Annotated in this window: 216 protein-coding genes, 9 tRNA genes and 1 riboswitch (1 of these 226 cut by a window edge); of the genes, 118 read left to right on the top strand and 107 right to left on the bottom strand. The window is 53.2% G+C overall.

Annotated elements, in window-relative coordinates; translation table 11 throughout:
• Positions 1 to 704, bottom strand: partial view of an alanine dehydrogenase gene (ald, locus tag K355_RS0101610; protein WP_022730368.1) — the 5' portion only. It extends 412 nt beyond the left edge of the window; 704 of the gene's 1116 nt are visible here — the first part of the coding sequence; its start codon is at positions 702 to 704; its stop codon lies off the left edge, out of view.
• Between the two features lie 226 nt (positions 705 to 930).
• On the opposite strand from ald, the gene K355_RS0101615 reads away from it, so the two are divergent.
• Positions 931 to 1389: an Lrp/AsnC family transcriptional regulator gene (locus K355_RS0101615; RefSeq protein ID WP_022730369.1), complete on the top strand. Its 459-nt coding sequence runs from the start codon at positions 931 to 933 to the stop codon at positions 1387 to 1389.
• On the opposite strand, the gene K355_RS0101620 is transcribed toward K355_RS0101615, so the two are convergent.
• Together K355_RS0101620 and K355_RS24940 are read right to left on the bottom strand one after the other, a co-directional pair.
• A complete protein-coding gene (locus K355_RS0101620; protein WP_022730370.1) occupies positions 1390 to 2487 on the bottom strand; it encodes a M48 family metallopeptidase in 1098 nt (365 codons plus the stop codon).
• A gap of 10 nt (positions 2488 to 2497) precedes the next feature.
• Positions 2498 to 3904 (bottom strand): YjgN family protein, encoded by a 1407-nt coding sequence (locus K355_RS24940; RefSeq protein WP_022730371.1) that lies wholly within the window; start codon positions 3902 to 3904, stop codon positions 2498 to 2500.
• A gap of 381 nt (positions 3905 to 4285) precedes the next feature.
• Between K355_RS24940 and K355_RS0101630 the strand changes: the two genes are divergently transcribed.
• A complete protein-coding gene (locus K355_RS0101630) occupies positions 4286 to 5002 on the top strand; it encodes a TetR/AcrR family transcriptional regulator (protein ID WP_022730372.1) in 717 nt (238 codons plus the stop codon).
• A gap of 102 nt (positions 5003 to 5104) precedes the next feature.
• Here K355_RS0101630 and K355_RS0101635 read toward each other — a convergent pair whose 3' ends face one another.
• From K355_RS0101635 to K355_RS0101655, 5 genes are all read right to left on the bottom strand, one after another.
• Positions 5105 to 5938 (bottom strand): ABC transporter permease subunit, encoded by an 834-nt coding sequence (locus K355_RS0101635; RefSeq protein WP_022730373.1) that lies wholly within the window; start codon positions 5936 to 5938, stop codon positions 5105 to 5107.
• Complete coding sequence (locus K355_RS0101640; protein ID WP_028791206.1) at positions 5935 to 6876, bottom strand: ABC transporter permease subunit; 942 nt, start codon at positions 6874 to 6876, stop codon at positions 5935 to 5937. Before K355_RS0101640 ends, K355_RS0101635 begins: the two co-directional genes overlap by 4 nt.
• Complete coding sequence (locus tag K355_RS0101645; RefSeq protein WP_022730375.1) at positions 6873 to 8039, bottom strand: ABC transporter ATP-binding protein; 1167 nt, start codon at positions 8037 to 8039, stop codon at positions 6873 to 6875. The genes K355_RS0101640 and K355_RS0101645 overlap by 4 nt, the downstream gene beginning before the upstream one ends.
• A 412-nt stretch (positions 8040 to 8451) precedes the next feature.
• Positions 8452 to 9558, bottom strand: coding sequence for a polyamine ABC transporter substrate-binding protein (locus K355_RS0101650; RefSeq protein ID WP_022730376.1), 1107 nt, complete (start codon positions 9556 to 9558; stop codon positions 8452 to 8454).
• 224 nt (positions 9559 to 9782) lie between these two features.
• On the bottom strand, positions 9783 to 11132 hold the full coding sequence (locus K355_RS0101655; protein ID WP_028791208.1) for a glutamine synthetase family protein: 1350 nt from the start codon (positions 11130 to 11132) through the stop codon (positions 9783 to 9785).
• A gap of 270 nt (positions 11133 to 11402) precedes the next feature.
• On the opposite strand from K355_RS0101655, the gene dgcN reads away from it, so the two are divergent.
• From dgcN to K355_RS0101670, 3 genes are all read left to right on the top strand, one after another.
• Positions 11403 to 12407 (top strand): N-acetyltransferase DgcN, encoded by a 1005-nt coding sequence (gene dgcN / locus K355_RS0101660; RefSeq protein WP_022730378.1) that lies wholly within the window; start codon positions 11403 to 11405, stop codon positions 12405 to 12407.
• Between the two features lie 2 nt (positions 12408 to 12409).
• The gene (dgcA, locus tag K355_RS0101665; RefSeq protein ID WP_022730379.1) at positions 12410 to 13390 is read left to right on the top strand and encodes an N-acetyl-D-Glu racemase DgcA; all 981 of its coding nucleotides are present in this window, start codon (positions 12410 to 12412) and stop codon (positions 13388 to 13390) included.
• Positions 13391 to 13781: 391 nt separating this feature from the next.
• Positions 13782 to 14999, top strand: a complete 1218-nt coding sequence (locus K355_RS0101670) for a GGDEF domain-containing protein (protein ID WP_051145924.1) — start codon at positions 13782 to 13784, stop codon at positions 14997 to 14999.
• Between the two features lie 880 nt (positions 15000 to 15879).
• Here the strand turns inward: K355_RS0101670 and K355_RS0101680 are convergent.
• The 3 genes from K355_RS0101680 to K355_RS0101690 form a co-directional block, all read right to left on the bottom strand.
• Positions 15880 to 16194 (bottom strand): hypothetical protein, encoded by a 315-nt coding sequence (locus tag K355_RS0101680; protein ID WP_022730382.1) that lies wholly within the window; start codon positions 16192 to 16194, stop codon positions 15880 to 15882.
• Positions 16195 to 16331: 137 nt separating this feature from the next.
• The gene (locus K355_RS0101685; protein WP_022730383.1) at positions 16332 to 16916 is read right to left on the bottom strand and encodes a GNAT family N-acetyltransferase; all 585 of its coding nucleotides are present in this window, start codon (positions 16914 to 16916) and stop codon (positions 16332 to 16334) included.
• Positions 16916 to 17782 (bottom strand): N-formylglutamate amidohydrolase, encoded by an 867-nt coding sequence (locus K355_RS0101690; RefSeq protein ID WP_028791210.1) that lies wholly within the window; start codon positions 17780 to 17782, stop codon positions 16916 to 16918. The genes K355_RS0101685 and K355_RS0101690 overlap by 1 nt, the downstream gene beginning before the upstream one ends.
• A 234-nt stretch (positions 17783 to 18016) precedes the next feature.
• On the opposite strand from K355_RS0101690, the gene K355_RS0101695 reads away from it, so the two are divergent.
• Positions 18017 to 18093, top strand: a tRNA-Val gene (locus K355_RS0101695).
• 17 nt (positions 18094 to 18110) lie between these two features.
• A tRNA-Val gene (locus K355_RS0101700) sits at positions 18111 to 18187 on the top strand.
• Between the two features lie 75 nt (positions 18188 to 18262).
• Here K355_RS0101700 and K355_RS0101705 read toward each other — a convergent pair.
• Entirely contained in the window at positions 18263 to 18952 is a 690-nt protein-coding gene (locus K355_RS0101705) for a FadR/GntR family transcriptional regulator (protein ID WP_022730385.1), read from the bottom strand.
• Between the two features lie 175 nt (positions 18953 to 19127).
• Between K355_RS0101705 and K355_RS0101710 the strand changes: the two genes are divergently transcribed.
• The 5 genes from K355_RS0101710 to hydA all read left to right on the top strand — a co-directional run bounded on the left by K355_RS0101710 (position 19128) and on the right by hydA (position 24137).
• Positions 19128 to 19925, top strand: a complete 798-nt coding sequence (locus K355_RS0101710) for an ABC transporter substrate-binding protein (protein ID WP_022730386.1) — start codon at positions 19128 to 19130, stop codon at positions 19923 to 19925.
• 79 nt (positions 19926 to 20004) lie between these two features.
• Positions 20005 to 20673: an amino acid ABC transporter permease gene (locus K355_RS0101715; RefSeq protein WP_022730387.1), complete on the top strand. Its 669-nt coding sequence runs from the start codon at positions 20005 to 20007 to the stop codon at positions 20671 to 20673.
• Positions 20673 to 21410, top strand: coding sequence for an amino acid ABC transporter ATP-binding protein (locus tag K355_RS0101720; protein WP_022730388.1), 738 nt, complete (start codon positions 20673 to 20675; stop codon positions 21408 to 21410). The genes K355_RS0101715 and K355_RS0101720 overlap by 1 nt, the downstream gene beginning before the upstream one ends.
• Before the next feature lie 35 nt (positions 21411 to 21445).
• Complete coding sequence (locus K355_RS0101725) at positions 21446 to 22708, top strand: cysteine desulfurase-like protein (RefSeq protein WP_022730389.1); 1263 nt, start codon at positions 21446 to 21448, stop codon at positions 22706 to 22708.
• A 25-nt stretch (positions 22709 to 22733) separates the two neighbouring features.
• The gene (gene hydA, locus K355_RS0101730; RefSeq protein WP_022730390.1) at positions 22734 to 24137 is read left to right on the top strand and encodes a dihydropyrimidinase; all 1404 of its coding nucleotides are present in this window, start codon (positions 22734 to 22736) and stop codon (positions 24135 to 24137) included.
• 97 nt (positions 24138 to 24234) lie between these two features.
• On the opposite strand, the gene K355_RS0101740 is transcribed toward hydA, so the two are convergent.
• The 4 genes from K355_RS0101740 to K355_RS0101755 form a co-directional block, all read right to left on the bottom strand.
• Positions 24235 to 25431 (bottom strand): hypothetical protein, encoded by a 1197-nt coding sequence (locus K355_RS0101740; RefSeq protein WP_022730392.1) that lies wholly within the window; start codon positions 25429 to 25431, stop codon positions 24235 to 24237.
• A 52-nt stretch (positions 25432 to 25483) separates the two neighbouring features.
• Positions 25484 to 26008: a hypothetical protein gene (locus tag K355_RS0101745; RefSeq protein WP_022730393.1), complete on the bottom strand. Its 525-nt coding sequence runs from the start codon at positions 26006 to 26008 to the stop codon at positions 25484 to 25486.
• 142 nt (positions 26009 to 26150) lie between these two features.
• Positions 26151 to 27029, bottom strand: a complete 879-nt coding sequence (locus tag K355_RS0101750) for a hypothetical protein (protein ID WP_022730394.1) — start codon at positions 27027 to 27029, stop codon at positions 26151 to 26153.
• Between the two features lie 69 nt (positions 27030 to 27098).
• A complete protein-coding gene (locus tag K355_RS0101755) occupies positions 27099 to 27407 on the bottom strand; it encodes a Dabb family protein (protein ID WP_022730395.1) in 309 nt (102 codons plus the stop codon).
• 206 nt (positions 27408 to 27613) lie between these two features.
• Between K355_RS0101755 and K355_RS0101760 the strand changes: the two genes are divergently transcribed.
• Positions 27614 to 27874, top strand: a complete 261-nt coding sequence (locus tag K355_RS0101760; protein WP_022730396.1) for a SemiSWEET transporter — start codon at positions 27614 to 27616, stop codon at positions 27872 to 27874.
• A 34-nt stretch (positions 27875 to 27908) separates the two neighbouring features.
• On the opposite strand, the gene K355_RS0101765 is transcribed toward K355_RS0101760, so the two are convergent.
• Positions 27909 to 29216: an aspartate aminotransferase family protein gene (locus K355_RS0101765; protein ID WP_022730397.1), complete on the bottom strand. Its 1308-nt coding sequence runs from the start codon at positions 29214 to 29216 to the stop codon at positions 27909 to 27911.
• A gap of 126 nt (positions 29217 to 29342) precedes the next feature.
• On the opposite strand from K355_RS0101765, the gene K355_RS0101770 reads away from it, so the two are divergent.
• Together K355_RS0101770 and K355_RS0101775 are read left to right on the top strand one after the other, a co-directional pair.
• Positions 29343 to 30239, top strand: coding sequence for a LysR family transcriptional regulator (locus tag K355_RS0101770; RefSeq protein WP_022730398.1), 897 nt, complete (start codon positions 29343 to 29345; stop codon positions 30237 to 30239).
• Between the two features lie 315 nt (positions 30240 to 30554).
• The gene (locus K355_RS0101775) at positions 30555 to 31871 is read left to right on the top strand and encodes a hypothetical protein (RefSeq protein ID WP_022730399.1); all 1317 of its coding nucleotides are present in this window, start codon (positions 30555 to 30557) and stop codon (positions 31869 to 31871) included.
• Between the two features lie 43 nt (positions 31872 to 31914).
• On the opposite strand, the gene K355_RS0101780 is transcribed toward K355_RS0101775, so the two are convergent.
• Together K355_RS0101780 and K355_RS0101785 are read right to left on the bottom strand one after the other, a co-directional pair.
• Positions 31915 to 33693 (bottom strand): helix-turn-helix domain-containing protein, encoded by a 1779-nt coding sequence (locus K355_RS0101780; protein ID WP_147250402.1) that lies wholly within the window; start codon positions 33691 to 33693, stop codon positions 31915 to 31917.
• 244 nt (positions 33694 to 33937) lie between these two features.
• A complete protein-coding gene (locus K355_RS0101785; protein ID WP_245562884.1) occupies positions 33938 to 37003 on the bottom strand; it encodes an FAD-binding and (Fe-S)-binding domain-containing protein in 3066 nt (1021 codons plus the stop codon).
• A 496-nt stretch (positions 37004 to 37499) separates the two neighbouring features.
• Between K355_RS0101785 and K355_RS0101790 the strand changes: the two genes are divergently transcribed.
• Positions 37500 to 38204 (top strand): hypothetical protein, encoded by a 705-nt coding sequence (locus K355_RS0101790; protein ID WP_147250403.1) that lies wholly within the window; start codon positions 37500 to 37502, stop codon positions 38202 to 38204.
• Positions 38205 to 38309: 105 nt separating this feature from the next.
• Here K355_RS0101790 and K355_RS0101795 read toward each other — a convergent pair whose 3' ends face one another.
• The gene (locus K355_RS0101795) at positions 38310 to 40004 is read right to left on the bottom strand and encodes a pentapeptide repeat-containing protein (RefSeq protein WP_033368364.1); all 1695 of its coding nucleotides are present in this window, start codon (positions 40002 to 40004) and stop codon (positions 38310 to 38312) included.
• A gap of 83 nt (positions 40005 to 40087) precedes the next feature.
• Here K355_RS0101795 and K355_RS0101800 point away from each other — a divergent pair, with 83 nt between their 5' ends.
• The 3 genes from K355_RS0101800 (at position 40088) to K355_RS0101810 (ending at position 44144) form a co-directional block, all read left to right on the top strand.
• Positions 40088 to 41263, top strand: coding sequence for a LysR family transcriptional regulator (locus K355_RS0101800; RefSeq protein ID WP_022730404.1), 1176 nt, complete (start codon positions 40088 to 40090; stop codon positions 41261 to 41263).
• A gap of 122 nt (positions 41264 to 41385) precedes the next feature.
• On the top strand, positions 41386 to 43035 hold the full coding sequence (locus tag K355_RS0101805) for an ATP-dependent nuclease (protein ID WP_022730405.1): 1650 nt from the start codon (positions 41386 to 41388) through the stop codon (positions 43033 to 43035).
• Positions 43032 to 44144, top strand: coding sequence for a UvrD-helicase domain-containing protein (locus K355_RS0101810; RefSeq protein WP_022730406.1), 1113 nt, complete (start codon positions 43032 to 43034; stop codon positions 44142 to 44144). The genes K355_RS0101805 and K355_RS0101810 overlap by 4 nt, the downstream gene beginning before the upstream one ends.
• A 102-nt stretch (positions 44145 to 44246) precedes the next feature.
• On the opposite strand, the gene vapC is transcribed toward K355_RS0101810, so the two are convergent.
• The gene (gene vapC / locus K355_RS0101815; protein WP_022730407.1) at positions 44247 to 44645 is read right to left on the bottom strand and encodes a type II toxin-antitoxin system tRNA(fMet)-specific endonuclease VapC; all 399 of its coding nucleotides are present in this window, start codon (positions 44643 to 44645) and stop codon (positions 44247 to 44249) included.
• 2 nt (positions 44646 to 44647) lie between these two features.
• Positions 44648 to 44878 (bottom strand): type II toxin-antitoxin system VapB family antitoxin, encoded by a 231-nt coding sequence (gene vapB, locus K355_RS0101820; protein WP_022730408.1) that lies wholly within the window; start codon positions 44876 to 44878, stop codon positions 44648 to 44650.
• 348 nt (positions 44879 to 45226) lie between these two features.
• Between vapB and K355_RS0101830 the strand changes: the two genes are divergently transcribed.
• Positions 45227 to 46315, top strand: coding sequence for a patatin-like phospholipase family protein (locus K355_RS0101830; protein WP_022730410.1), 1089 nt, complete (start codon positions 45227 to 45229; stop codon positions 46313 to 46315).
• A gap of 15 nt (positions 46316 to 46330) precedes the next feature.
• On the opposite strand, the gene K355_RS22890 is transcribed toward K355_RS0101830, so the two are convergent.
• Entirely contained in the window at positions 46331 to 46960 is a 630-nt protein-coding gene (locus K355_RS22890) for a TetR/AcrR family transcriptional regulator (protein ID WP_022730411.1), read from the bottom strand.
• 205 nt (positions 46961 to 47165) lie between these two features.
• Between K355_RS22890 and K355_RS0101840 the strand changes: the two genes are divergently transcribed.
• On the top strand, positions 47166 to 48134 hold the full coding sequence (locus K355_RS0101840) for an alpha/beta hydrolase family protein (RefSeq protein ID WP_022730412.1): 969 nt from the start codon (positions 47166 to 47168) through the stop codon (positions 48132 to 48134).
• A gap of 125 nt (positions 48135 to 48259) precedes the next feature.
• Positions 48260 to 48808, top strand: a complete 549-nt coding sequence (locus tag K355_RS0101845) for a sugar O-acetyltransferase (RefSeq protein WP_022730413.1) — start codon at positions 48260 to 48262, stop codon at positions 48806 to 48808.
• Positions 48809 to 48931: 123 nt separating this feature from the next.
• Here K355_RS0101845 and K355_RS0101850 read toward each other — a convergent pair whose 3' ends face one another.
• Both K355_RS0101850 and K355_RS0101855 read right to left on the bottom strand, forming a co-directional pair.
• Positions 48932 to 49468 carry a cytochrome b/b6 domain-containing protein gene (locus tag K355_RS0101850; protein WP_022730414.1) on the bottom strand — a complete coding sequence of 179 codons (537 nt, stop codon included), beginning with the start codon at positions 49466 to 49468 and terminating at the stop codon, positions 48932 to 48934.
• Positions 49469 to 49640: 172 nt separating this feature from the next.
• Positions 49641 to 49979, bottom strand: a complete 339-nt coding sequence (locus K355_RS0101855) for a PepSY domain-containing protein (RefSeq protein ID WP_022730415.1) — start codon at positions 49977 to 49979, stop codon at positions 49641 to 49643.
• A 185-nt stretch (positions 49980 to 50164) separates the two neighbouring features.
• Here K355_RS0101855 and K355_RS0101860 point away from each other — a divergent pair, with 185 nt between their 5' ends.
• From K355_RS0101860 to K355_RS0101895, 8 genes are all read left to right on the top strand, one after another.
• Positions 50165 to 50824: a response regulator transcription factor gene (locus K355_RS0101860; protein WP_022730416.1), complete on the top strand. Its 660-nt coding sequence runs from the start codon at positions 50165 to 50167 to the stop codon at positions 50822 to 50824.
• Positions 50825 to 50826: 2 nt separating this feature from the next.
• Positions 50827 to 52215 (top strand): sensor histidine kinase, encoded by a 1389-nt coding sequence (locus K355_RS0101865; protein WP_245562885.1) that lies wholly within the window; start codon positions 50827 to 50829, stop codon positions 52213 to 52215.
• Positions 52216 to 52536: 321 nt separating this feature from the next.
• On the top strand, positions 52537 to 53565 hold the full coding sequence (locus K355_RS0101870) for a LacI family DNA-binding transcriptional regulator (protein WP_022730418.1): 1029 nt from the start codon (positions 52537 to 52539) through the stop codon (positions 53563 to 53565).
• 11 nt (positions 53566 to 53576) lie between these two features.
• Complete coding sequence (locus K355_RS0101875) at positions 53577 to 54581, top strand: ABC transporter substrate-binding protein (RefSeq protein WP_022730419.1); 1005 nt, start codon at positions 53577 to 53579, stop codon at positions 54579 to 54581.
• Positions 54582 to 54692: 111 nt separating this feature from the next.
• The gene (locus tag K355_RS0101880) at positions 54693 to 55490 is read left to right on the top strand and encodes an ABC transporter permease (RefSeq protein WP_033368365.1); all 798 of its coding nucleotides are present in this window, start codon (positions 54693 to 54695) and stop codon (positions 55488 to 55490) included.
• A gap of 2 nt (positions 55491 to 55492) precedes the next feature.
• Positions 55493 to 56311 (top strand): ABC transporter permease, encoded by an 819-nt coding sequence (locus tag K355_RS22895; RefSeq protein ID WP_033368460.1) that lies wholly within the window; start codon positions 55493 to 55495, stop codon positions 56309 to 56311.
• Complete coding sequence (locus K355_RS0101890) at positions 56308 to 57405, top strand: ABC transporter ATP-binding protein (RefSeq protein ID WP_022730422.1); 1098 nt, start codon at positions 56308 to 56310, stop codon at positions 57403 to 57405. Before K355_RS22895 ends, K355_RS0101890 begins: the two co-directional genes overlap by 4 nt.
• Positions 57406 to 57425: 20 nt before the next feature.
• Positions 57426 to 58256 (top strand): phosphodiesterase, encoded by an 831-nt coding sequence (locus tag K355_RS0101895; RefSeq protein WP_022730423.1) that lies wholly within the window; start codon positions 57426 to 57428, stop codon positions 58254 to 58256.
• 96 nt (positions 58257 to 58352) lie between these two features.
• Here the strand turns inward: K355_RS0101895 and K355_RS0101900 are convergent, their stop codons facing one another.
• A complete protein-coding gene (locus tag K355_RS0101900; protein ID WP_022730424.1) occupies positions 58353 to 59543 on the bottom strand; it encodes an FAD-dependent oxidoreductase in 1191 nt (396 codons plus the stop codon).
• 333 nt (positions 59544 to 59876) lie between these two features.
• On the opposite strand from K355_RS0101900, the gene K355_RS0101905 reads away from it, so the two are divergent.
• Complete coding sequence (locus tag K355_RS0101905) at positions 59877 to 60203, top strand: DMT family transporter (RefSeq protein WP_022730426.1); 327 nt, start codon at positions 59877 to 59879, stop codon at positions 60201 to 60203.
• On the opposite strand, the gene K355_RS0101910 is transcribed toward K355_RS0101905, so the two are convergent.
• Together K355_RS0101910 and K355_RS0101915 are read right to left on the bottom strand one after the other, a co-directional pair.
• Entirely contained in the window at positions 60187 to 61149 is a 963-nt protein-coding gene (locus K355_RS0101910) for an NAD-dependent epimerase/dehydratase family protein (RefSeq protein WP_022730427.1), read from the bottom strand. The genes K355_RS0101905 and K355_RS0101910 overlap by 17 nt on opposite strands.
• A gap of 133 nt (positions 61150 to 61282) precedes the next feature.
• The gene (locus K355_RS0101915) at positions 61283 to 61750 is read right to left on the bottom strand and encodes a RidA family protein (RefSeq protein ID WP_022730428.1); all 468 of its coding nucleotides are present in this window, start codon (positions 61748 to 61750) and stop codon (positions 61283 to 61285) included.
• A 248-nt stretch (positions 61751 to 61998) separates the two neighbouring features.
• Between K355_RS0101915 and K355_RS0101920 the strand changes: the two genes are divergently transcribed.
• The 3 genes from K355_RS0101920 to K355_RS0101930 all read left to right on the top strand — a co-directional run bounded on the left by K355_RS0101920 (position 61999) and on the right by K355_RS0101930 (position 65575).
• A complete protein-coding gene (locus K355_RS0101920) occupies positions 61999 to 62898 on the top strand; it encodes a DMT family transporter (protein WP_022730429.1) in 900 nt (299 codons plus the stop codon).
• Between the two features lie 349 nt (positions 62899 to 63247).
• A complete protein-coding gene (locus tag K355_RS0101925) occupies positions 63248 to 64891 on the top strand; it encodes a phosphoethanolamine transferase (RefSeq protein ID WP_022730430.1) in 1644 nt (547 codons plus the stop codon).
• A gap of 63 nt (positions 64892 to 64954) precedes the next feature.
• Positions 64955 to 65575, top strand: a complete 621-nt coding sequence (locus tag K355_RS0101930; protein ID WP_022730431.1) for a TetR/AcrR family transcriptional regulator — start codon at positions 64955 to 64957, stop codon at positions 65573 to 65575.
• Between the two features lie 438 nt (positions 65576 to 66013).
• Here the strand turns inward: K355_RS0101930 and K355_RS25710 are convergent, their stop codons facing one another.
• The 8 genes from K355_RS25710 to K355_RS0101980 form a co-directional block, all read right to left on the bottom strand.
• Positions 66014 to 67189, bottom strand: a complete 1176-nt coding sequence (locus K355_RS25710; protein ID WP_022730432.1) for a fascin domain-containing protein — start codon at positions 67187 to 67189, stop codon at positions 66014 to 66016.
• 144 nt (positions 67190 to 67333) lie between these two features.
• Entirely contained in the window at positions 67334 to 67759 is a 426-nt protein-coding gene (locus K355_RS0101945) for a secondary thiamine-phosphate synthase enzyme YjbQ (RefSeq protein ID WP_022730433.1), read from the bottom strand.
• A 52-nt stretch (positions 67760 to 67811) separates the two neighbouring features.
• The gene (locus K355_RS0101950; RefSeq protein ID WP_022730434.1) at positions 67812 to 68636 is read right to left on the bottom strand and encodes a DODA-type extradiol aromatic ring-opening family dioxygenase; all 825 of its coding nucleotides are present in this window, start codon (positions 68634 to 68636) and stop codon (positions 67812 to 67814) included.
• 160 nt (positions 68637 to 68796) lie between these two features.
• Positions 68797 to 69006, bottom strand: coding sequence for a DUF3185 family protein (locus K355_RS0101960; protein WP_022730435.1), 210 nt, complete (start codon positions 69004 to 69006; stop codon positions 68797 to 68799).
• A 150-nt stretch (positions 69007 to 69156) separates the two neighbouring features.
• Positions 69157 to 71007: an autotransporter outer membrane beta-barrel domain-containing protein gene (locus K355_RS0101965; protein WP_022730436.1), complete on the bottom strand. Its 1851-nt coding sequence runs from the start codon at positions 71005 to 71007 to the stop codon at positions 69157 to 69159.
• Positions 71008 to 71188: 181 nt separating this feature from the next.
• Positions 71189 to 71749 (bottom strand): isochorismatase family protein, encoded by a 561-nt coding sequence (locus K355_RS0101970; protein ID WP_022730437.1) that lies wholly within the window; start codon positions 71747 to 71749, stop codon positions 71189 to 71191.
• Positions 71750 to 71758: 9 nt separating this feature from the next.
• Entirely contained in the window at positions 71759 to 72769 is a 1011-nt protein-coding gene (locus K355_RS0101975) for a hypothetical protein (protein ID WP_022730438.1), read from the bottom strand.
• An 84-nt stretch (positions 72770 to 72853) separates the two neighbouring features.
• Positions 72854 to 76564 carry a vitamin B12-dependent ribonucleotide reductase gene (locus K355_RS0101980; RefSeq protein ID WP_022730439.1) on the bottom strand — a complete coding sequence of 1237 codons (3711 nt, stop codon included), beginning with the start codon at positions 76562 to 76564 and terminating at the stop codon, positions 72854 to 72856.
• 1016 nt (positions 76565 to 77580) lie between these two features.
• Between K355_RS0101980 and K355_RS0101985 the strand changes: the two genes are divergently transcribed.
• The 7 genes from K355_RS0101985 to K355_RS0102015 all read left to right on the top strand — a co-directional run bounded on the left by K355_RS0101985 (position 77581) and on the right by K355_RS0102015 (position 81784).
• A complete protein-coding gene (locus K355_RS0101985; protein ID WP_022730440.1) occupies positions 77581 to 77943 on the top strand; it encodes an NADH:ubiquinone oxidoreductase subunit NDUFA12 in 363 nt (120 codons plus the stop codon).
• Between the two features lie 137 nt (positions 77944 to 78080).
• Positions 78081 to 78533 carry an outer membrane lipid asymmetry maintenance protein MlaD gene (mlaD, locus tag K355_RS0101990; RefSeq protein WP_022730441.1) on the top strand — a complete coding sequence of 151 codons (453 nt, stop codon included), beginning with the start codon at positions 78081 to 78083 and terminating at the stop codon, positions 78531 to 78533.
• A 181-nt stretch (positions 78534 to 78714) separates the two neighbouring features.
• Positions 78715 to 79020, top strand: a complete 306-nt coding sequence (locus tag K355_RS22905) for a hypothetical protein (RefSeq protein WP_022730442.1) — start codon at positions 78715 to 78717, stop codon at positions 79018 to 79020.
• Positions 79021 to 79028: 8 nt separating this feature from the next.
• The gene (locus K355_RS0102000; protein WP_022730443.1) at positions 79029 to 79478 is read left to right on the top strand and encodes a DUF2155 domain-containing protein; all 450 of its coding nucleotides are present in this window, start codon (positions 79029 to 79031) and stop codon (positions 79476 to 79478) included.
• Positions 79479 to 79929: 451 nt separating this feature from the next.
• A complete protein-coding gene (locus K355_RS0102005; protein WP_022730444.1) occupies positions 79930 to 80523 on the top strand; it encodes a YceI family protein in 594 nt (197 codons plus the stop codon).
• Between the two features lie 80 nt (positions 80524 to 80603).
• Positions 80604 to 81200, top strand: coding sequence for a cytochrome b (locus tag K355_RS22910; RefSeq protein WP_022730445.1), 597 nt, complete (start codon positions 80604 to 80606; stop codon positions 81198 to 81200).
• Positions 81197 to 81784: a YceI family protein gene (locus K355_RS0102015; RefSeq protein ID WP_022730446.1), complete on the top strand. Its 588-nt coding sequence runs from the start codon at positions 81197 to 81199 to the stop codon at positions 81782 to 81784. The genes K355_RS22910 and K355_RS0102015 overlap by 4 nt, the downstream gene beginning before the upstream one ends.
• 92 nt (positions 81785 to 81876) lie before the next feature.
• Here the strand turns inward: K355_RS0102015 and K355_RS0102020 are convergent, their stop codons facing one another.
• On the bottom strand, positions 81877 to 83577 hold the full coding sequence (locus K355_RS0102020) for a methyl-accepting chemotaxis protein (protein WP_022730447.1): 1701 nt from the start codon (positions 83575 to 83577) through the stop codon (positions 81877 to 81879).
• 283 nt (positions 83578 to 83860) lie between these two features.
• Positions 83861 to 84559: an alpha/beta hydrolase gene (locus tag K355_RS0102025; protein WP_022730448.1), complete on the bottom strand. Its 699-nt coding sequence runs from the start codon at positions 84557 to 84559 to the stop codon at positions 83861 to 83863.
• Positions 84560 to 85102: 543 nt separating this feature from the next.
• Between K355_RS0102025 and K355_RS0102030 the strand changes: the two genes are divergently transcribed.
• On the top strand, positions 85103 to 86440 hold the full coding sequence (locus K355_RS0102030) for an MATE family efflux transporter (RefSeq protein WP_022730449.1): 1338 nt from the start codon (positions 85103 to 85105) through the stop codon (positions 86438 to 86440).
• 59 nt (positions 86441 to 86499) lie between these two features.
• On the opposite strand, the gene K355_RS0102035 is transcribed toward K355_RS0102030, so the two are convergent.
• Positions 86500 to 86979, bottom strand: coding sequence for an Lrp/AsnC family transcriptional regulator (locus K355_RS0102035; RefSeq protein WP_022730450.1), 480 nt, complete (start codon positions 86977 to 86979; stop codon positions 86500 to 86502).
• 450 nt (positions 86980 to 87429) lie between these two features.
• Here K355_RS0102035 and K355_RS0102040 point away from each other — a divergent pair, with 450 nt between their 5' ends.
• Complete coding sequence (locus tag K355_RS0102040) at positions 87430 to 87930, top strand: GNAT family N-acetyltransferase (RefSeq protein WP_022730451.1); 501 nt, start codon at positions 87430 to 87432, stop codon at positions 87928 to 87930.
• Positions 87931 to 87933: 3 nt separating this feature from the next.
• The gene (locus K355_RS0102045) at positions 87934 to 88380 is read left to right on the top strand and encodes an Rrf2 family transcriptional regulator (protein WP_022730452.1); all 447 of its coding nucleotides are present in this window, start codon (positions 87934 to 87936) and stop codon (positions 88378 to 88380) included.
• Positions 88381 to 88468: 88 nt separating this feature from the next.
• On the opposite strand, the gene K355_RS22915 is transcribed toward K355_RS0102045, so the two are convergent.
• Positions 88469 to 90517 (bottom strand): DEAD/DEAH box helicase, encoded by a 2049-nt coding sequence (locus K355_RS22915; protein WP_022730453.1) that lies wholly within the window; start codon positions 90515 to 90517, stop codon positions 88469 to 88471.
• A 212-nt stretch (positions 90518 to 90729) separates the two neighbouring features.
• Between K355_RS22915 and K355_RS0102055 the strand changes: the two genes are divergently transcribed.
• Both K355_RS0102055 and K355_RS22920 read left to right on the top strand, forming a co-directional pair.
• Positions 90730 to 91290: a hydrolase gene (locus tag K355_RS0102055; protein WP_022730454.1), complete on the top strand. Its 561-nt coding sequence runs from the start codon at positions 90730 to 90732 to the stop codon at positions 91288 to 91290.
• Positions 91287 to 92060: an alpha/beta fold hydrolase gene (locus K355_RS22920; RefSeq protein WP_022730455.1), complete on the top strand. Its 774-nt coding sequence runs from the start codon at positions 91287 to 91289 to the stop codon at positions 92058 to 92060. The genes K355_RS0102055 and K355_RS22920 overlap by 4 nt, the downstream gene beginning before the upstream one ends.
• 31 nt (positions 92061 to 92091) lie before the next feature.
• Here K355_RS22920 and K355_RS0102065 read toward each other — a convergent pair whose 3' ends face one another.
• The 3 genes from K355_RS0102065 to parE form a co-directional block, all read right to left on the bottom strand.
• On the bottom strand, positions 92092 to 92673 hold the full coding sequence (locus K355_RS0102065; RefSeq protein WP_022730456.1) for a hypothetical protein: 582 nt from the start codon (positions 92671 to 92673) through the stop codon (positions 92092 to 92094).
• A 120-nt stretch (positions 92674 to 92793) separates the two neighbouring features.
• Positions 92794 to 93714, bottom strand: coding sequence for a glutaminase (locus K355_RS0102070; RefSeq protein WP_022730457.1), 921 nt, complete (start codon positions 93712 to 93714; stop codon positions 92794 to 92796).
• A gap of 87 nt (positions 93715 to 93801) precedes the next feature.
• Positions 93802 to 95784 carry a DNA topoisomerase IV subunit B gene (parE, locus tag K355_RS0102075; RefSeq protein ID WP_022730458.1) on the bottom strand — a complete coding sequence of 661 codons (1983 nt, stop codon included), beginning with the start codon at positions 95782 to 95784 and terminating at the stop codon, positions 93802 to 93804.
• A gap of 315 nt (positions 95785 to 96099) precedes the next feature.
• Between parE and K355_RS0102080 the strand changes: the two genes are divergently transcribed.
• Positions 96100 to 96525 carry an acyl-CoA thioesterase gene (locus tag K355_RS0102080; protein WP_022730459.1) on the top strand — a complete coding sequence of 142 codons (426 nt, stop codon included), beginning with the start codon at positions 96100 to 96102 and terminating at the stop codon, positions 96523 to 96525.
• Between the two features lie 30 nt (positions 96526 to 96555).
• Positions 96556 to 96972 carry a hypothetical protein gene (locus K355_RS0102085; RefSeq protein ID WP_022730460.1) on the top strand — a complete coding sequence of 139 codons (417 nt, stop codon included), beginning with the start codon at positions 96556 to 96558 and terminating at the stop codon, positions 96970 to 96972.
• A gap of 48 nt (positions 96973 to 97020) precedes the next feature.
• Here the strand turns inward: K355_RS0102085 and K355_RS0102090 are convergent, their stop codons facing one another.
• The 12 genes from K355_RS0102090 to K355_RS0102145 all read right to left on the bottom strand — a co-directional run bounded on the left by K355_RS0102090 (position 97021) and on the right by K355_RS0102145 (position 106479).
• Positions 97021 to 98070: a dipeptidase gene (locus K355_RS0102090; RefSeq protein WP_022730461.1), complete on the bottom strand. Its 1050-nt coding sequence runs from the start codon at positions 98068 to 98070 to the stop codon at positions 97021 to 97023.
• Between the two features lie 11 nt (positions 98071 to 98081).
• Complete coding sequence (locus K355_RS0102095) at positions 98082 to 98846, bottom strand: ABC transporter ATP-binding protein (protein WP_022730462.1); 765 nt, start codon at positions 98844 to 98846, stop codon at positions 98082 to 98084.
• A 6-nt stretch (positions 98847 to 98852) separates the two neighbouring features.
• Positions 98853 to 99695: an ABC transporter ATP-binding protein gene (locus tag K355_RS0102100; protein WP_022730463.1), complete on the bottom strand. Its 843-nt coding sequence runs from the start codon at positions 99693 to 99695 to the stop codon at positions 98853 to 98855.
• A gap of 2 nt (positions 99696 to 99697) precedes the next feature.
• Positions 99698 to 100621, bottom strand: coding sequence for a nickel transporter permease (gene nikC, locus K355_RS0102105; RefSeq protein ID WP_022730464.1), 924 nt, complete (start codon positions 100619 to 100621; stop codon positions 99698 to 99700).
• A gap of 4 nt (positions 100622 to 100625) precedes the next feature.
• Positions 100626 to 101693, bottom strand: coding sequence for an ABC transporter permease (locus K355_RS0102110; RefSeq protein WP_022730465.1), 1068 nt, complete (start codon positions 101691 to 101693; stop codon positions 100626 to 100628).
• A gap of 27 nt (positions 101694 to 101720) precedes the next feature.
• Positions 101721 to 103310: an ABC transporter substrate-binding protein gene (locus K355_RS0102115; RefSeq protein ID WP_022730466.1), complete on the bottom strand. Its 1590-nt coding sequence runs from the start codon at positions 103308 to 103310 to the stop codon at positions 101721 to 101723.
• Positions 103311 to 103675: 365 nt separating this feature from the next.
• A tRNA-Asp gene (locus K355_RS0102120) sits at positions 103676 to 103752 on the bottom strand.
• A gap of 183 nt (positions 103753 to 103935) precedes the next feature.
• A tRNA-Asp gene (locus K355_RS0102125) sits at positions 103936 to 104012 on the bottom strand.
• A 368-nt stretch (positions 104013 to 104380) separates the two neighbouring features.
• Positions 104381 to 104457 (bottom strand) — tRNA-Asp (locus K355_RS0102130).
• A gap of 221 nt (positions 104458 to 104678) precedes the next feature.
• Positions 104679 to 105200 carry a transcriptional regulator gene (locus K355_RS0102135; RefSeq protein WP_245562886.1) on the bottom strand — a complete coding sequence of 174 codons (522 nt, stop codon included), beginning with the start codon at positions 105198 to 105200 and terminating at the stop codon, positions 104679 to 104681.
• A gap of 36 nt (positions 105201 to 105236) precedes the next feature.
• On the bottom strand, positions 105237 to 105725 hold the full coding sequence (locus K355_RS0102140) for a response regulator (protein ID WP_022730468.1): 489 nt from the start codon (positions 105723 to 105725) through the stop codon (positions 105237 to 105239).
• A 280-nt stretch (positions 105726 to 106005) separates the two neighbouring features.
• On the bottom strand, positions 106006 to 106479 hold the full coding sequence (locus tag K355_RS0102145) for a deoxycytidylate deaminase (protein WP_022730469.1): 474 nt from the start codon (positions 106477 to 106479) through the stop codon (positions 106006 to 106008).
• A 286-nt stretch (positions 106480 to 106765) separates the two neighbouring features.
• Here K355_RS0102145 and pyk point away from each other — a divergent pair, with 286 nt between their 5' ends.
• The 3 genes from pyk to K355_RS0102160 all read left to right on the top strand — a co-directional run bounded on the left by pyk (position 106766) and on the right by K355_RS0102160 (position 111049).
• Positions 106766 to 108181 carry a pyruvate kinase gene (pyk, locus tag K355_RS0102150; protein WP_022730470.1) on the top strand — a complete coding sequence of 472 codons (1416 nt, stop codon included), beginning with the start codon at positions 106766 to 106768 and terminating at the stop codon, positions 108179 to 108181.
• Positions 108182 to 108587: 406 nt separating this feature from the next.
• Entirely contained in the window at positions 108588 to 110093 is a 1506-nt protein-coding gene (locus tag K355_RS0102155; protein WP_022730471.1) for a DUF2336 domain-containing protein, read from the top strand.
• 5 nt (positions 110094 to 110098) lie between these two features.
• A complete protein-coding gene (locus K355_RS0102160) occupies positions 110099 to 111049 on the top strand; it encodes a hypothetical protein (RefSeq protein ID WP_022730472.1) in 951 nt (316 codons plus the stop codon).
• Positions 111050 to 111074: 25 nt separating this feature from the next.
• Here the strand turns inward: K355_RS0102160 and K355_RS0102165 are convergent, their stop codons facing one another.
• The 3 genes from K355_RS0102165 to K355_RS0102175 form a co-directional block, all read right to left on the bottom strand.
• On the bottom strand, positions 111075 to 111389 hold the full coding sequence (locus tag K355_RS0102165) for a ribbon-helix-helix domain-containing protein (RefSeq protein ID WP_022730473.1): 315 nt from the start codon (positions 111387 to 111389) through the stop codon (positions 111075 to 111077).
• Between the two features lie 118 nt (positions 111390 to 111507).
• Complete coding sequence (locus K355_RS0102170) at positions 111508 to 112089, bottom strand: DJ-1/PfpI family protein (protein ID WP_022730474.1); 582 nt, start codon at positions 112087 to 112089, stop codon at positions 111508 to 111510.
• A 189-nt stretch (positions 112090 to 112278) separates the two neighbouring features.
• The gene (locus K355_RS0102175; RefSeq protein ID WP_022730475.1) at positions 112279 to 113283 is read right to left on the bottom strand and encodes a mechanosensitive ion channel family protein; all 1005 of its coding nucleotides are present in this window, start codon (positions 113281 to 113283) and stop codon (positions 112279 to 112281) included.
• A 226-nt stretch (positions 113284 to 113509) separates the two neighbouring features.
• Here K355_RS0102175 and K355_RS0102180 point away from each other — a divergent pair, with 226 nt between their 5' ends.
• Together K355_RS0102180 and K355_RS0102190 are read left to right on the top strand one after the other, a co-directional pair.
• Positions 113510 to 114409 carry an OmpA family protein gene (locus K355_RS0102180; protein WP_022730476.1) on the top strand — a complete coding sequence of 300 codons (900 nt, stop codon included), beginning with the start codon at positions 113510 to 113512 and terminating at the stop codon, positions 114407 to 114409.
• A 173-nt stretch (positions 114410 to 114582) separates the two neighbouring features.
• Positions 114583 to 115224, top strand: a complete 642-nt coding sequence (locus K355_RS0102190; RefSeq protein WP_022730478.1) for a hypothetical protein — start codon at positions 114583 to 114585, stop codon at positions 115222 to 115224.
• Positions 115225 to 115315: 91 nt separating this feature from the next.
• On the opposite strand, the gene K355_RS0102195 is transcribed toward K355_RS0102190, so the two are convergent.
• Complete coding sequence (locus K355_RS0102195) at positions 115316 to 115759, bottom strand: CoA-binding protein (protein WP_022730479.1); 444 nt, start codon at positions 115757 to 115759, stop codon at positions 115316 to 115318.
• Between the two features lie 213 nt (positions 115760 to 115972).
• Here K355_RS0102195 and K355_RS0102200 point away from each other — a divergent pair, with 213 nt between their 5' ends.
• Entirely contained in the window at positions 115973 to 116854 is an 882-nt protein-coding gene (locus K355_RS0102200) for a protein-methionine-sulfoxide reductase heme-binding subunit MsrQ (RefSeq protein WP_022730480.1), read from the top strand.
• Here the strand turns inward: K355_RS0102200 and K355_RS0102205 are convergent.
• Together K355_RS0102205 and K355_RS0102210 are read right to left on the bottom strand one after the other, a co-directional pair.
• Positions 116826 to 117461 (bottom strand): LysE family translocator, encoded by a 636-nt coding sequence (locus K355_RS0102205; RefSeq protein ID WP_022730481.1) that lies wholly within the window; start codon positions 117459 to 117461, stop codon positions 116826 to 116828. The two genes, K355_RS0102200 and K355_RS0102205, sit on opposite strands and share 29 nt — an antisense overlap.
• A gap of 65 nt (positions 117462 to 117526) precedes the next feature.
• Entirely contained in the window at positions 117527 to 118321 is a 795-nt protein-coding gene (locus K355_RS0102210; RefSeq protein WP_022730482.1) for an enoyl-CoA hydratase, read from the bottom strand.
• Between the two features lie 151 nt (positions 118322 to 118472).
• Here K355_RS0102210 and K355_RS0102215 point away from each other — a divergent pair, with 151 nt between their 5' ends.
• The 5 genes from K355_RS0102215 (at position 118473) to rpsI (ending at position 121697) form a co-directional block, all read left to right on the top strand.
• Complete coding sequence (locus tag K355_RS0102215; protein ID WP_028791225.1) at positions 118473 to 119357, top strand: hypothetical protein; 885 nt, start codon at positions 118473 to 118475, stop codon at positions 119355 to 119357.
• 339 nt (positions 119358 to 119696) lie between these two features.
• On the top strand, positions 119697 to 119984 hold the full coding sequence (locus K355_RS0102220; RefSeq protein WP_022730484.1) for a hypothetical protein: 288 nt from the start codon (positions 119697 to 119699) through the stop codon (positions 119982 to 119984).
• A 149-nt stretch (positions 119985 to 120133) separates the two neighbouring features.
• The gene (locus tag K355_RS0102225; protein WP_022730485.1) at positions 120134 to 120577 is read left to right on the top strand and encodes a PaaI family thioesterase; all 444 of its coding nucleotides are present in this window, start codon (positions 120134 to 120136) and stop codon (positions 120575 to 120577) included.
• A gap of 161 nt (positions 120578 to 120738) precedes the next feature.
• On the top strand, positions 120739 to 121206 hold the full coding sequence (rplM, locus tag K355_RS0102230; protein WP_022730486.1) for a 50S ribosomal protein L13: 468 nt from the start codon (positions 120739 to 120741) through the stop codon (positions 121204 to 121206).
• On the top strand, positions 121206 to 121697 hold the full coding sequence (rpsI, locus tag K355_RS0102235) for a 30S ribosomal protein S9 (RefSeq protein ID WP_022730487.1): 492 nt from the start codon (positions 121206 to 121208) through the stop codon (positions 121695 to 121697). Before rplM ends, rpsI begins: the two co-directional genes overlap by 1 nt.
• A 201-nt stretch (positions 121698 to 121898) precedes the next feature.
• On the opposite strand, the gene K355_RS0102240 is transcribed toward rpsI, so the two are convergent.
• Positions 121899 to 123062 (bottom strand): alpha-hydroxy acid oxidase, encoded by a 1164-nt coding sequence (locus tag K355_RS0102240; RefSeq protein WP_022730488.1) that lies wholly within the window; start codon positions 123060 to 123062, stop codon positions 121899 to 121901.
• A 380-nt stretch (positions 123063 to 123442) separates the two neighbouring features.
• Between K355_RS0102240 and K355_RS0102245 the strand changes: the two genes are divergently transcribed.
• Positions 123443 to 124348: a GNAT family N-acetyltransferase gene (locus tag K355_RS0102245; RefSeq protein ID WP_022730489.1), complete on the top strand. Its 906-nt coding sequence runs from the start codon at positions 123443 to 123445 to the stop codon at positions 124346 to 124348.
• A gap of 91 nt (positions 124349 to 124439) precedes the next feature.
• Here the strand turns inward: K355_RS0102245 and K355_RS0102250 are convergent, their stop codons facing one another.
• Positions 124440 to 125351 (bottom strand): PhzF family phenazine biosynthesis protein, encoded by a 912-nt coding sequence (locus tag K355_RS0102250; protein WP_022730490.1) that lies wholly within the window; start codon positions 125349 to 125351, stop codon positions 124440 to 124442.
• Positions 125352 to 125445: 94 nt separating this feature from the next.
• Here K355_RS0102250 and K355_RS0102255 point away from each other — a divergent pair, with 94 nt between their 5' ends.
• From K355_RS0102255 to argC, 5 genes are all read left to right on the top strand, one after another.
• Positions 125446 to 126381, top strand: coding sequence for a LysR family transcriptional regulator (locus tag K355_RS0102255; protein WP_022730491.1), 936 nt, complete (start codon positions 125446 to 125448; stop codon positions 126379 to 126381).
• Positions 126382 to 126577: 196 nt separating this feature from the next.
• Entirely contained in the window at positions 126578 to 127861 is a 1284-nt protein-coding gene (locus K355_RS0102260; protein ID WP_114091521.1) for a hypothetical protein, read from the top strand.
• Positions 127862 to 128036: 175 nt separating this feature from the next.
• Positions 128037 to 128681, top strand: a complete 645-nt coding sequence (locus tag K355_RS0102265; protein WP_211219010.1) for a LysE family translocator — start codon at positions 128037 to 128039, stop codon at positions 128679 to 128681.
• 4 nt (positions 128682 to 128685) lie between these two features.
• Positions 128686 to 129015 (top strand): putative quinol monooxygenase, encoded by a 330-nt coding sequence (locus K355_RS0102270; protein ID WP_022730494.1) that lies wholly within the window; start codon positions 128686 to 128688, stop codon positions 129013 to 129015.
• 223 nt (positions 129016 to 129238) lie between these two features.
• Entirely contained in the window at positions 129239 to 130285 is a 1047-nt protein-coding gene (gene argC / locus K355_RS0102275) for an N-acetyl-gamma-glutamyl-phosphate reductase (RefSeq protein WP_022730495.1), read from the top strand.
• Positions 130286 to 130359: 74 nt separating this feature from the next.
• Here the strand turns inward: argC and K355_RS0102280 are convergent, their stop codons facing one another.
• On the bottom strand, positions 130360 to 131763 hold the full coding sequence (locus K355_RS0102280; protein WP_022730496.1) for an aminotransferase-like domain-containing protein: 1404 nt from the start codon (positions 131761 to 131763) through the stop codon (positions 130360 to 130362).
• Between the two features lie 109 nt (positions 131764 to 131872).
• Between K355_RS0102280 and K355_RS0102285 the strand changes: the two genes are divergently transcribed.
• Entirely contained in the window at positions 131873 to 132748 is an 876-nt protein-coding gene (locus K355_RS0102285; RefSeq protein ID WP_022730497.1) for a DMT family transporter, read from the top strand.
• A gap of 57 nt (positions 132749 to 132805) precedes the next feature.
• Here the strand turns inward: K355_RS0102285 and K355_RS0102290 are convergent, their stop codons facing one another.
• Complete coding sequence (locus K355_RS0102290; RefSeq protein WP_162142272.1) at positions 132806 to 133651, bottom strand: substrate-binding periplasmic protein; 846 nt, start codon at positions 133649 to 133651, stop codon at positions 132806 to 132808.
• Positions 133652 to 133847: 196 nt separating this feature from the next.
• On the opposite strand from K355_RS0102290, the gene K355_RS0102295 reads away from it, so the two are divergent.
• The 4 genes from K355_RS0102295 (at position 133848) to K355_RS0102310 (ending at position 137940) form a co-directional block, all read left to right on the top strand.
• A complete protein-coding gene (locus K355_RS0102295; protein WP_028791231.1) occupies positions 133848 to 134375 on the top strand; it encodes a gamma carbonic anhydrase family protein in 528 nt (175 codons plus the stop codon).
• A gap of 310 nt (positions 134376 to 134685) precedes the next feature.
• Complete coding sequence (locus K355_RS0102300) at positions 134686 to 135387, top strand: substrate-binding periplasmic protein (protein WP_162142273.1); 702 nt, start codon at positions 134686 to 134688, stop codon at positions 135385 to 135387.
• 152 nt (positions 135388 to 135539) lie between these two features.
• A complete protein-coding gene (locus K355_RS0102305) occupies positions 135540 to 136439 on the top strand; it encodes a DMT family transporter (protein WP_022730501.1) in 900 nt (299 codons plus the stop codon).
• Positions 136440 to 136617: 178 nt separating this feature from the next.
• A complete protein-coding gene (locus tag K355_RS0102310) occupies positions 136618 to 137940 on the top strand; it encodes a cytochrome-c peroxidase (RefSeq protein ID WP_245562887.1) in 1323 nt (440 codons plus the stop codon).
• 2 nt (positions 137941 to 137942) lie between these two features.
• Here the strand turns inward: K355_RS0102310 and K355_RS0102315 are convergent, their stop codons facing one another.
• Positions 137943 to 138818 (bottom strand): NAD(P)-dependent oxidoreductase, encoded by an 876-nt coding sequence (locus tag K355_RS0102315; protein ID WP_022730503.1) that lies wholly within the window; start codon positions 138816 to 138818, stop codon positions 137943 to 137945.
• A 143-nt stretch (positions 138819 to 138961) separates the two neighbouring features.
• Here K355_RS0102315 and K355_RS0102320 point away from each other — a divergent pair, with 143 nt between their 5' ends.
• Complete coding sequence (locus K355_RS0102320; protein ID WP_147250378.1) at positions 138962 to 139822, top strand: hypothetical protein; 861 nt, start codon at positions 138962 to 138964, stop codon at positions 139820 to 139822.
• Between the two features lie 59 nt (positions 139823 to 139881).
• Here the strand turns inward: K355_RS0102320 and K355_RS0102325 are convergent, their stop codons facing one another.
• Positions 139882 to 141684, bottom strand: coding sequence for a PHA/PHB synthase family protein (locus K355_RS0102325; RefSeq protein ID WP_022730505.1), 1803 nt, complete (start codon positions 141682 to 141684; stop codon positions 139882 to 139884).
• A 331-nt stretch (positions 141685 to 142015) separates the two neighbouring features.
• On the opposite strand from K355_RS0102325, the gene K355_RS0102330 reads away from it, so the two are divergent.
• From K355_RS0102330 to K355_RS0102350, 5 genes are all read left to right on the top strand, one after another.
• Positions 142016 to 143368, top strand: coding sequence for an OmpA family protein (locus K355_RS0102330; protein WP_245562888.1), 1353 nt, complete (start codon positions 142016 to 142018; stop codon positions 143366 to 143368).
• 308 nt (positions 143369 to 143676) lie between these two features.
• Complete coding sequence (locus K355_RS0102335; protein ID WP_022730507.1) at positions 143677 to 144918, top strand: LL-diaminopimelate aminotransferase; 1242 nt, start codon at positions 143677 to 143679, stop codon at positions 144916 to 144918.
• A 125-nt stretch (positions 144919 to 145043) separates the two neighbouring features.
• The gene (locus K355_RS0102340) at positions 145044 to 146348 is read left to right on the top strand and encodes a homoserine dehydrogenase (protein WP_022730508.1); all 1305 of its coding nucleotides are present in this window, start codon (positions 145044 to 145046) and stop codon (positions 146346 to 146348) included.
• A 280-nt stretch (positions 146349 to 146628) separates the two neighbouring features.
• Positions 146629 to 147588, top strand: a complete 960-nt coding sequence (glpX, locus tag K355_RS0102345; RefSeq protein ID WP_022730509.1) for a class II fructose-bisphosphatase — start codon at positions 146629 to 146631, stop codon at positions 147586 to 147588.
• 144 nt (positions 147589 to 147732) lie between these two features.
• Positions 147733 to 149025, top strand: coding sequence for an Hsp70 family protein (locus K355_RS0102350; RefSeq protein WP_022730510.1), 1293 nt, complete (start codon positions 147733 to 147735; stop codon positions 149023 to 149025).
• Positions 149026 to 149052: 27 nt separating this feature from the next.
• Here K355_RS0102350 and K355_RS0102355 read toward each other — a convergent pair whose 3' ends face one another.
• Positions 149053 to 149373: a hypothetical protein gene (locus K355_RS0102355; protein ID WP_022730511.1), complete on the bottom strand. Its 321-nt coding sequence runs from the start codon at positions 149371 to 149373 to the stop codon at positions 149053 to 149055.
• Between the two features lie 201 nt (positions 149374 to 149574).
• Here K355_RS0102355 and K355_RS0102360 point away from each other — a divergent pair, with 201 nt between their 5' ends.
• The 6 genes from K355_RS0102360 (at position 149575) to K355_RS0102385 (ending at position 154783) form a co-directional block, all read left to right on the top strand.
• Complete coding sequence (locus K355_RS0102360; RefSeq protein ID WP_022730512.1) at positions 149575 to 150111, top strand: peroxiredoxin; 537 nt, start codon at positions 149575 to 149577, stop codon at positions 150109 to 150111.
• Between the two features lie 111 nt (positions 150112 to 150222).
• Positions 150223 to 152019: a single-stranded-DNA-specific exonuclease RecJ gene (recJ, locus tag K355_RS0102365; RefSeq protein ID WP_022730513.1), complete on the top strand. Its 1797-nt coding sequence runs from the start codon at positions 150223 to 150225 to the stop codon at positions 152017 to 152019.
• A gap of 202 nt (positions 152020 to 152221) precedes the next feature.
• Positions 152222 to 153034: a substrate-binding periplasmic protein gene (locus K355_RS0102370; RefSeq protein ID WP_147250377.1), complete on the top strand. Its 813-nt coding sequence runs from the start codon at positions 152222 to 152224 to the stop codon at positions 153032 to 153034.
• Positions 153035 to 153110: 76 nt separating this feature from the next.
• On the top strand, positions 153111 to 154367 hold the full coding sequence (locus K355_RS0102375) for an MFS transporter (RefSeq protein WP_022730515.1): 1257 nt from the start codon (positions 153111 to 153113) through the stop codon (positions 154365 to 154367).
• A 233-nt stretch (positions 154368 to 154600) separates the two neighbouring features.
• A tRNA-Glu gene (locus tag K355_RS0102380) sits at positions 154601 to 154676 on the top strand.
• A 31-nt stretch (positions 154677 to 154707) separates the two neighbouring features.
• Positions 154708 to 154783 (top strand) — tRNA-Glu (locus K355_RS0102385).
• Positions 154784 to 154921: 138 nt separating this feature from the next.
• Here the strand turns inward: K355_RS0102385 and K355_RS0102390 are convergent.
• The 3 genes from K355_RS0102390 to K355_RS0102400 all read right to left on the bottom strand — a co-directional run bounded on the left by K355_RS0102390 (position 154922) and on the right by K355_RS0102400 (position 159421).
• Positions 154922 to 156322: a sensor histidine kinase gene (locus tag K355_RS0102390; RefSeq protein ID WP_022730516.1), complete on the bottom strand. Its 1401-nt coding sequence runs from the start codon at positions 156320 to 156322 to the stop codon at positions 154922 to 154924.
• A 244-nt stretch (positions 156323 to 156566) separates the two neighbouring features.
• Positions 156567 to 157934, bottom strand: a complete 1368-nt coding sequence (locus K355_RS0102395; RefSeq protein ID WP_022730517.1) for a DNA polymerase IV — start codon at positions 157932 to 157934, stop codon at positions 156567 to 156569.
• A 176-nt stretch (positions 157935 to 158110) separates the two neighbouring features.
• Positions 158111 to 159421 carry an EAL domain-containing protein gene (locus K355_RS0102400; protein ID WP_022730518.1) on the bottom strand — a complete coding sequence of 437 codons (1311 nt, stop codon included), beginning with the start codon at positions 159419 to 159421 and terminating at the stop codon, positions 158111 to 158113.
• A gap of 323 nt (positions 159422 to 159744) precedes the next feature.
• On the opposite strand from K355_RS0102400, the gene K355_RS0102405 reads away from it, so the two are divergent.
• The 3 genes from K355_RS0102405 to K355_RS0102415 all read left to right on the top strand — a co-directional run bounded on the left by K355_RS0102405 (position 159745) and on the right by K355_RS0102415 (position 162965).
• Positions 159745 to 161154 (top strand): SPOR domain-containing protein, encoded by a 1410-nt coding sequence (locus K355_RS0102405; protein ID WP_022730519.1) that lies wholly within the window; start codon positions 159745 to 159747, stop codon positions 161152 to 161154.
• 151 nt (positions 161155 to 161305) lie between these two features.
• Positions 161306 to 162052, top strand: coding sequence for an SAM hydrolase/SAM-dependent halogenase family protein (locus K355_RS0102410; protein ID WP_022730520.1), 747 nt, complete (start codon positions 161306 to 161308; stop codon positions 162050 to 162052).
• Between the two features lie 88 nt (positions 162053 to 162140).
• Positions 162141 to 162965 (top strand): MBL fold metallo-hydrolase, encoded by an 825-nt coding sequence (locus K355_RS0102415; protein WP_022730521.1) that lies wholly within the window; start codon positions 162141 to 162143, stop codon positions 162963 to 162965.
• A 93-nt stretch (positions 162966 to 163058) separates the two neighbouring features.
• Here the strand turns inward: K355_RS0102415 and K355_RS0102420 are convergent, their stop codons facing one another.
• From K355_RS0102420 to K355_RS0102430, 3 genes are all read right to left on the bottom strand, one after another.
• A complete protein-coding gene (locus tag K355_RS0102420; RefSeq protein WP_022730522.1) occupies positions 163059 to 163751 on the bottom strand; it encodes an OmpA/MotB family protein in 693 nt (230 codons plus the stop codon).
• A 45-nt stretch (positions 163752 to 163796) separates the two neighbouring features.
• Positions 163797 to 164591 carry a motility protein A gene (locus K355_RS0102425; RefSeq protein ID WP_022730523.1) on the bottom strand — a complete coding sequence of 265 codons (795 nt, stop codon included), beginning with the start codon at positions 164589 to 164591 and terminating at the stop codon, positions 163797 to 163799.
• A gap of 368 nt (positions 164592 to 164959) precedes the next feature.
• A complete protein-coding gene (locus K355_RS0102430; protein WP_033368476.1) occupies positions 164960 to 166645 on the bottom strand; it encodes a methyl-accepting chemotaxis protein in 1686 nt (561 codons plus the stop codon).
• Between the two features lie 282 nt (positions 166646 to 166927).
• Here K355_RS0102430 and K355_RS0102435 point away from each other — a divergent pair, with 282 nt between their 5' ends.
• From K355_RS0102435 to K355_RS0102455, 5 genes are all read left to right on the top strand, one after another.
• Positions 166928 to 167194, top strand: coding sequence for a hypothetical protein (locus K355_RS0102435; RefSeq protein ID WP_022730525.1), 267 nt, complete (start codon positions 166928 to 166930; stop codon positions 167192 to 167194).
• A 330-nt stretch (positions 167195 to 167524) separates the two neighbouring features.
• Entirely contained in the window at positions 167525 to 167749 is a 225-nt protein-coding gene (locus K355_RS0102440; protein WP_022730526.1) for a hypothetical protein, read from the top strand.
• Between the two features lie 168 nt (positions 167750 to 167917).
• Positions 167918 to 168445, top strand: coding sequence for an adenine phosphoribosyltransferase (locus K355_RS0102445; protein ID WP_022730527.1), 528 nt, complete (start codon positions 167918 to 167920; stop codon positions 168443 to 168445).
• A gap of 116 nt (positions 168446 to 168561) precedes the next feature.
• Entirely contained in the window at positions 168562 to 169008 is a 447-nt protein-coding gene (locus K355_RS0102450; protein ID WP_022730528.1) for a hypothetical protein, read from the top strand.
• Between the two features lie 125 nt (positions 169009 to 169133).
• Entirely contained in the window at positions 169134 to 169676 is a 543-nt protein-coding gene (locus K355_RS0102455) for a Panacea domain-containing protein (RefSeq protein ID WP_028791237.1), read from the top strand.
• Between the two features lie 52 nt (positions 169677 to 169728).
• On the opposite strand, the gene K355_RS0102460 is transcribed toward K355_RS0102455, so the two are convergent.
• Complete coding sequence (locus K355_RS0102460; protein WP_022730530.1) at positions 169729 to 170817, bottom strand: ChaN family lipoprotein; 1089 nt, start codon at positions 170815 to 170817, stop codon at positions 169729 to 169731.
• Positions 170818 to 170848: 31 nt separating this feature from the next.
• Entirely contained in the window at positions 170849 to 172003 is a 1155-nt protein-coding gene (locus K355_RS0102465; protein WP_028791239.1) for a trans-sulfuration enzyme family protein, read from the bottom strand.
• 102 nt (positions 172004 to 172105) lie between these two features.
• On the opposite strand from K355_RS0102465, the gene K355_RS0102470 reads away from it, so the two are divergent.
• The 6 genes from K355_RS0102470 (at position 172106) to K355_RS22930 (ending at position 178656) form a co-directional block, all read left to right on the top strand.
• Positions 172106 to 173419 carry an NAD(P)/FAD-dependent oxidoreductase gene (locus K355_RS0102470; protein ID WP_022730532.1) on the top strand — a complete coding sequence of 438 codons (1314 nt, stop codon included), beginning with the start codon at positions 172106 to 172108 and terminating at the stop codon, positions 173417 to 173419.
• Positions 173420 to 174029: 610 nt separating this feature from the next.
• Positions 174030 to 174953, top strand: a complete 924-nt coding sequence (locus K355_RS0102475; RefSeq protein WP_022730533.1) for an SMP-30/gluconolactonase/LRE family protein — start codon at positions 174030 to 174032, stop codon at positions 174951 to 174953.
• Between the two features lie 46 nt (positions 174954 to 174999).
• Positions 175000 to 176025, top strand: a complete 1026-nt coding sequence (locus K355_RS0102480; protein WP_022730534.1) for a TRAP transporter substrate-binding protein — start codon at positions 175000 to 175002, stop codon at positions 176023 to 176025.
• A 68-nt stretch (positions 176026 to 176093) separates the two neighbouring features.
• The gene (locus tag K355_RS22925; RefSeq protein ID WP_022730535.1) at positions 176094 to 176612 is read left to right on the top strand and encodes a TRAP transporter small permease; all 519 of its coding nucleotides are present in this window, start codon (positions 176094 to 176096) and stop codon (positions 176610 to 176612) included.
• Positions 176609 to 177889: a TRAP transporter large permease gene (locus tag K355_RS0102490; RefSeq protein WP_022730536.1), complete on the top strand. Its 1281-nt coding sequence runs from the start codon at positions 176609 to 176611 to the stop codon at positions 177887 to 177889. The genes K355_RS22925 and K355_RS0102490 overlap by 4 nt, the downstream gene beginning before the upstream one ends.
• Before the next feature lie 29 nt (positions 177890 to 177918).
• On the top strand, positions 177919 to 178656 hold the full coding sequence (locus tag K355_RS22930; protein WP_022730537.1) for a FadR/GntR family transcriptional regulator: 738 nt from the start codon (positions 177919 to 177921) through the stop codon (positions 178654 to 178656).
• 78 nt (positions 178657 to 178734) lie between these two features.
• Here the strand turns inward: K355_RS22930 and K355_RS0102500 are convergent, their stop codons facing one another.
• From K355_RS0102500 to K355_RS0102520, 5 genes are all read right to left on the bottom strand, one after another.
• Positions 178735 to 179586, bottom strand: coding sequence for an EamA family transporter (locus K355_RS0102500; protein WP_028791240.1), 852 nt, complete (start codon positions 179584 to 179586; stop codon positions 178735 to 178737).
• A 90-nt stretch (positions 179587 to 179676) separates the two neighbouring features.
• Positions 179677 to 180729 carry an MBL fold metallo-hydrolase gene (locus tag K355_RS0102505; RefSeq protein WP_245562890.1) on the bottom strand — a complete coding sequence of 351 codons (1053 nt, stop codon included), beginning with the start codon at positions 180727 to 180729 and terminating at the stop codon, positions 179677 to 179679.
• 238 nt (positions 180730 to 180967) lie between these two features.
• Entirely contained in the window at positions 180968 to 181933 is a 966-nt protein-coding gene (locus tag K355_RS0102510; RefSeq protein WP_022730540.1) for an ABC transporter substrate-binding protein, read from the bottom strand.
• 83 nt (positions 181934 to 182016) lie between these two features.
• Positions 182017 to 182817 (bottom strand): ABC transporter permease, encoded by an 801-nt coding sequence (locus K355_RS0102515; RefSeq protein ID WP_022730541.1) that lies wholly within the window; start codon positions 182815 to 182817, stop codon positions 182017 to 182019.
• Positions 182814 to 183611 carry an ABC transporter ATP-binding protein gene (locus tag K355_RS0102520; RefSeq protein WP_022730542.1) on the bottom strand — a complete coding sequence of 266 codons (798 nt, stop codon included), beginning with the start codon at positions 183609 to 183611 and terminating at the stop codon, positions 182814 to 182816. The genes K355_RS0102515 and K355_RS0102520 overlap by 4 nt, the downstream gene beginning before the upstream one ends.
• Positions 183602 to 183713: riboswitch (TPP riboswitch) on the bottom strand. Its footprint overlaps the gene before it by 10 nt.
• 226 nt (positions 183714 to 183939) lie before the next feature.
• Between K355_RS0102520 and K355_RS0102525 the strand changes: the two genes are divergently transcribed.
• The gene (locus tag K355_RS0102525) at positions 183940 to 184548 is read left to right on the top strand and encodes a GNAT family N-acetyltransferase (RefSeq protein ID WP_022730543.1); all 609 of its coding nucleotides are present in this window, start codon (positions 183940 to 183942) and stop codon (positions 184546 to 184548) included.
• Between the two features lie 17 nt (positions 184549 to 184565).
• On the opposite strand, the gene K355_RS0102530 is transcribed toward K355_RS0102525, so the two are convergent.
• Entirely contained in the window at positions 184566 to 185642 is a 1077-nt protein-coding gene (locus K355_RS0102530) for an alpha/beta hydrolase family protein (protein ID WP_028791245.1), read from the bottom strand.
• A gap of 123 nt (positions 185643 to 185765) precedes the next feature.
• Here K355_RS0102530 and K355_RS0102535 point away from each other — a divergent pair, with 123 nt between their 5' ends.
• The 5 genes from K355_RS0102535 to K355_RS0102555 all read left to right on the top strand — a co-directional run bounded on the left by K355_RS0102535 (position 185766) and on the right by K355_RS0102555 (position 188238).
• The gene (locus tag K355_RS0102535) at positions 185766 to 186902 is read left to right on the top strand and encodes an acetoin utilization protein AcuC (protein WP_245562891.1); all 1137 of its coding nucleotides are present in this window, start codon (positions 185766 to 185768) and stop codon (positions 186900 to 186902) included.
• Positions 186899 to 187345 carry a DUF192 domain-containing protein gene (locus K355_RS0102540; protein WP_022730546.1) on the top strand — a complete coding sequence of 149 codons (447 nt, stop codon included), beginning with the start codon at positions 186899 to 186901 and terminating at the stop codon, positions 187343 to 187345. The genes K355_RS0102535 and K355_RS0102540 overlap by 4 nt, the downstream gene beginning before the upstream one ends.
• A 147-nt stretch (positions 187346 to 187492) precedes the next feature.
• Positions 187493 to 187569: transfer RNA gene (locus K355_RS0102545), tRNA-Pro, on the top strand.
• A 146-nt stretch (positions 187570 to 187715) separates the two neighbouring features.
• Positions 187716 to 188009, top strand: coding sequence for an ETC complex I subunit (locus K355_RS0102550; protein WP_022730547.1), 294 nt, complete (start codon positions 187716 to 187718; stop codon positions 188007 to 188009).
• A 152-nt stretch (positions 188010 to 188161) separates the two neighbouring features.
• Positions 188162 to 188238, top strand: a tRNA-Arg gene (locus K355_RS0102555).
• Positions 188239 to 188299: 61 nt separating this feature from the next.
• On the opposite strand, the gene K355_RS0102560 is transcribed toward K355_RS0102555, so the two are convergent.
• From K355_RS0102560 to hisI, 6 genes are all read right to left on the bottom strand, one after another.
• Positions 188300 to 188479, bottom strand: coding sequence for a hypothetical protein (locus K355_RS0102560; RefSeq protein WP_022730548.1), 180 nt, complete (start codon positions 188477 to 188479; stop codon positions 188300 to 188302).
• A 26-nt stretch (positions 188480 to 188505) separates the two neighbouring features.
• Positions 188506 to 189759, bottom strand: coding sequence for a hypothetical protein (locus tag K355_RS0102565; RefSeq protein WP_147250375.1), 1254 nt, complete (start codon positions 189757 to 189759; stop codon positions 188506 to 188508).
• An 87-nt stretch (positions 189760 to 189846) separates the two neighbouring features.
• The gene (locus K355_RS0102570; RefSeq protein ID WP_033368482.1) at positions 189847 to 190494 is read right to left on the bottom strand and encodes a YitT family protein; all 648 of its coding nucleotides are present in this window, start codon (positions 190492 to 190494) and stop codon (positions 189847 to 189849) included.
• Positions 190495 to 190689: 195 nt separating this feature from the next.
• Positions 190690 to 191520 carry an aldo/keto reductase gene (locus tag K355_RS0102575; protein WP_022730551.1) on the bottom strand — a complete coding sequence of 277 codons (831 nt, stop codon included), beginning with the start codon at positions 191518 to 191520 and terminating at the stop codon, positions 190690 to 190692.
• Between the two features lie 347 nt (positions 191521 to 191867).
• On the bottom strand, positions 191868 to 192986 hold the full coding sequence (locus K355_RS0102580; protein WP_028791248.1) for a CobW family GTP-binding protein: 1119 nt from the start codon (positions 192984 to 192986) through the stop codon (positions 191868 to 191870).
• Between the two features lie 14 nt (positions 192987 to 193000).
• The gene (hisI, locus tag K355_RS0102585; protein WP_022730553.1) at positions 193001 to 193399 is read right to left on the bottom strand and encodes a phosphoribosyl-AMP cyclohydrolase; all 399 of its coding nucleotides are present in this window, start codon (positions 193397 to 193399) and stop codon (positions 193001 to 193003) included.
• 150 nt (positions 193400 to 193549) lie between these two features.
• Between hisI and K355_RS0102590 the strand changes: the two genes are divergently transcribed.
• From K355_RS0102590 to K355_RS0102600, 3 genes are read left to right on the top strand one after another with little or no spacing between them, the layout of a single operon-like run.
• The gene (locus K355_RS0102590) at positions 193550 to 194026 is read left to right on the top strand and encodes a Fur family transcriptional regulator (RefSeq protein ID WP_022730554.1); all 477 of its coding nucleotides are present in this window, start codon (positions 193550 to 193552) and stop codon (positions 194024 to 194026) included.
• Positions 194007 to 194828 (top strand): zinc ABC transporter ATP-binding protein ZnuC, encoded by an 822-nt coding sequence (gene znuC, locus K355_RS22935; protein ID WP_022730555.1) that lies wholly within the window; start codon positions 194007 to 194009, stop codon positions 194826 to 194828. Before K355_RS0102590 ends, znuC begins: the two co-directional genes overlap by 20 nt.
• Complete coding sequence (locus K355_RS0102600) at positions 194825 to 195622, top strand: metal ABC transporter permease (protein ID WP_022730556.1); 798 nt, start codon at positions 194825 to 194827, stop codon at positions 195620 to 195622. The genes znuC and K355_RS0102600 overlap by 4 nt, the downstream gene beginning before the upstream one ends.
• A gap of 46 nt (positions 195623 to 195668) precedes the next feature.
• Here K355_RS0102600 and K355_RS0102605 read toward each other — a convergent pair whose 3' ends face one another.
• Positions 195669 to 197510, bottom strand: a complete 1842-nt coding sequence (locus K355_RS0102605) for a cyclic nucleotide-binding domain-containing protein (protein ID WP_022730557.1) — start codon at positions 197508 to 197510, stop codon at positions 195669 to 195671.
• Between the two features lie 299 nt (positions 197511 to 197809).
• Positions 197810 to 198994 (bottom strand): cystathionine beta-lyase, encoded by a 1185-nt coding sequence (gene metC / locus K355_RS0102610; RefSeq protein WP_022730558.1) that lies wholly within the window; start codon positions 198992 to 198994, stop codon positions 197810 to 197812.
• Positions 198995 to 199201: 207 nt separating this feature from the next.
• Here metC and K355_RS0102615 point away from each other — a divergent pair, with 207 nt between their 5' ends.
• Positions 199202 to 200158: a threonine ammonia-lyase gene (locus K355_RS0102615; RefSeq protein WP_022730559.1), complete on the top strand. Its 957-nt coding sequence runs from the start codon at positions 199202 to 199204 to the stop codon at positions 200156 to 200158.
• 238 nt (positions 200159 to 200396) lie between these two features.
• Here K355_RS0102615 and rpmF read toward each other — a convergent pair whose 3' ends face one another.
• The 5 genes from rpmF to K355_RS0102640 form a co-directional block, all read right to left on the bottom strand.
• On the bottom strand, positions 200397 to 200576 hold the full coding sequence (gene rpmF / locus K355_RS0102620) for a 50S ribosomal protein L32 (protein WP_007090029.1): 180 nt from the start codon (positions 200574 to 200576) through the stop codon (positions 200397 to 200399).
• Between the two features lie 41 nt (positions 200577 to 200617).
• Positions 200618 to 201304 (bottom strand): GNAT family N-acetyltransferase, encoded by a 687-nt coding sequence (locus K355_RS22940; RefSeq protein WP_022730560.1) that lies wholly within the window; start codon positions 201302 to 201304, stop codon positions 200618 to 200620.
• Entirely contained in the window at positions 201301 to 201843 is a 543-nt protein-coding gene (locus K355_RS0102630) for a GNAT family N-acetyltransferase (protein ID WP_022730561.1), read from the bottom strand. Before K355_RS0102630 ends, K355_RS22940 begins: the two co-directional genes overlap by 4 nt.
• A gap of 128 nt (positions 201844 to 201971) precedes the next feature.
• Positions 201972 to 202835: a 3-mercaptopyruvate sulfurtransferase gene (gene sseA / locus K355_RS0102635; RefSeq protein ID WP_022730562.1), complete on the bottom strand. Its 864-nt coding sequence runs from the start codon at positions 202833 to 202835 to the stop codon at positions 201972 to 201974.
• Positions 202836 to 202976: 141 nt separating this feature from the next.
• On the bottom strand, positions 202977 to 203687 hold the full coding sequence (locus K355_RS0102640) for an alanyl-tRNA editing protein (RefSeq protein WP_022730563.1): 711 nt from the start codon (positions 203685 to 203687) through the stop codon (positions 202977 to 202979).
• Between the two features lie 263 nt (positions 203688 to 203950).
• Here K355_RS0102640 and K355_RS0102645 point away from each other — a divergent pair, with 263 nt between their 5' ends.
• The 3 genes from K355_RS0102645 (at position 203951) to K355_RS0102655 (ending at position 205864) form a co-directional block, all read left to right on the top strand.
• Positions 203951 to 204676 (top strand): DUF4194 domain-containing protein, encoded by a 726-nt coding sequence (locus K355_RS0102645; protein ID WP_022730564.1) that lies wholly within the window; start codon positions 203951 to 203953, stop codon positions 204674 to 204676.
• Positions 204677 to 204765: 89 nt separating this feature from the next.
• Complete coding sequence (locus K355_RS0102650) at positions 204766 to 205278, top strand: hypothetical protein (RefSeq protein WP_022730565.1); 513 nt, start codon at positions 204766 to 204768, stop codon at positions 205276 to 205278.
• A 307-nt stretch (positions 205279 to 205585) separates the two neighbouring features.
• A complete protein-coding gene (locus K355_RS0102655; RefSeq protein WP_022730566.1) occupies positions 205586 to 205864 on the top strand; it encodes a S4 domain-containing protein in 279 nt (92 codons plus the stop codon).
• Between the two features lie 44 nt (positions 205865 to 205908).
• On the opposite strand, the gene K355_RS0102660 is transcribed toward K355_RS0102655, so the two are convergent.
• Both K355_RS0102660 and K355_RS0102665 read right to left on the bottom strand, forming a co-directional pair.
• Positions 205909 to 207105: a PA0069 family radical SAM protein gene (locus K355_RS0102660; RefSeq protein WP_245562892.1), complete on the bottom strand. Its 1197-nt coding sequence runs from the start codon at positions 207103 to 207105 to the stop codon at positions 205909 to 205911.
• 39 nt (positions 207106 to 207144) lie between these two features.
• Positions 207145 to 208782, bottom strand: coding sequence for an inverse autotransporter beta domain-containing protein (locus tag K355_RS0102665; protein WP_022730568.1), 1638 nt, complete (start codon positions 208780 to 208782; stop codon positions 207145 to 207147).
• A gap of 352 nt (positions 208783 to 209134) precedes the next feature.
• On the opposite strand from K355_RS0102665, the gene K355_RS0102675 reads away from it, so the two are divergent.
• A complete protein-coding gene (locus tag K355_RS0102675) occupies positions 209135 to 209767 on the top strand; it encodes a LysE family translocator (RefSeq protein WP_022730570.1) in 633 nt (210 codons plus the stop codon).
• A gap of 63 nt (positions 209768 to 209830) precedes the next feature.
• Here K355_RS0102675 and K355_RS25505 read toward each other — a convergent pair whose 3' ends face one another.
• The 3 genes from K355_RS25505 to K355_RS0102690 all read right to left on the bottom strand — a co-directional run bounded on the left by K355_RS25505 (position 209831) and on the right by K355_RS0102690 (position 212768).
• Entirely contained in the window at positions 209831 to 209989 is a 159-nt protein-coding gene (locus K355_RS25505) for a hypothetical protein (RefSeq protein WP_022730571.1), read from the bottom strand.
• 1 nt (position 209990) lies between these two features.
• Positions 209991 to 211565, bottom strand: coding sequence for an L-lactate permease (locus K355_RS0102685; RefSeq protein ID WP_022730572.1), 1575 nt, complete (start codon positions 211563 to 211565; stop codon positions 209991 to 209993).
• Positions 211566 to 211748: 183 nt separating this feature from the next.
• Positions 211749 to 212768 (bottom strand): LLM class flavin-dependent oxidoreductase, encoded by a 1020-nt coding sequence (locus tag K355_RS0102690; RefSeq protein ID WP_022730573.1) that lies wholly within the window; start codon positions 212766 to 212768, stop codon positions 211749 to 211751.
• Positions 212769 to 212909: 141 nt separating this feature from the next.
• Here K355_RS0102690 and K355_RS0102695 point away from each other — a divergent pair, with 141 nt between their 5' ends.
• Entirely contained in the window at positions 212910 to 213428 is a 519-nt protein-coding gene (locus K355_RS0102695) for a P-loop nucleotide/nucleoside kinase family protein (RefSeq protein WP_022730574.1), read from the top strand.
• Between the two features lie 10 nt (positions 213429 to 213438).
• Here K355_RS0102695 and K355_RS0102700 read toward each other — a convergent pair whose 3' ends face one another.
• Positions 213439 to 214353, bottom strand: a complete 915-nt coding sequence (locus K355_RS0102700) for a LysR family transcriptional regulator (RefSeq protein WP_022730575.1) — start codon at positions 214351 to 214353, stop codon at positions 213439 to 213441.
• A 111-nt stretch (positions 214354 to 214464) separates the two neighbouring features.
• Between K355_RS0102700 and K355_RS0102705 the strand changes: the two genes are divergently transcribed.
• Positions 214465 to 215826, top strand: a complete 1362-nt coding sequence (locus tag K355_RS0102705; RefSeq protein WP_028791252.1) for an MFS transporter — start codon at positions 214465 to 214467, stop codon at positions 215824 to 215826.
• 108 nt (positions 215827 to 215934) lie between these two features.
• Here the strand turns inward: K355_RS0102705 and K355_RS0102710 are convergent, their stop codons facing one another.
• On the bottom strand, positions 215935 to 216933 hold the full coding sequence (locus K355_RS0102710; protein ID WP_022730576.1) for a cysteine synthase A: 999 nt from the start codon (positions 216931 to 216933) through the stop codon (positions 215935 to 215937).
• A gap of 136 nt (positions 216934 to 217069) precedes the next feature.
• A complete protein-coding gene (locus tag K355_RS0102715; RefSeq protein WP_022730577.1) occupies positions 217070 to 217696 on the bottom strand; it encodes an NUDIX domain-containing protein in 627 nt (208 codons plus the stop codon).
• Between the two features lie 295 nt (positions 217697 to 217991).
• Here K355_RS0102715 and K355_RS0102720 point away from each other — a divergent pair, with 295 nt between their 5' ends.
• The 3 genes from K355_RS0102720 to K355_RS0102730 all read left to right on the top strand — a co-directional run bounded on the left by K355_RS0102720 (position 217992) and on the right by K355_RS0102730 (position 221842).
• The gene (locus tag K355_RS0102720; RefSeq protein WP_022730578.1) at positions 217992 to 219623 is read left to right on the top strand and encodes a diguanylate cyclase; all 1632 of its coding nucleotides are present in this window, start codon (positions 217992 to 217994) and stop codon (positions 219621 to 219623) included.
• Between the two features lie 104 nt (positions 219624 to 219727).
• The gene (locus tag K355_RS0102725; RefSeq protein WP_022730579.1) at positions 219728 to 220237 is read left to right on the top strand and encodes a GNAT family N-acetyltransferase; all 510 of its coding nucleotides are present in this window, start codon (positions 219728 to 219730) and stop codon (positions 220235 to 220237) included.
• 144 nt (positions 220238 to 220381) lie between these two features.
• Positions 220382 to 221842, top strand: coding sequence for an aminoacyl-histidine dipeptidase (locus K355_RS0102730; RefSeq protein WP_022730580.1), 1461 nt, complete (start codon positions 220382 to 220384; stop codon positions 221840 to 221842).
• A gap of 68 nt (positions 221843 to 221910) precedes the next feature.
• Here the strand turns inward: K355_RS0102730 and K355_RS0102735 are convergent, their stop codons facing one another.
• A complete protein-coding gene (locus tag K355_RS0102735; protein ID WP_022730581.1) occupies positions 221911 to 223263 on the bottom strand; it encodes a DnaJ domain-containing protein in 1353 nt (450 codons plus the stop codon).
• A 184-nt stretch (positions 223264 to 223447) separates the two neighbouring features.
• On the opposite strand from K355_RS0102735, the gene K355_RS0102740 reads away from it, so the two are divergent.
• On the top strand, positions 223448 to 224479 hold the full coding sequence (locus K355_RS0102740; RefSeq protein WP_028791253.1) for a class I SAM-dependent methyltransferase: 1032 nt from the start codon (positions 223448 to 223450) through the stop codon (positions 224477 to 224479).
• Positions 224480 to 224627: 148 nt separating this feature from the next.
• Positions 224628 to 224753, top strand: a complete 126-nt coding sequence (gene ykgO / locus K355_RS25330) for a type B 50S ribosomal protein L36 (protein WP_007090004.1) — start codon at positions 224628 to 224630, stop codon at positions 224751 to 224753.
• A 67-nt stretch (positions 224754 to 224820) separates the two neighbouring features.
• On the opposite strand, the gene K355_RS22945 is transcribed toward ykgO, so the two are convergent.
• From K355_RS22945 to K355_RS0102760, 3 genes are all read right to left on the bottom strand, one after another.
• Positions 224821 to 226713, bottom strand: coding sequence for an adenylate/guanylate cyclase domain-containing protein (locus K355_RS22945; RefSeq protein WP_162142274.1), 1893 nt, complete (start codon positions 226711 to 226713; stop codon positions 224821 to 224823).
• A gap of 156 nt (positions 226714 to 226869) precedes the next feature.
• Positions 226870 to 228729: an adenylate/guanylate cyclase domain-containing protein gene (locus tag K355_RS0102755; protein ID WP_022730584.1), complete on the bottom strand. Its 1860-nt coding sequence runs from the start codon at positions 228727 to 228729 to the stop codon at positions 226870 to 226872.
• Positions 228730 to 228776: 47 nt separating this feature from the next.
• Positions 228777 to 229214: an Lrp/AsnC family transcriptional regulator gene (locus tag K355_RS0102760; RefSeq protein WP_022730585.1), complete on the bottom strand. Its 438-nt coding sequence runs from the start codon at positions 229212 to 229214 to the stop codon at positions 228777 to 228779.
• Between the two features lie 176 nt (positions 229215 to 229390).
• Here K355_RS0102760 and K355_RS0102765 point away from each other — a divergent pair, with 176 nt between their 5' ends.
• A complete protein-coding gene (locus K355_RS0102765; protein WP_022730586.1) occupies positions 229391 to 230473 on the top strand; it encodes a saccharopine dehydrogenase family protein in 1083 nt (360 codons plus the stop codon).
• Positions 230474 to 230686: the final 213 nt, after the last annotated feature.

Genomic DNA, 230686 nt, shown 5'->3' on the forward strand with positions numbered 1-230686 from the left:
ACCATGTCGGCTTCATAAACCAGCGCCTCGGTATCATCGATCGTGGCATATTGGGTTTTGATGCGCGGTCCAAACAAATCATCAAGATAGGTCAGGCGTTTGATGTTGCGATCAAGGATCGTCACATCCGCCCCCATGCCCGCCGCAATGCGTGCGGCATTGGTGCCGACAACACCACCACCGATTACAACCACCTTGGCCGGGGCGACACCGGGCACACCGCCCAGCAACATGCCACGTCCACCATTGGCTTTTTGCAGGGCGGCTGCCCCAACCTGTGGCGCCATGCGTCCGGCCACTTCGGACATCGGGGCCAGAAGGGGGAGGCCGCCATTACGGTCAGTCACGGTTTCATAGGCAATCGCGGTGACGCCCGATTTCACCAATCCGGCGGTTTGGTCCGGGTCCGGTGCAAGATGCAGATAGGTAAACAAAAGCTGCCCATCGCGGAGCTGTTCATATTCGATTTTTTGCGGTTCTTTGACTTTGACGACCATCTCGGCGGTGGCAAAGATTTCTGATGCCGTCCCGATGATTTCGGCACCAGCGGCAATATAGTCCGCGTCGCTGCACCCGATACCGTCACCGGCACCGGTTTCAACGATAACCTTATGTCCATGCGTGGTGATTTCCCGGACCGAGACCGGGGTTAATCCCACGCGGTATTCATGGTTTTTGATTTCCTTTGGAACACCAATAAGCATTGCGTTCTCTCCCGACGAATGTGGTGACACTTGGGCTTTCCGCTGGCATGTCCGGCGGTGCCCCTAGCGCATTGCGCTATTTGGGTCAGGCTTTGCACCTTCTTTTTTATTGTTTGTGCATGATACCCTAAAAATTGGGCAATTAATCTTCAATTCATGGTGAGTTTGGTGGTATAATTGCTAGATAATTTTAAAAAATGACCATGTTCTCGGAGGAATATTCGAAATGCAGATTGATGAACGTGATCGCATGATCCTGCGCCTGCTGCAGCGAGACGGGCGCATCAGCAATGCCGAACTGGCCGAAAAAGTGAACCTGTCGGCATCCGCATGTCTGCGCCGCGTGCGCCTGCTCGAAGAAGCCGGGTTCATTGATCACTATACGATGCTGCTCAACCCGGCCCGCATCGGCAAGCCGGGCAATGCGTTCGTCAATATCTCCATCACCCGCCAAACCCGCGAAGCTCTGGAAACTTTTGAAAAAGAAGTCCAGAAGGTTCCCGAAGTTGTCGAGTGCTACCTGCTTGCCGGGCAAAGCGACTATCTCGTGCATGTGGTCTACAGCGACACCAGTGACTACGAACGCATCCACAGCGAAGTCCTCACCCAGCTTCCCGGTGTTGAGCGGGTGCAAACCATCATCACCCTGCGCGAAGTCAAACGCACCACCGAACTGCCCGTCTGATCAGTCGTCACAAGCTGATTTAAGAGCCTGCCAGTCTTGGCCGTTGATATCGACGGTTCCTGTTGAGGGGGCATTTTCAAATTGTGCGATACGCGCTTCCATATCCGGGTGGGAACTAAACATCTCGGGTAAGTCGAGCCCGTGTGCACCATCTTTCAGAGTTTTGTTGAGCTTGCCAAACAGGACCGCGGTATCTGTCATGCGGATGTTGGCGCGCTCCATGGTCTCAAATGCGAATTGATCAGCTTCGCGTTCCATGTCACGGGTATATCCCTGTTGCAGGATAAATTCCGCCGGGACCATCGCCGAACCACCGCTGATCAGACGGATCAACTGGGTGACCGCGATATTGGAAAACATGTTGCGCAGGCCATGGTGCTTTTCGCTGTGCCCGATTTCATGGGCCAGGACTCCGGTAAAGGCTTCGGGACTTTCCATAATGTCGAGAAGACCGGAAAATAACAGAACTTGACCACCGGGGAGGGCAAGCGCATTGGGGATCTTGCTCCGCACAAAGGTGACGTCGTAGTCATACTCAAATGGCTTGCTGCTGCTGAGTTGGGCAACGATTTGTTGCACCGCCCTATGTGCCGCGTTTTTGGGAGTGCAGACCGCAAAGTCGTCCTCAAGCTGTTCTAGTGCAAACAGGATTTGTTCACGCCCCGCCTTGCCAAGAGCGATTTCCGACTGCCGTGGATAATGATCCGCCACAAGGTTTACCGCCACCGGCACACCAAGCCAGATGGTAAGCACCACCAATACGGTAAAACCAACAATGCCAGAAATCAGGCGCGTCATAGACTTGCGCGATGCCTCGTCTACGGCAACTGCCGGCGAACCATGTCGGAGTGCGTCGGCAACCGAACTGGCGTCTTGTGCATCAAACACAATTCTCATGCCGTTATCGTGGGCGCGACGCAGGCGTAGCGGGCGGTTGGTTTCGGGTTTCTCGCATAAAAGCAAATCCTGACGGGCGATTTTGCAAATCTCGCCGTCAGGATCGGCAATCAGGACGTCACGGTCATCAATGATGACCGTGACGTTTTGGGCTGCGGATGTCTTCCCGTCAAAGTAACGGGCGGTGACGTTAAAGTTCATGCTTCATCCACTAAATTCCACCAAGATCAAATGCCTCTGCCAATCCTTCGCCAGTACGTGGGATGTTCTGGGCTTCGGCGTTGGCATGAAGGTCGGTAATTTCCCCCTGATAACCCATCGATGAAATGTCCGCAGCCAACATCGAATGGACGAGGAAGGTAAACCCAGCAATGTTAAGGGCCGGGGCAATCACAAGCAGAGTTATGATTGCCGGGACCAAAATCATCATGCCCTTTTCCTGCGAGGTAAGGCCAGCCGTCGGATTAGATAGCAAAATCACATATGCACCACCAAAAACCCAGACAAGTACTGCAATAACAATCACCACCAGCAATGAGACGCCCAAGAACCGCAAGATGATATTGATGTATTGTGACGTCTGCAGGTTACTTGAAAACCGAATGGCGCCCATTTCTGTGCAATCGGCCTGATACCGGAAAAGCCAGACATTATAATTCAGAAAAACAAAAGCGACCCCGAAATAGGCGATCACTCCTGCCGCAATCGGAAGCCAGATCATGCTAGGTCCCGAGGCAACAGCGCATAGGGCAAGGACGCTGCCAACGACCAGAACCAATATTGCCCAGCTTTTGAGCCAGCGTTTGAAGGCAGCACCGAACGTCCCATTGAAGCGCGCCTGCGTATCACCGATCCATGTGTTGTCGGTTTGATAACGGGTGGTGGCAATGAAGCCAAGCGGCGCAAGAAGACCGAGCGACAAAAGTGTTACGATTGAGGTGCCGAACCCGATCAGGGCATATTTGAATGCTGATCCACTAAGACGTGCACGAATGCCACGCCAGAATGTCCGGCTATAGCGATACCGTGTAGCGCGATAGGTTGCGACAAAGAACAGGAACGCAACTGCAATATAAGTAAAGATCATCGGCAACATCATAAGATGTGCCGGCAACATCGATCCGATGAAATTAAGGGCCAGAATGACGGGCACAAGAATGAGCGTCACAATGACAAAGCCAAGGAACAGTTCCAACCCGCGCCCGGTATATTCAAGGGCGTCACCGTCAATGACGATATTGCTCCAGATATAGCGCCGCATGCGTGTTTTGGCCCAAAACCGGAAAATGCCCAGTGTCAGTATGGTCCATAACGTGTTCCAGCAACACAATTTCAAGACGTCTTGCCAGCGTCCGAAATATGAGATGTCACCGGGTTGTCCGTGCGATGGTGCGCCGTCTGACGGTCCGTTGCCCCACGGTTGGCCTGTATGGGGTGGCTCATTGCCACCAGTTCCCGATGTGGTCGGTCCTTCCATGTAAACCTGATGATCTTGTGAGCTGGCAGTATTCTGCGAAGTGACATCATCGTAAATGTTCGCGGTGGGTTCCGATGTCGAATTTTCAGATAGAAGTTTGTTTGGGTCGTCATTTCGCGGCCCGGTGTTTTCTGTGCTCATATGCCCCTCGGTCTCTAATTGGGTGTCTTTCAAGCTGTCGTGAAAGTTCTCTGATTTTTCAGATGTTTATTCCCCCAAATTCATTTTATCGCTCTTTAATGAGGGGCGCACTCACTCAAAAGGTTAGGCAAAGACACCTTCTGGCAGGGCGACTCGGCGTAAAAATGGACAGATATAATGAATTTGTTCAGATTTGATCGTTATGGTTGATATTATATGACCTTTATTCATTTATTTTTAGTGCGGTCATAGGGGCGAAGCGATTGTTTTCCCGATGTTTCATAAATTTTGTCTATTTAATTGGGTCACGTGATTTGACTTTGAGGTGAATTAATATGCAATAATATGTGTCAGGGGAAAAATGTTGGGGGAAGACATTTTATGGAACAAGAAAATCTTGTTCGGGCGCGTAGCCACGAACAGAAATTGCAGCGTCGTGCGGATATCCTAGATGCCGCGCGCGAACTTTATCTTGAAGGCGACGGCACCTTGCCGTCCGCAGCCGAGGTTGCGCGTAAGGCAAACCTCGCAAAGGGTACGCTGTATCTTTATTTCTCAAGCAAGGAATCGCTGTTTCTTGAGGTGCTTCGGCACTTTCAGAAAGGCTGGTTTGAGAACAATCTTGATATCATTGATCAGGAAGCCTTGCGGCGTCCCGAAGACCGGGACTCAACGCGGGTTGCACGACAGTTTGTCGACTATCTCGTGAAGAACGAGAAATTCCTGTATCTGGCGTCATTGTCACAAGGTGTTCTGGAATCGGGTTCTGATGATGAAATGGTCGTCGGTCAGCGACGTTTTCTGGCATCGATGGTCAAACGTACCGCTGATGCCCTGGCGGAGCTTTATGAGATCACACCAGATGAAGCCAATAAGCTGATGCGCTCATCCTATGCGCTGGTCATTGGTCTGTGGCAAATGTCGCAGTTGCCCGATCGGGTCAAGAAGCTGATGGAACAGAACGCGCTCAACAACCTGATCATTGATTTTGCCGAGGCCGCAGAAGAAGCGGTTGTAAGCTATTGGCGGGTTGTTGCACCGGGCATGAAATGCCGTGAAATGATGCGTCGCGCCAACGAAAACATGACCGTCAAGTAACGTCGCGATACTACAAAAATACCCCTAAAACGAAAGCAGCGCCCGACATAACGGGCGCTGCTTTTTCTATTGGGTTTACCACGACCTTTTAAAGGCTGTGCGTTAGGCTTCCTCAGTCGATGGCGCCCGACTGCGGTTACGCTCCGACCGCAGGATCAGCAGGCTGGAAATCAGGATCATCGCCGATACCGCCAAAATGATCAGCGTCGCCAAGGCGTTGATTTCCGGCGAAACCCCAAGCCTTACCGATGAGAAGACTTTCATCGGAAGGGTGGTCGATCCCGGCCCGGCGACAAAGCTTGCAATCACAAGATCATCAAGCGACAGGGTGAACGACAAAAGCCACCCGGCCAAAAGGGCAGGCAGGATCATCGGCAAGGTAATGACAAAGAAGATCTTTGCCGGTTTCGCGCCAAGATCCATGGCCGCTTCTTCGACCGATGTATCCATACCTGACAGGCGCGATTGCACAACAACCGCGACATAGGCGGCACAGAATGTTGTATGGGCAATCGTGATCGTCGAAATGCCGCGCCCTGCTGGCCAGCCAACCATTTGCTCAAGCGTCACAAACAGCAACAGCAAGGAAAGGCCGGTGATGACTTCGGGCATGACAAGGGGAGCGGCGATCATGCCTGAAAACAGGGTGCGGCCCTTAAACCGACCAAATCGCGACATAACAAGCCCGGCAGGTGTGCCAAGAGCCAAGGCGAGTGTCGCCGACATCACGCCAATGCGCAGGCTGTTCCATGCAGCATCAATCATGCCGTCATTGGAAAACAGCGACACATACCATTTGGTCGAAAATCCGGTCCAGACGGTGACGAGTTTGCCCTCGTTAAAGGAATAGATCATCACCAGCAGGATCGGCACATAGAGAAAGGCAAAACCAAACACCAGTGCGGATATCAGGAAGGTAGATCTTTTACCACTCATGACTGGCGCTCCTCCTGTTTGGACTGGGTATGCTGGAACCACATGATCGGTACGACAAGGAACACCAGCATGGCAATCGCCACAGCCGATGCAATCGGCCAGTCACGGTTGGCAAAGAATTCGTTCCACAGCGTTCGCCCGATCATCAATGTATTGGGTCCGCCCAGAAGTTCCGGGATGACGAATTCACCAACAGACGGAATGAACACCAAAAGCGATCCGGCCAAAACGCCCGGCATTGATAAGGGCAGGGTGACCTTAAGGAACGCCTTCCATGGCTTGCAGCCAAGATCAAGTGCTGCCTCAATCAGGCTGACATCCATTTTTTCCAGTGTGGAATAAAGCGGCAGGATCATGAACGGCAAATAGGTGTACACAATCCCGACAAAAACAGCGCCTTCTGTCTGGCGCATGATCAAGGGTTCCGTGATGATGCCCGTCCACAGAAGGAACGCGTTGATCAATCCTTCGCGGTCCAGAATGCCGATCCAGGCATAAACCCGGATCAGAAAACTGGTCCAGAACGGCAAGATCACCAGCATCAAAAGAATACTACGGACCGATCCGCGCGCACGGGCAATGCCATATGCCATCGGATAGCCGATCAGAAGCGTGATGACGGTCGAAATGGCCGCAATCCGGATCGAATTGAGATAGGCCGTAGCATAGAGGCTATCAGACAGCAGAAACAGATAGTTCCCGAAATTCAGCGTGACAGTCACGCCTTCTTCGATCCAGTCAAACAGCGAGCTATAGGGCGGCTGGGCATATTCCGCCATGGCAAAACTGATCTTGAGAACGATCAGGAACGGCACAAGGAAAAACAGAAACAGCCAGATATAAGGAATGCCGATCACCAGCACGCGACCGTGTTTGATCATCCAGCGGTCAAATCGTTGCTTTAAGCTAAGAGACTTCTCTGGTGTGTCACTGGTCATTTGTTCAGAACCGAAGCAGCCCCGGCCTCCCACGATACCCAAACCGGGTCTTCCCACGTATAGCGGGGTTCAATCTGACGTGTAGAGTTGGGTTCGGTGACCTTGATGCGTTTGCCGCTGGCAAGGCGCACGTGATAGGTCGAAATACCACCCAAATAGCCGATTTCCTCAACCTTGCCCGACACGCAGTTATATTTTGTGTCTTCTGGCGGTTCTTTGGTCAGGCGCAGGCGTTCGGGTCGAAGGGCGGCCCAGAAGGTCATGCCACGGTGTCCCTGAACCGCGTGATCGATATAAATTTCGCAACCACCTTCGTCCGATTTGATGACGGCATATTTTTCATCATCATCAATCAAAACGCCCTCGACCAGATTAACCTGCCCAAGGAAGTTCGCGGTATAGCGGCTGTTGGGATATTCATAAAGTTCAAACGGGGTGCCGGTCTGATTGATCACCCCTTCATTCATCACCGCAATGCGCGATGCCATGGTCATGGCTTCTTCTTGGTCATGGGTCACCATGACAAAGGTGGTGCCGACTTTTTCCTGAATGTTGACCAGTTCGAACTGGGTCTGTTCGCGCAGCTTTTTATCAAGCGCGCCCAGCGGTTCATCAAGCAACAGCACCTTGGGGTTCTTCACAAGCGAGCGGGCCAATGCCACGCGCTGGCGCTGCCCGCCTGAAAGCTGATGGGGTTTGCGCTTGGTAAACTTGGTCATCTGCACAAGGGCAAGCATGTCTGAAACAAGGGTTCGGATTTCCGATTTCGGCAAACCATCCTGATGCAGGCCAAAGGCAACATTCTGTTCGACATTCATATGCGGGAACAAGGCATAGGACTGGAACATCATATTAGTCGGGCGTTCATAGGCTGGAACACCGGCCATATTGACACCATCAATATAAATCTTGCCCGATGTTGGTTCTTCAAACCCGGCCAGCATGCGCAGCAAGGTTGTTTTCCCACAGCCCGAACCACCCAAAAGTGCGAATAGTTCGTGGCGATAAATATCAAGGGAGACATCATCAACGGCGTAAAAGTCACCGAACTTCTTGGTCACATTCTCAAAGCGGATATAGGGAACCGCGTCTGGATTGTTCCAAGGTTGCGTCTTGTGCACGTCTTCATGTGCACGATCCAAAACCGCCTCTGGCACCAGCATTCTCCCCTTGATCAATGTCACGATGAACCGATTTCATTGGGCGACAGTCCCTGATGACCTGCTGCGCAATCATTGATTGTTGCGCCTGCGCCAAGATGTCGGTCCGTTCTGATAACAGGATGAAGCAATTCTTCAATCTGTAAAGAGGGGTGTGCGATATTTTGAACAACAATCGGTTTCTGCCGCTATAAACGGCAGGAAATGGCCTTTGGGTGTTCAGAAAATATGCATTATTTGATTGTGGGAGTGATGTGTGACTTCGAGAATTAAGGGTGGAATTGATGGCGTGATCGCGAGTCCGCGATATGGTGGCTCGGACAGGGAACCCGTGGAATGCTGCAAAGCAAAAGGGCGCGATTGCAATCGCGCCCTTGCTCGTCCGGTAGGTTAGATCGTAATTGGCAAAGATGCCTTACTGACCGGTTTTAAGCTTGGTCCACATGCGAGTCCTGGTCCGTAGAAGACGAGAATCCGGCTCGACCTTGGAACGCAGACGTTCTTTTACTTCCTGCGGCGGATAGATGCCCTGATCTTCCAGAAGGGACGGGTCAACCATCTCCATTGCTGCAAGGTTCGGGGTTGCATAGGCAACGTAGTTTGCGATTTCAGCCTCGACATCGGCACGCAGCACATAGTCGATAAATTTGTGTGCCAGATCCGGGTTCGGTGCATCTTCCGGGATCATCATCGCATCAAACCAGATCAGCGTACCTTCCTTTGGAATGACATACTTGATCTCGTTGCCATTGCCGGCTTCTTCTGCGCGCAGGGCCGCCATACCGACATCGCCCGACCAGCCAACAGAAATACAGGTATTCCCGTTTGCAAGGTCGTTGATGTACTGCGAGCTATGGAAATAGGTCACATAAGGACGGATTTTATCAAGCTGCGCAAAGGAGCTTTCGATTGATTCCTTGGTCGGTTCGCCTTCCGGCACATTGCCAAGATAGAAGTTCACCAGCGGCGCGATCTCGCCCGGATCATCCAGAAGCGACAGGCCGCATTTCGACAGTGGCTCGGCATATTTCGGATCAAAGATCATTGCCCAGCTATCAAGCGGGGCATCATCGCCGAGAACTTCCTGAACTTTGGCAACGTTGTAGCCAAAGCCGTTGGTGCCCCAGAAATACGGCACGGCATAGGTGTTGTCCGGGTCGTATTTTGCCTGCTGCTGCAGGATGACCGGATCAAGGTTGCCATAGTTCGACAGCTTCGATTTATCAAGCGGCTGGAACAGCTTCGCCCGGATCAGGCGTTCTGCATCTGCAAGGGTCGGAACCACGATGTCATAGCCGGAGTTACCCGCAAGCAGCTTGGCTTCAACCAACTGGTTGCTGTCATAAACGTCATAGTTGACCTTGACGCCATATTCCTTTTCGAAATTCGCAACGGTTTCCTCGCCGATATAATCAGACCAGTTATAGATGTTGAGAACTTCCTGTGCGGATGCGCCAAAGGCAAAGCCGGAGACGGCTGTTGCAAGCACAATCATGCTTGAGGTTTTAAGAAGAGATTTCATTTCGCTGAGCCTCCCATGTGGCAGCGTTTGAAAATTTAATGGTCTTGTTGTTTGGCTTCCCCAAGACCGAGGGACACTTCTAATATCCTTTGAATGGATCAGGATATTGTCAAACACAAGATGGAAAATTGTGCATTTTTCGCATCAAGTGAAAATTTAGGCATACGCAATGCAAGAATCTTGCGCCGGGCGCGATCTCCCGGCGCAAAATTCGATCATCGATTTTAAACGTTGAGCAAAAGGTGCTCGCGTTCCCATGCACTGATCACGGTCTGATAGGCGTCCCACTCGGCTTCCTTGACCGCAATAACTGCGGTTGAGAATTCCTCACCCAGCAGCTCTTTAAGCGGCTTGCAGCGATGGAATTTTGCCAAAGCTTCGTGGATATGGCGGGGCAGGGAATGCGCCCGATCATAGCCCGACCCTTCGATCGGGGACGTCGGATCGATTTCTTCGATAATACCCAAAAGTCCACAGGCAAGCGATGCCGCCACCGCCAGATACGGATTGGCATCCGCACCCGGAAGCCGGTTTTCAATACGGCGGGCTGCGGGCGGACCGTTGGGCTGGCGCAGGCCAACTGTGCGGTTATCAAGCGACCAATGCATGTTGATCGGCGCGTCCGACCACGGCTGCAAACGGCGATAACTGTTCATGTTCGGGGCCAAAAGTGGCATGGCCGCAGGCAGATAGCGCTGCAGACCTCCGATATAGTTCAGGAACATTTTTGAATTTTTGCCGTCATCATCGGCAAACAGGTTCTTGCCGCTGGTGATGTCGAGCAGGCTTTGATGAATATGCATCGAACTGCCCGGCTGGTTGCCCATCGGCTTGGCCATGAAGGTGCCATAGACGCCGTGCTTAAGCGCTGTTTCACGCAAAGTGCGCTTGAACAGGAACGCCTGATCGGCCAGTTCGAGCGGCGCCCCATGATTGAAGTTCATTTCAAGCTGGGCCGGACCCGATTCATGGCTCATGGTATCGGCATCGATATTCATGGCTTCGCAATAGTCATACAGGTCTTCAATCAGCGGATCGAACTCGTTGATCGCATCAATCCCGAACGCATTTGACGCACGCTCCGGGCGGCCTGATCGGCCAATCGGCGGCTCAAGCGGATTGTCCGGATCGGTATTTTTCGCCACCAGATAAAATTCAAGTTCCGGTGCAATGATTGGTTTCATGCCGCGTTCTTCAAAGGCCTTGAGAACACGTTTGAGCACACCACGCGGCGAGATCGAAACCTCCTCGCCCGAGAAGTGATAACAATCGCAGATGATCTGGGCGGTGGGCTCTTCGTACCACGGCACGACGCGAATCGTCTCCGGATCGGGCACCATGACCACGTCTTTTTCAGCCGGATCAAGGAATGCGTCGGTTTCTTCCGGGTAGCCGCCCGTCACAGTCAGGCAGAAAATTGCCTCTGGAATGGCGAGGCTTTTGGCCTCCAGCCCGCGCAGAAACTTCTGTGTCGGCAAAACCTTGCCCCGGGCCACCCCTGACATGTCCGGTACAATGCATTCGACTTCTTCGATTTTTCGCTCAGATAGCCACTTCGTGAGATCGGTGCTCATATGTAGTCGGGCGCTTTCACGCCAGTCCTTCAAAATTGCATTTTCTTGCGTTTTTCGGGCCATTCCCGACAAAATTCACAAGAAAGAGTGATGGTCTTCAAAGAGTTTTGTATTTTATTTTGTTTTTGTTTTTCATAGTCGAATTATAGTCGAAATATCGGGTGTATCGTCGAAGATATCAATTCATATCTCTGGAACGGGTCCACCATATTGCGCTATAGTTACCACAGATTATAAGGGCACCGTTTGGATGCTGGTCAAGGAGGTATTATGAAAATCGATCATCCCTATCTTATGTTTCTTGGTGACGCGCCCGATGAACTGGCGGCAAAAACCGCACTCGGGATCAAGCAATGGCGCCCGGAATGGTGCATTGGGCAGCTCAGCCTGCCGGGCTGCAAGGCCGATCTCGGCCTGACGGAAATGACGATTACCGAGGCAAAAGCCGCCGGCGTTAAAACGCTTGTGCTTGGCGTTGCCAACCGTGGCGGGATCATTGGCCCGGCATGGATGGAAACGCTTTTGGCCGCAATTGATGCGGGCATGGACATTGCCAACGGCCTGCATACCCGCCTGAGTACGATTCCCGAACTGGTCGAAGCTGCTGCTGCCAAGGGGGTCCGCTTGTTTGATGTGCGCCATTTTGACGGCAAAGTTCCCGTCGGAAATGGTGAAAAACGGTCCGGAAAGCGCGTTCTTGCCGTGGGAACCGATTGTTCGGTCGGTAAAATGTACACCACCCTTGCCATTGATGCAGAAATGAAAAAACGCGGCATGAAGTCTGACTTCCGCGCCACTGGCCAGACCGGTATTTTCATTGTTGGTGAAGGCATCTCGGTTGATGCCGTGATTTCTGACTTCATCTCGGGTGCTGTTGAAACCATTGCACCGGCAAACGACCCGGATCACTGGGACGTCATCGAAGGGCAGGGCAGCCTGTTCCACGCCTCCTTCTCAGGTGTCACCATGGGCCTGATCCATGGTTCGCAGCCAGATGCGCTTGTGATTTGCCATGAACCGACCCGCACGCACATGCGTGGTCTTCCGGGCTATAAATTGCCAGATCTGAAAACCTGTCTGGAAGTCAACTTGCAGCACGCAAAACTGACCAATCCCGATTGCGTTGTTGTTGGTTTTGCCATCAATACCAAGTCGCTCGATGAGGCCGCCGCCACCAAGCTTCTGGCCGATATCGAAGCCGAGTTTGGCCTCCCGGCCGTTGACCCGGTTCGTGTTGGTGTCGCGCCGATTGTCGATAAGCTCCAGGAGATTTAATCTTGCCCCAACTCAGTGTGATTTCTGAAGTCTTCCCCCTCGCACAGGTTTTTAAAATCTCGCGCGGGGCACGGACCGAGGCACATGTGGTCAAGGTGACCCTGACGGACGGCGAACACACCGGGTATGGGGAATGCGTTCCCTATGCCCGGTACGACGAAACCGTTGAAGGTGTCATTGCCGACATCAAGGCACAGGAAGACGCCCTGTCACGCGGCATGACGCGCAAGGAACTTCAGGATGCCATGAAGGCCGGGGCGGCACGCAATGCTGTTGACTGTGCCTATTGGGATCTTGAGGCCAAGCGATATGGCAGTCGTGCATGGGAATTGGCTGAATGTGACGCGCCAGAAGGTCTGGTCACGGCCGAAACGCTCAGCATCGATACGCCTGATAAAATGCGTGAAGCCGCGCGTAAGATTGCCCATGCACCCTTGCTCAAGGTTAAACTCAACGGCGAGAACGTGCTCGAATCGGTGCGTGCTGTCCGCGAAGGTGCGCCAAAGGCCCGGATCATTGTCGATGCCAACGAGGCATGGTCGATTGAGCTTCTTTCCGACATTGGCGCGGAGCTTGATGCGCTGGGGGTCGAGATGATCGAACAGCCCCTGCCTGCCGGGCAGGACGATGGCTTGATGACGATTGATTGCCCGGTTTTGCTCTGTGCCGATGAGTCGGTCCATACGATTGCCGACATTCCGCGTCTGGCCAATCTTTATGATATGATCAATATCAAGCTCGATAAAACCGGTGGTCTTACCGGTGCGCTTGAGCTGGCCGAGGCCGCAACCAAGGCCGGTTTGCAACTGATGACCGGCTGTATGGTCGGAACCTCGCTTGCGATGGCACCGGCCATGATCATTGGGGCCAAGTCGCGCATTGTTGATCTGGATGGTCCGATCTGGATGGCCAAGGACCGTGAACACGGCCTGACGTTTGACAATGGCGTGATGGGGCTGCCTGACCGGGCGCTTTGGGGCTAGCTTCTTTGGGGCACGTATTTCGATAAACGACACGTGCCCAAAGTGTCTGGAAGCGGGCTTTTCCCGATCAAAAGAATCATCTGTGCGGCATGTTGTAATGGCATGCCGCACTTTTTGTATCGGAGGGTGAGCTCAGGCCATGCCGAATCGCTTGAACTTTATAAAAAGTTAAATTATTTTTCTTTGATTAACTTTTTCGGTTTCAGGAAAATACATTTATTTATCAATATACTATTTGATGGATTTCACCTGAACTGTTGGCGCAAAACTGGCGCAATGTATACATACCCTTCTTATGGATAGTTGTATCTATGGTTAAATAAGGGAACGATCATAGGTAGTTCTACGGAGCAATTGGCTCCTGCAATTTTTGATGTTGGAGCTGTTTTGCGTGCTGTCTGGTCCAGCCATAGATGCTAAGCGCCGCGTAGGGGTTCTTCGTTGTCGCTACAAAGACTTCTTCTATACACCTCGGCATGCAGAAATCCTGCATCTGCGGCGTAAGGAGTCGATCCAGCTTACAGCCCGTTTTGCCGCCGTATTTATGTGTGTGCTGCTTGCCGTCGTCCCGTTCTGGGATGGTGCGTACGACAGTCAGATGTGGCTGTCGCAAACTTCAATCATGCGCCTTCTTGTTGTTGGTATCGCAATTGTGGTTCTGGCCAACCGCGCGGTCAGTGCGCGCTGGCGCCGGCATTTCCCGTATCTTCCGATGTTGATGCTGGTGATTGCGGCCTGTCTTTTGTGTGGTTTTGGCGCGCATGACCTTCTGGCAACGCAGCGCATGTTTTCCGCACACAGCTTCCTGTTACTGGGGCTGGTTTTGATGATTGCCATCATGCCGCTGACCTTGGTCGAGGCCGCGATACTGTCATCTCCGATCATGGTGTTGCTGGTGATTGGTGCACAGGCATCGCTTGCGACCGGGTTTGTTGCGCTTGAGATGATCCTGGCTGTCTTACTGCCCTTGGCAATCCTGTCTTCTTTGGTGCAGCTTTATCGTACGATTGTTGCCGCGCAGGAGGTGGCGATTGATCCGTTGACCGGCTGCTTTACCCGTGTGTTTGGCATGGAAATGATCCGGGTTACGTTTGACAGTTCGATGCGCAAAAATGCGCCCTATACAATGGCCTTCATCGACCTTGATGATTTTAAGCAAATCAACGACCGCCATGGTCATGATTACGGTGACCGGATTTTGGCAGAAGTCGGCAATAACCTTGTCGATCGCTTCCGCAGTTCGGATCTTGTGGTGCGCTGGGGCGGTGAAGAGTTTCTTGTGCTTCTGCCGGAACTTCCAATGACGCAGGCAAATGAGGTCCTTGCGCGTGTCATGGGGCCGGGGCTTGCCAGCCTGCAAGGCGGTCAGACGCAACGCGCCAGTGTCGGCCTGTCAGAGCGCATTGAAGACGCCATTTCAATTCCGCAGAACCTGATCGATCTTGCTGATCAGCGGATGTATGATGCCAAAAAGCGCCGCGATCATGATGACATGATTGCCGAAAGCATGTCGGGCCGTAAACGCCCGGCCGACGCCGCCGCGATTGCTGTCACGGCTCACAAATCAAGCCGCGTAGACAGCAAGACCGCCAATCAGACAATCAACTAATGTCTGGTACTGTGGGCGTCACCGCCCGCGACGATCCTTTCCTTGTCATCCAAAATCAAACTTGATGCCTGTCGACCAGAGGGTGCCACTGATGGCCTGCATGTCGGACCGTACGTGCGTGATCAAGCGGACCGGGGGCCGTGCCATTGACCGTCACGTCGCCACGCCGCATGCTACTAGACCGTAGCGCGGGCGCTCTGGGGTGATGTCTGCCAGTGCCGCTTCATAAATTCCCGTTGATGATGGCCTGCCGCGATACGAAACGTCTGTGTGCATGTGTCTTCACCCTCGCCGATCCGCGGACCGTTCTCCCTGCATTTGTAAAATGTCGGGGACGGCTGCTTTGGCGATAGTCGCGTGGGGAAATGCTTCTTTTGTGGAAATTTTGGCCGAAAATGATTCGTTTGCGATGATTTCAATGTGGAATCGCTGCAAAACAGCCAAATTTTATCGCGCGATTCGCATTCGAAGCACAGTGGGGTAGGCGGTAGGATCCGTGTATGGAGTCCGCAGGTGATCAAAATTTAACCCAGACCCGCCTGAAATCAGCACGAAACAGTGTCAGTTCTGTGAAATTGTGATGAAAAAAGGTGCAGGAATAATTTTGATAAAAAAATAGTCAAAAAGCTATTGCGTCCGGTCGAGCAAATGGGTAATCTCCATTTGTGCGCTGCGGTAGGACGCAGTGCATTCCGGCGAGCGACTTGTTCGCTCGTTTCTTGGACGTTTCCTCCCTAGACTTGGGCCGCTTTCATAGGCGGCCTTTTTTTTGTCTAAATTCAGCCATTTAGCTAAACTTGGGCATATACTCATCGTCTGAGCATATCGCCGTTTTCGGTTTGCGCGAAATGGTGCGGTGCAAATCAATTACCGGTCGAAATTAGCTGCAGCTATCCTTGAGTGCGTCAATTTGAGTGTTCTGATCTGCTTCTGACAGGGCCGGGGCGCGCAATTCCTTGATCATATAACGCAATTTGATGCGAATGGCGGCCTCGCTTTCCGGGCTGGGCTTTTCAGATGCATTGGCAGCAGCGCGCTTAATCCAGATTTCTGCATTGTTCGTCTCGGTCGCCGCAACGGGATTGATCTCGTAATAGGCCGCACAGGCCAGATCTTCGCGCCAGTCTTCGGCGTTGGTCAGAAAATCCAGATCATAAAGACCCACCACTGCAATCACGATGACCGCAATTGGCAATGTTTTATGGCTGCCAAGCTGGCGCAGGCCATCAGATAGGGAATTGTGCGACGATATGATTTCGACCTCAGTTCAGAGTGGGGCACCAAGTATGTACAGCCGCTGATGCGCGATCTGTGTCGCAATTGCGGCTATACTCACTTTTCGCGCTCTGGATTGCCGTCTGGGAAATTGCCATCGCCATCCCCCAGTCCGCGCTGCATGATCACGCTATCGACCCAGCGACCCAGTTTAAAGCCGGCCGACTGCAAAGTTCCGGCAACCCGAAAGCCAAGCCGTGCATGCAGCCCGATCGAGGCAACATTGGCAGAATCGCCAATCACCGCCACCATCTGGCGATAGCCAAGGGCCGTGCAGCGCGTCAAAAGCTCTGCCAGAAGCGCGCGGCCCGCTCCCTTTCCAACCACGTCAGGCGCGATATAGATCGTGTCTTCGACGGTAAACCGATATGCCGGGCGGGTACGATAAGCCCCGGCATAGGCAAATCCCTCAACCCGGCCCTCAATCTCGGCGACCAGATAGGGCAGGCCGCGTTCGCGCACATGTTGCCAGCGCGACGTCAGTTCGGCAATTTCCGGGGCCCGTTCCTCGAAGGATGCCAGGCCATGCAAAACATGGTGGCCATAAATTTCGGTAATGCGCGCGAAATCTTCGGGTTCGGCATCCCGGATGATCAGGTCGACTAAGGGAACGCTGGCATCAGTATGGGCGGGGCTGGTCATTAAAACGGGTTCCCGTCAAGATCGTGGAAGCTTGAAATCAGATGGGTCATTTGTTCGCGCAAGGTGTCAAATCCGCGATGCGGCGTAATCGTTGCTTCATCCATATAAAGCGATCGGGCAAGCTCGATCTGAAGGCTGTGCACATTGGCCTCCGGGTGGCCGTAATGGCGTGTGCAATAGCCCCCGGCATATGGATCATTGTGCGCCGGGATAAAGCCCAGATTGCGCACGCGATCATCCACAAACCGCGTCAATGACGGGTGGCAGGAACTTCCATAGCAATCGCCAAGCACCAGATCAACGCGGTTTTTAGCACTATCGACAGAATCACCGGGCATTGAATGGCAATCAATCAGGATGCAGTAGCCAAATGCGTCACGCGTCGCCTTGATCAAATTTTGCAGGGCGCGATGATATGGCCGGTAATAGGTGTCAATGCGATCAAATGCCTCGGTGACGGGCAGGCGGGATTTATAAATCTCAACCCCGCCACTGACCACGCGCGGGATTGATCCCAAGCCTGACAGGGCGCGCATCGAATGGGTTTCGGCATCGGCGGGCAACTCACCGTCAAACATGCGTGGATCCAGCTCCAGCGCGCCGCGATTAACATCGACATAGGCGCGTGGGAACGTTGCACACAGCAAGGGCGCGCCCAGTTGCGGGGCAGCGGCAAACAGCTGATCGACAAAGGCGTCTTCGGACGCGCGCAGCTCAAACGATCCGATCCGCGCGCTGGCAATCAAGTCTTGCGGATACTGGCGTCCCGAATGCGGTGATGCAAAGACCACGGGCAGGGTTTGCCGTGCTGGAAGAATAACGGTGGCGGGGCCGGTTGTGGCCATTTCCGAAGGCAACTGGTTCATTGTCTTGGTATCATCCATCCCTGATGGCGGTTTGGTTATATCCCGACTCCGATCTCTCACAATCTGATCTATAGCATATGGGAATTGGCTGGCAATTGATGAAGAATTTTTGTCAAAAACCCATTTCTGGGGTTGCGCCTTTGTCTGCCTTGGGCTAAATACCGCCTCGCCGACGCAAACGGCAGGACCACTTTTTCTTAACCGAAGGGGCGGTCTTTCGAAAGATGGATTTGCGGGCCTATAGCTCAGTTGGTTAGAGCGTTCGCTTGACATGCGAGAGGTCACAAGTTCGAGTCTTGTTAGGCCCACCATCTTTCACACAAATTACGGGCCTATAGCTCAGTTGGTTAGAGCGTTCGCTTGACATGCGAGAGGTCACAAGTTCGAGTCTTGTTAGGCCCACCATTCCCGCCCCGCCGGTTCACCGCGCGGGGTTTTGTGTGTCTGGGGCAAATTTCCTGCGACGATGTCTTAAGGGGGTTATGCCTTAAGACCTGCGCAGCGTGCGGTGTTTCGGATGTGGTTTTGCATCTCTTCGCGTGCCGCATTGGCATCCCCATCCGACAGGGCCTTGATGATGCGCCGATGTTCGCCGATGGATGCGCGCATCCGTTCCGGGTCGGTGATCGGGATTGGTTGGCGCTGGGTTTCGGTGATCTGATCGCGCACGGTTTTATAAAGGTCGCGCAGCATGCTGTTGCTACACGCCTGAACAATCGTGTTGTGAAATTCCAGATCCGCATCGACGTTGGAAATCAAATCTTGTGCGGCCCAGCCTTTTTCCATCTGATCGGTCGCATCTGCCATATGTTCAAGCTGCCCGGCCGTAAGGCGATGACAGGCAAGGGCAGCAATTTCACCTTCAAGGATCATGCGGGTTTGAAACACGTCAAACACCGTATGGCTTTCCGAATAACGCCACGGTGCCATGTCGCCCGGTGTGCGGCTGTTGGGGTCGGTCACGAATGTGCCGCGCCCGGCTTCGGTCTTGATCATGCCAAGTGTCTCAAGGGTCAGCAGGGCCTCGCGAAGCGACGCACGTGAAATGCCGAACTTCTGGGCGAACTCGCGTTGGGACGGAATTTTGTCCCCGGGTTTCAGGGATCCGTTCTGGATCATTTCCTGAATTTGGCGCGCTACCGTTTGCGGCAGAAGTGTACGGTTGAACATTCCTGCTATTCCTCGTTGCTTATTTTTTATCCAATTAACGCCATAAAAGCGCATATGACTCATTTTTGCACAAACAATCTTGCATGGCACATTCAAATATGTTTGTTTGGTCTAACTGGTCTGACCAGTTAGACCAGTACTATTCAGGGATGGCTAAAAACACAAGGAAATCATCATGAAATTTCTTACTTTTCTGACGTCTTCAGTCGTTGGTGGGGTGCTCGCACTCTCGTCGCTGTCGTCCGCAAACGCAGCTGACCTGACGGTTGGGGCAAACATCGGCAACGTTCCGTGGGAATTCCAGGATGCCGATGGCAATGTCGTTGGTTTCGAAGTTGATCTGGTCAACGAAGTCGCCAAACGTCTGGGCAAATCGGTTGAATTCGTCAACATTCCGTTCAATGGTCTGTTCCCGGCTGTTCAGTCGGGCCGGATTGATATGGCGGTATCGTCGATCACCATCACCGACAAACGTCTTGAGTCCGTGACATTTGCACAGCCCTATTACGACAGTGACCAGTCACTGACCGCCACCACCGAAAGCGGCATTTCCGGTCTGGGCGATATGAACGGCAAGGTCGTTGGTGTTGATACCGGCTCGACCGGTGACATGTGGGCGGGCGAACACACGGGCGAATACTCCCTTGGTGAAATTCGCCGCTACGAAGGCCTGTCACCAGCAATGCTTGATCTGGTTGCCGGTCGTATCGACGGCTACATCAGCGACATTCCAGCCCTACTGTATTACGTCAAAGACAAGCCGAACCTTAAAGTGGTCGAACGTATCACCACCGGTGAAAAATACTCGATCATGTTTAACAAGGATGCCCCGCTTGCAACCGAAGTAAACGCGATCCTCACCGACCTTAAAAAAGAAGGCTTCATCGCTGGCTTGCATGAAAGCTGGTTCGGCGCAAAACCCGAAGACACCACCTCAACCGTTGCTGTGATGGACATGCCGGCGATTAAATAATCGCCGTGCGTTGATCCTTCAGACCTATGCCGACGGTGAATAGCCGTTCACCGTCGGCGCATATTTTATCGGTGGTGTTATGGATTTATTTTCGACCTTTTTTAACATGCCCGTCCTGCTGAACAGTTTGCCGCAGCTTCTAAGCGGCCTGTTGGTGACGGTTCAAATTGGCATCACAAGCATCATCTGCGGCTTGATCGGCGGTCTTTTTCTGGCCATTACGCGCCTCTATGCCCCGACCATCGTTCAGGTGCTCGTGCGCGGCTATATCGATATCTTCCGCTCGATCCCGCTTTTGGTGCTGCTAATTGTTGTCTATTACGCGTTGCCGTTTGTCGGCATTCGCCTCTCACCATTTTTCTCGGCGGTGACGGCCTTAACGCTGGTCTCTGCGGCCTATACGGCCGAAATTTTCCGCGCGGGCATCGAAGCCATTCCCCATGGTCAGTTCGAAGCCTCCGCCGCACTTGGTCTTTCCAACCGTCACACGATGGTTGATGTGATCCTGCCCCAAGCCATCCGCATCGTCATTCCGCCGCTGACCAATAATTGCATCAATGTGATGAAAGACACCGCATTGGCGTCGGTTGTCGCCATGCCCGATCTGCTTAAACAGGCAACGCAGGCGCAGGCCTTGTCGGCCAACCCGACCCCCTTGATTGGGGCGGCACTTATTTACCTGATCCTGCTGTGGCCGATGGTCTATGTCGTCGCCCGGCTTGAAAAACGCTACAGCAGGGGGCGCTAATGTCTGCTCAGATCAATATCCATAATCTCAAAAAGTCTTACGGCGAATTTCAGGTTTTGCACGGCATCGACCTTGAAATTGTGCAGGGCGAAGTTGTCTGCGTCATCGGTCCGTCCGGATCGGGAAAATCCACCCTGATCCGCTGCATCAACCGTCTCGAAGCCTTCGATGATGAAAGTGAAATCGCGGTGGACGGGATTGCTGTGGTGCCGGGCAGGGCCCTGGCCGCCGTGCGCGCCGAAGTCGGTATGGTGTTTCAGTCGTTCAATCTGTTTCCCCATATGACGGTGCTGCGCAATGTGATGCTGGCCCCGATGCGGGTCCGCCACAGCACCACCAAGGATGCCGAAGCGCGTGCGCGTGTGTTGCTCGACCGCGTTGGCATTTCCGAACAGGCCGACAAATACCCCGAAAACCTGTCTGGCGGGCAGCAGCAGCGCGTGGCGATTGCCCGGGCGCTGGCGATGGAGCCCAAGGTTCTTTTGTTTGACGAACCCACATCCGCCCTTGACCCAGAAATGGTCGGTGAGGTGCTTGATGTGATGAAAAAGCTCGCCGGAACCGGGGTCACAATGGTCATCGTTACCCATGAAATGGGCTTTGCCCGTCAGGTCGCCGACCGGGTGATCTTTATGGATGGCGGCAACGTGATCGAAGCCGGCCCACCCGCTGAAATCTTTGATAATCCCAGGGAAGAGCGCACGCGGAGTTTCCTGCACGCTGTTCTTGACCATTAAAAACAAAACGAGACGCTTTTCGGAGGAATGCCCCAATGGCCCCAACCAAGCCGCTTGATATGGACTTTGTCCGCAGCCAGTTTCCCGCCTTGTCGAACGGATGGACGTTTTTTGACAATGCCGGTGGCTCGCAAATCCTGAAATCTGCTGTCGATCGCATCAATACGTTTTTGTATGAAAAGAACGTGCAGATTGGCGGATCGTACGACGTGTCACAAAGTGCCGCCGCCGCCCTGCTAGAAGCACGCACCAGTGCGATGCATTTGGTCAATGCCAGCCGCCCCGAAGAAATCGTCTTTGGCAGCTCGACCACGGCGTTGTTGCAAAATCTGGCAAAGGCCATGACCAGCCAGCTTGCCAACGGCGATGAAATCATCGTCACCATTGCCGATCATGAATCTAACATTGGCCCGTGGGATCGCCTGCAGGATGCCGGGATCAATATTAAATTCTGGCCGCTGGATCGTGATCAGATGAAACTTGATCTGGCCGATCTTGAACCGCTGATGACGGACCGGACCAAGCTTGTCTGTGTCACCCATGTGTCCAACATTCTGGGCTCGATCAACCCGATCCGCGAAATTGCCGATTTTGTCCACGCACGCGGGGCGCGTCTGTGCGTGGATGCGGTGGCCTATGCCCCGCACCGCGCAATTGATGTGCAGGCCTTTGATGCCGATTACTATGTCTTTAGCTTGTATAAGACCTATGGTCCGCATTACGCGATGATGTACGGCAAATATGACTGTCTGCTCGAACTCGACACGCTGTATCACTATTTCTATGGCAAGGATAAAGTGCCGGGCAAGCTGGAGCCGGGCAATCCGAACTATGAACTGGCCTATGCCACCTGCGGCATTGTCGATTACCTGCAAACGCTTGGCGAAATGGCCGGTGAAACCGGTTCAGTCCGGGCCAAAATTGTTGCCGCCTTTGACGCGATTACGCAGCAGGAAAATGCCCTGTGTGATCGGCTTCTGACCTATTTGCGCGGGCGCAATAACTGCACCATCGTTGGGCATGCCGACAACAAAGACGGCACGCGCATTCCGACCATCAGCTTCCGCTTTGATGGGCTGGATGCCGATAAGGTCTGCCGCTATATCGATCAGTCAAAAATCGCCATCCGCTTTGGGGATTTCCATTCGCGCCGTCTGGCTGAATATCTTGAAGTCACCGACAATGGTGGTTTGGTGCGTGTTGCGATGGTGCATTACAATACGATTGAAGAAGTCGATAAACTGACCGCCGCGTTGGATCAGATGTTTAACGATACATCCGCCCAACTTGGTGCGTAGGGCCAAGGCGGCAAAGGGGGATAACATGCAGTTTGACCGCATTATCAAAAACGGCACCATTGTCACCGCCAGCGACACCTTTGTCGCCGATGTCGGGATCATCGGTGGTAAAATTGCGGCACTGGCCAATGACCTGACCGACAGTGCCGACATCATTGATGCCAGCGGGCTTTATGTCATGCCCGGCGGGATCGATAGCCACGTTCACATTGCCCAACCTTCTGGTGATGGCATTGTCATGGCCGATGATTTTGAAAGTGGCACCCGATCCGCCGCGATGGGTGGCAATACCTCGATCTTAAGTTTCTGCATGCAGGAAAAGGGCGACAGCCTGCGTCACTCGCTTAAGGTCTATCACGATAAGGCCGACGGGGAATGTCACATCGATGTGGCATTCCATATGATCGTCACCGATCCAACCCCGGCTGTGCTGGGCCAGGAACTCCCGGCATTGGTCGAGGATGGCTACACCTCGTTCAAGGTTTTCATGACCTATGAAAACCTGCGTCTGCGCGATGATGAAATCCTCAACACACTTGATGCGGCCAAAAATACGGGCGCGCTTGTCATGGTCCATTGTGAAAACGAAGACGCCATTCGGTTCCTGATCGGGCAGCACGAAGCCAATGGCGAATTTTCCGCCAAGTCCCACGCGACAACCCGCCCGATTGCCGCCGAACGCGAAGCCACCCACCGTGCGCTGTCGCTGGCCGAAATTGTCGATACCCCGATTGTCATCGTCCATGTGTCGAACCGTGAGGCGATGGAAGAAATGGAACGTGCCCGCGTGCGCGGCAGCAAGGTTATTGGTGAAACCTGCCCGCAATATCTGATGCTGACGGCGGACGATCTTGATCAGAACGAGATGGAGGGGGCGAAATTTGTCTGCTCCCCACCGCCACGCGATAAGGCCAGTCAGGACGCCTGCTGGGATGGTTTGCAACGTGGTGTGTTTGATCTGTTCTCATCCGATCACTGCCCGTTCCGCTTTGACGACCCCGAGGGCAAGCTGATTGAAAAGGGTAAGAAAAGCTTCCGCTGGATTCCCAATGGCATTCCCGGTGTGGCAACCCGCCTGCCGATCCTGTTTTCCGAAGGGGTGCAAAAGGGCCGCATTGATCTTAACCGCTTTGTCGCCCTGACCGCTACCAACCATGCCAAGCTCTATGGCATGTATCCTCAAAAGGGCACGATTGCGATTGGTTCGGACGCCGACATCGCCCTTTGGGACCCGGAAAAGAACGTCACCATCACCAATGATCTGCTTGCGCAGGGCTGTGACTACACCCCGTATGAGGGGCTGGAAGTGACCGGCTGGCCGGTTCTCACAATGGTGCGCGGCAAAACCGTCGTCAAAGACGGTGAACTTTCGGGAGAAAAGGGCTATGGTAAATATTTGGCGCGCCAAAAATCAAATTTGATCGCGTGATAAATCGAACATCTCACCGCGTAGCATCTTGACCGATTTGGTTTTGATGCTGCGCTGTTTTTTTGTGTGGGTTTGGGCCATAATATCCGTCGTTCCATCACGCGGGTCGGATCAGGTTGGTGTCGTACCAGCCTTGCAAAGTTTGACTGCCGCAATAGCTTGTCCAGGTTGTCACGCGCTGTTGTGGTTGCCAGTTGTTCGGAGCCAGAAAGACCGTCGTGCCGCGCTTTTCACTAAACGGCGATGCGCCATAGGTCGAAATATTCCATTTGGTGGCCTGATGCACGGCAAAGTCCTGACCATGGCGTCCCTTGGCGCCAAAGCCCCGGCTTAAGATGCCCGGCCACCCTTCAAGCTGGAAAAACGTGTTGGGCAACAGCCACGATGTATTTCCCGCCAGTAACGAACAGACAAACGGGCAGGGTACCGGCGCCTTGTCTGCGCCAATCGCATCGGAAACCGCGCCTATGGCGGCCCCGAAAATGGCCTTTAGCACGTCGCCGGTGCGTGCCCCAATATAACCGCCAAGGATGGTGCCCTCTGTCGATCCGCCAACACTGTTGGGATAGGCATATCCCGCCCCGATATTGGTCAGGCCCTTGGCCCCGGAATAGTGCGAATGCATATAGGCGGTACTGGTGTTTTGATAAAGCGCGCCATGTTCCTTGAACATGTCAAGAAAGGCGGGCGGTGCGCCAAAGGGAATGTCTTCGACCGAATTGATGGCAACGAAATGGGCCCCGGTCGCAAAAAGCTCCATAAATGCCAGAATGTTTAAAACCTTGGCGGTTGCTGCATCGCCGTTTGGCTGGGCAATTTCCTGAGGGGTGAGGAAAAGGTCGGCGCGTTCGTACCCGGCAATCGAATAGACCGGCGATGTGTTTGGACCCGCAACCGGGCCGAAATAGGTGATATCCGGGACATAAAGGGCGATGCGGTTGGCCTGTACATAGGCCGCAATCCTTTCAAACAGGGCGATGTCTGTGGCCTGCGTTGTTGCCGGAACCCCGTTTTGCACCGTATTGGCCGTGCCAAGTACATGGTTCATCCAGATGGTGTGCCACAATCCCAGTATCTCTGCCTGCGTCGCGTCATCAATCAGCCAGTATCCCGGTTGATCGGCCTGTGCGGCGGCCAGAATGCCGTTTTGCATGGCGGTGGGATTGCGTACCTGACCATTGCCGTTTGCAAACAGTCTGTCGATGAAGGTTGATACGGAATTTTGATTTGCCGTTCTGTTTTGATTGTACTGGGCTGGCAAAGTGGTTGCGTTTTGTGCGATGGCAAAATCCATGGTTCTTACCCGTTTTCTGTGATTTTTGCGGTTCAGCGGCGCGGTGGCCGTCCTATTTGGGTTTGAACCAGGACGGGGCGGTGAATCTTGCTTGGGTGACCTTGGGTTTGATCGCGGCACCGGCCATGTTTTCCTGCGCGGTTTCAACCTCGGTGTTCAGGCCCGCGGCCAGAATGTCGGCCTGCATCGCGGCAACCACGGCAACGATCTTTGTGCCGAGTGTCTCAAGTGTCGGGTTGTAAAGCGTGCTGGGATAGCTTTCCGGGCGCATCAACGCCCCCTTGGGAGCTGCTTGATTGGCCTCGATCTGCAATGAAATCAACCCAGATAGCACCTCTTGGATGGCCGCGATCGCGATAAAGGTCTCTTCGATCTTTTCAATCAGTCCAAGCGGATCATCGCCCTTTTTGATGTCACCACAGGCTGCGACAAGCTGTTGATAGGCTGTGACTTTGGCCTTTAAGGCCCTGATCTGACCGGGGATGTCGATCTTGGCCCCCTTGATCGGGACGCCACACTTCATGCCATCGGAAAGGGTCCAGATAGCATCCCACTCGGTCTTGAATTCTTTCAACATGCTGCCTGCTCCGTGCAATGGAAATGCGCGCATCAAACCGACGCACAAACAGCCCCGATTGTGACGCAAAAAGCAGGTTTAAATGAGAAAGGAGAAAAGCAGGCGTTAACAGTGATTGTTGATAATGAGCGCAATTGCAACTTTAGAAAAATATTCCACGTTGCGCCTGATCCCTTCGGCGACGCTCTTCTTCCATACCGGGTAATGCAGTTATCAGCTGCTCTACTGAGTTTTGGGTGCCGCTATATTCAAGGTGCACACCACGTTGAAATGCTTCACCCAAAGTCGGCTTCTGTGACCGATAAAATAATGCATTCTTGGAATAGATTTGGACAGTCTCATTGAGCGCCGTTGTTTCTGTGGGTGTCAAAGTCAATGTGGAAAGCCGTGGTTCAGTTTGGTAGGCCATTGGTCTCGCATAAACCACGCTTATTTCAGGTGTGATTGGGACAAGAATTTTTGGACGTAGAGACTGGTATACTGGTGATTTGATATTGTGGAAAAAACCATCACCAAAGATAAATTCACTATCGGGTGAGTAAAGTACGGCAAACTTTCCACGTGTTCCGATAAGAGAAACGGCTTGTTGTTGGCTATCCCTCATGTTGAGCTTCATTATTGCATTGCGCTCTTGCTTCTGTAAGCGGCCACGCAAACTTTCCGCAAGGCTAACCGACGCCTCGCGGTTCATAGGGGATCTGACAGCAAGTGAAACAATACATTCAACAAGGCAGGCGATTTGTTTATCTGACGCGTCTGCTGTGAGAAACCGTTCGTTTAGCATCTTTGCGTCGTAACGATCTTCCCGTGTAAGTGATTGTAGCCATGAGATGACAGCTGGGAAATTACTGTCTGCCTGATCGAAAGCAGGTTCGAAATTCTGATCCCAAACAGTTTTCTCTCCTGGTGTTTCGCCTAGTTTGATGAAATGGCCGTTGCCAATAACGCCAAAATTGTCCGGCGGAGCTGGTGTGATTGTACCGTCTGGGCGTATCCAATGCGTTATGCCTTCGCTGTCCATCCAGTGCCTGGATACGCATTCGGGCCACCAGTGATGACGCTCGGACTTTGATTTACCTTGCATGGACGCCTACATCGCCAAATCAAACACCATCAGACCGGAAATTTCGCCCTCGGCGGCCTTGACCAGTTCGGCGCCAAGGGCCTGATGGGTCGGGTGTTCAAGATACGCATCACGTGCGGCTTCATCATCAAAATCAATGCAAAACCCGTGGCGGAACCCTTTTTCAAGGTTTTCCGGGCTGACCGAAACGCCGCCGTCAAAGCCCCGCATTCCGGCTATTTCCCGGCCAAGGTCGGCCAGCGCATCAAACAGGCTGTCTATGACATTCTGGTCAATGCCGGATTTGAATTTGATCAAGACAATATGACGGATCATCGGCGGTTCCTTTGCAAAGCATAACACCCGATGATCCCTTTAATTGAGCCGTGCTGTCAATGTTGGCTGGCACGGTACGTTCCATCGGGCATTTAATCGGGCTTGCAGTTTTCGACCAGTCGTGTTGAATGCATTCAGTGTTCCCGATATCCATGAACACCACGGGCGACACCGTGGCCCAACCCGTCCCCGGCAGGAGGCCCTACATGCTGCTGACGTTTGAAACCGCACTTGGAATGCTTGCCGGTACGCTGACCACGATTGCCTTCCTGCCTCAGGTCATCCGTACATGGCGCACCCGATCGACCGCCGATATCTCGCTTGTGATGTTTCTCGTGCTGTGCAGCGGCGTTCTGCTGTGGCTGATTTATGGCTTGTTGCGCGGTGACTGGCCGGTGATCATTTCCAATGCCGTGACCATCCTTTTGGCGGGAACCATCCTGTTCTTCAAGTTGCGGCACGGCTAGGGTCTCTGAACCCATTTTAAACATTCAATTGGGTTCAGACCCTGGAAACGGCCTTGATCGCGTCCCCAATGATCGACACACCCTGATCAAGTTCCTCTGCACTGATCGTAAGCGGCGGGGCAATGCGAAACACCCCGCCCATGCCCGGCATCTTGACGATGTTCATGCTTAAGCCTCGTTTAAACGCTTCGGCCATGATCGCAGCACCCATGTCATGATCGGGTTCGCGGTTGCCGGTTGGCTTGATGATTTCCATCCCCAAAAGCAACCCGCGCCCGCGCACATCCCCTACACAGTCATATTGGTCTTTTAACTGCGACAACCCGTCAAAAAGTTGCGCGCCCATCTGACCGGCCCGCGCGACCAGATTTTCATCGCGCACAACATCCAGCACGGTTAAACCGACAGCCGCGGGCAGGGGGTCGGACACATGGGTGGTGTAAAACAAAAAGCCCTTTTCATGGGCGGCTTCTTCGATGGCCGGCGTGGTCATTACGGCCGATAACGGCAAACCCGCCCCGATGGTTTTTGATAATGTCAGGATATCGGGTGTCACCCCGTCACGCTGAAACGCAAACATATGGCCGGTGCGGCCAATCCCGGTTTGCGCTTCATCCAAAATCAAAAGCATCCCGCGTTCTTCACATTTTTTCTTAAGGGCGGCTAGATACCCCTTGGGCAGCTCCAAAATCCCACCACTTGATAAAATAGGCTCGGCGACAAAGGCGGCAAGATTGCCAGTCGACTGGTTGTCCACCAGCTCAAAGGCATCATCAAGCTCGCTCTGCCAATCAAGCGACCCATCGGGATGTTTAAACCGCGGGCGAAACGCATTCGGGGCCGGGATGGCAAAGGATCCAACCGCGGCCGGGCCATATCCCTTGCGCCCGGCACTATAGGTTGCCGATGCCGCCACCCCGGTCATCCCGTGCCAGCTTTTGGAAAACGCCACGACCTCATGCTTGCCGGTCACAAGCTTGGCCATGCGAATGGCGGCCTCATTGCTTTCTGCACCGGTCGACAGCAACAACACCTTTTCCAATCCCGGTGCCAGTTCGGCCAACCGTTGCGCCAGATCCACCACCGGGCGGGTCAGCATGCTGCTAAACAGATGCGCGACCGTTTCAACCTGTCTTTGAACGGTCTCAACAATGCGCGCGTGTCCGTGGCCCAAGACGGCCGACATCTGCCCGGATGTGAAATCAAGGATCGCGCGCCCGTCGGCATCATACACAAACGATCCCTTGGCACGTTCGATAATCGCCGGATCAAACGGGCTGCCATAACGGATCAGGTGGTTTTTCGCGGCATTCCAGAATTTCGGATCGGTGTTGTTTGACATTGGGGGCTCCCGGCAAAATGCATGTTGCGTTCACTGCGGTCGATCTTATCGGCTGGTGTGATCGCCGTAAAATTGATAGTAATGGCATTCTGGTATTGGAAAAATTGATAGTCAGAAACGCTAACCATGCAAACGCCCCTTGACCTCAAACTGCTGACCACCTTTGTCCGGGCGGCCCATTCCGGCACGCTCAGCGCAACCGCCATTCAGGTCGGGCGCACCCAATCGACCGTCACCATGCAAATCCAGCGCCTTGAAGAAACCCTTGGCCAAAGCCTGTTTCACCGAAGCGGCAGTGGCGTGCACCTGACCGGGCATGGCGAACGGTTTTTGGGCTATGCCGAACGGATTTTAAAGCTACAGGACGAAGCCCTCTCGGCCTTTTCCGATCACGGCCTGCGCGGTGCGATCACCTTTGGCTGCCCCGAAGATTACCTGATCGCCTTTTTCCCGGCCTTGCTCAAAAGCTTCGGGACGATCTACCCCGACATCGAAATCAAGGTTGTCTCGGCCCCGACCCCGGACCTGCACCGATTGCTCCATGCGCGTCAGATCGACATGGCGCTGGTCTCTATCGCCGACCCAACCGCAACCGATATCGCGCGGACCGAACAACTGGCCTGGGTTGGCAGCAAACCAACGCTGGAATTGCATGATTTCGGAACGGGGATCGGGGATGAAGACAACACAGACAGGGCCACCAGCACGCCCATTCCGCTCGCCCTTGCAGCCTCAAACGCACTCGACCACAAGGCCGCCTGCGATGCCATGGACGCGGCCCACATGCCCTATAAAATATCCTACGCCAGTAACAGTCTGGCTGGCCTGATTGCGGTCGCCCGTTCGGGCCTTGCGATCAGTGTGATGATGCAAAAAGCCGTTCCAAGCGATCTGTACATCCTCAAATCCCCGTTGCCGCCCTTGCCCAGACTGGGGCTTAAAGTAGCCACTGGCGAAGGCCCGCAAAGCCTGATGATCGGCGCTTTTGGTGATCACATCGGGAAGTTGCTGCCGTTTTTGTGAAGTGTTCAGGCTGTTCCGGTCGCACCAGTTTAGTAGTCATCTTAGTCTAGGCTCAGGACGCATTATTTGAGGTGAAAGATGACGGCTGTAGCGATACAGATCGCTCATAAAGTGCTCCTCATCGATCAGAGACACCACTTTCAAACGAAAAAATGCGAAGCAACATTAATAGGTCCTGACCCTAAGTTGCCCGCTGCGTAACCCCTATTTAACTGGCCCTACTAACAGAACAAAGTTGCTAAATTATATTCAGCTTATTGATTCTTGCGAGAGAATGCCGCTACCTTAGCGCGAAGTATAAAGGGGGGGGATGAAGTGAAGCTGGAAGACATCAAGCTATCAGATTTGCGGGTTAACAGCGCCAATGACAGGCATGGTGAACTCATAGATGAAGATGCAGCCATTGAATGGTTGCTGAAGCATCGGACCCTCCACATGCAAAACCTTGCTAAAGATATCGTCTCGACGGGTGCAATTTACGAACCCCCGCTTGTTCACCCTCATGACGGGCATTTTATCGTCTATGATGGTAACCGCCGGACAAGCGTTCTGAAACTCTTGAGTGTCCCTCAGCGCGCGCCATCATCCGATTGGGCGGACTTCTTTTCTAATTTGAGAGAAAACTGGACTGGTGCGTTCCCATCAACCGTCGAATGTCAGATAGAAGAAGATCGAGATAGATTAGATGAAATTCTCTATCGTCGGCATACGGGACAACAAAGTGGTGTAGGTCAGAGCCAATGGGACGCAGAGGCCAAATCGAACTTTGAGAGGAGGACGGGTAAGAAGACCAAGATCAACGTTGCCGAAGAGATTGAACGGCTGTTGATAAGTTCTGGCAGAATAGACAACGAACTAAAAATCCCCAGATCAAATCTGAACAGATTGCTATCTGCCGAACAATTTCGTAATCGGGCTGGTATTGCGGTTGATTCTAACAAACTCAGATATACACATGATGAAGACAAGGTTTTGAATGCGCTTGAACGTATAGCCCGAGACCTGTCATCTCGAACTATTACGCTTGAAGACATTTGGGATAATGATTCAAAGCGCGCCTATCTCAACAAACTTGATCAAGAAAAAGTGCTTCCGCGATCCGAAGACGCGCTTCCCAAGACGGCTCCGGCCAAAGCTAAGTCAACTCAGACAAAAACATCACAGAAGGAAAGCAAGCCTTCATCTGATCCCGGTAAACGGCGTCATTTGATTCGGAATCTGGATTTTGGGTTTCAGCAGACACAAAAGAATCGGAAGATTTTGGATATATTTAATGAATTGCAGCACCGGCTGAAATTTGACGAACATGATAATGCCATAGCTGTCTTATTCCGTGTGTTACTTGAACTTTCGCTTGAACACTACATCGAGGCTGCTAGCGTCACAGATATTCAAAAGGGCGATAAACTATCCAACAAGTATCGCAAAACCCTCACGCATATGTTTGATACCGGAAAAATTGATAAGAAGCAGATCGACGCTCTTAAAAAATTTGAAACAGGCGATCCATTGTTCTCAACGACAACACTGCATTCATACGTTCACAGTGCCGATTTTTTCCCATCTGACCATCACTTGAAGAGTATGTGGGATACTCTCGAGAGTTTCATTGTGAAATGTCTTAAAGCTTAGTTTTATGCATGTTTCTGGGGCAGGAGGCTTCTACCCAAAGCGTTTAGTCAATCTTGTGAAGCTCTTCTTTGAGGCGATCTAGATTTGAGCGGCATATTTCTAGCCTGCTTTTATCGGTCTTTTCTGAATAAATTGCTTCTGCCTCCTCAAAGCTCTCGATTGCTTTCTCGAGATCGTACTTCTCGGTCTCTCCCTTTATTCGAACCGCATGATTTCCATAAACGCCGCCAATTTGACATTTAATATAAGCGTAGCGCTCCGGCTCATCCTCTACGGTAATAAATTCCAGTGATTGAAAATAAGCATCCAAGCAGCGCATAGAGAAAAACTCATACATTTCTTCATTTGAATGTAGTGCGTGAACGTAAAGAACTTCACCCAGTAAGAAATGAAGCTCCGCTAATTGATAGGGCAGACGTGTTTTTGAAAAAAATTCCTGACACTGCGTGAATTTGCTAATTGCCAACAGCCGGAGAAATTCTGCGTTTTGTGAATTTTCTTCTGATGCTTGGGACTGAGAAAAGAATATCTGTCCCAAATTTATGCTTGCTGAAATAAGTGCCTCGATGTCGAAGTTTTCCCTCGCGCATATCTCTGAGGCTGAGAAAACTTCCCTCGTTCGTTTCATTAGCTCCGGCGAGAGATGCTCTTGGTGCATATTGGATTTCCTCAGCATTGCCGCACCAAGGCTGTTTGCAACATAAGAAAATATTGGTCTACTGTTTCTGGCCTGCTCAAGCCTATCATAAGCGTCTGACAAAATTTCTATTGCTGTGTCAATGTGTGAGTGGTCTAGTGTGAGTCTTGAAAGATCAACGAAACTGTTTGCCAAGACAACTTGAGCTGATGGGAGGTCATATTCGCTGTCATCCTCAAACTGACCGAACAGTTTTACTGCTTCTCTAGCATGATCAATACTGGACTCCACAGCTCGGAATCTTTCTTCCGCATTCAGATCAATGCTATGTTGTCGAAGGGCCATTGATGTTTTGAGATGCAAACCAGCTAGAACAGCATCACAGATTTCGGTATTTTCAATTTCAACAAAGCATCGGTTTAATAAATCAACAGATATCCAAACATGAGGGTATGCCGATCTGCGGCTTCCCTCGTATATCTGCCCAGCCAACTCTTCGAACAATGTTATCATTTCAAGTTTGTCGAAGTGGGATAGGTATAATGCTGCACGTTCATAACACTGATAGCAGAGGGCTAAATCATCTTGTAAGAACGCGCAATTTCCTCTTGTTATGCTAATTGATGCTTGTTTGCGAATCTGTTTGATCGTCTTTTCTTGTAATTGCGTATCTTCTGCAATTTTCAAAAAGCCCATAGCGCCTTCAATGTTGCCGACCTCTATTTGAGAGGATGCGCTTTGTATTGAATTAGAAACTCCTTCGGAAGACTCTAGGATTTCATTCATTTGTTGTTTTAGGTTGGCGTATTCCCTTGCCTTGCTTTCCAAGAATTGGGTTATCTCGTCGAAGTTTGCCCGTGGGTTTTCGTTTTCAAACTGTTCGGCGACTTTTCGAAGTGTGCTTTCTATATGAGAGTACGCTTCGGTTAGGTTGTCATCTGGATGATAGTTTGCTTCCTCAGCACACTTTGCAATTTCAGGTTCTGAAACTCCTAGTGCAACTAGAAGAGGATCGATTGTCCTTGGGTGCGGATTTGAAACTGTTCCGTTTTCAAGTTCACTAATTCGCCGGACTCTCGCGGGGGTTCCAAATGCATCCTCCGACAACTGCAACTGGGTTAATCCGAGGGCTTTTCGCTTTCGCAGTATTAGTCCGCCAATCAATTGTCCAAACGATTTCGACATATTCCGCATAAACTCCGCATGTTTTCCGATTGTGAACCGCAAAATCATAGATCACAAAAGTATCAAAGTTTTCCCGTTCGTCGAGTCAGCAAGCGCCTCGACCATTCGACCGAGATGCGAGGAAAACATGAAGGTAAGTAAAGTAATAACAATTTTTTCTACAGTTATTGCGGTGTTGGCGGTGCGGCACCCAGAACTACTGCTTTTGTCGGCCCTATGTGCGTTATGTTCAGCATTGATATCGCTACTTGAATAGCTCGTAGGTAATAACCTTCGCCAAATACTCCACAGGATGCTGCGGTTTTGCGCCTTCGTAGCGTTTGACCTGACAGCGGCATGAGAAGCCGGTGACGAGCATGTTGTCCGTGCTCAATGCATCGACCTTCTTTTTCCAGCTCATGTCATAGAGTTCGCGTGATGTTTCCTGATGGCGGGTTTCGTGGCCGTAAACGCCCGCCATGCCGCAACAGCCGGTCTTTTCGGTGGTGAGCGTAATGCCAAAGGCGGCAAAGATGTTTTGCCATTTTACGCCGACATCGGGGATGGATGTTTTTTCGGTGCAATGGGGGAACAGGCTTGCCGGGGTATCAATGTTAACGCCGTTATCCATTTTGGGCGGGGTGACGCGGCCCTCGGCGATTTCGGTTGATAACCATTCATGGAACAGGTGCACGCGGTAGTCCGGGCGGTCATGCAAGCGCTGGGCGTATTCCTGGCGATAAGTAAGCGTGACACTGGCCTCGATCCCGACCATGGCGACACCGGACGCGGCGATTTTGCCGTACACGATGTCATTTTGCTGGGCCAGATAATCGAACTTTTTCAGGAAGCCTTTGACATGCATCGCCTTGCCATTCGCCCGGTAGGGCGGGACAAAGACTTGATATCCAAGGGTTTGCAGAAGGTCGATATGGGCGAGCAGCACATCGGTGTCGTAATGGGTGGTGAAGCAATCCTGCACAATGATCACCGATTTGGCTTTTTCATCCGCGCTCAAGCCATCAAGATCGGCCTGTTTGAAACGGCCAATACCGCGTTTACGAAGGGCGGATTTAAGGCCTTTGCGGTCAAGCTTTGGCAAGTCGGTCAGGCCGACCAAGCGTTTGAAAATCCATGGCATCGGCGGGATCGATTGCAGGGTGTTAAACAGGCCGGGGGCCACGGCCATGACGGGGGCAAGCGCCTCCAGACTGGCGATCACGTAATCCTTTACCGGGCGTTTGTAGCGGGTGTGATAGGCTTCTAAAAACCGCGATTTCATTTCCGGGATATCGACCTTGACCGGGCATTGTCCCGCGCACGCCTTGCACGACAGGCAACCGGCCATCGCCTCATACACATCATGGGAAAAATCACGGGCATTTATCACCGCCAAATCCTGGTTCATCGGATCGGTGCCGATTGATAGCTGCCGGATCCATTCGCGGACCATGCCAGCCCGGCCCTTGGGCGAATGGATGCGGTTGCGCGTGACCTTATAGGACGGGCACATCGGGTCCATCAAATCCCAGTTAAAGCAGGCCCCATTGCCGTTGCAGCGCGTTGCATTAAGGTATTCACCCCGCAGCTTTTCTTCGATCTGGCGGTCATATTGGCCGCGCATCGGGGCTTCATCAATTGCGGTGATGGGGATGTTTTTGCAATAGGGTGATGCGATCTTGCCGGGGTTTAATTGTCCTTCTGGATCAAAGGCTTCCTTGATGCGGCGCAGGCTGCCATAAAGCTCTGGCCCGAAGTAAATCGGCGAATATTCACCGCGAAATCCCTTGCCATGTTCGCCCCAGATCAGGCCGTTATAACGCTTGGTCAAATCGGTAACCGCATCCGACACGCGCCGCAACCGTGCTTCGTCCTCTTCGTCCATCATATCAAGCAACGGGCGCACATGCAGGCAGCCGACATCGACATGGCCAAACATGCCGTAATCAAGCCCTTCGGCATCGAGTAAAGCGCGGAATTCTGCGATAAAATCGGCCAAATTTTCCGGCGGCACGGCGGTATCTTCGACAAACGGGGTCGCACGGCGTTTGCCTTCAAGATTGCCAAGCAAGCCAACAGATTTGGCCCGAATCGACCAGATGGCGGCAATTTGGGCCGGATCGGTGGCCTGTACCCAGCCAATCGGGGCGTGTTCAGCCGTCGGATTGGCGGAAAGATGTGCGGCCAGTTCGGCCTGCTTGGCAGCGACGTCTTCGGCGGTTTCGCCAATGAATTCAACAACATTGAAGCCGCGCGTTTGAACGGTGCTGGTATCTGTGCCCAGCAATTTGCCCAGCATGTGCCAGCTTTCATCCTGCTCGGCCAGCTTCATGACCTTGTCATCGATGCTTTCAATCGCGACGGGATCAAATTGCACCAACGTGCCAACATGGCGCAAAGCCGCGTCAAAGCTGGGGTAGCGGACGACAGAGACGGCTTTATGCTTTGGCAATGGGATGACGCGCAGCGTGATATCCTTGACCATGCCAAGGCTGCCTTCGGCCCCGGCGATCAGGAAGCTTAAGTTCATATCCCCTTGATCGGAAACGGCTTCTTTAAGGTTATAGCCGGTAAGCCCGCGGTTCATTTCAGGAAAAGTCGCCTTGATCTGGTCGCGACGTGGGAAAATCTCGTCATGGACCATGCGATAAAGCGCGCCGGTGCGATCGGAACGACCCATAATTTCCTTGGCATCAGAAGCACTTAGCGCAGATGTTTTGAAATCCGTGCCGTCAATCAGGACCGTGGTCATGTCATGGATATAGTGGCTGGTTTTGCCGTAAATCCGCGATCCTTTGCCCGAACTGTCCGATCCGATCATGCCGCCGATGGTCGCCCGGCTGGCGGTGGAAACGGCGGGCGGGAAGAAAAAACCGTGGGGTTTGAGCCACGCATTAAGCTGATCGAGCACCACGCCCGGCTCAACCTGCACCAGCTCGGTTTCGGCGTCAAAACCCCGTATCTTATTGAGATGTTTGGATGTATCAAGGGTGATGGTGTTGTTCAGTGACTGGCCATTGGTGCCGGTACCACCACCGCGCGGGGTGATTTTGACCTCGTTAAATTCTTCGCGCCCGGCCATTTCCATGACGATATTGATGTCATCGCGCGATTTTGGCTGCAAAACCGCACGCGGCATCACCTGATACACACTGTTATCGGTGGCATTGATCAGGCGGGTCGGGAAGTCCGCATGGATTTCGCCGGTGAATTTACCTTCTGATTCCAATGTCTTAAGGAAACTGAGCGTCAGGTGATCCAGCGACCGATCCGGGGTCAGAACCGGCAGGCGGTTAAAGCGGGTAAAGCTGCGGGCGGGCGAAGCAGGCATTGGGGTCTCTCTCATCCGAATTGATCGGTTGTTTGGGGTGCTTTTACCCTATTTGACCGGAGGATGATTAAATACACAAATCGAAAATTCTGACTGATTATTCATTTTTAGTGAATAATCGACCCGGCAAAACAGCCCCGCGATGCCCCAACCGGACTTTTCGCGGAAATCGGGCTGACGGGCGATTATTGCAATAGTCTGATGATTGAGCCCCCCGTTTGCTGCCCATGTGCGGCATTCAGCCCTTTTTGAGGGCCAAAAGCGTAGGAGCCTTGGGCCAAAATGGCGGAAATCCAAGGAAAATTAAATCATCATACAATTGGATTTGCGCGTTTGCCGGTGGTTTTGTCAGGCGTCACCTTTGGTGGTACGTCAGTGGTTAGAGGTCCCTGTATCGGAAACACGTATAGGTAGAAACAAATTGCTTGTTAAGGTTGTGTGTAATAAGATTTTCTCTCCTTTTGTTGTGGAAGTCTAATGTGCGTAAGGGGCGGTCATGACGTCTATTTCCGGTTTTATGGCGAACAGATATGCCACTTTGTCTTCGAATGCAGGGCAGAGGCAGTCGGCATCACAGACGTCTGGAAATGCTGCTGTTTCCTCACAACAGGCAGTGTCCAAGGAAACTGCGGCAGCAGCACCCGCACCGGGAACCCTTGCCAGTGCGGCGATGATGGCGCGCGACAAGATTGATGCGGGGTATGCCAAGCTTGGCATCACCGGGACGTCGGGCACGACGGCGGATCAATGGGACGCGGTTGGGTTCCCGGATCTTGATCGTCAGATGCTTTTTGCGGTTAAGAGCAATGTGGGGGGCCTTTTTTCCGAGGCGGAGGTTTCGGCCGCCAAAAAAGAATTCAACAACAGAATTTCCGATATCATGGATGCCAACCCCGATGATCTTAAGCAAGGGTATCGTGACGTCATTGATTTTTACGATGCGGCAAGTGACGACGAAAAGGCCACGTTTGACTGGGTGGTGGACCGTTCCGAGGTGCAGAAATCCTATTTCGTGCACGGCGGAAGGGAAGATGTCGGGATGGGGATGCCGGTTGTTGAAAAACTGATGCAAGCCTGGGGGCAGCTCAGCGCAGCAGGCGGGAATTCAAACGATCTTCCAAATATGCCCGCCTATCATGAGGCGATGATGTGGTGGGCGCAGGACAATGGCGGCGCACATCATGTTGATTTACTGACATAGTTTTCGCACGCGTGACGCCGTGGCAACTGGCGGCTATGCGCGCCGAACCGGGATTGCGTCGCCTCCTTCGATATCGCGGAGTACGTTTGAAGGGGGTATTTTGCCCTACAGACGGAAACGGTTGCGCAAGCCCAGACCGATCAGGAACAGGAAAGCGAAACTGAAAACGCCTTGTCCGATTATGAGGGCATCGACCCAAAAGCCCGGATCGCCGGGATAGAGTGCCTTTAGCGCGTCTTCCCGCAAGCCCCGCGATTGCGGCAGGAAGGGCAGACTGTTGCTGATCGATAAAAGGGTAGCGTGTTCCCAAGCCTTCCACCACGCGGTGAAGGTTGATGTTGCCAGTTCTTTGTAAATGCCCATGCTGGCGGCGGCGAGCAGGAATAAAGCCACAAAGGGCCGCAGGATACTTTGTCCATAATTGCTGCACGCACTAAAGGCCATGTCCAGAACCGATCCAAGCCACGATGTCTCAATCCACCGCCGCGCCCTGTTTTCATCGGCGGAAAACCGCAATGCTGCCTGATGGTCCTTGTTGGATTCAGCGATCTCTTTGAGGCGTCGTAGTCGGGCAGCATCCTCATGATCTTCGGCTACAGCCGAGAATTTTTTAAACCAGTTACGCGCCATCGGTATACGGCACAGTTTGATGTTTAGCCTGCTGAGCTCAACCTGATGAGATGATTTAGTTCCTCGAAGATCGGGGACAATCTTGAGATTGGCCTTGAGAGTCAGTGGACCATCAAATGATGCGCTGTACAGGTTGAAGGATTTCAATGAGGAGGCTGACGGGGGGAGTACTAACTCAGCCGTGCGACCAACTGATAAGCCTTCAGCCGAGAAAACTCCCGAGCCAATAACTTTTGGCTGAAACATAAAGTTTTCTAGTTTTGCCCAATCAAAATTAATTTCTGTTTCGCCGAAATTAGAATCCAAAAAATTGACGCCGCCATTGCCAAAATTGCTTTCAAAGAAGTTAACAACGCCGTCTCCGAAAGTGGTGAAAAAGAAGTTCAGGTAGGTGTCGTCGAAAGTTGTCATAGAAAAGTCAACGACACCTTTGCCAAAAGTTGCATGAGAGAAGTTTACTCTGCCTTTGCCGAACGTGGCGTGAGAGAAGTTTGCGGAAGTACCGTTGAAAACTGCTCTGTGGAAATTAATGGTGCCGCTGCCAAAATTGGTATGAAAGAAGTCCACACTTCCTTTGCCGAAGTCGGCTTCAGAGAAATCAACCCCTCCATCGCCAAATTTGGCTTTAGAGAAATAGACTCCTCGATTGCCGAAAGTAGCCTTAGAGAAGTCCACGTTGCCGCTCCCAAAATCTACTTTGGAAAATTTAACGGCTCCTTTTCCAAAAATGGCATCGGAAAAGTTTATGTTTCCCTCTCCGAAAACAGTTTCTTTGAAATTTGTATCACGGTCACCAAATTTGGCTTTAGAGAAGTTTACATCTCCCTTTCCGAATGTACTTCTGACGAAGGAAACGTCTCGGTTGCCAAAATTGACGCGAGAAAAGTCTACGCGGCCGTCTCCGAATTCATAGCCTCCGAATTCGGGAGGTTTTTCTTCCTTCGAGAAGTCGTGACCTGCAAAACTGATGCTACAGCCGGGGTTTTCAGCAATCCACTCGTTCCATTTAGCCCATCCCTTTCTCCAAAGTACGAGCGCGTCATCGCCTTCAAGGATTTGTGGTTCTAATTTGTCGTCTGTTGTCATGACTTTGAAATTACTCGCTGTTGCCCATTGGCGAAGTCTCACACCAGAATGCCCTTTAAAGTAGCGTTTGGCGATGTAAAACACGCAAGAAGCCTTTTGCCCGGAACGTGATTGGCGCTATGGTCTTTTGGGGCAGGCGACATTTACAGGAACGGACATCGAAAACCATGCTGTCATCACTTAATATCCGCCATATGCGCGTGTTTGTCGCCGTGGCCGAGCAGGGATCGTTTAGTGCGGCGGCGGCCGCCCTTGGGCTGGGATCGCCCGCGATTACCGCGACCATTCGCCAGTTTGAGGATGTGACGGGGGCGGCCCTTTTTGATCGCACGACGCGGCATGTGTCGCTTACCGTCACCGGGGAGCGGTTTTTGCCGATTGCGCGCCGGTTGCTGGGCGATTTTGAAGAAGCACTTGGCGATCTTGATGCGCTGTCGCGCGGGATTGGCGGGAAAATCCGCATTGCGGCGGCCCCATCGGTTTTAACCCGCATTCTGCCCGGTGTGATCCGCCATTTTGTCGCAGCACACCCCGATGCGCGATTGCGGCTTGATGAAATGAATGCCGGGGAAGTGCATGAGGCGGTCGCCAATGGGGCGGTTGATTTTGGCATTGCCGGGGAATGGCAGGACTTGCCCGATATCGCGTTCAGTCCGCTGTTTTCCGACCGGTTTGGCGTGCTGTGCCGGGCCGATCATGAATTTGCCGGGCAATCGGAAATCGCGTGGTCGGACCTTATTGATCAGCCGTTTGTCGGGCTGGGCCCGGAATCAGGCACACGCGCGATGATGGCCGATCAGGGATTTAGCGCTATTACATCATCCAACACATCTACTACACCGGCCATCTTACCGACCATGCCGGTCAGTGCATCGGTGGCAAAGGCCGCCGCCCTTGGCATCGGGGCGGCACAGGCGGTGATGGACAGTGCCGCGCGGGCCGAACGCGCCATGGCAGAGGCGGCCAAAAGCGGGGCATCGGCGGCAAAATCGGCGGCAAAGCCGGGTGCAGACACGGCGATAAATGCAGCGGCCGATCTGGTGGCGGGATTGCGCCCGGTGGTCGAAACATCCAACACCATCACGCTGGCCGCGATGGTCGCCGAAGGGGTGGGGATTACCGTGCTGCCGGAATTGGCCGCGCGCATCGCAACCGGGGTGTCGGATCAAACCGCAGACGCCAAACTGACGTTCGTGCCACTGAGCCACCCCACACGCCACCGCCCGATTGGCGTGATCACGCGGCAGAGCAAAAGCCTGTCACCGATTGCGCGGATATTCTTGGCGATGGTGATGGATCAGGCACCGAAGCTGGATTTACCGGCGGCGATTGAGTGGGGTTGAGGGGGCATAAATTCGTCTTCTCTTTTGGGCCTCTTTATCTGTTAAGGTTGGTTTCAATGCCCCCTAATATACTGTAAGTTGATACTCCGCATTGGAGGGGAGCTGAAGGGGCGTTTAGATCGATGTACATATCGAAAGTGATACTAAAAGACTTCAAGAAATTCTCTGGACAGTTTGAAATCGATTTGAACGAACATACCAATGTTCTGGTTGGTGATAACGAGGCAGGCAAATCGACCATTTTGGAAGCAATCAATATTGCGCTTACGGGTATCTATGGAAGCCGATATGTGAGCCGCGATATAAATCTTTTTCTATTTAATAAAGACGCTGTTGCTGCTTGGCTTGAACAAATCAAAACAGGTGACGTTGGTTTGCTGCCCAGCGTGATTATCGAGCTATACTTTGGTGGTGAAGATTTGATGGCGGATTTCAATGGCTCACTATGCCTGAAACCTGGCGATCACTTCGGCATTCGCTTTGAAATATCCTTCGACGAAACTTATTCCGACGAGTTGGCTCAGGTCGTGGCTGGCGGGCGCGAAGACCCCTTAAAGACCCTGCCTATTGAGTATTACAGAGCAAGATGGAGAATGTTTTCACGAAAGGACATCACGCCTCGATCTATACCACTTAGGTCGGCCTTTATCGACTCAACTGCCGCCCGGTATCAGAACGGTTCTGACATTTATATTAACCGTATCATCCGGAACCTTCTTGAACCAAAAGAGCTTGTAAAGATTGCCCAAACGTATCGTGAAACAAAAGAGCACTTTATGGCCTCAGAGGCAATTTCTGCAATTAATGATAAGATTTCCGCAGCAGCTAAAATCTCAGACAAGAAAGTGAGTATTGCGGTTGATGTCTCCTCCAAATCAACGTGGGATGCAGGACTTTCAACATTTATAGAGGATGTCCCTTTCGAGTTTGTGGGCAAAGGGGAGCAAAGTATCGTCAAGTCGAACTTGGCTCTATCTCAAGAGGGCGCTGCTGATGCAGGAGTAGTATTGGTCGAAGAGCCTGAATCCCACCTCTCTCACTCTCGTCTGAATATGCTTCTCGACATGATTGAGGAGCATAGAGAAGGTCGTCAACTTCTTATCACTACCCATAGTAGTTTCGTAGCAAACAAAGTCGGTCTGACAGACCTTGTTCTTCTCAATAATAACAAGACAATCAGGCTCCATGAGCTTGGAATTGGCACATTAGATTTCTTCAAGAAGCTTGCCGGTTACGATACACTGAGAATGATCTTGAGCTCCAAAACCATTCTAGTTGAAGGGGACTCCGACGAACTGGTTGTTCAAAAAGCATTTGCGGACCGGAACGATGGTAAACTTCCCATCCAGAAGGGTGTTGAGGTTATTTCGGTTGGCACATCCTTTCTGCGTTTTCTCGAGTTAGCTAACGCATTGGATCTAAATGTAGTTGCCGTTACAGATAATGATGGTGATGTTGCTGCGGTTGACAGGAAATATTCTAACTATACTGGCGACAACAAGAAGCCCGGTATCTTGGTTGCCTTCGATAGAATAATCGATGGTGGCGATCTGATGATTGGGGATAAGCCATATAATTATAATACGTTAGAACCAAAAATGCTTAAGGCGAATGGAAGGGAGAAGGTGAACTCAGTTCTTGGCGCCAATTTCGATAGTGACGATGCACTGCTAAAGTACATGCGGAATAATAAAACTGAAGTAGCTTTGAAGTTCTTCGAAACTAATCAAGAACTCGAATTTCCTGAATACATCCTCGTGGCTATTCAATGAATGTTATTTATGTTGCCGCGGCAGGAGCAGGGAAAACTTCATTCATCGTTAATGATGCTCTTGAGCGGGCTAAATGTGGAGAGCGTGTCTTAATTACGACGTTCACTGTGGCCTGCGCTGGAGAAATTGAAGAGAAAATCGCAGAGGCGAACGGTGCCGTTCCAAAGGGTATCGATATAATAACTTGGTTCTCGTTTCTGATAGAATCTGGTGTAAAACCGTTCCAAGATTACTTATTTGACTTCGAGTTTTCGGGAATGGAACTCGTCCAAGGTAAGTCGGGTATTAAATATCAGAATGGGAAATTTCCCGTTTATTGGGGGGAGAAGGATTTTTTCCATCATTATTTCAATAAATTGAAGCAAGTGTATTCTGACAAGCTCGCAAAATTGGTGATGCGGTGCAATGAAGCTTCAAATGGTGCCGTTTTACGAAGAATTTCAGCAATGTACGATCACGTTTACATTGACGAAGTTCAAGATATGGCGGGTTTCGATCTCGAGGTCATAAAGGCCCTTTCTGAAAGTCGAAGCGGATTGACGATGGTGGGCGATCCGCGCCAAGCTATCTATTCGACTACGAATGGTGCGAAATTCAAAAAATTTGCTAAAGCAAATATCGTAGAGTTCTTTTCCGATGCTGGGTTAGCAATCAATGTTGATGAGCAAACTTTGCAGGAGAATTTTCGTTCAGTGAACGATATTTGCGTATATGCAAGTTCTCTTTATCCCCATCTGAAACCCTCGTTCTCCAATATATTTGCAGAGAATGAAAGAGAAGGCATATTCATTGTGCCTCAGTCACGTGTTGCGCAATTTCTCAATGAGTATGAGCCGGTTCAGATCGTAAATAGTATCTCGGTTCAGACATGTACCGATTATCCAAGAGTGAATTTTGGCCGATCTAAGGGATTGGCTTACGATTCAGTCCTTGTTTATCCAGTAATGCATATGAGGCAGTGGATAATTAATAAGGATTTTAACATCAGTGATGCTGCTCGAACAAAACTATATATCGCTATTACAAGAGCTCGAAGGACTGTTGGAATAATTATACCAGATAAAGAATGCGAACTTTGTTTTGGTATTTCGATATGGTTTCCAAACTGAATTTTCTACTGGTTTCTTATTCGTATCTAAAACCATGATTATTCTGTTTTAGGCCACACGAGAAAATGCCGATAAATTTATTTTTCGATTGATGATCTGATTTCAAACCCAATTCTCCACTCTTAACCCGTCCACCCGCTCAAACTCGCGCATGTTATTTGTCACCAGCGTTAGGCCCTGACTGCGCGCGTGTCCGGCGATCATGAGGTCGTAGGGTCCGATGATGTTGCCTTGTTTTTCGAGCGTGCTTCGGATGTCGCCGTAATGACCGGCGGCATTGGTGTCGAAATCAAGCACTGTCAGGCGGGCGGCGAAGTTTTCGATGGTGGCGAGGTTGCGTTCGGGGTGGGCGGATTTCATTGCACCATAGATCAGTTCGGCCTGTGTGACCGAGGATATGCACATCGCACCACTATAGCGGTTGAAGTTTTCGCGAACCGAGGGCGGGCGGTTTTTGAGCGTATAGATGCAAATATTGGTATCGAGCATAAAACGCAGCATGGTTAGAAAGCCTCACGCTTTTGCATGTCCGGCTGGTTGCGATCACTCATGAAATCGTCGCTGACGGTATGGGCGTCAAAGAAACTATCCCATAGCTGATCGGCGGGCATGATGACCCGTGTTGAGCCGACTGTAATCACCTCGACCGATTTGATGCCGTCAGGAAATGCCACGTCCTTTGGTAGGCGGATGGCCTGCGTTTTGTTGTTTAGAAAAACGGATGCTTGGGTCATGGGATGGCTCCAGCCGGTATATACGGGTTGGATATATTTTGTGCGTGAGGTGAGTATATGTCAAGGGTATATACATTTCATTGACGTTTGTGCGGGTGGCGCGATGGACCCCCGCCTTCGCGGGGGTGACGGGGGAGGGCGCGGGAAGGTGACTGAGCGCGCGGGGTAACATGACGGGCGCTGCGGTGACAGGGCAGCACTGCCGGTCTATCGCCTTGATCGCTCTGCATTGTTTTAAAACCATCACGTCTGGTAAATCCGAGATTATGCGACATATCATCAGGGGTGGTGCTGCCCGCATGATGGCACAATGGCATGATGGCAGGATGATGTGACGCAGGAGTTGGCATGAGCGAAGCTGTGAAGAAATCCGGGGCGGCGAAGAAACCGGTGGCGGCGCAGAAAACCGCCGCGGGCAAGAAACCGCAAAAGAACATCAGTCTGGCCCTTCAGGGCGGCGGGTCGCACGGGGCGTTTACGTGGGGCGTTCTGGATCGGTTGCTTGAGGATGAGGAAATCGTCATTGAGGCGATTTCGGGGACGTCAGCGGGTGCGATGAATGCGGCCGTGATGGCGTCGGGGCTGGCCAAGGGTGGGCATAAGGCGGCGCGTGAAGACCTTGAGACGTTTTGGGAAAATGTGTCGGAGGCGGCGCGGTTCAGCCCGCTTCAACGCAGCCCGATGGATATCCTGTTTGGCAACTGGTCGCTTGAAAACTCATTTGCCTATATGTGGATGGATATGAGTGCGAAGATGTTTTCGCCCTATGACCTTAATCCGCTTGGCGATAATCCGCTAACCGCGATCCTTGAGGGGGTTGTCGATTTTGCCGCGCTTAATCACAGTCCGGCGAAATTGTTTGTCACCGCGACCAATGTCGAAACCGGGCAGGGCCGGGTGTTTCGCAATCCCGATATCACCGTTGATGTGTTGTTGGCATCGGCCTGTTTGCCCACGATTTACAAGGCGATCGAGATTGATGGCGTGCCCTATTGGGATGGGGGCTATAGCGGCAACCCCAGTTTGGGGCCGCTGGTGCGCGAATGCGGATCGGATGATACGGTTCTGGTTCAGATCAATCCGGTTCGGCGGCCGGGCGTTCCTAAAACGTCACGCGATATTTCCAACCGGCTCAATGAAGTGTCGTTTAACAGCAGCCTGATGAAGGAGCTGCGGTTGATTTCGATCCTGCGTAACGATGCACCCGATCATGCGTGCGAAGCCAGCAAATGGGGTGCGATGCGGATGCATTGTATCGCCAGCGAGGCGATGCTTGAATTTGATCAATCGTCAAAAATGAATGCGCAATGGAGCTTTATGACCAAGTTGCGCGATACCGGGCGCGATGCGGCGAGTGCATTTTTGAAAAAGCATCGCCGCGACATCGGGGTGAAGCCGACGCTTGATCTTGATCTGTTTGCGCCAGATTACGGGTAAGATAGGCGAGAGCGCTTAACGCGACGTGCCAAAGCGCAATCCGTCAATCATCAGATCAAGCATGCGATAGGTATGTTCCATGCCATCGGGGCCGTCCTTGCCACCCGTGCTGGCAAGGTTGCCAATCGCGCGCAGCAGGTCATAGGCGTCCACATCGTGCCGGGCTTCACCCGCCTTGGCAGCAGCGGCCAGCAGATCGGTCAGGGCCGGTTCAAAGTTGCTTCGGAAATAGGCGGGCAGGGCGTCAAAGGCCGGATCGCCCGAATGCAGGGCGGATGCCAATCCCTTTTTGGTGACAATGAACTGGCAATAGCGTTTGAGCCAGCGTGACAGTGCCTCGCCCGGTGGGTGGGCGTTGGCGAGTATCGGCGCCTCGGCCGCGCAGGCATCGACTTCGCGTTTGAACACCCCGACGACAAGGTCGCTGCGGGTGGGAAAGCGGCGATATAGCGTGCCAACCCCCACCCCGGCCTGGGCGGCAATTTCACGCACCGGTGCATCAACCCCGACGTTGGCAAAAACCACCTTGGCGGCTTCGAGAAGCGCGTCTTCGTTGCGCAGGGCATCCGCACGGGTGGTGCGGGTGGCGTGAGGGGCATTTGTGGCGGTGGCGACTTTTTTTTCGGTCGTGGTTTCTTTGGCCATCGCGTTGTTTTCCAACCCTAAAATCGGTCTTTTGCTGTGATACGGAAATCACCCGTTCACATTTGCACTTGATAAACGGAACAATGTTCCGTATTTGGTTTGCGTAAGCGGAACGATGTTCCATTTGCTTTGCGGATCATTGTTCCGTTTCACGATGTATAGGCGAAATCTGTAGCTTCGCCAACCAAATTTAAGGAGACCGAGCATGAACAAGTTGATCAATGCGGCACGGCACATTCCGGTTGATGAGCCGGTTTCAACCATTTCGATCACCCCGGTGATGCTTGATGCCGCAGACCGGCCCAAGCCGATTGAAATGCGGATTACCGCCCCGATGCAGGGTCGGAATTTACCGATTATTTTGTTGTCACACGGGCATGGGCCGTCGCTTTATATCCCGTCAAAGGACGGGTACGGGCCGCTGGCCAATTTTTATGCCGAGCATGGTTTTGTTGTGATCCAGCCAACGCATGGCAATTCGAAGGTTGCCGGGTTTGACATGGATGCGCCGGGTGCGCCGTTTTTCTGGCGGTCGCGGGTGGAGGATTTCAAGCTGATCCTTGATCACCTTAAAGACATCGAGGCGGCAAGCCCGGTGCTTGACGGGCGGCTTGATCATGACCGGGTGGCGGCGGTCGGGCATTCGCTTGGCGGGCAAACGGTGGGCATGTTGCTGGGTGCGCGGTTGACCGACATAAAAGACCCGGATGCTAGGGATGTGAACCTCATTGAACCGCGCATTAAAGCCGGTGTGCTATTGGCCGCACCGGGGAACGGCGGGGATAGTTTAAGCCCCCATGCGCGGGAAAATTATACAGCACTTAACCCGGATTTTTCGCATTTGACCACCCGGACTTTGGTGGTGGCGGGGGACAGTGATGTGAACCCGCATCTGACCACGCGCGGGGCGGCATGGCATACCGATCCGTTTTACCATGCGCCGGGCAGTGATGCGTTGCTGACCCTTGTCGGGGGCAAGCATGGGCTTGGCGGGATTGCCGGATATGATGCCAAGGAAACCGATGACGAGGACCCGGACCGTTTGGCGATTACGCAGCGGATGACGTGGGCCTATCTGCGATCGGCCCTTTATGACGGTGATACGGCATGGGCACGGGCGTGCGACGGGTTGGCGAGCCATGCCGGTGATCTTGCGCATGTGACGGGCAAATAGCGCAGCAAAGCATGGTGCTCCGCAACCTGTTTGGGTGCGATGCGGTGGTGATTGCGCAGGTGTGCAATCCGACGTAACGTGTTGATGTCTTAAGGTTCTGACCCCAAACAACACCACGGATCACCATGCCTTTGAGTGCGTTAGAAAAAATGAAGTCTGGCGATTGGTATTCCTGCCTTGACCCAGCACTTGAAGCCTTGCGCGCCGCGGCCCGCACGGCGGCGTTTGAACACAGCACGACCCCGCCCGACATCCGCGGCAATATCGGGGAAAAGTTGCGCGCGCTGTTTGCCGCCTGTGCCGATGATGCCCGGATCGAAGCGCCGTTTCATTGCGCATACGGGGTGAATATCACGCTTGGCAAGGCGGTGTTTCTCAATGCCGGATGTGTTGTTCTTGATAGTGCGCCGGTGACGATTGGCGATTATGCGATGCTGGGCCCCAATGTGCAGATTTACTGTGCCGATCATCATAAGGACCCGGCACTTCGTCAGCAGAACCTTGAACGCGCCATGCCCGTCACGATTGGTCACAACGTCTGGATCGGCGGGGCGGCGATTATCCTGCCCGGCATCACGATTGGCGATAATGCCATTGTTGGTGCGGGATCGGTGGTGACCAAGGATGTGCCCGCCGGGGTGACGGTGGTGGGGAACCCGGCACGCCCGGTTTAGGTTCTGCCCCTAAAGTGCGGCCAAAAAAATGCAACCGACCCCGTGAGGGCGCGGTTGCAAGTTTGGGACAGGTGTTGAGGGAGCTGGATGTTGAGGAAGGTTGGTAAAAAGATCGTGTTGGCGTTAGCCGATGTCGTCGGAAAGCGCGCGGCGTTTTTTGCCGGTGATCATCGCACGCACCAGATTTTCATGGTGGCGCAGGCTTGCCAGCAACACGCCGGCGATATGGACCAGCACGAGGATCAGCAAGCCATTGGCGAGGATTTCGTGGGTTTCCTCGACCCAGTCTGAGCCCCAAAAGGCATCGGTGGTGTAAAGCCAGCCGGTAAAGGCACAGCCCAGCATGGCAAGGATCAGCAACATTACCATCGCAGCCCCGGCCGGGTTATGACCGATATAGCGGCGTTCGCGGCCCCGGATGACATCGCCAATATAGCCGATGGTGGTCGCCGGGCTTTTGATGAACTGGGTAAAGCGGGCATAGCGGGTGCCAAAGAGGCCCCAGACAAGACGCATCCCAATCAGGGCGGCGGCGGCATAGCCCGCCCAGTGATGCAGCGTGTCCCAGTCATCCGCCGTGATCCAGGCGATGATGAAACTTGCGGCCAGGCCCCAGTGAAATAGGCGGACAAATGGGTCCCAGACTTTTACCGATGACATGATGTGGGTTCCTTCTTGGGGCGTTAGATTTGGGCGCTTCGCGGGTGGTTTTGGCGGGCGATGCGTCGGTGGGGACCTGACGCATTGAGCATGCCCGCCAAAACGCCTTTAAGCTGTCCTTGGCTAGAAAAAGGCCAACTTAAAGAGGGGCAGCAGAACCGGGAGCCAGACCCTAGTCTTGTTTTTTGATTTTGACGGCTTCAAAGGTGGCCGGGTTGAAATAGGCTTCAACCTTTTTGCCAGCTGCATCCATGGCATAAACTTCAAAGCAGCCGTCTTCGGTTTTGACTTTGCGGACATCCCAGCCTTCGGCGGTGAGTTTTTCAGTTAGCGCTTCTTTGGTTTTCCAATCGGCTTTCGGCACGTTGCACATGTCATCGCTGGCGTGGGCCGGGGTGGACAGAACGCCAAGGGAACCGGCGGCCAGAACGGTAAAGGCCAGAGCCGCCGACAGGGTTGATTTTGACAGGACAGTTTTAAATGCAGGGGTTGGGAAAACAGTTCTTTTCACAGCGCAGTTCCTTCATAAAGGTCAAAGACAAAGCGGGTTAAAGCCACGTACATTCGATGTGCCAGAATATGGCCGGGTTTCCTGACAGCTACCTGAAGAGCGAAATCGCGGGTGTTCAGGCTGTTGTCAGGAAAGGGCGATACTCAGGCCGGTCACATGGGCGTAACGCAGGCGAGGACAGGTTTTTGCGCATTCTTCTGGTGGAAGACGAGGTCATGCTGGCCGAGGCGGTCCGGGACCATTTACTGGCCGCGGGTGAGGCGGTGGATCACACCGAAAGCATCCATGATGCCGAGATCATGATCCGCGGCACCAATTATGATGTGCTGTTGCTGGACCTTAACCTGCCCGATGGGCACGGGATTGATTTGTTGCGGACCTTGCGCCGTAACGGATCAGCCATGCCGTGCATTATCCTGACCGCGCAAGATCAGATTTCCGACCGGATTGAGGGGTTAAATGCCGGGGCGGATGACTATCTGGTCAAGCCGTTTGATTTAAACGAGCTGTCCGCACGGTTATCGGCCGTCGCCCGGCGCTATAGCGGCAATCCCAACCCGTTTGTCGCACTTGCCGGTGGGGTGGAAGTTGACCTTGCCGGGCGGGTGGTGATGATCAATGGCGCGCAGATCGATTTGACGTCGCGCGAATGGGCGTTGCTCGATCAGATGGTGCGTCGCCCCGGACAGACACTCTCCAAACGCCAGCTTGAAGAAGCGCTGTATGAATTTGGCGCCGAGATCGAAAGCAATACGGTTGAGGTCTATGTCAGTCGCCTGCGGCGCAAACTGGGCAAGGATGTAATTAAAACCGTACGCGGTGTTGGCTATCGGGTGGGGGGATGACGATGTTTTCGACCAAAAGCCTGCAATTTGCCCTGACCAAACGCCTGACGGTGATGGTGGGTGTTTTCTGGATTGCGGGGTCGTTGCTTGCCGATTTTACGATGTATCATGAAATGCAGGAGGTGTTTGACAGCAGCCTTGTCAAATCGGCCTATCGTTATGCGCCTTTGATTGATGATTACCTGATCCATAATGGCAGCGACAGCCAAACGGTGGTGGTCAAAAGCCCCGAACAGGGCGAAAACAAAACCGGCGATCGCGGCGAAGGCGATGATGAAATCGGGGCCGATTACCTGATGTATCAGGTGCGCGATGTGTCCGGGCGGCTTTTGCTGCGGTCGGCCAATGCGGAGGAAGAGCCGTTTTCCGCCCCGTTGCTTGAAGGATTTTATACCAACGATCATTTTCGGATTTATTCCGCCGTGGTCAAGGACGGGGCGCGGATCATTCAGATTGCCGAGCCGCTTAGCCATCGGCGCGAGGCGCTGATTGCCAGTGTCAGCGCGCAGTTCCTGCCGATCATTGTGCTGATCCCCGCCGTGATCATCGGCATTATTTTTGCCGTGCGCCAGGGATTGCAACCGGTCAGGCGCGTGCGTGATGATATTGAGGCGCGCAGCGAAGGCAACCTATCGCCGATTGAGCAAGATGACGCGCCCGACGAAATCCACACCATGATCACGGCGGTTAACCGGTTGATGGAAAAGCTTGATGCGGCTCTGCGTGCCGAGCGGACCTTTACTGCCCACAGTGCCCATGAATTGCGCACGCCCATTGCGGCCGCGTTGGCACAGACGCAGCGGCTTTTGCTGGAGCTTCCCCGCGATCATCCGGGGCTTAAACGCGCGCAGCAGACCGAAGAGTCGTTAAAACGCCTGTCAAGATTGTCGGAAAAGCTGCTTCAGCTTGCCCGTGCCGAGGCCGGGGTGGGCACCAGCCCGACGGGGAAAAATCAGAAGCTTGGCACGACATTGGGGCTTGTGATTGATGACCTTGAACGGGTGTCAGACGGGGCCGGGCGCATCCGGTGGGATGGCAAAAATGCCGCGGCGCTCAACGCCAACATTGATGTCGATGCCTTTGCGATTTGTATGCGCAACCTGATTGAAAATGCCCTGAAACATGGCGATGAAAACCAGCCGGTGGTGATCGAGATTAAGGGCAGCAACGTGATCACGGTGTCCAATGACGGCGATGTTGTCGACCCCAAGGACATGACCGAACTGACCGCCCGGTTCAAACGATTGCAGACCAAGGCGCGCGGTGCGGGATTGGGGCTTTCGATTGTCGAAACCATCATGCGTAATACCGGCGGCAAACTGACCCTGCATTCCCCACGGCCTGGCAAACCGGATGGTTTCATGGCGGAGCTTTGGTTGCATCAGAGTTGATTGATGTTGGGGGTCCCCGGCGGGGATCGCGCGTGAAGTCCCTTGGATTCCCGTGCCACGCCTTCGCGGGCACAGGCTCTTCGCGGGAATGACGGTGGTTTGGTTCGGGTGTTCTTTTACCCGTCATGCCCGCGCAGGCGGGAATCCATGGTGGAGCAGGACGCCTGCAAAAAACGGTGAAACAACCATTTTGCGCTAAAGAGGAAATTGGCTGTTTTCCGCCAATGTAAACGTTTCAAACCTTCATGAAACTGCAACAAATACGTTATCAGACTGACTTCTAGCGTCGCTATGGTGGGGGCGTTACAGGAGTTGTTGTGAATGTCATCGAAACCCACCATGCGCGATGTTGCGCGAAAATCAGGTTTGTCCATTGCGACCGTATCGCGGGTGATCAATTTCCCCGCTGACGTTCCGGCCGAAACGGCGAAGATCGTGACGGCGGCGATGGCGTATCTGAATTACCGGCCCAATATCAATGGCCGCCGGTTAAAGATGACCCAGACCAGCACGATTGGGGTTTTGGTGCCGACCCTTGCCAATCCGGTTTTTGCAACCTCGGTGCAAGGTATCGAGCAGGAAGCCAATGCCAATGGCCTGACGGTTATTTTGACATCATCGGAATATGATCCCGAACGCGAGATGGGGGCGGTTTCAACGCTTTTGAATAATCGCGTCGATGGGTTGATTTTGACCTTGGCGAATGCGGACAACAATCCCGTGGTGGATTTGTTGTTGGCGGAAAAAATCCCGTTTGTGTTGCTGTTTAACCAGCCAAGCCGGGCCGATATTGCCGCGATCAGTGTGGATAACGCGCAGTCGGCCTATGACATGGCAACCGCGATGATCGCCAAGGGGCACCGGTCGCTTGCGATGGTGGCTGGTCAGTTTGAAAGTTCCGACCGATCACGACAGCGCTATGACGGGTTTTGCCGTGCGCTTGACGATGCTGGGATCGCGCAAAAGCATCTTGTGCAGGTGCGGTTTGGTGAAACCGATCTGGTCGCACCCTTGGCCGATTTTCTGTGTGGCCCGGAAGAAGTCACCGGGCTTGTTTGTTCAACCGACATGTTGGCGATTGCAGCAATCAGTGCGTGCCGCGCACACGGATTGTCGGTGCCCGATGATGTTTCGGTTGGCGGTATTGACGGAATTTCGGTGGGTGGGCTGATCACGCCAAAACTGTGTTCGGCCGTTCAACCCACCCAAGAGATGGGCCAGCAGGCGCTTGCATTCCTGCGCGGCCTGATCAAGGGGCAGACAAACCCACAGAGTTTGTTGCTGCCTCATCATCTAAGCGACGGAGATTCCATTGGAGATTTCCGGCGCCGTTCATCAACTCTATTATAGGAAGATCAAAAGTGCGTTTCAAACAACTTGTTCTGGGTGCTGCGTTTGCTGTTGTGGCGGCGCAACCTGCTTTTGCTGATGATGTTGCGATTTGCTATAACTGTCCGCCGGAATGGGCCGACTGGGGCGGGCAGCTTAAAAACATTGCGCGCGATCTTGATATCACCGTTCCGCAAGACAACAAAAATTCTGGTCAGACGCTGTCGCAGCTTTTGGCGGAAAAAGACAATCCGGTTGCCGATGTTGCCTATTACGGTGTGTCGTTTGGCATCAAAGCCAAGCAACAAGATGTGGTGACCAATTACAAACCCGCCAATTTCGACAAAATTCCAGACGGTTTGAAAGATCCTGAAGGCGGCTGGTTTGCCATTCATTCGGGCACAATTGGCCTGTTTGTAAATACCGAAGCCCTTGACGGTGCCGCTGTTCCGCAAAGCTGGTCGGATCTTTTGAAGCCGGAATACAAGGGCATGGTTGGTTATCTTGATCCATCCAGCGCGTTTGTCGGTTATGCCGGTGCAGTTGCCATCAACCGTGCGATGGGTGGATCGCTTGATGATTTCACGCCGGGCATCGAGTTTTTCCAGAAGCTGAAGGAAAACGATCCGATCGTGCCAAAACAGACCGCCTATGCGCGTGTTCTGTCGGGCGAAATTCCGATCCTGATTGATTACGATTTCAATGCGTACCGTGCAAAATACAAAGATGAAGCAGATGTTTCCTTTGTTATTCCGACCGAGGGTACGGTTGCAGTGCCTTATGTCATGAGCCTGGTGAAAAACGGACCGCATGCCGAGAATGGCAAAAAGGTTCTGGATTATGTGATGTCAGACGAAGGCCAGGCCCATTGGGCGAATGCGTTCCTGCGTCCGGTGATTGCATCGGCGATGTCAGAAGAAGCATCCAAGAAATTCCTGCCAGCGGCCGATTATGCCCGATCCAAACCGGTGGATTACGCCAAAATGGCAGACGTTCAGTCAGGCTTTGGCGATCGTTACCTTTCTGAGGTGCGTTAAGTGTCTTGGCTTTCCAATATTAAAGAGGGGCGTTCGCGCCCTTCTTTGCCATTATCTGTTTTCGGGCGGGCGGCGCCCGGTGCCGGGAGTCCGGTGGTTTTGGCTTTTTTGATGATGCCGGGAATCATTGTCGTGGCGGCGTTTTTCCTGATCCCGCTGGCACTTGTGGTGATGCGGGTGGCGGACGGGCCGGATGGCTGGGCGACCTATTTCGTGATCCTGACCAACGGGTGGTATTTTGCCAGTTTGGTTCAGACGCTTTTGATGTCGGCAGGCGTGACATTGACCGCCCTTATCCTGTGCAGCATTTGCGGGCTGTTTTTGGTGCGCAACCAGTTTGCCGGGCGCAGTATGTTGACGGCACTTTTGACCTTGCCATTGTCCTTTCCGGGCACGGTGGTCGGTTTCATGGTGATTATGCTGGCCGGGCGACAAGGGGTGATTGGCAGCGTTAGCGATGCGATTTTCGGCGAGAAACTTGTCTTTGCCTATGAAATCAGCGGGCTGTTTATTGGCTATTTATATTTTTCGATCCCACGGGTGATTTTGGCGGTAATGGCATCGGCCGAGAAGCTTGATCCGCAGCTTGAAGAAGCCGCACGGTCGCTTGGCGCGCCGACATGGCGGGTGGTTAAGGACGTGATCCTGCCCGGTTTGATGCCCGGCCTGATTTCATCGGGGGCGATTTGCTTTGCCACCGCGATGGGGGCATTTGGCACGGCCTTTACGCTGGCGACCGATATCGATGTGTTGCCGATGGTGATCTATACCGAGTTTACCCGTAATGCCAATGTGGCGGTGGCCGCGGCCCTGAGTATTGCGCTGGGGGCGATGACGTGGGTGGTTTTGTTCGTGGTGCGCTGCTTTGTCGGCAATTCAACCGATGTTGCACCACGCGGAGGGGCATGATCATGCGGCGTAATTGGAAATTTTACAGCCAGCTTGGCCTGACGATTGTGTTGTGCCTGTTTATCGTGGTGCCGGTTGTGATGTCGGCCTTGGCCGGGGTGACGGTCAATGTGTTTCAGGGACTGTCGTCCGGGTTTACGTTGCGCTGGATTATCGAGGTTTTGGATCTTTATACCGACAGTATCTTGCTATCGCTTTGGATTGCGTTGGTGTGTCTGGTGGTGACATTGGTGGTTGGTGTGCCGCTGGCCTATGTTTTGGTCAGACGGCCCGGGCGGTGGACGCGTTTGTTTGAGGAACTGCTGACCCTGCCGGTGGCGATACCGGGTTTGGCGCTGGCGTTGGCGCTTTTGATTACCTATGGCGGGGTGAGTGGTTATCGGTCGAGTTGGCTTTTTATTCTGACCGGGCATGTGTTGTTTACATTGCCTTTCATGGTGCGATCCGTTGCGGCGGTCATGTCGGCGATGGATATGAAGATGCTTGAAGAAGGGGCGGCGAGCCTTGGTGCCGGGTTCTGGCGACGGTTCTTTACCGTGATTGTGCCCAATGCCAAGCCGGGCATTCTGGCGGGTGCCTTGATGGTGGTGACGTTGTCGATTGGCGAATTCAATCTGACATGGATGCTTCATACGCCGCTGACCAAGACATTGCCGGTCGGGCTTGCCGATGCTTATGCGTCGATGCGTCTTGAGATCGGCAGCGCCTATACCCTGATTTTCTTTGTACTGATTATGCCGTTGCTGATTGCGATGCAGACCCTTGCCGATCGCGGCAAACGTGCGTCCAAACGCATTGATACGGCGGAGGATACATTATGACCACACAGATCAAACTTCGCGATTGTGCGAAAACCTTTGCCGATGGCACGCGCGCGCTGGCACCGTTCGATTTGACCATCGAGGGCGGGGAAACCATTGTTTTGCTGGGCCCGTCGGGCTGTGGCAAGACGACCATATTGCGCATGATTGCCGGGTTGGAATTCCCCGACAAGGGCGGGGTGATTACCTTTGATGGCGACGATGTGACCCATCAATCGATTGAAAAGCGTCGGGTCGGTATGGTGTTTCAGTCTTATGCGCTGTTTCCCAATATGACGGTCGCACAGAATGTGGCCTATGGCCTTAAGGTGCACGGGGTATCGCGCGACGAAAGTGATGCACGGGTTAAGGCGATGCTGGAGATGATGCATATCGAAATGCTTGCTGATCGGGCGATTGATCAGCTTTCGGGCGGGCAGCGCCAGCGTGTCGCCCTTGCGCGCGCCATTGCCGTCCAGCCGCGTGTTTTGTTGCTTGATGAACCTTTGACAGCACTTGATGCCAAATTGCGCGTGCGCCTTCGCACCGAGATCAATGCGCTGTTGCGCAAGCTTGGCATTACCGCCGTTTACGTGACGCATGATCAGGAAGAAGCCATGGCGCTGGGTGATCGGATTGTGGTGATGCAAAAAGGCGAAATCGCGCAAATTGGTACACCGCGTGACATTTACCGCAAGCCGCAAAATCCGTTTGTTGCCGATTTTGTCGGGGCGGCCAATCGGCTTGACGGGCAGATGCGCGACGGGCGGTTGCATATCGGAAACCATGTTTTTGATGCGGTCGATGCGTTTGATCCGCGTCACGGTGCGATCATTGATCAGGGACCGGTTGAGCTGTTTTTCCGGGCTGACGGGCTTTCGACCTGTGACGCGCAAGACGCCGATTTTACCGGCCGGGTCGAGGCGGTATCGTATTTGGGCGAACGGTTGCGTTTGACCGTGTCGGGGATTGGCCCGCAATCGGTGATGGTCGATACCCATGCCGATGATGTGATTGCCGCCGGGGCCGATGTCCATTGTCAGATCAATCCGGATCGGTTGACCATTTTTCCCGCCATGCGCGAGCGCACACCGGCGGCTTCAGACGCAAGATAATCAAGAAAGACACGAAAAAGATGCTGATTGCACAATTGACCGACCTGCATATCGGGGCGGGGCGCAGGCTTGCCTATCGCAAGGTGGATACGGCAGGTGCGCTTGAAAAGGCGGTTGCCCATGTCATGTCGATGGCGCCGCGCCCGGATGTGGTTCTGTTTACCGGCGATATCGGTGATCTTGGCACGCCAGACGAATATGCGCTGGTTGCCGAGATCCTTAAAGACCTGACCATTCCGTATTTCATGGTGCCGGGCAATCATGATCGACGCGGGCCGTTGCGTGCAGCCTTTCCCGATGCGACGCCGGTGGCAATGGGGCAGGCGTTTGTGAATTACGTTGTCGATGATTTTGCATTGCGCCTGATTGCGCTTGATACGCTTGATGAAGGCAAACCGGGCGGGGTTTTGCCCAAATCACAGCTTGATTGGTTGCGCGGCGTTTTGGCCGATGAGGATGATCGCGATTGCCTGATTTTCCTGCATCATCCGCCGATCTTGACCGGGATTGCCCATATGGATGCGCAAAATCTGGGGGATGGGGCGGATGAACTGGCCGACATCGTTTCAGAGCATCGTGATCGTATCCGGGCGATTATATGCGGTCATGTGCACCGCCCGATCCATACGGTCTGGGCCGGGGTGCCGTTGATCATCGGACCATCGGTGGCCCATCAGGTGGCGTTTGATTTGCGCGCCGATGGGCCATCGGCCTTTGTCATGGAGCCGCCTGCGATGCATCTGCATGTTTGGGATGCGGATCAGAAAAATCTGATGACGCATTTGGCCTATCTTGATCACTATGACGGGCCGCATCCGTTTTTTGGGGCGGATGGTAAGTTGATTGTTTAGGGGACCCGCGCATGTGGCACCGTGGATTCCCGCCTTCGCGGGAATGACGGGGTGTTTCGGTGGTTCGGTCGTTGTTTGGCGTGTTGCGGGCGTGGGTTATTTGCCCACGCCGACCTTGATCGCCAGTTTACGAAGCGGGCCGATGCGGTTAATCGCGCTTAGGCCGGCATAGCGCAGGTCGCGCAGGGGTTTGGGCTCGAACATCGATGCGCGGTTGAGAAGGTCAATGCCGCCGACACGGGCCAGCGTTTTGGGCAGTTGTTGGCGTTCATAGCGTTTGAGAAGACTGGTCGCGCCAATGTCATCGCCATTATGTTTGGCTTTGGCCATCAGTTCGGCGAGGGTTTCGATGTCATGCAGGCTCATGTTAAGCCCCTGCGCGCCAATCGGGGGTACGACATGGGCGGCCTCGGCAATGAGGGCGAGGCGGGCGGAAATCAGGCGCGACGGGACTTGTGAAATCATCGGCCAGACCGCGCGCGGGCTGGCGACGTTAAGCGGGCCAAACAGGTTCATGGTGTCGTGGGTGATTTCGGCGGAGAGTGCTTCGTCACTCAGCGCGTTGAGGTCATCGGCACGCTTGGCCGGGACCATCCAGACCACCGACGAGCAGGGTTTACCATCCAGATCGGGCATCGGCACAAGGGTCAGCGGCCCGCCGGTGCGGTGAATTTCGGTTGAGATATTATCGTGCGGTTTGTCGTGGGTGACGACAAAGACCATCGCACTTTGATCATAGGCCCAGCGTTTGTGTTTGATGCCGGCCATGTCACGGAGCGATGAATTGCGGCCGTCTGCGGCAATGACCAATTTGGCCTCGACCGTTTCGCCGTCAGACAGTTCGATGACGCCCGCCCGTGCGGTGCCGGTAAAGCCGGTGACGGTGGTGGCAAAGCGAAAATCGACGTTTTTAAGGGTTGCGAGCTTTGCCATCAGGGTGACACGGGCGGCCTTGTTTGAGACGTTCCAGCCAAAGAATCCTTGCGGGGTTTCAGCGCCATCAAAGTCGGCGGTTTCGCGCGGGGTGCGGGTTTCGCCGCCGGCATCGACAATGCGCATGACGCGAAGCTCGGCCCCGGTCGGTTTGATGGCATCCCAGACACCGGCTTTTTTCAGGGTGGCGATGCCCGGTTCCAAAAAGGCGGTGGTGCGTAAATCGGATCCTTCGCCGATATCAGACGGGGCCGGATCGACAATGATGATCGAATGTCCGTCGGCCGCAAGCCGTGCTGCCGCACTCATGCCAGCGATGCCGCCGCCTGCGATCAGAATATCGGTTTTGATCATTGTCGTTTTTCCTCGTCAATTGCCGTGCGCGCATGCTGTCATTTGGGCAATGTGCCCGTTTGGCCCGATGGACGCAATGGTTTACGTGGTGGTGGTTATACGCGGTGATTTGGGCAATTGGATTGATGCAGATCGTCTGCGGATTGTGTGCAGTGTGGGGGCATGAGCACGGGGATGAACACGGGGATGAACATCAGGCGCGGGAATTATGCCTGTGACGGGCAGTGGCTATGCGGATGCGGGGATTGCGTCATGGGACTGTATCAGCCATTTTGGCAAGGTTCGCCCCGCGATGCGCGTGTTTTTGCGCGTATGCCACCATAGGATTTTGTCATGATTGCCTGGGTTTATCTGTTTATTGCGATTGGTCTTGAGGTGATCGGGACAGTGTCGCTTAAATTTTCCAACGGATTTACCGATTGGCGGTTTTCGGTCATCACACTTGTCGTCTATGGCCTGAGTTTCTGGGTGTTGTCGCTGACGCTGCGCGTTATTCCGATTGGCACGGCCTATGCGGTTTGGGCCGGGCTTGGCACCGCAGCGATTGCGGTGATTGGCTTGGTGTTTTTCAAGGAACCCATGACCGTGATGAAGGGTGTTTTCCTTCTGATGATTATTGGCGGTGTGGTCGGGCTTAAGGCGATCAGCAGCGAGAGTTAGGCCCCAATTTAGCAATTGTTTTTGCATGACGTGCCATGTCGGCGGCAAAATCGGTATGGCGGGGTGACCAGCCAAGGTCTTGCATCGCCTTGGCACTGCTGAGCTTTTGGTTATGGGCAAGGCCGCGGGCCCAGTTGCCAAAGCGTGCCATGGCCTCAGCCGTGCTGATGGTGTCAATCTGACAGTTTTCCGATCCGAAATGTGTGGCGATCAGCTCGGCGACGTCGCGGGTTGAGACATCATTGATCGCCGATCCGATATAGCTTTCGCCGGGTTTGGCCTGTTCAAGGGCCAGACGATAGAGGTCTGCGATATCATCGGCATGGACCATGGGTTGATAGATATCATCGCCGCCGACAAGGGTGACGCGGTTGTCGGTTTGTGCGGTTTCGATATCGCGGGCAAGAATTCCGCTTTGGCCGTTTTTACCGGTGTCGTAAACGCAGGATGGGTGAATGACGATGCCCGCAAGATTGGCAGCCGACAGAACCCGTTTGATGCCGGTTAATCCCCATAGAAATTCAGGCAAGGGGTCAAAGGGGGTGGTTTCATTAACGGCGGTCACGCCGGGTGATGTCGGGAGTGCGTTGGTTTGGGGGTACATCCAGTTGCCGCCGGTATAGATAAACCGCACCGGATCGGAGTGATGTTGCTTTGGATGCGTAAGCGCCGGGATCAAGTGATCCAGCAATGTTGCATCCATTTGTGGCATGGCATCGGAAAAATCACAGGCGGTGTGAATGGCCGCGTCGATATCTGGTAAATCCGCGCACCATTTTTCGGGACGCGTGATGTCACCAGTGATTGGGGTTGCCCCGGCTGCGATCAGTTTGTTCTTGCTGACATCGGACCGGGCGAGGGCGATGACGTGATGATCATGGGCGATCAGGTTTTTAACAATCGCCGATCCAATCAGGCCGGTGCCGCCGGTGATAAAAATGCGCATCGTTGGTTTTCCTTTTTGGGATGTGATGCGCGATTTATCAGACCTCAACCACGGTTGGGGTCAAGCGGGTTTTTGTCGGGGACAAAAAAAGCCAGGCAGGTGCCCGGCTTTGATGTGGAGGTGCTGATCAGGATCAGTTGGCGATTTCGAAAATGCCGTCGATTTCGACGGCCACACCAAGCGGCAGGGACGCAACACCAACCGCAGATCGCGCATGTTTGCCAGCATCGCCAAAGATTTCGACCATGGTGTCGGACGCACCATTGACGACTTTGGGTTGATCGGTGAAGGCCGGATCGGAATTGACAAAGGCGTTGAGTTTGACAACGCGGGTGACTTTATCAAGATCACCGATGGCGGATTTCAGCTGTGCGACCAAGTTCAGCGCACAGAGGCGGGCGGCTTTTTGGCCGTCTTCGACCTGATAATCCTTACCGAGTTTGCCGACAAACTTCAGTTCGCCATTTTCCATGGTGATCTGACCGGAAATATGGACAAGGTTGCCCGAAACAACATAGGGCACGTAATTGGCAACCGGTGCGGTGGCGGCGGGCAGGGTGATGCCAAGGTCGGCAAGATGGGCGTCAATTTTTCCAGCCATGATCATAATCCTTTTTAACGGTGGCGATGTGTTAATTGCGCCAAACTTAGCGATCTTGGCGTGCGAACAAAACAGTTTCTTTTGTCCGGTGCGGTGTTTGGCCGATGAGGAGGACTGAGCAGGGTTTTCAGATTGTTGAGAAATTTGAATTTGCCATCGATGCCAAAGCCCCCCACAACTGTATGCTGAATATTATGCGTTCCGAATGTCGGTTCTGGCAAAAACACTCACGTTAAAAGGCGGCATTCATGTCATTTGGGGATCGGTTGAATAATTTGCATGGGGGGTGGTTGGCCCTGTTGGGGGTTCTGATTATTTCCCCGGATGCGATGTTGATCCGTCTGATCAAGGCCGACGACATCACAGCGACGTTCTGGCGGCTGGCCTTTTTGACAACGGCGTTGCTGTTGATCGCGCTTTGGCGGGGGGCACGGCGCGGCGACAGTGTCGTGGCGTCGGTGTTACCGGGCAAGTACGAGCTTTTGACCGGGATGTTTTACGGCGGCACCTGCGCGTTTTTCATCCTGTCGGTGCGCAATACAGATGCGGCCAATACCTTGGTGATCATTTCGGCAACCCCGCTTTTGGCCGGGTTGATGGGCGTGTTTGTATTTAAACGCGCACAGCCGATGCGGACATGGGTGGCATCGGTGGTGGTCGTCGTCGCGCTGGTTGGAATTGTCGGCGCCGGATTTGGCGGGGAGAATGCGCTTGGCGACCTTTTGGCGCTATGTGCGGCCTTTTGCATGGCAGGGTTTTTCAATGTCCTTGGGGCACGTGCGGAAATTGACGCGGTCAAGGCGATGCTGTTTGGTGCCTGTATGTCGACCCTTGCCATGGTTCCCGGCGCACATCCGACCGAGGTCTATGGGCTTGACTGGGTGTGGCTTTTGATGCTGGGTTTTTGGGTGTTGCCGGTATCTTTCCTGTTTATTTCAGCAGGGGCGCGCAAAATTCCGGCCGCCGAAGTCGGGCTTATTATGCTCAATGAAGCGATCCTTGGATCGTTTCTGGTGTGGGTGGTGATCCATGAAGTGCCCAGCAGCACGACATTGATCTGTGGGGCCGTGGTGATTGTAACCCTTGTTGTGCATAGCATTCTGGGCATGCGGGCGGGCAGGAGGCTGCGCGCGACGCCTGCCCAATAGGGGCCATCACAGGCAAGCCAGACGACAGACTTTATCGAAGCAATGCAAAAGGCGGTGTCAGATGTGACGCCGCCTTTTGGCTTTTGGCAGGTTGGTTTGGTGGGGCGGGTTCAGGTTACTGTCAGGTTGGAACGATAAGGATTTGGGGCCGGTTCGATGAGCCGGTTGCCCTAGGTCCGCTCGTGCGGTGTTTGTGACAGCATCAACGGCGTGCGCGGGGCATGTTGTCCGCCAGATTTTGCGAGTATCCATGTCCCGATCCAATGTGCCGTTCGGTTTACCTGTCAGGTCCTCATCCCAAGATAAACGGAATGTATCATCACGGTGGGCAGGTATTGATTACCGGTGGGTGATTGTTGCGATGGCGCTTTATTTTGCGCTGGGTCTGAACTGGAAAGTGCTGGGGCATTTTTACAGCATTCTGGGCGGGCTTGTTGATTATGATCCCGGCTTTGCGATCAGCGCGCCGTTTGTGTTGCTGTTGGGGGCGCTTATTCTTTTCACGCCGTTTTCGTTCAAATATCTGCTTAAGCCGTTTTTTGCACTTTTGCTGATCACAGGTGTACTTTCAAATTATGCCATGGTGAAATACGGCATCGTGTTTGACCGCAGCATGATTGAAAATATTGTCGAAACCAACACCACCGAGGCATTTTCATATCTGAATATGCAGTCGGTCCTGTGGTTTGTTGTAAGCGGTCTTGTGCCGGTTGTGATCCTGATGTTGATGCCGATCCGCTATCCGGCGACGATTGTGCGCGGGGTTGTGCAGCGGGTTGCGATGATGTTGATCCCGTTTGTGCTTTTGGGCGGGCTTGCCGGGCTTTATTTCAAGGATTACGCATCGGTCGGGCGCAATCACAAGGTGCTGGGCAAGGAGCTTGTGCCGTCCAATTACATCACCGGGACGATCCAGCTTGTGAAACGGCGGTACCTTTATGCCGACATGCCATTTCAGGCCATCGGACAGGATGCCCGCACGGTTGAAATGGCCACACAGGACAAGCCGACATTGATGTTCCTTGTCATCGGGGAAACCGCACGGGCGCAAAGTGTTGCCGCCAATGGCTACGGCCGCCCGACATCACCCTTTACCAGTCAGATTGACGGCATGTTGGCCTTTCAGGATGTGTCATCGTGCGGAACGGCGACAGCGGTTTCCGTGCCGTGTATGTTTTCGCCGATGGATCATGCAGGCTATGACGGCGAGGTCGCGCGCCATAGCGAGAGCCTGATGGATGTGCTTGATCATGCCGGCGTCGATGTTTTGTGGAAGGAAAATGACGAGGGGTGCAAGGGCGTGTGTGACCGCGTGCGCCATATCAATATCGAGCCCAAGGATTTCCCCGAGGATTGCGTGCTTGGCACCTGCTTTGATGAAGTGATGCTGCGCGGTCTGGATGCGGAAGTGGTATCAGACAAACCCCATGATCGCTTGATTGCCTTTCACATCATGGGCAGTCACGGACCGACTTATTACAAACGCTATCCCGATGCACACCGGGTGTTCGCACCCGATTGCCCACGCAGTGACATTGAAAATTGCAGCGCGGAAGAGCTGATCAATACCTATGACAATACAATCCGCTACACCGATTATGTCGTCGCCCAACTGACCGAACGCCTGCAGTCGTATCAGGACGATTACAATGTGGTTTTGCTGTATGTGTCTGACCACGGTGAGTCACTGGGCGAGGCGGGTTTGTATCTGCATGGGGCGCCTTACATGCTTGCTCCCTCTGAGCAAACCAAGGTGCCGATGATGATCTGGATGTCAGATGGTTATGCCGATGCCAACCGGATTGAGACGGCCTGCCTTGCCACGCAGGCGCAAACTGGCAGTTTTTCACACGATAATCTGTTTTCCACCGTGCTGGGTGCAATGCATGTTTCAACCGGGCTTTATCGCGCGGGAACGGACATTTTCGCCCGGTGCCGGGGCACGATGATGCAGGCGGCACTCGAGCAGTCTGTGAATGTTGCCCCGAATTGACACTCCCGTTCTGATGATTTAAATGAGTACACTCACTGAGCGTACTCATTTCAGGGGATGTCGATGACTGTTCGTGCTGCGCAGCGGGAAGAAACCCGCCAGAAAATCCTTGATGCCGCGCGCGCGTGCTTTTGCGCCGGGGCGTTTGATGATGTGTCGACACGACAGATTGCAAAAAAGGCCGGTGTTGCAGAAGGAACGATATTCAATCACTTCCCGACAAAGGAAGAATTGCTGATTTGCTGCGTTGGGCAACAGATGGCAGAAGCGATTGAAAAGGGCCTGTATACAATGGACCCGGAATGGTGCTTTGTGGACAAGATGATGCATGTTGCGTCCTACCGCTTTACCCAGGTTGGGCTTAATCCTGGCTTGTGGCAGGTGATCATGCAGCAGATTGTCTTTTCACCGAGGAAGGGTGCGGTGCATGCCATCATGGAAAGCAGCGGGCTGATTGCAGCCGTTCAGGCCCTGATCGAGGAAGCGCAGCTTTCGGGTGAACTCAACCCCGATTTGCCGCCGGTTCTTATTCAGAAGACCCTGATGGCGCTGTTTTTGTTCACCATTCACGAGCATTTCAGCACGCAGAATTTTGACTGCGAGGATATGTGCGGGACATTACGGGAACTGCTTGAAGTGCAGGTCAAGGGGCTTTGGGCGTGCGAGCCGGTTCTGGCGGCATAGGAACAAGCCCGTGCTTGGCAATTTATCCGGCCTATTCACCGATCAGGTGCACGGTGACCTTGCGATGATGCGCAGCTTGACGGGGAACTGAACCCGGCAATCGAACCGGAGGCGATCCACAAGACCGTTATCGCGCTGTTTTTATTTACCATCCACGAACATATCGGGGCGGAGAATTACGATTGCGAAGACATGTGCGCGACATTGCGCGACCTGCTTGACACCCAGATCAGGGGCATCTGGCTGTCGCAGTTAGCATAGATATGACTATGCCAATATGCATGAAAAAACAGGCTGATACCGTAATCCAAATTTTTTGATTCTTCGATTAATATGCGAACTATGTCGAAGCAAAGAGAAGATCATAGAAGTGAAAAAGGCCTACCCCGACAAAAAGATCGTTTTCATTTCTTGCCGAGGTAGGTCGGTTAAATCAGGCTATGCTGAGGTCGCAGCTGTTTCCAACTGGCAACTTCCTTCGATGCAGTTTGTGGTAACGCCGTGTGCATATTGGATGAATTCAACCAGGCTAAGCCCAATTGTGACGATTTCAAGCACTAGCGCAATGCCATCTGTGGCAATCCAAGCGGCAATAGTTGCTAAGGCAACAATCGCAATTTTTAAGGCGTCCCACCAGCTTAAAGAACTGGCAAGAGCGGAAACAATTGATTTGAGTATGTCACCTGACTCCCAAATCAGCGAAATCAATTTGAAGACTTGTTCCGCGTTGGCCTTTAATTTTCCGCTTGCCTTCAAGTCGGATGCAATTGTTTTTATATCTTGAATGACTTTCCCCCCGACTCTTTGTATCGCGGCCTTCACGGAATCGATCTGAGGGTTGCCGAAAGTTGTTCTGTAACCCATTAATGAGACTACTAGTGAAATTGCGCTGAGGCACATGCCTGCGCAATTCAAGGCGCAATCAGATGAGACCGTTGTCGGCTCCGGGGAAGAAAAGTCTGTGACGTCGTTGAAAAATTGGCTCAGTTGACCCAGTTCATCGTCTTGTGGCGTTGTGCAGTTGACGATGTTCATGATGATTTGCTGCGCATATTGCTGTAGATCAGATTGATAGGTTGGGTACATATCCCCGAGCTTCACAATTGCGTTATTCAAGTGAATGCCAAACTGGTATTTTTCCCAGGGCCCAGCAGTGTATTGACAATTGACTGTGCCAGCGCCTGCACCGTTGAATTTGGTAACACCTGTGCCATCTGTACGGAGGAAAACGTTGGGAAAGGCGTTCGACTCAATTGTACCTTGGCAACTATTAGCCGGACCGTCGCATGCGCAAGTTACGTTGAATTTTTCCCAAGGCCCGGCAGTGTACTGGCAATTGACCGTCCCCGCACCTGCACCATTAAACTTGGTAACACCGGTGCCATCCATTCGTAAGAAGACATTCGGGAAAGAAAAAGACTGAAATGATACCGTTCCGTCATCGTTGCGTATGAGATTGTATAATTCCCACGGTCCGGCAGTGTATTGACAATTGACTGTGCCTGCACCAGCACCATGAAACTTGGTCACACCTGTACCATCCATGCGGACGAAAACTTCTGGGAAGGTTATTGAACCGATAGAGACAGGAAATGAGAGATTGTCTAAGCTCATTGTTTCTACTCCAGATTGATTTATTCATCGAAATGGAGTTTATGCTGCTTTTTTTAAATCAAAAGTTTTATTTATAAATTCTAATGTAATAGTTTCCACCTTCAAGAGATTTCAATGAAAAGAGCTGAAATTGAGTTGCTCAAATTACTCTTCCCCGATCAGATGCAGGGTGATCTGGCGGCGGTGCGGGGCGTGACGGTGTTCGAACAGATAGATGCCCTGCCACGTACCCAGAACCGCACGACCGTTTGTGACCGGGATGGTCAGTGACACATCGGTCAGGGCCGATTTGATATGGGCGGGCATGTCATCGGGGCCTTCGCAGGTATGGCGATAAAGGCTTGGACTTTCCTGAACCAGTTGGCCAAAGAAGGTTTCAAGGTCAAACCGCACATCCGGATCGGCATTTTCCTGAATGGTCAGGCTGGCCGAGGTATGGCGGACAAATGCCGTTAGCTGGCCGGTCCGGATGCCGGTTTGCCCGATCCAGGATTGAACCATATCGGTGATTTCAATCAGGCCCTGACCATTGGTGCGAATTTCAAGTGTGGTCTGGTCTTGTGACAGCATGGCATCCCGTCCGGTTTGCGCCGCCGGACGGGACTTTGGTTTTGGCGTCCGGTCAGGCAGCGGCTTTGGTGTTGTCCTGATCGTAGAAGCGTAACGCCGTCATGGCAAGGTTGCCAAATTCATAGCTGTCATGGATCAGATCGGCGGTGTAACCGTCCGTCGCAGCGCCAAGGGCAACGTAAAACGGCATCAGATGATCGTCTTCGGGGTGGGCCTTGATCGCATGTGGTGCCTGTGCACGGTAATCAAGCAGGGCATTGATATCGTGGGTTTTGACCTTATCAACCATCCAGTTGGTGAAGTCCTGTGCCCATGGCTCAATCGGGCCTTCGGCGTGATCAAGCGTGCGGAGATTATGGGTCATTGCGCCACTGCCGATCACAAGAACCCCTAAATCACCAAGCCCGCGCAGTTTTTGGCCCAGTTCGAAATGATCCGCCGGGCTGCCGTGGGTGAGCATGGATAACTGAAACACTGGAATATCGGCCTTAGGCCGGGCAAGAATCATGGGCATCCACGCCCCGTGATCGAGACCGCGCGCGTCATCGGTTTTAGCCCCGATCAAATCGGCAATCTGGTGTGCCAGTTCGGGGGCGCCGTGTGCGTTATAGCGCAGGTCATATAGCGATTGAGGGAAGCCGCGAAAGTCGTAGATGGTTTCCTGACTTTTGGCGGTCGAGATGGTGGGAATGTCGGTTTGCCAATGGGCAGAAACCATCAGGATGGCCCGCACCGCGTCAAAATGGTCCGCCAATTCAGCGGCAAAAAAATCAAATGCCGGGGTGTTTTGACGTGCGACCAGCATGGGGGAGCCATGCGAGATAAAAATCGGTGCGAAGCTTTGGACGGTATTTGGGGATAGGGATGCGTTGGTCATCGGGCACCTCGGTCTATGACATCATTTGATGTCAATATGATCCTAAGGGACGGCGATGACCAGATGCGGTTCGTCAACAGTCTGTTGCCGATGCTTGTGTGAAGGGGCGCTTTGTTAATATCGCGCTTTGCACCGGCAACAGATGTTAAGAAAGATTGGTTTAGCGTTTGCGGCCAAACAGCATCAGCAGCACGCCACCGACAACACCGGCAATCCCGGCAATCAGATACCAGATGGTTTCATCGGTGTAGCGACCAACCAGTGTTTCGGAAATCTGATCAACGGCACTTTCCGATGCGTTATAACCCGTCACCAGAAGGGCAACGCCGATCACCAGAATGACAACGCCAAGAATACGACCCATGGACATGATGTTTGCTCCTGTCTTGTGTATTTTGTTTCTAAAAGAATGCTTTTGAACATATTGAACAGAAACGATAACGCGGCTTGATTAAGGTTGTTCCAAGGCAATGGAAAAACATCTTGTCTGGTCAGGGGATGCTTTTGGGTTTGCTGAAAATCAGAATGGCAGAGACATGCTGATTTCAACCGCGCTGCTGTCGATGTTGTCATCATCATTGGCAACCGACATCATGTGGCTGAGTGCAAGCTGGCTGGTGAATTGACCGGTACCAAAGCCAAATCCGGTGCGCATGCGCTGATTGCCGTATTCGTTGAGATTGCTGGTGAAGAACGGGGTGAGGGTGCCCAATTCACGCCCCTGATCATCCGAAATCGCAAAGCCATAGGTGATGGTGCCGCCGATGGTGTATTCGGTGTAATCAGCACGCCCGGCAAGATAGCTGCCTTCAAGGGCGGCATTGAGGCCGGTCACAGCATCGGACAAACGCACCCCGCCGCCAACATCAAACGCGGTTTTGTCGTTGTTGATTTCATCGGTGAAATCATAGGTCAGCCCGGTTTCAAGAAATGGCGTGACGGTCAGGCTTGGCGTCGGGGCGAAATCATAGGCGGCCTCGATGGCCGGTTTGATCTGGCGGGTGTTGGACCGGGTGGTGGCATTGGTTGTGCCGTCACTTTCGGTATAGCCATCCACGGTTTTGCGTGCGGCCATGAAGGCCAGCGACGGAGTGAGCGATGCCGCCGACAGGGTTTCAATCGGGCGGACCCGATAAGAGGTGGTGAGTGCGGCATACCACATGTCGGATTCTGTGGTGCCCGACACGGCGTTGTTATCGCGTGTCACATCAATGTCACCCATGCCATACCCGGCTTCGCCAGTGATGGTCAGGTTTTCAATCGGGCGGTAGATGACATAGGGCGAAGCGACCCAGCCGGTTTCCTGATAGCTGCCATTGTTAAAGGCCGTGGTGAGGTCGGTATCGTTATAGCCCAGCGACAGGCCCGCAGTCAGCGCATCGGCGAATTTGTAATCGAGCCCGACATTATAGCCCCAGACATCACCGTCATAGCGGCTGTCATTGGTGCCGTTGACATAGTCGTTATCAACCGAGGTAAAGGAGCCATGCCCCCAAACCGTAAACGGGGTGGCGGTATCAAAGGCCGAACGTCCATCAATGCCGCTGGCACCACCCACATCGCCCTGATCTGTCGGGCCAAGGCCGAGCATTTGCATGCCAAGGCCTGTGGAGCTATCGAAGCTTCCCATCATCGCGATGCGGCGCAGGGCATTGTTGCGGTCGGTGATGTTATCGGTGTTGCGATCATCATCATCGGCGGTGATGTCGGTCAGGCTGGTGCGATGGGGGCTGGTTTCGCGTATTGAGGAGGTAAGGCCCGGTACGTTATTGGTGTTGGAATTGTTGGCGGCACGGGTTGCGGATGAGACGCGCGATGCGATATTTTGTTGAACAACCGTGGTCTGGGAGCGCGAGACGGCAGCGATCACAGCGGATGTGGTGCTGGCTGAGGATGTTGATGCCGCGACCGGTGCCGATCCGGCAACGCAGGTCCCCGTGAAGTTGTACGTTGCGCCAAGGGCCTTTATGAAAAGCTGGCCATCTGTTGTGTCGGCCGGGATTTGAAGGGTGAGGGTGACAGTGTCGCCAATGATGGTGCTGCCGGGCGTGACCGACCGTGAATTGGCGGCGTTATTGTTGTCGGTATAGGTGAAGGTATAGTTGTTTGGCGAATTGCCACTTTGATGTGTGAAGGTGATCTTGGCGACCTCCCACGCGTTATAAGAACCGTTGCCCAGAATGCCATCGCTGGTGGTTGTCAGGTTCCAAAAACTGCAACCCGCGCTAATTGCGAGGGCGCCGTTGGCAAAGGGCAGCGATAATCCCGTCAGGGCCAGCGCATAGAGCCCTTTTTTCAAGAATGACTTACCAACGATCAGGGGCGAATGATCAGATCGCGCCTGATTGAAGATATTTTTGATCTTATACATTGTTCGCCATGCCCATATCCTTTTTGATCGGTGCCGACGGATCGGTCCCGTTGCAGGAGTATTAAAGGCATTACGCGGTGAGGGTTATCCTTAAGGGGGGAGTTGTGTCGATTTTTGACCAAAAGTGGATAGTGGTTGACCAAAAGTGGATAGCGAACGCGGTTGTTGGGCCGCGTCATCGTTACGCGGGCAGGGCGGCAATTACATCCGAACTTTGGGTAAGGTTGCAATATTCTGACGCCAGCACAGCGGCATAAAGATCAAACACGGTTTGGGCATCGAACCGTTTGCCGTTGGCGTCAAGCACATCAATCGCGGTGGTCGCATCAAGCGGCAGGTGGCAGTCAAAGCCAAGACAGTGCGCGGCACGGATCGACACATCCATCGAATTATGAATGACAACGCCGGTAAAGATCAGGCGCGTAATGCCGCGATCACGCAGGTGGTTTTCAAGGTCGGTGCCGATGAAGGCGCAATTAACAGATTTGGTAATGACGGTTTCACCATCAATAGGCAATGCTTCGTCCTTGAACGGTTGGCCGGGGCCGTTTGCGTAAAAGGTTGAGGCCGGGTTGGCTTCTTGGTGGCGGACATGGATCACCGGCAGGTCGCGGGCGCGAAATTCGGTCAGTAGGCGCGCAATCGCATCGACATAGCCGGGATTGTTTTTGGAATTCCATTTCGGATCGTCGATGGCCTTTTGCACATCAAGGACGATCAGGGCTGTATCTTGTTCAAACATAGGTTCCTATCACTCTGATATGCGAACGGAACTCTTCGGGATCATTTCAATCACCGAATTGCTTACATTTCCCGTGTTTTGTGAAGAGGCCTTTGCATAGCCTGTATCTTGTGGCGAGAATATTGAAGATGCAGCATGGTTTAGCACGACATCTCGAGCTTCACTAGTTCCGCCAGCATCTGCTAATGCGCGAAACGTTTGCAGGGCATTCTGTCGATGTTTGTTAATAACCTCATTATGTCTGTGAGACATGAAGTTTCGCGCTGACAAAATAAGCATGAACAAGATCCCAAAAAATATCAGGCCCTTACTAAGGGTGAACTGGATACTTTCAGGTAGTGAGGTGGGCGCAATAAACGGGATTTTGTGAAGAAAAAAGGTAAGTACACCGTATGCAATTAGCCCATAAAACCAGTTTTGAGTTCGTTTGCGCCATTTCTGGGCCGAATCATTGTGGGATTTTGCTTCATCCGAAAAGAAGATAGCTTGTTGTGATACCCCTTGCTCAGCGGCTGTTTTTCTAACCTCTTCAAGAATACTTGAAGCCGATTCTTTAGATTTATCTAATGATTGTATGGTTTTATTCGTTTGGTCATTTATAGATTGAATGGTGGCCCGTGCTTCTTCTTCTAGCCTATTGAAGTCCACGGTTTTTGACATTGAGTAGGTTATTAAAGGATAGAGTTTGGGGAAAATTGAATCGTATAGGTTTGTAATGGACGTAATGATGTTTTGGCGCTGGCTCGTTGCCTCTGGTTGTGTTTCATCAAAGTTCAGTACTTGATCAAATAGATTAAATACCTGGTCGGATTGTTGCTTTATTGTCTGTAAAATAGGATCCGGAAAGTCTTGCAGTGTTTTTTCGGGGAGATTTCTGAATAGATTAATAACTTTTCCTGCTGGGTCGACGACTTCGTCAAAAGAAAATCGAGCTCCAAGTTCTTCTCTTCTTGGAAGGTTCTGGACATCATAGCTCTGAATTCGCTCAAGTGACTCTTCAGTTTCTTCGAGTAAAGTCATCAAATATTCCAACTGTCTAAGTTTATGTTTTGTTCCATTGATGGGGGTCCCGGGCAAATTTGCCCGGGACCATGTATTGCTAGCTTACGAGCAGCCCGTCGTCGCACCGCAAGAGTCACATTTAAGGCAGGTGCCGTTGCGGACCAGGGTAAAGTTGCCGCAATCAGGGCAACCATCGCCCTCGTAGCCCTTCATGCGGGCTTCGCGGATCTGATCCATTTTGGCATCGACCTTGGCCGAGACTTCTTCGCCCGCCGTCAGGATCGCGTTGGTTTGCGGTGCTGATGGTGTGGCGGTTGTGGTTGGCGCACTTGCGGTTGTTTCGTGGCTGTGGCTATGACCATCCGTGCCGGTTGATTTGACTTCAACCACGCGTTCTTCGGTCTGGGCACCGCCATCGACAACATAAAGGTTGCGACGCACGAAGCCGGAAGACGCGACTTTACGGATGGTTTCAATCGCCTGATCTTCGGATTTCTTGGCGGCTTCGCCAAGATCGCCTTCGGCCACACCTTCGCCAACCGCATCCGGGAGGATGTCGGACGGCTGAACATGGGCAAGGTCGTTACGACCAAGATAGGAGATCGCCAGTTCGCGGAACATGTAATCAAGGATCGAGGTCGACATCTTGATCGCATCGTTGCCAGATACCATGCCCGACGGCTCAAAGCGGGTGAAGGTGAAGGCTTCGACGTATTCCTCAAGCGGCACGCCATACTGAAGGCCGATGGAAACCGCGATGGCGAAGTTGTTCATCAACGAGCGGAAGGCGGCACCTTCCTTGTGCATGTCGATGAAGATTTCACCAAGTTTGCCGTCTTCATATTCACCGGTACGCAGGTAAACCTTGTGACCGCCAACGGTGGCCTTCTGGGTGTAGCCTTTGCGGCGGCCCGGAAGGGAACGACGGTCGCCACGGATGACGCGTTCGATGATTTTTTCGACAATCTGCTGGGATGCTGCGGTCGCCTTGGTGGCGGTTGGCTGATCAGCGTAATCGTCTTCTTCAACGAGGGCGGAGCTCAGCGGCTGGCTGAGTTTCGAACCATCGCGATACAGCGCGTTTGCTTTCACCCCAAGACGCCAGGACAGCATGTAAGCGTCTTTGCAATCCTGAATGTTGGCGCTGCTTGGCATGTTGATGGTTTTGGAAATCGCACCGGAGATGAACGGCTGGGCCGCGGCCATCATGCGGATGTGACTTTCAGCCGACAGATAACGTTTGCCGATACGGCCACACGGATTTGCACAATCAAAGACCGACAGGTCTTCGTCACGCAGATGCGGGGCCTGTTCAAGCGTCATCGCACCACAGACATAGGTGTTGGCCAGTTCGATCTGTTTGCGATCAAAGCCAAGGGCGGCGAGCATGTCAAAGTCCATGCTGTTGATCGCCTTGGCATCGAGACCAAGCTGATTGATGCAGAAGTCATCGCCAAAGGTGTATTTGTTAAACACGAATTTGACGTCAAATGCGTTTTTAAGCGCACCTTCGACCTTGGCAATGGCGTCGTCGTCAAAGCCCTTGGCTTTGAGGTCATCATGGGTGATGGACGGTGAGCCGACCAGCGTACCGTGACCAACCGCGTATTTTTCAATGTCGCGGATCTGGTTTTCGGTATAGCCGAGCGTTGCCAAAGCAACCGGAACTGTGCGGTTGATGATTTTGAAGTACCCGCCACCGGCAAGTTTTTTGAATTTCACCAGTGCGAAGTCCGGCTCGATCCCGGTGGTGTCGCAATCCATGACCAGACCGATGGTGCCGGTTGGGGCAATAACGGTGGTCTGGGCGTTGCGATAGCCATGCTTTTCGCCAAGTTCCAGCGCCTTGTCCCATGCTGCACGTGCGGCAACCGGAAGATCGGCATAGGGGCTGTCAGCAGCAACCAGCGGAACCGGATTGATGGCGAGGCCTTCGTATCCGTCCTGTTCGCCGTATGCGGCACGGCGATGGTTGCGCATGACACGCAGCATTTCGTTGGCGTTGTCGCCGTATCCTGGGAAGGCACCCTGTTCACCGGCCATTTCGGCGGAGGTGGCATAGGAAATACCACACATGATCGCGGTCAGGGACGCGCCAATCGCACGGCCTTCGTCGCTGTCATATGAAATGCCCATGCTCATCAGCAGGCCGCCGATGTTGGCATAGCCAAGACCAAGGGTACGGTAACGATAGGACAGTTCCGCAATACGATCTGACGGGAATTGTGCCATCAGAACCGAGATTTCCAGAACCACGGTCCACAGACGCACCGCATGTTCGTAAGCCTCGATATCAACGCCGCCGTCATCTGAACGGAAGTTCATCAGGTTGAGCGATGCAAGGTTACAAGCCGTGTCATCAAGGAACATATATTCCGAGCACGGGTTGGACGCATTGATGCGACCCGAATTCGGGCAGGTGTGCCATTCGTTGATCGTGCTGTCGTACTGGATGCCCGGATCAGCGCAGGCCCATGCGGCTTCGCCGACTTTGTCCCACAATTCACGTGCGGCAATGGTTTTGGAAACTTTGCCATCGGTACGACGGATCAGGTCCCAGTTGCCGTTATCAAGAACAGCCTGCAGGAATTCATTGGAAACACGGACAGAGTTGTTCGAGTTCTGACCTGAAACGGTCAGGTAAGCCTCGGAGTCCCAATCGGTGTCATAGGTTTTGAAGCTGATCTCGGTGAAGCCCTGACGGGCGAATTCGATGATCTTGTTGATGTAGGAATCCGGGATCATGACAGCGCGTGCAGACAGCACAGCTTCTTTGAGCTGCGGGTTTTGACGCGGGGCGAAACGATCTTCGGAGTCAGCCGCACCATCCCAGTTGTTGCAGGCTGCAAGCACGGCGGTGAGGTGTTTCTCGGCCAGTTTGGAACCAGCAACGAGGGCCGCAACTTTCTGCTCTTCGACGACTTTCCAGTCGATGTATTCTTCGATATCGGGGTGATCAATGTTGACCACGACCATTTTGGCCGCACGGCGCGTGGTGCCACCTGATTTGATTGCGCCAGCGGCACGGTCACCGATTTTAAGGAAGCTCATCAGGCCCGAAGAACGGCCGCCGCCCGACAGGCTTTCGCCGCCACCACGGACGTTCGAGAAGTTCGAACCGGTGCCTGAGCCAAATTTGAACAGGCGGGCTTCACGAGTCCAGAGATCCATGATGCCGCCTTCGTTGACGAGGTCATCGGAAACAGACTGAATGAAGCAGGCGTGCGGCTGCGGATGTTCGTAGGCACTGGCCGATTTGGTCAGTTCGCCGGTTTTGAAATCAACATAGGAGTGACCCTGTGCCGGGCCATCAATCCCATAAGCCCAATGCAGACCGGTGTTGAACCACTGCGGAGAGTTCGGTGCGCCCATCTGGTGGGAGAGCTGATAACGCATTTCATCAAAGAAGGCCTGCGCATCGTCTTCGGCGTCAAAGTAACCGCCTTTCCAGCCCCAATAGGTCCAAGTGCCCGCAAGGCGGTCAAAAACCTGGGTTGCGCTGGTTTCGCTGATGTAGCGTTTTTCAGTCGGCATTTTGTCGAGCTTGGCGACATCAGGTGCCTGACGCCACAGCCAGCTTGGAACGTCTTTTTCTTTAACCGGTTTGAGGGCAACCGGAACACCTGCCTTGCGGAAGTATTTCTGTGCCAGAACGTCACTTGCGACCTGTGACCAGGTCGCCGGAACGTCGATGTCTTTCATTTCAAAAACAACCGACCCGTCGGGGTTTTTGATAACGCAGGACGATTTGCGAAAATCGATGTCGGCGTATGGGCTAACGCCTTCCTGTGTGCACTTTCTGGTAATCCGCATGGTCTGCTCCGGTTTTGATCAGACATGAACGCAGCGCTACTCTGGACATGCGCCGGCATTGCCTGATTCTATATAGTTTGCTCAATGGCTAAACGCTGCCCCTTTGGTCCTTTTTTTTGACCTTATCGGGATCAACGGCAATTCTGTATTTGGTGGTGTGGTCCCCCCTTGGAACCATCCGGTCCGTGGGCGGAACTATAAAGCCATAATCTGGCCTCAGTCCACTAAACTTTGTGGTTGACATCAACTTTTATCACAACATGTTGTGGGTCAGTTGCTATCTCGCTGATTTGATGCTCGGGGGATTCTCGTTAACAATCTCTGAATCAGGCCGGGAGGCCCGGAAAACTGCGCTTTTGGTGGCAGCTGCTTTGTAGGCCGGTCGAAAGACTCGGACTACATGTAGTGGCGAGACGAGATGATCCGCCACAAGCTGAAGCAAACTAACCCTGATTGCGGTGCATTTCCAGTGCGAAGCTGAAAACTTATTGGTTTGCGGTAAATGTCTTCCTGATTTCGACATATAACATGTTGATATATCTATGAAAGTGTTTGTTTCGTTACGGTGAAAAATCTGGTCGTATCCCGAGTGATATGTCGGGGGAGGGGCACGATATATTGTGGATAAGCAGGTGGACAAAGCCCCACACCATATGCAGATCAATGAGTCGTCGCCCCACAAGCAGTTGTGGGTTGTTTGCCGTCAACGCATAGTGACATTGGTTCCCGTGCTGATCGGCCCAGATTACGGGCATTTTGCGGCGTCAAATCGGTTGAATAACGCGATATGAGGCGGCTTGGCCATGAACCGATAAATGTCAGCGCGGGCGGATGGTGTTTCCGGTTTGGGTTGAGGTGCCGTTATGAGGCGGTGCGATGAGGTTGTGTTGCCTGCCTGAAACATTGACTTTGCCCGAACATCACGACATATAAGAGCCTTGTTGATCGCAGGGCACCCCGCGTATGTGTCGTGCGCCGCGTTTGGCGGACAAACCAGATCTGGAGAGAGACCCAACATGGCCACCGTCGGCACCCGTATTTATACTGCGCTGTTTGGCAAGCGCGTTGGCGAAGACCGTTTCGGCAATATCTATTATACCGAAAAGAAAGCGGCCAAAGGCCGTCGCACCCGGCGTTGGGTGGTCTATAAAGGTATTGTCGAAGGGTCCAAGGTTCCGGCTGAATGGCATGCCTGGCTGCATTACACTGTTGATGCGCCGCTGTCAGACAAGGCTGAGGATCGTTATGACTGGCAGAAAGAACATCTGCCGAACCTGACCGGGACCAAGCATGCCTATCGCCCGGCAGGTCATGAATATCAGGGTGGTCAGCGCGCCAAGGCAACCGGTGATTATCAGGCCTGGTCGCCGGAAGGCTGATCGGGCATAAACTGTTTTTTCAGGCGGGCGCGGGGAAACTCGCGCCCGTTTGTGTTTTATGAGCGTTTTGCGCGGTTGTAATTTGTGCGGACGCAAGACAATATACGTATCAAAGAGATACATAACGGATAGGGCCTATGAGCAATAGACTGGTCGAAAGCCTTGCGGGTGCTGCGGTAATTGCCGTTGCCGTCGGATTTGCAGCGTACTCCTATTCACGTGCCGGAATCGGGACGGTGGAAGGGTATGAAATCTCGGCCAACTTTAGCCGGATTGATGGTTTGAGTGTCGGCAATGATGTGCGTATTTCGGGGGTGAAGGTCGGGACGGTCACCGCGCAGGACCTTAATCCTGATAGCTTTATGGCGGTTGTTAAAATGTCGGTGCGCGCGGACTTGTCCCTGCCACTTGATAGTTCGGCAAAAATTGCGTCTGACGGGTTGTTGGGTGGCAAGTTCGTTGCCCTTGAACCGGGCGGGGACATTGACATGATCGAAGCCGGTGGTGAAATCGAATACACCCAAGGATCGGTCAACCTTGAAGACCTGATTGGTCAGGTGATTTATTCATCGACCAGCAGCGACAAATAACGTCGCCGTCGCACGTGTTTCTGATGCAGGGGGCGCAAGGGTGTGGGCGGCCATTATTTTGCCGGTTTTTCCAGCAAGGGTGTGATTTGGATTTTTCAGGTAAGGAATTGCGGATTTGAGCCTATCGGCCCATCTGAGGATTCCATCTGAAGGGTTCACGTCAAAATCATCGGAGCGGTTGATGAAGAAGACCGACGCGTTGCAGCATTTTCCAACATGGCAGGCCCCGGATGGGTCGCCATTGTCGTGCGTGGAAAAGATCAAGGTCCTGAATGACAATTTCGGCGAGTTGCGCGAAATCATGCAGGATGCGCTTGAAGATGCGCTTTTGATGGGCTGTGACGAAGAACAGTTTCGCGCCGTGATGCGCGATCTGGTGGCCGAAATGCACAATCCTTATGGACCCGACAGCGTACCTGATACTGCCAACGGCAATGATGCGCGCGATGCCAATGTTCAAAGTGACCAAAGCGATAAACAGGACTGAATGACACGATGAAACGATCTTTTGCGATTGCCGCTGTTTTTTCGACATGTGCACTGATCGGAGCCGCCACCATCACAGTTGCCACTGCGGCACTTGATTATCGCCCCGCCCCGGTCGCCCAGCTTCAGGGACTTGATAAAATCACCGCGCGCATTTCGACATTTGATGTGCCGGTCGGGCAGATGGCAAAATTTGGCACCTTGCAGATTACGGTCGATGCCTGCTATCGCACGCCGCCCGAAGAGCTTCCTGAAAGTGCCGGATTCTTGAAAATCAGTGACGTGCATGAAGATGGCCGCGAAAGCCGCGACGAGCTGTTTTCCGGCTGGATGTTTGCATCCAGTCCCGGATTGTCCGGGCTTGAGCATCCGGTTTATGACGTCTGGCTGAAAGAATGCCTGAACCCGGAAGATGCGAACCAAACCCCGCAAGCTCAACCGGCACCTGACGGCAACTAGTCCCCCCCCTAAAATTCCCCGCATTTTATGCGTTTGAACGACAGGACCCCTGATGCGGACAGTGCATCGGGGGTTTGTCATTTAGGCCGATTGTATCGTGTTTGTGGACCGCCAGAAATACCCAGCGGCGAAACCATAGATGCGCGAGACTGAAAAACATTGGGCCGTCGCTGGTTGGGGACGGAGTATTTCCATGTAAATGTATGTATAAACAAAGGTTTAAGTGTGATTTCTGTCTGGAATTATGATCTGGATTAGGGTCGCATGTTTGCTTCTGACCGTTCGCAATCTGGCGGAAATAAGGCTTGGATATCTTTTATTGTTTCCAAAATAGAATAAGAATGTTGCCGCTGCACTGGCTTGAGGGCCACGCGCGAGACTGTCACTGTGCGCCCACTTAATTCGCGGTGCCGTTCAGGCGCGCCGTGTCATTCACATGAGGGAAGTGACAATGTTTAATTCGATTAAAAAGGCTGGTCTTGCGCTGACCATCGCAGCGGGTCTTTCGGGTGCGGCTTTTTCTGCACAGGCTGCAGATACCTATAAAATGGATCCGACCCACACCAGCGTGATCTTTATCGTCAACCATCTTGGTTTTTCCAACTATCAGGGCCGTTTTGGTGGCGCATCGGGTGAACTGACACTTGATCGCGACGATCTGGCGGCGTCGTCTGCTGTGATCAATATTGATCTTACCAAGATCGACAGCGGTCTTGAGGCGCTTGATACCCATATGAAATCGGCTGATTTCTTTGACGTTGAAAACCACCCGACCGCAACCTTCACCAGCACCTCGGTTGAAGTGACTGGCGATAACACCGCGAAAATCACCGGTGATCTGAACATTCTGGGGCAGAGCAAGCCGCTTGTTCTTGACGTGACGCTGACCGGTGAAGGCGACAACCCGATGAGCGGCGATCACACGCTTGGCTTTGCTGCGACTGGAACGGTTACCCGCACCGATTACGGTATGGAATTCCTTGTTCCGGCCGTGTCCCCGGAAGTTGACCTTCAGATTTCGTCTGAGTTCCTTAAGCAGAAGTAATTTCAAGACGTTATGGATGGCAGTGCGGTCCTTAGGGTTCGCCTGCCATCTTTTGTCTGATGGGTGTAAGGACGGTTGCCATGGCGATCAAAAGTCATAAAAACGGATTTGGGTTCGCGACCAAAAGCCTGCATTGGGTTATGGCGCTTTTGGTTCTGAGCGCCTTTACCATTGGCTGGTATATGGATTTCCTGCCGCTGGGCATGGCGAAACTTGAATGGATGTCGCGGCATAAGTCGTTGGGGGTGACGATCCTGACATTGACGATCTTGCGCATTGTCTGGCGGCTGTGTGAGCCGACACCCCAAGCCTTGAGTCCGCACAAACTTGAACGCGGTGCCGCCAAGCTTGGCCATCTGGGGCTTTATGGTGTGATGATTGCCATGCCGCTGAGTGGCTGGATGATGTCATCGGCGGCAAATTTCCCGGTCAGTGTGTTTGGACTGTTTACCTTGCCGAACCTTGTTGGTCCGGACAAGGAGCTGTTTGAGACTCTGAGAACTGTGCATTGGGCGCTGTCATGGACGATTGTGGTTCTGGTCGGAACCCATATTGCCGCCGCCCTGAAACATCATTTTATTGACCGTGACGCGACCTTGCGCCGCATGCTGCCCGGATCGGGATCAGATGCGCCATCGCGACCATCAGCACACAAGCAGAAGGAATCTTCGCTTTGAATTTGAGCATTACATCGCGCATTGCCAGCAGTTTGATCGCCGCATCCCTTGTCCTTGGCAGTTCCTTTGCGAGCCCGGTGATGGCCGCAGATGCATGGACCGTTACGCAGGACGACAGCGAGATCGGCTTTGTCGGCACCCAGCTTGGCGCGGATTTCGAGGGCCGGTTTGATGCGTTTAACGCCGATATCGCGTTTTCGCCTGATGATCTTTCTGGATCATCGGTCAAGGTTGTGATCGATATTGCATCGGTCGATACCCAGAACGGGGATCGCGACAGCCAGATTGTGTCGCCCGACTGGTTTGATGCCGCCCAGTGGCCGACGGCAAAGTTTGAAACCAAATCGTTTAGCGAGGTTTCACCGGGCACCTATCAGGCGGTTGCCGATCTGACCATTCGCGATGTTACCCGCGAGGTGACGTTGCCGTTTGAATTGGCGATTGATGGCGACCAGGCTGCTGCAATAGGATCGGTTACGATCAAGCGCACAGATTTTGGCGTCGGGCAGGGCCAGTGGACCGATACATCGCAGGTTGGTGACGATGTGACGATTGTCATTACAATCAACGCGACGCGTCCCTAAGCGTCACTTGTTCTGACGCACCAGACGCGCATGAAAAAAGCAGCCATCAGATGATGGCTGCTTTTCTTTTTGGGAGCAGGACAGTGCAAAGATTATTTGGTCGCACTTTCGCGCAAATCGGCAAGGAAGGTTTCGACCGCCTCGTCAAGGGATCGGGCCTCATCGACCAGTTTTTCCGCCGACTGGGCCAGTTGGCTGGTGCCTGACGATACGCGCCCGGCATTTTCATTGACCGTTTCAATCCGCTGGGACACTTCGCTGGTGCCGTCGGCGGCCTGTTGCACGTTGCGCGAAATTTCGCCAATCGCGGCGTGCTGTTCTTCGACCGCAGCGGCAATCGCGGTTGAGCTGTCGGCGACCTTGGCGATGGTTTCGGAAATCAGGCGGATGGCTTCAACCGCTTCGCCGGTTTCATTTTGCACCGAAAGAATTTGCTGATTGATTTCCTCGGTCGCCTTGGCGGTTTGGTTGGCGAGGTTTTTGACCTCAGATGCGACCACGGCAAAGCCCTTGCCAGCATCACCGGCACGGGCGGCCTCAATCGTGGCGTTCAGGGCCAGAAGGTTGGTCTGTTCGGCAATGTCGCCAATCAGTTTTGCCACATCGCCAATTTTCTGTGCCGCGTCGGCAAGGCCGGTTACGGTTTGGTTGGTGCGGGTTGCCTGTTCATTGGCCTGATTGGCAATGTCGGCCGACTGGGCGATCTGATGGGCAATTTCATCAGATGATGCGGTGAGTTCTTCGGTTGCGGATGAGACGGTTTGCACATTTGTCGATGTCTGGGTCGTGGCCGAGGCGACCGCAGCTGAGAGAGAGCTGTTGGTGTTGCTGGCTTCCTGCATGTTTGCGGTTGCCTGCTTCATTTCGTTGATCGATGCAGAAATCGACCGGATCAGACCTTTGACACGCTGTTCAAGGCTGTTGGCCAGTTCCAGAACACCTGAACGCCGTTTATCGTCCGCATCCGATTCAAGCTGTTTCTGGCGGCCTTGAAGATCACGGTTTTGCTTGGCCTGTTCGCGGAAGGCAACAACCGTTTTGGCCATGTCACCGACTTCGTCGCCGCGTTCCTGACCTTCGATATGTCCGTCAAGATTGCCATCGGCAATTTGGGCCATGCGTTCAGACAGTTTGCGCAAGCCTGTTGTAATGTTGCGGCCAATGCCAACGCCGACCAAAGCAATGATCACGATAATCAAGGCGCTGATTGCGAGTGATTTTGTCGCATTTTCCCAGAAGATCGTATCAACATCATCAATATAGATGCCGGTGCCAATCACAGCTCCCCACGGCAGAAGATGCGAGTAGGAGAGTTTTTCGAATGTCAATTCTTTGGGTTCACCGGGTTTGGGCCAGTAATAGGACGAAAAGCCGCCGCCGGGTTTACTGCCGACCGCGATCAGATCGCGGATGAAATAGGCCCCGTTGGGATCCTGTACGCCGCCCATGTCCTTGCCGACAAGACCGGCATTGGCCCCATGCATGACCATCACGTTGTCTTTGGACAGGGCAAAGAAGTAGCCGATCCCGCCATCATATTTCCCGCCGGAGACGACCTTGTAAAAAGCATCAATCGCAGTTTGTTGATCCATTTCCTTTGAGGTGACCTTGGCCTGATATTCATCGGCCAGAGACACGACAAATTCGGTCGCCGCGCGGATTTTTTCCTTACGATCTTCGAGGAGGGAGCTACGAAGGCTCATCATATCGAAGGTCGTAATCGCGATAAGGCCAACCAGAGCAATAAGGGAAATCAGGGTGATCTTGCGACCGATTTTTATTTTTTGCAGCATTCGGACTTTTCCTCCGCACAGAGGCTAGGGTGATTGCGGTTCGCGACCCAGCTCATGATGAAAGCCATAGAAAGAGATTACTACGTGTTGGTATAGAAGCTATACCAAAGCGTAGTATTTAACGCAGGTGGTGCCGTAGAATGCAACTTTCAATGTGAGGTAGAGGAGCTTGATGTGAATTTGAGACAAAAAAACGCCTGACATCAACGTGATGACAGGCGTTTTGGTCAATGCAGCGAGAAGACAGTTGGATGCCGGTTTATGTCCCGGTATCGAAAATCTGTCAGCCGAAATGTGTTTTCAGAAACTTTGATGCGAGCATGATGCCTTCTTCGTCGATGCCATGTTGCAGGCCTGCGCGTTCATGCAGGGCAACATCGATGCCGTTCGCACTAAGCGTTTCCTTGGCAAGGCGGGATGCCTCTATCGGGACGACCGGATCGGCGGTGCCATGGACCAGCACCATCGGCGGACGCGATTTGATTTCGGCGGCAAAGGCATCTTCGCCCAGAAGTGCGCCGGAAAATCCGATTACACCTGCGATCTGATCTTGGCGACGCGGGGCCGATTGAAACGCCATCATTGTACCTTGTGAGAAACCAAGCAGGGCAACGCGATCTGCGGTCACGCCGTGGGTTTCCATCACATGGTCGATAAAGTCATCGACATAGGCGGCACTTTTGGCGGCACCCTGTGCCATGGCCTTAAGCGCGCCGGACATGGTTTCAGGCGCACGGCGCAGAAATTCCGGATCATATTCGGCAAGGCTGAACCACTGGCGGCCAAATGGTGACATCTCACACAGGTAGGGCGCGTTTGGCGAATAAAATGTCGTATCGGGAAGCTTGCGGGCCAGATGCGGGGCCAGACCAATCAGGTCATTGCCATCTGCGCCATAGCCATGCAGCAGGATGACGACGCTTTTGGTGGTGCCCGATGCTGCTGGCAACGTCGGACCGGACAATAATGTTTCGGTGCTCATTATGACTTCCCTGAATATTCCTGTGCCCCTGCTTAGCAACCCATGGATTGGACGACCAGTGTTTTTTGCACCGCACGACAGCTAATCGATTTACCGTTGCGGTGCGCGATGAAATATATCCCGTCAGCCTGTGGATAAAAGTGTGGATGGATTGGATTACGTAAGACCAATTTTGCAATTGTACGCCGTTTTGACCGGTTGACGTGTGGTCGTCCTATGCCGTGGTATAGTTTTTCAGGGGTGAAATGGGCCGCAGTGCAATAAACCCAGAATGCAAATTTATCTTATATAAAACAAAGTATTACAGATATATTCAAGGGGTTAGCTGTATCTGGTATTTCAAAAGTGGTTCAAAAATTGCAAAAAATGAAATCGAAAATCCTCGACTGAGTAGGCATGAGGAAGGCAGAAATTCAACGGTGTGGATTTTTTGAGGTATTCCACGTTTAAAACCTGTCTTTTGCCGCGCGCTTTTCTGTGCCACAAGAAATCGTCCGGTCCCGCCAGACCGCCCCACACGAAGAATAAAATTTAGAGGCCCTGATGAACCGTACGCGCCGATGGTTCGGCAAGGGGGATCGACGTGTTCTGACGTTGACCTTGCCGATTATCCTGTCCAATGCCACCGTCCCGTTGCTCGGTGCTGTCGATACTGCTGTCGTCGGTCATCTTGATAGCCCGCATTATATCGGGGCAGTTGCGGTTGGGGCGCTGATCTTTTCCTATGTGTTTTGGGGGTTCGGGTTCCTGCGCATGGCGACCACGGGCCTTGCCGCACAGGCCCATGGGCGGCGTGATGCCAATGGGGTGCGCGCGGTTTTTGCCCGTGCGGCCTTTATCGCGGTTGTGGCCGGTCTTGCGGTCATGGTGTTGCAATATCCGATCATTGAACTGGCCATGTCGTTGATCGCGCCAAGTCCAGCGGTTGAGGCATCCGCACGCGATTACTTTGCCGTTCGGATCTGGGCATCGCCGGCGACCCTGATGCAATATTGCATGCTGGGCTGGTTGCTTGCGATGCGCGACAGCCGGGCGGTGTTTATCTTTCAGGTGGTCCTGAATTCGATCAACATCATCCTTGATATCCTGTTTGTCCAAGGGTTTGGCTGGGATGTGCGCGGGGTGGCCGGGGCAACCGTGATTGCCGATTATTCCGGCGTCGCGCTGGGATGGTTTTTGATGCAGCCGCATCTTAAACGCCTTGGCGGGACATGGCGCGGCATTGGGATTCTGGATCGGGCACAGTTATCGAAACTGATGAAAATCAATGGTGATATTTTTGTCCGCACCCTTGCGCTGACATCGGCCTTTGCGCTGTTTACCAGTTTCAGCGCGCGGTTTGGCGAAGTGACATTGGCCGCGAACGCGGTATTGCAGAACTTTTTGATGTTCGGATCATTTGCGCTTGATGGTTTTGCCCATGCGGCGGAAACGCTTGTTGGGCAGGCTTATGGTGCGGAACGGCGCAAACAGTTTCTGTGGGCGGTACGCAAAACAACGATCTGGTCGATCATCTCGGCGGTTGTTATGGCGGCCCTGTTTGCCGCAGCGGGCCCGTGGATCATTGATGGGCTGACCAGCATTCCCGAAGTGCGGGCCGCGTCTTATGAGTATCTGGTCTGGGCGGTGATATTGCCGATTACCGGTGTGCTTGGATTTCAGTTTGACGGCGTGTTTTTAGGCGCCATGCAGACCAAGCAGTGGCGCAACATGATGCTGCTGTCGGTGGCGATTTATGGGCTGTTTGCCTGGTGGGCGGTTGAGACAGGCAGCAATCATATGCTGTGGGCCGCGTTTAACGCGTTCTTCCTGCTGCGCGGGGTGACTTTGGCGCTGCTGTTTCCGACCATCATCCCGGATCGTCGGAAAGCGGTTGGGTAGGGTGGTAACGTGCCGCCGTATTGCTCTTGGTTTTGGGGACGATGGCAGATGTGCTGCAATCAGTCGGTTTCGGCGACCGGAAGCTTGGTGCTGTTTTTGACTTCATGCAGGGTGAAGCTTGATTTCATGTTGGCGACACCGGGCAGCTTCATCATGACGTCGGACAGGAAGCGCTGATAAGACGCCGGGTCAGGCACGATGATGCGCATCATGTAATCCTGATTGCCGACCATGGCATAGCAATCGACAATTTCGTGGTGTTCCTGCACAGCGGTTTCAAAGCGGCGTAGCGATGGTTCGTCATGCTGGGTCAAAGACACCGTGACAAAGACGTTCACACCCAGATGCAAATGCGACGGATCGAGCAGGGCGACATATTTGCGAATGACGCCGCTTTCTTCGAGCTTGCGCAGGCGTCGCAGGCATGGGGAGACGGACAGGCCAACCTTATCAGCCAGTTCGACCATCGAAATCCGCCCGTCTTCCTGAATTTCACGAAGAATTTTGCGATCAATTGCGTCGAATCCGTTGCGCGCCATGGCGTGCCACACTCCTTTGGTCGATAAAAGGCGGGGGTAAAAGCCGCCCGCACATATCTGGTTTCAGGGGGTAAATCTTGCCAAAATTTAATCCGCCTGTACGTGTTTTCTGCTGCGCGATAAGCCATGACTTCGCGTTTCTGTCAATCGTTGCATGGTAACAGATGTTATTTTTCACTTTGTTAAACTGTGAATATAAGGTGGCGGCCCAACACCGTATAACACTGCTTTGCGCTTGCACGGGGATGGGAATATCGCTATGTCCTTCAATTGCTTGGAAAGCTTTGCTTTGACGCCGTTTCCTCGCACCCGCAGCGGAACTTATCATTGCCGTAACGCGTTTTGACAGTGTAGTATAATCGTACCAATTTACTTATTTTGAATGCGGTTAATCTCCTGTCGGGGACTGGGAGAGGTTGGTTGATCCAGCCGCGTTATAGAAAGGCACACATGGTGGACGCTGCGCAAAACACACCGGGATATAACCTGGTCACGATTGGCGAGCATAAAATCAATATCCGTCCGGCGGTTCAGGGGGACCTGCCAAATGTTGTTGATCTTGATGATCGGACAACAGGTTTGCGCAAGCCCGAGTATTGGGACGATTTGTTTACCCGCTATGGCAACCGCAAGGATTCCCGGTTTTTCCTGATTGCAGAAGAAAACGGCACGTTGCTTGGCTGTATTTTCGGTGAAGTGCGGTCGTGGGAGTTTAATTCGGTACCATGTGGCTGGGTTGGCACGGTCAGTGTCGAACCGGACCTGCGCATGGGCGGAATCGGGACCATTCTGTATGATGAAATGTGCCGGTGCTTCCGCAAAGCCGGGGTGACCAAAGTGCGCACCATGATCCCGCGCGATGCCACCGATCTTATGTCGTTCTTCCGATCACAGGGCATGATGGCTGGCCCGTTTATCCAGCTTGAAACCGATATGGAAGAGGGGGCTTAAGCCATGATGTCTTTGCAAAAGGCAACCCTGTTTGCCCTGTATGCGGTTCTGGAGCTGGCCGAGGATACCGACCGGCAGCTTTCGGCATCGGAAATCGCCGAGCGTTACAACATTTCCACCAATCATCTTGCCAAGGTCCTGCGTGATCTCGGCCGGGCGGGCTTGGTTGAATCGGTGCGTGGTGCCGGGGGTGGATATCGTTTCTGTGGCAATGCCAAGCGCACGACCCTTTTGGATGTGGTGCAATTGTTTGAAGAGGTCGGGACTGGTCCATCAAACAGCATTGTGCAGCAAACCAATGCCGGTGCGGCCTTGTCGCAGGTGATGGATGAAATCGAAGAAATCACCCATGCGACGTTGCTGTCGATTACGCTTGAGACCATGCTGAAACTCATGCGCAAGCGACGCCCGGAAAAACCATCATCGACTGGTTTGTTCCGCGCGGTTTAAACCCCGGACAGGCACCAAAATTCAGACAAACAAAAAGGCCGTCAGAATGTTCTGACGGCCTTTTTCGTATTGGGCTGATCCGCTTGGCTTAGCTTTCGCCAGATGATGCCGTTGCGGATTGATCGCCTTCGGCGCTGTCAGACGCAGCAGCCTTGGGGGCTGGTTTCTTGCGTGGACGGCGCGGGGCGCGTGGTTTCTTGGCTTCGGCCTTTGGCTTTTCAGCAGCAGCGGCCTGATCCTGAGCAGGGGCGTCGGCCTGAGCCGGTTTTACGTCCTGTGCCGGGGTATCATGTGCCGGGGCGTCCGATGCGTTGGACGCAACGGGTGCTGTAGTCGCCGGTGTTGCCGAAGTTGAAGTTTCCGGGGCGGTATCGGTGCCTGTGTCGTCAGCCTTTTTCCGGGCAGGACGACGCGGGGTTTTTGCCCGGGTGGTTTTGGCCGCACGCGGTGATTTTGCCGCCGGTTTACGGGCCGCAGTTGTTTTTTGCGGTTCGTCGTCGATATCATTTTTGCCGCGTGCAAGGCTTGAAGCCGGAACCGGGGTCAGCAGGAAGGCCGGAACGTGATCGCCAAGGCCGAGAACCGGTTTGTCATCGCGGTCATCCCGATCACGACGGTTGTTGTTGCGGTTCTGACGATCGTTGCGATCATTATTACGGTCGTTCCGATCATTGCGTTCGTAACGGTCGTTATTCGGCCTTGCATCCCGCTGTGCAGGTTTGCGGGCGTCGGTTTCTTTGGCCTTGGCCGGTGCAGCAGGCTGGGCCTGTGCGGGGGCTGCTGCGGGCTGTGTTGGCTGTGCCTGTGGGGTTGGTGCATCAGACTTGGTGTCTGACTTGCCAGCATTCCCGGCAGATTGCGCATCAGACCGGTTGTCAGAGCGATTGTCCGAACGGTTATCAGGACGCGCCGAGCGTCCCGGTCGGTTGTCGCGCGATGGTTTATCGTCGCGGCCAGCCGGTTTGCGGCTTTTCTTGTTCCGGCGTTTCTTGCCGGTAAAGTCCAGCTCAAGCGTTTCGATGCCTTCAATCTCGGTCAGTGGGATGTCCAGATTGATGGATTTGTTGATTGCTGCGACCAGTTTGCCGTCTTCTGGCACGGCAAGGGTATATGCCTTGCCCGCACGTCCTGCGCGGCCGGTACGACCGGTACGATGGACGTAATCTTCGGCGTTGAACGGCACGTCAAAGTTAAAGACGTGCGACACATCGGCAACGTCAATCCCACGTGCGGCAACGTCGGAACAGACCAGAAGCGTGATTTCGCCGGTTTTGAATTTGGCGAGCGTTTCGGTCCGTTCACTTTGTGCCAGATCACCGTGCATGCGTCCGGCGTTAAAGCCGTGCTTGGTCAGCGATTTGAACAGGATATCAACGTCTTTTTTGCGGTTACAGAACACAAAAGCGTTTCTGACGTCTTCCTGACGGATCAGGTGGCGCAGGGCTTCGCGCTTGTCCATGTCGTCAAGAACAAGAAGCTTGTGTTCCACCGTGGTCGCCATGGTCGAGGGCGGGGAGACGGTGATTTCCTTTGGATTGGACAGGAATTTGTCCGCAAGGCGTCGGATTTCCTTGGGCATGGTCGCCGAGAAGAAAAGCGTCTGACGCTGTTTTGGCAGCATGTTGACGATTTTTTCGATGTCGGGGATGAAGCCCATGTCGAGCATGCGGTCGGCTTCGTCGATCACGAGAAGTTTGCAATCAGACAGAAGCAGTTTGCCGCGTTCAAACGTATCGATCAGGCGTCCTGGCGTCGCGATGATGACATCTGCGCCTTTTTCCAGGATTTTGCCTTGTTCAGATGCGGATTCACCGCCGATGATCAGAGCCTTCGACAGCGACATGTATTTGCCATAGGTGTCGAAGTTTGCTGCAACCTGGGTTGCAAGTTCGCGGGTCGGTTCGAGAATGATCGACCGTGGCATCCGCATGCGTGCGCGCCCGTGATGCAGAATATCAAGCATCGGCAGGGTGAAGCCTGCTGTCTTACCCGTCCCGGTTTGTGCACAGCCCAGAATGTCACGTGCCATAAGCACCGACGGAATTGCTTGTGCCTGAATGGGGGTCGGGGTGTCGTAGCCGGCGTCTGCGACGGCTTTGAGGATATCTTCGCTCAGACCGAGATCGGCGAAATTCATATGGTTCGTTTTCCCGCAATGATATGCGTTGAAGTTAAGGAAGTGCTATAAAAGCTGTTTGGGTCGTAAAGCGAAGACCGAATTAAGTCAAGAAAAACGCCGTAAAAAAGCTGTTGAAAACCGATTTCGGGACTGTCGAGAGGCTTGTTCGCAACAGTTTGGCAGCGTAACCTGACACAACAAAGAATGAACAGGGGAGAAATGCCGTGCTGATGGATGCCACGCGCGCAAGTTTGCTTATAATCGATGTGCAGGAGAAACTCTATCCTGCGTGTCAGGAGCCGGATCAAACGGTGGCAAATTGCTGCTTTCTTGTCAAATGTGCCAACCGGCTTGGCGTTCCCGTACTGGTGACAGAACAATATCCCAAGGGGTTGGGGCATACAGCACCCGAAATCCTTGAGCTTGTCGCGCAAAATGGTGATGGGCCTGAGGGCGGAAATGTTATTTCCAAAGTCGCATTTTCGGCTGTGCCTGCGGATGGTTTTATCGACAAGATCGAAGAAAACACCGGTCGCGATCAGGTGGTCGTGGTGGGGATGGAAACCCACGTATGCGTATTGCAAACCGTGATGGAATTGATTGAGCGCGGGCGCGAGGTTTATCTTGTCGCCGATGCGGTGACATCACGTAGCATGCATGACAAGATTTTTGCGATTGAACGCATGCGCGATGCCGGGGCGAAGATCGTGACGCGCGAAAGTGTGATGTTTGAATGGCTACGTGTTGCCGGAACCCCGGAATTCAAGGAACTGAGTGCGCTGATTAAATGACAGCCGATACTTCACGTTCCGCAATAGAATCAGATGGGCACGGATCATCTGATCGCGTGCCCGTTGTGTTTTTATCGGGCATGCTGGCCGATCAACGGATGTGGCAGCCGACCATTGATGTGTTGGCCAATGGGTGCGGTGATGTCGGGCATTTGATTGAACCGGTATTTTGCGAACTGTTTGATCAAGACAGCGTGGGCGATATGGCAACAGCCGTCCTTGATAGCGCCCCGGATCGTTTTGCGCTTGTGGGCATGTCGATGGGGGGATATGTCGCGTTTGACATTCTGCGCCGCGCGCCTGAACGGGTCAGTCATCTTATGCTGGTCAATACCCGTGCGACTGAAGACCCGCCTAAAATCCGGCGGCGGCGTATGTTGCTCGCACATCTGGTGGCGGAAAATACCCCGTTTAAGGGGGTGAATGACGCCATGCTGGATGATTTGATCCATCCCGATAACCGCAAGGATGCCGGTCTGGTCAGGCTTTTGATCGCGATGGCCGATGACTGCGGCCCGGATGTATTTAAACGCCAAAGCAAGGCCGTGGCCGAGCGACCCGACAGCACGGCGGTTCTGGCCGATATCAACATCCCGTGCAGTGTGATGGTTGGCGAGGCTGACCGCGTGATCAGCCCCGAGAGCCATCGCGACATGGCCAATGCCATCACCGGGGCTTCGCTGGCTGTTGTGCCAGGGGCGGGCCATTATGTACCACTTGAGGCGCCCGGGGTGTTTGCCCATGACTTGATTGCGCTTTTGTCGCGTTAACTGCTGTTGTTGGTATGATTATGGGCAGTTATTAGCAGCCAGGAACCCGGCGCGAGCAATTGTCATCATCTTCATCGCGGATATGGCGCGGGAACAGCTGAAAACTAATTGTGTCCGCGCTATTGATCATTTGTTGTTCAAATTTGTCGCGGACGAAGCGCGCCCGTGTTTCCGAGATGATATCGTCACCGGCACAAAATCCGAACCGGACAATTACCCGATCAGAGGTACCATCGCTTTTGGCTGATTGCGGGTCTGTGCAGAGCGTGCCACGCATGGTGGTCTGGGTCGGGTTTACCACGACCACAAGACGGTTTTCGGGCTTGATCGTTTGTGTATCGGAGATGTCCGCCGCATCGGTGACGAAATTCAGGCGCGGCGGGTAGCCGTGATTGGAGAGGGCATCGGCCCATGTCTGATTGTCCAGGGTGTCATTGGCGTCAACAATATCAAGCATCATGATCTGACTTGGGGCACCTGCGACCTTGAAGCTTTGGACTTCGCTGACGCTGTAGTAAGGGGCTTCAACCAAAGCCGCCCCGCACCCCGTCAGTACCGATAACGCCCCCAAAGCCGCGATAGAGGATAATTTGCGCAGTTTTCGTGTGGTCACTTGGGACCTCCTTCTTGGCAGTTTTACGTATCTTACACGGCAATTATGGGCAATTTGTTGAAAAATTGACGTGTCGCACCAATGGAAAATGGGGCCTTAAAAGCACCGGTTAGGGTGTGATCAGAAAACCGACCGGCCAATGGCGCGGATCAGCATTTCAAGCGCGCGTATGCCTGCTGCGGAATTGCCCCGTCCATCAAGGCGCGGCGACCAGACACAGACGGAAAATTCACCCGGCACAATCCCGATGATCCCGCCGCCAACGCCGCTTTTGGCGGGAATACCGACCGTAAAGGCGAAATCGCCAACCCCGTCATACATACCGCATGTTAGCATCAGGGCATTAATGCGTCTGGTTTCTTCAGGCGCAATGACCGTGAGGCCATCAATGCCAATCCCCTTATTGGCAAGGAAGAAAGACGCCCGCGCCATTTCACGCGCGGTCATTGCGACCGAGCATTGTTTGAAATAAGCACGCACCACGTCTTCGACCGGGTTGTCGAGTTTGCCAAAACTTTTCATTAGATAGGCAATCGCGCGGTTACGATCACCGTGCTGATCTTCCGACAGATACACAGTGTTATCGACCCGGATATCGGGATTGCCACAGAGTTGTCCGAGAAATTCCGCAACCGAGCGATCCGGATTGGCGTAACGCGATGTGATCAGGTCGGCGACCCGAATGGCCCCGGCATTGATGAACGGATTGCGCGGAATGCCATTTTCCTGTTCAAGCAGGATCAGGGAATTAAACGCCGACCCGGATGGCTCGCGGCGCACCGCCTGCCAGAGTTGGTCGCCATGGGCACGCTGGGCCAGCACAAGGGCGAACATTTTTGAAATGCTCTGGATTGAAAACGACTGGTCTGCCTGCCCGATGGTAAATTCCTGCCCGTCGGTGCCACAAATCACCATGGCAAAGTGATCGTCAGGAACGTCCGACAGGGCGGGAATGTAATCAGCCTTGCGCGCGTCACCAAAGTCTTCTGTGGCAACATGGTCGGCAATCTGTTCGAGGATGGCGGCATAATCGTGCGACATTATGCGATCCTGTTGGTTTGTAAACGGGGAAAGCGGACAAAAAACCCGGCACACATGGCCGGGTTTTTCATGAACATAAATTTATGATCAGACGTCGATGTCTTCGACGAAACGGGCGTGTTCCTGAATGAACTGGAAACGCAGTTCCGGTTTTTTGCCCATCAGACGATTGACAAGGTCCTTGGTCTGACCCTGTTCATCGGGAAGGGCAGCATCGGGCAGGGTTACGCGCAGAAGGGTGCGTTTTTTAGGTGCCATCGTGGTTTCACGAAGCTGCTGCGGAGGCATTTCACCCAGACCCTTAAATCGGGAAATCTCGACCTTGGCGGGGTTTTTGAACTCGCCGTGCAGGATGACTTCCTTTTCGGCGTCATCCATCGCATAGATCGATTTACCCCCCTGTGTCAGGCGATAGAGCGGTGGCATGGCAAGATACAGGTTGCCGTTTTCGATAAGGCCTGGCATTTCCTGATAGAAGAAGGTCATCAGAAGGGATGCGATATGTGCGCCATCGACATCCGCATCGGTCATGATGATCACGCGCTCATAACGCAGGTCCGCCAAGCGGAAATCTTTACCAGACCCGCAGCCAAAGGCTTCGATCATGTCCTTGATTTCCTGATTGGCCATCATCTTTTCGTAGGTCGCCGAGGCCACGTTGAGGATCTTACCACGCAGCGGCAAGACAGCCTGCGTTTCACGGTCACGGCCCTGCTTGGCGGAACCACCTGCCGAGTCACCCTCGACCAAAAAGATTTCAGTGCCCGCCGCGATAGAACGCGAACAGTCAGAAAGTTTACCCGGAAGACGCAGACGGCGGGTGGCCGACTGACGCTTGGTTTCCTTTTTCTCCTTGCGGCGCTGACGTTCTTCGGCGCGCAGGATGATGTTTTCAAGCAGACGCTTGGCGTTTTCGGTATCCCCGGTCAGCCAATGGTCGAAATGGTCACGTACTGCGGTTTCAACCAGTTTGGTCGCGCCCTGTGTTCCGAGTTTTTCCTTGGTCTGGCCCTGGAATTGCGGATCAGGCAGGAATACCGACAGCATGACGCAACCGCCACCAAAAACATCCTCGGCGGTAATGGCGGCGGCCTTCTTCTGACCGACCATTTCACCATAGGATTTGATTGCCTTGGTCAAAGCATAGCGGAAACCAGCTTCGTGCGTGCCCCCCAGCGGGGTCGGCACGGTGTTACAATAGGAATGGAAATAGCCTTCGCCGGTTTCAGGCCAGCCAATCGCCCATTCCACACGCCCGGCACTGTCAGAAAACTTTGCCTCACCCGCAAATGGACGTTCGGTGACAAGGTCGCGCCCCTTTAGCGTCATCTCAAGATAATCGAGGATGCCGTTGGGGAATTTCAGGACTTCTTGCTGCGGGGTTGGGTCGTCACTGGTCAGCAATGACGGATCAACCGACCAGCGGATTTCAACACCCTTGTAGAGATAGGCCTTAGAGCGGGCCATTCGGAAAATTGTCGCGGCTTTGAGTTTCAAGCGCGATCCAAAAATTTCCGGATCGGGGCGGAAAATGACCGTGGTGCCGCGCCGGTTGCTAACCGCACCGCCGTCTTGCAACGGACCCAGCGGGGTGCCTTTGGAATATTCCTGAAACACCAGTTTGCGGTCGCGCGCGACTTCAACCCGGAATTTGTCGGTCAGGGCGTTCACAACAGACATGCCGACACCGTGCAAACCGCCCGATGTTTCATAGGCCTTGCCCGAGAATTTACCGCCCGAGTGCAGGGTGGTCAGGATGACCTCAAGGGCAGATTTGTCAGGGAATTTCGGATGTGGGTCGGTTGGAATACCACGCCCGTTATCGCGGACAAGAACGGTGTTGTCCGTTCTCAGTTCCAGTTCGATCCAGTCGGCGTGTCCTGCGACGGCCTCATCCATGGAGTTATCGAGAATCTCGGCCACCAGATGATGCAAGGCTGCATCATCTGTGCCCCCGATATACATACCGGGGCGGCGTCGAACGGGTTCTAGCCCTTCGAGAACTTCGATGTCTTTGGCGGAGTAGGCATTGTCTGTTGACTGGTTTGAGTCTTCAAATAGGTCGGTCATGTCCCCGGAACGCACTTCTTCTTTGTGTTAAAACAAGGCTCAGCAACGCATATCTGTTGATCGATATTCACGAGCCCAAACAAAAATTCCATGGTGGTGCTTTTGGTTGGACTCTAAGGTTGGATACCTCGGCGCTAAACGAGTACCATATGTCGGTAGATCGAACCCATAAAAATGTGTTTTTAAGTCCAATGCAAGCGGTGGTCTTGAGTGGGGACCAAAATTTAGGCGGCATGGCGCAGAAAACCGTGACCGGGAGGTCCAATAAAAAAATTGGTACGCAAGAGCAACGTACCCCTAACAGGAGTTAGCCTGATGGCGACAGAAAGCGAAAACACACAAATGCCTGAACACACGATGCCGCGTGGCGATCTGTGTACCCGAACGCTTGCGATGCCCGCCGACACCAACCCCAGCGGGGATATTTTCGGCGGCTGGCTGATGTCGCAGATGGATATCGCCGGCGGTGTTCTGGCCAGTCAGATTGCCGAAGGGCGTATCGCCACGGTGGCCGTGGATGCCATGACTTTCCTGCGTCCGGTGTATGTTGGCGATGTTGTCTGTGTCTATGGTGATATCGAACGGATCGGAACAACATCGGTTGTGCTGCATCTCGAATCCTGGGTGCTGCGCCGCAATCAACCACCGCGCATCAAGGTAACGGAAGCCACCTTTACCTTTGTCGCCATCGATGCCGAAGGCCGCCCGCGCCCGGTACGCAAGGATGAAGTGGCGGTCTAAAGAAGGTCAGTATTTCACAGGAGCCCGGCCATGATGAACCACAGTAAAGCAGTCCTGTGGACGGTGTTTGGTTTGTTTGGCTGGGCTTTTGTTGCCCCGACGCCCAGTTCTGCCGGGGAGGCCGATGTTGTTGGCGTTGAAGCCCGCAAAACGAGCGATGCGACATACCGGTTTTCCGTCACGGTGGCGCATGCCGATACGGGCTGGGATCATTATGCCGATGCGTGGCAGGTGATTGGGCCCGATGGTGCGGTGCTTGGCGAGCGTATTCTGGCTCACCCGCATGTCAATGAGCAGCCCTTTACCCGGTCGTTATCCGGTGTGGCGATCCCCAACGGCATAACATCGGTGATAGTACGCGCACGTGATTTGGTGCATGGGTTTGGCGGGCAAGAGATTGCCATCAATCTGCCCGAACAGATCGGCGATGTTGCCACTGCACCGTAAGGGGCAACATCGGCTGAACGTGTGCTGCCCCTGTTTGGTAAATGCGGATTACCAACTGGCCTTCGCCACGCGGATGAAGTTTTCACCCATGATTTTATCGACATCATCAGTCGAATAGCCGGTTGCGATCAGGGCATCAGCAAGGGCTGGCAGTTTGCGCGGGTCAAAGACCGCAGCCCCGCCGGCCGCCGGACCATAGCCGCTGGCGGCTGGCCAGTAGTGGTCTTTATCCACCCCATCGGGGAAGTCATTGGTACCGGCAACCGAGGGCATGGTATCAAGCCCGATGCCGACATGATCCACACCGACCATATCAACCGCATACTTGATATGGCGGATCATGTCGGGGACTTCCGGTGCGTTCGGCGATTTGATGAAGCGCTGGAAGCCACAAATACCAATCACGCCACCGGTGTCAGCACAGGCTTTGATTTGTTCATCATCAATGCAGCGTTCATGCCCACCCAATGCCTTTGGGTTGGCGTGGCTGAAGACGACCGGTTTGGATGAGACCCGCATGATATCAAGCGAGCTTTGCCGCCCGGTATGCGAGCAATCCATGATCATGCCGCTAGCATTGACGGCCTTGACCATTTCAACACCCAGATCGGTTAGGAGGATGTCGGTATCATGGCAGCCGCCGGCGACCGAGTTGTTACGGTTATAGGCAAAGTGGATTTGTTTGACGCCAAGCTTGGCAAAGACTGGCACCATTTCGGGCATGTCTTGCAGCATGACGGACCCTTCAAGGTCGAACCCGACACCCAGAAGGCCTTTGGATTTGGCAATCGCCAGATCTTCAAATTTATCAATCTGCATGTATTTGTCGGGGTATGCCGCGATCTTCGCACGGAAGGCGGCGATCACACGCAGGATATGGGCAATAGAGTTCATATCCATGCCAACATTGACGCAGACATAATCAATCTTGCCTGCGACATAGGTATCAAGCAGGTCGATCGGTGTCTTTTCGTCAAGCGGCAGGCAGGCATGCGCATCCCAAGTGAAGGCCGGGATATGCTTGCGCTGGTAATTGGTGAGGTTGCTGTCCGCGGGGGCGAAGGGCGTTGCAAAGCTGTTGGCGGTGGCGTTTGTCATGGTATCTCCGTTCAGTCCCAATCAACAAAGGTGTCGACAACCGCACGGTCGTATCCGCCAGCGGCCTTATAAAGCTGCTGCGAATAGGGGTGTTCGAGCGTGCCTTCGGCAAGTTGTCCGGCGGTGGCCCGTTCAACAATGCGGCCATGGTTCATGATGGCGATATCGTCACACATATGCGCCACCACGGCGAGATCGTGACTGACCATGATATAGGTCAGGCCAAGATCACGGCGCAACCGGCCCAGAAGGTTGAGCACTTCTGCCTGAATAGACACATCCAATGCCGATGTCGGTTCATCAAGCAGCAGAATTTTGGGTTCGAGAATAAGCGCACGGGCAATCGCCACACGCTGACGCTGCCCGCCGGAAAGCTGATGGGGGTAGCGGAACCGAAACGCGTTATCGAGCCCGACCTGCGTAAGGGCCTCGACCACGCGGGCATCGGAATTGCCCAGACCGTGAATATTGACCGGTTCGGTCAGAATGCGGTCAATGGTATGACGCGGATGCAGGGATCCGAATGGGTCCTGAAACACCATTTGCGCAAGGCGATAGAAATCCTTGTCGCGTTTGGGGCCAAGTTTCTTACCCTTGACTGTAATGGTGCCTTCCCAGTCATCGACAAGGCCGGTGACGGTGCGAAGGACGGTCGATTTACCCGACCCGGATTCGCCCACCAGACCAAATGATCCGTTGGCGGGAACGCTGATATCGACGTCTTTGAGCACGTGATTGTCATCGAACCAGGCGTTGAGTTTGCTGATTTCAATCATTTCTTTTTATCCCTCTGCCCAGCTTGCTTCACGTTCAAGGGTTGGCAGATCGGAATGATCCCCATCCATTTTCGGCAAGCAGTTCAAAAGGCCCTTGGTATAGGGGTGTTTGGCGTTGTGCAGTTCGGATGCCCGCAATTCTTCGACAACATGGCCCTGATACATCACCAGAACCCGGTCGCAGAAGCTTGAGATCAGTTGCAAATCATGGCTGATGAAAATCAGTGCCATGCCACGATCGCGCACCAGATCATCCAGAATTGCCATGACCTGAAGCTGTACCGTCACATCAAGGGCCGATGTCGGTTCATCGGCAATGATCAGTTCGGGATCGGGGATCAGCATCATGGCAATCATCACGCGTTGTCCCATGCCGCCCGATGTTTCGTGCGGGTAGGCGTTAAACACCCTTTCCGGATCACGGATTTTGACGGCTTCGAGCATTTCAAGGGCGCGAAGGCGGGCTTCCTTGGCATTGACCTTATGGTGTTCGCGGTAGGCCTCGATAATCTGATCGCCAATGGTCATGACAGGATTAAGCGAATATTTCGGGTCCTGCATGATCATGGAAATGCGCGCACCACGCACCTTGCGCCATTGCTTTGGCTTCAGATTGGCAAGATCGACATCGCGGAATTGCATTTTTTCAGCCCTGATCGTGCCGTTTGCCGCCGTCAACCCAAGGATGGCGCGCCCGGTCTGGGATTTACCCGACCCGGATTCGCCAACAATGCCAAGACGTTCACGACCAAGGTCAAACGACACACCGCGCACGGCGTGGACTTTGCCCTTTGGCGTGTTGAACGTGACTTCAAGGTTTTTGACGGTCAGAAGGGTTTCGGAACTCATGATCAATCCCCTCCGCGTGGATCAAGAACATCGCGCAGGCCATCACCCAGAAGGTTGAAGCCCAGACTGACAACAAAGATGGCAAGCCCCGGAACGGTGGCAACCCACCACTGTTCAAGCAGGAACTGACGCCCATCAGACACCATTGCCCCCCATTCAGGCATGGGCGGTTGTGCACCTAGACCGAGGAAGCCAAGACCGGCCGCAATCAGGATCATGCCGGCCATATCAAGCGTGACACGTACGACAAGTGAGCTCATGCACATCGGTGTGATGTGACCAATGATCAGGGCAAAGTTCGAGGTGCCCTGAAGACGGGCCGCTTCGATATAGTCTTCTTTGCGCACTGTGATGGTTTCTGCGCGTGCAATACGTGCATAGGGCGGCCATGCGGTAATCGCGATGGCAAGAATGGCGTTTTCAATCCCCGGTCCGAGTGCGGAAACAAAGGCCAGTGCCAAAATCAGTTTCGGGAATGCTAGAAAAACGTCGGTAATGCGCATCAAGACCGCATCAATCCACCCACCAAAGAAACCGGCAGCGGTGCCGACCAGAAGGCCAAGCGGGGCGGCAGTAATGGCGACCAGCCCAACGATAAGCAGGGTATATTGTGCGCCGTAAATCAGGCGCGACAGGATATCGCGGCCCAATTGATCGGTGCCAAACCAGTGATCGCCACTGGGCGGCTGAATACGGTTGGCAAGGTTTGCGGCAAGGGGATCATAGGGGGCCAGTAGCGGGGCAAAGATTGTGACAAGGATCAGGCCAACCACAACTGAAAGGCCAATCATGGCCAGTTTGTTTTCGGAAAACTTGATCCAGCCCAGCCACGCGCGGCCACATTTGGCCTGCCAGCGTGATTGTGGAGTGTCGGATGTCAGCCACTGTTTCAGGCCGGGTTTTGCGGTGGAGATTTGTGTGGTCATGGGGTTATCTCCGTGCCCGTGGGTCGAGGAAGCGATAGAGCACGTCAGACAGCATGTTCACGCTGATAAAGACGGCCCCCACGACAACAGTTCCACCCAGAACCGCATTCATATCGGCATTGAGCAGTGAATTGGTGATGTACAGACCAAGACCGGGCCAGGCAAAGATGATTTCGGTCAAAACCGATCCTTCGAGCAGGTTGGCATAGGATAGCGCAATCACGGTGACCAGTGGGACCATGACGTTGCCCAGCGCATGGCGCCAGATGATGCGATGTTCGGAGATGCCTTTGACCCGTGCGGTCAGAATGTATTCCTGACTGAGCTGTTCCAGCATGAAGGATCGGGTCATGCGGGCAATATAAGCCAGCGAGAAATAGGCAAGGATGGATGCAGGCAGAATGATATGTGACACCGCATTCCAGAACAGATCCATGTCGCCTTCGATCAGGGTGTCGACCAGCATCAAACCGGTAGTCGGTTCGATGAAATCGACATAAAATGCATCAAGGCGCCCCGGACCAGCAACCCAGTCAAGTTTCATATAGAAAACCAGAAGCCCCATAAGGCCAAGCCAGAAGATCGGCATCGAATAACCGGCAAGGCCAATGACGCGGACAACGTGATCGGGCCATTTTCCCTTGTTGATGGCGGCAAAAACACCCGCCGGGATGCCCAGAATGACACCGATAATGGTGGCTATGGTGGCAAGTTCGAGGGTGGCGGGGAAAACGCGTTTGATGTCTTCAAGGACAGGATTGGAGGTTAAAACAGACCGGCCAAAATCGCCTTGAAGGATATTGGAAATATAAATAAAGAATTGCTGCCAAAGGGGCAGGTTAAGGCCCATTTCTTCGCGCACGCGGTCATAGACGGCTTGCGGGGCACGGTCGCCAACGGCGGCCAGAACCGGATCAATTGGCAGAACGCGGCCAATCAGGAATGTGACCAGAAGCAGACCAAAGAATGTAATGGCCAGCGAAAAAACAAGGCGCAGGAGGCTTCCTGCCTTGCCAGAAGAGAGACGGGCGCGTGTGCGCCCGTCCCGGTTTTTGCGTGTAACAGCGGACATTACGACCGTTGTCTCCTTCGTCGAAAATTAGTCTTTGGTGACAAAGCGATAACTGTTGTTATCGAACGACGGAGCCAGGACGAGGTTGTTGACATTCTTGCGCATGGAAGCAATTTCAGTTTCCTGGAACATGATCACAAATGGACCATCCTCAAGCACCTTTTTCTGCAGATCAACATACATTTCTGCACGTTTGTCTCCATCACGCTCTAGAATGGCTTGGTCAACTTCGTCAGTCAGGGGGCCGGGATTCCATGAGTTGCGCCAAGTTAGAGGCTTTGCAGTTGCATCGTCGGAATTATCCGGATTCCAAGCAAAGGTCGATGCATTGGTTTGCGGATCCTGATAATCCGGGGACCAGCGACCGATATAGATATCGTGCTGACGTGCGCGGTATTTGGTCAGGGTCTGTTTGCCATCGCCCGGAATGATTTCCAGATTGATGCCCACCTGCGCCCAGGTTGCCTGGATCGACTGTGCCATCGCCATGATCGATGTGGTGTTCCGTGTATCCATGGTGACACTGAACCCATCGGCAAGGCCTGCTTCGGCCAACAGCGATTTGGCTTTTTCGATGTTCAGGTCGTATGGGTTTTCGTTATATGCCCCAAGGAAACCTTCGGGCAGGAATGCCTGATGGATTTGGGAACGACCCGCGAGGATGGTTTCAGAAATACCCTTGTAATCGACAAGGTATTTCAGCGCTTCGCGGACCTTCGGATTAGACAGATACTCATTTTTTTGCGACAGGCCAAGATACCAAAGCGCACCTTTGCCCTTTGACATGATCTTGATGTCGTCATCACCCTTGATTGATGCCAACTGATCGGCTTCAAGGTTACGGGCAATATCAATATCACCTTTCTCCAGAAGCAACTGCTGGGATGCGGCTTCTTTGACGTTGCGGATGATGACGCGCTTCATTTCCGGCACACCATCCCAGTAATTTTCATTTGCCGTCAGGCTGAGGCTTTGTCCGGCAGTCCATTTGTTCAATGCGAATGGACCCGAACCAGCATAGTTGGTTTTCATCCAGTCTGCCCCAAGATCACCATCGACTTCGTGAGCGAGGACTTCTTTCTTATCGACAACAGAACCAATACCTGCGGTCAGGCAATAGAGGACGAAACTTGGTGCATAAGGCTTGTCGAGTTCCATGACCAGCGTTGATGCGTCGGTCGCATAGATTTTTTCTTTGACGTTGTCCGGGGTAAGGCCGAACTGACCAAGAATAAAGGCCGGTGAGCCGTCAAGAAGCACCACGCGCTGTAACGAGAAAGCGGCGTCTTCGGCAGTCAGGTCGTTGCCCGAAGCGAATTTGATGCCATCACGGACTTTAAAGGTGAAGGTTTTGCCATCTTCTGAAACATCCCAGCTTTCAGCGATGACGCCATAGATTTTTGACACGTCGTCATTATCGTACCCGATCAGCCGATCATAGGTATTGCCGGCATATTCCAAACCGGTGAATTCGAACATCTGGGCCGGATCAAGCGTGATCATGTCATCAATGGCAAAGGCCATGACTAGTGCGTTTTTCGGCGTGTCGGCCTGTGCTGCCAATGGCGTCGTTATGAGCGCGGTCCCCATGACCAGCCCTGCAATAAATTTGCGCATGATGCGCCTCCCGTTTTGTTGTTGTGGGACAGCAGGCCTGAGCAATGCGTGTTTCAGACACCAGCATGAAACTGTATCTGAAAAATTCACATCACCTGAAAGTGGGGCGGCCTGCAAGATCGTTGTCTGTTGTTCGCGAAGCTGAGCATAAATTATACGATTAATCAATGACCAGACGGTCAGGATTGCCTAAATTCCACGCAATGGCGGTGTGAATTCAGATGTGTTCGCGTATCAGTTGTGAATTTCGGGCGTTTGGGCCCGTAAAGGACAGACACAAAAAATGAGGGCCGTCGGGAAGAGGGGATTCAGACACAAAAAAAGCCGCTTTTGAAAAGCGACTTTTGCATACTCTTGAAAAAGAGTGGCGCGAGTGACGAGACTTGAACTCGCGGCCTCCGGCGTGACAGGCCGGCGCTCTAACCAACTGAGCTACACCCGCGCGGTGTGTGGCGCGGTTTATATAAATACCGCTGTCTGCTGGCAAGTGTTTTCTGGCCGAAATTTCAAAGAAAAACAACGCCGACACTTTTGGTGTGATCAGGCGCATGAAATCGGCCAAAAACAAAAAAGCACCAGCGGTAAAACCGTGGTGCTTTTTTGTTTCATTCCCATTGGGAGGGAATGGCGCGAGTGACGAGACTTGAACTCGCGGCCTCCGGCGTGACAGGCCGGCGCTCTAACCAACTGAGCTACACCCGCATGGTGTGTGGCGCGGTTTATATAAGCGGCAGTGCGCTGTGGCAAGGGCTTTTTTGCAAAAAAATGAACCTTGCAGGCCCTGTTCCGGAGTTTCGTGGAAATATTTCTTTGTTTCAATGTGTTATGGGCCAAAATTGCGTGGCGAATTTTGTGTGTTTTAGAAGGTCAGATTGCGTGGATTAAGGAAGCTATCGCAGGGGATGAAAAGCCACGATCGACCATATGTGATGTCGCCTTGAACGCGCGCAGGGGGATTTGGTGCGGAAGGGGATCAATGCTGCAAAGAGCCGTCGTCAGGCATTGAAAAACAAAAAAGCACCAGCGGTAAAACCGAGGTGCTTTTTTGTTTCATTCCCATTGGGAGGGAATGGCGCGAGTGACGAGACTTGAACTCGCGGCCTCCGGCGTGACAGGCCGGCGCTCTAACCAACTGAGCTACACCCGCATGGTGTGTGGCGCGGTTTATATAAGTGGCTGTGCGCTGTGGCAAGGGCTTTTTGAGTGCGAAAAGTAATTTTCTTTACCGTATCGCTCAAAAGTTTAACCCGGCCCGTGAAATGCGCCTTCGCCGTTTCTGGTGCGCCAGTCCAGACAATTATTTATAGCGTAGAGTAAGATGATTGATTGCGTGTCACGGCGGTCAATATTGCTTTGCCCGCCGGATCGTTATTCGCGCGGCAGCTCATATCGTTCAGCAAGTTTGGTCAGGGCGGCAACGGTGGCTTGTTCCACAGTTGTGCCAAACCCGGTGACGCGGCTTGCCAGAATGACATAGAGAGAATCAATATGAAGCTGCGACACAAGAAGCTGTTTTTCGTTTGCAGTTGTCCTGTCCGCGACGAAGCTTTCCATTGATTTTGCAATCTGGGTCATCAGTGGATACTGGAACGTCCCTCCAAGGGCCTTTACCGAATAGGCAAGGTCACCGCAGGCCGCAACAGCCTCCGGGCGCTTGGATTTATCGCCCAGCGCGCCGATGACAATTTTTCGGCAATCCATAAGTTCCTTGCCGACGTCGCGCACAAAGGTCTCTGTGCTGCGCTGAACAACATTTTCGAGCTCTTCGAGCTGTTCGGGGGACAAATTAATGTCGAATCCCTTGACGAAATTTACAGCACGCCGCTTCAGGTCTGTCTGAGCCGGGATGATCTGTACGTTTTTCTTTTTCTTCGGTTCTTCTGGTGTCACGATTGCTCCGCTTCCCCAGTCATAATGTGTCATCCGTTACAGTTCCCTTCGGTCAGGGCCATCGAATTGTACCTGTCGACGGCGCCGATCGGGACCAAAATACGTTCCGGTATTAATGAAACGTCGTGGTCGCGCGATGACCGAAACCAAGCGACTGTACAGTGCCTTGGCATTGAAGGGTTTTGCAAGAAATTCTGTAATTCCAAGATCACGTGCTGTCGTCACATACTTCATTTCTGAATGTGCGGTCAGCATGATCACGGGGATAAAGCGGTTTGGTGAGTTGGTCGAATTGCGCATGACATCAAGGAATTCCAGTCCGTCCATGCCGCGCAACCGCCATTCGCAGACAACAATGTCAATTTGCTCGCGGCGTAGCACGTCAAAGGCGTCATTGGGCTTCTTAACCCGCTGAATATGACTGGCACCAAGATATGCGAGGGTATCATACACAACCTGTGCTGAAATCTTATCCCCGTCTACAATCAGAAAACTGATTTTACTAAAGTCGATTTTTGCGTTCATCCAGCCTTGCTTCCTGAGCATCATCACGAAATGCGTCGGTGTTCAGGGGAACAGCACCAAACCCCTAGTGTGCTGTTGGTCTTAAACCCTTATACCTTTGTCTGGTTTCCAGCAAGCGCAAACAGATCGGAAATCCGAGCTGAATTCTGACAAATACTGACGCGCAGACAGTTGAAGGTATTGAACAAATGACGTTTCAGTTTCTTATGTTTTTGCTCGTGCCCAAGAGAGCAGCCCATCATATTGGGCTGTCGTTCCCGGAGTAAAGGGGGAGGCTGTTTTATTTCAGGGGTTCGGTTGCGCCTTCTTCGTCAATGACCTGCACCGCAACGCCCGATTCCTCGAACATTTCGGTCGAAATTTTCATATCCTGTTCCCAACGTTCAAGAAAATCGTCGGTCAGTTTGCTTTTATCGACAAAAACTTCGGCGATGCCCGCCTGAATGATCGCACGTGCGCAGTCGCAGCAGGGAAAATGGGTCACATACAGCGCGCAGCCATCAAGCGATGTTCCCGTGTAACTGGCATTGTAAATGGCGTTGCGTTCGGCATGTTCGGTATAGGCGTATTTTTCCGGGCGTTGATGGCGACGTTCGACTGTGTCATCGACACCGCGCGGAAAACCGTTATAGCCAACAGCCCGGATTTCCTTTTTGGGGCCGATGACAACCGCACCAACCTGCGTGCTGCGATCCTTTGACCAGTCTGCGATATGTGCCGCAAGACCAAGAAAGCGATGGTGCCATTTGCTCATGAAAAGGGGCCCTGTTGCCAAAGGTGTATCAGATTAATCAGCGTGTCACATTTACGCAGCGCTGCGCATGCTATCAGGTCTTTTAAGAAGGTGCTCCTTGTAATTGTCCAGTGAAAAATCACATTTTTGTAAAGGCATTTAGTGAAAAGTCCCTGTTCAAAGCGGGGCTTATTGACTATTAAGGGGATACCCCCAGAAAAGATCAGGACGCCTTGACGCCTCGCCGCAGATGCAGGCCGAAGCGGAAGGGCTCATGTGTAACCCAAATAACAAGAGGTATTAGCCGATGCGCCGTCAACGTAAGGCGAAAATCATCGCAACCCTGGGGCCAGCGAGCTCTCATCCAGATATGCTGGAGAAGATCGTAAAGTCAGGTGTAGATGTTTTCCGGCTGAATTTTTCGCATGGTGAACATGCAGAACACCAAAAACGTTTCGAAGCAATCCGCGCTGTAGAATCCAAACTCGGCCGTCCAATCGGGGTTTTGATGGACCTTCAGGGTCCTAAAATTCGCGTCGGGACCTTTGCCGATGAGCAGATCGAGCTTGCGGCTGGTGATACGTTCAAATTCGACATGGACAAAAAGCCGGGTGACAAAAAACGTGTTTCCCTGCCGCATCCCGAGGTTTACGCAGCCCTGAAACCGGGCGCAAACCTTTTGCTCGATGATGGCAAGCTGCGTATGCGTGTTGAAAAATGCGATGACAAATCCGCAGAATGTACCGTGATCACCGGTGGACCGCTGTCCAATCGTAAGGGCGTTAACCTGCCTGACGTCATGTTGCCGATGTCACCGTTGACCGAAAAAGACCGTATCGATCTTGATTACGGTCTGGAAATGGGTGTTGATTTTGTTGCGCTGTCATTCGTTCAGCGTCCTGAAGATGTTGCCGAAGCCCGCAAAATCATTCAGGGCCGTGCGGCCATCGTTTCCAAACTGGAAAAACCGCAGGCGATTGAGCATCTTGCCGAGATTGTTGATCTGTCGGACATCATCATGGTCGCGCGTGGTGACCTTGGTGTTGAATGCCCGCCAGAAGATGTGCCGATCTTGCAGAAACGCATCATCAAGGCGTGCCGCGAAGCCGGTAAGCCGGTGATCGTTGCGACCCAGATGCTTGACTCGATGGTGTCAAACCCGACCCCGACCCGTGCCGAAGCCTCCGACGTTGCCACTGCCATTTATGATGGTGCCGATGCGGTGATGCTGTCTGCGGAAAGTGCGGTGGGTAAATATCCGCTTGAGACCGTTTCGATCATGGACCGTATTATGGTGCGGGTCGAAGAGGACGAGCTTTATTATCGTCTGCGCGATGCCAATCGTCCGGATCCGGAACACAATTCCCCGGATGCTATCAGTGCTGCTGCCCGTCAGGTGGCGGGGACCATTGGTGCCAAGGCTGTTGTGACCTATACCACGTCGGGTTCGACGTCGCTTCGTGCCGCGCGTGAGCGTCCGGAAGTTCCAATTCTGGGCCTGACGCCGAAAATCCAGACCGCACGTCGGATGACGTTGTGCTGGGGGGTGCATGCCGTGTTTACCCGTGATGCGACGAACTTCGCAGAAATGGTTGGCATTGCATGTGAAGTTGCCCAGCGCGAAGAATTCGCCAAGGTCGGGGATTCGCTGGTGATTACCGCAGGTGTGCCGTTTGGGACGCCCGGTGCAACCAACATCCTGCGCATTGCATGGGTTAGCTAACGGCGTCTTTGACGTTTGTTTGCCGATTTACCAAAACGGGTGGCTTTCAGGGCCGCCCGTTTTTCTTTGTCTGGCTTTTGGGCGACGAGGACGTGCTGTGGTCTAAAACAGGCCGGAAAGACTGGTCTGGCGTGGCGGGGCGTGGGGGGTTATGCCTGTCGTTGTATAGGCCTCTGTATTGTTAATGTTTTTTTGAGTCTTTCCGTCGATAGTTGATCGGTAATCAGGCATGTATCTGATGATATGTGATGATTGCAAATGGGGAGCCGAGAGTAGACGATCGGTCAGGTTGTGCGGCGCGCCACGTTCTGTTTAAACTGCGCTGACACAATAATAAAATCAGGGTGTTGACGGTTGTTAACACCGACCTGCCGCAAGGCACGGGACCAGGGGAATTGCTGCGACAATGCTGAGTTGGATGTTCAATCGGCAGAAAAATACGGGTGACGCGGGGCTGGATGATAAAGCCACGGCGAAGCTTCGTGACCTTGCTCAAACGGTCCGTACTGTTGCACCTGATGCCTTTGGTGCAGATCAGGCCAACGCACAGGCACGCCGGATTCCCCGAAAACAGTCCACCGACGATGTTCCCAATCTTTCGGCACTTGAACATGCTGCGCGCCTTTCATCGGAAATGGCCGACGCGGAAGACGATGAAGACAGCTCACCGGATTTTGACAGCGACGTTCGCATGGATGTTGCCCGGCGCCTGCGCCGCCATCTTGCCGATGTCAGCCCGTCCGAACGATTGACAATGGTTGATGAGTTCGTAGCGGCCATTGCCAATATGGGCGATTGCTATCGCCCGCAGGTCATTGCGCTGATTGATCAGGAACTTGGCCATACACCTTATATGACCCGTCAGGCCGCAACGCGCCTGCGTCAGGATATTCAGGCGATTGGCCGGGTATCGATTGGTGAATATATTGAACTTCTGAGCGATTCGGATTTCCTTGATGTCATGCGCGGTCGCGGTGAATTTGTTCAGACCGCTTCGGAACGGGCACGGTCCGAGCAGAAAGCCGCCGCAAAGGCGCGTCTGATTGAACAAAAATCCGAAAAAGAGAAGGGCGGTCTTTTGAACCGTCTGCTGTCATCTGATGAAACGCCGCGCAATGTTGTGGCATTGGCCCCGCATTTTGCCGAGCGTCTTGAAAAGAAACCGGCCGCACCGGCAAACGACTTGTTGGGCGGACAAAACCGTATTTCGCGGCAGGCACAACGCCGGATTGCGCATTTTATCATGGCGTCGCTGTTTGACACATTGGTTGAACAGGGGCGTATGCGGACCGAAGTTGCGCGCGCCATGCGCCAATCTGTACGCCAGCGTATCGAAAAGGCGCGGTTTGAAAACCGCATGCCGGCCCACGATCCGGCCGATGGCATGATGGTCGATATTTCTGATGGTCAGATGGAGGACCACGGCGAGGAAGTCGCATCAAATACCCAGATGACAATTGACCAGTATGTTCTTGATGCGCTGTCGCGCAACGAGGATGCACTGGTTGTTCAGGCGCTGGGGCATTATGCCCAGCTGCCGGTGGTTGTTGTATCCAAAATTCTTGATTCAGGCAGTGCGCGCGCAATCACCGCATTGGCATGGCGTTCGGGCATGACCGCACCGTCTGCGGTTGTCTTGCAGCTTAGCAGTGGCATTCCGGAAGCCAGTATCGAAAGTCCGGCCGCCGGCGGGCGCTATGCCCTGGCGACGACGGATATGGATTGGTATATCGATTTCTTTAACGATATGAAGCCATCGGTATCCAAGCCGCGCGTCGAAAAAGAACCTGATGCAGCCGCGCGTGAGCCAAAGCCGCGTGAAAACGTCGGACAAAGCCGCCGGACCCGCAAGGGAAGTGGCATTGAAGGATTGGTCTCTGATACCCGGCCCAAGGGTCGTAAGGGAGACTGAATGCCATGAGCAACAATCACGGCATTTCCTATGACGGGCTGAAATACGCGCTCAACATCAAGGAAACCTATCAGAGCAGAGAGCCGCTTACGGTGATGGGCGCTGCCAAGCAACTGCGTTTGTTGATGCCTGAACACTTGCTGAGCAATGATCTGGCCTTGATGCAATATGATGATCCGATTGCACTGGCAGTGATTGCGACCCGTGACCCGGAAAGCCCGATGGCACTTGCCGCGGCCATTCGTATGGGGCCGCACGCAAAGTGCAAGGAACTGATTACTGGCGTGTTTGAAGTGGTTTCTGATGCCACCAAACACGAACTGGTGGCCGATTGCGCCAAGCTTCTGACCAAGAATGCCTTTAGCCCGGAAGCATTTCATCTGGTGCGCACGCGCGCATCCAATCACGTTGTCGAAATTCGTGAATCCTATCGCCGGGCGATGGCCGAAAACCTTCGCGCCTTGCTTGACGGCAAAATGGTTGCGCGTGAGTTTGTCGAAGAGTTTATTGAACTGGCATCGAACGGCAATCTGCGCATCGATATATATCGCCGTCTGGTGATGAAATTGATGCGATCCGATGCAGTGCGGCCAAGCGTGAAATTCATGCTGCTTGAACGTCTTGATCAGTTCCCGCAGATGGTCAAGCTTCAGATTGTTAACGAGGTTAACTCCGCGCCGGATACCCCGGAGTACCAAACCTTAAAGCAGGAACTGCGCTGGATTTACGAAGCCAAGCAAAAGCAGCCAGCATCACAAACGCCGATAAATGCAGCGTCACGTCCGATCAAGGATATGGCGGCAGGCACGCAAATTGATTTTGGTGTTGCGGCTGGCCTTCACCGTCGCAACAGCATCATCAAACCCACAGAACAGACCTTAAAGCGCACGGTTAATCCACCGATGATGAGCAGCGGCGGGTTTAGTTCGCGCGAATTGTCGTCCTGGCTGAACTAGAGTCTGTTATTCCAAATAACACAGTTTAACCGACTAGCCGGGATTCGGCGGCGTTACTGTGTGGGCCTGTGTGAAGTCCGGCCTGTTTTTCCAGATATACCGTACAGATGACCCGCATCAAGGATGCGAAATTGGGAATATCGCCGCGTTGGGTGAAGACTTCGTCGTGGATTTTACCCAAAAACTGTGGGGTGCTAAATCCTTCGCCTGCGGCGATTTCATCGAGAATTTGCCAGAAGCGCAATTCAAGGCGCAGGCTGGTGACAACACCATTCATCCGAATAGACCGGCTTACGCACTGGTAGAGTTCGGGTTCGGTGCCGGAATATATTTGACACATATTGATGGCCTTTCCTGAAAGTGCTGTCGGTTATATTGGGTCGACAGCTTTATCTTTTTACAGGGCCATGGTCAGGCAAATGTCGCCCAAGCGCAATCAGCGATTGGGCGACATGCGATCACAATTTGATTTCGGTGCCCAGAACCACAAGGAAGGCAGCCATCCATTTAGGATGGGCGGGCCATGCCGGGGCGGTCACTAGGTTTCCATCAACACAGGCGTCATCAATGGCGATATCGGCATAGGTGCCACCGGCCATCTTTACCTCAGGTGCACAGGCCGGGTAGGCCGATACACGGCGATCTTTCAGGATGTCAGCCGCAGCAAGAAGCTGCGCGCCATGACAGACGGCGGCAATTGGTTTGTCGGCATCATTGAAGTCACGGACAAGTCGAATGACATCTTCGTTCAGGCGCAGATATTCCGGGGCACGTCCACCTGGGATCAGAACTGCGTCATAGTTTTCGGCACGTGCCGCGGAGAAGTCTGCGTTGAGTGCAAAGTTATGACCGCGTTTTTCGCTGTAGGTCTGATCGCCTTCAAAATCGTGGATGGCGGTTGCAATACTGTCGCCAGCCTTTTTATCCGGGCAGACCGTATCAACGTGATGGCCGACCGCCAACAGGGTCTGGAACGGAACCATTGTTTCGTAATCCTCGGCATAGTCGCCAACGATCATCAGAATTTTCTTTGCAGACATTCTTATCCTCCCGCAGGTTTTTGATCCCATGACTATAGGCCTGTTTACGGGCGCGCGGGTAACAGCGGGATACTACGTTATTTTTGCGCAACGGGTGACACAGGCCATTGGCGGATCGTCAGGCTTCTACGCATAAAAAAAGAGGCCTGATCGGGCCTCTTTTTAGTCGAAAGTCTTTTTGTCGGCGTGTCAGCTTTTCGAGGTATCTGTTTTCGAAGCTGGTGCCTTGCTTGCCGGTTTGGCCGCAGACTTGGTCGCGGTTTTTGCCGTGCTGGCGCGTGACCGGGTTGCTGGCTTTTTTGCCGGAGCCTTGGCAGCAGCGGGTTTCGCCGCTGGTTTTGCTGTTGCCTTGGCAACGCTTGCTGTTTCTGCGGTTTCTTTGATGTGCAAATCACGCTGCGGGAAGGGAATGGAGAAGCCCGCGGCTTCGAGTTCGGTTTTGGATTTGCGAGTCAGATCAAAGAAGGTCGGCCAGAAGTCTGCCGTTGCGACCCATCCACGTGCGGTTAGATCAACCGAGCTTTCACCAAGTGTGGCGACGAAGCTCATGGGTTCGGGGTCTTTGAGAACGCGCGGATCGGATGCCACAAGTTTTTTAAGGAATTCAAGTGCAGCATCAACGTCATCGTCATAGGCAATACCGACCTTGATATCGAGACGGCGGGTCGGGTTGCGCGAATAGTTTTTGATCGCACTATTCCAGATCTGCGAATTCGGGGCCGAGATAAAGACGCCGTCCGGCGTTTTTAGCAAGGTCGTAAACAGCGTGATTTCAACAACGGTTCCCGAAACAGAGCCAGCTTCGACAAACTCATCAACCTTAAGCGGGCGCAGCACAAGGATCATAACGCCAGCGGCGATATTTGATAATGTTCCCTGCAGGGCCAGACCAATGGCCAGACCGGCAGCACCGAGTACGGCGATGATACTTGCAGTTTGCACACCGAAGTTCGACAGAACGGCGATGAGAACAAAGATTAAAACCGTGTAGCGCGCGATGCTTGCGGCCAATGGTTTTAATGTTGAGTCGACAAATTTTGCATTCTTAAGTGAATGGCGGACAAGTGCAGCGGCACGTCCTGCGACCCACCAGCCGGCGATAAGAAGAATGATTGCGCCCAGAATATCCAGGCCGAAGCCCAAAGCGAAGGATTTCAGCGCTTCTGTGATCGTTGCAACATCGGTTTCAAGCATATGAACCTCGTCCGCTCCGTGTCATGGTTGTATTGATTGCTACTCATACGTTTGTATGAGATACTTAACAATACAGGTTTAGCAGCTGTTGAAAAGTAGCCAACAACACCGAAATGTAACTATCGCTATGGAACAGATCGTGTTTTCGTGCGTTTTACGTCATAATATAACCATCTTTGGTGATATATTGCTAATCTAATAACAACCTAAACGACAGGGGTAAGACATGCAGTTTCGTTCTTCCGTTCTTTTCGCTCTCGGCGGTGTTGCAATGCTGAGCGCGTGTAGCAGTGTCGACAACTCAGGCACTGCGGTTGCCTACGGTGGTAACCCACTGACTTATGGTAACTCTGTTTCCAGCGCGATTTCTGGTCAAGAGCCGTCAACCAGCTTTGGCAAGGCGCTTAAGGCAGAATACATTGCCTATGCGCAGCGTGAAGCTGATGAATGGTATGACTTCTTCGATGCTGACTTCTTTGCCAAGAAAGCAGGCAAAGTTGCAGAAAACGAAACACTTCTTCCAGAAGATCCGGCCAACTGGCGTTTCTCTGATGAAGAAGTTGCCCAGAAACGTGCAGTTCGTGATGAGCTTATCGCGCTTTTGGACGACGGCAAACGTGAAGAAAAACCTGAGACCGCAGCAATCGCGCAGGCGCGTTTTGATTGCTGGATCGAAGAAAGTGAAGAAGGCTGGCAGAACGACCTGATCAGCCAGTGCTGGAAAGATTTCGAAGCAGCGATGGCTGAACTTCGTAAAGAAGAAATGGCAACTCCGGTTGCTGCAGTCGCGCCGAAAGAAAGCCGTCTGTTCACGATCTTCTTCGATTTTGACAGCGTTGCAATTACACCGGTTTCCGAACGTGTTCTTGATGCCGCTGCTGAGCAGTGGGCACAGAGCATGGGCACCATCAACGTTGTTGGTCACGCCGATTCTTCTGGTGCAGCAGCCTACAACTTGAAACTGTCCGAGCGTCGTGCTTCGGCAGCATTGAGTGAGTTGACCGGTCGCGGCATTAAAGGCGACTCTGTTGACACCGATGCGGTTGGTGAGGGTGAACTCCTTATCCCGACTCCGGATGGTGTTCGTGAGCCGCGTAACCGTCGTGTGACGATCTCCGTCGACTAATCGACGACGTTTACCAAATCTTCGGCAACGAGGTGGCATAGTGCCACCTCGTTGTTTTTGTATGTGGTTTTGGGAAACAAAAACTTTTTGGCGTAATTGCAGTTGAAATTGGCGCTAATCTGCATAATGTCTGCTGTAGATTTATACCAAAGAGCTAAAGGCGGGGACGTATAATGGGGGCCTTGAAGTTGGTCTTTTCTCGACGTGCATGTTGTGCTGTGTTGGGCATGGCGATGATGGCGGTTGTTTCTCCGCGGGTTGCGCAATCTGCTGACGTTACGCCGGTTATGCCCTTTGAGAAATATTTTGCTGATCAGCGCGGTGACGGAAAGTTTCTGCGGTTTAACGCATTTTCTGGCGAAATCCCGGGTAAACGCATCAAAGCATTGCTGCGATCCGGTCAGGTTATCGGTGATCGCATCTTGCTGGCAGAAGACGTCGCGGTCTATTTCCCGGATGGCTATATTGTTCAGTCACAAACCCGGTTCGGCAAATACATCCCCAAAGTAGGTCTTAAGGCGTCATCGGTTGTCAAACGCGACCATCTGATGGAAAACCCGCGCTATGCACTGGTCGGAAATTTCGATCAGATTCTTGGTAAAGAATGTGCGCGTAGCGAATACGCCAATGGTTTCGCAGCCCTTCGGATCAAGCGTGATGGTGTGATGTCACTGGTTCTTGAGACATCGGGCCTGTATGACCCGCTGGTTGACGAACAGACCACCACCTATACCGTTACAAGTGCTGTCCAGTCTGTGTTTATGGGCAATCAGGGTTTGATGCCTGAATTGCTGTTGAAATGCGGGCGAGGTTAATTCCGACCGACACCGGTAACATCAAAGATACAAGGCACCGGAATTCCCGGTGCCTTTTTGTTTGTCGATTTGCGATTTACGGCAATATGGCTTAGCTGACGTGCCAATCGGCGGCGAACAGGCGGGGTATTTCAATCGCCGGGCAGCGGTTCATGATAGCAACCAGTCCCGCATCAACCGCCTTATCGGCGGCAGCCACATTGATCACACCAAGTTGCATCCAGACCGATTTGGCCCCAATCGCGATGGCCTCGTCGATAACACCAGCCGCGTCATCACTGTTGCGGAAAATATCGACCATATCGACCGGTTCATTGATGTCTGAAAGTTGTCCCACAACCGTCTGCCCGTGAATTTGGTGTCCGGCCTGCCCGGGGTTGACGGGGATAACGTGATATCCGCGATCAAGAAGGAACTTTAAAACCCCGTTGGATGGGCGTTCCGGCTTTGGGCTCGCACCGACAAGGGCGATGGTTTTTGTGTTCGATAGCAGTGTTTTAACGCCGCCATCATCCGGATTTGAAAATTCGGTCATCTCTCACATCCGCTGTTTGTTAAATGTATCACTGCTTTGAAGTTATATGATATTTTTCGCTTGGCAACTGGCAGGCTATTAACAGGTGTTCGGGCCGGTGACGTGATCATGGATCGCGGGGGCCTCGCGGAAAGTTGAAAGCGAGTTTAGGTGACGCGCGCTCTAAAAAGCGGTTGTGTGACTTATCAGTTCATTTTGACGGACATCTATTGCATGTATCCTTGGCTTGATCCTTCGGGGCGCTTCTCGTTCTTTAAGCTTACAGTCTTTGTGGCCCTTATTGTGCCGGGGGTTCTGCTGCTGTGGCCGGTCGTGCTTGAAGGTGGCGCGACCATTCCGGTCAAGGAAGCCATCCTTGAAAGCGGTGATTGGACGATCCGGATACTGCTGATATCACTATTGATTACGCCGCTTCGCCGGATCACACGGTTTTCAAAACTGGTGCAAGTGCGCCGCCAGATCGGTGTTGCTGCATTTGTCTATGTGATAATTCATCTATCGCTTTATGCGATCAGCCAGAACCTTGATCTTGGCAAAATCGTAAGCGAGATTTTCTTGCGGATTTATCTGACCATCGGGTTTGCTGCGGTTGTCGGGCTGTCGATCCTTGCTGCGACATCGACGAAGGCTGCCATGCGCAAGCTTGGGGCCAACTGGTCGCGCCTGCACAAGGCAAGCTATGGCATTGCCATTTTGGGCGCACTGCATTTCTTTATGCAGTCAAAGATCGACGTCAGCGAAGCGACCCTGATGGCCGGGTTCTTTGTTGCGCTTATGCTTTATCGCTTTGCGCATTGGCGCGGGTGGTCCTTGCGCAGTTTTATGCCGCTTCTTGCCGTATCCGTGGTGGCCGGGTTGGCGACGGCGGGTATTGAATATGCGTGGTACGCGCTTGCAACCGGCGTTCCCGCAGATCGCGTGTTTGCCGCCAATCTTGAATGGATGTGGCCGATGCGCCCGGCCTGGACTGTTTTCCTGACCGGGCTTTTCATGATCGTTGTCTGTCAGTTTGGGCGCGATGGTGCTGCGCGCACCGTGATTGCAAATGTGATGGCCAGTCTGCGGCTTAAACCGCAGCACTCGCGCGGCGGGTAAGGGCGGTTAGAAGACCAGCCCCGATCATCACCGCACCGCCGGTGCGGGTCAGGCGGCGCATGGCAGCGGGATTGCGAAACCGTTCGCGTAAGGCCGATGCCATCACCGCCCAAATCGTTACATTTACCGCCGCCAGAATGACAAAGGTTGTTGTCATGATGATGAACTGTGGCAAGACCGGGCTGCTTGCGGTGACGAACTGCGGCACAAAGGCGATGAAGAATACAATGCCCTTGGGGTTGAGTGCGGTCACGATATAGGCCTGCAAAAACATCCGTGATGGTCGGTTGCGCTTGGCGTCGGCGTTGTCTTCAAGCACGCCCGGCTTTTCGCGCCACATCTTGATCCCAAGATAAATCAGATATCCCGCGCCACACAGTTTCAGGACGGTAAAAGCATCGGCCGAGGTTGCAAGCAGCGCACCCGCACCGGCAAGCGATACGGTCATCGCGGTTAAATCGCCCAACGCCACACCGGGAACCGTTGCCCATGCCGTTTGACGACCCTTGCCCAAGGCATAACTTACCACAAGCATGATGGTCGGGCCGGGAATGGCCAGAACAATGGAGCAGGCCACAACATAGGCAAGCCAGATTTCAATCGACATATCGAAACTCCGCAATGCTGGAATATTGAAAGATTGGGTATTCTTATCTGGTAATGAGGGATCGGTTATTCATGGCGCCATGTCGGATGGCGTTTTTCGACGAACGCCCCGATACCTTCGCGGGCATCGTGTTTTTGCATGTTGCCGGTCATGACGGCGGATGCATAAGAATACGCGTCCGAAAGCGGCATTTCGAGTTGCTTGTAAAAGGCCTGCTTGCCGGTTTGCACCGTCATGCCCGACCGTTCGGCAATGCCGTGCGCCAGTTTTGTCGTGGCATCGTCAAGGTCGGCGTCGTCGGTGACATCCGACACCAAACCCATGGAAAAGGCCGTTTCGGCAGGGATCGGATCACCGGTCAGCAACATGCGCATGGCATGTTTGCGCGCGATATTGCGGCTGAGTGCGACCATCGGGGTTGAACAAAACAACCCGATATTGACCCCCGGTGTGGCGAATTTGGCCGATGTACCCGCCACGGCCAGATCGCAACTGGCGACAAGCTGGCATCCAGCCGCGGTCGCCATGCCATGTACCTTGGCAATGACCGGTTGGGGCAGGGTGACGATCCGCATCATCAGATCACTGCATTGGGAAAACAGGGTGGCGTGTTTGTCGCAGTCCGAAATCCCGTTCATTTCCTTTAAGTCATGACCAGCGCAAAAGACCGGTCCTTCGGCGGCCAGAATAACGCAGCGGATATCGCGATCAGTGGCGATGGCGTCGAAAATATCGTGCAAGGATTTCATCATCGCGCAGGAAAGTGCGTTTCTGCGTCCCGGATTGGTAAGGGTTACGGTGGCAACACCGTCTTGATCGTGTCGGGTGGCAAGCGGCGTCTCGATGCGTTCATCAACCATTGGTGTACTCCCTATCAACCGCATTCACGCGGTAATTCTTATTTTCTTATACATATTGTCGTAGTAGAATTGCACGTAACAGGAAAAAAATAAAACCCTGCAGGACGCCATTTTGGGGTGGCTTGCTGCCATATCAGGCGAGTGGCTGTGGATGAGCAAAGATCAAATGCGTAAACCGGGGCGGGCCCCAGGTCGTTTTGTGACGACCAAGACCATTATCGAAACCCGCAGGCCCAAGACGCCGGTGGCCGCAACACCGATCAAGCGTTTTGACCGGAAAGACGCAATGGAGCGCGATCTTGACCGGTATCGCGCCGATGCCCGTGCACGTTTGTTGCGCAACGGATTTGATGTGCCCGCGTACCTTATGCCCAAACCCCCAGTCAGCGAGGACGAAGAGGGGAATCTCCCTGAAATTGATCCGGATGAAGTGCGCGACGTTCACAGCCACGTTATGACAGGCCCGAAGCCAGCCCCGCTGGCCAAGGTTAACAATGCACCGCTTGCGCCGGCCAAAGCCACAGCAGTCAGCAACGCATCAACCGCCAAGCCATCGCGCCATGTTCATGTACAGGGTGGTGTGGCGCAAAAGCTTCATCGAGCGGCACCCGTAAACGGCGGTGCTGTTGGCGATGCGCAGACGGCGGGCGAAAACACCGCTTATCAGGATTATATCGACAGTCTGGATGGTGGCCCGACATTGCTTGATCACATGCGGGGCGACGATGCCCCGATCAAGGGGCGGGTGGATGATCTTAAATCGGCCGAAGAGACAAAATCACGCATTGATCTGCCAGATAATTCGTCCAGTTGGGTGGCGCGTGATGGGGCTAAAAATACACCCGGCATGAACCGATCAGGTATGGCAAAACCCAAATCAGGGGCACGGCGGCCTAAGCGCCAATCTGCTGGCGGTGCGCCGCTCAACTGGAACAAGGTCCTGCCAAAGATCGCGGCCTATATGGTTGCGGCTGTTGGTATTGGCTATGTTCTGGTTCTGACGGTCAATCAGTTCTCTGTGATTTTGGGCAAATAAACGCTGCCCATTGTCTGCCGCATTCACCATATAAACTATGAGAGTATCAAGCCGTTCGGTGCCGAAGAAAGATATTTGGCATGGGCGGTTGACCCATTGGGCAATCAATGTTGTCGATGGGGCTTAAGATGAGTGGCAGACGTCAGGCATGTTTGGGGCATGGTCTGACGATCATGTGAAAAGCCTGCCATATAATAAAGACTACACACGATTTTGGGGCATTATGGGTGAGGGGATGTGTGAACATTCGTGATCCGGGCCGCCTAAACAATTTGGCCGGGATGAGGGGGCGACGTTAACCCTTGGTTCGGAGGCAGCGTGTGGCGCTGTAAAGTCGCTATGACAAGTGATGTAAAAGGTCAGGAAGACCGCCGTCCGGTATATCTTCCCGAGAACCGCCATCATTGGGCATCCAATGATGAAGTCGATAAACCTGTGGTCGATGTTACGCGTGGACCGATCCGGGCCCGATTTCGGCGTAACCGGAACACCGGGCCGTCGATGTCGGTGGGGGAATGGATGCGCGCCAACCTTCCAAAGATCGGGGCAACATCAATTGTTGCGATTGTCATTCTGTGTGTTGTTGCCACGATCTATACCGATATGGCCCGTATTGTGATGGATTAACGCAACGTCGAATGAGCGTTGTGCTTTGGTCGTAGGTTGGGCAATGCGTGTCTGTAAATATTGACGTTAACGTAAACGTTATGTCAGTCTTCCGGTTGATGATGAAAGATGCTGTATCAAGCAAGACAGCACAGCAGGGAGACGACCCAATGACCCACACCCAAACCTTTCCGGCAGGTTCTGGTATCACGCCAGCCGATTTCGATGCCATCATGCGTGAAAAAGTGCCGTTTGTCGGGGACATGGGGGTGATCACTGAACGGTTGACCGATGACACCGCCACGTTGCGTTTGCCGTTTAACGAACGGTATTTACGTCCGGGCAATGTCGTGACCGGCCCGGCGATTTTTGCGCTGGCCGATATTGCGCTTTATGCCGTGGCGTGGCTGGTCGTGCCCAAGGCCGATCTGGCGGTGACGACCGAAGCGACGGTGCATTTCCTGTCCGGGGCCAAGCCCGGTGATTTGATTGCCGAGGCCAAAATCCTTAAGGCGGGCAGGCGGCTTTTGATTGCGGAATGTCATATAAGGTCTGCTGTCGATGACAGCCTGTGTGCGCATGTGATTGGCACATATGCGATGCCACCGGCGTAAAAACCGGATAAAATAGTGTGGTAAAATAATACCTCGTTATTTAAGTTATTGATTTGAAAAGAAATATTCCTGTTGTTTTCCTGTTGAATACTGGCATAATGCGCCGACTTTCAACGAGGGAACATTCCCTCCGTGGAACCCAGTTTTCGAGTATAGAAATAATGAAAACCTTCTCTGCGACACCGAGCGACATTGAGCGCAAATGGTTCGTGGTCGACGCCCAAGACGTCGTCCTTGGCCGCCTTGCTGCTGTTGTTGCCAATCGTCTTCGTGGTAAGCACAAAGCGATGTTTACTCCGCACATGGATTGTGGCGATCATATCGTCATCGTCAATGCTGAAAAAATCAAACTTACCGGCCGTAAACTTCAGAACAAGAAGTTCTATTGGCACACCGGTTATCCGGGCGGTATCAAAGAACGCACCATGGACAAGCTCCTGAACGGTGAGCATCCGGAACGCGTGATCATCAAAGCTGTTGAGCGTATGATGTCCCGTGGCCCGCTGCGCAGCCAGGTTCTTTCCAAGTTGCACGTCTATGCAGGCACCGAGCATCCGCATGACGCTCAGAAGCCGGAAGTCCTCGACGTTGCGGCTATGAACGAAAAGAATAAGCGGAGTGCTAAGTAATGGCCGAAACTAAAACTCTTGAAGATCTCAAGGATCTGGCACAGGGCGGCGAAACCGTTTCTGCAGCTGCAGAAGGCACCCTGCCGGAACCAAAGATCGACGCACAGGGCCGTTCCTATGCAACTGGCCGTCGTAAGAACGCAATTGCACGTGTCTGGATTAAACCGGGCTCAGGCAAAGTCACCGTCAATGGCCGCGAATTCGAAGATTACTTCGGTCGTCCGGTTCTGCGCATGGTGATCAACCAGCCGTTCACCGTCACCGATCGTAAAGATCAGTTTGACGTTGTTTGCACCGTTAACGGTGGTGGCCTTTCTGGTCAGGCCGGTGCGGTTCGTCACGGTATCTCACGTGCACTGACCTCCTTTGAGCCGGCACTGCGTCCGTCGCTTAAAGCTGGTGGGTTCCTTACCCGTGACTCACGTGCAGTCGAACGTAAAAAATACGGTCGTGCAAAAGCGCGTCGTAGCTTCCAGTTCTCGAAACGTTAATTCGTTTCCGGGCAGTACGCCCAACATTTTATTGGAAAAGCGTCACTTTCGAGTGGCGCTTTTTCTGTTTGTGGTAGCGCATTCGGGTGGCATTCGGCTGTGATTTTGCCTGTCGGCAAAGCCAATAAAAAGCGGCGTCTTTTCAGGTGAAAGACGCCGCTTTTTTGTTTGATTTTGAGACACGTAACGGTGTCTGCTGCGTTACTGCCAGCGGTCAGAAAAATCGCGCGGGACCATCAGAATGTCCCGATCCACCTTGGTCACGTCAGTGTGTCCGCACAGCGCCATGGAAACCTCAAGTTCCTTGTGAATGAGCTCGAGCGCCTTGGTGACGCCGGCTTCGCCCATCGCACCCAGACCATAGATGTATGCCCGGCCGATATAGGTGCCCTTTGCGCCCAGGGCGAGTGCCTTAAGAACATCCTGGCCAGAGCGAATGCCACTATCGAGATGGACCTCAATCTTGTCGCCGACGGCATCCATGATAGCGGGCAATGCGCGAATGGAGGACAAGGCGCCATCCAACTGGCGTCCGCCATGGTTGGACACTATGATGGCATCCGCGCCGACATTCAGCGCCTCCAGCGCATCGCGTGGATCAATGATCCCCTTGATGATCAACGGTCCATCCCACATTTTCCGGAACTCGCGTATGCGGTTCCAGTCAAGTGATTGGTCGAAGGATTCTGCCGTCCATGTGCTCAGTGATGAAGGGTCGCCAACACCCTTGGCATGTCCGACAATATTGCCAAAGAAACGTCGCTTGGTGCCAAGCATGCCCAGGCCCCACTGCACCTTTGTCATCATGTTCGCGACGGATTTCGCGGTCAATTTGGGTGGGGCTGACAAACCGTTTTTCAAATCCTTGTGTCGCTGTCCCAGCATCTGAAGGTCTACCGTGATGACGGCTGCCGAGCACTTGGCCGCTTTCGCCCGGTCAAACAGGCGCTGCATGAAGTCGTCATCTTTGAGCGTGTAAACCTGCAGCCAGAATGGCTTGGATGTATGTTCGGCGACATCTTCGATCGAGCAGATCGACATGGTCGACAAAGTGTAGGGTACACCGAACTTTTCAGCCGCACGGGCGGCCTTTATCTCGCCGTCTGCGCATTGCATTCCGGTCAGTCCGACAGGCGCAAGCGCGACAGGCATAGAGACATCCTGACCGATCATCTGGCTTTGGGTTGACCGTCCGGCCATATTCATTGCCACCCGCTGACGCAGGTGAATATCCTGAAAGTCAGTCGTGTTTTCACGGAATGTCTGCTCGGTCCAGCTTCCGGATTCTGCGTAATCGTAGAACATGCGCGGCGCGCGCCGTTTATAGATACGTTTCAGGTCTTCGACGCAGGTAATCACTGGCATGAGGTCAACTCCGAATAAAATGGGCTCGGTAATGGTAATACCAGTTTCAGAGGTTATCGCAAACCGAATTGAAAATCAGCTTCTTGCTGACCGTTTTCGCATGTTGGAAGCAGGGCGATGTTCTTGTTGGGAAAGAATTTTAAAAACAAGGATCGGAAATTCTGCAGGTTGTGATAAGAACAAAAGATCAAAGAGATAATTTCTGAATTTAAGGTGAATTCCGATGGTGGGAAATATGCGACGAATTTTCAAAACATAACTTTTGAACCTCTGTTGGATTTCCCCGTTATTTGTGAAGGGCCGCTAATGGAGCGGTCTTTTTTTTGTGCCAATTCCAAAGGTTGGCAACGACCTGAACCCCAAAGAAAGGGACCCCCGATATGCAGTACAGAAAGCTGCACGACGCCGATCTTGATGCCGCAACCTCTTTCCTTGCCAACCATGCTGCGACCAGCATGGTTCTGCGCGGGAATTTGCGAACTGCGGGTATCGAGCGACGTCGTCATCCGCTTTCTGGAACATATTTTGGGGAAGTTTCCGAAGCGGGACACGTCTCGGCGATCATTGCGCAGTTTGGTAATGGCAATGTGTTTGTTCAGGCCGGGGAGCAAGCAACGATTCCGCACGCCTTGACCACGGCATTCCGTGCTGAAATCCCGCATCCGGTGGCGGGTATCTTTGGTGATGCCGATCAGGCCGCCGACATGATTGATCAGCTTGGCCTTGGCGATGCTGATTTTGCGATTAATGCATCTGATGTGCTCTATACGCTTGATCTGGCTGATCTGATTGTCCCGGTAAATGTTCGGGCTGATGGGTTTCAGATGGTCGATGCGGAAAAACTGGATCGCAGCACTTTGCTGCGCTGGTTGCGCGCTTATGAGATTGAGGCGCTTGGCGCACAGGATACCCCGTTGCTTGACAGTAAGATCGCATCGCGACTGGTGCATGCGCTTGATGCGCGCACCATGTGGGGGCTGATTGTCGATGGAAAACCCGTCAGTCTTTCGGGGTTTAACGCGCAACTGCCTGAAATGGTGCAGGTTGGTCCGGTCTGGACGCCGGTCGAGCAACGATCAAATGGCTACGCCCGTATTCTGGTCGCCAAAACCCTGTTGGCGGCGCGATCCAACGGGGTAAAGCACGCCATCCTGTCAACCGACAGTGAAGCGGCGGCAAAGGCTTATGAGGCGCTTGGATTTGCCAAAATCGGCCGCTATCGCCTGGCGTTGCTTGAATGCCCTGTTAAAATTGACGGCCAGTTGGAGCCGCAGCTCGCCGTTTGATCAAGGTTGGCTGTCGTGCCCGTTTTGACATCGGTGCCAATATATTTCGCCCCTGCCAGCATTGTTGTTCTGCTGGCAGGGGCGGTTTTGTTTAAAAATCGATGGTAAGGCTTTCTGATACCTTGCCGGGACCGCCAGCCATCAAGCCAAGGATTTTGCCGTTTTCAACGGTGAGTTCCACTGTAATAAGGCTTGGCGATGCCGGGGTCATAAAGCGGCCTTGCTCAATCACCAGAGTTTCTTTGTTGATGTTTAAATGGTCGTGCAGGACACAGGCGAGCGGACCTGCGGCCATGCCGGTTGCGGATTCTTCCTCAATGCCATAGCGCGGGGCGAACATCCGGGTTGTGGCATCCTTGTCCGTTGCGTCCCTGTCGGTTGTGAAGACGTAATATCCGACAAGATCAAGCTTTTCACTGATGTCCGAGATAAGGTCAAAGTCCGGTTTCAGGTTGCGAAGGGTTGCGCCGTCTTTTACGCCAACGACGATAAAATTATTGCCGGTGTTGACAAGAACCGGGCTGACGTTTTGGGCGAGATCAACTTCATTAATCCCAAGTGATTTCAAAACGTCAGCCGCGGTGACGCCGCCGTCGGCCCAATCACTTGGCATGCGGTAGCTGGGGCCAAGCTGTTCCATATAAGCCGCACCGTTTTTAATGACGATTTTGCGTGGGCCATCAACGGTTTCCTTTGATGTTTCGCCCTCGGAAACGCGTCCCAGTTCGGCAAGGTAGGAAAAGGTCGCGATGGTCGCGTGGCCGCAATGGGCAATGCGGCGATTTGGCGTAAAGAAATCAAGCTTGAAGGCCTGTGTCTTTGATTTGGAAACAAATGCCGTTTCAGACAGGCCAACCTTGGCTGCAATTCGCAGCATGTCCGCATCGCTCAGATTGTCGGCATCAAGTAAGACTGCCGCCGGGTTGCCGCCGCTGTTGCCGGTGACAAAGGCGTTGACAACTTGGGCGGTGATTGTTTGTGTGTTTGCGTGAGTCTGTTTCATGTTACTATCCAGAACGTCAGAGATAATTTATCCGTATTCCCTGTTTACGGTATGAGTTTGCAGAAGAATACTCATAAATACATGAGATCAGTTCATGAATATGGATCGAAAACAAACCATCGCAAAGCTCATGCAAGCTGCGCCGATGCTGGCCGCCATTGGCGAGGAGATGAGTTTCACCAAGGCGGCTGAGCGACTGAACGTCGACCAGTCGGCGGTGAGCCATCGTGCAAGGTCGCTTGAAGAGGCGCTTGGTCATACGCTGTTTGATCGCACCACACGCAGTCTGCGGCTCACCGAAATTGGCGGGATCCTTTGTGGGGCGGCACGCGAAAGCGTTGCCGGGTGGGATCGGGCACTTGATAAGCTTGACCGTGTCCAGTCGACGAACCTGATTCATCTTTCCATGCCGTCGTCGCTGGCGATGAAATGGTTCATCCCGATATTGCCGAACGCCCGGGCAATGGGCCTCAACATTTCGGTCGATGTCAATGAGCAGGCCATCGAGTTTCAGGCAAATGAGGCCGACGCTGCGATCCGGTTTGGTCGGGGCCCGTATCCCGGTTTGCATTCATCCCATCTTGCGCAGTGCTGGTTGCAGCCTGTCGCAAGTCCCAAATATCTTGAACATATCCCTGCACCTGAAACGCTTTTAAGTCACCCAGATACAGTCTTTCTTGCCGACCGGCGTGGGGAAATGGATGGCTCGGAATTTAGTTGGGATTACTATCTATCCAATGGCGGGCTGAACCGCGAAAGTATCATGCCGGGCAGTCAGTTTGATCGCGCCGATTTAATGCTTCAGGCGGCAATCGGTGGCATGGGGGTGGGATTGGGAAGAACCCTTTTGATCGAGGGGGATATCAAGGCGGGGCACCTTATGGCAATCGGCCCGGCAGTCCGGATGCAATCGGCATATTGGCTGGTCTGTTCGCCCAGTTTTGCCCAAACCCACCGGTTTGAAACGTTACATCAGTGGATCAAGACAGAAATTCGCTCCATCACGAGTCCGCACTTACCAATCGACTGACGGTTAAAGACGAACAAGTTACCTGCTGTGTTAGAGGCAACGGCTTGGCGTGGTCGGTAAGCCCGGTTAAGCTTGATGATACTTTTGCGCTGAAATTTACTGTTTGATTGAGGGCGTTCTGAAACACCATCTTTTACATTGGTCCCGTCGCCTTTCGTTTCTGCCAACATATGTTTTGGTGCTGGCGGGATTGATTATGTTTGCGATCTGGATCATGGGGGCCGGTACAGCACAGGCGGACAATCTTGATCAGGTGTTGTATCGGTTTGAAAACCGCGCCCTGACACTGGGACGTTATGGGTCGGTTTCGGGGTTTCAGCACAAGCTGTTTGTCGAAGCCGCGCGGTGCAAAGATGGTCCTGTTGCGGTCTATGGCAAGGCTGATGGTATTGTCGGGGCGAAAACCCGCCAAGCGATTGTTGATCTTCAACCCTGCCTGAATTCAGCCGTGCGGGCTGCTGTGGGCGCAGAGCAGTACGGTGCGATCACGGTCGGGCTTTGGCGTTTGTTAATGCCTACCGACATATCGCCACCCGATGCGATTGAGCGCGCCAATCAGCTGACCTTTGCACTTGAGGGGACGGATTACGACGTCATCCAGTTTAACTTCTGTCAGTCGAAAAACCCGCGCAGCGGCAAGAGATTTCTCGAAGGTGATCCATATTGTCATACAAATGATCCGCGTGCCTATTTGACATGGGGCCCGCGTGGGGCAACCGCCGGGGCCGGGGCGGAAATACAGCAGATTATCTTTGCTGCCGAACGCGCCAATCCGGGGTTGCTACAATCCGTATTCGGGCCGCTGACCGAGGACATGCACCGGCTGGCACTGGGCAATAACGATGCGGCCTTTGATATCCTGTGTTCGATCTGGATTGATACTGCGCAACGTGAGGATTTCAAACGCCGTTTCGCCGACTATGGCGCGCGCGACGAAGTGCAGCGTGCCTATCGTCAAGTCTACGACGCGGCCAATGCCGATGGCGGCAAAATCGCCCGGTTCTTTAAGCTGTATGGGGCACTTCGTCCGATCATCAAGCGCGATCCAACCGAAATCGATCTGGCGTTTTTCATTGATCGGGCAACCCATGGATCAGTACCACCGGGCGATATCAGCCAGCTTGTTGATCGCATGACAAGCTTTGCCACCCGGACCCGCAACCTGCCCAGTCCGGGGGAGCTTCGCAAGCAACTGGCCGCGTGGTTGCCAACCCATCATAAATACAATGACCGGTTGGCGCGCGATGCGATTTTCCTGATTGATGACCCAGACGTTATTTTATCAGACGCCCATCGCCGTATGTGGCAACAACGATCCGGGCTAAAAGCCAGCGATTTTGGCCTGTCGGATCAACGCCAAGTCGCTAGCTATCCGGTGGTCGCCCCAACCGGGTATGAGAAAATCGAGAAGTTCTATACCGTGCTGCCCGAAGACAAACGTGCCTGTCCATCAACGGTTCGGAGTGCACGGCGTCCATAGTCGTGAATATCTTAAATGGGATATGTATTTATATTCCTAAATGCGGTTCGGGCCGATTCTTAGGGGCTCCAAAAAAATGCCAATAAACAGCCTGATCGTCTGAGTTGAAATTATGACTTGCCAATTTGCCGTAATGAGAACAAAATAAGAACATTATTGAGGTTAATAGGGTTGAATGATGCAAGATATTTCAATTTACCTTCCGGGGATATTGCTCGCCTATTCGGCTTTCCTGTTGGCAATCGCCAGCCCCGGTCCGAATGTTTTGGCCGTCATTGGGACATCGATGAGTGTCAATCGTTCTTCGGGTATGGCTTTGGCGATTGGAGTGGCGACAGGGTCATTTTCTTGGGCGGTGCTGACGGTGTTTGGCCTATCCACTATCTTAGCGGCATATGCCGAGGCACTTCTGATAATCAAGGTTTTTGGCGGCCTCTATCTCTTGTGGCTTGCGTATAAATCCTTCAAGTCAGCGGCATCCAGCCATGATATCAAGGCTGCGGAGCTTGCGGGTGGTCTCCGGACGCCATTTGGATATTTCAAGCGCGGTTACATTATTCAGATGACCAACCCGAAGGCGGCCTTGGCATGGATTGCCATCATCTCGCTAGGGCTGAAAGATGGTGCACCGCTTTGGGTTGCTGCGGCTATCGTGCTTGGAACCTTTGCGCTTTCGATGGCTGTTCATCTTCTTTACGCTATCGCGTTCTCCACACCCATTATGGTGCGCCTTTACAGTAAAGCGCGTCGGGTGATTCAAGGTGTCCTCGGAGCCTTCTTTGCCGTTGCTGGCCTGCGCTTGCTGATGAGCAGGAGCTGATCTAATGTCAATCTATAAGGATCCTGTTGCTGCAAACTTGAATGATGGCTTTGTGGTTGCCATCAACATTGTTGCAAAGGATGGAGAAGCCGAAGCGGTCGCCGATATTCTTGAGAGTCTTATTGAGCCAACGATGGCGGAGGAAGGTGTGAAGTTCTTCATGCCTTACCGGTCTCCAACTGATCCCAATGCGTTCTTTATTTATGAGCTTTATGTCGATGAAGCGGGTTGGGATGCGCACAACAAATCGGTTCACTTTCAGAATGCGGTCGGGGAGCTTGTTGAGAAGGTTGCAAGCAGAGAGCGCGTGCCCTTTCTGCCGTTTGTAAGTTAGCTTGAGTGCGCTTTATCTCCGTAAGAACAGTCTTCTCTTTAATGAGTGAAGGCTATTGATGCGGGTACCTCCTTGCCGGGCAAACGATTGAACCGTGTAAAACGGTTTTGATTCCCCCGATTATGTTCTAAACGCTTGCATCTGCGGGGTGTGTTTGCCAACATCCGCCGGTTATTGATGCCCTGATTCCTTTCGGGGCACGTCTATAGGAGCAAGATTTGAAATGAATGACGTTAAGGTCAAAGTCGGAATTCTCGGTGCCAGCGGATATACCGGGGCGGAATTGGTTCGTATTCTTGCGCACCATGAAGCTTCGATCATCACATTGCTGACCGCGGACCGACGCGCCGGACGTCCATTCGGGGAAGTTTTCCCCCATCTTGCCCATATCAATCTGCCAACCATGATCAAGATCGAAGATGCCGATTGGTCAACCGTGGACCTGATCTTCTGTGCGCTGCCCCATGGGACGACACAGGAAGTGATCGCCGGATTGCCAGATCACGTCAAAGTTGTCGATCTGTCGGCAGATTTCCGGTTGTTTGACCCGGCGACCTATCAGGAATGGTATGGTGCTGAGCATGCAGCACAGGATTTGCAGAAAGAGGTTGTTTACGGTCTGACCGAACTGCACCGTGAAAAGATCAAAAAAGCCCGCGTTGTGGCCAATCCGGGCTGTTATCCAACTCCGGTACAATTGGCGTTAACCCCGCTTTTGGAAAGCAAGTTGGTGCATGCCGATGACATCATCATTGATGCCAAATCCGGTGTCACGGGGGCAGGCCGTTCGCCCAAGGAAATGACCCTGTTTGCCGAAGTGACCGAAGGCATTCATGCCTATGGCACTGGCGGGCATCGCCATGCGCCCGAGATCGAGCAGGGGCTTGCATGGGCTTCGGGCAGTGACGTTGTGGTCAACTTTTCACCGCATCTGATGCCAATGAGCCGCGGTATTTTGGAATCCATCTATGTCAAAATGACCGATGGGACGACCGCCGAGGACATTCAGGCCGCCCTTGCCAAACGCTATGCCGACGAGCCGTTTGTCCGCATCCTGCCATTTGGGGTGACGCCGCAAACCCGTCATGTGCGTGGGTCGAATTACGTTTTGATGGGTGTCGTCAAGGACCGGGTTCCGGGACGTGTGATCATTGTCGCGGTTGAAGATAATCTGGTGAAGGGGGCGTCTGGTCAGGCGGTGCAGAACATGAATGTGATGCTGGGCCTGCCCGAAACCATGGGGCTTGAGATCGAGCCGCTGTTCCCGTAAGGGCGGGAAAAGGTTTCCTCATACAATTAAAAACAGGCGTGTCCAAACCGGGCGCGCCTGTTTTTTTGTGTGTTTTAGCCCATGGCGCGTTTGAGGATTTCAAACAGTTTGGGATCGTCGCATTGCGCCACATTAAACCGCATCAGATCATCGGCGGTTTGTGAGATGCTAAAAACATTGCCCGGTGCCAGCACCACACCATCGGCAATAGCATTGCGCGCGACCGTGGCGGCATTCATGCCATCGGGCAGTTTGCACCACAAAAAGATCCCTGCATCGGGTGTTGAGACGGGGGTGATCCCCAGCGACTGCAATTGGGACGTCACCCGTGTCATGGCCGTTGCTAGGCGGGTGCGCAAAGCATCCATATGTTTGCGATAGGTGCCGTCCTTTAAAATCGACAAAACCAGTTCCGGGGCAAGGTTGCCACTGGAAAATCCGGTGGCGATCTTAAGATCGGTTAGCCCGTCGATCCAGTCAGGCGATGCGGCGATATAGCCACAGCGCACCGATGCGGACAGGGTTTTGGAAAAGCTGCCGATATGAATAACCCGGTCCAACCCGCCAAGCGCGGCAAGACGCGGAGCGGGCGTGTTTTCAAAATCGGCAAAAATGTCGTCTTCAATCACAATCAGGTCGTGCTGTTCGACGGTTTTTAAAATGCGATGGGCAACCATGGGCGAAAGGGATGCGCCGGTTGGGTTGTGAAGCCCGGAATTGGTGATGTAAAGACGGGGTTTTGTGTTCTTGACGATGCGGTCAAAGGCATCAACATCGGGGCCATTCGCGGTAAAGGGAACGCCGACGATATTGGCGCGGTGGGCGCGTAAAAGTGCCTGAAAATTGAAATAGCACGGATCATCAATCAGGACAGTATCGCCCGGTTCGATCAGAAACCGGCAGAGCATATCAATTGCCTGTGTCCCAGACTCGGTCAAAAGGATCTGATCGGGGCTGGTATCAATGCCATATGTCGCCATGCGCCGTGACAGCAACTGGCGGAGCGGGGCAAGGCCGAGCGGCGTTCCGTAATCGGTCAGGGTTTCGGTGCGGGTGCGCGACAATGTGCGCAACGCACGCCGGATCGATGTTTCGGGCATCCAGCTTGCCGGAAGCCAGCCACAGCCGGGCTTGAGCATGTCGGGCCGCGCATCAAGCGACTGGCGTGATACCCAGAACGGATCAATGGCCCGATCCAGTTTGGGGCCGATGCGGGTGATCGAAAGCGGGGCGGTATGGGCACAAACAAAAAATCCCGATCCGCGCCGTGACTGAATGACACCGTCGGCCACCAACCGGTCGTATGCTTCGACCACGGTGGAGTTTGACACCCCCATTTGCTGGGCAAAGGCCCGGATCGACGGCAAACGATCCCCCGACAACAGATTGCGTGCGCCAATGCGCTTGCGGATAGTCGCCATGACATGGGCGACAAGTGTCCCGCCATCGGTTGGTGCTTTAGCCCGATCAAGTGTCACTGTAGTGCTCCTGTAATCAATACAGTTTGGTCTAATTGTATTTGATTGTGTCTGGTGATCGCGCGACAGGCAAGCGAAAGATACGTCTTCAAATCAAGTGGAGGCGACGATGGCGATTGCAGTGGAACGGACAGCGGGTGGCTGGCTCAGCGGGTTGATCGGGATTTTGATTTTTAGTGGATCACTTCCGGCAACCCGAATTGCGGTGATGGATTTTGATCCGCTTTTCCTGACCGTGGCGCGCGCGACAATCGCCGGGATGATCGCACTTGTGATTTTGCTGATGACCCGCACCGCCCGGCCACAGAGGTCCGACTGGGGATCGCTTTTGGTGGTGGCATTCGGGGTGGTTGTCGGCTTTCCGTTGTTAACGGCATTGGCGCTTGAGCATATTACATCGGCGCGGTCGATTGTGTTTATCGGGTTGTTGCCGCTGGCGACGGCGATCTTTGGTCTGTTGCGCGGCGGGGAACGACCGCGTGCGGTGTTTTGGCTGTTTTCGGTTCTGGGCAGTGCGCTTGTTGCCGGGTTTGCCGCGATTGGCAGTGATGCTGGTGCGATGCGCGGTGATCTTTATATGCTGGGTGCGATTGTTGTTTGCGGGCTGGGCTATGCCGAAGGCGGGAAATTGTCGCGCCATCTGGGCGGCTGGCAGGTGATCTGCTGGGCATTGGTGATCTCGCTGGTTCCCATGGCGATCCTGTGTGCTGTTATGGCACCAGACAGTTTTACCGAGATCAGCGTGCCCGCGTGGTTTGGTCTTGGCTATGTCTCGGTCTTTAGCATGCTGATCGGGTTTTTCTTTTGGTATCGTGGACTGGCCGTTGGCGGGATTGCCGCAGTCGGACAATTGCAATTGCTGCAACCGTTTTTCGGTTTGATGCTGGCAGCTCTTATTTTGGCGGAGCCGGTTGGCTGGGCGATGATTGCCGTAACGGTCGGGGTGGTGGCCTGTGTTGCCGGGGCAAAGCGATTTGCGCATTAAGGCGTTTAGTTGTCAGAAGCGTTTGGCCGCCAGGGCATGGGCGAAGCGTATATTTGCCTATTCGCTTGATATCGGCGGTGTGACTGGAAATTCGTCAAGTTGGGGCAGGTCAACCGGGATGACATCCGGCCAATAGAGTTCATGGATTTTCTGTATGAAGCCTTCCTTGTGCAGATCGCGCATGATTTTCACGATGCGGTCTTGCTGCGCGATCAGGGATGATTTGCGGGAAAGGGCCATGTGGATGTCATTGTGAACATCTGATCTGAACGGGGCCTTGATGATGGCGTCTTGCATGTTGTTCTTGCGAATTTGGTAATCGGCGTTGGCATCCGATCCAACGATGGTGTCGATCCGGCCAACTTCGAGCATTCTAAGGATCAGGATTTCCGAACCGGCTTCATATTTTTCAAGCGATGGGTCGCTATCGAACGGTTCGAAATAGCGCGAATCAACGACCGAACCAATTGCAAGTCCGCGCAAATCAGCATAGCGGGTGATCGATACCGGGCTTTGTTTATTGACATAGAAGACCGGATTTACCCGGCTATAGGGCGGATAAATATATTGGGCGAATTTCGCCCGTTCGTCGGAATAGGCAAAGCTTGTCAGGACGTCGATCTCGCCAAGATCAAGCATCTTAAGGCATCGGCGCCAAGGGCAGGGTTGGGATTTCAGTTTCAGCCCAAGCCGGTTTGCAACTTCGTGCAGTAGCATCAGATCAATGCCCTGACGCCCGCCGTCGTCATCTTCTATTGCAAAAGGTTCCCATACCGAAAAGGCGGCAATCATTGTACCTTCCGCCTGTGATGCAGGTGCCTGATTGTCGTGGTCAGCCAGCGCAGGATGGGAAAACAGCAGGCACACGGCAATGGCGCACGCCCTGCGCAATGTTGTAATCACGGTTTTTCCGGTAATTTGGGATGATGCAGGTTTTGTTTTGATAATGTGCATGCGCTGGATTTTTCAGAGAAAAATTTTCAACTTCACATATTAGAATTTAAACTGGCATATCAAGGTATGTGACGGCAGGGTGGTTGTAATCTTAAGCCGGAATGTCATTGAGAACGAACACCATTTTAAGAAAGGCCGTGTGACCATGCGTTTATCCTATCGCGGGGTTAAGCCCACCATCGACGAAAACGCCTTCATTGCACCCAATGCGACAATCATTGGTGATGTGGAAATCGGGGCGGAAACCGGTATCTGGTTTGGCTGTGTCATTCGCGGGGACGTGCATGAAATCCGTATTGGATCACGCACCAACATTCAGGACCTGACGATGGTTCATGTCGCCAAGGGGAAATTCGGGACCTATATCGGCGACGATGTCACCATCGGACATGCCGCGATCATTCATGCCTGCACGCTTGAAGACAGAAGCTTTGTCGGTATGGGGGCAACCGTGATGGATGGCTGTGTTATTGAGCAGGGTGGGATGCTGGGCGCGAACGCATTGTTGGCACCGGGAAAACGCATTCCCGCTGGTGAGCTTTGGGCCGGTGTTCCGGCCCGCAAGGTGCGCGAGCTGACTCAGGAAGAAATTGAATTTTTCAAGGTGTCCGCCGATCGATATGCCGATCTGGCACAGGAATACCGGGTGTCTATTCCGCTTGATCTTGCGTGATGCCGCTACCCTAAAGGTTATGAATAAAGCGGCATGTTTCTTCACAGGGTATTGCTTGGCGTTGAATTTAGTTCAGTGCGGCATCTAAGATGCGGCATATGGCATGTCAGTGCCATATGTCGTTACGATCAACAATCAAAAGTTCGGCGTACCCGATGATGCATTGCGAAACGGGTATGACACGGATGTAAAGAGAGTGATTGAAATGCCTGGCAGGCTGTTCTTGCTTGGCTTGTTCGTATCCTTGACTGTGGTCGTGACAACGACGCGCAGTGGATCGACCAAGCCGATGGTCGCGTGTGAGCGGCCCTTGACCATTCGTGCGTCTGAAGCGTATGAGCCGTTTAGCATCAAAGATGTGAACGGAACTGCTGTGGGCATTGATAACCTGTTTATGGCCCGCGTGATGGATGCCATTGGATGTAAATTTCGCTTTGTTTTCAGACCATGGAAGAGGTCGCTGCTAGAAGTGCGTGAGGGAGAGATTGACATTCTACCGTCTGCGTCTTTGACCCAAGAACGATTAGAGTATGCGTTGTTTTCCGCACCATACCGCAATGATGTAACCGGGTTTGTCGTCCGACACGGTGATGTCAGGGCATTTAATGTGACCAGCCTTGACGACGTTGTGAAGTATGACCTTAGAATTGGGCGCGTACGTAGTGCATATCGTGGCGAAGTGTTTGAAAGATTTTTAGCCCGATCAGATTCGGCCAAGTATGTGGTTGATTATTCGATTGCCCCGCATGGACTCAATTTATTGGTGAATGGGCGCATCGATATGATGTTGGGGATGCCCTTGGCCTCAATTGCGCAGGCGGAAAAGATGGGTGTTGGAGATTTGGTGGAAATCCATCCTTTCATGCTGGGCAAGGAACCTGTGCGGTTAATGTATTCGCGCAAAACCATTGCGCCTGAACTGGTCCGTCTGCTTGATGCCGCCATCAAGCAGGAGGTTTCCTCCGCGCGCTATCAACAGCTTTATGGACCGCAGGCAATAGAAACCCAATAGGTTCGGATAAGATGACGCGCATGTGATTTTGGCTGCGTTTGCACGTATCTGTCTTGCGGATATTTCTGGCATACGATAGCAAGACACCACTCCTTCATAAGATAACTTTACCGTGCGCCACCACGCCCGGTCACAGGAAACGGAACCGGGATATGACTCGTTGGCAGGCAAACGCCGTAATTGTCTTTGTCGCCCTGATCTGGGGCACAACCTTTGTTGTTCAGCAAACCGGTATGGAAAACATCGGCCCGCAATATTTTACGGGTGTGCGGTTCCTGCTGGGGACATTGGCGGTATTGCCGTTTGCGTTACGTGATCTGCGCAAAATCAAACGCAGTGGCGGGGCGCTTTCGCGGCTTGATGTGTTTGGATTGGTGGCCACGGGCATTTCGATGTATCTGGCCAGCATTCTGCAGCAAATCGGTATTATTTCTACAACCGTAACCAATGCGGCATTCCTGACGGCGTTTTATGTGCCGATGGTGCCGGTTTTGGCCTTTTTCGTTTTTCGGGCGCGTCCGCACTGGTCGGTTTGGCCGGGTGGGATGATGTGCGTTCTTGGCACGTATATGCTGAGCGGGGGTAACCTTTCGGCATTGGGTTCGGGCGATTTTTGGGTGATGGGCAGTGCGGTATTCTGGGCGACACAGGTCGTTTTGATCGGTGTGATGGTCAATCGCACCAATGCCCCGGCACTGGTTGCCGCAACCCAGTTTTTCATTACCGGTATTCTGGGGATGGTGATGGGAGCCATGACCGAAACGTTCAGTTTTGCCGATATCTATAATGCCGGATTTGAAATCCTCTATGCCGGGATCATGTCGGCCGGGATTGCCTTTACCCTGCAGGCGGTGGCCCAGAATTATACCGAAGCCGCCGATGCCGCCATCATCATGAGTGCCGAGGCGGTATTTGCCGCCATTGCGGGCGCGTGGTTCCTTGGTGAACGTCTGGCACCGGCGGAATATGCCGGTTGCGGCGTTATTTTGGCAGCAATTGTTGGCGTGCAGCTGTTGCCAATGATGCGCCGTCGCCCGCGCGTTGCGGTATAAAAACAATCTGCCTTGATGTCGGGCGCTTGTGCCTGATGCTATCCTGCCATGGAGAGATGTTCATGCGGGCATTGACTTTTATCAAAGCAGGGGGCAAATCTGGGGTGTAAATGAGTATCATTTACGATGCTGATATACACCGTTTCGCCCCGTTTTGCAGAAGTTAAAAGTGCCCGCCATGCGTGTTCTAAAATGTCGTTGTTTCAAACCTGTCCGTTCCGGTGCGGCCATCATGGCCGTTGCCATGGTGATGGCTGCAGGAATGGCTGGTGGCGCGCAGGGTTCTGAAACCACGACGCAGCAAGACTTCTTGCGTAAGCTTGTTGGCGATGCACATGGCGTTTCCGCCAACCCGACTGTGCGTGAAATTGCCGCAGCCACCGATAGCCTGCAAGACAGCCCGTTTGAAGACCGGGCGGCATTGGGCGAGGCGCTTTATTTCGATACCCGTCTTTCGGCCAACCGCACGCAAGCCTGTGCCACCTGTCACGATCCATCAACCGCGTTTCGCGATCCGCGCTTTGATGTGGCGGACGGGGCGTTTTCACAAGGTGATGACGGCAAAAGTCTTGGTGACCGGAATGCGCCGATGGCGGCCTATGCGAAGTTTTCGCCGACATTCCATGTCCGCGAAGATGGTGTCGCAGTCGGGGGGCAGTTCTGGGATGGGCGTGCGGCTGATTTGGCCGAGCAGGCCGGTGGGCCGCCATTGAACCCGATTGAAATGGGCATGGCCGATAAGCAGCCCCTGATCGCACGGCTGCGTGATGATGAAGATTACTTTGCCGGGTTCAAGGCGCTGTTTGGCGATGATGTCTGGTCAGATGATGATGCGGCCTATCGCGCGATGACGCAGGCCATAGCAGCCTTTGAGGAAACCGATGAATTCGCCCCGTTCGACAGTAAATATGACCGGTTCCTGCGTGGTGAGTACAAAATGACGCCGCAGGAGGAGCTCGGTCGGGTATTGTTCTTCTCGCAGCAGTTTACCAACTGCAATACCTGCCACATGTTGAAAGCCAGCCCAACGGCAGAGGGTGAAACCTTCACCAATTACGAATTCCACAACATCGGCGTGCCGCGCAATGTCGCCACACGCGGTGCCAATGACAAGGATGTGGCATTCACCGATAACGGGTTGCTGGATAACCCGGCGATTGAGGACGCGGGTTATCGTGGCAAATACAAAACCCCGTCATTGCGCAATGTTGCGGTGACGGGCCCCTATATGCATAACGGTGTGTTTTCCGATCTTTCTACCGTCGTGCGGTTTTATAACAAGTACAACAGCCGCGCGAAAGCCAATCAGACCAACCCGGAAACCGGCAAGCCGTGGGGCGATGCGGAAGTGGTCGGTACGATTTCACTGACCGAGCTTGAGCAGGGCGATGCGCTTGATAGCAAACGCATCAATGCGATTGTCGCGTTTTTGAAAACGCTAACCGATGCACGCTATGAACCGCTTCTGGCAGATCAGGAAGAACAAGCGGCAAAGAACTGATTTTAATTGGTTTTAAGCGTCTCGATCACCGCACTTTGCGCCAAGTCACCAAAGCCGTCCGATGTTGCCTTTGTAAAGACATCCGATGCCGCCCGGCCAACGGGCAGGGACATTCCCATATCGGTTGCCAGTTGTATCGCATAGCTTGCATCCTTGGCGCGAAGGCCGGTTGTGAAGTGAATGCCTTCGTGATGGTTGCCGCTGACCATGCCGGGAACTGTTATTTTGCCCGACATGCTGGCGTTTGCCCCTTTGGCGAATGTTTCCGCGACCAAATCACCATCCAGACCAGCCTTTTGCGCAACCGCGACCAGTTCGGCGGCCGCAGCGATATGCACCGCGCCAAGAAGGTTGTGCATCAGTTTATACACCGTGCCCGATCCAATCGGGCCGAAATGAACAATCTGTTTACCAACGGCATTCATGAATGGCCGGGCGCGATCAAGAACCGCATTATCTGCGCCGATCAGAAAGACGGTGTTGCCTGCCTGGATATCAGCGGGAACGCCGGTTACGGGCGCGTCGATATAGGCGCAGCCTGTTGCTGTGATCTTTGCGGAAAGTTCCAGGACGAAGCCATGCGACAGGGTGGAGCATTCAATCGCCAGTGTTTCGGGTTTCATGGCGGAAAGTGCACCGTCAACGCCCAGCCAGACGGCCTGTGCACCGCTGTCATCGGCCATAAAGGAGATTACCATATCGGCGTTGCGTGCCGCGTCGGCCGGTGTGGCGCAGGCTTTGGCCCCCAAGGTAACAAGCGGCTCGGTTTTAGCTGTGCTTCGGTTCCAGACTTGAACGGCATAACCCTGCTTAAGGGAACGGATGATCATTGCCGATGCCATGCGGCCAGTTCCCAGAAATCCGATCGTTTGGGTCATGATGTGGTTTATCCTGTATTCTACATTATGCAATTTGCGCGGTATCTTGCGATTGGTGATGCCACAATTTGCCATGAATGTATCATGCCAAACCCTTGAATAAAGGTGATTGTGGTGTTGGCAGTCCAAAACAGGGAAATGACGTGACCGGTATCAGAACTTCTTTTTCGATGATTTTCGCGATGGCGGTAACGCTATGGCCATTTGCGGCATCGGCCGATTTTAGGGAAAGCGACTTAAAGGCAGATCCCAGCGGCCAGTTTTATTGCGACGAGACGATGGACTGGTGTTTTGGTCTTGCCCAGAAACCCAGTAACGCCGGCGAGGGGCACACACCGCTTCTTCTTGTCCTGCGCGACGGCAAAGAGGTGACGCGTCAGGAAATCATTCTGGGGAAAAGGCGACATGACGGCAATGGCGGTTGGCGCAAAACCGGCATTTGGCCGCACCGGTTTCATGATCCGCAACGCCGTGGTGCATTTCTTATGGGAATTGTGACGACCACGACGGTTGGATATTCAGGCGGTGGCGCATCTGTTGCGATGCTGTCACTCATTCGGGTGGACCCGACGCCGGGAAACAACCCGACAGGAACGCCGCCCGTACTTGGCATGGTTGCAACGGTGCCACTGGAAGCGTCCAAAATGATCCGGGCCTGCTTTAGCGAACATGACGTGATCGACCGCCATCAGGTGTGCCATGATGAGTATGATTTTGAAGCCAGCATTACGCCACTATCGGACGTTGGTGCGCAGGTTGGTGACGATGACGCGGGGCAAGGAAACATGCCGTCGCTTCGGTATGTTGCGCGTGCCAGCCGGTTTCCGCCAAACGCTGATCTTGGCACGGACTCAAGTGTCCGGCCGCAGTTGAGTAAACAGGAAATGGTGCGTGCGGCAGACCTTTCTTGCAGTTTTGATGCAGTTTTCAGGTTTGATCACAAGGCGGAAGAATATGAAATTGATCTTCCGATTGAAGGGTGTGAAATCTATTTGATCCCATGAAAAAGACGCGCTGTTATGGATACAGCGCGTCTTTTTTTGTGCCTGAATATGGTGCGGGCTTAAGACAAGCGCACTTTGACGTAATCGCCCGGTGCCGGGCCAAGGACCTTGAGCTTGCCGTCGCCGGGTTTGCGCGCATCGACTTTGCCACCCGATCGACGACTGATCCAGTTTTGCCAGTCTGTCCACCATGATCCGTCGTGCTGGGCTGCCTTGGCGATCCAGTCTTCAGGGTTTTCCGGGGTGCGGTTATAGGTCCAATAGCAATATTTCTTGGCCGCAGGCGGATTGACCACACCGGCAATATGACCCGATGCTGACAATACGAATTTAACCTGACCGGACATCAGTTGCGTTCCGGCATAGGTTGCCTGCCACGGCGCGATGTGGTCTTCGCGAGTGGATAGGAAATAGACCGGGATTTTGATGTTGCGCAGGTCAATCGGCTCGCCCAGAATTGAAATTCCGCCGGGTTCACGCAGCAGGTTTTTATTATACATATTGCGCATATAGAAACTGTGCATGGCCTTTGGCATGCGGGTGGAATCGGAATTCCAATACAGAAGGTCAAACGGGAAGGGGTCTTTGCCCAGCATATAGTTGTTGACGACAAACGACCAGATCAGGTCATTGGCACGCAACATGTTAAACGACATCGACATGTCCCGCCCATCAAGATAGCCCTCCTTGGACATCTTGTTTTCGAGACTTTTGATCTGTTCATCATCGACAAAGACCGACAGTTCACCCGATTTTTCAAAATCCATCAGGGTGGTAAAGAATGTTGCGGATTTAATCCGGTCATCCCCTGTTTTGGCCATATAGGCAAGGGTGGAGCTTAGCAGCGTCCCACCAAGGCAATAGCCAATCGCGTTGACGTCGCTTTCACCTGTTGCTTTTTCAATCATGTCCAAAGCCGCAAGCACGCCTTCCTTGGCATAATCTTCAAAGCTTTTTTCGGCCAGTTCGCTGTCGGGGTTGACCCATGACAGGACAAACACGGTGTGTCCCTGATCGACAGCCCATTTGATGAAGGAATTTTCCGGGCGCAGATCAAGAATGTAATATTTGTTGATCCATGGCGGCACGATCATAAGCGGGCGTTTGGCGACCTTATCGGTGCTTGGCGTATATTGTTGCAATTCCATCAAGGGGGTTCTGCCGACGACCGATCCTTCGCTGGTGGCGACGTTTTCGCCAATCTTGAACGCATCAAGGTCCGTCATGCGGATTTGCAGTTTGCCCTTGCCACGTTCAAGGTCGCCCAGAAGATTTTGCAGCCCCTTAAGCAAATTCTCGCCGCCACTTTCGATGGTGGTGCGCAGAACTTCCGGGTTGGTCATCAGGAAGTTGGTCGGTGAAATCGCATCGGCAAACTGGCGGGTATAAAACTCCACCTTCTGGGCTGTTTTGTCATCCAGACCGTCAACGTCATGGACAAGATTTTGCATCCATTGCGATGACAGAAGGTAGGACTGTTTGATGTAGTCAAAGACTTCATTATTTTCCCACGCTTCGTCACGGAATCGACGATCCCCGCGCAGCGGTGACGCCACAGGTTCGGATTCTTCGCCCATCATGCGCAGCGTTGTGTTATGCCACAGCATATAATATTGCTGCCACAAATCCATTTGCGCCTCGACCAATTTGGTCGGGTTTTGCATGATCTGGCTGGTTAATTCGACAAAGGCCGAGCCGATATTAAGGGGGTCAGGATCAGAAATTTCAGGGTCTTCAGCCTGTTTTGCGAGGAAGTCTGCGACAAGTCGTTGACTTCTTTCGGCAATTTCTGCCATTGCTTCTGACAGTTTTTCGGGGTCCGGGTGATTGAGTTCAGTTTCTTTGGCCTGTTGATCGCTCATGGGGCATTCCCTTATGATACCGCGATGGATAGGGCGTAACACAAAAACGTGGTAAGCATCTTTGCAATATCGCAAGACTTTTTACGTTTCATGTTCCGGCTATCCATTTGGCGCGCCGGGTTGAAACTCTGCTTGATCACAAGCTAATCATGGTCTTAGCCTAGCTTGCCGGTATGGGGTAGTACAAGAATTATAAGGTGACGTTTTGCAGGCTTATTCAACGCAGGCGTCATCAAACCAAAGTTTGGAGCAGCGAAAACAAATGGGCGTTCTGAAATCGACGACAGGGCAGTGGTCGTGGCAGGAGACTGCAAGGGGGAAGCTGCGGCTATTGCTGCAGACCGGTTCTGCGCTGGCGGTGGTCATGACACTGGGCGCCTGTTCTTCGGTTCCTGATGCGATCAATCCGGTGGAGTGGGGCAAATCCGTTGGCGATATGTTCGACGGCGAAGGCGATGAAACCGCCAAGTCCGAAGAAGCCATTCCCGGTGAAGACGGCGAATATCCGAGCCTGTCAGATACTCCGGCCAAGCCTATTGTGACTGGCGATCAAGAGCGCGATGCCCTGATTGCGGGCCTTGCTGCGGATCGCACCAATGCGCAATATACCCAAGGGGGCCGTCGTCAGACGTCCGATCCGGTCAATGCGTTGCAGTCTGCACCAGAAGTTTCTGCATCTGAACCCGTTATCCAGCCAGCACCCACCACCCCGGTGAGCAGCAGTGCAATGGCCGATGCGACCAGTGCGGCGACAACCCGTGCCACCAAAACAACGACGGCTGCGACCAGTGGCGTTACATCGGCACAGTCGGGATCGAAAATCGCCGATGAGTGGTCGGCAAAGTCACCAACCTCCGGCCCGATTCCAACCCCGGAAGCTGCACCTGATCGTCCGGCTGTTGTGGCGGGTGCCGCAGCAGGGGCTGCTGCAGGTGCCGCATCAACCGCCAGTGAGCGTGAGGCCGAGCAGTTGGCCGCCTATGAGGCTGCACAGGCCGCAGAGGCCGGTCGTACAACTTCGCCACAACAGTCAAGCGCACCGTCGTCTGGTGATCCGGTGATGGATCAGTATCAGCGCCGCCTTGCCGAAGGTCAGGGCCAGTTTGCCAATGAACCGGCGGCATCGTATGCACCAGTTGGTCAGGGTGAGGACTTCGACTACTCGATGTATTCTGACAATGGCGCGGTCACTGTCGATGAAAGCCAGTTTGGCGGTTCCGATCCGGTTTATGGTGGCGACACCATGACAATGGATATGTCGGAAACCAACGACATGCTGGCATCCCGCCTTGGCGTGCGGTCGATCAATCAGGCTGGTCCGTCTGTCAATGGTGTTCAGATTGCACAAATCCAGTTTGGCCATGGTTCATCAAACCTTGGCGGCAGTGACGGCAATGTCCTGCAACAGGTTGCCACTACCTGGCAGCAGACTGGCGGCGCCATTCGGGTGATTGGCCATGCGTCAATGCGAACTGCGAACATGAGCCTTGAAGAGCATATGCAGGCAAACCGCCACGTTTCAGAAAAACGTGCGTCGGCAGTTGTGTCACGCCTGTTGTCACTTGGGGTTAATCCAGGCGCGATCTTTGTTGGGGCCGATGGCTCGGCTGATCCGCGGTATTACGAAGGTGTTCCGGCCGGTGAGGCAGGCAACCGTCGCGTGGAAATCTTCCTCGATTACTGATCGCGACTTTAAAAGTATCACCTGATCGGACAGAGGTTCGCAGGGTAGAATGAACGAATATCATCAGCGCGGAAGGGCATGCCTTTCCGCGCTGATGTTGTTTCAGGGGGCTGGATGTGCCCGGTTTTGAATTTAAGCACGGTTCAAGTGCATTAATTCGTTGAGTCATTCTCCCAGAAAAGGTAAATCCTTCGAATTGTACGCTGTGAAGCGCCTTTTTTAGGTGCCTCTACGCAATTTTCGTAAATTCGAGGATGTGATTTTCGCATAAAATTCGAAAATCGCCAATTTGATGAGGATGTAGGATAATGTCCCAAGACTTCCACCGCATAAAACGTCTCCCGCCCTATGTATTCGCAGAAGTAAATGCGATGAAGGCGGCGGCACGGCGCGCGGGTGAGGACATTATTGATTTCGGCATGGGTAACCCGGACCCGGCCACCCCACAGCATATTGTCGATAAACTGGTCGAAACGGTTCAGAACCCGCGCACGCATGGCTATTCCATGTCACGCGGCATTCCCGGCCTTCGCAAAGCATTGGCGGCTTACTATGGCCGTCGTTTCGGGGTGGATATTGATCCGGAAACCGAAACGGTTGTGACCCTTGGCTCCAAGGAAGGGCTTGCCAACTTGGCGGCTGCGATCACAAGTCCCGGTGATATTTTTCTTGTGCCCAACCCGTCCTATCCAATCCATGCATTTGGTTTCATCATTGCCGGTGCCGCATTGCGCCACATCCCGATTGGCCATGATGATCAGGGCACGTTTAGTACCGAAAGCTTCATGGAACAATTGCACCGTGCGGTAAAACACTCCGTACCCAAACCAAGTGCGGTTGTGTTGAACTTCCCGGCCAACCCAACGTCACTTGTGGTTGATCTGGCATTTTATCAGGAAGTTGTCGATTTCTGCCGTAAGCATGAAATCTATGTTCTGTCTGATATTGCCTATTCCGAGATTTATTTTGATGGCAATCCACCACCCTCGATCTTGCAGTGCAAGGGGGCCAAGGATATCGCCGTTGAATTCTATTCGCTTTCGAAAACCTATTCGATGGCCGGCTGGCGCATTGGCTTTGCTACGGGCAATAAAAAGCTGATCAACGCCCTGACGCGGATTAAGTCATATCTGGATTACGGTGCGTTTACCCCGGTTCAGGTCGCGGCAACCGCCGCCCTTAATGGTCCACAGGATTGCGTTGAGGAATTCCGTAATCTGTACCGCGAGCGCCGCGATATCTTTATCGAAGGTGCATTAAGTGCAGGCTGGGAAATCCCAAGTCCGGCGGCCACCATGTTTGCTTGGGCACCGATCCCTGATGCCTTTGCCGAACTCGGATCGCTTGATTTTTCCAAGTTGCTTTTGCAGGAAGCGGGCGTTGCGGTGGCACCGGGGCTTGGCTTTGGCGAGTATGGTGATCGTCATGTTCGGATTGCACTGGTGGAAAACAAACACCGCATTCGACAGGCCAACCGGAACATCAAACAGTTCTTTTCCAAGTGCCCGGATGCAGATTCTGCACGTGAACTGTTGAAGAAATCTGTCTGATATCTCATAAAGCATTCTGTGTTTCGCCCGGGACATGTCCCGGGCGTTACTTTGTCAGGATGCAGGACGCATGAAATGATGCGGTTTGTGTCCTTGCGGATTAAACCACGGGCTTAGGAGTTATCGTGAAAGACGTCGTTAAAATCGGTGTGGCAGGCGTCGGTACGGTCGGTGCCGGAACCGTTAAACTGCTGAGTGAACATCGCGACATCCTGACCGACCGTTCGGGTCGCCAGATTGTTGTTACAGCGGTATCGGCGCGTGATCGAACTCGCGATCGTGGTTTTTCAACTGACGGTCTGACCTGGTATGAAGATGCCCGTGATTTGGCCGCCGACAAAGATATCGACATTCTGGTCGAACTGATCGGTGGATCAGACGGCATTGCCTATGACGTGTGCAAGGCCGCCCTTGAAAACGGCAAACATGTTGTCACCGCCAATAAGGCGCTGATTGCGCTTAAGGGCGCGGAACTGGCCCAGATTGCCGATGCCAATAAAGTCACCATTGCCTATGAGGCTGCGGTTGCTGGCGGCATTCCGGTGGTTAAGGCGCTTCGCGAAGGTTTGGCAGGCAATGCCATTTCGCGTGTCACCGGCATCCTGAACGGGACCTGTAACTTCATCCTGACCACCATGCGTGAGCAGGGCCGTGATTTTGCCGATGTGCTGGCCGAAGCGCAAAAACTTGGCTATGCCGAGTCTGATCCGACCTTTGACGTTGATGGTATTGATGCCGCACACAAGCTGGCCATTCTTGCCAGCCTGGCATTTGGGGTTGAGGTTGATTTCGATGCGGTGGCGGTTGAAGGCATTCGCAGCGTATCGGCCCTTGATATTCAGCTGGCCGAAGAACTTGGATACCGCATCAAGCTTCTGGGGATCGCCAAGCAGACGCCAGAAGGCATTGAGCAGCGCGTATCGCCCGTAATGGTGGACCGTTCAACACAGATTTCCAAGGTCGAAGGCGTGTTTAATGCCGTCGCGCTTGAAGGCGATTACGTTGGACCGGTTGTCCTGCAGGGACGCGGGGCGGGTGAGCGCCCGACCGCATCCGCCGTTGTTGCCGATATCGTCGATATCGCAGCGGGTCGTACCGCACCGGTATTTGGTGTTCCCGCTGAACGGCTTAAGAAAAACGTGCGTGCGTCACTCGAAAAGCATGTTGGTGCCTATTACCTGCGCCTGATGGTCTGGGATCGTCCCGGGGTTATGGCAAAGGTGACCGCGACCCTTGCCCAGCACGGTGTTTCGATGGCCTCCATGATCCAGCATGGCCGGGCTGAAACTGAAGGTGGTGTTGTGCCCGTCGTGATTGTTGCGCATGAAACAACCGAAGCCGCCATGTCGGGGGCGGTCGAAGATATCGCAGCGTTTGAAAGCAATTCGCAGCCGCCGGTTCTGATGCGGATTGAAAGTTTCGCATCTTAATAAAACAAACAAGATATAAACGCCTCGCACCTGTCAAGATGCGGGGCGTTGTTGCAGCAGGCCGTTTGACTGATATGATCACGCGGGTTCGCGTGGCTTGAGGCAACTGTCATAGAAAACCTGTAGAAAGACATATTTCGATCAAGGTTTCGCGCCACTGTAGGTTTTTACAGTTAGACCCCCGGTACGGTGGGGGGATGCGGAAAAGACAAGAACAATAAAGCAAGACAACAACGAGACAGGGCCCCCAGACCCTGCACCACGAAACAAGGAAGACAAAATGGATCGAAATCTCGCGCTTGAAACCGTCCGGGTTACCGAGGCCGCAGCACTGGCGTGCTCTGGTCTGATGGGACGTGGCGATGAAAAGGCTGCTGATCAGGCGGCTGTTGATGCGATGCGTAATGCGCTTAACAGCATGGACATCAGAGGCACGGTCGTCATCGGTGAAGGTGAACGCGACGAAGCCCCGATGCTGTTCATTGGCGAAGAAGTTGGTTCGGGCGAAGGTCCGGAAATTGACATCGCGCTTGATCCGCTTGAGGGTACGACCATCTGTGCGACCGGCGGTCCGAACTCTTTGGCGGTTGTTGCCATGGCGGAAAAGGGCGGCTTTTTAAACGCGCCGGATACCTATATGGAAAAAATCGCCGTTGGCGGTGGTTTGCCAGACGATGTTGTTGATCTTGATGCCAGCCCGGCCGAAAACCTGAAAAACCTTGCATCGGCCAAGGGCTGTGCGGTTGCTGATCTTGTGGTTTGTATTCTGGATCGTCCGCGCCATCAGGACATCATTGCCAAAACCCGCGAAGCAGGTGCACGCATCATGTTGATTGGCGACGGGGATGTTGCCGGTGTGATCGCGACCTCGCAGAAAACATCGGGCATTGATCTTTATATGGGCACCGGTGGCGCACCAGAAGGCGTTCTTGCCGCAGCCGCCCTTCGCTGTATCGGCGGTCAGTTCCAGGGGCGTCTTGTTTTCCGCAATGACGATGAAATCGCACGTGCGAAAAAATGGGGTATCGAAGACCTCAATCGCAAATACAAACTTGGCGAGCTTGCCAAGGGCAATGTGATGTTTGCCGCCACGGGCGTTACCGATGGCGCAATGTTGCGCGGGGTACGCCGTTTTGCCAATGGTGCGGAAACCGAAAGCATCGTGATGCGCAGCCAGTCAGGTACCGTGCGCTATGTCCGTGCGGTCCACGATTTCAGCCGGAAAATCTGGTACAAATAAGCGCCGTCTTTTCGGAATGGTCAAAAGGGAGTGCGGCGCACTCCCTTTTGTCGTTATACCAGTATTCTAATCGCTTGCAGGGCAGGGCGGTCTGGGTTACATCCTGCGCCCCTTCAAAACATAAAAAACGCCGGAGCCCGCCAAATGTCGGAAATTATTGCGCTTGATTTTGGGACGACCAATTCCGTTTTGGCGGTGGCCGACAGTGCGGGAAATGTGCAATCGGCAAAGTTCGAAGTCGGGGCCAACAGTTTTGATACCTACCGCACCATCCTGTATTTCTGGGAAGAACAGGAGCTAACCGCGCCGGGCGCACCGACCCATATGCAAAGCCGGTCTGGCCCGTTTGCAATTGCCGAGTATCTTCGTGAAAGTCATGATTGTCGCCTGATCCAGTCGATGAAGTCATACCTTGCATCCAAGGATTTTGACGGCACGGATATCTTTGGCACGACCTATTCGATCGAAGATTTGATCGCGACGTTCCTCACGCAAATCCATCATTTCGCGCAGCACAGCCTTGGCTGGTTGGGGCAGCGGGTGATTTCCGGGCGTCCGGTGGCCTTTGCCGGGAGTAACCCGGACAATGATTTTGCCGAAATGCGTCTGCGCAGTGCCTATGAGCAGGCCGGTTTTGACGTCGAAGCCATGGTGTTTGAACCCTTGGCGGCGTCCTATTATTACGGGCGTGAACTTGAAAAGGCCGAAACCGTTCTGGTTGCCGACTTTGGCGGTGGGACGAGTGACTTTTCGCTGATCCGCTTTACACCCGGTCTTGGCATGCGTGGCGTGCAACCATTGGCCCATACCGGCCTTGGTGTTGCGGGCGACCGGTTTGATTATCGCATCATCCAGAAGGCTGTCTGGCCGCGCCTTGGCTTTGGCTCCGACTATAAATCCATGGGGGCGACGCTGCCCGTGCCGCGCCAATATTACACGGCATTTTCACGCTGGCACGAACTTGCCATGATGAACCAACCCAAGACGATCAATGAAATCAAAAGCCTGATCCGCTCGGCAACCAAACCCGATGATATCGAGGATCTGGTGGCGATCATTGAAGAAGAAATGGGTTTCCATCTCTATCAAACCGTGTCGAAAGCCAAGGCTGAGCTGTCTGACAACGACAGCGCCTTACTGCAATTTTCCCACGGCGGGGTGGAGATTGAAGAACGCCTGACGCGGGCTGATTTCGAGGCTGCGATTGCGCCAGACATGGCCGAGATTGAGATCGCAGCCAAACACTGCCTTGATCAGGCAGGCTTAAAAGCCGGTGACGTGTCCAAGGTGTTTATGACCGGCGGCACATCCTATGTCCCCGCGGTCCGCAAAATGTTTGAAGACGGCTTTGGCAAAGACCGCATCGAAATCGGCCAACCGTTCTTGTCGGTCGCCCATGGCTTGGCCCTGATTGCAGCGGACGAGGGGATTGTTTAGTTAAAATCCTGCAAGTCGGCAGGCTTTTCATGAACAAGAAAAGTCACCGCCACACTGGATTTGCAGGAGTACGACAGCGGAGAAAAATAAGCCAACAGCCAAGCCGCTTAACGCATAAAGCCAGATCGAAAGCGGATGGCGTTTTAACACCCATGGCAGAATACCGCCCATAAGACACAGGGCCGGGAAGGCCAGAAGGCTGTAAAACATCAGTTGGGTAATCGGATTATTTTCTGATCCCGGTGCATCAAACATCATTGGCGACATCATCACCATCGGCAGCGACAGAAGCGCGCCGAGGATGGAGACGATCGTCAAGGTGATCCGCAGGCCTTTTTTATGAGTCATTGCACGTATCCAATTATTGTTATGGGCTCAGTTTGCACAGTCTTTGGCTCTATGCAATGCGTTGTGGTGTAGGTGATGTTTTCCACCATGCGCAATCGCCCTTTCTTTTCAGGTGGTTCGACCACATCTATTTGCCAATGTAACGGACACGGTCGGCAACGGCATGCGAAGGTCCGCATTTGAAATCAGGGAGAACAACCGATGAGTATGGAAAGTGACACGCATGTCGTTGAACGGCTAACCGGGCAAATTGTGCCCGCACTTCCCTTGCCGGCAACAAACGGGCAGTCGGTTGATTTGTCCGTCCTTTCCGGGCGCACGGTTGTCTATGCCTATCCACGGACCGCCGAACCGGGAACACCATCTCCCGCCGGGTGGGACCAAATTCCCGGGGCCAAGGGCTGCACGCCGCAATCCTGCTCGTTCCGCGATCACGCCAAAGAACTCGCAGCCGTTGGTGTCGCCAATCTGTTTGGGCTTTCAAGCCAGAGCACGCAATACCAGCAAGAAGCGGGCGAGCGCCTTCATTTGCCGTTTGCGTTGTTGTCGGATGCCGATCATCGGTTCAAGGAGGCCATGGCAATGCCCGACTTTGAGGTCGAAGGTATGCGGCTGTTCAAGCGTCTGACGATGGTTCTGGACGATGGCAAAATTACCAAGGTGTTCTATCCGGTTTCGGCACCCGCACAAGATGCCGACAACGTTTTGAAATGGTGTCGGGACAATCCGCAGGCCTGAAATTTGACGCACGGGTGCTGATTATGGTTGGCGTATTCCGCCATTGTTCGGGCCGAACTGTACGAGCCGAAAAATTATCCAGTTTAAGCTGACCCAAGATTGCGCTATTTCATGGGCATGACAGATCATGCGTTTGAAAAGACTTTTATGGGGATCGAACGATCCGCGACCGGAAAATGGTGGCGCGAACGCGATCTGGATGAGCGGCTTGGCATTACCATTGCCCAACGGTTCGGGGTGCCCGAAATTGTCGGGCGTGTCATGGCGTCGCGCGGCATTGGCCTTGATGACGCCGAAAGTTTCCTGACCCCCACTTTACGCGATTTGATGCCCGATCCGTCCTCGTTAAAGGACATGGACAAGGCCGCCGCACGCATTGCCGATGCGATTGAGGCGGGCGAAAAACTTGCCGTTTTTGGTGATTATGACGTTGATGGTGCGACCAGCACTGCGCTTTTAAAACGGTTTTTCCGCGCTCTTGGCGCCGATGTGCCTGTCCATATTCCCGACCGCATGAAAGAGGGCTATGGACCGAATGCCCCGGCATTGCTGGAATTGCAGCGCAACGGTGCCAACCTGATCTTAACCGTGGATTGCGGGGTGACTGCCTATGCCCCGCTGCAAGAAGCCAAGGATGCCGGGATCGAGATCATTGTGGTCGATCACCACGCAGCAGAACCGGAATTGCCGCCTGCGGTCGCGGTGGTGAACCCCAATCGACTGGATGACGAAAGCGGTCTTGGTAATCTGTGTGCGGCAGGTGTGGCGTTTTTACTGTGTGTCGCGATTTTGCGCGAAGTGCGCAGTCGCGGCTGGCTCGAAAAAGCCGGACTGCGTGCGCCGGATTTGCGTAACTGGCTTGATCTGGTGGCGTTGGGCACGGTGTGTGATGTTGTGCCGCTGCGTGGGTTGAACCGTGCCTTTGTCACACAGGGGATCAAGGTCATGCGTCATCGATCCAATGTCGGCATGACGGCATTGGCCGATATTGCTGGGGTGAATGAAACGCCAAGTGCCTATCACCTTGGGTTTGTTCTGGGGCCGCGTGTAAACGCTGGTGGGCGCGTTGGCGAAAGTTTCCTTGGCACAACCCTGCTTTCAGGCGAAAACCCCGCTGAGGCGCAGGATATCGCGCGCAGGCTTGATGAATATAACCGTGAGCGCAAAGCGATTGAGGATATCGTCCTTGATCAGGCAATTAGTGCCGCCGAAGGAAAATCAAAAGTCGGATCAATGGTGCTGGTCGGTGGTGAGGACTGGCATCCTGGCGTGATCGGCATTGTCGCAAGCAGGCTTAAGGACCGGTATCACGTGCCGTCGCTGGTGATGGGGATGGTCGATGGGGTCTATAAGGGATCAGCACGATCTGTGCGTGGCATTGACCTTGGGGCGGCGATCATTGCTGCACGCCAATCGGGTCTTCTGATCAATGGTGGCGGGCACGGCATGGCGGCGGGCTTTACCCTTGATCCTGAAAAGCGCGATGCGTTTGAAGCATTCCTTGAAGAACGCTTCGCCAAGATCATTGCCGAAAACGATATTCGCCCGACCATCACGGTTGATGGGGCACTTCATGCCGCAGGCGCGACCCTTGATCTGATTGAGGCGCTTGAAAATCTGGGGCCGTTTGGGGCGGGCAATGCTGAACCCCGATTTGTCTTTGTCGATTGCCGGGTGATCAAGGCCGATGTGGTCGGGGCTGATCATGTGCGCTGTATCCTGACCGGGGCGAACGGCAAGGGACGGCTTAAGGCCATCGCATTTCGGTGCCTTGATAATGATATGGGCCAGACGCTTATCAAGCATGGTGGGCGTCCGTTGCATATTCTTGGTCATTTGCGCCGTGATAGCTGGCAAGGGCGCGAAGGCGTTCAGTTGATGATTGATGATGTGTCCCTTCCGGTGTGATCGTGATGTCTTGGTGGGGGCGCAAAACCCTGATATATTAAGAGGATAAATCGTCATGTTGCGTGAAATTCGTGGCTCATATGTGCTGAAATAGCATTAAAAGCGAGTATCCTTTTTGATCCTTTCTGGCGAACCTCAGGACCTTCAGGCAAGCCGACTTTGCCGCAATAACCCTGTTTTGCGTCGATGTTGCGGGGGCTTGTTGAGGGCTTTGCTGACTGCTGCGGTTGTGATGATGACGGGAACCATTGTTCAGGCGGGGCCGCTTGATGGTTTGGACCCGTCCGATTTGCAAAAAGCGCGGAACGTCACACTCGTCACCGAAGAATATCCACCGTATAATTTTATCGAGTCAGGTCAATTGCGCGGGGTTGGTGCCGAGGTGGTGCAGGCCATGGCTCTAGCCATCGGCTATCATAAGGAAATAGAGGTTCTGCCGTGGAAGCGCGTACTTCTGCGTCTTGAGGATGAGGCGGAGATTGGTGGGTTTTCAATGACGCGCACCGCGCAGCGTGAAGAACAGTATGCCTGGGTTGGTCCGATTGTTAAGGCCAGTGTCGGGATGTACCAATTGGTGGGGCGAACTCCGCCTTTGCGCTCGATTGAGGGGCTGCGCCATGTTGAAGCAATTGGCGTGCAGGCGGGCGGTGCGCATGAGCAGGCATTGCGCACATATGGTTTTGAGAATCTTGAGCCGATCTACAATCAGGGCAGTAGCATCCAGATGCTTGCAGCGGGCCGGATTGATCTTCTGGTTTCCTCGGACATTGAACTTTTTGAGCAGCTGAACAAAACAGCCCTTACGCGAGAAGACCTTGAATTGGTCTATAGCTTTGGCCGTGGTGATCTTTATCTGGCTTTTTCAAAACAAATATCGGCATCTGCCCTGCAGGTTTGGCAGTCGGCCTACGATCATATTGTCGAAAACGAGGAGTTTGGTCGTATCATGGCAAAACACGGCGTGATGGATGATCAGCATCCGCTGCTTGAAGGTGATCTGTCTATCGGGCAGTAAGGAATAAGCAACGCATATTTTCCTTGTGCGGCAAAGACTTGCCGTAATCTCAAGATGGGATTATGCCAGACGCATCATGACACAGTACCCCACGACGCCATCCTCATCTTCTTCTCACGGTCTCAAAGCCTTTTTGACGGTTTTGATCCCGATCCTCCTGGCATTTTCACTCAGTCAGTTTTTCAGATCCGCTCAGGCGCTTCTCGCCGAACCGCTACGCGCGGAGCTTATGGTTTCGCCCGAACAGCTTGGTCTGATTTCCGGTAGTTTCCATTTTGCCTTTGCCCTGATGCAAATTCCGGTGGGCGTGATGCTGGACCGTTATGGCCCACGGTTGACCAACGGTTGCCTGATGTTGGCAACGGTGGTTGGCGTTTTGATTTTTGCCAATGCACAAAGCGTTGTCGGATTGATGATCGGGCAGGCGGTGATTGGACTGGGGTGCTCGGCGGCATTTATGTCTGCCCTTGTTCTTGCCGCCCGCTGGGTGGCACCCGAAAAGTTTGCGGCAACATCGGGTTTGATTGTGTCGTTTAGTTTGCTGGGGGTTCTGGCATCGGCAACACCATTGGCCGCCTTGGTCGAAAGCCATGGCTGGCGCGTGGTGTATTACGGGTTGGCGGGATTGAGCGTTTTTGCCGTGATCCTTGATTTCCTGTTTGTGCGCGATACGCCGCCGGGCCGGGCGAAGGCCGACCAGAAAGGCGAAACCGTTATAGAGGCCCTGTGCGGGATGATTTCAGTCTGGAAAAACCGACAGGTCTGGCTTTTGTGCGGGGTGGCGTTTTTCAGCTATCCGACGATCCTGACGGTGCGCGGGCTTTGGGGCGGACCTTATTTGCATGATGTGTTTGATCTCGGGCCGGTCGGCGTTGGAAATATCCTGCTGATCATGACGGTGGGCATGATCCTTGGGCCGCCGACCTATGGGCAATTATCACGCAAGTGGGCGGGCAAGACGCATGGCTTGATCGTCTTTGCGGTGCTGGTTGGGGCGGTGACATGTTTGCTACAGGCGTTTGTGGGCCCTGTGGGGGTTGGTGTGGCTGCGGTGTTGCTGTTGCTGCATGGGTTCCTTGGTAGCAGTGCGACGCTGAACTACGCGGCCTCGCGTGAGGCTGTTGCGGAACATCAGATCGGCCGGGCCCTGACGACGATCAACCTTGCAACTTTTGCCGGGCTGTTTGTGTTGCAAGGCATCGCCGGATTGATCATTGGTCAGTATGAAGCCGGATCGCCCAATGGCTATCGCGCGATGTTTGTTTTCCTTGGAGTAGGACTTGGTGTGGCGGGGATCAGTTTCTGGTTCGGCGCGCGGCGTAAAAAGGGATAATCTGGAACCGTTCGACCATCGGCTCGGGTTGTCGCAACATGCTTTCATCCTTATGTGGAAGGACGAAACGTGAAATAAACCACTTGGTTAAACAAGGAGGCTTGGTTTTTCCGGGATTTGGCCGGTTATGGCCCTATTTTGGGTGGGGGATTAAAAAAAACGTCACAGGGGTGAAAAAGCCGCTTGACCTTACCCGACCCAATCGCTAAAAACCGGCCTCGTTAACGCGCTGCGTCCCCTTCGTCTAGAGGCCTAGGACACTGCCCTTTCACGGCGGCAACAGGGGTTCGAATCCCCTAGGGGACGCCACTCGTTAACACAGACTGTTTTTGGTGACCGTGTCCCCTTCGTCTAGAGGCCTAGGACACTGCCCTTTCACGGCGGCAACAGGGGTTCGAATCCCCTAGGGGACGCCACTTTTCTGATCGCAGGATCAATGTGTTACCAGCAAATGCTCGTCCGATGGTTCGGCGGGCATTTTTTGCGTCTGAACGCAATATTTCCCCTACCGTTTCTATGTGCATGATCAGAACTTTGCGCTTTGCGATACTCTTTCAGGACACCGTTTCGGGTTGTTGTGCCGATATGGTGAAGCAGGCGATCATACCGCCGGTCGGGTTGTGTTCAAGCCAGATTTCCTGACCATCCTCGCGGCACAAATCGCGGCACAGCGACAAGCCAACCCCAGATCCTTTCTCGCCCGATGTTCCGCTGGTTGAGGCATATGAAGCTGTTCCCCTGGAAAATCCGGCGATCATTTCGTCTGAAGCGCCCGCGCCATTGTCACAGATTCGGATAACGATTTTGTCAGTACTTTTGTCGGCTTTCTGTTCCGGGGCAATTGCGGTGGAAATCGAAATACTGCTGCGCGGGTTTGAGAACTTGATTGCGTTTACAATCAGGTTGCGGCAGATCATTTCAGCATGATGGGTGATGCCAAACCCTGATAATCCCCGTTTGTCGAATTCAATCTTGATAGACTTGGCCTCGATCAGGGGCCTTAGGATTTTAAGGGTATTCTCAACCAGAAGGTCGAGATTGATCTCTGATCTGGCGGGTTTTTCGTCCTCAAACAAGGTCCGTCCCCAGATCAGTAAGTCATCAAGGAACCGCTGGGTTTCCGATGTCGATGTATGGAGTAGACGAATGTTGGCAAGCGCATGGGCCTGATTGCCCGCCACCAGATCCTGCTGCGCAAGAAGTGAAATACCGGCCAAACCGCTAAACGGTGTGCGCAGGTCGTGTGCCAGCACGGTGAACAGGCGGTTCTTGGCTTTCATTTCTGCCAGAAGTGAGCCGTTGAGCGAAATAATGATCATGCCGGTAAAGCCAACAGCGGTCAGCAGCAGGAAGAAAATCACATCAAGGAATGCGACCATATGGATTGAGGATGCCGCCATGAAGCTGGCAATTTCCTGATGTTCAAGCCACGTATATGTCACACGGCATGTGTGGAAAATGCCGTGTGCGGCAAAGGTGATTGCCATCAGGGATTCAGGCGCGGTCCGCTCGACACGGCCACGAAACCAGAGTGTCTTAAAGCTGGTCAGCGAGAACACCGCAAGCACGCCTGAGATCACCATGATTCGGGCTGCGATATTGGGCGCAAAATTGGTGAAATAGACGAACAACACTGCAACCAAGACCAGTGGTGCCGCAAAGGACACAAAGCTTGGTTCTCTACGCGTGTATTTCTGCAAGCCCAGCCAGTACAATCCATGCGACGCTGCAATCAGGATATTGGCAAGAATAACCGAAGCCAAATCGGGAATTACACTGCGAAAGCCAAGCAGCACAAATCCAATGGCCGCGCAAATGCCACCAATTGCCCAATACTCCGCCCCGTTGCCGCGCCGTGTAACAAACGACAGCGCGGTAAACGCAAGTGCCTGCACGATCGCAGACAGGGTGGCGATAAAGGCAAGTGTACGGATATCAAGTTCGACGCCAAACATTCAGACTCCCAATTCGATCTTTGTGCATGCCTTAACGTCTGATGTTTTTGGCAGCATTATTTTTATGGTTTCGGGTTTGCATTTTGGGTGGCCGCAAGCTCATTGCAATATCAAACGAAGCCCAATGTTTGATAAATTCAGATATCCATTTGAGTGCTGCAACGCGCTGGTAGAATAAGGTTAAAAGTCGGCAGCGGGATAGTTGTTTTTGTTGAGTTCGGCCCCTAATGGTGTGCAATAGGTTTTAGAACCTGAACCGGTGTTGGCGGACGATTTTCTTTTTGTGCAGGCGATATCGACGCGTCAGGCTTTCGCGCAGCTGTTCGGCGGTCGGGCGCGGAAGTTCGATGGTTTTGCGCAGGTCGGGCGTTTCATTCTCTGTGTCGGCATTGTCTGTGGCGATGCCCGCTGCCGTCTCGGCGAATAAATCCACCGGATCGGCTTGGTCAGCGGCAAACAGGTCGGTAACCCCTACACCTAGCAAACGGTATTTCGTGCCGTCGATTTCCTTTTTCAAAAGTGTCAGCGCGGTATCGAGAATGACGTCTTCGCGTAACGTCGGATAGGTTAGGCGCATGTTGCGGGTGCGGATTTTGAAGTCCGATGATTTCAGTTTTAGCACCACGGTGTGGCCAGCAATTTCCTTGCGCGCCAGATCGCTGGCAACACGGGCGGTCAGGCGGGTGGCAATTTCGGTCAGTTCATCAAGGCCTGCGACATCTTCGTTAAAGGTGGTTTCCGACGACAGGCTTTTGCGTTCGGTACTTTGTTCGACCCGACGATTGTCTTCTCCGCGTGAAAAGTAATACAGCCGTTTGCCAATGCTGCCGTAACGGCCCTGCAGGGCATGGATATCGCATTCCTGAAGTTGTCCGATGGTGGTGATGCCATCGTCATGGAGCTTGCGTTCCATCGCCGGTCCAACGCCCCACATCATGCGTACCGGCTTGTCGGCCAGGAAATTAACCGCCTCGGCCGCACCTATTATTGAAAAGCCAAAGGGCTTGTTGAGATCAGATGCGATCTTGGCGAGGAATTTGTTATAGGAAAGCCCGACGGACACGGTAATGCCGACCTCACGTCTGACGGTTGTCTGAAGTTCGACCAAGCATTCGGCAGGTGACTTGCCGTGCATGTCATGGGCGTTTGACAGGTCCAGAAAGGCCTCGTCAATCGACAGCGGTTCGATGTCCGGGGTCAGGGCGCGCATCATGTCGCGGACCCGGTATCCTTCGCGCTGATATTTCTTCATATCGGGGGGCAGAAACACCGCATCAGGGCACAGTTCACGGGCCTTGAAGGCCGGCATGGCAGACCGGACACCATATTTACGCGCCACGTAACAACAGGTCGAGACAACCCCGCGATGGCCGCCACCAATGATCACCGGCTGATCAATCAATTCCGGGCGGTCGCGTTTTTCGATGGAGGCATAAAATGCATCGCAATCAAGGTGACCGATAAAAAGGTCCGGCAGTTCAGCGTGCGCAATGGCGCGTTTGGCACCGCAGGATGAGCAGGCAACATAGGAACCCGCACCGCCCTTGGGCAGCGGTCGATCAAGGGTCAGGCGCCATTTATGCTGGCAATCGGTGCAAAGCGCATAGAGCATGCTTATTTGTACTTCTTTTGTTCCTTTGTTGCCAAGTCCGGAAATAGCCAAGCTGGTTTGGAATGTGTGGTTGCTGACAGGTGTTGTCAGCAAGTCGGGCAAAGAAAAAGCCGGGGATGTGCCCGGCTTTGGTCATTGGTCTTATGGGCACTCGCGCATTTGCTTTGCGCCTGATGCTAGCTTGTCGGTTTGCGCTCGGCCGGTTTTGGTGCGGCCGGTTTTACCGCTGCGGGTTTTTGCCCGGCCTTTGCGGCACGTTTTGCGCGGCGCTGACGGGCGATCATTTGATCAATGTAGCGTCCCTGGAACAGGGTGATGCCAAGTGACTGACCGAACTTGATGGCGGTTGGGCTGTCGCACCGACACAGGATGACGCGTTCACGGCCGGAGTTTTTAACTAGACTGTCCATCTCGCCGTATTTTTTGCGGATGACATTGTCTGTCATTTCTTCGCGCCATGCGACCTTGATGAAATCGGCCTTAAGACGTTTGCGATCCACAAAGGACAGCGATTCCACGGTCAGATTATCAATCAGGATCCTATAGCCGCGTTCATGAAAATCATCACGCACCTTCAGATATGTTTCCAGATTGGAAAACAGATCGACCTGATTAAGTTCGATGATCACGTTGCCCGGCCATTTGCGCCGCACGGTTTCATCAAACTTGTCAAAATCCTTGGACGTCAACGTTCCAAGGTTCAAGTTTAACGAGAATGAGCTGGCGTGTGTCTTGAATGTTCGCTTGCACAGGTAATTGAGCATGCGTTTATCAAGGACTTCGGTCATGTGCTGAAACAGCCAGCGATTTGACGCCAGATCGATCTTTGGCATCAAGGCATTGCGCAAATCGGTGATGGAGACAAAGAATTCATCGAAAACCGGATGGAGTTCCTTGGACCCGCCATGGGCAAATACGCACACGGGTTGCTGACGGATATGTTCCGAAAGGTCGGCGGAATGAATGGTTTCCTCAAGCTGGGCGAGGTTTTCCGCATCAATCGGCTGCAGGGTTTCATCCTTGTCGCGCTGCTGGGCTGCGCGCATGTTGAGGTTTTGCTGTAGTTTTTTGGCGCGTTCATCAAGATGCTGACACAGCAGCAGGAATTCCTGAAACTCGGTATTCAGGTTGTACCAGGTGCAAAAGCCGGTTTCTTCGCTGTCGTCCTGTGACAGTGGATCATCGCGGAACAGATAACGCAGTGTATCGACCGCCGGTTCAACATCGGCGATTGATTTGTCTTTCCACACGAAAATAAGATCGTTGTTGGTCAGGACAAAAATACGCCCGACATAGAGTTTCACATAGCTTTCAAAGGTATTGGTCGCAACGCGGATGTGATAGTCGCGGCGATGAAACGGTTTCATCCGCGACATATGGATATGTACCGCGCGATGCCCGTATTTCCGGGTTTCCAGCCGTTGCACATAATCAAGCAACAGGTATTCCTGTAACGCCTGCTGACCATATTGCTGCGGTTCAATCACGAGCGACCCCTGAAAGAGAAACTAATAGTTTTATATCGTTATGGGCTCATTCCATACAATGGCGAGCAACGCAGGAGCAAATCATATTCTTCTGAAGTTCAGGTTAATACGCCGATCTGCCTGTCTCTTTTATATGAAGTATCTATTGCCAAGGGCAAGTCGGAGCTGAATGACAGTTACGGTTTTTTCTTTAACGAATTCTTGGCAAGCAGAGTGCAAAATCAATGTGATATGGGGTAATCGATACTAATTTTTTGCCAATTGTCGGGTGGGAATGCAGTATGGTTTTACGAATTGTCTTTAGATTATAGGGGATTGGCGCCATGCAGGTATCCGCAAAGCGGACCGCAAACTGGCTGAAAATCAGCAAGGGGCTTGCTGTAATCGGCATGGTTTCATGGGTGTCGGCCTGTGCGCCGCTGCTAGATCAGGACTTCTGGGACGAAGCAACATCGTTTGCGGATGAAAATTATACCGCACTTGGTCTGCAGCAACTTGCCAGTGGCGACTATGCCTCGGCCGAGAAGTTGTTTGACGAAGCATTGCGCAAAAATCCGCAAGACGGTCACGCGATGCTGTGGCGGTCGGTTCTTTATCAAAACACCAACCGACCGGACCGTGCGAAGGATGGCTATGACACATTGGTCGCCATGAACCCGCCCGGCACCGTTTTAATGAGTACGGCAAGCGGCACTCAGCCCCGCCCATTGCGCGATGCGGCCGAATTCAACCTGATGCGTTTGCAGCGCGGATTGCCCGGATCGCTCAGCATCAATGATCAAATTGTCACCGGGCCGTCGGGGTTGTCCAATGTGAACAGTGGCATGGATACACCGGCTGGCATGGGCAATACCATGCCACAGGGAAAATCGGCCATGACCACCGCGGCACGGACGGCGAACATCCCCGCAGGTGCGGCACTTTCGGCGGGCGATGAAGCCATTGCAAAACGGTTCGGGATTTTGCGCGATCTGCAATCAACCGGCCTGATCACACCCGAAGAATATTCCGCACGGCGTTCAGCAAACCTTGGCGCCTTGTTGCCAATGAGTCAGCAGGTGCCGTCAGCCTTTCTTGATAGCCCGCCACCAGACGGGTCGCAGGTCGAACAACGGTTGAACCAGTTGAACCGCGCCTTGCAAATCGGTGCGATCACGGTTCAGGAACATGTTGCAGAACGCACCGCCATTCTGGATGCCTTGTTGCCCGCCCAACCACGCCAGCGCGCGACACCCGCACCCGCACCACAAGGCTTGATGGATGCGGCCCGCCAGATTGCCCGGATCGAAGATCTGTCGCAGATGAAGCTTGTGACAGCCGATGAATTCAAACGGGAACGCGACGCCATCGAGGCTGCGATTATCGAGCCAGCTCAGGCAAATGTTATGCGCGTTAATTCCGGTGAGCCGGTACGCCGCGTTGCCACAGGCGAAAGCCGCGCGGTGCAGCCAGGCGATGCCGACGCCATGGCCCCAGACGCCGCACCGATCGCAAGTGGGGGGCGTTCCGCCCATCTTGCATCGTACCGCAATGAACAGCAGGCCGAGCGAGGGTGGCAAGTCCTTAAGGGGCGTTATGGTGAACTGGCATCCTTGCAGCATGGTGTGACACGCGCCGAAATTTCCGGCAAAGGCACTTATTATCGCCTGATGGCGACGGGGCTTAGTGACAGTGCTGCAAAATCGCTGTGTGCGGACCTTAAACGTCGCGGTCAGTTCTGCGACGTTAAGTAACGCTGTCACAGCAGGGTTTTGGGATAAACGGCCCTAAGCCTAAGATACCGAATATAACGCCGGTGGGTTGATCCTTCGTGATCTTGTAGCCCGCCGGCGTTATTGTTTGTGCAAGACTATCAGCAAGTTGTCCCCAAAACGGTGCAAAGTGATGATTTTTATCTTTAGCGATTTTGGCATTAACGGACCCTACAGCGGCGCCATGCGGTCGGTCGTGATGCGTATGGCACCCGCTGTGCCGGTGTGTGATTTGATGGTGGATGCGCCCGATCGTAATCCCAAGGCAGCGAGTTATCTGCTGGCAGCCCTTTGTTGCGAATTCAAGCCCGGTGATGTGGTGCTGGCGGTGGTTGATCCCGGCGTTGGCAGTACGCGAAAAGGGGTGGTTGTGCAAAGTGATGGGGTGTCATTTGTCGGGCCGGACAACGGTCTGTTTGAAATCATCATGCGTCGCGGCAAGGACGTCTCCATGCGCACGATTGACTGGATGCCAGATGATCCGTCGGCCAGTTTCCACGGGCGGGATATTTTTGCGCCGGTTGCGGCGATGATTGCGACCGATACGTCGTTTGAAACGAGCCCAATGGTGGCCAAGGATCGAAATATAACGGCGCAAGGCTGGCTAGATGAGCTGGCTGAAGTGATCTATGTCGATACATACGGTAACCTGATGACCGGACTGTTGGCGCAAAAAATGTCTGATCAATTGATGCTCAACAATCAGGTCATTGCTGGTGCGCGTACATTTTCAGACGTGAATTTGGGAGAAGGATTTCACTACCGCAACTCAATCGGCCTGTGTGAAATCGCGGTTAATTGCGGACGTGCTGATCAGCAGTTCGATGCGGTGATTGGAACGGCGGTTGCAAAACATCGCCTTGATGACAACAATCTGTGATTGGTTTGTCTGGGAAAAGTGATATCTTTCAAGCGTATTTCATCATTGGTTCGCGTCATGCGAACAGAAGTCAGTCGGGGTCCGTTGAATGACGATTGAGGTCAAATTTTGGGGGGTGCGTGGAAGCATTGCGTGCCCGTCACCGGACCATGTTGTGTATGGCGGCAACACCAGTTGTCTTGAAATGCGGATTGGCAATCAGGTTCTGATCTTTGATGCGGGGACCGGCATTCGCAACCTTGGCAAGGATATGATCCGTCGCAATATCACCCACGCCACAATCTATTTGACCCATACCCATTGGGATCATATCAACGGGTTCCCGTTCTTTGTGCCGGCTTATAACCCTGATGCGTCGTTTAAGGTGATGGCGGGGCATTTAACCGATCAGGGTGGGGTGGAACGGGTATTTTCCGCTCAGATGGCTGACCCAACATTCCCAGTGCCCTTGTCGACGATGCGATCCAAACTGACGTTTGAGGATTTCAATGTTGGTGATGAATTACATCCGGGCGAAGGTATTGTTGTGAAAACGGCACCCTTGCGCCACCCGAATGGGGCGACGGCTTACCGCGTTGAATATGAGGGCAATTCGGTGTGCTATGTCACCGATACCGAACATGATCCCGATGCACCCGATGAGGCCATTTTAGACTTCATTCAAAATGCTGATCTGGTGATTTACGACAGCACATATACCGACGAAGAATTTCCCACCAAGGTCGGGTGGGGGCATTCCACATGGCAGGAAGGTATTCGGTTATGCCGGGCGGCCAATGCCAAACGATTGGCCCTGTTCCATCATGACCCGGATCATAATGATGCCGCCATGACCGTGATCGAACAAAAAGCCAGATCGAGCTGGGCGGATGCCTTTGCCGCGCGCGATGAAATGGTTCTTAGGATCGAATAGGCAAATTTCCCCGTTTTTCTGACACGACAACGTATCGCCATGTGGTGCCCTAGTGTGATGATGGGGCGGGTCACTCTTTGGTGTGTTTGGTGTTTAGAAAACGCGGGAATATTTCGGGAAGATGCGAATTTCAATGCGGCGATTTGCCTCGCGGTTTTCCTCGATTGGGTTGCCGAAGTCATCGCGGTTGGGCAGCTTTGGCCGGGTGTCACCATATGAAATCGCGCGCATGCGTTTTTGATCGGGGTCAACCCCAAGAGCGTGCAAAAATCGCACAACGGCAATGGCGCGACCTCCGGCCAGTTCCCAATTTGACGGGAACCGCCTGGTACTGATGGGGCTATCATCGGTGTGACCGGCGACTTCAACCTGAAAACCCAAATAGCGCGGCTGCTTTAACAGGTCGCCTGTGTCTTTGAGGAATACGACCGCGTCGCGGGTCAGATTGGCCGATCCTGGCTGGAAAAACGCGCCACTGCCAAGCTCCATCAGGATGCCTTCATCGTCGGTGGACACCTTGACGTCACTGTCCATCGCCATATTGAAAACGACATCTTTGAGGTCGGTTTCAAGTACCTCTGTCGGGCGGATAACCTCACGCTTGCCGATTTGTTCGGCAATCCCGGCCTGCACTTTTTCAAAGATCGGGATTTCGACTTTGGAAAAGCTGACCAGCATGACGAAAAAGGCCATCAAAAGGGTGATGGCATCGGCATAGGTTGCCAGCCAGTCCTCGTTGACTTGTTCTTCCTCTGTGCGTTGCATGCCTTTTCTGCGGCGTGCCATGGTGTCTTCCTTTTGTCAGTGCAGATCAGTGCGCGTGACCGGTTGTTATTTTGACGACTTGTCGATGTTAAAGTGGATCGCAGGATCAAGGAATGAGTTCATTTTGTCCTGAATGGCGCGTGGGCCTTTGCGATCCGCCAGCATGATCAGGCCTTCGGCAATCAGGTAATTGCGAAACCGCATGATTTCTTCGCGCTGCTGAATTTTGCTGGCAGCGGGCATAAAGAAAAACCGGGCCGCAACAATGCCATAGAGCGTTGTGATCAAGGCAATTGCCAAGCCAGCGCCAAGCGACGTCGGATCATCGGCCATTTTATCAAGCATGATGACAAGGCCGACCAGTGTGCCGATCATGCCAAAAGCCGGTGCTGCGGCGGCCATGCTTTTAAGGATTGAAACCGGGACCAGATTACGGCTAAACGCATTTTCAATAGCGTTATGGAGCATATCGGCGGTTTCATCGCCGTCGTAGCCGGTAATGACCACTTCCATTGCCCAGCCAAGAAAAGGTTCGTCCTTGCCAACGCGCTCGGCTTCCTGCTCAAGTGCGTTGATGCCCTTTTTTTGCAGAAGATATCCCCATTTGACAACACGGCCGACTTCGCCCGTCAGTTGCCCACGGCCCATCTGAGGGGCGCGAAAAATCTTGAAAATCAGTTTTAAGGCAAGCAGTACATAGCGTGCTTCATAGGCAATAAATGTCGCGGCGAGTGTGCCGCCGATAACCATCAATGCGCTCGAAAGGCTAACAAATACAAAGTAGTTATCGGTCGAAATAAAAATCGATCCGATAAACAGCCCAAGCCCGACCATGATGCCCAAAATTGTCGTAAACGACATGGTTGCTCTCATTCCCCCAGAAAGTACGCATCGGTATTCCCCAACCGATGACTTCGTTCTTTATAAACAGTCTAGATCTTTTGCGCTAGCATAGCTGTCTCAATGGTTGCCATTCGGTGAAAACTGGGGCGAGATATTGCCTGATTTGAAGGATCAGCTGTCTAAGGGGAGCAGGGGTTCTCAGGGTATTGAGTAAGCCGTACGGTGATTGTCCCTCCCTTTAAGGTGCTTGATCAGGTATCGCGTGACGTTTAGATCAGTGGAGGCGTCCCATCTGCTCGCAAATCGATCCCTTTATTTTTGCCCGCCGATGGGAAAATACAAGGTTTCTTTGGCTTCAGGTTATTTAATCAAGGTTCGTGAATGCTCTATGACGCCCGAATGTCGCTAAGGAACTTGTCGACCTCGGTGCGCAGATCAACCGACAGTCCACCAAGTTCATCGGCAACGGCCAAGACAAGATGGGCAGCCTGATCGGTTTCCGATACGGTGCCACTAACACGTTCGATGTTCGAACTGACTTCCTGTGTGCCGATGGCAGCCTGTTCAACATTTTGCGCAATTTCGTCGGTTGCTTCGGACTGTTGCTGAACCGCATCCGAAATGGTGTTGGTCATATCGGTAATCCGCGTGATCACACTGGCGATGTCGCTGATAGAGGTCACCGTTTTACCAGTTTCTTCCTGAATGGCAGCGATCTGGGCGGAAATGTCATCGGTCGCCCGCGCGGTTTGGTTGGCAAGGTTTTTGACCTCAGCGGCGACAACTGCGAACCCCTTGCCAGCTTCGCCAGCACGGGCAGCCTCAATGGTGGCATTGAGGGCAAGAAGGTTTGTTTGACCGGCAATATCACTGATCAACTCGACAATTTCACCAATGCGGTTGGCCGCATCCGACAGACCGGCAACTGTGACAGATGATTGTTCGGCTTCGCGCGATGCTTCCTGTGCAACGCGGCTGGATTGCTGAGCCTGTTGACCGATTTCGGAAATTGATGCGGATAAATGATCGGCAGCGTTTGATACAGTGCGTACATTAACGGTGGCTTCTTCGGACGCGGCGGCGACGGTTGTTGCACTTTTGCTGGCAAGGTCAGCGGCCTGCACCAAGCCACGCGCCGTTGTTTGCATTTCACCTGCAGAATGCGATACCGCATCAATGATTTTGGCGATCAGACTATCAAAATTCTCAATATGGCGTTCGAGCTTACCCATGCGTTCTTCGCGGCGTTGGGATGCGGCGTGTTGTTCGGCCTCCATCTTCTTTTTGGCAATGGCGTTGGTGCGAAAGACATCAACCGATTGCGCCATGCGCCCAATTTCATCGCGGCGGGTCAGGGCATTGATTTCAAAATCCGTGTTGCCATTGGCAAGGGCGGTCATGTCGGTGCCAAGGTTGGACAAAGGGCCAGTGACGATACGTGACAGCAAAACGCGCATGCCGATGATGGTGGCAATCGCAATCGCGATCCCGCCGATCAAGATACCGATCAGGATGCGGTTGGTTTTGGCCTGTTCCGGGGCAACAGACAGGCTGGACGACAGGACTGCAATCACATCGCCTTTTTGTGCGTCCATGGCTCCATGGCAGCTAAAACAAACTTCGCGATCGGCCCCCTTGGTCACGCCTAGAACAATCGGCATGGATTTGCGATAGGTCCCTTCATCGGTATAGCGACCGATGGTTTTGCCGGTTTCTATGGCCTCGATATCAATGGCGTCACGCGGGGCTTTAATAGGCTTGTCACCAAATTCCTGCATGTAGGCGACCGTTTTGGGCCCCCATGCCGACCAAAGTTCGCCGGGGTAATCTTGGTTGCGGCTGTCAAACCAATTGTTGAAAACGTTAATACCAATATCGTCAATATCATCTGGGCGGGCTGCCATAACATTGACGATCAGGGCATGAAGCGACGTCAGTTCATTCTGGCTAAGTTGGTCAAGCTTGGCATCCATGGCGCGTTCTTCGACGATGGTCATCATCAAAAGCGCAATGACCACAGTTGTTGTCACGCCGAACGCGGACGCCCACATGAAACGTTTGCGGATGCCCATGGCATTGAAGGCAGACAGAATGCGCATATTTCTTCCCCGGGTGGCGGTGATGGACAAACCACGCGGATGCCCCGCACGGATTTCCTGCTGTTCATGGATGGACCGAACATCGTCTGAACGCGGGCTGCGTGCTTTGATGTGCGTCAAGACAAGTTAAAGTCGTTGGGACGAGACAGGGTAATCAGCGCATTGATCAGGAAAGGCCGGGCTGGGGGCTTGTCAGCTTTACGATCAACAGGCATAACCACGCCAAGAGATACATTCGAAAGACAGGACTGTTTGATGACGCTTTCATATAGCGATACGCGCAAAAAACTCGATCAAATCACCGCTGAAATGGTGGGTTTGATCCGGAAATACGATCTTGATGCTGCCAGTCCGTTTGACGTTATTGCCGTGGCGCGCGCCAAGATTTCAGATGAGCGCGATTACATCCGGTTCCTTGAGCTGTCTCTTGAAGGCCGGATTTACGGCGAATATGGCGAGGCGTTGCAAAAGCAGATTGATCAGGAAGCCAAGCAGGCAGAGGCCGCCAAAAAGTTGAACTGAAAGCCAAACCTGTCTGGTGCTTGTGAGTACGGCTGAAACCAAAAATATCCTGAAAATTTGAAACGCCTGTTTTCGTTTGAGAAGACAGGCGTTTTTGGTTTCGCAACGGTTGATAAATGACGGAAATATTATAGTCAGGCATTGCCTGATAAATCGCGGGTTTTGCGATTAAGGCGGGGTGTCACAAAATATTCCCGATGTTGTCACCGTCCTGACGTTGAGAGACCGCCAAACACCGATTATATCGCTGCTCTAAGGACGCGGCATGAACGCCCCGTCATTGTTTCGCGAAATATCTCGTGAAACGTCACGAGCAACAGGATGGCTGACATGAAAAAGAGTTATGTCCAAACTCTGATGGAAGTCGAAAAAGTATTCGGTCAGATCAATGACCATGACTATCGCCTTTACCGCGCGGTATGGGGAAATCGGCAAGCCGCCGAAACCGGCCTTTCGCGTGGTATACGGGCTGAAATCAGCAAGAAACTTGCCAATGATTTTGTCACGCGACCCAACGCATCTGTGCCGCGCACGGCAATTGCCCACGCAGCCTGATCACGTGGCAAACATAAACGACCGGATTCTATGGCGGGCAGGGTGATCGACCTTGCCAAGGCAATCGGTTTGAGGCATCAAGTGACGCTCATGAAGGGTAAACAGCGACCATGTTCGTCGTTTACCCCAAGCAGCGTTTTTATGCCTGATTGCTAAGCGGAGTTTCCCATGTCGATTAAGTCGTTGATCCGTACCATTCCCGATTATCCGAAAAAGGGAATTATGTTCCGCGATATCACGACGCTGTTTTCCGATGCGGACGGATTGCGTGACGTGATCGACGGTTTCGCCGCCGAATATCAGGATAAAAACATCGACGTGATTGCCGGGATCGAAGCCCGCGGCTTTGTCATTGGTCCGGCAGTCGCTGTTGCGCTTGGCATCGGGTTCGTCACTGTGCGTAAAAAAGGCAAGTTGCCCGCTGAAACCATCAGTGTTGAATATGATCTGGAATATGGTTCGGATGTGATTGAAATCCATAAGGATTCCATCAAGCCCGGTCAGCGCGTTTTGATCATGGATGATCTGATTGCCACTGGCGGGACGGCTCTTGGTGCGATTGATCTGGTTGAAAAGGCTGGTGGTGACGTTGCCGGATGCGCCTTTATCATTGATTTGCCCGACCTTGGCGGCGCGCAGAAAATCCGCGACCGTGGTGTCGATGAATTCCATCTGGTTGAATTCGAAGGCGATTAAAACAGGCCTCATTCGGCCGGTTTGTCGATTTTTCTGCCGTTTTGCCCCGTTTTCGAGTATAATGTTGCAGTTGAATAAGATTTAATGCGTTGCCGGTTTCCGGCAGGGATTGGAAAATGGTTGTTGCTGTAAATACACCGCAGGCCGTTACGCAAGTCAGTCAGTACGGGCGACTGATGGCTGCTGGCGCGCGCGGTGTGGCAACAGTTGACCGCAACAGTCAGGTCGAAGAGTCTTCTCAGCATTTCGGATATAACCCCGATGATGACGGCATTTTGTTCAATGCCTATGTCGATGGCAAACACAAACGCCAATCGGGGCAGGGGCATTCTAGCGAGCAAAAAGACCAACGCACAGAGCAGCGCGGCATGTCGGCCGCACGCCGTTCCAGTGACAAGGACGGCGCGATTGAACCGCAGGGTGACATTGATTTCGCAAGCCTGCTTGATCCCAGCATTCCGTTCGATCTGTCGTCAAACAGCGGCACGTCTTTTTACGCCGTGGTGAATGCGGTGGTACATGGTGCGGGCTATCGCGGGACGCATCTTGATACGTCTGTCTGATCGCTGTTTGGCAAAACAATCATCATTCAAAATTTTGAAAAATGGGCTGGTGGGTGCTTGTTGGTGTCTGCCATAGGCCGTATGATTGCCCGTCGTTAATTCTTAGTCAGACCATCGGGCGCAGCATGAAGAACAAGCCGGTTCTCAATACGGTTTTCGAAGCAGCATTCAGACTTATCGATCATGCGCTGAATGATAACGAATATCTGCAGCCGCAAAAGCTGCACCGGCTTTTGTATCTGGCGCAAGCCTATTACGGGGCAAATTACCACGGCAACATGCTGATGCCCGCCATCTTTGTCGCCGAGGAATTCGGTCCGGTTGAACCAAACCTTTATGCCGTGATGGAAGAATGCCGTCCCGATGTGCGGCTTAAACCGGTTGATCCGAAAACATCGCATTTCATCGAAAGCATCTGGGCACAATTTGGCCACCACACGGTCGAACATCTCAGCATGACGGTCTGTAACCATCCGCCCTATACCAAGGCCTACAAGGCGGGTACAGGGACGATCATTCCCTATCAGGACCTGGTCGATTTCTATGCGTCGGTTCGCAAATCTGCAACCACACCAGAAGCCAAGGAAGTCGTGCGCCCGCGTGTCATGCAGTCGCACAAGGGTAAGCCGGTTGCCACAACGGACTGGTTGCCGCGACGTCTGAAATAGTCGGTGAGATGGTCCCAAAACCTACGGGACGAGGGGAACTCGATCTTGTGCGTTACTGACCCATTTTAAGGTCATCGCACGGATTTCCGCGCACGATGTCATTGGTAAACCACATGAAATCAATCGCATCAGACGGCCCAAACCGCAGTGCGTAATCTTCAATGTTGCTGGGATCGTCACTTGGGTCATCGGCCTCGATCAGGCTGACAACTGCGACATCCTGATCGGTCAGGTTCGTATCAAACCGGCGTAAATGCCATGGGGCGGCGATGCCACGGCGGACATGCATCGCACCGGCAATCAGATAGGCGCCATCTGTGGTGTCACTGTTCGCGGCATCATACATCGCACGTGCAAGCGATGCATCGCGGGCAAATTGCACGGTTGAAAAGGCAGGCAGCATTGATTTCGGCAACGTGTCGCAATGTCCCTCGGCGATTTCCTGATCAAGCAGAACTTGAATATCAGCCGGAATATCAGGAAGCGAAAGATCCTTTGCCAAATCATCTGGCAGGGCCGAAACACCATTGGCAATCATTGGTCGCAAAATATCATCTGGCAGGTTGCCCGCCACCATTGCCAGATCATTGTTGCGCGCGGCTTGCGCAATCGGGGCGTAATCCTGCCAGGATGGCCAGCCGCGATCTTCCCACGTCATGGCCAGACCGAGATCCGCCACAGTCAAATCGTGCCAGTTTTGGTCAAGCGAAGCCTGCTGATCGCGGGTGAACATTTCCCAAACGACCGCACGATGGCGATTGCCCGATTTGCTCAGCGCATCAATCAGTTCAGCCTGATGGTGATGGTGGATCGGGTTGTCATGCTTTTCCCCGATCAGGACATATTTGGCGTCGCCAATACGCCGGACCAGTTCGCCGAGCATGATGTATTCCCCGGCCCGAACATCAAAAATCAAACCCGGTGCAGGCGGAAGGGGACTGACATCTGTAATCACGATGTTAGCGCTAACATCCTTTGTGTGTGCCGGATCATTCGCAAGGGCTTCATCGGCTTTTACCGGCGGACTAAGCAAGATTGCGGTGGTTACAATTGCAGTGACAACGCCCAATCGGCGTGCGGCAACTGGGCCGCATAAGGATATCAATTTGTATGCTGGTGTTGTCAGTCGCAATGGCGTCACAGGCACATCCCCGATGATGGAACAATATGGCTTATTTGCTTAAGGTCAGAGCTGTTTCGATGTCGTTAACAAGGTCATTGCCGTTTTCGATGCCAACCGACAACCGCAACAGGTCATCGGGTACGGGGCTGGTTGGGCCTTCGACCGATGCGCGGTGCTCAATCAGGCTTTCCACCCCGCCAAGCGATGTGGCGCGTTTAAACAGTTTGCACTGGTTGTGGAAATCAACAGCCCGTTTGCCGCCGCCCTTTACCCGGATCGACAACATGCCACCGAAACCGCCGGTCATTTGCTTTTTCGCGATGTCATGGCCGATGTGGCTTTCAAGGCCGGGATATTGAACCTGTTCGACTTCCGGGTGGTTTTCAAAATGTTTGGCAATCGCCATGGCATTGGCCGACGCACGTTCTACCCGGATCGAAAGGGTGCGCATACCGCGCAGCAACAGCCACGTTTCAAATACGCCCAAAACAGCCCCGCCCGATGCGTGTTGCTTACATACACGCTGCCAGAATTCGCTGTCCTTGGCTGTGGTCAAGCTGCCAGCCAAAACGTCGCTATGACCGTTCAGATATTTGGTCGCCGAATGCATGACGATATCCGCGCCAAAATCAATCGGGCGGGTCAAAAGCGGGGTAGCCACCGTGTTATCAACCACGACCTGCGCGCCAGCCGCATGGGCAACCTCGGCAACGGCGGCGATATCGGTGATTTGCCAATCGGGATTTGCCGGGGTTTCAAGCCAGACCATTTTGGTTCTGCCAGCGACAATGTGCTTGGCCCAATCGGCGGTATCACCGTTATCGACAAAATCAAATGTCAGTCCAGCACGCACACCACTGTCGAGCATAAAGCTGCGCAGCGCCCAATACATGACCTTGGGGGCAACAACATGATCACCGGGATTAAGTGCGTGCAATACCGCAACGGCGGCCGCCATGCCCGATGCAAACAGGCGGGTTTCAGTGCCGCCTTCAAGTGCGTTTAAAACCGCACTTGTCTGATCATATGTTGGGTTATCTGCACGGGTATAGCACCGCCCGTCATGATAACTGAGGTCCGTATTCCGTTCGAAGGTGGTCGACGGATAAAGCGGTGGGGTGACAGATTTAGTGGCGTCATCTACCCAGCCCAGCGCCTGTGCTGTGATGGTGGCAGGAGACTGTTTTTTTGTCTGATCAGACATGGTGGCACCTGATTTTGTTGAGATTTGTTGGCGCGCAACATAACTTGGTTCGCGCCACACACCAAACCGAAAACCATCTGAAACCCGATTAAAAGGCCCCACATGACGCAGTACCCTGAAATTGACTTACCCAAAGAATGTGACGTCGTTGTGATCGGCGGCGGTATTCATGGCGCCTCAAGTGCCTATTACCTGACAAAGGCGGGTATGAAGGTTGTTCTTCTGGAAAAGGACACGATTGCATCGCACCAGTCCGGGCGGGCATGGGGGTTTGTCCGCCAACAAGGGCGTGATCCGGTTGAAATGCCATTGATGATGGCCTGTAACCGCATCTGGCAGGGGCTGGAAAAGGAACTGAATGCCGATCTGGAATGGCGGCAAGGCGGGGTTCTTTTTGTCGCGCGTGATGGTTCTGAAATGGCCGAGTACGAACAATGGATCGAAGATACCAAGGGATTTGGTGTTGAGACACAGGTGCTTGACGCCAAAGGGATCGCGAAAATCACACCGGGCATCACAACACCGGGTGTTGGTGGGATTTACACCCCGTCCGATGGACAGGCCGAACCGAAGAAAGCCGTACCTGCGATTGCCAAACGCGCATCGGAACTGGGGGCTGTGATTGCCGAAGGGTGCGGCGCCCTTTCGATTGAAACCCAAGGTGGTGCGATCAGTTCGGTCGTGTCTGAGCGTGGCGAGATCAAATGCAAATACGTTATTTGTGCTGCCGGGGCCGCCACCCATAAATTCGTTGCCAAACTGGGCCGCCGTTTGCCCCAGCAAACCACGCGCGGCACGGTTATTCGCACCACCCCCGTGCCCGATATTTCCGCTGCTGGGACGTTGGCCGCTGGCCTTGCATTCCGTCAACGCACCGACGGGTCGATGAACATCGCAGATGAATTTATGACCGATATTGATCTGACTTTGGGCCGGTTTAAATTCGCGCGTGATTTTGCGCCGGGGCTGTTTGATAACTGGGCGACGTTTAAGTTCCACCTTAATAAGCGGTTCTTTGACGATCTGGTGGACCGCATGCCCGGATCGGACGTCTCAAAACAACCAACCATCGGGCGGCGCACCAATCAGGCCGAGCCCTATAAGGTTCGGGTCAGCAACGCGATGGCAAACCTGCAAAAGGTTTTCCCGCAGATCAAGCAGGTCGGTATCGTAGATACATGGGCCGGTGATATTGATGTTACCCCGGACGCCGTGCCGGTGATTGATCAGTTCGACAATCCCAAGCATTTCTTTGTCGCAACCGGATTCTCCGGCCATGGATTTGCCATGGGGCCGGTGGTGGGTAAGGTGCTGGCCGACTGGATCACTACCGGACAACCTTCGATCACACTGGCCGGGATGGAACTGTCACGGTTTGAAGACGGATCGGTCCGGCGGCCACGCTCGCGGGTTTAGGCTCTTAGTTTCGTTTCAAATGTTTTTGTGAGCTATCGTGCTTGGGAGCGATGGTTTTGATGCACCGAAGTCGCCATCCCATTGATCTCTAGGATGTAATACAACTCATTTGCGCTGGGCAAAGGGCCTTTGTGGCAGCCAGCAAGACAGAAACTGCTAGACGGGTTGGTCCAAAGGGTTGCGGATTAGGAGGCTGGCAACAACTGCACGTTGCCAGCCTCCTTTTTAGGTTCGGTTGGTGTTTCGTGACAATTGTTTCTGTTTCAGGTTGCGATCTCTCCGTCGCGAAGTTTGTCGTCTTAGACTCTTGCTTTGCACACTTTAAAAAACCAATCCAAGGGGATGTTTTGTGAGGTTTTGATGAGTATTTATATAAAATAAAAATTTTGACGGATTTTATTTTTGGTGTCATTTTTTATATAAATAGTTGATATATAATAATAAATATTATTTTAGGTCGGTGATTTTGGATTCGTTTAGTTTCAAAATTGGATCAGTGGTCCAACCTATTTGTTGACGATAAATTCGACTTGTGCTTGGTTCTTTGGGCGATGTGTAGGGAAGCTGCACCGTGTTGCGGTTGCGCCATGCGCATTGAAGGAGGGTTTATATGTTCAAAGAGCCAGCTCAAGTTGCGGCAAAAATTCACCTGTCTCTTCCGCAAAGTTTGCGCGACAACGACAGGCAAACCGAATGGAGCGCGGCTTATACCCACGGCAAGCGCCTGATGCATTCCTTCCTGGAGGGGCCGTCATTTGATGCCTCTGGGCGTCTGTATTGTGTTGACGTTGCCCGTGGGCGCATATTTCGAATCACGGATGGCGTTTTTGACGTTTTTGCCAATTATGACGGCGAACCCAATGGGCTAAAGGTCTTGCCGGATGGGCGAATCTTGGTTGCGGACTTTCGGTTGGGACTTCTTCAATTCGATGCTGATACCGGCGAATATGAAGTTTTGGTTGATCGCTTTCATTCGGAAAAGTTTAAGGGGATCAATGACCTTGCCGTTGGCCGAGACGGGACGGTCTATTTTACAGATCAGGGGTCAACTGGGTTGCAGGATCCAACGGGGCGTGTGTTCCGCCTTAACCCTGATGGGCGCTTGCAGTTGCTGCTTGGCGGGTTGCTTGGTCCGAATGGCTTGGTGCTGAACCGCGAAGAAACCGAGCTGTATGTTGCCGCAACCCGGGGCAATAACATTCTTCGATTGCAGCTAACCCAATTTGGTGACGTGACCAAAGCTGGTGTTTTCATTCAGATGAGTGGCGGTATTGGCCCTGATGGCATGACAATTGATGCTGCCGGGAACCTTGTCGTGGCGCATATCGGAATGGGGTGTGTTTGGGTTTTTGACCGCAAGGGAGAGCCCATTTTACGCATCGTGACCGATGCTGGTGATCGTATTTCTAATCTGACCTATGGCGGAAAGGATGGGCGCACCTTGTTTATGACCGAGGCAGATAGCGGTTCCATTCTTTCTGTCGAGATGGAAATTAGCGGGTTTTATCGTGAGTGGGCGCCGAACGGCGTCTGATATGTGGCAGTTCATCGTGAACAGCTGCTTTAAATGGGAGGAAACAATGAACTTTAATAAAAATCAAAGTCGTCGTGCGTTCCTGAAAAACTCTGCTGCAGCAGGTGCATCTGCACTGGCCGCATCAACATTGTTTTCGACGGGGGCATTTGCATCGGCCAAGACGCTAAAAGTGGGCCATATTGAAGCCCCGAACAGTGCAACCCAAAAGGCCTACGAAGCTTTCGCACAGAAAGTTGCGGAACGGACCAATGGGTCGGTCAATGTTGAAATCTATCCGGCAGGGCAACTTGGTGGTCTTCGCGATTTGTATGAAGGCTTGCGGTTTGGTTCTGTTGAAATGACGTCAAGCGGTCCGGACTATGTTTCCAATCTGGTCCCTGTTGTCGTTGCGGGGTCGCTTTACTACCTTTGGGAATCAAATGATCACGCGCGCGAAATGCTCAGCGGTGCGAATGGTGCAATCTTTAACAAGGCATTGATTGAAAAGGCACAAATCCGAAATCTTGCATGGGGAAATCTTGGTTTCCGTTCGGTGTTTACGAATAATCGCCCGATTGAAACGCCAGAAGATCTCAAAGGCCTCAAAATCCGTGTGCCAGAAGCAAAATTGCATCTCGAACCAATGAAAGCCTTCGGTGCGCTGCCGGTTGGTGTTCCGTATGCTGAGGTTTATACATCATTGCAAACCGATGTTGTTTCGGGCGCAGAGGGTGTGCCGTCGGCTGTTCTTCAGCAGAAATTTAACGAAGTCAGCAAATATTATTCTCTGACCGAACATCTGTTCAATCCGCTGATGATTACCATCAGCGAGCGGTTCTATCAGTCTCTGAGTACCGCTGAACAAGAAGCTGTCACTGAATCTGCCCGCGAAGCGTGGGCCGACGAATGGGATGCAGCCATTGTAGATAATAGCGCTGCACTTGATAAAATCGCAGCAGGCGGCGTTGTAATTAATCGTCCGGACAAGGCTGCATTCGCAGAAATTGCGCAAACCTCATGGGCGAGCGTTCTTGACCCGGTTGGCGACGAAGCCTGGGACATTGTCAAAACATTCCAGCGTAAAGCCTAATTAATCAAATCATTGTGCCGTGTCAGTGTGATGCGGCACAATGATGGCCTGCGTTCCAAGAGGTAATCATGACAATGCGCCTATCTTTTGTGCGCTCGGTTTTTCTGCGGTTTATGGGGTTTGTAAATCGTTTTAACGAGCTGTGCGTCATTTCACTTTTTACGGTTTTTGTAACACTTACGATTGCGCAGATTGTCCTGCGCTATGTGTTTTCTGCATCTATTGACTGGGCTGACGAGGTGTCGCGTGCATCCTTTATTTGGATGGTTTTTATCGCCGCAAGTCGGTTGGTGCAGAAAGAAGGTGCGCATATAACTCTGGAACTTCTTAGGGGGAAGCCAGAGTCTGTTACGGAAAAATTGATCAATATATTTGTCAATCTGGTCATTGCTCTTTTTTCCGCACTGATGATCTTTTACGGCGAACGCTTGATGACCCTTAACGCGTTCACAACAGCGCCGGCAACTGGCTTCTCAATGGCAATTTATCAGTCGATTTTCGTGATTTTCGGTGTTCTTTCGATCCTTAGTGCCGTCACCGCGATGCTTCATCCAACTCATTCTCTTGGTGAGGATAGTCCGATATGACCCTCACTATTCTGCTTGTCAGCTTTGCTGTTTTGATTTTTCTGCGGGTTCCTGTCGCCTTTTCCATGGGGGTGAGTGCGGTTCTCGCTATTGTGCTGGGCGGGAAGGGGTTGCCGCTGGAACTCATTCCCCAGCGAATGTATGTGATGATTGACAGTTCGTCCTTGCTGGCCATTCCGTTCTTTATTCTTGCTGGCGAATTGATGGAGCAAGGCGGATTGTCTGCACGTATGATCCGGTTTGCCCAATCGCTTGTCGGGCATTGGCGTGGCGGTTTGGCGCAGGTGGCTGTTCTTGCCAATACTATTTTTTCAGCTCTGACCGGTTCTTCGGCAGCGGCGGCAAGTGCAATCGGATCAATCATGATTCCGGCGATGAAAGAAAAGGGCTATCCTGCTGCGTTTGCCGCATCAATCAATGCGTCCGCGGCATCTATCGGCCCCATTATCCCGCCAAGCATCATTATGGTTGTTTACGGATCGATTACAGGTGTTTCGGTAAGTGCAATGTTCATGGCCGGAATTGTCCCGGGGTTGATCATTGCGTTTGGTTTGATGGCTTTGAACTGGATTTATGCTTATCGGAATGGTTGGGGCAGTGAGCGGCGCCAGACGATCGGCCAAATTATTAAGAGTTTTAGCAGCTCTATCTGGGCTCTTTTGGCGCCGATCATCATTATCGGGGGCATCATTTGCGGGATTTTTACGCCGACAGAGGCGGGCGCGGTCGCGGTTGTTTATGCCGGTCTTGTTGCGCGGTTCGTCTATCATGAACTTCCGATGGCACGGTTGAAAAATATTCTATCCAAGGCTGCGTATTCTACCGGAATGGTAGCATTCATTATGGCCTCCGCAGGCATCTTTGGCTGGCTTCTTGCCGTGGAACAGGTGCCGCAAACCGTTGTAAGTGCCATTCTATCCGTCACCGATGCGCCCGGTTTGGCGATCTTGTTGGTTATTGCGATTGTTTTGGTGATCGGGGCTGTGGTTGAGGTAACCGCAGCAGTCGTTCTTATTGTCCCTGTGTTCTATCCTTTGGGGCAGGCGCTTGGATTTAATGATGTGCATTTTGGGATTATTCTTTGTGTCGCCTTGGTTTTTGGTAATGTAACGCCCCCTGTTGGGTTGCTCCTTTATATCACATCGGCAATTTCCGGGTCGCGGATCGGACAGATCATGCGATATCAGTGGTCATCTTTGATCGTGCTTGTTACAGCCTTGCTCATCGTGACCTACTCTGAAACAATCACGCTCATGTTTACCGGGCTGCTGAAATAGCCAGTCTAAAAGAATTAGGACGGTAAGGAATGGGTACGTCACTTAAATTGAACGACCGGCCGGGTGAACGGCGGTTGTATCGCTCTGTCGCTGATGCAATTGAGGTCGAAATTCATGCTGGCACATATCCGCCCGGTTCCAAACTACCGACCGAGCGTGATCTTTCTGCAAAGATCGGAGTTTCACGAACAACCGTTCGTGAGGCTTTGATTGCGCTTGAAATTGCCGGTTTAATCCGCATTCGTATGGGGGCAGGGGTTTTCGTTAATAAGCTCGAAACGCCGCAGGTTCGTCACGGAAATGACACGGAAACAGATGCAGAGCAAGAAGGTGCTGGTCCATTCGCCCTGATTGATGCCAGATTGACGATTGAGCCTGAAATTGCGGCGAATGCGGCTCAGCGTCGCACGGATGCTGATCTTGTTGCCCTCCAAGAAGCTATTGATCGAATGGTTGCGGAATATCGCAACAATGCTGATCATGAAAGTGGGGACCGTGATTTTCATTTGGCGATGGCCAAGGCGTCGGGAAATATGTTTTTATCCGGCGTCGTTTCGGATCTCTTCCATCAGACAGAGTTGACCCTTTGGTCTATTTTCCAAAATTGGATCAGGCAGCCTCATCATCGGCTGAAATGGATAGAAGATCACAAGGAAGTTCTTGCAGCCGTAAAGGCGCAGGATCGACGCAAGGCAAGAGCGGCGATGCGTCGGCATCTACAGAATGTAGATGCAACACTTAAACGTGCGCCGATCTCAGCGGATTAAGGATTGGCGCGAACTGTTTTTCCTGAACGTAAAACGGTTAGTTTTTGTGGGACTACAGTTTGGTTCAGGTCGAGGAGGTTAAAGGCTTTTGGCCAGCCGCAAGATAATTGCCCCGCCGAGCGTCATCATGGTGGAGGAAACTTTCACAAGATTGAGTTTCTCGCCCATGAAAAACACGCCGATAAAAAGGGCAAAGACAATACCGGTTTCACGCAAGGCGACCACCAGCGGGATTGGTGCTTGCGTAAAAGCCCACATCACAGTGGCATAGGCGACAAAGGATGCCGTGCCGCCAACAAAGAAGATCCTTTTGCCGCGCTTGGCGACATCAACAAGGATGCGCGGCCGCATCACAGTTGCGATTAGGCCAAAGATCAAAACGTCACCGACGGTCTGATAAGCATAATAGTCAAGCGCACTTCCGGCCAGCCTTGCCCCTGTGCCATCGACCAGCGAATAACTGCTGATAAAGCAGCCCGTTATAATGGCGGCAAGGGCGGCATTGCGGTTGCGCATGCCATCAGCCTGACGCACGATGCACATGCTTAAAATCCCCAAGCCGATGACAACAATCGCCAGCCATTCACTGACCTGAAGCGTCACACCGAGCACAAGAACCGATACCGCAGCCACGATCAGGGGTGAGGAGCCGCGCGCAATCGGATACACCTGACTAAGATCACCAAGGCGATAAGCCAGGATCAAAAATAGCTGATAGCCGATATGAAGCCCGATCGAGCCAATAAGATAGGGCCAGCTTTCGCGTGCGGGAACGTCCACAAAGGGAAACAGGATCAGAACAATTGGAATATGACCCAGCACAATCGCGGTCATGTTCATCAGTTTGTCCGGGCCACCTTTGACCAAGGCATTCCAAACGGCATGCATCAGGGCAGCACCCATAACGGCAAGAAAGACGGTCAAGCTCATGGCAAAGCAACCAGTGTTACGGTTTTGTGACGTATCACTGATGCTTAGCACGGGGACGGAATAACCACTAAACCGATCTGATGGGGGCTGCTATGCCGGGGACGCTGTGGGCTCGACCTTTTGCAAGGTTGTCTGTTGGGCCGTGGGTTTACCGTCAAAGAACCGGGTTGCACCAATCGGCGGGGCAATAAAGTCACCGTGTCCAATGCCCGCATCCGTGCAGGCAGATGCCAGTCGCACGGGCGGTTCGTCAACCGGTTCGGCGGTTAAGACAAACGTGCCCCAATGAATGGCAAGCGCCTGCTTAACACCCATCACCTGCATAATCGAAACGGCTTCTTCGGGGTTGCAGTGCGCATTGCGCATGAAGTCACGCGGGTCATAGGCCCCAATCGGGATCAGGCCAAAATCAATACCGCCATATTGTGCACCCAACTCGGTAAAAAGCGCCTCGTTCCAGCCGGTATCACCGACGAAATAAAACCGATACCCATCGGCAAATTCAAGAATGTAACCACCCCACAGCATTTCCTTGCGGTCCTTGGTCGTGCGGCTCGACCAATGGTTGGACGGAACGTGGGTGACCGTCACGCCGGAATGCGATAGCTGATCATCCCAATCCATTTCGTCATAACGATCCGCGGTTATTCCAGCCTTTTCCAGCAAGGTGCCGTTTTTAAGCGGCAAGACATAGCGCGGCCCGTTGCCAAGTTTGGTCAAACTATCAAGATCGAAATGGTCGTAGTGATTGTGCGACAGCAACACCAGATCAAGCTTAGGCAACTGATCGATGGTCAGGCCCGGCTGGCTATAACGTTTTGGTCCGACACGCTTGAACGGCGATGCGCGGTCGGCAAAGACCGGATCGGTCAGAATGTTCAGCCCGCCATATTGTACCAGAACCGTGGCATGGCCGATCCATGTGACCTGCAATCGCGTCGGGTTAGGGTTTTGGATGGCGTCATGATCTGGGGCCTCGACCGGGGTTTTGCCATGCTGATGTTTGGCTTTGGGCCATTCGTCGTCACCAAAATAGCGCCGTCTCAAAAACCGCCAGAACGACCGTTTGACCGGATCGGGCAGCGGGTGCCGGTTTTCAAATCCGGTTTCGGTGTGGTGTGCTGGCTTGGTTTTGCTTTGCACTTGGTTGTCCTGACTGTGAGCTGATGCGACCTGCAGTAGATGTCGCATTTTATAGGGTGACCATAAGGTAACCGTCTGCTGATGCGATGCAAGGTTTCAACGGTTGGTGTTGATGATGCACACATAAAGAAAGGCCGGAACGGTCCAGTTGTTCCGGCCTTTCAGGGTGCCTTCGCATTCACCGGGACAAGCGATGCGAAAGCAGGGGGGACTTGTCGGTTAGGCGATCATGCGATCATCACTCAATAACCGTGGCGTAGGTTTCAAGCGCGGGGGCACCGGTGATCAGGCCCTGTTTGACCATGTAATCGGCAAAGCGGGCATAGCGCGCTTTGTCAAGGGCGCCCGGACGCAACGCAAAGCGCGGCAGGGTATCGGCCCATGCCTTGATGTTCAGCTCATCATCAAGGTTGGGGTAGGCGGCAACAAAGGCATCCCAACTGTCATCGGGATGGTTGATCAGGTACTGAACGCCTTCTTCCAGGGCCGCCAACATACGCGCATAACGCGGATCGTCGGTTTTGTCATTGCGCACGGTCAGGATCAGCTCGTCATAGGGCGGCACACCTTCTTCCTCGACAAAGAATGCCTTGCCCGGCTTGCCTTCGATTTCCATCTGGTTCAGTTCGAAATTGCGATATCCGCCAATGATCGCATCGACCTGCCCGGAATAAAGTGACGGGGACAGCGAGAAGTTCACGTTGATCAACTCGACATCATCAATTGATACCCCGTGATTGCCCAGCATGGTGCCGAGCATTGCGTCCTCAAATCCAGCCAGAGAATAGCCGATTTTCTTGCCCTTCAGATCGGCGATTTCCTTGATCGGGCCGTCTTTCAGGACAATCAGGCTGTTAAGCGGGGTCGCGACCAGCGTTCCGATGCGGGTCAGCGGCAATCCTTGGGCGGCTTGCACATGAAGCTGTGGCTGATAATTGACGGCAACATCGCCCTGACCAGCAGCAACAAGGCGCGGCGGGGCGGATGGATCACTTGGCTCGATCAATTCGACATCCAGATCATGCTTGGCAAAAAAGCCCTTTTCCTTGGCAACAATCAGTGGCGCGTGGTCGGGATTGACGAACCAGTCAAGAAGGATGGTCAGTTTGTCCGCCGCAAAGGCCGGGCTGGATGTGCCCAGAACGGCGGCACTTAATGTTGCGCCAATGGTGACTGCTTTAATCATGGATTTCAGGCGTGACATGGATGAACCTCTGTTGTGATGGGCCATTACGTATTTGTATGAGTTTTGCTGTCGCGGCCATTTTCAGTCGCGACGGATGGGGTTTATCGAACCGGCGTCAGGCTGTCGGGTTGCCAGGGCAGCGCGGCACGCAACACGCGATCCACAATGAAATATTGCGTGATCGAAAAGGCGCACAGGATCAAAAGACAGGCAAAAACCATATCAATCTGAACCCGCGCATTGGCGTGCAGCATTAAATATCCCAGTCCGTGACTTGATCCGACCCATTCGCCAATCACCGCCCCAATCGGGGCAACGGCCGTGGCAACCCGGAAACCCGATGCAAATGCGGGCAGGGCGGCAGGCAAACGAATATGGGTCAAAAGCCGCCACCGGCTGGCCCCCATGGTGCGCGCCAGATCAAGCCATCCGGGTTCAGTGCGGGCCAATCCGTCAAAAAAGGCGACGGTGACCGGGAAGAAAATAATAAGCGCAGCCATGGCGATCTTGGATGCCAAACCAAATCCCAGCCAAAGGACCAAAAGCGGAGCCAAGGCAAAAAACGGAATGGCTTGGGACACCAGCAAGATCGGCATCAACCAGAACCGGACGGGCGTAAACAGCGCCATCGGAATGGCCGCCAGCGCGCCAAGGGTCGCCCCGGCAAACAGGCCAATCACGGTTTCGGCAATGGTATAGCGCGCGTGATCAAACAACACCGCATAGCGGGTGATCAGGGTGTGCCAGACATCAATCGGGGTCGGCAGCATATATTTCGGCGCCCCGGTCAGGGTCACGGTCAGTTGCCATGTCGCAATCAGTGCGACGATGATGATGATCGGGCGGGCAATTTTCAAAAGCCGCCGTTCAGACAGGGGGGTGCGTTTTGCCGGGGTGCTCATTGGGCATTCTCCGACACTGCTGCTGCGGTTTCATTGGCGCCCAGTTGGCGCAGCAATTGGGCCTGCTGGCGCAAGATATCGGCATCGGTGATGTCGCGCGGGCTATGGCCTGCCGGGGTGATGGCGTCTTGCAGGCGGGCCGGGCTGCCGCGCAGAACATGGACAAAGTCGCCAAGGCGAAGCGCTTCTAACGGATCATGGGTGACCAGAAGGACGGTTTTGCCGCGCAACACCCGTGCGGCGAGTTCTTGCAGCCGCAACCGATTGACCGGATCAAGGGCGGAAAACGGCTCGTCCATCAGGACAACCGGTCGGTCTTCCATCAGGGTGCGGGCAAGGGCGGCGCGCTGTTTCATGCCGCCCGATAACTCGGCGGGCCGCAGATGGGCGGCATTGCTTAGCCCGACCTCGGCAATCAGGCGGTCGGCCTTGTCATGATCGGGGCGTTGCCCGCGAAGGGATGCGCCAAGTTCGACATTTTCGCGGACCGTGCGCCATGGCAACAGCAAGTCCTGCTGCGCCATATAGGCAATGCGGGATTTAAGCGGCAGCCCATCCGAACAGGAGATGTTACCGCTAACATCGCCTTCTACCAGATCGGCGAGAAAGCGCAAAAGTGTGCTTTTGCCAACACCACTTGGCCCGAGCAAGCAGGTGAAACTGCCTGCAGGCAAACCAAGATCAAGGTCATGGAAAATATCAACGCCGCCAAATGCCACACGGGCAGAACGCAGGTCAATATCGAACTGGGTTGGATTGGGTGCCGTAGTGGGCTTGGGTGTCGTGTCGGTCATACGATCCTTCCTACGCCGGTCTTAACCGGTTCAGGTTCAAAGGGTCGTTTGGCAACACCAAACCTCTCAGCCGATTTACGATCGGCCCCCCCGGAGATGACGGGACTATGCGCAGACATTTTACCTGCGTCAAGTTTTGTAACAATTGATCGCAATGGCCCACAACATGTCACGACGTGAAATTTCGGTTTCCTACCCTGTCTGGGGCTTGGGTGCATTGGTCTGATGATTTGAAAAGGTGAGCTGGGTCACAGCCTGTGATTGTTATTTCAGAAGGGTTGTCTATTTTTGTTTGGGTGGTGATTGGAAAAGGGCGTGGAACACAAAAATGCAGCATCAGGGATTTACCCTTCAGCCCGGCATTGCCGATAAACATCGCGAGGCGGCCTGTGCCCTGTTCTGGGAAGCGTTCCGTCAAAAGCTCGCCCGTGTGATGAACCCCGAAGACAAGGCATTGGCGTTTTTAAAACAGGTGATGGCGTCCAGCCATGCCATCAGTGCGATTGGTGAGGATGGCCGTTTGTTGGGTGTTGCCGGGTTTAAAACCACGGCGGGTGCCTTTGTCGGGGGTGGGGTGTCCGATATCTGTTCGGTGTATGGTGCGTGGGGTGGATTGTGGCGCGGCCTGTTGCTTGATCTGCTTGAACGCGATCTGGCGCCAGATATGCTTTTGATGGATGGTATTTTTGTCGATCCGATTGCGCGTGGGCAGGGGGTTGGAACGGCACTTTTGGCCGCGGTGGCCGACACGGCGCGGGAACGCGGGCTGTCACAGGTTCGTCTTGATGTGATTGATATCAATCCGCGTGCACGTGCGCTTTATGAACGATGCGGTTTTCGCGCAACCGGGACACAGGATATCGGGCCGCTGCGGTATCTGTTTGGTTTTAGGGCAGCAACCACCATGCATCGGGATATTGGCCGGGCGGCACCGTAAAGCGATACACTTTGCCGTTATGGGCTGTCGGTGGCTTGATGTATCCAGTTTGCTGTTTGGTCAAGGACGTCAGGCGCGTAGGCATAACGCCCCATCGCAGCAAACAGCCACTGGCGTTCTTCGGGCATTTCGGATGCCAGTTGATAGTTGAACAGATTGCTGTGCAACAATCCGTGGCTGGCATCGGGGATCAGGATGACGTCATTTTGTGGATGACGCCCGATCAGGACATCTCGATAAATGACCGAATCGCTTTTGGCATCGACATTCAGATCATCCGCGCCGAAAAGGGCAAGGACAGGTTGATCAATACGTGCCAGATCGGACCGGGCATCTGCTGTAATGTTGCGTTTGACAAAACCAAACCGGTCTTCTGACATCGGAAAGCTATCGTTTATAGCTGAACGATAGGTTTGATAATCCGCATTCGGGGCAAAAATTGCACTATCGCGCAGGCGACTTTGCGCGATCTGTTTGGTGATTTCATTATCGGCAATGCCATCGCGCATCAAGCGCTTGCGCATGTAAAATGCGCCCTGATCCTGCCAGTTAGCGGCACCCCCGATGACAACGCCAAAGGCGATGCCAATATTCATCGGCAGGGCCTTGGGAATTACCCAGCCAGCTTGCGAAAAACCGAACAAGCCGATTTTGTCGGCTTGTTTCGGACGTGCCGTGGCTATTGCGTCAAAGGCGTTGATGGCCTCCTTTGCGCGATCTGACATGGATTGATCCAGCCAGTTGCCGGAACTTTCGCCTATGCCCGCTTTGTCCCAGGTATAGACCCCAATCCCGTGATCCAGCAGGGCGTTGATCAGAGGTAAATAGCCATCATCGGAAAATCGGTTCTGTGGTCCATCCCCATGAATGATAAGGGCAATCGGCCCACGATGACTGGCATCGGGTAATATCAGGCTGCCCGATAGCCGGTTTTGGTCATGGGTGAAATCGAGTTCTACGACATGTCGATCTGACAGGTCGAAATCGGAAAGCCCGTTCAGGGCAAAACCAACCGGTACGATGATAATCAGGAAAATGACGATCAATGTCGCGATAAAGTACCGGCGAAACCTTTTGCGGTGGGGCGATGGCATGTGGGGGCTTTCGATCCGATGATGGAAAGGGCAGCTAATGATAATCAGAGCTTGCGCCAAGCTGTGTAAACGGTCAATCCTTTGGACCATGCCCGAATTCACACTTCGATCCGGTCTTTTATTGTGACCCTTCCTGATTTTCGAGATGCCAAAATTCCCCCGCGCATGATTGCGGCCGAGATTTATCGTGGGTCGAGCTATGGGCCAAAACATCCATTGGCGATCCCGCGTGTATCGTTGGTGGTTGATATGGTGCATGCGCTGGGCTGGGTCGACGGCAGTAGCTATGTCACCGGCCCGGTGGCAACAGCCGGACAACTCACCCGTTTTCATGATCCTGACTATGTCCGTGCGGTGATGCAGGCCGAGCGCGATCAGGCATTGCCCGAAGACATGATGGTCAAATTCGGATTGGGTAAAAACGGCAATCCGATTTACCCGGAAATTTTCCGGCGTCCGGCGACGGCGGCCGGATCATCGATCATGGGGGCGGACATGATCGCCAAGGGCGGGATTGTGCATCATCCTGCCGGGGGCACACATCATGGGTTGCGCGACCGGGCATCGGGGTTTTGTTACTTCAATGATCCGGTTCTGGGGATTTATGCTTTGCTCGATTCGGGGCTGGATCGTGTGCTGTATGTCGATATTGATGCCCATCATGGTGACGGGGTGCAGATTGCCTTTGCCGAAGACGACCGGGTTCTCACGGTTTCCATGCATCAGGAAGACCTGTGGCCCAAGACCGGCGCGATTGATGACATCGCCGGGGGCATGGCGCGTAACCTTCCGATGCCTGCCGGGATGAACGATGATGAGATGCGCTATGTTCTACATGAATATTTGATTCCTCTTGCATTAAGTTTTGCACCACAAGCCATTGTTTTACAATGTGGGTGTGATACATTAGCAGAAGATCCATTGTCAAAGCAGCTGTTGGGCAATCAGTCGATCTGGGAAGTCGTTGGTGCGATGACCAAATTGGCGCCACGGAGCCTTGTTCTTGGCGGCGGAGGATATAGTCCGTATGGGGTGGCGCGCTGTTGGTCCGGGGTGTGGGCGACCATTAACGGGATCGAAATACCCGCTGTGTTACCTATCACAGCGGAAAATATCCTGCGTGTCATAAAATGGACGCATAGCCGTGGAAGACAGCCCGACGACACGATGTTTACGACACTTTGCGATCCGTGGCGGGGTGGCACGATCCGGGAGGACATCCGTGAGCGTGTTAGAAGACTAAGAGGGTATGGGGTATGAAGTCGCTTTTTCAGATGGTCTTGGTTGTGTGCTTTATCAGTGCAGCAGTTGTTGCCGGACTGAATGCAAAGGCAACCGGGTTTGAACGATCCCGCATTTTGGTGGATGGCGAAGTTTTCAATGTGGAAATGGCCATCACACCTGATGAGCGATCGCGTGGATTGATGTACCGCACCGAAATGGCCGATAACGCAGGCATGTTGTTTGATTTTGGCCGGGCGGCGGATATTTCGATGTGGATGAAAAACACTTTCATCTCGCTCGATATGCTGTTCATTGATGCCAAGGGCACGATTGTCGGTATTGAAAAACGCACCGTGCCACAGTCGGAAGCCATCATTCTGGGTCCAAAGCCGGTGCGCTTTGTGCTGGAGCTGAATGGTGGGGCATCCGACCGGATGGGATTTGAAGTCGGCGAAAAGGTCGAAGGCCTGCCGCGCTAAAGGCCGGATTTCGGACGACATATATCAATCAGCAATAGCAAGCCCGCAGAGGATATCTGCGGGCTTTGGTTTTTTGTACGTTTTTACGATAAAAACGATAATACGGGCTTGCCCACATCAAAGTGTGGTGCTAAACCCTCCCTCGTTCGGGGAGTAGCGCAGCCTGGTAGCGTACCTGCTTTGGGAGCAGGGGGTCGCGAGTTCGAATCTCGCCTTCCCGACCACTTTTCCCCTTTTGTTGTTTTATGAAGTTCCAATGGGATTTCCAATTGGCAGCAAAAGGTGTAAAAGATAGGGTGATAGCAGGGGGGACAGAAACCCGTTTAACTGCCATCTCCATCTTATCCTGACGGTCAAGACGAGGGTCCCGATGAAGGTCCGTGTTTACAAACCTGCCAAGAACGCCATGCAGTCCGGTCAGGCTGCGACCAAGCACTGGGTTATGGAATTTGAACCGGGTGCGAAAAAAGTCGCGGATCAACTAATGGGATGGATCGGTTCCACCGATACCCGCGGACAGGTCAGAATGTATTTCGAAACGCTTGAAGAAGCTCAGGCATTCGCCGCGAAACACAAATTGATCGCCGACGTCGAGCAGCCCAAACGCCGTAAAATCCAGATTAAGGCCTATGCCGATAACTTCGCGTTTAAACGCGTCGTTTGATTACGGGCGACTTCTGGATAGCGGAACGTCAAAGACCATTCACCGGGGCGGATTTCCGCCCCGTTTGTCTGACAGGGGACGTTAAACCCTGAAACAATTGTCGGGCGGGCGCCCAATGCCATGCCCCGGGGTTTGTAACCACCCCACACCGCGGTCCCTTAGCTCAACTGGATAGAGCAACAGACTTCTAATCTGTAGGTTGCAGGTTCAAGTCCTGCAGGGATCGCCATTTTTCCAAAATAAAGCCCCTCAGAAACTGAAGGGCTTTTGGTTAAGGCTGTTTTTTAACTCTAGGCAGAGAATTGAGCGTCTTCTCGGTTTCCGTTAAGAGCTCTGGTATCTGATCCAAACTTCCTGCCTTCTTCGTATGCTTTGTTGAGCGTTTTAATATCTTCACTACACTGTAGGTCGCCCAGATATTTTTCGCGCAACTCTTTGAGGCGTTCTTCATATTTCATCTGAAGTGTCATACTGTTACCCCCTAACAGTTATTCGGTTATACTCTATCATATTGTGCATTGAAATGTGGATTTAGTTTGGCATTGAAATAGTGTTTTCTTTCCATCCAAACTAGACCGTCACCTTTCGTTATCACAGCAACGTCAATTGGTCCGCCGACTGTTTCGGCATTTCCGCGTACTTTCTTTTGGAACGAGTTCAAGTTAACCAAAGTCTCCGCGACCAATGCCATCTCATCTTTAGGTAGGTAGGCAAGTGTCTTATGAAACGAATCAATGTTGGATTGCGTAAACTCTCTTATTTTGAGCTGTGCAGTTTCTAGTGTAGCGAAGCATATTTCGGCCACGCGTTCGTCAACTATGCTTTTCAGTTCTTCATTGGGAGCAAACTGCTCCTGAATTAAAGCTGTGACCTTGTCGACAGTGTTAATATACTGACTGTGCAAAATGCCAGTAATTATCTGATCCGCAATTGCGTCTAAACCGATTATCGTCTGCGTTGTTGCTTGAGACTGTGCAAAGGTAAAGACGCCTGTGCGCCGTTCTCGTGAAATTTCATGTTCAGTATTTTTTCTGATCCTTCTGAGATCATGAAGCGGGGTCATGATTTCAACAGATACGCAGGCAGGAAGTATTTGATCTAATCCAAAGCCTGAGATCACAATTCCAGAATAGCGAAATTTATAATCTTCACTGAAAATGTATTTTACCCAAGAAGATAGGAAGGGTTGCCATAAATCTTCTAGTTGCGAAAATGATTCGTCTTTTTGGAAGATTGGTAATGCAAGTTCGTTTAGGGCTGCTAAGTGATCATCTAGGGCCGCTTCGTTACAAAAATGCGGTTGAATCTGGTTCCAAATTTCAATCTGTCCAACAATGCAATCATGAAAATTTTCCTCATAGTTTTTGTCGTCAGAGTTTATAGTTTTATTGAAGGCAGAGTTGTGTACCTCTGATAAAAAACTCTCAAGTGAGGCCATAGTTTCACGCACTGCGTAGTCGTCACAGACCCATTTATTTTGATGTACAAAATCTAGGAAGTGCGTCATTTGCTCGCTAATTGTACCCATAGGTTCAAAGCCGTCTCTCCGGTATTCTTTGATAATTGTTTCCCATGGGACACCGCAGAATTCAGCGCCCTGATAAATCATTATGCCGATAGGGTATGAGTAATTCAGTGCGAATAGTTTTAAGGCTGAGTTGTAGATACGTTTGCCATCTCCAATGGTAACAGCGCTGTCTGCTGCCAAAGCTACTGCACTTGAATTCATTACGGCTACTTCAGAGGTCACAGGTTATCTCCAACTAGAGTTATATCTACCTGCACTAATTTAAAGGCAACCTATGATTGATTTGTTAATTAGTTTGTTTTGTGGCTGTTACCGGGCAGCCAAATACCGACCCGGACGGTGGTTAATCGCGATGATCAGGTTCAGCACAACCGCACCCAAGATCGACAGCAGGACCTTATCAAACGGCAGAGTCAGGAAGGCGATGACGAGGATCGCCATGTCGACGGCAAGTTGAAAATATCCGGCCCGGATACCAAAATGTTCCTGTAGATAAAGGGCGAGGATGTTGATCCCGCCAAGGCCTGCGCGGTGACGAAACAGCATCAAGAGGCCAATCCCCATCAGCGCACCGCCGGCAACCGCCGCATAGATCGGGTTGAGCATGGTGAAATCGACCATCATCGGGGTCAGTTTGGAAAAGATCGATACCAACCCGACCGCGACAAAGGTTTTGATGGTGAATGCCCTACCCATGCGTTTATAGGCCAGCCAGTAGAATGGCAGGTTGATGACAAAGAAGATCACGCCAAAGCTAAACCCGGTGGCATGTTCGATTAAAAGGGCGGCACCCGCCGTGCTGCCCGTGACCAGAACGCTTTCGCTATACAGTGTCACCCCAAGTGACACGACCATGGTGCCGAGCAGAAGGGCCAAGACATCCTCATACAGACGATGGGAAATATCGTCCTTTTTTGGGGTGTCGGAGTTGGTGGTGCGAGCGGTGGGTTTGGTCATGATCTGCGAACTGTCTTTTGTCTGATGAATGGTGATCAGGGTACGATGTTCGCAGGTGCGAAACAAGCAGCCGTCGATGGTGCCGTATTCTTCGCCGGTTTCTGACAGTGTGCTGAGTATAAACGCAAAAGACCGGCCCAGTTCAGGCCGGTCTTGGTAATTTTATGTGTTGGGGGATATATGGTTAGGACGCGATCAGGCCGCAGCATCCCATTTAGGCGCAAAGTCTGGATCAATCAGGCGGCCGTCTGGTTTGGCCAGATCGCTGATTTTTGCCATTTCTTCGTCGGTCAGCTCGAAATCAAAGATGTCGAAATTGGCCGCCGCATTTTTGGGCGATCCTGATTTCGGGATGGCCATGACGCCATCCTGTTGCATCAACCAGCGCAATGTGACCTGTACGGCCGACTTGCCATGTTTGTCGCCGATGTCACTGAGCGTTTCGTCCTTGAGCACTGCACCACGTGCAATCGGGCAATAGGCCGTCATCAGCATGTCATGCGAATGCGCGTTTTCAAGCACCTTGGTTTGATCGATATAGGGATGATATTCGACCTGATTGACCGTCAGCGGGACGTTCGTCAGGTTGATCGCCTTATCCACCAGCACGGTCGGGAAGTTTGAAATCCCGATCAGGCGCGTCATGCCAAGGTTTTTAACCTCGTTCAAGGCGGGGATGGTTTCGCTAAGAGACACGTCTTCGTTTGGCCAGTGCAGCAGCAACAGGTCAACGTGATCAAGGTCAAGTTTGCGCAATGATTCAACGACCGAGGTTTGCAAATCGCCGCTTTGGAAGGCGTCGGGCCAGACTTTGGTCGTTAAGAAATAATCGTCGCGCGCAAGGCCTGAGGCCTTAAGGCCCTGACCAACGCCTTGTTCGTTATGATACATCTGGGCGGTATCAAAATGGCGATAGCCAATTTTGGCGGCTTCGGCGACCATCTTTGCGGCCGCAGCATTATCAAGCTCGTACGTCCCAAATCCGAGGGCCGGAATCTTGTTACCCTGCCAGTTCCGGTAAATCATATGTGTACCCCCTTGGTTTGATTGTTGTGTTTGTGGGTGCTGTCATTTGTCCTTGAGGTGACAAATATCCCGATATGCGCCTGATTTAGTCCATAACCAGATCATCGCAACCTGTACGATTGGATGAAGCGGGCTGTTCTTTCGGGCAAAGACGGCAGGGGGATGGGCTTGTGCCAAAAAAGAAAGTTCACAAAAAAAAGGGCGGCCAACGCGCGGCCGCCTGAAGTTCTGAACATAGGCCCTGAGCCTAGAGTGAGGCTGTATCAAGCCAGAAATGAGGATGCCTGAATGCGCGGGTGATATCCTTGATGTGGCTCAATCGCGGAATTTATATCCGTTTGGGAAAATCAATCAGGCGTGCCATTTTCCGCCGTTTCGGCGACGGCTGCATTCAAATGATAAAGCGATTCCCGGATGATCTGCGGGCCAAGGTCCTTGGTGATAAAGACGATCTTTGATCGATGATCATCGCTTGGCCATGCGGGCAGGGATGCGGGCGGGTGGAAAATATGCTGCACGGCGTGAATGGCCACCGGGGCGTTTTCACTGACCAGATTTAAAATGCCCTTTACCCGCAGAAGGCTTTCGCCGCGCATCTGGGTAAAGATTTCGGCCCAGGTGACAAAAGCATCCCAGTGGATCGGATCATCAAAGGTGATGCAGAACGACTGAATATGGTCATCATGGCGGTTTACGTCGTTGGCGTGGCTATGGCCATGATGCTCATGGTCATGTTTGTGGTCGTGCGTATGGTCATGCACTTCTTCGCCGTGATGATCATAGGCTTCGTCGCGCAGCCATTTCTGCACGTCCATGCTTTTGGTTGTTGGATCATACAGCCCGGCATTAAACAGTTTGTCGGCGGCAATATCGCCGTTGTGAACCGGGTAAATTGGTGCGGCGGGATTAAGGGCGCGCAGGCGTGTTGCCAGCGTGTTGCTGTGTGTTTCGCCGGCAAGATCAGCCTTGGTCAAAAGAATACGGTCGGCAACGGCGGCTTGCTTAACACTTTCGGGATGATGATCAAGCTGATGTGCACCGTTCACCGCATCCACCGTGGTCACCACGCTATCAAGACGGAACTTGGTCGTTAGCAAGGGATCGGTCATAAGCGTGTGCAGGATCGGTGCGGGGTCGGCAAGGCCGGTAGTTTCAATGATCACGCGATCAAACTGCGGGATTTCACCGCGCGTGCGTTTGACAAATAAATCACGCAAACCTGAAATCAGATCGCCGCGCACTGAACAGCAAATGCAGCCGGAATTAAGTAAAACAACGTCTTCGGAAATTTCGCGCACCAGCAAATGGTCCAGCCCGATATCACCAAACTCGTTGATCAGGACGGCAGTTTTATCCATGCCGTCTTGGGTCAGTAATGCATTAAGCAGGGTGGTTTTGCCACTGCCGAGAAAGCCGGTGATAACCGTGGTGGCGACGCGTTCGACTTGTTCGTTGGAAATAGCCATGGGACTGGTTTTGATCACTTTTTGCCATAGAGTTCATCGACAGCGACTTCCGGCTGGGAAATCACGACTTCCGCACCATCGCGCGCGGCAAAATAGAAACAGTTGCGCCGCCCGGTGTGGCAGGCCACGCCAAGCTGATCAACCTGTGCCAGTACCGTGTCCTGATCGCAGTCATAGCGAAAATCAACCAGTGTCTGTATCTGGCCGGAACTTTCACCCTTACGCCAAAGCTTGCCGCGCGAGCGTGAGAAATAGCACACCCGACCGGTCGACAGCGTTTCAAGCACCGCATCGCGGTTCATCCATGCCATCATCAGGACTTCGCCCGTATCATGCTGCTGCGCGATTGCTGGGATCAGGCCGTTTTCATTGTATTTCAGTTTATCGGCAATCTGTTCATTGGCGGTGGTCATGAAGGGCTCCGGTCGATGATGGTTGACTTTTGGGGCGTGGCACGGCAGAAAATGATATATTATAACATTTCAACAAATGCCACGGCTTTTTGGCTGCTGCCAATATGACCGAAAGTGGGCCACAGTGGCAATGCTGCGAGAAAACCTAGTATGAGCGATCTTTTCCCGAAAAAGGGCCACGATCACGACAGATGCGTACATAGCGCAATTGCCCAGGCAGAGAAAGTCTGTGACGACGCAAGTGCACGGTTTACCGACATGCGCCGCAAGGTTTTTACTTTGATCTGGCAATCGCACAAGGCGGTGACGGCCTATGAATTACTTGATGCGCTGACGTCCGAAGGGCAGCGCGTGCAGCCGCCAACCGTGTATCGGGCGCTGGAGTTTTTGACCGACCTTGGCTTGGTGCATCGGATTGAATCACTAAATGCCTATTTCGGCTGTGACCGGCCAGATTGCGATCATCTGGGGCAGTATTTCATTTGTACCGAGTGCGGCCGTGTCGCCGAGGAAGTCAACGAAGACATGAGCAATGCTGTGCGTAAGGCCGCAGGCAATGTCGGTTTTGCCATTCAGGCGACCACGGTTGAAATCAAAGGGCTTTGCCATGACTGCGCCACTCATTGAGGGTCGGGGACTGACCCTTTCGTTTGGTAGTGAGCGCGTGCTTGATCAGGTGTCGCTGTCCATTCAGGCTGGCGAAATCATGACGTTGATCGGTCCCAATGGGGCGGGTAAATCAACGCTGGTTAAAACGTTGCTGGGCTTGCAAAAGCCTGACAGTGGTGATGTGATCCGCAAAAACGGCCTTCGTATTGGTTATGTGCCCCAGAAGTTGGCGATTGATCAGGTCTTGCCCATGACCGTAAAGCGGTTTTTGACCCTGACGCGCGCGGCTGCACGCAGTGCCTGCGAAACGGTGTTGGGGCAGGTCGGTGCCGCGCATGTGATTGATGCGCAGATGAGTAGCCTTTCAGGTGGAGAATCCCAACGCGTCATGCTGGCACGTGCCTTGTTGTTGCGCCCGGAACTTCTGGTTCTCGATGAACCGACACAGGGTGTTGACGTTAGCGGGCAGGCGGAACTTTATCGCCTGATTGATGACATCCGTGCGGAGCTGAACTGCGCGGTCCTGATGATTTCCCATGATCTGCATCTGGTGATGGCCAAAACCGACAAGGTGGTGTGTTTCAATCGCCATGTGTGCTGTTCGGGCATCCCTGACACGGTGCGTCAGCATCCTGAATACAGGTCGCTTTTTGGCGTGCGCGAGGCCGATGCGATTGGCATCTATACCCACGAACATGATCATGAACATGATTTGTCGGGGCATGTGGTGGGCGACTGTGGCCATGACCATTCCCATGATCACGGGCATTCGCATCATCATCATGACCATCAGAAGCAAGAGGCAGAAACCACAAAATGATGGATGATTTCCTGTTTCGTGCAGTGACGGGTGGCGTCTTGCTGGCCTGTGTCTGTGGGCCGTTTGGCGCGTTTATCGTCTGGCGACGGATGGCGTTTTTTGGCGATATGCTGGCCCATTCGGCGTTGCTGGGTGTTGCACTTGGTTTGCTGATCGGGGTTGATGTACGCCTTGGCATGATTGCCACATGCCTTGCCAGTGCGTTGATCCTTGCCATCGGGCAACGTCAATCACGGATTGGCAGTGATACGGTGCTGGGCATGCTGGCGCACTCGACACTAGCCCTTGGCATGGTGACACTTGCATTCGTGCAGGGGGTGGCTGTTGATATTATGGCCTATCTGTTTGGTGATATTCTGGCCGTCAATGTGACCGATATCTGGATTTTGGCCGCGGGCGGCAGTTTTGCCATTGCGGTATTGATCTGGATGTGGCGACCGTTGCTGGCGGTCACGGTCAGCCCGGAAATTGCCGCGGCGGAAAGCATCCCGGTTGAACGGTTACGCCTTATTTTTATGCTGTTGATGGCGCTTGTGATCGGCATGGCGATCAAGATTGTCGGGGTGCTTTTGATCACAGCCCTTTTGATCGTGCCTGCCGCCAGTGCGCGGTTCTTTGCCAGAACGCCCGAACAAATGGCGATTGGCGCGGCGGTGTTTGGTGTGGCGTCTGTGATGGCCGGTATTGCGCTGTCATGGCATGCCGATACACCCGCTGGCCCCAGCATCGTGATTTCAGCAGCCGGTTTGTTTGTGCTCAGCTCGATCGTGATGATGGGATTGCGCCGGAACTAGGAGGTTGGGCGCTGTTACCAGATGAGCCGTGGCATGATGAGCGGGATCACTGTTCAAGTTCTGAAATCATCATATTTGCCTGACGCAGGCGGCTTGCCAGAATGCGATTAAGGTTAAGCAACAGGCGCGTGACAATGTCCTGATGGTCCTGTCGCAGGGCTGCGAAATCGGTACCATCAAGTGACAGGCACAAAGCATCGGTTGTGGCGACGATAGTGGCCGATCTTGGCGCTCCATCAAGCAGTGCGACCTCGCCAAACAGCGTGCCTTCCGTGATGGTGTTGATGCGTTTTTGACGACCCGTTCCCGGCACGTTGATCACAACATCCATACGCCCGAAAATCAGGAAATAGGCGCGATTACAGGTGTCGTTCTGCTGAAAAACAAGGTCACCTTTTTTGAAACGCTGACGTTGGGCTTTGTAACCAAGTGTTGTGATTTGATCACGCGTCATGCCGTTTAACAGCAAACTTTTGGCAAAAACCCTGTGAATGCCGCGATCAGGTTTGTCGCAGAACCGGCGCAACAAAAGTTCTTCGCAATGAGCAAGGGCAGCATCGGTTTCGGCAAAGAAGTTTTCCTTGCTGACCGCTTTGATAACCCCGTTCGCATCAAGATTTAACCAGATCCAGCGTGGCTTTAATCTGTGATCGCGTTGATCGGGGGGCGAGTTCGGATTTGGTTCGGAGCGTTGTTTGTTCGGGGACAATCTGCGTTCCGGCTGAATGGAGCTCAGGAACAGGTGTTTGCCACCGTCGAGACATTGTTGATGAATGGCACGAAGAGCCTCGGACCCGGAGCTGTCGATTGACGTGACATGGCGAAAATCAAGGATGAGATAATCAATCCCGGTTTCAAGATGACGGCTGACGGTGCTGCGCAAACGGGAACATGATCCGAAAAACAGTGCGCCCTGAAGTTCAAGAACGGCAATGCGATGACCTTCTTTTTCAAGGCATTCAACGATGGCGACTTTACGCTGTCGATGCGCATGAACACGAGATCCAAGATAGCTGCGCCGGACCGGGTTTTTACTCATGCCCAGAACAAATAAAATCACCGTATCAAATGACGACAGCAACCCGATGGTCAGTGCACTTGTGATCACGATGTCGATGTTTGGGTTCAGCTCATTCCAAACAGGTGTCGTCTTGATCAGGATGGGCATGCGCCAGATTTCGGAAAACTCTGTGGTGCCGATCAGGGGGGCGTTGGCAAGTGGGAAGATCGAGACACCAATGTAATAAATGGCCGTACCGCCGACCAACCCGACAATGGCAGCTGGCACAAACCGAATGGTGCGCGCAGCAATGAACTGGAACGAAATTGTTGTAAGGCTGACGGCAATTGCAAAGAAAAGAATGCTGTTTTCGTCAGGTTCGAAAATGGCCGTGATGTCGGGTGTCAGACTGCCAAGTGCGGTCGGGAGGGTGTTGATCAACACCAGAAGGGCGGAGGCATTTACAAAGCCCGATAAAACGGGGGCCGGAATATAAGACGCCACATTTCCCAGACGAAGCAGACCTGCGACAAACTGAAATATACCTGCGGCCAAAACGGCGACAAAGGCAATAACGATGGCATCACCGGCTGAGCTGCCACGTGTAATGGCGATCTGGATTGCCGATGCCAGAACAAGTGCGGTAACAGCACGCGGACCTGATACCAGAAACGGGTTAACGCCAAACATCCCGCTAATAATGCCAAACAGAATGGCACTTCCGATGCTTGCACTAATGCCAAAGGATGCCCACTGAGGTCCGAGCGGATAAAACGCGATTAAGCCATAGGCAACCGCCTGCGGCAGTGTCGCCAGCATCCCGACGCACGCCGCCCCGATATCAAAGCGTGCTGTTTCTAATCGGGTTTGACGTATGCCTTTGATCATTAAGTGCCTCATCGGAGGGTAGTCCACCACGATCTGGTGCCCTATGTCTGCATGAAAACGCGATGCGATACAGGTTGCCAGTCGTCCGTATTTTGGACTCGTGAAGAACGTGGCAGTTATTAACCACCATCCCCTAATTGTTTGATTTGATTGTTTATTGGATAGGCACGTATCAGTGTAAAATTAGATGTGACATTTTTGGAAAATTAAGTCCATCCACGGTTTGGTCAATATTTTAAAACGACAAAGGCGACGCAGCATGATCTGCGTCGCCTTTGTCGTTGGCTTGCCTGTTTGAGCTAGGCCGTCTTTAACCGTTCAAGCCCGGCCTCAAGATCGGCAATCAGATCATCGGGGTCTTCAAGGCCAACATGAAGGCGGATCAGCTGTCCGTCGTCTTCCCATTTGGTAGCGGTGCGGATTTTGGTTGGGTCGGATGGCAGGATCAGGCTTTCAAACCCGCCCCAGCTAAAGCCCATGCCAAACAAGTCCATATTGTCGACCATATTGGCCAGTTGCTTTTTCTCGACCGGCTGCATGACGAATGAAAACAGGCCACACGCACCACTGAAATCACGTTTCCAGATTTCATGGCCCGGATGATCGGGCAGGGCCGGGTGCAGGACCGTTTTTACTTCAGGTCGGGTTTGCAGCCAGTTGGCAACCTTAAGGCCGCTTGTGTGGTGTTGCTTCATCCGAACGGCAAGGGTGCGTAGGCCGCGCTGTGCGAGGTAACAATCATCTGGTCCAATCGCGTCGCCGGAAATCAGGACCTGCTTTTTAATGGTCAGCAAATCTTCCTCGGTCGCGGTGGTAATCGTACCCATCATCACATCGGAATGACCGACGATGTATTTGGTGCCAGCCTGAACCGAAACATCGACGCCCAAGTCGAACGGACGGCACAGGATCGGTGACGCCCAGGTGTTATCAAGCATGACTTTGACGCCACGATCATGGGCCGCGGCGGCAATCGCGGGGATGTCCTGCATTTCAAAGGTCAGCGACCCCGGGCTTTCGCACCAGACAAGAACCGTATTGTCACGGATAAGTCCGGCAATATCGCCGCCAATGGTTGGATCGTAATACTCGGTTTCAACACCAAAGCGTTTCAGGAAGGTGTTGCACAGATTGCGCGTCGGGAAATAGGTGCTGTCGGTGATCAGGATGTGATCGCCCGGTTTGACGAATGCCAAAATCGCATTGGTGATTGCCGAAACCCCCGATGACACACACAGCGTGCCATAACCGCCTTCAAGTTCGGCAACGGCTTCTTCGAGCAAAAATCGCGTTGGCGTGCCGTGGCGGCCGTAGGTGACTTTGCCCGGAGCCGATGCACCGGCCTTTTCAAGCTCGGCAAGGCTGTCAAACAGGATGGTTGAGGCATGTAGTACGGGCGGGTTGACCACGCCGTGATATTGGCTGGACCGGCGACCGGCGTGAACCAGCTTGGTTTCAGTTTTCTGGGGGCGATGACGTGACATCGGTGGTGCTTCTCCTTGGGCATGGGCCTTATTGTTTATGGATAAGACAAAGCATCTCAAACGCGACCGTTCAAGGCTTTTTCACCGCTTTGTCGCGCATCACCATTGTGAAATCAGCCAACTGGGTTATTTCTTATGCGCGGACCAACCGGTCCTTCGTGCATTTTACCATCCCGTCAGACGAAACCATTCCCGTCAGGAGGCCCCGTGATCGATCTTCAGGATTTCCGTGCCGCGCGTCGCGCCATTTCCAGTCATATGCGCTTGACCCCGGTATTTAAGGCAGACAATTTTGCGTCTAAATCGGTGTTTGATAAACCCGACTGCCAGCCTGAAATATTTCTGAAGCTTGAAAACATGCAGGTCACTGGATCGTTCAAGGCGCGCGGGGCGATGAATGCGGCATTGGCCCTTGATGAAGACAAGCGCGCCAACGGGTTGTGCACGGCATCGGGTGGCAATCATGGCATGGGTGTGATCTATGCGGCGCGAACTTTGGGTGTTCCGGTGAAAATCTTTCTGCCGACCAATACGCCCAAGCCAAAAGTCGAAAAGCTGCGCGCACAGGGCGTCGAGGTCGCGCTGACTGGGGCGGTTTGGGATGATGCCAACCGGGCGGCAATGGATCATGCACGCCAAAGCAACATGGCCTATATCCACCCCTTTGCGGATCCCAAGGTGATTGCCGGGCAGGGCACTATCGCGCTTGAGATGCTTGAACAGCAACCTGATCTTGATACGCTTGTTGTTGCGGTTGGCGGTGGCGGGCTGATATCTGGTGTGGCAACAGCAGCACGACTGTTGCGCCCGGCCATTCGGATCATCGGGGTGGAGCCGACCGGGGCGGCAACGCTTTTTGAAAGCTTAAAGGTCGGCGAGGTCGTGACCCTGCCGACGGTCAATACCGCCGCAACCAGTTTAGCACCGCGTCAATCATCGGCATTAAACGTCGATTTGATCGGCAAGAATGTAGACCGTATTGCGCTTGTCTCGGATGAGGAGATGCAACAGGCGGCAAGCTGGCTTTGGCGCGAGTTTGGCATTGCGGTTGAGCTTTCTGCGGCGGCCGGGATGGCCGCGATTATGAAAGACCGCTTGGGGGTGAATGATCCGGGCCGGATTGGTGTGATTATTTGCGGGACCGGGAATGACGGGATGAAATAGTCCGGTTTGGGTGCGCGGGCGGTCGACAAGAATGTGCGGGCGGACAAGGGGCTGTGCCACCCGTTTTGTTATGATTTTTAAAGGGTTACCGCTGCACACCTAAATCATCAGACAAATAAAAAGGGATGGAACCGTTGGGCTCCATCCCTTTTTAAACCAGACGCCATCCGAAAAACGGATGGCGCGGAATTTTGTAGCGTCGCAAACCGCCAAAGAGCAAAAGCCCTTTGGAGCGGAATTACATCTTAGGCTCGACCACTTGACGACCACGGTACATACCGGTGTTCGGATCAATGTGGTGCGGGCGATGCAGTTCGCCGGTTTCTTTGTCTTCGCGGTACGAGCCCTTGGCGAGCTTGTCATGCGAGCGACGCATGCCCTGACGGGACTTGGTCACTTTTTTCTTTGGCACTGCCATGGGTCATCATCCTCTGGCTTGGGTAAACTCAGGCGCGCTTGTTACCGTGCGCGCTCGGGAAAGTCAACGATCAAAATGTCAGAATTTGCATTATCTGCATTTTCTGTGGCACTTCCGCTGTCGGGCGCTTCGCCGTCCTGATTGCCAGCATGATCAACATGGTGATCAATTGGCGGGATCAGCCCGACATCGCGAGGATCGTCAACAATATCTGTTCGCTGGTCGTATACAACAAAGCCAGCCTTTTGGTAAGCCCCCAATGCGCTTGGATGATCCAAAGTGCAGGTATTTACCGTAAGGCGGCGCGGCTTAAGGCCCCAGGCGGTGTCAATTGCCCAGTTCAAAAGGTATTTGCCATAGCCCTTGCCGATGAAATCGGGGATCAAGCCCATGTAATGCAGGTCGATCACGCCGTTTTCTTCAAGGTCGCCCAGATCAAGTTCGGCAAAGCCCGCCGGAACACCGGCAACATACAAAACATACACATGTGTTTCAGGCAGGGCCAGAATCGGGCCGAGTTCGTCGTCGCTCATCAAACGGCGCTGCCACCACAACCACGGTTCGCCAACCGTATCATATAAGTAGCGGTAAAAAGACAGTGTCAGGTTTTCGGCCCGCACAATGGCGACCTTTCCCGGTGGGATGGTGGCGGGTGCCCGTTCGGGCGGTGCGGGCATTTCAAGGAAGCTGACAACAACGTCAAGCTTGCGCGGATTGGATGGGCTCATGGGGATAACCTCTTGCACATGAGGGTTGTTCGAAAAACGTCATGCGCCTTTGTCTGTGGGGCATCAGTAATCGGTTCATAGCCCAGTTTGGCATAAAAGTCAGCAATCTCAGGCGTTTCAATTGTGGCCCGAACTTCAGCAAGATTGGACACACGCAGGATGTCTTCGGCCAGCTCCACCAGTTGACGACCAAGGCCAAGGCTTTGGACGAATTCGGCAATCGCCAGATAATGAATCCAGCCAAATATCTCATCATGGCCGGTCATCATGGTGGCGATGATTTGGCGGTCTGATGGCAGGCGGGCAACGATCAGGCTGCCGTGATTGGCATTGACGCAATTTTCGATGTCTTTGCGGGCATCTCGGATTGCCGGGATCAGGCCGGTGGCGATCCAAAGGTGCGTTATGGCCGCAACATCGTCATCCGACGGGGTTTTAAGTTGTTCAAGCAAAATGCCCGTCCCGTCATCTGCGCCCGCCGAGGTGGCCGCATTTGCGGCTGGGATCGGTTTCGGGCGATAAGACGTCGGGTCGGGCATTTTTATTCCAGTCGGTATCTATATCTTTAGAACGATCAATCATGCAGGGCCGATGATTGCGGGACAGTCTAACAGATTGGCATATGCATGCGAAACGGCCCGCAATTCATGTTGTTGCTTTATGGAGCCTAGCCTTGTGACGGGCCGGTTGTGACCGGGCTGTCTTCGGTGGTGGCCCATTGTGCCCATGATCCGTCAAAGACGGCGACTTGCTTGTGACCGGCGATGTAAGCACCCATTGCAAGCACGCAGGCAGTGACGCCTGATCCGCAAGTTGCGACGACAGGGCGATCAAGAACGATACCGGCATCTTTAAATGCAGCACTGATTTCGTCTGCATCCTTAAAGGTGCCGTCTGTGTTCAGTAGCTGATCAAAGGGCAGGTTAAACGCGCCGGGCATATGACCTGATTTCCCCCAAGGATCGTCGACCTCACCCCGGAAGCGTTCGCCCGCACGAGCATCGACAATCTGTTCGCGCTTGCTGGTGACGTTTGAAAGCACCTGATCATATTCGCGCAGCAAGAAACTGTTGGCGCGCGCGGTAAAGTGACGTTCGCGCGGCGGGGTGATCGCATCGGTCACCGGATGACCTTCGGCAAGCCATTTGGGCAGGCCGCCATCCAGAACGACAACGTCCTGATGGCCAAAGTGGCGTAGCATCCACCACGTCCGACATGCGGCCATGGCGGCACCGGTCTGAGCATACACCACAATGCGTACCCCATCGCCAAGGCCAAGTTTGCGGACCTTGGCGGAAAACTTGATGGCGTCTGGCATCATATGGGGTAGGGGTGCGCTGTCGTCAGCGGCGATGTCGTCAATATCAAAGAAAACCGCACCGGGAATGTGCTGCGCATTATAAAGGTCGCGCGCATTTTTGTTCTGGGCGGGCATGTAATAGCTGGCGTCAACGACGCGCACGTCCGGCGCGTCGATGTGATCCGCAAGCCACTGGGTGGAAACCAGGGCATCGGAAAGTGGATTGTTCATGGACAAGCTCCGATTGGCAATGGTGGGTATTGCGTGACCCCCGTTGGTCCGGGGATCAATTGTTTTTAAAGTGATCCTGTAGGTGAATTTGTAACGGGCCCATACCGCGCTGGCAATATCCGGCCTGAAATCGGTTGTGTCTTATTCCTCAAAAACAAGATTAATGCGCCGGTTCTGACGGCCTTTTTTCTCGATCTTTGAAATAATAACGCGGCCAATTTCCGACGTGTTTTTAACGTGCGTGCCGCCGCAGGGCTGAAAATCAATGCCTTCGATGGTGACGGTGCGGATCGAATGACCATCCATCGGCGGCTGAACCGACATGGTGCGGACCAGTTCCGGGTTGGCTTTCAGTTCTGCGATGCTGATTTCACCGTCATAGACATCCGCGTTGCGCGCGATCAGCTCATTGAGCTTTGCAGTGATGTCGTCTTTATCAAGCACCGCATCAGGCAGATTGAAATCAAGCCGTGCCTTGTGGGCGGCGATGTTGCCGCCGGTCACATCCCCCTCGATCACCGCACAGAGTAAATGCAGGGACGTGTGATAACGCATCAGACGATGTCTGTTGTCCCAGTCAAGTTCAGCTTCGACACTGTCGCCAATGGCTGGGAGGTCATGGCCGTCGGCGATGATGTGCAAAAGGGTGCCGGTTTCGCGGTCCTTGACCGTTGTGGCGACCGGAAGGCTTGCGCCTGATGTGGTTTTAAGCGCGCCAATGTCGCCGGCCTGTCCGCCGGATGTTGCGTAAAATACGGTCTGATCAAGGGCGACGCCGCGGTCAGAAATTCCCGTTACGGTCGCGGTGCAGGTTTTGGCATAGGCATCTTCACGAAACAAAAGGCGGGTCATTTTTCGGATATTCTCCCTTGGGTGTATTGGTGGCGATGGGCGCGTGCTGGGGCCGCGTACTCAGGTCTCGTACTGGGAAATCTTGGATGCGTTCTTTTAGTTGAATTCATCGTGCGGTGGGGTGGGGCAGGTTGTCGAGGGGAAATGTGTACGCCATCTATTTATTAGATATGTATAATTATTTACATAAAATGAAAAATGATGTTTGTAGTTATACATAATGTATGGTATCCCGGTGGCGTAAATCAGGAGTATCACCAACCTTGGCGGCACTTATTCACGTTAAATTGACGGGCGAAGGGGACTTCGGGCCGGTGGATCTCGAATGTGCGATCCCGCCTGCGCGCTTGCCTGTGGTGATGGCGGCCTTGTTTGGGCAGCCTGTCTCGGCATCCAATGTTCCGGGCGCGACAACTGCGGCGCGCATGGCGCCTGTTGTTCGGCCTTCGCGGTCTGCCGCGCAGACTTCGCTGCGACCATCAGATTATCCGATCCAGAACTCTGAGGCCCAACCTTCTGGGAGCCAGCCTTTTGAGGGGGGGACTGATGCCTCTTTGGATATGTCCGGGGCCGATACGCAAATGTCGCGTAACGATGACACCATTGTTGATCCAGCTTTAGCGGATAAAGTTCCCCATGCATTTGACGGTGGTTCGGTCGCGTGGGATGGGGCGATGGATCCGGGCAGTTTCCTGACCCGTTTTGTCGGATCTCTTGGGGATTTGATCGCACGTCTTCAGCCGCGTGGATATGCAGAAACCATTCTGATTGCGGCGATCTGGCTGCATTACCGTGATGGGCGCAACATGGTGACCCGCGATGACATTCGCCGGGTGCTGCGTCGACAGGATCATCTGCGTATGCCACGAAACTTCAGCCGTGATTTCCATGCTGTGCTGTCACGTGGGTATCTTGATCCGATTGAAAACGATGATGGATTTGTCGTTTCCAGGGTTGGCTATCAGTGGTTTCGCGCGGAATGTAATTAATAGTACAATTTGTCGAGAAATATGTTGACGGAATGTATGGTTGATGTATCGTTTTTGACAGGGACAATAAAAGCGGGCAGGACCAAAAAATGCGTGAATGGGAAGTTAGAACCAGTTGTCGGGTGTGGCGCGGTCGTTATGTCATCCGGGGTGATGTTGATCGTATTGCTAATGACATTGTCGAGTTGCAGCAAAACCGTTTCCCGGGGCTTGAAACCAGTAAGGTATCGCTTCGGGTTGTGACCATGGCGGTGATGTCTGTTTTGGCCGAGGAATGCTGCGAAGACGGGGTGACTGCCGCCGAACTTTCCTTCCTTTTGACCACCTGTTTGGGCATGCCGATTTCACCGACCCGGATCGAACAGGAAATGGATGGCCTGTCGGGCCTTGTCTGGACCGGGCAATGGGGTGGTGAAACCCTGTATGTTATGGAAAAGCGCGGGTTGCGGTTCTTTGAAAGTGCACGCGCGATGGCGTTGTCGGAAAACGGTACTGTTGCGCTTGGTGATGCGGACATCGCATCGGCGGTTAACGATGCCGGGTTTGATCCTGCAATCATTGCTGATCCGGCCCCCCATGCGCGGTACCGTGTTGTCAGCTGATATCTGCTGACGATTTCATCGCCCGCTTAAGTGATTTCACCCGTCAGGTTCGTCCGGCGGGTTTTTTCATGCATGTGGTCACAGCATGTCCTGTTACAAAAGACGCTTGACCATCCCTGTTTTCAGCCTTACTAATTTTGGTATGGAAAACGCGATCATTCATTTCAACGCCTATTTTACGTCGTACACATAAGTGCGGCGCGTGTTGATTTGTATCTGATCAAATGAAAACAGGCTGCCACAGGGCAGCCTTTTGTTTTTCATCCCCGGTTTGCCCTAGGTGGTCGCACCACGAAGGAAAACCGAAATGACCCATATCTCCGTTACTGACCGTACCCCGGCACTTGAATTCGCACCACAAGCCCTCAAAGATGGGATTGAAGTCGTATCCCTTATCCTGATGGCGGGATTTGCCAAAACAAGCACCGAAGCCCAAGACCTTGTTACGAGTGGGACTGTATGGATAGAAGAAAAGAAAATCACTGATCCTCATCATCATGTGCTGAATTACGCCTTTGATGATGGTGAAATTCTGCGGCTTTCGGTTGGTGCGGGCAAGCACACAACAATTCGGCGGGTGGGCTGAGCACTTTGGGCATGTGCCGGGTGGATGTTGGGGCGTGGGTGCGCCTAGAACAGCGACATCTGCCCATCCGCGCTGGGCCGTTTAAACCCGCTACAATCAAGATCAAGCGACCGTCCGATCAGGCCGTGTTTCTTGCGCGCGGCCTTAAACCGGGTAGCGATCAAATCGGCAATCGGGCCGGTGCCGCGCATGCGGGTGCCAAATTCGGATTGATAGCGTTCACCGTCGCGCATCTGGCGGATCAGGGACATGACTTTGGCTTTACGATTGGGGTAATTGGCTTCGAGCCATTCTTCAAACAGATCGGCAATTTCAAGCGGCAGGCGAATGACGATATGTGATACCGATGTTGCCCCGGCGTCATGAACGGCGGCGACCAGATTTTCGATTTCCATGTCATTGAGGCCGGGAATAATCGGCGCGCACAGAACCGTGACCGGAATGTCCGCATCGGATAATTTGCGGATGGCATCAAGGCGACGGTGCGGGGCGGACGCGCGGGGCTCAAGCAGGTTCGACAGCCTGTGATCAAGGCTTGTGACCGATACGGCAACCGATGCCCGGTTTTGGGCGGCCATGGGGGCGATGAGGTCAATGTCGCGGGTGACAAGCGCGCTTTTGGTGATGATCGAAAAGGGATGCTGGCAATCGCTGAGCACACCTATGATCGATCGGGTCAGTTGCTTGTCCCGGTCGACGGGCTGATATGGATCGGTGCTGGTGCCAATCACAAGCGGGGCAGGGGAATAGCTGCGTGCCGAAAGTTGTTTGCGCAAAAGAGCGGGCGCCTCAGGTTTCCAGAACAGCTTGGTTTCAAAATCAAGCCCCGGCGATAGCCCCAGATAGGCATGGGTCGGCCGTGCAAAGCAATACACACAGCCATGCTCACACCCTCGATACGGATTAATTGAACGATCAAACGGGACATCGGGGCTTTGATTACGGGTAATGACACTGCGCGCGCTGTCAATGCCAAGGGTGGTTTTGATGCGTGGCGGTTCGTCATCAAGCAACTGGTTGATCCAGCCGTCATCAACCGATTGATGGACATGACGTTCAAACCGGCCATCGATATTTGACACAGCGCCGCGTCCTTTTTGGCTACGCGCTGGAAGAAGGTCCGGATTGGAATTCGGGTCATACCAACCTTCGCCGGGAAGGGCTGTTGTTATGACGTCCGATGATGGTTCGATGGTGTTTCGCATATGGAAAACACTAAAGAACAAAATAGGAACATTCAAGCGAAAAGCACCATGATCAAGTTTACGGGCATCTTCATGTCAGGGGCATGTTGTGCCATTTGTGAAACTGATTGAGCCGGTATTTGTCCCACCGCCAACACTGCATGTGCTTAAATTGCCGCTGTTCCCGGAGCCGGAGAGATTTGTATTGTTACTGTTAAAGAATATCAGGTGGTTGTTTGTCGCCCCGCTGACATTGAGCGTATTATTCTCGAATACGAGGTTGTCTGATCCGACTGCTGAGAGGGCGTAGGCAAAGTCACGATTGCTGCTGGTTGTGATCGTGTTGCTGCGAATGACGGTATTTTGTGCGTTCCCCAGAACCTGTATGCCAAAGACCGTGTTGTCCGTTGCGGTGGTGGTCAAGGTGCTGTTGATAATTTCAACGTTATCCACGCCGTCAATCCGCACCGCTGTGACCGCCTCTGTTGCGGGGCCTGAAACAGTAACAGTAACGCCAACAAGGCGACTGTTGGCGGCCATATTGAAAATATGGTGCGGCGTGCCGAAGCCGACCGGAGGGGCGCCATCGCCGCTTAGGCTGGCGCCCGGTGTGGTGATGGTCACAGTGCGACCGGAAGGTGTTTTAACATCAAGATTGCCCGTTCCCATGATGGTTTGGCCATCCTGCACATCAAGGCGGTTGTTGACATTGGTAAAGCTGCCGTTAAGGACCACGGTCGAATTGGCACCGGCGGTTGATATGGTGTTGGCAAGGTCGGTGCTTGACGTTGTTGCGCTGCTGACAAGCGTAATGGCGTTACCGTCGGTCGTGCTGGTGATTTCCTCTGCCTTGGTGAATTGCCCGGCCTGACTGACGATATCAATGTCACGGATGATCGGGTCGGTCATCCGCCGTTCCATCGCGGTCAGGCGTGGTTTTGGACTGTCACCAAATGCCTGTAATGGAATGCGCAACCGGAAACTGGCAAAGCCCTGTGTGCCACGCGGATCGTCATGCTGAATTTCAGCGCCGAGTGAAAAGCGCGATCCTTCCCACAGAAACGGGACCTCATCAAACGTCAGGTCAAGTCGCCCACGCGGGCCTTGCACCGTATCGGCGCTTTTTTCTGTGAACCGATACCCACCAGCATAGGCGCGGAGCTGTTGTCCGGCATCGGCGTCAAACAGCGGAACGCGCCAGCCGATTTCTGCGTCAAACCCGCGAAGGGCGCGTTCTTCGCCTTGTGTGTACATGATCGACGCGCCGGAAAAATCAACGGTACTCAGACTGTCTTCCATATAACTTGTGGTGCCGATCGGAACATAGCCATTGGCACGAAAGTCCCAATTCATAGACAGGGCCTCGACCCCGATGGTGACCTGATTGAATTTATTGCCATACGGGCTGTGGCGGCGGTCAAAATACCCGTAACCGCCAATATTCCATCCCGTATCAAGCATCTGACGGATGCCAAGGCCAAAGTTGCCCTCATGGCTGTTGTTGTCATCCATGCGTGCGCGGATGCTGCCAAAACTTAGCGTGTCGTCATCTTGCCAAAGTGGGATGAACAGATCCGTTTCGCCAAGGTTTCGATCCGTCCCGGCCTTGCCTTCAAGATCGATATGCGGGCCCCATTTTTCGGGTTCTTCCTGTGTTTGTGCATGGGCGCCAGAGGCAGCCAAAATCGTCGAGCTAAACAACAATCCAATCAGGGTGATATTTTTTATGTACATCTCAAAATCAGGTCAGCAGGCATCATTGCGCAGCAGCAATATGCCGCAGCACCGAGATACATCAGGGGTATAAATACGTGGGAATTACAGTGTCCCGCTCATGCATGACTGTTTGTCATGTCTCTGTTTTCTTGCGGTAAAGTTACCGACAAAGACCCGCGTGAACCACAGATATTCTTTATCATTTTCGCAAGAGTTATCATTTTCCGCCAACGCGTTTTGGATGTGGTGTTTGGCGTTGATGGTAAATGTCATGGTGACAATTACCTGCTTGTCGGGGAGGGAAATAGATTTATAGTTTTGGGAAAGGTGCTTCTTCTTAAGGTGCCTGCCAGCCTCAAAGGAGTGCCCCATGGATTGGACCCAGTTTTTTAGTTTTGCGCTTGTGACGTCGCTTTTGGTGATGTCACCCGGCCCGAATGGGGTGTTGATTGCGCGCACCGTCCCGACATCTGGTCGGGCGGCCGGGGTTGCCAATGTGGCTGGTTTCGTTACCGCCTTTTACCTGCATGGTGCGCTGTCGATCCTGGGGATCTCAGTCATTCTGGTGCAATCGGCACAGGCGTTTATGATCGTCAAACTGCTGGGTGCGGCCTATTTGTGCTGGGTTGGGTTTAAGGCATTGCGTGATGCGTGGCGCGGTGTTGCCAAGGTAACGGACGTATCACCGGCAAAGCGTCGCCGGACCTTGATTACGGCCTATGGCGAAGGTTTTTTGACCAACGCGCTCAACCCGAAAGTGTCGATTTTCTATCTGGCGGCGTTTCCGCAGTTCATTCCGGTCGGCGAGGGCGCCATTGGATCGGCCTTCATGCTGGTATGCGTGCATGCCATGATCAACGCGGTTTGGTTCGGGGCGATGATTATGCTGTTGGCGCGCCTGACACGCTATGCCGGAAGCGGGCGTTTTCAGCGGGTGTTAAAGGCAACCACCGGGGCGGTTTTCATTGCCTTTGGCGTTAAGCTGGCAACGTTCCGGCCCTAAACACATTTTAATTCGGATGACCGGTCGTGCCCGTGCCCGTCGGGATGATATCCCGGCGGGTTTCTATTTACGCAGAACGATCAACACCATGATGACCGCAAACAGTCCAAGCAGGATGTTGGCTGCTGTGGTGCTTTGAGCGATCACCGCTTCAAATGCGGCGACCGGCAGGATCAGGGATGCCAGAAACAAAAAGACCGGATTGAACAGCATGTTTTTCATGTCAAATACCCCCTGCGTGCATCGAAATCAGCAACATGCCCAGCGCCATCACTCCGCACAGCAATGTCAGGATGACACCGGTTTTTAACACAACCGACAAGACCGGGCCCTCCTTGCCCGACAGGCCGACGGTTGAGCAGCCAACAAGGATTTTGGGTGGGGCCAGCATGCTGCCAAGCGACGCGCCAGCCGCCTGTGCACCCAACACAAGTGATGTGGAAATGCCGGCAAGTTCGGCGGTGTGACGCTGGAACATGCCAAAGACAACGTTGGAATTGTTCGTACTGCCGGTCATAAACGCACCCAGCGCACCGATGGCTGGTGAAATCACAGGGTAGGCGACCGAAAAGGCCCCGGAAAACAGGGCTGCACCGCCCTCGGCCAAGGCATAGGTCATGCCTGCATGGTCCATAATGATCGCAAGCCCAATCACCGGAACCATGCCGATGCTGGTCGGAAGGCCACTTTTAAGGGTACGTTGCCAGATACGTTTGCCAATGCCGTCATCATAGTGACCGCGCATTTTAAAGAAGGCGAAGCTGATGGCAGACGTATAAAGAAGTAACGCCCCCGGATGGCCGAAAATGGCAATTGCCTTGGCGCTTTCCGGGTTGATCAGCCAGCCAAGGGATGTGCTGGTGGCCGGGAAATCAAGGGTAAAGCGGATGTGGCCAAGGAACGCCTCGACCGCCGGGATAAAAGTCGCACAACCGACCAGCACAATGAACACCAGATAGGGTGTCAGCGCTTCAAGAAGCGGCATGTGTTGATGGTCATCTTCGACCTGTTCGGCGATATCATCGGGATGAGGTTTCCAGAACCGGGTGACAAGGATCGACATTGCAAGCCCGGCAATCCCGGCGGTCAAGCCTCCCAGCGTCCAGACGCCGTAATTGGCCATGGCATATTGCGCAATTCCCATTGTGCCCGAAATCAGGACTAGTGGAACGATCCGGCGGCGAATGGTGCGAAAACCGCCATCAAGCCACAAAACAGCAGCACCACACATCATCCCCGACAGCCCCAAAAGAATGGCGGCGTCATGGGTAAGCTCGGTTCCGGGAATGCCCGTCACACCAATAAGGGCTTCGAATGAGGTCGCCATATTGCCAAACAGCACCGACCAACTGTGCCCGATCATCGGGGCGGCAACAGCCAGAACCGGCGAAAACCCCATGCCAAGCAAAAGCGGTGCGACCACGGCAATTGGCACGCCAAAGCCCGCAACCCCTTGCAGGAAACTGGCAAACACATAACCAAGGATCAGCAATTGAAGTGGGCGGTCATCGGTTAGCGACCGGATTGCACGGCCAATGGTCTTAATCGCGCCTGCTTCGTCGGCGGCGAAATATAGGATCAAGGCTGCCCAGACGATATAAAGGATATATAGGGCCAGCATCACGCCCTTGGCCTGGGCAATGATCAGCATGTCGGTTGGGGCGCCGAAATAGAAAACGGCAATCAGGGCTGTGACAAACCATGCCGCAGCACCGGCACGCGCAGCCCCCCAATTGGCCTTGATCATTAAAAAAAGGATCGTCGCAATCGGCGTTGCCGCCAGCAGAAACTCAGTCATAGGGAGCGCACCATAACCTTTTGAAACAAGGGTATTGTCGTCACGATTGCGACGGTGCGCGCATAGTGTCCGAGCACGGATATAAGTGCAAGCTGTGATGAATTGTATTTCGTATGATGAAATGAAAATACCGGGTTCAGGAAGCACCCGGTATTCGCATTTTCTGATCGATTATTTGGTGCGTCAGGCGCAGTCTTGTTTGGTTTTTTCTGCGCCGAGCTCATTGAGCAGGTCGGCGGCAATATCAAACGATTTCAGGCGGGCTTCCTGATCATAAATATTGGCTGTAACCATGACTTCATCGACATTAGTCATATAAATGAATTCGCGCAGTTTTTTGCGCACGGTGTCACGTCCGCCGATGGCGGCATAGCGCATGGCGTGATCAACCCCGGCCTTTTCGACCCGGTTCCAGACAGTACCCATATCCTTAACCGGCTTGGGAAGTTGACCCGGTGTACCGCGGCGCAAGTTCAGGAACTGTTGCTGCATCGAGGTCGCAAGATATTCACCTTCTTCGTCACTATCTGCGGCAAAGAAACCCATCGCGGCAACCGCATAGGGTTTATCGAGCTGGTCGCTTGGTTCAAACCGGTGACGATAAAGCGACAGCGCATCCATCAGCATGTCCGGGGCAAAATGCGATGCAAAGGCAAACGGCAGGCCAAGGCGTGCTGCCAAATCAGCTGAAAACAGGCTGCTGCCCAAAAGCCACATCGGGACTTGCGATCCATAACCCGGAACTGCGCGGATCGGCGGGTTGCCTTCAAGCGGGGCCAGAAATGCCTGAACCTGAAGCACGTCCTGAATAAATCGGTCTTCGGACCCGTGCATATCACGGCGAAGGGCTGCGGCGGTCCGTTGGTCGGTTCCCGGTGCGCGCCCGATGCCAAGGTCAATGCGCCCAGGGTATAATGCGTCAAGCGTGCCGAATTGTTCGGCAATCACAAGCGGCGCATGGTTTGGCAACATTACGCCGCCCGATCCAACGCGAATGGTTTTCGTGCCCGCTGCCACATGGGCGATCACGACCGACGTTGCCGCACTGGCAATGCCGGGCATGTTGTGATGTTCGGCCAGCCAATATCGGTGATAGCCGAGTTTTTCGGCATGCTGGGCAAGTGTGAGCGTATTACGCAATGCATCACTGGGATGCTCACCGGCATTGACCGGGCATAGATCAAGGAGAGAATATCGTACCATTCGACAGACTTTCAGTTTGGCGCAAGCCGTTAGATGGGGGCGCGCCTGATTTCGACGTTGATGTTAATCTAGCCTGAAATCGCAACCTCGCCAGTACCAAGAGACAATGAACATGATGGAACAGAACAAAAGAGATCGGAAATGTTGATCATTCTTGGTGGTTTACCCGGTGTCGGCAAAACGTCTGTGGCGCGAATTGCCGCGCGTGCCCTTGGGGCAATTCATTTGCGGATTGATACAATCGAACAGGCGGTTCTTGATGCCAATGTGCCATCAGATGACGATATAGGTCCGGTTGGCTATATGGTGGCAAACCGGCTTGCGACGGATAACTTGCGGCTGGGCCACACGGTGATTGGCGATGCTGTCAATCCGATTGAAATAAGCCGTTCTGAATGGCGGTGTGCTGCTGAACGTGCCAAAGTGCGATATGTTCAGATTGAGTTGATTTGCTCGGACAAGGCGGCCCATCGTCAACGGGTTGAAACACGGATCAGCGACATCGAAAACCATAAGCTGCCAGACTGGGCGAAGGTTTGCGCGCGTGAGTACGAACCATGGCAGCAGACTGATCTGGTGATTGATACAGCACGCATGTCACTCGAAGAAGCGGCAGGGAAACTTGTTGAATTTGTTCAGGATCAAGATTCAAAGCTTTGATTTTAAAGTGTCATTTTTGAATTTCGCTAGGTGTTGTATCGCGATGAGCGGCCAGCGTACGGCTGACAAAATTGCGAAGTGCGATTGAAATGTCATTGCCGCGATAGGCCAGCGACAGTTCGGCGATTGGCACGTCGCCCTTTATTTCGCGGTAGACAACCCCATTGGCCTGAAGCTGGGTCATCGGTTTGGGGACAAGCGAAAAGCCAAGTTCAGCGGCAACGAAATTGATCACCGAGCCAAGCTGTGGTGCGGATTGACCCAGTTGCGGCTCAAACCCGGCCACGCGACAGGCGGTGACGACCTTGTCAAAATGGGTTGGGCCAACCGCACGCGGGGTCAGAATCAGGACATCATCGCACAGCTCCGTCAAGGCAACCTTGCCGCCCTGGGCCGCAGGATGCCCGGCGGGCAGGACCAGCACCATCGGTTCGGCCGAAATCACATGCAGGCGAATGCCGTCACCGGCTACCGCATCCTGACGCAAGAAAACCGCATCAAGACGTTCGTCCTTTAATCCGGTGACAAGCTGTGCCGAGTTGGCTTCTTCAAGTGTCATTTCAACACCGGGAAAGGCACGGCGGAAATCGCGAAAAATGCGCGGGACCGACGGGCTGAAGGCCGCCGATGCGGTAAAGCCAACCCGAATGGAGCCGACTTCGCCGCGTCCGGCACGCTGGGCCGCACGAATGGCCCGTTCAGCCAGATCGGGGAACTGTACGACGATGTCCAAAAAGGCCGATCCTGCCTCGGTCAGTTCCGCACCATGGGGGACACGGTGAAACAGCGGTGTTCCGATTTCGGTTTCAAGATCACGGATTTGCTGGCTGAGTGGCGGCTGACCAATGCCGATTTTGGCTGCCGCACGGGTAAAGTTTCCTTCGCGGGCGACGGCTAGAAAATAGCGGATATGACGCAGTTCCATGATTGATATATCCAAAACATATCAAGATTTACTGTATCATATATTGGACGGATGGCGGGCAAAGTGCAACCATAAGGACCGTTCCACGAGTAGTTCCAAACGAGGCCATAAATGCCTGCATATCGGGAAAAATCCCCGGCTGCACCATCTGATCGCGATGCTGATGCCGCTGCATCACAGAAAAGCACGTCGCCCCAACGTGTTGATGACCCACTCGCGCCCACCAACGCCCAAACGACCACTGAACCGGTCTGGATTAAACCCGGTTCAGCGGCGTTTCGCCGTATCAGCATCGCACTTTTTCTGGCTGGTTATGCGACCTTTTCGCTGATTTACTGTGTGCAGCCATTGTTGCCCGAACTTGCGCGCCATTTTGCGGTGGGGCCAGCCGAAAGTTCGCTCGCCCTTTCCTTGACGACTGGTTTTCTGGCCTTTGCCATTTTGCTGGCCGGTGCTGTATCGGAGGCGACAGGGCGCAAGAAACTGATGCTTGTATCGATGTGTGTGGCGTCGGTTTTGAACCTGATTGCGCCATTGCTTTCGGACTGGCATGCCTTTTTGGTGGTGCGCGCCCTTGAAGGATTGATGCTGGGCGGGGTGCCTGCGGTTGCCATGGCCTATCTGGCCGAAGAAATAGACCCGAAAGCCCTTGGCATGGCGATGGGGATTTACATCAGCGGAACTGCGATTGGCGGGCTGAGTGGCCGTGTCGTGATCGGGTTCCTGACCGATCTTTTTGGCTGGCATGTCGCATTGGGGGCGATGGGGGCACTTGGCCTTGTCGCGGCCCTTGGATTTGCGGTTTTGTTGCCAGCATCGCGCAACTTTGTCCGGCGCCCGGGATTTCAGATCAGATATCATCTGCGGGCTTGGGCTGGGCATTTAACCCATGCGGGATTGCCGTTTGTGTTTCTGATCGGCGCGTTTGCCATGGGCTGTTTCGTGACGATCTTTAACTATGTTGGGTTCCGTCTTTCAGATGCGCCATATGGGCTGAGCCAAAGTCAGATCGGCCTGATCTTTGTTGTCTATCTGTGTGGTTCGGTAACGTCCTCGATTGCCGGGGCTTTGTCGGACAAGCTTGGTCGGGGGCCTGTGTTGGTTGTGGGGGTTCTTTTGGCCGGTGTTGGTGTGGCGATGACCATGCTGGAAAGCTTGCTTGGTGTGATTGGCGGCATTGTTGTTCTGACCAGTGGATTTTTTGTTGCCCATTCGATTGCAAGCGGCTGGGTCGGACGTCTTGCCGAGACGTCCAAGGGCCACGCATCATCCCTGTATTTGCTGGCTTATTATCTCGGATCAAGCATCATGGGGTCGGTTGGTGGCTGGTTCTGGGCGCATGGCGGCTGGAATGCGGTGGCTGGATTTGCCGGAATGCTTCTGGTTGGTGCGCTGTTATGTGGTCTGTATCTTTGGCGGTTGGCAATGCGGGCCGCCCGGCGCGCGCAGGGTAATTTAGTTGAGGCGGCGTAGGCATGGGTGAGGGGGCACATATGTTCCTGAACCTCAGCACCTAAAACAAAACCCCCGGCCATTTCTGGTCGGGGGTTTTGCTGTTTCGAGTGCTGTTTTCGGCGTGGCCTAGAGCCAGCTTGGGCTCGGCAGACCTTTTTCTTTGAGGAATTCCGGGTTCCAAAGCTTGCTTTGATAGCGCGTGCCAAGGTCACACAGAATGGTGACGATGGTTTTGCCCGGTCCGAGTTCACGGGCAAGGCGCACGGCACCTGCAATATTGATCCCGGTGGAACCGCCCATGCACAGACCTTCTTCTTTCAAAAGGTCAAAGACGATTGGCAGCATTTCTTCATCAGAAATCTGGAACGGGTGATCAATCTCAACCCCTTCGAGGTTGGCGGTAATACGCCCCTGACCAATACCTTCTGAGATCGAGCTTCCTTCGGATTTCAGTTCGCCAAATTTATAGTGACTGTAAAGGGCTGCTCCCATCGGATCGGCAAGACCGATCTGGATGTCTTTGTTGCGTTCTTTAAGTGCCAGCGACACGCCAGCAAGCGTACCACCGGTGCCAACAGCACAGATAAAGCCATCAACTTTGCCGTCAGTCTGTTCCCAGATTTCTGGTGCCGTGGTGTCGATATGACCCTGGCGGTTGGCGACATTGTCGAACTGGTTGGCCCAGATCGCGCCATTGGGCTCAGACTGTGCCAATTCTTCGGCCAGACGGCGCGACACATGAACATAGTTGTTCTGATCGCGGTACGGCACGGCCGGGACTTCGCGTAAATCCGCACCCAGAAGCCGCAGGAGGTCTTTCTTTTCCTGGCTTTGGGTTTCGGGGATCACGATGACAGTGCGATAACCAAGCGCGTTACCAACAACAGCAAGACCGATACCAGTGTTGCCAGCCGTTCCTTCGACAATGACGCCGCCCGGCTTTAAAAGGTCACGTGCTTCTGCGTCGCGAATGATGGCAAGGGCTGCGCGATCTTTCACCGATCCGCCCGGATTGGCATATTCTGCCTTGCCCAGAATGGTGCAGCCCGTCAGCTCGGAAACTTTTTTCAGCTTCACAAGCGGGGTGCGGCCAATGGCGTCAATGGTGCCATTGCGTATGTCCATGACAGACTCCCAACGTGGTTAGGTTTAAAACGTGATTACCTGTTGATTGGGTCTTTTATACACAAAAGTCAAGACAGTTTGAAATATATAACGTATATTTTGTGTTATTTATCCTTCGGGTATAAATCCGATGAACTTAGCGCAATGCGGCGGTTTCCTTGCGGATGCGCTCACGGTTGAGCATAAGCCACTGCACTGCAATTGTCGCTGTTGCATTGCAGAGTTGCCCATTTTGCAACATGGCAAAGCATTCCTCGGCCGATACTTTGTAAACGCGGATGTCTTCGCCTTCGTCAACAACACCGTGAATGCCACCAATGTTCGTGCTGTCCACGCGACCATAATAAAGGGTGACGGTTTCGCTTGAGCAGCCTGGTGTGACATAATAACGCGATATATATTCCAGATCGCCAATGATGGTGCAGCCGGATTCTTCCAAGGTTTCGCGATGCGCAACGTCTTGCGGTTTTTCACCGTCTTCTATGATGCCTGCGACAATCTCATTTAGCCACAGTGGCATGTCGGGATAGGTTTTTTGAACCGATATCGCACCCGGCCGGAATTGCTCGATCAGAACGACTTCATCACGTACCGGATCATAGGGCAGGACGGCAACCGCATGTCCGCGCTCAAGCACTTCACGATCAAGAACAGCACTTTTGCCACCCTCAAAGGTGTCATGGCGCAGGCGATACACATCAAGCTTGAAATACCCGTTCCAGCCACGGTTGTGTTCAATAATCTCGTAGTTTTTCGGGGGCATGTAATCCGTTTCCATCCTCGTTTAGGCATATGTGATGAGCATATTTGCAGGATGTTTGGGAGGCAATGCTCAGCCTAAAGTATTTATTATCCATTTGTATGGTAACTCTAGACTCTTGTTTATTCAGGCGATATCACATTTAAGGGTGATGCAGGCGTTTGAGTGGTGGTCAGGGTATCGGGTTGTTTTAATGAGTGCTAATGTAGTGTAGGCTAAGAGGCCAATTAGGCGCAGTGATTGACACATATCGATCCCTGCAGGAAATGGTCCGGATTCCGGGGGATGCAGGACGTTGATGCGGTTCGAGCCAACAGAGATCGCACGTCTGTATGGGCGTTCACGCGTAGGGGTTGTTGTCCACAAGGATCTTCAGGCCGTGTACGTCAACGATGCCTATGCCAAGATGCTTGGCCGTCGGGACGTCAAGGATTTCATGACCGCACCCGACATGCGCCAGTACATCCCGCCCAGTTTTCACCATGAAGCCACCAAACTTTCCGAAAACTATCAAAGCAGCACTGGCTTTCACGGCTGGAAGAAGGTTTATAACATTCGGGCTGACGGGGCGCCTGTGTGGATGGAAATCAGCGATGAAACCGTTGAGTGGGAAGATGGTAGTGCTGTTCTGACCACCGCACAGATGATTGATAATGGCACAACCGCCATGCAGGTCGATCACATGCTTGGCCGGTCTTTCATCGGGGTGATGGTTCATCGCAATATGACCGCACTTTATGTGAACGATTCTTTTGCCCGCCTCATGGGGGCGGAAAATGCCAGCAGTTTCATGGAAAACCCCAATGTGCTGCGTTTTATTCCTAAGGAAAATCAACCCAGAGCCATTAAGCATGTTGCCGATATTCTGAGTGGGGACCGCACGGGCGACCGTCATCGGGTGGAAGATATTCTTGATAACGGAACTTCGGTTTGGCGCGATCTGACGGATGAGCGTATTTTATGGCATGACGGAAAGCCAGCGGTTCTAACGACCGCACATGATGTCCGTGACGAAGTCGAAATGCATGATGAATTGGTGCGCGCCAAGTCCGGACTTGAGGCCGCCGTCACCGAAGTCATCCGGATGGTGCCGTCGGCTGTGGCCATGCTTGATAGCAAACTTGATGTCATTCATTACAATTATGAATTTTCCCGCCTGTTTGGCGCTGACGGAACGGCAGAAGACGCCGAACCATCATTTGAAATTACGGCGTTGCGCGATTGTTATGAACGCTTAAAGGCCGTTGGGCATGGGCACGCGACGATTGATGAAATGCAAACACCTTCCGGGCGGATGGCCGATATTCGTATGAATATGATGGAGGGCGGTGGTGTGATGGTTTCGGCCACTGACATTACCGATCACAAGCGTAAAGAAGAGTTCCTTGATACGCTGGCATCGACCGATCCACTTACCCGTGCGCTTAACCGGCGCGGCTTTGAAAGTGCGGTCAGTCGTCTGCGTGAAATCCGGCATCTTAAAGATAAAAGCTGGCTGTTTGGCTTGATTGTTCTTGATCTCGATTACTTTAAACAGACCAACGATACTTATGGCCATTCTGTTGGTGACCGTCTGCTTGAAAAAGTTGCTCAGGTTTTGCGCCAGGCATTGCGTGATGATGACCTTGTCGTGCGCTTGGGGGGCGAGGAGTTTGCCGTTCTGTTGCCTTCGGCGACAGCTGCGGTAACCAAACGCATTGCAGAACGTTTGGCCAGCATGATCCGAGAAATCGAAGTGGCCGTCGACAAGGACGGCAGTACGGTTGCAAAAATCACGGCAAGTTTCGGCGCAACCGTTGGCGGTGAGGGACGGCAAAAGTTTGTTGAACTTGCCGATGCGATGCGGGTTGCGGATCGTGCCATGTATGAAGCCAAAGAAGCCGGTCGTGATCAAATCAAGTTCAAAACGCTTGATGAGATAGACGATTAGGGGCGGCAGTGTTTAATGCCCGGTTCTTAAATTCACACTTCCCGAAAATCGATTTTCTCCTATTCTGTTGCATGCCATAGCCATGTGAAGCAGGAGAGCTCCCAATGAATATTCGCGCCATGACACCCGACGATGGAGCCGCCGTTGTTGATGTCTATCACCGCGGATTACAGTCCGGGCATGCGTCGTTTCAGGAAAATGCAGGTACATGGTCTGATTGGGATCAGGGGCATCTTGATGTCTGTCGATTGGTTGCCTGTGATGGGAACGGACATATTTGCGGCTGGGCGGGGCTTTCGGATGTTTCCGGGCGATGTGTCTATCAAGGGGTTGGCGAAATATCGGTTTATGTTGACCCGGCCAGCCAGGGACGGGGCATTGGCAACATGTTGCTGGCGTCCCTGATCGCGCAGAGTGAACAGAATGGATTTTGGTCGTTGGAAGCCGGAATTTTTCCAGAAAACCAAGCCAGCATCGCGCTTCACCAAAAACACGGATTTGATATTGTCGGGCGCAAGCGTGGCTTGGGCCGGATGAACTATGGGCCAATGGCAGGCCAGTGGCGCGATGTTATGGTGTTGCAACGGCGCAGTGAAATCGTTGGTATTGAATAACTTGCGGACTTTGCGATGGTGCTAAGCAGGGCAAAATTGCGCAGAAACCCTTACATGCGCTTTAAATTCAGCCGTGAATGAGGTAATCAACTGATCGAACCCGCGAAAACCCACAAACGAAGACTTTAACAGGAGAGCGCCGCCGTGAACGAGATCAGCAAAATTGCCCCGGTCGCGATTTGGGAGAATTTCCAGAAACTCTGCGATACCCCGCGTCCATCGACCAAGGAAGAAGCTGTGTTGCAGCTTTTGGAAAAAATGGCCGATGCCAAAGGGTTCGCACACTTCCGCGATAGCGGCAGCAACCTTGTCATTACGGTTCCCGCCAAGCCGGGCTATGAAGACCGTAAAATGGTCATTTTACAGGCCCATGTCGACATGGTGACGCAGGCCAATTCCGGTTCGAGCCATAATTTTGATACCGACCCGATCCGCATGGTGATGAACGGCGAATGGATCACGGCCGACAACACCACGCTTGGTGCGGACAACGGTATTGGTGCCGCGGCCATGATGGGCTTTATGACCGAAGATGGTCTGGAGCACGGTCCGCTGGAACTTCTGTTTACGGTTGACGAGGAACGCGGCCTGACCGGCGCGATGAACCTTGAACCGGGGCGTCTTAAAGGCGACATTCTGCTGAACCTTGATACCGAAGACGAGTATGAGCTGTGTGTCGGCTGTGCCGGCGGCGGCGATCTTGTCGCGACCTTTAATTATGCGCCCGTTGCCGTGAATGCCGGGTTTGTTGCCCGTGATATCGCGCTGACCGGTCTTAAGGGCGGTCATTCGGGCATCGACATTATTCTTGGTCTTGGCAATGCCAACAAATTGATGGCGCGTTTCCTGCGCACCGCAATCCGCGACCTTGGTGCGCAGATTGTCACCATCAATGCCGGAACGGCCCGCAATGCCATTCCACGTGAATCCTTTGCATCGGTTGTTTTGCCGGCTGATCAGGCTTCTGCTTTCAACACCACACTGGCAGCCTTTGGTGCTGCCGTGAAAGACGAGATTGGCGCAATCGAGCCAAACTTCAACATTGCCGCCAAGGATACTGATCTTCCTTCAACCGCAATGAGCGCGTCTGACTCGCAAAAATTCAACAATGCTTGTGTCGGTGCGCCAAATGGTGTGCAGGCCATGAGCACAAGTGTTGAAGGGGTTGTTGAAACCTCGATCAATCTTGCGATCATTAAACTGGCAAATGGCAAGGCCGATGTGACCCTGTCGGCACGAAGCTCAATCAACTCGGCGCGCGATTCGATCCGCGAAGCCGCAACCGCTGTTTTTGAAAATATCGGTGCAACCATTACATGGGGTGATGCTTATCCCGGCTGGAAACCGGACGCGGATAGCGAAGCTGTTAAAATGATGATGGCGGTTCATCGCGACATGTTTGGCAAAGATCCGGAAATTCGCGTGATCCATGCCGGTCTTGAGTGCGGGGTTCTGGGATCGAAATATCCGCATTGGGATATGGTATCATTCGGGCCAACGATTAAACGCGCGCACAGCCCGGACGAATGTGTGCATGTACCAAGTGTCACCCGTTTCTGGGATTATCTTTTGGCGGCATTGAAGTCTATTCCGGCCAAGGCTTAACCGTCTTTTGTAATGAGAAAAGACCTGCAGATTAGAAGTCTGTTGCTGCGACTGACTGCCTTTGGTGGTCAGTCGCAGCTATTTTTACGGCACCATGTATCGCGCGCATCTGCCCCATTACCCGGGACAAGTGCATCAAGATTGACAAAGCCGGTTTCACCGATGGATGTGTCGATCTCAACCCAGATGCCTTTGCTGTCACCTGAAATATAAACCGTTTCAAACCGCGCCAGCCGTCGAATGATCGTGTTGGTCACGCCCGCACCGTTGCGCATGTTGAGTAAATCACGGTCGACATAATATGGATCGCGGTCTTCACCGATCATCTGTTCAACTTGGCGGGTGATTTGACTACCTTTTTCAGCGATCATGGCCGGCAGATCACGGGTCAGGAACCCTTGGCCGGGGCCAAAGGCGATCAGCAGGGCGAATATCACGACGAAAACCGGACTGAGATGGAGCAGGGCAGCCATCATGCCCACCCGTTGCCATTCATCGCGCACCCGTCTGGCGGGTTGACCATCTTCGAGGCGGCGAATGGTAGTGCGAATTTGTTCGGCAAGGGCGGAACGGTTTGTGCCGATGAAATCACGTGCCTGAAGTAAGACCGCGCGCGCCAGTGGGCGGTTACCGGATTTTTCAAAGGCGGTGGCTTGGGTGAAAAGAAGCTTTGCATTGCCTTCGGCCGGGAAGGTGCCGCCACGCATGTTGACAAGGATCGCACGCCATGCCGGGATAAAACTGCGCCAGCCCCAGAACCCCCGCAGCCATGTCTTAAAACTTGCTTTGAGCGCCATCCGCCGAGCCCCTTTGGGGGCAAGGTAGGCTGAGACGACTTCTGTGCGGACAGAGTTGAAAAAGCCACGCACGATTTTGAATTCGACCAGACGTGGCTGTGCCGATACGACGCCGGTGACCGCGCACTGGATAAATCCTGCGGCGTTGCTGTCGGGTCTTTTGGCTTTGTGGCGGCGTGCACCTGGGTGAATGTTACTTTTGCGCGCGCTAGCTTTGGCCTGCTGTTCGCGGTAGGCCTGATTGGCACGGGCGACCTTGTCATCTTTCCCGGGGTTGGCCTGTTGTTCTTTGCGGCCGGATCCGGCAAACCCTTGACGGGTTTTGTTGGCATTGCGTGCGCCTGCAGCATCCGGGCCATAAGCCGAGGAAGTCGATGATTTGGTTTGAGCTCCTGCGGAGCCGTTTTTAGTGCTACTGGCCTGCGCTGGAGCCTTGCGTTCACCGGTCAGGATTTCATAGGCCTCGGTAATGTCTTTGAATTTTTCTTCCGAATCCGCGTCAGTGTTGCGATCAGGATGGAATTCAAACGCCAATTTGCGATAGGCAAGCTTGATTTCCTTCGCACTGGCACCAGGCGCAACGTTTAGGATGCGGTAATATATGCTCAGGCGATCCTGATTCATGGTGAAAGAAAATTCCTGTCCTGTAAGGGTTCCCAGCATGGGAAAGTTATTTGATGGCCATTTTGACAATGGCTTTTACGCCACAATCATATGATTGAAATCTTAACACGTTGTCACTTTTGACGAATTGCCATATTTTGCAAGAATCAAGTTTAAACACGTCCGGAACAAGCAGGTAGCAACATTGAAGCTGAAGTTTTGGCAACGCAATGTCGATGATGACGACGATTTGTCCGAAGACGACAACGCGTCCGAATTCCAGATGCCACCGGGTCATCATCTTAGCTTTGGTATCCACATGCGGGCCAAGTGGGAAGGGTATGACGATCCGGTTGAATACTATCTGCTTCAGCTTGAAATAGATGCCTATGCCGATTGGTTGCGTAAAATGCGGGTATTTCTTGCCCGTCCTGTCGAGCCGGAACTGGGCGAACTTGACCTTGATGACGAAATCGGGCGCTGGCCGCCTGAGCGCATCAGGCTGTACGACAAATTGTTTGATCACGGGATCATGATCCCGGGGGGACATGAATACGCACTTGAACTGGCCAAGCCGCTGGCACTTGATGAGACGTTAAGTTGTCTGGAAATTGGGGCGAAGCTTGGCGGGGTGGCACGTATTCTGGCAGACCGCCTTGGCGTTTGGGTCACGGCGTATGAGCAGGACGGCGAATTGGCGCTCCTTGGTATGGAACGCTCAGTTCAGGCTGGGGTTCAGAAAAAAGTTCCCGTTCAGGTGTTTGATCCGCGTGCCCCGGAATTGCGCAAAGCGTATTTCAACGTTGTCTATTCCTATGGGGAGTTGTTCAAAATCCCCGAAAAGGACGCATTTCTTCCTGCGATTGCGGGTACCTTGCGTGACCACGGACAGATATTGTTGACCGATTACGTGCTGACCCGTGATCTCGACGAGGCAGAGCTTGGAAAATGGGCCAAGTTGGAAGGCGAGGAGCTGTTTCCATGGACGGCACAGGAATACAAAGAAAAATTAGGCGCACTTAAATTTGACATCCGTATTGCCAAAGATGAGTCGGAAACGCATCTGGCTCATATAAAAATGGCGTGGATGACCTTGTTGTCGGACATCCAAAAGAGCGGTTTAGACCCCGATGTGATGGATTATATGGTTTCTGAGATGGAAATGTGGATGAATCGCGTAAAAATGCTTGAAAATGGGTCGCTAGCCTTTTATCGGTTTTACGCAACGATCAGGTGATCGGTAAGGTTTTAGATTGCTGCTGGCGCTTTTATAGGGATTTGTCCCGATTTCTGTCGCCGCAACCTGTTTTAGGTGTTGACAGGGGCAAGTCCTACTTCTATTTTCCGGCTTCCTCGAAGGGGCCAAGTTTCTAAGGTTTAAGATTATGAAGATCCGGAACTCATTGAAATCCGCTAAGCTGCGGGAAAAGGGCTGCCGTATCGTGCGCCGCCGTGGCCGCGTATACGTGATCAATAAAAAGAACCCGCGTTTCAAGGCGCGTCAGGGTTAATTCCCGGCATCTTGACCGCAAAGGTTTTACAAAACGCCGCATTGGTTTTCCAATGCGGCGTTTTGTTTTATCTGCTTTCGGGGGATGTACTGTCTTTCGCCGCGTCATCGATGCCGTCAATCAAAACTTTATAGACGGCTGTTGTTTCGCTGCGGCCACGCAGAAGGACTTCCTTGGCCGGTATGGCCTGTGACGGATCGCTGAGCCTGCGATATGTACTCTCGCCGATCAGTATTTTCGTTCCCAGTTCCTTGTTCATCGCTTCAAGGCGGGCCGCACTGTTTACGGTGTCTCCGTTCACCGTGAAGGAAAGCCTGCCAGGTGCACCAATACTGGCGGCAACCAGTTCACCGGTATTGACCCCGCAGCGGCACCGTAATGTTGTTTCCTTAAACTGCTTGGCATGAACCAGCTTTTGCAGGGAAATGGCCGTTTCAACAGCGGCATCAGCATGGTTGGGCAGTTCGCCAACCGCGTTAAACACAGCAAGGATCGCGTCGCCCTGATATTGGGTGATAATCCCTTGGTTGGCTTCGATCACTGCCGTAGCATCCGTGAAGTAGGCATTCAGAATATCAACAATATGCTGCGGGTCTGCTTTCTCACTCATGCTGGTGAAGCCCTGCAAATCAACAAAGAGCGTTGTCGCAACGCATTTATGTGGTGGGATTGTTCCAGCATCGCTTTGTGATGCTAAAAGTTGCTCGGCAATTGCCGGGGGCACGAACTTGCCAAACAGGCGTCCGATCCGTTCGCGGTCATTTAGTGTGACGACCATTTGGTTAAAGGACGTCGCAGCATCGTTAAATTCTGTGATGTAGCTTTCTGGAAGGTGGGGCAGAGATGTTAGATTACCTTCTTCAAGCTGGCGGGTAGCGGCGGAAAACCGTTTAAGAGGGCGCGAAAAATAGTGGGCAATCACAGCCGCGCCGATTAGGGCGCCAATCAAGAGAACAACACCGATCCACACCAAAATATCAAGACGACGACCTTCTGCTGCGAAGACAGATGGCGCAAAATGCATTCCAAAGGTGATCGGCGTCGCAGACGACTGTGATGCTTCGCGGGTGACGATAATGTTGTAAGTCGAATTGATGATGACCTGCGATACATCAAGGCGTTGATCCAAAGCGAGTTTAAGGCTGTCACCAAGGTCAAGCGGTTTCCATCGGGCACGCTGGGAAAGGATTGGGTCGCCTATTTGATCAAGTTGCGGAAGGACGCTTGTCGCTTCTTCGAGTGTTTCGGGGACAAAGGCTGAATCCTCGGCGCGCATGTTGACCCGTTGCCAGTTTGAAAGGCTGGGATGGGCGATGATGTGATTTTCAACCATGATGAAGGCTGTGCGTCCATCGCCTTGCTCCTGCATTGGAAGGTCACGCGACAAACCGGGCAGGGTCAGATACTGGATCAGGACACCAAGATATTCGCCGTTCTGAAAAAGAGGGATGGCTTCACCAATCACGACCTGACGAAGTGCGCTTTGCCAGTAAGGGAAAAGCGTTTGGCTCTTGGCTGGACCGGTCTCGGGGAAAAGTTCTGCAATCTGTCCGTCAAACAGATCGGCCTTGGTTCTTAAAAACTTATGCGTCTTTGGATCGTAGCCAAGAAATTCACCATCCGGTGTTGTCATTCCGATGGCGGCGATATCGGTTTCACCGGCAATCAATGACGGGATATTATCGGTCCAGAACGACGGATTGCGAGGATTGACAAGACCCTCGGCAATTTGTGTTGCGACCCAGTTATTGCGATCGGCAAGTCGGATCAGGCGTTTTTCGACAGTGCGTTCCGCCTCGGCAAGGTCAGCACTGGTCATGCTGATCCAAAGATCGCGGGTATTTTCAACCGCGGTCTGTAGACCAACATAAAGCGACAGCCCAACACCAACCACACTGCAAAGCAACAAGCCCCCCAGCAAAACGCCAAAAATGGAAAAGCGTCCGTGACGTTTTGCCAAACTGTTTCCCCCAAGTTTAATGGAAATGCGATGATGCCTGTCCATTTTGAACATGCTTATCTTACCATTCAATTCATCAGCTTATGTACTTTTGATGAGCATGGAAAGAGGGCAGTGAACTCTGGGTAGGTATGCACTGTTCAGTGTGTTTTGACTTTATGATAGGCCGAGCAAGTCCGAAGGCACTGTATAAAGCTCGGTCATGCTATGGCGCCCCCGCAGCAGAACTTCACCTGCCTTGATCACTCTGTCTGGGTTGGAAAGCAGGATACGCGTACTTTCTGATATCAAAACATCGGTATGAAGCACCTTGTTCTCTTGTTCCAGACGCGACGCCGTGTTGACCGCATCGCCGTGAACCGTAAACGACAGCCGTGCCTTCGCACCGACGTTCCCGGCCACCATATTACCGGTATTCACCCCACATCGGCAACGGATCGACAATCCTTCGAATGTTCTGCTATGGACTTCTTTTTGTAGGGCAATTGCGCTGTCGAGGGCGGCATCAGCGTGATTTTCCAGGTCATCAAACACATTATAAACCGCAAGGATAGCATCGCCCTGAAACTGGGTGATGATGCCGCCATGCGATTCGATGATGCTTGTCGCACAATCAAAATAGGCGTTGAGCATCGAAATGATCTGATTTGGGTCGAGCGTCTCGCACATCGATGTAAATCCGGCGATGTCGATAAACAGGACCGTTGCTTCTGTTTGTTGTGGTGGCAGTGCCCCGGAATCGGTCCCCGATGCCAGAAGTTTTTTGGCAATGGATTGCGGGACGAACTTACCAAACAGACTGGTGATACGTTCGCGGTCATGAACCGCAATCATCATGTGATTGAAGGATCGGGCGGCATCGTCATATTCGCGAATTCGGCTACCTTCAAGCTGAGGGACATCGGCAGACGCGATTGCTTCGTCTTCGAACGCACGTGCCGCGGCTGCGAACTTTCGGATGGGTTTTGTGAACTGGCGTGACATCACTATCGCGACGAGGATGGCAAGCACCAGAACACCGCCCCCCAGAATGGATGCCAGCACGAGCCGTTCCCATTCATCGTTAAACAGTTCCTCGTCGAAATGCATGCCAATGATGATGGGTGAAATGGCAGCGTTATCGACCTGTCGTGTAACGATCAAGTTGTACTTTCCGTCAAGCTCAAGACCGGAAAGCTGAATGCCTTTTCCTTTTTCCCCGTCGTCATCGCGTTCGGTTTTGATCCTTTCGGATTTACCGATATTGGCCAGAACCGGATCACTGATGTCATTTATGGTTGGAAGGGGGATCGGGCTGCGCGCAATGTTCGCGTCATTGATGAGCTTGGATGCGGTGTCTGTGCCCCAGTCACGCAAACCCGGATGTGCCATCACCCGATTGCCGCCAATCAGGATAAAAGGTGTTCCGGGTAAATCTTCGCGCCCTCTAATCAGGCTATCGGACAGGTTCGATAGTGATAGATATTGTATGAAGGTTCCAAGGTACTGCCCGTCATTAAATAACGGGACCCAGCTGGTTAACACGGTTTTGTCGAAATATGGGTCCCAGCGGGGAAAGCCAGTTCTACTGGTCGCGGGTCCGCGTATCTGGGCCAATTCGGAAAACAGCATATCGTCCATTGGAAGGGTGCGGTGGATGACGCTCATATCATCGGGGTTGTAACCGATAAACTGCCGTTCACCGGTGATAAGGCCATAGGCCATGACATCCATATTTGCCGCAGCAAGCGCGCGCATTGCATTGTTCCAGCCGTATTGGAAGCTGGGGTCAAGCGCACCGTCGGCAACTTGCTCGGCGACCCAATTTGATCTTTTGTCAACCTCATCCATGCGTTCCTGCATGGTGCGTTGAACTGATGTCAGATCGACATCTGCAAGCATCACCCAAAGGTTGCGGGTGTTCTCATAGGCCGCTCCAAGCCCGACATAAAGGGCCAAGCCGACGCCCAGAATGCTGGTGGCGGAAAAACCGGCAAGAAGGACAGAAAGGACGGAATATCTACGTTTTGACGTCACTCGGTGTTTCTTCCTGAAAAGAAGGTTCCCCAACCTTGAGAGGCAGTTTAGCGGCGATCGAATTTAGTTGAAAGGATGATCGAACTCGACGTGCGTTTTATTCCGGCAAGCCCACCAATCCGGTCAAGTACAGTATCGAGTTCCTCGGATGTATCTGCCGCAATTTCTGCGATCAGATCGAACTCCCCGGCAATCGCAAGACAGCGAATGCAGTGGGGGATTCTCTGTAACGCGCCAACAACACCCGCAGATTGCTTTTGTTCAAGCTGGATCATGACTTCCGCCAGAAGAACCGGCCGTGCCTGATCACCAAGTTGAACGGTATAGCCCATAATTGTCTGTGATTTTTCAAGCCGTTCAAGACGTTCCTGAACCGCACTACGCGACAGGCCTACGTCACGCGCAAGAGCGGCAATCGGAATACGCGCATTTTCCTGCAATCGGGCAATCAGGCGGCGGTCGGTTTCATCAAGTCGGCGTTTCATCGGGGATGCCCATAAAAATGACGGTCTATTCAATGATTTTAACAGTATCGCCGGGTTGTAAGCGTCAGTCCAGCGGCGGACGATAAAAGGGTCATAAACAAAACGTTATCAGGACAGGCACGGCATCGGAAATATGGCTGTTTGTTTATTGTCTGTTGATCTGGGAGTGAACGAAAATGAAAAAGATTTTAATCCTTGGGGCTGGTAAAATCGGGCGTATTGCCGCCGTCATGCTCAATGAAAGTGGCGATTATGCGGTGACACTGGCCGATGCCAATGGCGATATGCTGGAATTCTGCGCGCAGTATAATGCAGCAACGCTTGTAAAGGTTGATGTTACAGATGAAGCCGCCCTGACCGAGGTTGCCCGTGGGCATGATGCCATCTTGTCGACCTGTCCGTTCTATCTGAATGTTGCGATTGCCCGTGTGGCGCGCGCAGTCGGGGCATCCTATTTTGATGTGACCGAGGATGTTGAAACCACCCGTGCCATCCGTGAAATCGCCGAGGGGGCAAGCAGCGCGTTTGTGCCGCAATGTGGCCTTGCACCGGGGTTTATTTCAATTGCTGCCCATGACCTGTTTAAGCGGTTTGATAGCGTGCAGAAATTGCGTCTTCGGGTTGGGGCGTTACCGCAAAATCCGACCAACCGTTTGAAATATAACCTGACATGGTCAACTGACGGACTGATTAACGAGTACCTGAACCCGTGTGAGGCCATCCTCAATGGCAAACGCGTCGAGGTACTGCCGCTTGAAGGATATGAACGCTTCACAATTGATGGCACCGAATACGAAGCCTTCAATACGTCGGGTGGGGTTGGGGCATTGTGCGACATGCTTGAAGGCAAGGTTGCCAATCTTGATTACAAAACGGTGCGTTATCCGGGGCATCAGGAAATCCTGAAAATCCTGATAGACGATCTACGTTTGGGCGAACGCCCCGATATGATGAAGGAAATTTTTGAAAACGCCCTTCCGATTACGCAGCAGGATGTGATTGTCATCTTTGCCGATGCGGTTGGTATGAGAAATGGGGACCTGTGCGAAGAAAACTTCATCCGCAAAGTGCATGGTACTGAAATTGGTGGTCAAAAGTGGTCGGCGATCCAGATTACGACCTCTGCTGGGTTGTGCGCGCTGATCGATATGGTTTTGACCGAACAGCTTCCCGGGGCAGGCTATGTCCGACAGGAAGAAGTTGGTCTTGATGATTTTCTCGCCAACCGGTTCGGTCGATATTTCAGTCATGACGGATAGGCCCTAAAATTTCAGGCATTGCTTTATGCCATCGCCGTCAAATCCCCCGAATAGGCGTTCGGGGGATTTTTTCTGGTTTCTTCGGGGCTTACTGCGAATTTCTGAGAGATTGAAAGGTGAAATTCACCGTGGCGCAGGATGGTGCTGCCGTAATGCAACCCTTGGGCATGGCCACGGGCAAGAATTTATGGCAAAGACGTGGTTTGTTAACGC

The organism is Thalassospira lucentensis MCCC 1A00383 = DSM 14000, from assembly GCF_000421265.1.
GTDB lineage: Bacteria > Pseudomonadota > Alphaproteobacteria > Rhodospirillales > Thalassospiraceae > Thalassospira > Thalassospira lucentensis.

Coding starts and splice junctions, on each gene's coding strand:
- K355_RS0102430 (WP_033368476.1), bottom strand. CDS start 166,645: ATGGGCATCCGCAAACGTTTCATGTGGGCGTCCGCGTTCGGCGTGACA.
- K355_RS0102765 (WP_022730586.1), top strand. CDS start 229,391: ATGAAAAAGATTTTAATCCTTGGGGCTGGTAAAATCGGGCGTATTGCC.
- K355_RS0102110 (WP_022730465.1), bottom strand. CDS start 101,693: ATGTCCGCTGTTACACGCAAAAACCGGGACGGGCGCACACGCGCCCGT.
- K355_RS0102270 (WP_022730494.1), top strand. CDS start 128,686: ATGTCAATCTATAAGGATCCTGTTGCTGCAAACTTGAATGATGGCTTT.
- K355_RS0101945 (WP_022730433.1), bottom strand. CDS start 67,759: ATGCTGTCACAAGACCAGACCACACTTGAAATTCGCACCAATGGTCAG.
- K355_RS22925 (WP_022730535.1), top strand. CDS start 176,094: ATGACAATGCGCCTATCTTTTGTGCGCTCGGTTTTTCTGCGGTTTATG.
- K355_RS22910 (WP_022730445.1), top strand. CDS start 80,604: ATGGCGATCAAAAGTCATAAAAACGGATTTGGGTTCGCGACCAAAAGC.
- K355_RS0102325 (WP_022730505.1), bottom strand. CDS start 141,684: ATGAGCGATCAACAGGCCAAAGAAACTGAACTCAATCACCCGGACCCC.
- K355_RS0102425 (WP_022730523.1), bottom strand. CDS start 164,591: ATGTCGTTTACGACAATTTTGGGCATCATGGTCGGGCTTGGGCTGTTT.
- K355_RS0102705 (WP_028791252.1), top strand. CDS start 214,465: ATGCCTGCATATCGGGAAAAATCCCCGGCTGCACCATCTGATCGCGAT.
- K355_RS25710 (WP_022730432.1), bottom strand. CDS start 67,189: ATGAGCTTAGACAATCTCTCATTTCCTGTCTCTATCGGTTCAATAACC.
- dgcN (WP_022730378.1), top strand. CDS start 11,403: ATGAAAATCGATCATCCCTATCTTATGTTTCTTGGTGACGCGCCCGAT.
- K355_RS0102085 (WP_022730460.1), top strand. CDS start 96,556: ATGATGAACCACAGTAAAGCAGTCCTGTGGACGGTGTTTGGTTTGTTT.
- K355_RS0101725 (WP_022730389.1), top strand. CDS start 21,446: ATGGCCCCAACCAAGCCGCTTGATATGGACTTTGTCCGCAGCCAGTTT.
- K355_RS0101905 (WP_022730426.1), top strand. CDS start 59,877: ATGATTGCCTGGGTTTATCTGTTTATTGCGATTGGTCTTGAGGTGATC.
- K355_RS0102675 (WP_022730570.1), top strand. CDS start 209,135: ATGGATTGGACCCAGTTTTTTAGTTTTGCGCTTGTGACGTCGCTTTTG.
- K355_RS0101650 (WP_022730376.1), bottom strand. CDS start 9,558: ATGAAATCTCTTCTTAAAACCTCAAGCATGATTGTGCTTGCAACAGCC.
- hisI (WP_022730553.1), bottom strand. CDS start 193,399: ATGACCACCGCCAATGAACAGATTGCCGATAAACTGAAATACAATGAA.
- K355_RS0102605 (WP_022730557.1), bottom strand. CDS start 197,510: ATGATCAAAGGCATACGTCAAACCCGATTAGAAACAGCACGCTTTGAT.
- K355_RS0102650 (WP_022730565.1), top strand. CDS start 204,766: ATGCGTGAATGGGAAGTTAGAACCAGTTGTCGGGTGTGGCGCGGTCGT.
- K355_RS0102205 (WP_022730481.1), bottom strand. CDS start 117,461: ATGTCGATTGAAATCTGGCTTGCCTATGTTGTGGCCTGCTCCATTGTT.
- K355_RS0102395 (WP_022730517.1), bottom strand. CDS start 157,934: ATGCTCTATGCGCTTTGCACCGATTGCCAGCATAAATGGCGCCTGACC.
- K355_RS0102175 (WP_022730475.1), bottom strand. CDS start 113,283: ATGCTTGAAACCGATGTTGCAACGATCACAGAAGCGCTGAAATCCTTC.
- K355_RS0102525 (WP_022730543.1), top strand. CDS start 183,940: ATGCAGCATCAGGGATTTACCCTTCAGCCCGGCATTGCCGATAAACAT.
- K355_RS0101900 (WP_022730424.1), bottom strand. CDS start 59,543: ATGATCAAAACCGATATTCTGATCGCAGGCGGCGGCATCGCTGGCATG.
- K355_RS0102220 (WP_022730484.1), top strand. CDS start 119,697: ATGACAAGTGATGTAAAAGGTCAGGAAGACCGCCGTCCGGTATATCTT.
- K355_RS0101645 (WP_022730375.1), bottom strand. CDS start 8,039: ATGCTGGTGCCAGAGGCGGTTTTGGATCGTGCACATGAAGACGTGCAC.
- K355_RS0102215 (WP_028791225.1), top strand. CDS start 118,473: ATGAGCAAAGATCAAATGCGTAAACCGGGGCGGGCCCCAGGTCGTTTT.
- K355_RS0101760 (WP_022730396.1), top strand. CDS start 27,614: ATGCTGCTGACGTTTGAAACCGCACTTGGAATGCTTGCCGGTACGCTG.
- K355_RS0102355 (WP_022730511.1), bottom strand. CDS start 149,373: ATGACTCATAAAAAAGGCCTGCGGATCACCTTGACGATCGTCTCCATC.
- K355_RS0102720 (WP_022730578.1), top strand. CDS start 217,992: ATGCGGTTCGAGCCAACAGAGATCGCACGTCTGTATGGGCGTTCACGC.
- K355_RS0102640 (WP_022730563.1), bottom strand. CDS start 203,687: ATGACCCGCCTTTTGTTTCGTGAAGATGCCTATGCCAAAACCTGCACC.
- K355_RS0102450 (WP_022730528.1), top strand. CDS start 168,562: ATGGTTGTTGCTGTAAATACACCGCAGGCCGTTACGCAAGTCAGTCAG.
- K355_RS0101850 (WP_022730414.1), bottom strand. CDS start 49,468: ATGTCATCGGTAAAAGTCTGGGACCCATTTGTCCGCCTATTTCACTGG.
- K355_RS0101655 (WP_028791208.1), bottom strand. CDS start 11,132: ATGAGCACCGATCTCACGAAGTGGCTATCTGAGCGAAAAATCGAAGAA.
- K355_RS0102140 (WP_022730468.1), bottom strand. CDS start 105,725: ATGAACGCAAAAATCGACTTTAGTAAAATCAGTTTTCTGATTGTAGAC.
- znuC (WP_022730555.1), top strand. CDS start 194,007: ATGACTGCGCCACTCATTGAGGGTCGGGGACTGACCCTTTCGTTTGGT.
- K355_RS0102415 (WP_022730521.1), top strand. CDS start 162,141: ATGACGATTGAGGTCAAATTTTGGGGGGTGCGTGGAAGCATTGCGTGC.
- K355_RS0101635 (WP_022730373.1), bottom strand. CDS start 5,938: ATGAGTGGTAAAAGATCTACCTTCCTGATATCCGCACTGGTGTTTGGT.
- K355_RS0101740 (WP_022730392.1), bottom strand. CDS start 25,431: ATGGATTTTGCCATCGCACAAAACGCAACCACTTTGCCAGCCCAGTAC.
- K355_RS0101630 (WP_022730372.1), top strand. CDS start 4,286: ATGGAACAAGAAAATCTTGTTCGGGCGCGTAGCCACGAACAGAAATTG.
- hydA (WP_022730390.1), top strand. CDS start 22,734: ATGCAGTTTGACCGCATTATCAAAAACGGCACCATTGTCACCGCCAGC.
- K355_RS0102250 (WP_022730490.1), bottom strand. CDS start 125,351: ATGAAACAGACTCACGCAAACACACAAACAATCACCGCCCAAGTTGTC.
- nikC (WP_022730464.1), bottom strand. CDS start 100,621: ATGACCACACAAATCTCCACCGCAAAACCCGGCCTGAAACAGTGGCTG.
- K355_RS0102630 (WP_022730561.1), bottom strand. CDS start 201,843: ATGCCCGACCCGACGTCTTATCGCCCGAAACCGATCCCAGCCGCAAAT.
- K355_RS0102520 (WP_022730542.1), bottom strand. CDS start 183,611: ATGACCGACACGACACCCAAGCCCACTACGGCACCCAATCCAACCCAG.
- K355_RS0102570 (WP_033368482.1), bottom strand. CDS start 190,494: ATGACCAAACCCACCGCTCGCACCACCAACTCCGACACCCCAAAAAAG.
- K355_RS0101980 (WP_022730439.1), bottom strand. CDS start 76,564: ATGCGGATTACCAGAAAGTGCACACAGGAAGGCGTTAGCCCATACGCC.
- K355_RS0102725 (WP_022730579.1), top strand. CDS start 219,728: ATGAATATTCGCGCCATGACACCCGACGATGGAGCCGCCGTTGTTGAT.
- K355_RS0102025 (WP_022730448.1), bottom strand. CDS start 84,559: ATGAGCACCGAAACATTATTGTCCGGTCCGACGTTGCCAGCAGCATCG.
- K355_RS0101770 (WP_022730398.1), top strand. CDS start 29,343: ATGCAAACGCCCCTTGACCTCAAACTGCTGACCACCTTTGTCCGGGCG.
- K355_RS22895 (WP_033368460.1), top strand. CDS start 55,493: ATGCGGCGTAATTGGAAATTTTACAGCCAGCTTGGCCTGACGATTGTG.
- K355_RS0101985 (WP_022730440.1), top strand. CDS start 77,581: ATGGCCACCGTCGGCACCCGTATTTATACTGCGCTGTTTGGCAAGCGC.
- K355_RS0102335 (WP_022730507.1), top strand. CDS start 143,677: ATGTCCCAAGACTTCCACCGCATAAAACGTCTCCCGCCCTATGTATTC.
- sseA (WP_022730562.1), bottom strand. CDS start 202,835: ATGAACAATCCACTTTCCGATGCCCTGGTTTCCACCCAGTGGCTTGCG.
- K355_RS0102245 (WP_022730489.1), top strand. CDS start 123,443: ATGCAGTACAGAAAGCTGCACGACGCCGATCTTGATGCCGCAACCTCT.
- K355_RS0102440 (WP_022730526.1), top strand. CDS start 167,525: ATGAAAAAGAGTTATGTCCAAACTCTGATGGAAGTCGAAAAAGTATTC.
- K355_RS0101965 (WP_022730436.1), bottom strand. CDS start 71,007: ATGTATAAGATCAAAAATATCTTCAATCAGGCGCGATCTGATCATTCG.
- vapC (WP_022730407.1), bottom strand. CDS start 44,645: ATGCTGCGTTTTATGCTCGATACCAATATTTGCATCTATACGCTCAAA.
- K355_RS0102465 (WP_028791239.1), bottom strand. CDS start 172,003: ATGTCTGATCAGACAAAAAAACAGTCTCCTGCCACCATCACAGCACAG.
- K355_RS0102530 (WP_028791245.1), bottom strand. CDS start 185,642: ATGCCATCGCCCCACCGCAAAAGGTTTCGCCGGTACTTTATCGCGACA.
- K355_RS0102455 (WP_028791237.1), top strand. CDS start 169,134: ATGAAGAACAAGCCGGTTCTCAATACGGTTTTCGAAGCAGCATTCAGA.
- K355_RS25505 (WP_022730571.1), bottom strand. CDS start 209,989: ATGAAAAACATGCTGTTCAATCCGGTCTTTTTGTTTCTGGCATCCCTG.
- K355_RS0102020 (WP_022730447.1), bottom strand. CDS start 83,577: ATGCTGCAAAAAATAAAAATCGGTCGCAAGATCACCCTGATTTCCCTT.
- K355_RS0102435 (WP_022730525.1), top strand. CDS start 166,928: ATGACGCTTTCATATAGCGATACGCGCAAAAAACTCGATCAAATCACC.
- K355_RS0102195 (WP_022730479.1), bottom strand. CDS start 115,759: ATGACCGAATTTTCAAATCCGGATGATGGCGGCGTTAAAACACTGCTA.
- K355_RS0101920 (WP_022730429.1), top strand. CDS start 61,999: ATGTCATTTGGGGATCGGTTGAATAATTTGCATGGGGGGTGGTTGGCC.
- mlaD (WP_022730441.1), top strand. CDS start 78,081: ATGAGCAATAGACTGGTCGAAAGCCTTGCGGGTGCTGCGGTAATTGCC.
- K355_RS0101960 (WP_022730435.1), bottom strand. CDS start 69,006: ATGTCCATGGGTCGTATTCTTGGCGTTGTCATTCTGGTGATCGGCGTT.
- K355_RS0101975 (WP_022730438.1), bottom strand. CDS start 72,769: ATGACTTTACTCGAAGAAACTGAAGAGTCACTTGAGCGAATTCAGAGC.
- K355_RS0101865 (WP_245562885.1), top strand. CDS start 50,827: ATGTTTTCGACCAAAAGCCTGCAATTTGCCCTGACCAAACGCCTGACG.
- K355_RS0102295 (WP_028791231.1), top strand. CDS start 133,848: ATGCGTTTATCCTATCGCGGGGTTAAGCCCACCATCGACGAAAACGCC.
- K355_RS0102170 (WP_022730474.1), bottom strand. CDS start 112,089: ATGTCTGCAAAGAAAATTCTGATGATCGTTGGCGACTATGCCGAGGAT.
- K355_RS22930 (WP_022730537.1), top strand. CDS start 177,919: ATGGGTACGTCACTTAAATTGAACGACCGGCCGGGTGAACGGCGGTTG.
- ykgO (WP_007090004.1), top strand. CDS start 224,628: ATGAAGATCCGGAACTCATTGAAATCCGCTAAGCTGCGGGAAAAGGGC.
- K355_RS0102700 (WP_022730575.1), bottom strand. CDS start 214,353: ATGGAACTGCGTCATATCCGCTATTTTCTAGCCGTCGCCCGCGAAGGA.
- K355_RS22890 (WP_022730411.1), bottom strand. CDS start 46,960: ATGGCCAAAGAAACCACGACCGAAAAAAAAGTCGCCACCGCCACAAAT.
- rpmF (WP_007090029.1), bottom strand. CDS start 200,576: ATGGCAGTGCCAAAGAAAAAAGTGACCAAGTCCCGTCAGGGCATGCGT.
- K355_RS0102005 (WP_022730444.1), top strand. CDS start 79,930: ATGTTTAATTCGATTAAAAAGGCTGGTCTTGCGCTGACCATCGCAGCG.
- K355_RS0102090 (WP_022730461.1), bottom strand. CDS start 98,070: ATGACAAACGCCACCGCCAACAGCTTTGCAACGCCCTTCGCCCCCGCG.
- K355_RS0102560 (WP_022730548.1), bottom strand. CDS start 188,479: ATGACACTTCAGATGAAATATGAAGAACGCCTCAAAGAGTTGCGCGAA.
- K355_RS0101970 (WP_022730437.1), bottom strand. CDS start 71,749: ATGTTTGAACAAGATACAGCCCTGATCGTCCTTGATGTGCAAAAGGCC.
- K355_RS0102115 (WP_022730466.1), bottom strand. CDS start 103,310: ATGCGCAAATTTATTGCAGGGCTGGTCATGGGGACCGCGCTCATAACG.
- vapB (WP_022730408.1), bottom strand. CDS start 44,878: ATGACCCAAGCATCCGTTTTTCTAAACAACAAAACGCAGGCCATCCGC.
- K355_RS0102390 (WP_022730516.1), bottom strand. CDS start 156,322: ATGTTTGGCGTCGAACTTGATATCCGTACACTTGCCTTTATCGCCACC.
- K355_RS22915 (WP_022730453.1), bottom strand. CDS start 90,517: ATGAATTTCGCCGATCTCGGTCTGAGCGAAGATATCCTCAAAGCCGTC.
- K355_RS0101780 (WP_147250402.1), bottom strand. CDS start 33,693: ATGTCGAAATCGTTTGGACAATTGATTGGCGGACTAATACTGCGAAAG.
- K355_RS0101690 (WP_028791210.1), bottom strand. CDS start 17,782: ATGAACCAGTTGCCTTCGGAAATGGCCACAACCGGCCCCGCCACCGTT.
- K355_RS0102510 (WP_022730540.1), bottom strand. CDS start 181,933: ATGTCACGCCTGAAATCCATGATTAAAGCAGTCACCATTGGCGCAACA.
- K355_RS0102260 (WP_114091521.1), top strand. CDS start 126,578: ATGTTTGCGATCTGGATCATGGGGGCCGGTACAGCACAGGCGGACAAT.
- metC (WP_022730558.1), bottom strand. CDS start 198,994: ATGTCACGTCATCGCCCCCAGAAAACTGAAACCAAGCTGGTTCACGCC.
- K355_RS0102210 (WP_022730482.1), bottom strand. CDS start 118,321: ATGGTTGATGAACGCATCGAGACGCCGCTTGCCACCCGACACGATCAA.
- K355_RS0102760 (WP_022730585.1), bottom strand. CDS start 229,214: ATGAAACGCCGACTTGATGAAACCGACCGCCGCCTGATTGCCCGATTG.
- K355_RS0101705 (WP_022730385.1), bottom strand. CDS start 18,952: ATGTTCAACCGTACACTTCTGCCGCAAACGGTAGCGCGCCAAATTCAG.
- K355_RS0101930 (WP_022730431.1), top strand. CDS start 64,955: ATGACTGTTCGTGCTGCGCAGCGGGAAGAAACCCGCCAGAAAATCCTT.
- K355_RS0102155 (WP_022730471.1), top strand. CDS start 108,588: ATGCTGAGTTGGATGTTCAATCGGCAGAAAAATACGGGTGACGCGGGG.
- K355_RS0101890 (WP_022730422.1), top strand. CDS start 56,308: ATGACCACACAGATCAAACTTCGCGATTGTGCGAAAACCTTTGCCGAT.
- K355_RS0101755 (WP_022730395.1), bottom strand. CDS start 27,407: ATGATCCGTCATATTGTCTTGATCAAATTCAAATCCGGCATTGACCAG.
- K355_RS0102600 (WP_022730556.1), top strand. CDS start 194,825: ATGATGGATGATTTCCTGTTTCGTGCAGTGACGGGTGGCGTCTTGCTG.
- argC (WP_022730495.1), top strand. CDS start 129,239: ATGAATGACGTTAAGGTCAAAGTCGGAATTCTCGGTGCCAGCGGATAT.
- K355_RS0101810 (WP_022730406.1), top strand. CDS start 43,032: ATGAATGTTATTTATGTTGCCGCGGCAGGAGCAGGGAAAACTTCATTC.
- K355_RS0101830 (WP_022730410.1), top strand. CDS start 45,227: ATGAGCGAAGCTGTGAAGAAATCCGGGGCGGCGAAGAAACCGGTGGCG.
- rpsI (WP_022730487.1), top strand. CDS start 121,206: ATGGCCGAAACTAAAACTCTTGAAGATCTCAAGGATCTGGCACAGGGC.
- K355_RS0101915 (WP_022730428.1), bottom strand. CDS start 61,750: ATGGCTGGAAAAATTGACGCCCATCTTGCCGACCTTGGCATCACCCTG.
- parE (WP_022730458.1), bottom strand. CDS start 95,784: ATGACCGACCTATTTGAAGACTCAAACCAGTCAACAGACAATGCCTAC.
- K355_RS0102000 (WP_022730443.1), top strand. CDS start 79,029: ATGAAACGATCTTTTGCGATTGCCGCTGTTTTTTCGACATGTGCACTG.
- K355_RS0102445 (WP_022730527.1), top strand. CDS start 167,918: ATGTCGATTAAGTCGTTGATCCGTACCATTCCCGATTATCCGAAAAAG.
- K355_RS0102160 (WP_022730472.1), top strand. CDS start 110,099: ATGAGCAACAATCACGGCATTTCCTATGACGGGCTGAAATACGCGCTC.
- K355_RS0102715 (WP_022730577.1), bottom strand. CDS start 217,696: ATGCCCCCGAAAAACTACGAGATTATTGAACACAACCGTGGCTGGAAC.
- pyk (WP_022730470.1), top strand. CDS start 106,766: ATGCGCCGTCAACGTAAGGCGAAAATCATCGCAACCCTGGGGCCAGCG.
- K355_RS0102070 (WP_022730457.1), bottom strand. CDS start 93,714: ATGTCGCACGATTATGCCGCCATCCTCGAACAGATTGCCGACCATGTT.
- K355_RS0102470 (WP_022730532.1), top strand. CDS start 172,106: ATGACGCAGTACCCTGAAATTGACTTACCCAAAGAATGTGACGTCGTT.
- K355_RS0102240 (WP_022730488.1), bottom strand. CDS start 123,062: ATGCCAGTGATTACCTGCGTCGAAGACCTGAAACGTATCTATAAACGG.
- K355_RS0101790 (WP_147250403.1), top strand. CDS start 37,500: ATGACGTCTATTTCCGGTTTTATGGCGAACAGATATGCCACTTTGTCT.
- K355_RS0102475 (WP_022730533.1), top strand. CDS start 174,030: ATGTTCAAAGAGCCAGCTCAAGTTGCGGCAAAAATTCACCTGTCTCTT.
- K355_RS0102040 (WP_022730451.1), top strand. CDS start 87,430: ATGGTGGACGCTGCGCAAAACACACCGGGATATAACCTGGTCACGATT.
- K355_RS0101950 (WP_022730434.1), bottom strand. CDS start 68,636: ATGACCAACGCATCCCTATCCCCAAATACCGTCCAAAGCTTCGCACCG.
- K355_RS0102360 (WP_022730512.1), top strand. CDS start 149,575: ATGAGTATGGAAAGTGACACGCATGTCGTTGAACGGCTAACCGGGCAA.
- K355_RS0102225 (WP_022730485.1), top strand. CDS start 120,134: ATGACCCACACCCAAACCTTTCCGGCAGGTTCTGGTATCACGCCAGCC.
- K355_RS0102200 (WP_022730480.1), top strand. CDS start 115,973: ATGTATCCTTGGCTTGATCCTTCGGGGCGCTTCTCGTTCTTTAAGCTT.
- K355_RS0102305 (WP_022730501.1), top strand. CDS start 135,540: ATGACTCGTTGGCAGGCAAACGCCGTAATTGTCTTTGTCGCCCTGATC.
- K355_RS0101750 (WP_022730394.1), bottom strand. CDS start 27,029: ATGGACAGCGAAGGCATAACGCATTGGATACGCCCAGACGGTACAATC.
- glpX (WP_022730509.1), top strand. CDS start 146,629: ATGGATCGAAATCTCGCGCTTGAAACCGTCCGGGTTACCGAGGCCGCA.
- K355_RS0101800 (WP_022730404.1), top strand. CDS start 40,088: ATGCTGTCATCACTTAATATCCGCCATATGCGCGTGTTTGTCGCCGTG.
- K355_RS22940 (WP_022730560.1), bottom strand. CDS start 201,304: ATGAGCCCATCCAATCCGCGCAAGCTTGACGTTGTTGTCAGCTTCCTT.
- K355_RS0102095 (WP_022730462.1), bottom strand. CDS start 98,846: ATGATTGAAATCAGCAAACTCAACGCCTGGTTCGATGACAATCACGTG.
- K355_RS0102145 (WP_022730469.1), bottom strand. CDS start 106,479: ATGAGCAAATGGCACCATCGCTTTCTTGGTCTTGCGGCACATATCGCA.
- K355_RS0102265 (WP_211219010.1), top strand. CDS start 128,037: ATGATGCAAGATATTTCAATTTACCTTCCGGGGATATTGCTCGCCTAT.
- K355_RS0101720 (WP_022730388.1), top strand. CDS start 20,673: ATGTCTGCTCAGATCAATATCCATAATCTCAAAAAGTCTTACGGCGAA.
- K355_RS0102190 (WP_022730478.1), top strand. CDS start 114,583: ATGGGGGCCTTGAAGTTGGTCTTTTCTCGACGTGCATGTTGTGCTGTG.
- K355_RS0101640 (WP_028791206.1), bottom strand. CDS start 6,876: ATGACCAGTGACACACCAGAGAAGTCTCTTAGCTTAAAGCAACGATTT.
- K355_RS0102500 (WP_028791240.1), bottom strand. CDS start 179,586: ATGAGCTTGACCGTCTTTCTTGCCGTTATGGGTGCTGCCCTGATGCAT.
- K355_RS0102100 (WP_022730463.1), bottom strand. CDS start 99,695: ATGAGTTCCGAAACCCTTCTGACCGTCAAAAACCTTGAAGTCACGTTC.
- K355_RS0102490 (WP_022730536.1), top strand. CDS start 176,609: ATGACCCTCACTATTCTGCTTGTCAGCTTTGCTGTTTTGATTTTTCTG.
- K355_RS0102405 (WP_022730519.1), top strand. CDS start 159,745: ATGCAGGTATCCGCAAAGCGGACCGCAAACTGGCTGAAAATCAGCAAG.
- K355_RS0102180 (WP_022730476.1), top strand. CDS start 113,510: ATGCAGTTTCGTTCTTCCGTTCTTTTCGCTCTCGGCGGTGTTGCAATG.
- K355_RS0102710 (WP_022730576.1), bottom strand. CDS start 216,933: ATGGACATACGCAATGGCACCATTGACGCCATTGGCCGCACCCCGCTT.
- K355_RS0102550 (WP_022730547.1), top strand. CDS start 187,716: ATGAAGGTCCGTGTTTACAAACCTGCCAAGAACGCCATGCAGTCCGGT.
- K355_RS0101910 (WP_022730427.1), bottom strand. CDS start 61,149: ATGCGCATTTTTATCACCGGCGGCACCGGCCTGATTGGATCGGCGATT.
- K355_RS0101895 (WP_022730423.1), top strand. CDS start 57,426: ATGCTGATTGCACAATTGACCGACCTGCATATCGGGGCGGGGCGCAGG.
- K355_RS0102165 (WP_022730473.1), bottom strand. CDS start 111,389: ATGTGTCAAATATATTCCGGCACCGAACCCGAACTCTACCAGTGCGTA.
- K355_RS0102035 (WP_022730450.1), bottom strand. CDS start 86,979: ATGGCGCGCAACGGATTCGACGCAATTGATCGCAAAATTCTTCGTGAA.
- K355_RS0101880 (WP_033368365.1), top strand. CDS start 54,693: ATGATGCCGGGAATCATTGTCGTGGCGGCGTTTTTCCTGATCCCGCTG.
- K355_RS0102540 (WP_022730546.1), top strand. CDS start 186,899: ATGAAGTCGCTTTTTCAGATGGTCTTGGTTGTGTGCTTTATCAGTGCA.
- K355_RS22905 (WP_022730442.1), top strand. CDS start 78,715: ATGAAGAAGACCGACGCGTTGCAGCATTTTCCAACATGGCAGGCCCCG.
- recJ (WP_022730513.1), top strand. CDS start 150,223: ATGGGCATGACAGATCATGCGTTTGAAAAGACTTTTATGGGGATCGAA.
- K355_RS0102420 (WP_022730522.1), bottom strand. CDS start 163,751: ATGGCACGCCGCAGAAAAGGCATGCAACGCACAGAGGAAGAACAAGTC.
- K355_RS0102285 (WP_022730497.1), top strand. CDS start 131,873: ATGGCGATTGCAGTGGAACGGACAGCGGGTGGCTGGCTCAGCGGGTTG.
- K355_RS0101710 (WP_022730386.1), top strand. CDS start 19,128: ATGAAATTTCTTACTTTTCTGACGTCTTCAGTCGTTGGTGGGGTGCTC.
- K355_RS0102310 (WP_245562887.1), top strand. CDS start 136,618: ATGCGTGTTCTAAAATGTCGTTGTTTCAAACCTGTCCGTTCCGGTGCG.
- K355_RS0101765 (WP_022730397.1), bottom strand. CDS start 29,216: ATGTCAAACAACACCGATCCGAAATTCTGGAATGCCGCGAAAAACCAC.
- K355_RS0102030 (WP_022730449.1), top strand. CDS start 85,103: ATGAACCGTACGCGCCGATGGTTCGGCAAGGGGGATCGACGTGTTCTG.
- K355_RS0101620 (WP_022730370.1), bottom strand. CDS start 2,487: ATGAACTTTAACGTCACCGCCCGTTACTTTGACGGGAAGACATCCGCA.
- K355_RS0102045 (WP_022730452.1), top strand. CDS start 87,934: ATGATGTCTTTGCAAAAGGCAACCCTGTTTGCCCTGTATGCGGTTCTG.
- K355_RS0102685 (WP_022730572.1), bottom strand. CDS start 211,565: ATGACTGAGTTTCTGCTGGCGGCAACGCCGATTGCGACGATCCTTTTT.
- K355_RS0101805 (WP_022730405.1), top strand. CDS start 41,386: ATGTACATATCGAAAGTGATACTAAAAGACTTCAAGAAATTCTCTGGA.
- K355_RS24940 (WP_022730371.1), bottom strand. CDS start 3,904: ATGAGCACAGAAAACACCGGGCCGCGAAATGACGACCCAAACAAACTT.
- K355_RS0102410 (WP_022730520.1), top strand. CDS start 161,306: ATGATTTTTATCTTTAGCGATTTTGGCATTAACGGACCCTACAGCGGC.
- K355_RS22920 (WP_022730455.1), top strand. CDS start 91,287: ATGACAGCCGATACTTCACGTTCCGCAATAGAATCAGATGGGCACGGA.
- K355_RS0101845 (WP_022730413.1), top strand. CDS start 48,260: ATGCCTTTGAGTGCGTTAGAAAAAATGAAGTCTGGCGATTGGTATTCC.
- K355_RS0102580 (WP_028791248.1), bottom strand. CDS start 192,986: ATGGCTATTTCCAACGAACAAGTCGAACGCGTCGCCACCACGGTTATC.
- K355_RS0102255 (WP_022730491.1), top strand. CDS start 125,446: ATGAATATGGATCGAAAACAAACCATCGCAAAGCTCATGCAAGCTGCG.
- K355_RS0102575 (WP_022730551.1), bottom strand. CDS start 191,520: ATGATTTACCGGAACTGGCAGGGTAACAAGATTCCGGCCCTCGGATTT.
- K355_RS0102080 (WP_022730459.1), top strand. CDS start 96,100: ATGGCGACAGAAAGCGAAAACACACAAATGCCTGAACACACGATGCCG.
- K355_RS0102480 (WP_022730534.1), top strand. CDS start 175,000: ATGAACTTTAATAAAAATCAAAGTCGTCGTGCGTTCCTGAAAAACTCT.
- K355_RS0101745 (WP_022730393.1), bottom strand. CDS start 26,008: ATGTTGAAAGAATTCAAGACCGAGTGGGATGCTATCTGGACCCTTTCC.
- K355_RS0101685 (WP_022730383.1), bottom strand. CDS start 16,916: ATGACCAGCCCCGCCCATACTGATGCCAGCGTTCCCTTAGTCGACCTG.
- K355_RS0102515 (WP_022730541.1), bottom strand. CDS start 182,817: ATGAGCACCCCGGCAAAACGCACCCCCCTGTCTGAACGGCGGCTTTTG.
- K355_RS0101840 (WP_022730412.1), top strand. CDS start 47,166: ATGAACAAGTTGATCAATGCGGCACGGCACATTCCGGTTGATGAGCCG.
- K355_RS0102690 (WP_022730573.1), bottom strand. CDS start 212,768: ATGGTACGATATTCTCTCCTTGATCTATGCCCGGTCAATGCCGGTGAG.
- K355_RS0101615 (WP_022730369.1), top strand. CDS start 931: ATGCAGATTGATGAACGTGATCGCATGATCCTGCGCCTGCTGCAGCGA.
- K355_RS0102665 (WP_022730568.1), bottom strand. CDS start 208,782: ATGTACATAAAAAATATCACCCTGATTGGATTGTTGTTTAGCTCGACG.
- K355_RS0102315 (WP_022730503.1), bottom strand. CDS start 138,818: ATGACCCAAACGATCGGATTTCTGGGAACTGGCCGCATGGCATCGGCA.
- K355_RS0101715 (WP_022730387.1), top strand. CDS start 20,005: ATGGATTTATTTTCGACCTTTTTTAACATGCCCGTCCTGCTGAACAGT.
- K355_RS0101870 (WP_022730418.1), top strand. CDS start 52,537: ATGTCATCGAAACCCACCATGCGCGATGTTGCGCGAAAATCAGGTTTG.
- K355_RS0102735 (WP_022730581.1), bottom strand. CDS start 223,263: ATGAATCAGGATCGCCTGAGCATATATTACCGCATCCTAAACGTTGCG.
- K355_RS0101785 (WP_245562884.1), bottom strand. CDS start 37,003: ATGCCTGCTTCGCCCGCCCGCAGCTTTACCCGCTTTAACCGCCTGCCG.
- K355_RS0102655 (WP_022730566.1), top strand. CDS start 205,586: ATGACCCATATCTCCGTTACTGACCGTACCCCGGCACTTGAATTCGCA.
- K355_RS0102590 (WP_022730554.1), top strand. CDS start 193,550: ATGAGCGATCTTTTCCCGAAAAAGGGCCACGATCACGACAGATGCGTA.
- K355_RS0102350 (WP_022730510.1), top strand. CDS start 147,733: ATGTCGGAAATTATTGCGCTTGATTTTGGGACGACCAATTCCGTTTTG.
- K355_RS0102695 (WP_022730574.1), top strand. CDS start 212,910: ATGTTGATCATTCTTGGTGGTTTACCCGGTGTCGGCAAAACGTCTGTG.
- K355_RS0102375 (WP_022730515.1), top strand. CDS start 153,111: ATGACACAGTACCCCACGACGCCATCCTCATCTTCTTCTCACGGTCTC.
- K355_RS0102055 (WP_022730454.1), top strand. CDS start 90,730: ATGGATGCCACGCGCGCAAGTTTGCTTATAATCGATGTGCAGGAGAAA.
- rplM (WP_022730486.1), top strand. CDS start 120,739: ATGAAAACCTTCTCTGCGACACCGAGCGACATTGAGCGCAAATGGTTC.